Raw genomic sequence first — 180024 nt, 5'->3', positions numbered from 1 at the left:
ATCATGGGTTTCCGGGTCGTCGGCCCGGACCGCAGCCCACGCCCCCGACCCGCACCCACACACACCAGCCACCGCCCCGCGCCCACACCGAGCCCCAACACCCCCACCCCCGGCTCACAGAGCCTTCAGCTCCTCCGTCACCTCCGCCACCGACTTCTTCGCATCGCCGAACAGCATCGACGTCCGTTCCGCATAGAACAGCGGATTGTCGATCCCCGCGAACCCGCTGCTCATCGACCGCTTCAGCACGATGACGTTGCGCGAGGCGTCCACGTTGAGGATCGGCATGCCGTGGATCGGACTCGTCGGGTCGGTGCGCGCCGCCGGGTTGGTGACGTCGTTGGCGCCGATGACGAGCGTCACGTCCGTACGGGCGAACTCGTCGTTGATCTCGTCCATCTCCTTCAGCGCGTCGTAGGACACGTCGGCCTCCGCCAGCAGCACGTTCATGTGCCCCGGCATCCGTCCGGCCACCGGGTGAATCGCGTACTTCACCTCGACGCCCTTCGTCGCCAGCAGGTCCGCCATGTCCTTCACCGCGTGCTGCGCCTGGGCGACGGCCATGCCGTAGCCGGGGACAACGATGACCTGCGCGGCGTACGCCATCTGGATCGCCGCGTCGGCCGCGGACGTGGACTTCACCGTCCGCTCCGCACCGTCGTCGCCACCGGCCCCGAGCGCGCCGCCGCCTCCGCCGAACCCGCCCGCCACGATGGCCGGGATGGTGCGGTTCATCGCCACCGCCATCTGGTGGGTGAGGATCGAGCCGGACGCACCGACGATCATGCCCGCGACGATCATCGCCGTGTTGTCCAGCGCCAGACCGGCCGCGGCCGCCGAAAGCCCGGTCAGCGCGTTGAGCAGCGAGATGACCACGGGCATGTCGGCGCCGCCGATGGGCAGCACGACCAGTATCCCGAGCACGGCCGCGAGGACGAGGACCAGTCCGATCCACAGCTCCGACGCACCGCCGAGTCCGGCCATGACGGCGCATCCGACGGCCGCTGCCAGCAGCAGGCCGTTCACGAACTGTTGGGCGGCGCCCAGGCCGATCGGCCGTCCGGGCAGGATCTCCTGCAGCTTGCCGAACGCGACCAGCGACCCCCAGAACGACACCGATCCGACGATCGCGGCGAACATCGAGGTCACCGCGACGTACCCGGCGGTGTCGGCGAAGGCGCCCGAGGTGCGGAACTCGGACCAGGCGATGAGCGCCACCGCGCCGCCGCCCACGCCGTTGAACAGCGCGACCATCTGCGGCATGGCGGTCATCTTCACCTGCCGGGCGGACGGCACCCCGAGCACGGTGCCGACGACCAGGCCGACGGCGACCAGCACCCAGTTGTGCTCGATGCGCAGCAGCGTGGCGACGACCGCGACGAGCATGCCGAGCGCCGCGATCTGGTTGCCGCGCACCGCCGTACGGGGGCCGGTCAGGCCGGAGAGACCGTGGATGAACAGCCCGAACGCGACGATGTACAGGAAGTAGGTGAAGGTCTCCATCAGTCGCGCCCGCCCTTCTTCTCACCGTGCCCGGACTTGAACATGCCCAGCATCCGGTCAGTGACCAGGAATCCGCCGACGACGTTGATCATGCCGAAGGCGATGGCGACGGTGAGGACGACGGAGTCGACCACGGACGGGTTCTCCAGTTCACCGAGCACGATCAGGCCGCCCAGCAGCACGATGCCGTGGATGGCGTTGGTGCCCGACATCAGCGGTGTGTGCAGGGTGTTGGGCACCTTGGAGATGACCGCGAACCCGACGAACCCGGCCAGCACCAGGATCGCGATGTTGGCGAGCAGGCTTCCCGACTCCATCAGGACTCCCCCTTCGTGGCTTCCGTGGAACCCGCAACGCCCCGGGAACCCGCAGCGTCCCGGGAACCACCGGCGCCCTCGGACGCCTCGGAACGGGTGACGCACGACGCGGCGAGCACTTCGTCGGACCAGTCGGGCACCACGGCTCCGTTCTCGTCGAGCATCAGCTCCAGCAGCGCGGAGACGTTGCGCGCGTACAGCTCGGAGGAGTGCTCGGGCATGCGGGCAGGCAGGTTGAGGGGCGAGGCGACGGTGACGTCGTGCCGCACCACGACCTCCCCGGGCTCGGTGAGTTCGCAGTTCCCCCCTGCCTCCCCGGCGAGGTCGACGACCACGCTGCCGGGCCGCATGCCCTCCACCGCGCGGGCGGTGACCAGTCGCGGCGCCTTGCGGCCGGGCACCAGCGCGGTGGTGATCACCACGTCGAAGCCGGTGATCGCCTCCTCCAGCCGCTTGAGCTGCTCGGCGCGTTCGGCTTCGGACAGTTCGCGGGCGTAGCCGCCCTCGCCGGCCGCGTCGATGCCCAGGTCCAGCCACTGCGCGCCGAGCGACCGCACCTGGTCCGCGACCTCCGGCCGCACGTCGTAGCCGGTGGTGCGGGCACCCAGGCGTTTGGCCGTGGCCAGCGCCTGGAGGCCCGCGACGCCGACGCCGAGCACCAGGGCGGTGGCGGGCTTCACCGTTCCGGCCGCGGTCGTCAGCATGGGGAAGAACCGGGTGCAGTGGTCGGCGGCCAGCAGCACGGCCTTGTAGCCGGACACGTTCGCCTGCGAGGACAGCGCGTCCATCGACTGGGCCCGCGAGATGCGCGGTACGGCCTCCATCGCGAACCCCGTCACGCCCGCGTCCCGCAGGGCCGTCACCGTCTCCGGGGAGGTCAGCGGCGCGAGGAATCCGATCAGGGTGCTCCCTCTGCCCAAGCGGGCGGTCTCCTCCGCGGTCGGTGGTGCGACCTTCACCACCACGTCGCACGCCCACGGGTCGCCGACTCTCGCCCCGGCGGCGGTGAAGTGTGCGTCGGGGATGAGCGCGCCGATCCCGGCTCCGCTCTCCACGACGACCTCCACGCCGGTGCGCCGCAGTTTCTCGATCACCTTCGGCACCAGGGCGACGCGCCGCTCCCCCTCTCCCCGCTCCCGGGGCACGCCCACCCTGGCCGCCCGTGCTCCCGGCGCGTTCTCCTCGCCGGCGCTCATGGGCACGTCCTCTCGATCGCCATCCCTACGCCTTCCGTGTCCGGATCCGATGCGAACCGTGCGAACTGTGCGAACAGACGGTCCATGCTCGCGCCTTTGTGACGAGAGGTGTAGGGGGCAACACGCCGGAAGACCGGGCCGGGTCGTCGGTGCGCGGGCCACGCACGACGTACCCGGCCCACCGCAGGCTGTCGAGCAGGCCACCTCGTCCGGGCGGACGAACGACGCCGCGGCCGTCTGCCGGACAGACGACCGCGGCGTCGTGGTCGGTGCTGCTGCTGGTGATCGGACCGAAGGGGACGTCGGGACGTGGGCGGGCGGTGAGCGCGTCGGCGGCAGGGGCCGGAACCGCGTTCCGTCCCTGCGGAGCTTCAGCCCCCGGGAGAGAAGCGGAGGATTCCGGCGACCCCGCCCGCCAGCCCGGTCCCGTGCGGCACGAGGGCGAAGCCGGCGCCGGAGCGCGCGGCGGCCCCGAGAATCCGCGCCTCCTGCCCGGCGGCCGTGCCGGCTTCCCTGAACACCATGTCCAGCGCACCGGATTCGGCGGCCTCGAGTACCTGGTCGCTCCCCTGCACGGTGTTCCGGTGACCCTCCGCCTCGTGGAACCGGGAGGCGTCGTCGCGCTGCTTCTGCTGAGCGTGCCCGGTGGCGAGCTGCAGCAGTTCCTCGTCCAGGACGTGCCGAGCACGGGAGTCGGTCACTCCTCCCCGGTCGGTCTCCACGAGTGGAACGGAAAGCGGGTCGGGCATCCGGCTGCGCAGCGTCGCGCGCCCCTGGACCTCGCCCGCGAGCACCACGAGGTCGGGCGAGGTACGCCGCAGGGCGTCGGTCGCGGTGGTGTCGAAGTCCTCGGCGTTCTGGTCCACCACCGTGGCGGAGCGGTGCCGGACGCGCCGGTGGGGCGCCGACCCCCCTTCCTGCGGCGGGGTGGAGTCCTCCGCCGCATCGCCCTCGGTGGCGACGGTCACCGCACTGAATCTGGCCTCCTGCTGGTCCGCCACGACGAGCAGTACCCGGACGGCGTCGGCGGTGTGGCGCACGTAGGAGCCCAGCTCGGGAAACGGACCCCAGTACGCCTGGTCGCCCGCCCCCAGGGCGGCGTCCCAGGGCTGGTCGAGTGCGAGGCGGCCCTCACCGGAGGCGACGAGTACCCGGCCGTCGGCCTGCTCCTCGCCGGCCTTGTCCTGGGACAGTGCCTCGTCGACGGAGCCGAGCGCCTCCTCCGAGGCGCCTTCCTTCGTGAGCCGTTCGCGGAGTTCGTGCCAGCGCAGCCGTACTTGATCCGCCGCGTCCTCACCGGGAGAGCGCCCCTCCAGGTAGACGGTGGCGAAGGATGCCTGCTCCGGCGTGTACAGGGAAGCGAGTCGGCTGAGTTGCATACGAATGGTCTCCTTGGGTGGTGAGCCGCGTCGCGCGTACCGGCCTGTGGGGGGCCGTGGCGCGCACGGCGCTGCCCCGTCGCGGGGCACTGCCCGCGGAGGGTGGCGCGGAGGGGACGGCTCGCTGCCGACCGTGTGCCGGGCCGTTGGCGGGGGTGCCCCGCCGTCACGCGGCCTGTCGGTTGAAGAGCGGCGCGAAGTCTTCGGGCAGCTGGGTGACCAGGTGCCGCACCGCTCCGGGGGAGATCGCCTGCGGCAAGGTGGAGAGCACCGCGGTGGCGTCCCACTCGGCGGTCCGGGAGCGGGGCCCGACGATCCCGTCCACCCGGCGGTAGAACTCGTCCAGGTCGAACCGTTCGCCGCCCGCGCCCGTGCGCAGCGGCTCGTCGAGGGGCGGCGGGAGTTGCGCGGCCACGTCTCCCGCCTCGTCGGCGGTGACGCGGGCGGCGAGCACGGTCAGAACCGCCTCCGTCACCGTGCGGGCCTCCTTCTGGTCCTCGTACTGCCCGTGGTCGCGGACGTGCGCCAGGAACTCGTCGTCACGCAAGGAGAACTACCTCACTCGTACGTCTGGGCTTTTTGTGCTGGTCCGGCCGTCTCTGCGACGGCTGTGGGCCGGGTATCCCACGAGCGCGGATCGCATGCACGCATCCGCCCGGACGGGGTCCGGAACGCGCGTGCGCATGGGCCGCGGCGCCCCTGTCCGCGAGCGCGGCGCGGTGGGCGCTCGGGCGCCGGGGCCACCCCCGGCCGTCGCCCGTCGGGTCAGACCTCGTCGCCCCGCATGGCCCGCTGGAGGCCCTGGTTGCCGCTGAGGAGGCCGCCGTCGACGGGCAGGGTGACGCCGGTGATCCAGGCCGCGTCGCGGGAGGCGAGGAAGGCGACGGCGGACGCGATGTCGTCCGGGACGCCGACGCGCCCCAGCGGGTATTCGCGGGCGGCGCGTTCCAGCACGTCCTCCCGTCCTTCCCAGGCGGGGGTGTGGACGGTGCCCGGCGCGACCAGGTTGACGCGGACGCCGCGCGGGGCCGCGTCCCCGGCGAGGGTGCGCGTGAGGGAGCCGAGGCCGGCCTTCGCGGCGCTGTAGGCGTGGTTGCCGAAGTCGGCGATGCCGTTGACGGAGCCGATGCTCACGACGGCACCCCTGCCGTCCGCCGCGGCGAGGTGCGGCATCGCGGCGCGCATGCAGCGGAACGCCCCGGTCAGGGAGACGTCCAGGTCGCGCAGCCAGGGCTCGTCGTCCTGGTCCTCGATGCGGGCGGGTTCCGGATGGCAGGAGTAGGCGTTGTTGACCAGTACGTCGAGCCGCCCGAACCGTTCCACGGTCGCGGTCACGGCGGCTGCGACCGACCGGCTGTCGGCGACGTCGCAGACGACCGCCTCCGCGCCGTCGAGCGGGGCGGCCGCGCACCGGGCGCGTTCTTCGTCGACGTCGGCGAGCATCACCCGCGCGCCCTCGTCCGTGAGTCGCCGGGCGACCGCCTGGCCGATGCCTCGTCCGGCGCCGGTGACCAGGGCCGCGTATCCCTCGAATCGTCGCATCGCCCGAGGTTAGCCGGGCCTTTCGTGCGGTGACGACCCCCCGCGGAGCCGTCTGGGCGCCGTCAGCGCCGCAGGGAGGACTTCACCGCGCGCAGCAGGGCCTGGGCGCGGGGGTCGGAGGTGACGGAGGGCTGCGTGCCGCGGGTGACGTAGGCGAAGGCGGTGCCGGTCTCGGGGTCGGCGAGGGCCAGGGAGCCGCCGCGTCCGGGGTGGCCGAAGGAGCCGGTGCCGAGCATCGGCGAGGAGGGGCTGTGCAGCATGTAGCCGAGGCCGAAGCGGGTGCCGACGACGAGCACCCGGTCCGGGCCGTGCGACTCCTGGGAACGGGCCTGCGTCAGCGTCGCGGCGGTGAACAGGGAGCGGGCGGCGGGGAGTTCGTCCTCGGCCTCGACGTGGCCGATGAGTGCGGCGTAGAAGCGGGAGAGCGAGCGGGCGGTGGCGATGCCGCCGGAGGCGGCGAGTTCGGCGGCCCGGTAGGCGGGGTCGTTCTCGTCGGGCAGCGGGTCGATCGCGCCGAAGGCGCGCCGGGTGAGCGAGTCCGGGTCGCGGTAGGCGTCGAGGACGGTGTTCTTCGCCCGGACCCGCAGGCCCGCGGCGGCGGGCGGCGGGGGCGCCGCGACGTCCCTGAGCGTGGCGACGCGGTGCCGCTCGCCGTCGGGGAGGCCCATCCACAGGTCGAGGCCGAGCGGCCGGGCGATCTCCTCGGCGAACCAGCGGCCGATGGACCGGCCGGTCATCCGCATCACCAGCTCGCCGAGCAGCCAGCTGTAGGTCTGGGCGTGGTAGCCGTGCGCGGTGCCGGGCTCCCACACGGGGCGCTGGGCGGCGAGCGCGGCGGGGCCGCTGAGGCCGTCGAGGGCCTCGGCGGGGGTGAGCGGCGTGTCCAGGACCGGCAGCCCCGCGCGGTGCGACAGCAGGTGCCGCACGAGGACGCCCTCCTTGCCGTGCGCCTTGAACTCCGGCCAGTAGGTGCCGACGGGGGCGTCCAGGTCCAGGCGTCCGCGCTGGTGCAGCAGGTGCAGCACGGTCGCGGCGACGCCCTTCGTGGCGGACCGTACGACGGTGGCGGTGCCGGCCTGCCACGGGTCGCCCGCGCCGTGCGCGGGGTCCGTCCCGGCGGTCCTCCCGGCGGTGGCCCGGGCGCCGCCCGCAGAATCGTTTCGGGTGCCGCCCCAGAGGTCCACGACCCGGCGTCCGTCCACGTGCACGGCCACCGCCGCACCCGGGTCACCACGCTCGGTGAGGTTCCGTGCGAACGCCTCCCGGACCGGCTCGAATCCGTCCGCCACCGCGCCCTGGACGTCCACCACGGCTCCGTCTCGCTCCCGTAGGCCCTGTTCGTGCACGGCACACACCCGCGCGCCGCAGGTTCCATGGTGCACCGCGACACGCGCGCCCTGATCCCCAGGACCCCGCTCCCACCCCTTTGTCGGTAATGTCCGCACGCGGAGCGGTGTCGCGCGGCGCGCAGCGTGGTACCCACCCGCTGGGACCGTAACCGGAGCGCCCCGCTGGAGGCGGCACATGGAACACCGGATCACCCTTCGGGTGGACGGCAGCGAAAGGTCCGTGACGGTCGACGCGCGCACCACGCTGCTGGACGCGCTGCGCGAACGGCTGGGGGTGACCTCCCCCAAGAAGGGCTGCGACCACGGCCAGTGCGGCGCCTGCACCGTGCTGCTGGAAGGGCGGCGGCAGCTGAGCTGCCTGACCTTCGCCCTCGCGCACGACGGCGACCAGGTGCTCACCGCCGAGGGCGTGGGCGAGGCGCTCGGGGACGGCGGGCTGCACCCGGTGCAGCAGGCGTTCGTCGAGCAGGACGCCTTCCAGTGCGGCTACTGCACGCCCGGCCAGGTCTGCTCGGCCGTCGGCATGCTCGACGAGGCGGCGGCAGGCCACCCCAGCCACGTCACCGACGACCTCGTGCCGCCGGAGACGCCCGGCGTGCCCGTGCCGCTGGACGACGAGGAGATCCGCGAGCGGATGAGCGGCAACCTGTGCCGCTGCGGCGCCTACGTCAACATCGTCGCCGCCCTGCGCGGCACCGCCGTGGCCCCCCGGGAGGCGTCGTGATCCCCTTCGAGTACCACCGGGCCACCGACGCCGAGGAGGCCGTGGCCACCGTCGCGGCCCACCCGCACGCCGTGTTCCTGGCGGGCGGCACCAACCTGGTCGACCACATGAAACTGGGCGTCGCCGCACCGCACATGCTGGTGGACGTCTCCCGGCTGCCGCTGGACGGGATCGAGGAGACCCCGGAGGGCGGTCTGCGCGTCGGCGCGGCGGTGCGCAACAGCGACCTGGCCGCGCACCCGCTCGTACGGGAGCGGTATCCGGCGCTGTCCCGGGCGCTGCTCTCCGGCGCCTCCGGCCAGCTCCGCAACGCCGCCACCACCGGCGGCAACCTGCTCCAGCGCACCCGCTGCCGCTACTTCCAGGACGTCACCACGCCGTGCAACAAGCGGGAGCCCGGGTCCGGCTGCTCCGCGATCGGCGGCTGGGACCGGCAGCACGCGGTGCTGGGCGCCTCCGACCAGTGCATCGCCGTGCACCCCTCCGACATGGCCGTCGGCCTGCTCGCGCTGGACGCCACGGTGCACGTGCTCGGCCCCGACGGCGCCCGCACGCTGCCGCTGGCGGGTCTGCACCGGCTGCCCGGCGACGCGCCGGAGCGGGACACCGACCTGGCGCACGGCGAGCTGATCACCGCCGTGGAGCTGCCGCCCGCGACCGCGCTGACCCGCCACTCCACCTACCGCAAGGTGCGCGAACGGGCCAGCTACGCCTTCGCGCTGGTGTCCGTCGCCGCCGGGCTGGACCTGGACGAGGCCGCCGGCACCGTGCGGGACGTGCGGATCGCGCTGGGCGGCGTCGCCCACAAGCCCTGGCGCGCGGAACGGGCGGAGGAGGCGCTGCGTGGCGCACCGGCCACCGAGGAGGCGTTCCGCCGCGCCGCCGAGACCGAACTGGCCGCCGCGCAGCCGCGCGACGGGAACGCGTACAAGGTGCCGCTGGCGCGGAACACCATGGTGGCGACCCTGCGGAACCTCACGGAGGGAAGGCGATGACGACACTCCGCCCCCGCGCCGTCGGCACACCGATGGAGCGCCTGGACGGCCCGGCCAAGGTGACCGGAACCGCGCGGTACGCCTTCGAGCAGCCCGTCGAGAACCCGCTGTACGTGCACCCGTTGCAGTCCACGATCGCCCGCGGCCGGGTCAGCGCCGTGGACACCGAGGACGCCGAGGCGTGCCCCGGCGTCGCGTGCGTGCTCACCCACCACGACGCGCCGCGGCTCGCGGACACCGGCGACCGGGAGCTGGCGGTCCTGCAGTCCGGACGGGTCGCGTTCCGCGGCCAGTTCGTCGGCGCGGTGGTCGCCAAGACGCCGGAGACCGCACGGCACGCCGCCTCCCTGGTACGCGTCGCGTACGAGGTGGAGCCGCACGACGTCGAGCTGCGCGCCGACCGCGACGACCTGTACGCGCCGGACTCCGTGAACCCGTCCTACGCCACCGACAGCGACGAGGGCGACGTGGACGGCGCGATGTCCGGTGCCCCGGTGACCGTCGACGCCGTCTACACGACGCCGATGGAGCACAACAACCCGATGGAGCCGCACACCACGGTCGCGGTGTGGCAGCCCGAGGGGGACGTGCGGCTGCTGCTGTACGCGTCCACCCAGTCCGTGCACGGAGTGCGCACCACGCTCGCGCCGCTGTTCGGGCTGGAGAAGGACCAGGTACGGGTGGTCTCGCCGCACGTCGGCGGCGGTTTCGGTTCGAAGGGCATGCCGCACGCGCACGACGTGCTGGCCGGACTGTGCGCGAAGGCCGTGCCGGGCCGGGCGGTGAAACTGGCCCTGACCCGGCAGCAGATGTTCACCCTGGCCGGGCACCGCACGCCGACGATCCAGCGGCTGCGGCTCGGGGCGGACGCCGACGGGCGGCTGTCGGCGATCGCGCACGAGGTGGTGGAACGCACCTCCACCATCAAGGAGTTCGCGGAGCAGACGGCCACCGGGACGCGGATGATGTACGCCGCGCCGAACCGCCGGACCTCGCACCGGCTGGCTTCGCTGGACGTGCCGGTGCCGTCCTGGATGCGGGCGCCCGGGGAGTGCCCGGGCTTCTTCGCGCTGGAGTGCGCGATGGACGAGCTGGCCGTCGCCTGCGGCCTGGACCCGATCGAGCTGCGGGTGCGCAACGACCCGCCCGAGGATCCGGAGACGGGCCGGCCGTGGTCCGGACGGCGGCTGGTGGAGTGCCTGCGGGAAGGTGCCCGCCTCTTCGGGTGGGACCGGCGGCCGACCGCACCGGGCACCCGCCGCGAGGGCCCGGGCGGCCGGGAACTGGTCGGCATGGGCGTGGCCTCCGCCACCTACCCGTACTACGAGATGCCCGGCTCGGAGGCGGCCATCCGCTACGAGGGCGAGGACCGCTGGACGGTGCGGATCGGCGCCGCCGACCTCGGCACGGGCACCTGGACGACCCTCACCCAGGTCGCCGCGGACGCCCTCGACGCCGCCCCGGAGGACGTGACGCTGCTGATCGGCGACAGCGCGCTGCCCGCCGCGACGGTCGCGGGCGGGTCGGCGGGGCTGGCGTCCTGGGGCTCGACCGTGATCGGCGCGGCCCGCGCCTTCCGCGAGCGGCACGGCCGTGACCCGGACCCGGGCGCGGAGGCACGTTCCGGGATGCCGAAGAACCCGGACCGCAAGACCTACGCGCGGCACTCCTTCGGCGCGCACTTCGCCGAGGTGCGGGTGGACGCCGACACCGGGGAGATCCGCGTGCCGCGCATGCTGGGCGTCTTCTCCGCGGGCCGCATCGTCAACCCGCGCACCGCACGCTCGCAGTTCCTGGGCGGCATGACCATGGGCCTGTCCATGGCGCTGCACGAACACGCCGTCATGGACCCGCACACCGGCCACGTGGTGAACGGCGACTTCGCCGACTACCACATCGCGGCGCACGCCGACGTGTGCGACATGGAGGCCACCTGGCTGGAGGAGGAGGACCGGCACGCCAACCCGATGGGCGCCCGCGGCATCGGCGAGATCGGCATCGTCGGCTCACCGGCGGCCGTGGTCAACGCGGTGTTCAACGCCACCGGCATCCGCGTCCGGGACCTGCCCGTGACCCCGGACAAGCTGCTGACGGAGCTTCAGTAGACGTATTCTTCGGTCCGTGGGCAGACCGGCGCAGTCCCAGGCCCGAAGGCCGGAGTGGCCGTGGAGAACTGAGAAGTGTGATGCTCGATGAGACTGGTTGTGCAGGAGTTCCTCACGCTCGACGGGGTGTCCCAGGGGCCGGGGTCCCCGGAGGAGGACACCAGCGACGGCTTCGCGCGAGGCGGCTGGTTCGTACCCCATCTGGAAGAGGAGTTCGAGCGGCTGGCCGGCACCTGGCTCGGCGAGGCGGACGCGTTCCTCTTCGGTCGGCGCACCTACCAGAATTTCGCGCGGGACTGGCCGCAGATGACCGACCACCCCTCTGCCGGAATTCTGAACAGCCTGCCGAAGTACGTGGCTTCCCACAGCCTGACTGCTGCCGAGTGGAACCCGTCCACGATCCTGTCCGGCGACGTCCCCGCCCAGGTGGCGGACTTGAAGCGGCGGCCCGGCCGGGAACTGCAGGTCCACGGCAGCGCCCGGCTGGCCCAGTCCTTGCTGGCTTCCGGATTGGTCGACACGTGGCGGCTCGTGATCGCCCCCGTTGTGGTGGGCCAGGGCCGACGTCTGTTCCCGGACGGCGGCGCACCGGCCGGGCTGCGCCTCGTCAGCCATCGGACGACACCCGGTGGCCTCTCCGTCCACATCTTCGACTCGACGGCGCGCGTGGAGTACGGGACCTACGGGGCCGACGCGTAGGCCGGAGAGCCCGCCTACGCCACGCCCGTCGGCCCGGGAACGCATACCACGGGAGGAACGCCATGTCCCGCGAAGCCTCTGCCACTTCGGTGTGGCCGGTCCTGCACTACGACGACACGAACGCCGCGCTGCGGTTCCTGGTGGACGTGCTGGGCTTCGCGCAGCGCGTCGCGGCACCGGACGACGAAGGGCGCATCGTGCATGCGGAACTGGGCTGGCCGGGCGGAGGCGCACTGGTCTTCGGCTCGACGCGGCACACCGACGGCGTGCACGGCGGAATGAGGGCCGGGACCGGCGCGGTCTACGTGGTCTGCAACGACGTGGACGGCGTGCACCGCCGGGCGAGCGCCGCCGGGGCCGAGGTGGTGGAGTCGCCGCACGAGACACGTTTCGGCTCCGGCGTGCGCACCTACGTGTGCACGGTGAAGGACCCGGAGGGCAACCTGTGGACCTTCGGCACCTACGGGGGCGCCTCCTCCTGAGGAGTGCGTCCTCCGGCTCGCCGGTCAGCGCCCCTGCGGGGGCACCTCGGTCTTGGGGTCGAAGCCGAAGGGCAGTTCCAGGCGGTGCGCGCGCATCAGCGTCTCGTCGCACAGCAGGTCCTGCGTGCCGCCGTCGGCGACCACGACCCCTTCGCTGAGCACGACCGCGCGCGGGCACAGCTCCAGCGCGTACGGCAGGTCGTGCGTGACCATGAGCACCGTGACGTCCAGGTCGCGCAGGATGTGGGCGAGTTCGCGGCGGGAGGCCGGGTCGAGGTTGGACGAGGGCTCGTCCAGGACCAGGATCTCCGGGCGCCCGGCGAGCACCGTCGCCACCGCCACCCGGCGGCGCTGGCCGAACGACAGGTGGTGCGGCGGCCGGTCCGCGTAGGCCTCCATGCCGACCCGCTCCAGCGCCTCCCGCACCCGCGCCTCCAGCTCGTCGCCGCGCAGCCCGGCGGCCGCCGGTCCGAAGGCGACGTCCTCGCGCACGGTCGGCATGAACAGCTGATCGTCCGGGTCCTGGAAGACGATGCCCACCCGGCGACGGATCTCCGCGAGGTTCCGTTCCGCCACGGGCATCCCGGCGACGGTGACGCTGCCGGCGCCCGCGGTGAGGATGCCGTTCAGGTGCAGGACGAGGGTGGTCTTGCCGGCGCCGTTCGGACCGAGCAGCGCGACCCGTTCCCCGTGCGGGACGGTCAGGTCCACCCCGAAGAGGGCCTGGTGCCCGTCCGGGTAGGCGTACGCCAGGCCGTGCACCTCCAGCGAGGGAGGCTCGGTGGCGGGCGCCTCGGGAAGGGTGTCGGTGTCGCGCGCAGTCATGACAGGACCCATCCTGCCAGGCACACGGCCAGCGCCGATACCGGAAGCAGGGCGCTGCGGGCCCACTGGGCCCCGGTCGCGGTCGCCTCGTCGATCACCGGCATCGACCCGGCGTACCCCCGGCTGAGCATGGCCAGGTGCACGCGCTCCCCGCGTTCGTAGGACCGGATGAACAGAGCCCCCGCCGACTTGGCCAGCACGCCCCAGTGCCGGATGCCGCGCGCCTCGAAGCCACGGGAGAGGCGGGCGATGCGCATCCGCCGCATCTCGTCGGCGACGACGTCGCCGTAGCGGATCATGAAGGACGCGATCTGCACCATCAGCGGCGGCAGCCGCAGCCGCTGGAGGCCGAGCAGCACCTCGCGCAGCTCGGTGGTGGCGGCCAGCAGCACGGACGCGGCGACGCCGAGGGTGCCCTTGGCCAGGATGTTCCACGCGCCCCACAGGCCGGACTCGGAGAGCGACAGGCCCAGCACCTCGGTGCGCGGGCCCTCGGCGACGAACGGCATCAGCACCGCGAACGCCACGAACGGCACCTCGATCAGCATCCGCTTCAGCAGGTGCCCCGGCGGCACGCGGGCCGCGACGGCGACCGCCGCCAGCAGTGCCGCGTACACGCCGAACGCCCACATCACCTCGCGCGGCGTGGCCACCACGGCGAGGACGAAGCACAGGACGGCGACCAGCTTGCAGTGCGGCGGCAGCACGTGCACCGGCGTGTGCCCGTGCCGGTACAACCGGTGCGCGTGCCCCGCACCCATGTCAGCTCTCCCCGGTGCGCGCGGCCGCGCGGCGCGCCGTCACCGGTTCTCCGGCGACGGTGACGGGCCGGCGGCGACGGAGCCGCCGTCCGGGTTCGCGCCGGGCGCGGGGGCCGTGTCGGCGGGGGTCGTGTCGGCGGCGGTCGTGTCGGCGGGGGTCGCGGAGCCGGAACGGCGGCGGCGCACGGTGAGGAAGACGCCGCTGCCCACGGCGAGGGTCGCGCCGACGCCCACCACACCGGCCAGGCCGCCGGAGATCCGGGCGTTGTCCACGTCCGCCACGCCGTAGTCGGCCAGCGGGGACTCCGCGAGGTCGTGCTCGGTGGCCTGCTCCTCGAAGCCGAACTCGGCGGCGACCTTCTCCAGGCCGTCGGGGTGCGCGGAGGCGTAGAAGCTGATCACGCCCGCGCAGGCCAGCGTGGCGCCCAGACCGGCGAGCCACACCTTGCCGGCCGGGCGGTGCGCGGCGGGGGCGGGCTCGGGCTGCGGGGCCGGGGCGGTGGTCTCGGTGCGGGCGGCGAGGGACTGCTCGGCGGCGGCCGGCGTGCCGGGCACCGCCGGGGCGGCGCCGGTGCGCAGGGTGAGCGGCGCGGTCAGGCCGCGCGCGCCGTACACCAGGTCGGGGCGCACGGACAGCACCGCGCCCACGGTCAGCGCCGTGATGATCGCCTCGCCGATGCCGATCAGGACGTGCACGCCGACCATGGCGCCCAGCACCTTGCCGAGCGCCACGTCCGCGGTGCCGCCGAGGGCGTAGACGCCGACGAAGGAGGCCGCCGCGACCGGGACCGACACCACCGCGGCCACGAACGCCGAGGCGGTGAGCGACGAACGGCGGCGCGGCAGCACCTTCACCAGGCCGCGGAAGACGCCGTACGCCACCACCACGCCGACCACGCCCATCGTGGTGATGTTGGTGCCGAGCGCGGTGAGGCCGCCGTCCGCGAAGAGCACCGCCTGCATCAGCAGCACCACGGATATGCACAGCACACCCGTGTACGGCCCGACGAGGATCGCCGCCAGCGCACCGCCCAGCAGATGGCCGCTGGTTCCGGCGCCGACGGGGAAGTTCAGCATCTGCACCGCGAAGATGAACGCCGCCACCAGACCGGCGAGGGGTGCGGTGCGCTCGCCCAGCTCACGGCGCGCGCCGCGCAGCGAGACGGCGACCGCGCCCACGGCGACGACGCCGGTGGCGACCGACACCGGCGCGTTGATGAATCCGTCGGGGACATGCATGGCGAAGGCTCCGCTTCTCGGTGGGTGGTGGTTCCGCCGGCGTGCACCGGCCGTCGTGCGCAACGGCTGGTGGAGGGCCGGTGAGCGGACCGACCCTGCAGACAGCCGTTCGATGGTAGTGGGCACCTGCGAACGGTGTGCAAGAGCGTGCACCCTGCGGAATACCCACCCCGGGCGGGCGCCATGCACTGTGGCGCAGCTCACGGGTGCCGCGCCGTGACCACGGGGCGGCGCGGCGCGTCTGACCCTGCAGGGGGCGTCGGCACATGCCGATGGAAAGGAGCATTCGTGTCCGTCATCGAGCACACCGTGCAGGCCCGACTGGTCACCCGGGCGCCCGAGTCCCGCCCACTGAGGGTCCTGCTGCGCTACGACCCGCGGAACGCCTTCGCGGTCTCCGTGACCTTCCCCGCCCCGGCCTGCCTGGACGGCGTCGAGGCCGTCTGGACGTTCTCCCGCGACCTGCTGGCCACCGGGCTGGGCCTCCCGGCCGGCGAGGGCGACGTCCGCCTCCGGCCCGCGGGCCCGCACCGCACGGCCCTCAGCCTGCACGCGGCGGAGGGCATCGCCCTGCTCGAAGTGGACACCCCCGGTGTCCGGGCCTTCCTGGACGCCGCCTACGACCGCGTGCCGCAGGGCGCGGAACGCGTCGGGTCGCACGAACTCGACCGCGAACTCGCCGAACTCCTGCGAGGCGTGTGACCGACGTGACCGACGCGACCGACGCGACCGACGCCGTACGGGCGGCCGGGGCCGAGTGGTTCCCCGCGACCGCCGAGACGAGCTTGGGCGGAGACCTGCACGCCGTGCGCAGCACCCCGTACGGGCTGCGGCTGCTCATCGGCGACGTTCGCGGGCAGGGTGCCGCGGCGGGCGCGGGAGCGCGTGCCGTGCTGGACGCGTTCGGCACGGTCGCCGCCGAAGCGCCGACGCTGGAGACGGTGGTCGACGCGCTGGAGGCCGCGGTGCGCCGGCACGCGTCCACGCGTACGGACGAGGAGGGCGCGGAGGATTTCGTCACCGCCGTCGTCGCGGAGATCGGCCCCGACGGCCGCACGCTGCGGCTGGTCAACCGCGGGCACCCGGCGCCGCTGCTGCTGCGCCCCGACGCGGTCGATGTCCTCGCCCCGGCCGAGTCCGGCCCGCCGCTCGGGCTGCGCGACCTGTCCCCGCCCGGCGCATGGTCCCTCACGGTGCCCTTCCCGCCGGACGCGACTCTGCTGCTGCTCACCGACGGCACCACCGAGGCCCGCGACGCGGACGGCGCGTTCTACGACCCCGTCTCCCGGCTGTGCGGTCGCGTCGGCGGCGACCCCGAGGCGGTCGTGCGGACGCTGCGCCGCGAGGTCCGCGCCCATGTCGCCCGCCGCCTCGGCGACCGTCCCGCCGACGACATGGCCCTCCTCGCCCTCCGCGCCACGCACCCCGAGCCCGCGCCCGCGTCGGCTCCGGCTCCGGCTCCGGCTCCGGCCTCGGGGTAGCGGCTGACGAGCCGACCCGTGGCAGGCCACTCCCCCGGTGCCGCCGCCCGCGCCGACGCGTCGGGCCCCGAGCCGGGGCGCGTCAGCGGGAGCCTCGCGGACCTGTTTTGGCGCTCGGGCCTTCGGGCCTCCCCGACCTGGGGTTGCGGAAGCGACGGGGACGGGCCGGCGGAGTCGGTTCGGTCCCTCGCGGACCGGGCCCCAGTCCGGGACGCCGTGCGCCGGGAGGCCAGGCGCTGGGCCGCCGCGAGCCGAGGCGCCGGGCTCGACCGGCGCCCGGCTCGGCAGGCGGGGGTGTCGCCGAGGCGGTCGGGGCGTAGCCCGGGACGCCCCAGCCGCGCGGCCCGCGCACACGTGCGGGGCGGGGCCGGGGAAGTCTCCCCGGCCCCGCCCCGTCGGTCGGCCTCCGCCGTGCGAAGGCGCACGCGCGCCGAAGGCGCGACGGTCAGACCCGCGAGTCCTCGGGCTCCGCGGCGCGCTGCTGCGGCACCGCCCCGGCGGCTTCGCCGCCTTCGGCCAGCCGACGGCGCAGGCGTTCGCCCTCCACGTCGACGTTCGGCAGGATCCGGTCCAGCCGGCGCGGCACCCACCAGGCGCGCCGTCCCAGCAGCGCGAGCACCGCCGGCACCACGGCCATCCGGACGATGAAGGCGTCGAAGAGGATGGCCACCGCGAGACCGAAACCCATCATCTTGATCATCGAGTCGCCGGCGCCGATGAACCCGGCGAAGACGCTGATCATGATGACAGCGGCGGCCGTGACGACGCGGGCGCCCAGCTTGAAGCCGGAGACCACGGCCTGTTCGGGCGACTCGCCGTGCACGTACGCCTCACGCATGCGGGTCACGAGGAACACCTCGTAGTCCATCGCCAGTCCGAAGATCACACCGACCATGAAGATCGGCATCATGCTCATGATCGGCCCGGTCGACTCGACGCCGATCAGCTCCGCGCCCCAGCCCCACTGGAAGACGGCCACCACGGTGCCGAGTGCCGCCAGCACGGACAGCAGGAAGCCGAGCGCCGCCTTCAGCGGCACCAGCACCGAGCGGAAGACGATCATCAGCAGCACGAACGCGAGACCGACGACCAGCGACAGGTAGGGCACCAGCGCGTCGTTCATGACCTGCGAGAAGTCGATGGCGACCGCCGTCGCACCGCTCATCAGGACGGTGGCGCCGGTCTTCGCCTCGAGGCCCTCCGCCCGGTCACGGATGTCGCGCACGACGTCCTCGGTCTCCGGGTCGCTCGGCCCGGTCTCGGGGATCGCGGTGATGGTCGCGGTGTCCTTGTCGGCGTTGAAGACCGGCGGCGACACGTTCACCACGCCGTCCACGCCCTGCACCGTCTTGACGACCCGACCGGCCGCGGCCTGCGGGTCCTCGGCGTCCCGCGCGTCCACGACCAGCAGCAGCGGCCCGTTGAAGCCCGGCCCGAACGCGTCCGACAGCATGTCGTACGCCTTGCGCTGCGTGGTCTCGGCGGGCTGGTCGCCCTCGTCCGGAAGGCCGAGCTGCATGCCGGAGACCGGGATCGCCAGCGCGCCCAGCCCGATGACGGACGCCACCAGCACCATGATCGGTCGGCGCAGCACGAACCGCGCCCAGCGGACGCCCGCACTGGGCCGCGCGTCGGCGTGCTCCGCGACCGGGGCACCGGTCTCCGGGTTGGCCTTGCGCACCTTGCGGCCGAAGATCCGCTTGCCGACCATGCCGAGCGCGGCCGGCACCAGCGTGATGGCCACCAGCACCGCGATCACCACGGTGGCGGCGGCGGCCAGGCCCATCTTGGTGAGGATCGGGATGTTGACGATGGACAGCCCGGCGAGCGCGATGACGACCGTGAGACCGGCGAAGACCACCGCCGAGCCGGCCGTGCCGACGGCGCGTCCCGCCGCCTCCTCGCGCTCCCGGCCCTCCGTCAGCTCCGCGCGGTAGCGGGAGGCGATGAACAGGGCGTAGTCGATGCCGACCGCCAGGCCGATCATCATGGCGAGCGTCGAGGTGGTGGCCGAGAGGCCGAGCGTGGCGCCGAGCGCGGCGATTGAGGAGATGCCGATCCCGACCCCGATCAGCGCGGTGACCAGCGGCAGCCCGGCCGCGACCAGCGAGCCGAAGGTGAGGATCAGCACGATCGCGGCGACGGCGATGCCGATGATCTCGCCGTTGCCCATGTCGGGCTCGGCGAAGAGCGCGTCGCCGCTGGTCTCCACGGTGAGCCCGGAGTCCCGGCCCGTCTGGGCCGCCGCCTCCAGGTCCTCGCGGGAGGCGTCGGTCAGCTCCATCGCCGGGGCCTCGAACGAGACCACGGCGTACGCGGTCTCGCCGTCCCGGCTGACGGCGCCGCTCCGCTTCGCGAAGGGGTCGGAGACCGCGACGGTCTGCTCGCTCTTCGCGTCCTGGAGGACCTCGGCGACGACCTGGCGGTTGTCGGTTGCGGTGATCTTGGCGCCGTCCTCGGCGCGGAAGACCAGGCGGGCGGTCGCGCCGTCCGCGTTGGCCTCGGGGAACTGCTCCTCCAGCAGGTCGAAGGCCTTCTGGGCCTCGGTGCCGGGCAGTGCGAAGTCGTCGTCGGGCGGGGAGGACGCGGTGGAGGCTCCCACCCCGGCGGCCACCAGCAGCGCCACCCACAGCAGGGCGACGATACGGCGGCGCCGGAAGGCGAGCCTGCCGAGTTTGTACAGGAATGTGGCCACGGGCGTGGTTCTCCGGTTCTCGGGCTCCGCCGGCCGCTCACCTGGAGGACGGCGACCGGGCGGAGACAGTGATGGCAGTCCATGTCAAAAGACGCCGACTCGCATACCCAACGGTTGAGCCGGCGAACGAAATGAGGGCCAGATCACAACTTGCCCGTGTCCGCCCGGTTGGGAGAATGGGAGAGGTGACGGAAAACGCCGCGTATCTGAGGTTTCCCGACCTTCACGGTGATCTGGTCTGTTTCATCACCGAGGACGACCTGTGGGTCACGCCCCTGGCCGACGAGGGCGCCGAACCCGGACGGGCCTGGCGGCTCACCGTCGACCGCACCCGTGTCGACCACCCCCGCTTCTCCCCGGACGGCCGCCACCTCGCGTTCACCACCTGGCGCAGCCTGGACCCCGAGATCCACCTCGCGCCCGTGGCGGGCGGCGGCACCACCCGCCTCACCTACTGGGGCTCCCCCGACACCCGGGTCTGCGGCTGGACGCCACCGGACGGCGAGGGGCGCAGCGACGTCCTGGCCGTCTCCTCGCACGAGCAGCCGTTCTCCCACTTCACCTGGGCGTACCAGGTCCGCACCGACGGAGGCCCGGGCGCCCGCCTGCCCTGGGGTCCCGTCGCCCACATCGCCGCCGGCCGCACGGACCGCCCGCACACGCTGCTGCTCGCCGGCACGCCCCCGCACGAGCCGGCCGCCTGGAAGCGCTACCGCGGCGGTGCCACCGGCCGCCTGTGGCTCGACGGGCAGCGCCTGCTCCCCGAGCTCGACGGCCACCTGGACTGCCCGATGTTCGTGCAGGGCCGCATCGCGTTCCTCTCCGACCACGAGGGCGTCGGCAACCTCTACTCCTGTCTGCCCGACGGCACCGGCCTCAGCCGCCACACCGACCACGCCGACTTCTACGCCCGCCACGCCGCCACCGACGGGCGGCGCGTCGTCTACCAGTGCGCCGGCGAACTGTGGCTCGCCGAGGACCTGTCGCCCGGCGGCCGCCCGCGCAGGCTGCCCGTTCGGCTGGGCGGCCCGCGCCCCGGGCGGCGCCCGTACCAGGTGCCCGCCGCCGCCCACCTGGACGCGCTCGCCGCCGACCACACCGGCCGCGCCAGCGCCGTCGGCGTGCGCGGCAGCCTGTACTGGCTGACCCACCGGGACGGCCCGGCCCGCACCCTGGCCGACACCCCCGGCGTACGGGTGCGGCTGCCGGTGATGCTCGGCGACACCGGCCGCGTCGCGTACGTGACGGACGCCGACGGCGAGGACGCCCTGGAGATCGCCGACCTGCCGCGTGCCACCCGCCCCCGCACCCCGTGGCGGCTGGCGGGCGGACGTCTGGGCCGCGTCCGCGAACTGACCGCCGCGCCGGACGGCTGCACGGTCGCCGTCGCCTCGCACGACGGACGGCTGCTGCTCGTCGACGTCCGCGCCCCGGAGGACGCCGAACGTCCCCCGGAGTGGGCCCCGGAGGCGGGCGACGCGGCGGAGGCGGGCCGGACGGCGGACGAGGCGGACCGCGGGGCGACCGCGGGCGAGGGGGAGTCCGGGGCCGACCCGGAGCCGGGGGCCGAGCCGGATCCGGCGGGCGAGCCGGAGGCCGGGAACGCGGCGGACACCGGAAACGCGGCGGAGCCGGAGCCCCCGGCCTGGGACCCCGTCACCGAGCTGGTCGCCTCCGTCAACGGCCCCGTCCACGACCTGTCCTTCTCCCCCGACTCCTCCTGGATCGCCTGGGCCCACCCCGGCATCGGACGCTCCCTCAGCCAGATCAGGATCGGCCGCCTGGGCGGCACCCGCACCGTCGTCGACGTCACCGACGGCCGGTTCGAGGACGAGCAGCCCGTCTTCACCCGCGACGGCCGCTACCTCGCCTTTCTCTCCTGGCGCGGCTTCGACCCGGTCTACGACGTGCACACCGGCGACCTCTCGTTCCCCCTCGGCTGCCGCCCCTACCTGGTGCCGCTGTCCTCCGCGACGCTGTCGCCGTTCGCGCTGACGCCCGAGGGCCGGCCGGCCGCCGGCGGGCTGGACCCGCAGAGCGTGTCCGGCGAGTACGGCACGGCGCTGGTCGAGGCGGAGGGCCTGCCCGACCGGGTGACGCCGTTCCCGGTCGCCGCCTCCAAGTACTCCGCGCTGCGGCCCGTGCACGGCGGCGGCGTGGTCTGGCTGCGCTACCCGATCTCCGGCGCCCTGGGCGAGACCTTCGTCAACCCGGCCGACACCTCCGGCCGGCCCACCCTCGAACACTTCGACCTGGTCAAGGCGAAGCGCACCGAACTCACCGGCCTGGTCGACGCGTTCACCGTCAGCGGCGACGGTTCGCGCCTGGTCGTCAACGACGAGGGCGACCTGCGGGTGGTCCCGGCCACCGAACCGGCCGACCTGGACTCCATGGTCCACGTGGACCTGCGCCGCATCCAGCACGAGGTGGACCCGGCGGCGGAGTGGCGGCAGGCGTACGCGGAGGCCGGCCGCATCATCCGCGCCTACTTCTGGGACCCGGACATGTGCGGCATCGACTGGGACGCCGTGCTGGACCAGTACCGTCCACTGGTCGAACGCATCGCCTCACCCGCCGAGTTCGCCGACCTGCTGCGCGAACTCCTCGGCGAGCTGGGCACCTCGCACGCGTACGTGGCCGCGGCCCGGCGCGACGAGGGACCGCCGCACTACCAACGGCCCATCGGACTGCTCGGCGCGGACTTCACGCGCACCGAGGCCGGGGAGTGGCAGATCTCCCGCATCCTGCCCGGCAACTCCTCCGACTCCAAGGCCCGTTCGCCACTGGCCGGTCTCGGCATCCGCGAGGGCGCCACCGTCACGCACGTGGACGGCCGTCCCGTCGACCCGACCGCCGGGCCGTGGGCGCTGCTCACCGCCGCCGGGGGCACCACCGTCGAGCTGACGTTCTCCCGCACCGACCCCGAACGCCCGCCCCGCCGCATCGCCGTCCAGCCGCTGATCAACGACCGCCAACTCCGTTACCAGGACTGGGTGACGCGGCGGCGCGAGGTGGTCCGCGAACTGTCCGGCGGCGCGTGCGGCTACCTGCACATCCCCGACATGGGCGGTTCCGGCTGGGCGCAGTTCAACCGCGACTGGCGGATGGAGGTCGCCCGCCCCGCCCTCATCGTCGACGTGCGCGGCAACGCGGGCGGCCACATCAGCGAACTCGTCGTGGAGAAGCTGACCCGCGTCATCCTCGGCTGGGACCTCACCCGCAATGCCCAGCCCGTCAGCTACGCGGGCAACGCGCCGCGCGGTCCCGTCGTCGCCCTCGCCGACGGCGCCACGTCCTCCGACGGCGACATGATCATCGCCGCGTTCCGGCTGCTCGGCCTCGGCCCGGTCGTCGGCACCCGCACGTGGGGCGGCGTCGTCGGCATGACCGGGCGCCACCGCCTGGGCGACGGCACGGTCATCACGGTGCCGATGAACGCCGCCTGGTTCGACGCCTACGGCTGGTCGGTCGAGAACCACGGCGTCGAGCCCGACATCGAGGTCGAACGCACGCCCCTGGACTGGGCGGAGGGCCGCTACACGGTACTGGCCGCCGCCGTACGCACCGCGCTGGACCGCCTGGAGCAGCACCCCGCCGCCACCCCGCCGGACCTCGCACACGTCCCCGACCGCCGCCGCCCCGAGCTCCCGCCGCGCTGAAGGTCCCGGCGCGCTGAAGATTCCGGCGCGTGGTCCCGGTTACGTCCCGTGGCGCGCTCCCGACCGGACGGCCCGCGCGGCGGTGGCCGGCGCGAGCACCGCCGCGACGAGCATGAGCAGCAGGACCGGGACCATCGCGGCGCGCAACCCGTGGTGTTCACCGAGGAAACCGAGCGCCGGTGGCCCCGCCAGCAGCGCGACGTAGCCGATCCTCGAGGTCAGGGCCACGCGGCCGGTGGTGTCCGGGCCGGACTCGCCCGCCGCGGAGAGGGCCAGCGGGAAGCCCAGAGAGGTGCCGAGCCCCCAGAGCAGCACCGCGCAGCCGGCTGCCGCCGGGGAGTCGACGAAGGACACGAGAGCGATACCGACGGACGTGAGCAGCGCACCCCCGCCGAGCACCGCGGGCCGGCCGACCCGGGCCACCACGGGTCCTCCGGCGAAACGGCCGACCGCCATCGCGGCGGCGAACCCGGCGTACACGAGTGATCCCGGACCGGTGGGCATGCCGTGGCCGTCGACCATGAGCAGCGGCAACCAGTCGGTGGCGGCCCCCTCGGCCAGCGCCATGCCGAGCACCACCCCGCCGATCATCAGCAGCCGCAGATCGCGGTACAGCCGGCGTTCCCTGACCTCTCCCGGGCTGACGAAGGCCTTGTTGGCACCCGCACCGGCACCGGCCGGCCCGGCGTCCACGGCCCGGGTGCGACCGATACCGGGACGCAACCCCGGCACCGCGCAGGCGAACAGTACGACCACGACCACCAGCGCGACCGCCATGTGCCAGGGCACCGGGACGCCCGCCGCAGCACCGGCCACTCCGAAGCCGGCCCCGGCCACCGTGCCGAGGCTGTAGCAGCCGTGGATGGCCGGCAGGACGGGCCGGCCCAGCTCGCGCTCCACGACGGAGCCGTCGACGTTGCTGGCGACCTCCGAGAGCCCGACACCGGCACCGAGGAGCAGCAGGCCGAAGGCCACCGTCGGCGCGGAGGACATCTCCGTGCCCAGGGCCGTTGTCGCCACACTCGCGGACGCGAGACCCATGCCGGCGACGATGACGGGACGGGTCGAGAACCGCGCCACCAGGGCGGCGGCCACCAGGATGCCGAGCATCGAGCCGATCGACATGCCGAAGAGCACGAGGCCCATCTCGGCGGTGGAGGCACCGAGCCGGTCACGGACGTCCGGGGTCCGGGTCACCCAGGTGGCGAGCGACAGACCGGGGATCGCGAAGCACAACCGCAGCGCCGCACGGTGACGGCGAACCGGCGAGAGATCCGGAGGGGTGGGCTCCATGCGGGGCGGGCTCCGAGGCGGGCGGCGGTGACCCACGTACTCTAAGCCGCCCGTTTTCGGCGTTTCCTTCGAGGGAGGCCCTCGGCGCGACGGCCGCCCCTCAGCCGCCGGTGCGCTCCGGCGTGGCAGCCGGGGCGGGGCGCGTCAGCGATCGCCCCGCAGCACGCCCAGCACCCGCCGGAGCGACGCCTCGTCGCGCGCCGCCGCGAGGGGCAGGGCGTTGCCGCCGGTGAGCCGGAACGGCTCCCCCGCCAGGGTCGCTCCAGCGCCTCCGGCCTCCCGGACCAGCAGCAGACCGGCCGCGTGGTCCCAGGGGTTCTCCCAGGCGAACGCCACGGCGTCCGCCACGCCGGAGGCCACGTCCAGGTAGGCGCACCCCGCCGAGGTGATGGGGCGCGTCTCGAACCCGGGCGACCGCAGCCGCAGCAGAGCCTCCTTCTGCGCCTCGTCGGAGTAGACGTAGTAGGAGGTCGCCACTCCCAGCACGGCACCCGGCGCGGGCGTCCCCGCCCGCAGCTCGCGCCCGTCCAGCCGGGCGCCCGCGCCCCGGCGGGCGACGGCCATCCGGTCCCGCGCGGGCAGGTACGTCCAGGACGCGACGACCTCGCCGCCCTGCACCAGGGCGACGAGCACGCAGAAGCCCTCCTCGCCGTGCACGAACGCGCGCGTGCCGTCGAGCGGGTCCACGATCCACACGGGACCCTCCCCGTGCAGCAGGTCGAGCACCGAGCGGTCGGCGTCCACCGCCTCCTCGCCCACCACCGCGGACCCGGGCAGCAACCCCGTCAGGGATTCCGTCAAGCGCTCCTCGGCCCGCCGGTCGGCGACGGTGACGAGGTCCAGCGGCCCGGACTTCCTTGCGACGTCGCCCCCGGCCAGCAGCCGGAAACGCGCCATGATCTCCTCGTCCGCGACCTCGCGCACCACCGACTCGACCGCGCGCAGGACGCTTCCGGAACACAGGAGTTCATCAGGCATCCCGGCAGAAGACCACACCACCCGCACGGGGCGCAGCACTTCGACCGACGTTCCGGTGAGCCCCCGGGTAAGCCCCTGGTGTTCAGACGCACCGCGCCTGCCGCGCCGCGAGGAACCGTGCGAAACCCGCCCCGACGGGCGCCGGCTCCCGTTCCGCTTCGGCCTTCGTACGGCACTCGGCGCACAGCGTCTCGCCCGCCGCAGGGCGGAACAGGCGCGGCTGCGTGTGGACCCCGGCGCACTCCCGCATCCCGGCCACGCGCGGCTGCGGCGGAGCCGCCGCCGGCGCCTCCGCGAGCCGATCGGGCTGGGGCACGTCCGGCAGCGCGTGCTCCAGCCGCCACTTGAGCACGCCGAGCGGCGACCGTACGTCCGCCAGCCCCTGCGTGAGCGCCTGCCGGATGCGCAGGGGCGACAGGCCGCTCTCCAGCCAGGGCGCCACCAGCGGCGCCCAGCGCCGCGCCGTCCGCGCGGGCATCGCCAGCCTCGGCTGCTCCCGCCCCAGCGACCGCAGCAACTCCTCGCCCTCGCACGGGGTGGGTGGTCTTCCATCCCCGTCTTCTTCTCCGGTGGACCGCCGACGGCCCGACCGGTCGGCTCACCGACCGCCGGATTCCCGGCACCCGGCCGCACCAGCCGTGCCGCGTCCGGGACCGACGTACGTCCGTCCCGTACGGCGGCTGCCTCCTCGGCGGTCAGCACGGTGTTGGAGACCAGCTGCACGGTCGCGAACCGCCCCTGCTCCACCTGCACCCGCCACTCGTGGAGATAGCCCTCCGCCAGCAGCACGCGCTTCGCGCGCTGGAAGGCGGTCTTCCTGATCCCGGCCTTCCGCGCCGTCTCGCTCAAGCACTCACGGTTTCCGGGCGGGAGCGACAACTGCCAGAGAAGCAGGTTCTTCGCGTCCGACGACAGGCGCGGACAGCGGATGATCCCGTTCGGGATCTGCGCGAACGAGCGCGCCAGGGAGATAACATGCCGGAGCATTCCGGGACTCCTTCTGTAAGTCCTACGGGGTGTAGGGCCTCGTCCGGTGTTGGCCCACCGGGCGGGGACCGCCCCGTTTCCGTCACGAGGCAACCCATTCAGCGGCAGACTACACCTCGTGTGACCATCCCACGACATTCCGTCACCCTCGGCGAAGCTCACCCCCTCACTCGGGCGCGCCCAGCACCGCCAACGTCACCACCGCCCCGATCGCCGCCGACACCCCCACCAGGAACAGCACCCCCGCGAACCGCCCCACGGCCCGCACCGCGTTCACAGCCGCTCCCCGCGCGACCGCGCGTTCGCCTCCCGCACGGCCGCGTGCATCGCTCCCTCCGACACCACCTCGGCCAGCCGCAACGCCACATCGGGCCGCACGTTCCCCAACTCCACCAGCGGCGCCGTCGCCAGCCGCCCGCACACGCACCCGTCCGCCTGAAGGTCCGGCAACGTGATCCGCGCCGCGTGCAGCGCCAGCCGCAACGCCCGCACCGCGTCGTCCGGATCCACCCGCTCCCCCACCGCGTCCTCCCGCGCACCCCGCACCGCCCGCATCGCCAACTGCGACGCGCCTTCTTCGAACCTCATCGCCCTTACCTCCACTTCGTGACAACCCGTCACAGAGTGAACGCACAAGGGTAGGGTCGGTAAGTGCCCTCGTCTTTAACGTCCGAGACTTCAAGAGCGGTGGAGCACGATGCCCGGCAAGGAACTCGACCACACCACCAGCCCTGCCGCGTTCTTCGGCGCAGAAGTACGAGTGCGGCGCACCGAACGGCATTGGAGTCAGCGGGAACTGGGCGCGAAGGCGAACATCAGCCCCTCCCGCATCGCTCAGATCGAGCTGGCATCCATCCCCGCCACCCGTCACAACGCCACAGCGCTCGATGTGGCGTTGGAATCGTCGGGATTCTTCGCGCGGCTGCACGAACTGATGGACAGCGACCCCGTGTACCCCGACTGGGTGCAGCGGTACATCTCCCTCGAGGCTGTGGCGACAGCCATCAGCGGATACGCCCCCATGGTCGTTCCGGGGCTCCTCCAAACCGAGGCGTACGCCCGTGCGGTACTTCGCGCAGGTCGTCCTCGCGATCAGCTGGAAGAGATCGAAGCCCGTGTCCAAGCACGGTTGCGAAGGCAGGAGATCCTGTCACGCAGCCAGCCACCTGCCCTGTGGTTCGTCCTTGAACAAGAGCTCTTCAAGAGGCCGGTTGGCGGGCGACAGGTCATGGAAGAGCAACTCCGGCATCTGGCCGCGCTGTCCGAAGACCCCGCGTTCGTCATCCAGGTACTGCCACCAGAAGTGGGCGCACATGCCGCCCTCGGCGGCACGCTGACACTGCTGAGCCTCGCCGACAGGCCGGGAGTCGTTTACGTCGAAGGCCCCTTCAACGGCCAGCTCTTCGAGGAACCGAACCAAGTCACCGAGTGCGCCGTGGCCTACTCTTTTCTCCAGTCGACAGCCCTGAACCGCGAAGAGTCAGCGGCCCTGATCCGCGCCGCGATCGAGGAGATGCCAGCATGAGCACCCGCCCCGAGCCAGAACCCCTGACCTGGCACGTGTCCAGCTTCAGCAACGGCCAGGGCGGCGAGTGCGTTGAGGTCGCCGACGGCCACCCCACCCACATCCCCGTCCGCGACTCCAAGTCCCCCGCCACGGGCACCCTCCTCTTCCCCGCCCCCGCCTGGCAGGCGTTCCTCACCACCCTCCGCCGACAGACCGTGTGACACCGATGACGACGTTCCGCTTGGTGCTGGCGACGGGAACCGGCGCACGAGGAGATTGAGCAGGGGTAACCACGGCGAGGCGAGTTCAGATCAGCACCTCGGACACCATCTGTGACGCCCGTCTGGAACGTGAACATGATCCGCGACGGGGAGCAAGAACCTCGGGGAGCCGTCGGGTTCATCGACGCGGTGTCCGGCGAACTGGTGGAGCGCCGCTCCTGAGGACCGTCGCCCTACCGACCGGCCGGATCTCTGGTTCGGCTGCCACACCCACCTTCCTCTCCGTCCAGGTGGCGAGAACGGTGACTGAGGTCGAGGGGATCAGTGCCCGAAGGGGCACTCGCCTCGGCTGCGGGCGCGCGCGGAGGGGTCGAGGTAGAAGTTCGGCCGGAGATCGCCCTCGTCGTAGTAGCGGTGGAAGACGGGGGTGACGCCGCCGGAGAGCGGCGGGACGATCCAGCTCCAGTCGGTGGGGACCGTGCGTCCCTGGCGCTCCTCCTTGGCGAGATGGGTCAGGAAGCGCTGGGACTCCGTGTGGTGGTCGGTGATCTTCACCCCGGCGGCCTCGAAGGAGTGCAGCACCGCGACGTTGATCTCGACGAGCGCCCGGTCCTTCCACAGGGAGGACTCCTTGCGGGTGTCCAGACCCATCTCCCGCGCGACGACGGGCAGCAGGTCGTACCGGTCGGCGTCGACGAAGTTGCGGGCCCCGATCTCGGTGCCCATGTACCAGCCGTTGAAGGGAGCGAGACCGTAGTCCACTCCGCCGACCCGCATCCGCATGTGGGAGATGGCCGGCACCGCGTACCACCGCAGGCCGAGTCGGGCGAACCACGGATAGTCGGGGTGCGAGAGCGGTATCTCCAGCACCACCTCGCGCGGCACGTCGAACATCTGGGGCTTGTCGTCGGGTGTGTCGATGACCAGCGGCAGCAGGTCGTGCGCGGTGCCCTGCGGCTGCCAGCCCATACGGCGCAGCTGTTCGGTGAACGCGGTGTAGCCCGGGTCCCCGTCGACGCCCCCGTCCCAACGGCGGTGGCCCGCGTAGCGCACAAGCTGGTCGTTCCACACGCGCGGCCCCGGCCGGCCAGGGGCGTCCGGGGCGAATACGGAGATCACGGGGCGCACGCGGCCGCCGTTGGCCGCCAGGCGCAGGTGCTCGCACAGCTCGGCGAAAATGTGATCCGGTGCCGTGACGTGGCGCAGGTCGCGGACCTGGAGACTGTTCCAGTAGAGGCGACCTATGCAGCGGGCCGAGTTGCGCCAGGCGACGCGCGCGCCGAAGGCCAGCTCCTCGAAGGTGTGGGCGTAGGTGCCGGTGCTCTCCACCTCCGCGCGGATCTGGTAGAGCCTGCGGGCGAACGTCACGGGCTGGTCGGGCTGCTCGGTGTAGAAGAGGCGGAGGAAGTCCTCGGCCTCCGCCCGGTCCACCACTCCCGCCCCCTCGGGCCCGGTGTGTGGGGCCGTCCCGGCCTGTCCGCCGCCGGGATTCGCGGGCCGGTCGCCGTGGCCACCGCCCGCGAAGCCGCCTCCGTGGAAGCCGCCTTCGGCATGCCCCCAGGAGGCGGGCGCAGCCGCGGCCGGGGGAGCCTCCCACCCGGAGGGAAGGCGCTGCGCGGGAAAGCCTCTGAAAGGGGGGTCGGCGTGCATGCTGCTCCTCGCGGACGGATCTCGGCTCCCGCCCCGCCGGTGGCCGACGGAAGCGTGCCGCACCACGCTAACGGCTGGCCCGCGGCCTCCAAGGCCCCGACCGCGATTGGGTCGCGGCCGGGCACGCGGAAGTCCGGAAACATCCGCCGGTGTCCGAGGAAGCACCGGCGGAACGGACCGCCGGCGGCGACGCCAACTGCGTCGAGATCGCCACCGGCCACCCCACCCACATCCCCGTCCGCGACTCCAAGTCCCCCACCACGGGCACCCGGCCGGCCCCCGGGCGGCTACGGCTTGACCCAGCCCCTGCCCGCCGCCAGGACGCCCGCCTCGAAGCGGCTGCGGGCCCCCAGGCGCTGCATCAGCTCCGCGGTGATGCGCCGGGTGGTGCGCACGGACACCCCGAGCTGCCGTGCGACGGCCTCGTCGGTCATCCCCTCGGTGAGCAGGTCGAGCACGGCCCGCTCCTGGGGGGTCGGCGGATCGCCGTCCCGGCCTCCGCCGCGCGTACGGGGCAGGGTGAACGGGCGGGCCTGCCGCCACGTCTGGTCGAAGAGCCCCAGCAGCGCCGCGACCGCGCCGGTGCCGTGCAGCACGAGGGCACCCCGGTCGGCCGCCGCCGGGTCGACCGGCACCAGCGCCGTGGCCCGGTCGTAGAGCAGCATCGGCGTCGGCAGCCGCGGCACGGTACGTGCCAGGCCGCCCCGTTCGCCCAGCCACGCCACGTACTCCCGGACGTCGGGGCGGTTGCGGCAACCGTCGAGGAAGACGTACCGCAGCCGTACGCCGCGCTCCAGGGCCGCCGCGTCCAGCGGCCGGGCCGCCGCGAGGTACCGCTCCTGCTGCTCGCCGCCGGTGACGAAGGCCGCGATCTCGGTGACGCACGTCCCGGCCAGGCACTCGATCCGGGACTGGATGCGGTCCGGGGAGGTGAGCTTCTGCACCTCGGTGGCGGTGTGGGGGCCGCCGGTGGCGCGGAGGTCCGCGAGCATGCGGTGCACGGCGACTCTGCTGATGCTGATCTGCCGCTGGTGCTCCAGGAGTTCGGCCTCCTGGTTCATCAGCAGGGAGGTGAGCCCGATCTCCGGGTCGACGGCCCGTCCCGCGCCGCCGTCCGGTGACGGACGGACGAGGGCCAGGGCGGCCAGCCGGTCCAGCGCCACCAGGACGCGTCCGTCGGCCCAGCCCAGCTGCTCCGCGAGGCCCGCCGGGCCCTTGCCCCGACCGCCGAGCATCGCGCGGTAGACCGTCTCCTCGTCGGGTCCGAGGCCCAGCTGACCCAGCATGCGTCACTCCCCCGGGGCGGCGGCCTTCGAGCCGCCGCGGCCCAACCCCTCGGTGCGGAGGGGGCGTTGTGGGCCCACACCTTACTGGAAGGCGCCGTTCCCGCCCGGCCTCGCGAACGCCTCGCCGCCCCCTGCCTGTGGCCCCACCCGAAGGCGGGGCCACAGGCACGAGCAAGTCAGGACGAGGTGCGGGCGGTCTCGTCGGCCTGCCCGCCCGCGCCGACGAGACCGCGATGCGTGCCGCCCGCCGCGAGGCGCGGCTCGAAGCGGCGCATCTCCCGGCGCCCGACGGTCCCGATGAGGCCGGGCAGGTAGCCCCGGATGCTCTGCATGCCGCGCAGCCACCACTGCGCGTAGACATGCGCGGAGCGGCGTTCAATGCCCGCCACGATGCGGTCGACGGCCGGGCCCAGGGGGTAGGTCTTGTTGGACGGCCACGGCAGCCGCTGCCGCAACTCACGCATCACGTCGTCCTCGTCGGCGCCGCGCACCATGTCGGTGTCGGTCCAGCTCAGGTAGCCGACGCCGACGCGTACGCCCTTGTGGCCGACCTCGGCGCGCAGCGCGTGCGCGAACGCCTCGACGCCCGACTTGGACGCGCAGTACGCCGTCATCATCGGCGCCGGGGTGAGGGCGGCCAGCGAGGCGACCTGGAGGAAGTAGCCGCGGGACGCCGCGAGCAGCGGCAGGAAGGCGCGGCCGGTGACGGCGCCGCCGATGAGGTTGACCTCGATGACGCGCCGCCAGGCGTCCGGGTCGGAGTCCATGAACGGGCCGCCGGCGGCGACGCCCGCGTTGGCGACGGTGACGTCGACCTTGCCGAAGCGCTCCGCCACCTCGCCGGCGACCCGGGCCATGGCGACGTGGTCGGTGACGTCGGCCTCCCACCAGTCGGAGTCGACGTCCAGGGACTCGCTGACCTTCTTGAGCTCGTCCGGTTCGAGGCCGATCAGGGCGAGCCGGGCGCCGCGGGCGGCGAGTTTGCGGGCCAGCAGGGCGCCGATGCCCCGGGCGGCCCCGGTGACGACGACGACCTGGCCCTCCATGCTCCTGCGGCTCATGCGCTCTCCTCCTCGATCTGCTGCTGCGGCGGGGCAGGGGTGTTCGCGGTCCCGGGCGCGGTCTCGGCTGCGGTCTCGGCGGCCGGGCGCGGGCCGGGGACACGGGCGGACGGTTCGCCGGGCGCGACCGGCGCGAGGTGGTCGCGTACCAGGGCGGCGAGGACGCCGGCCACCGCGTCCGGGTCCTCGACCGGTGTCATGTGGCCGCGGCCCGGCAGCTCGGTGAGCCCGGTGCACTGCGGCAGGGCGGCGGCGATGCGGCGGCCGTGCACGGGCGGGGTGAGGCGGTCGGCGCCGCCGGAGACGACGGCGGTCGGCACGTTCAGCCGGGCGAGGTCCGCCTCGACGTCGAGGGTGTCCAGCACGTGCGACCAGGCCGCGCGCACGGCGCGGGGGCAGGCGTGCACGAGTCGGGCGCACGCCTCGACCTGCTCGGGTGTCGAAGCGGCGCCCATGGTGCCGTACTTGACGAGTCTGCGGGAGACCGGCGTGACCGGGCCGAGCGGGGCACCGGTGCCGAGCAGCCTGCGGTGCAGGAAGGTGCGGAGGCGTCCCGCCCGGAGCGGCAGCACCCGGGACTCGGCCACCAGCCGCGACGGGCCGGTGTTGCACAGCAGCACGGCGGCCGCGCACGCCCCGAGCCGGGCGCGGCCGGCGGCGGCCATGAGCGTCATGGCGCCCATGGAGTGACCGCCGACGACGGCCCGTTCGCCGGGGCCGAGAACGGTGTCGAGCACCGCGCACAGGTCGTCGGCGAGCGTCCCGGTGCTGTACGCGGACGGGTCGGCGGGCGCCGAACGGCCGTGGCCGCGCTGGTCGTAGACGACGACGCGGTGGCCGTCGGCCGTGAGCGACCGGACGACGGGCGCCCAAAAGGCGGTGCTGCACGTCCAGCCGTGGGCGAGGACGACCGCGGGGCCGTCGGCCGGGCCGTGCTCCTCGACGTGCAGGACCGCGCCGTCCGCGGAGGTCGCCCGCAGGGTGCGCCGGGGAGCCGGAGGCGCGTACGGGAGGGCAGCGGCGGTCACGAGGCCTCCTTCAGGGCGACGTCGGCTGCCTCGGCCGCAGCGGGCTCGGCAGGCTCGGCGGCCTCCGCGACCGCGCCGGCCTCTGCGGGCTCCGCGACGGGCGGCCGGACGCGCAGCACCTCGTACTCGTTGAGGTCGAGCCGCCGCGTCACCTTGCGGAACTCGCCCGTGGTGCCCGGCCAGACGGTGGTGTTGCGGCCGTTGGCGTCCAGGTACCAGCTGTCGCAGCCGCCGGTGTTCCAGACCGTGCGCTTCATCCGGTCCTGGATGTGCCGGTTCCAGGCGTGCACGGCGGAAGGCCGGGCGTCCAGGGCGACCTTGCCGCCGAGGGTGTCGAGCTGCCGGAGGTAGTCGACCATGTAGTTCAGCTGGGCCTCGATGATGAGGATCATCGAGCTGTTGCCGAGACCGGTGTTGGGGCCGATGACGGTCATGAAGTTGGGGAAGCCGGCGGCCGACGCGCCGCGCAGGGCCTCCATGCCGCCGGTCCACTCCTCCGCGAGGGTGGTGCCGTTCGCGCCCTTGATGCGCTGGGCGATGGGCATGTCGGTGACGTGGAAGCCGGTGCCGAAGACGACGGCGTCGGCCTCGGTCTCGGTGCCGTCGGAGGCGACCAGGGTGTTGCCGCGCACCTCCTTCAGCCCGGCCGGCACCACGTCGACGTTGGGCTGGGCGAGGGCCGGATACCAGCTGTTGGACAGCAGGATGCGCTTGCAGCCGATCCGGTAGTCCGGGGTCAGCAGGCGCCGCGTCTCCGGGTCCTTGATCGCTTTCTTCATGTGCCCGGCGGCGAGTTTCTCGATCAACCCGAGCCGGCTGGGGTGCTTGGTGAATGCGCCGACCTGCAGCTCGCGGACGAACCACAGCAGTTGCCGACGGGCCGCGCGGGTGGCGGGGAGCTTGGTGTGCAGCCACCGCTCCGGACCGCTGATCTCCCGGTCCATGCGCGGCATCACCCAGGGGGCCGTGCGCTGGAAGACGGTGACGCGGTCGACGGTGGGCTGGATCGCCGGAACGATCTGGATCGCCGAGGCGCCGGTGCCGATCATGGCGACGCGTTTGCCGCGCAGGTCGTAGTCGTGGTCCCACTGCGCGGAGTGGAAGACCTTGCCCTCGAAGCCGTCGAGGCCGGGGATGTCGGGGATCTTGGGGTCGGAGAGCGGGCCGGTGGCGGAGACCACGAAGTCCGCGGTGAGGGTCCCCCGGGAGGTCTCGACGACCCAGTGCAGCGCGTCGGTGTCCCACGTCATCTGCTCCACCTCGTGCCGGAAGCGGATGTGGGGGCGAAGTCCGAAGGTGTCGGTGACGCGTTCCAGGTACGCGCGGATGTGCTGCTGGCCGGAGAAGTTGCGCGGCCACTCCGGGTTGGGCGCGAAGGAGAAGGAGTAGAGGTGGGACGGCACGTCGCAGGCGCATCCCGGGTAGCTGTTGTCGCGCCACGTCCCGCCGACCGCGTCGCGGCGCTCCAGGACCACGAAGTCCGTGATCCCGGCGCGGCGGAGGCGTACGGCCGCCCCCAGGCCACCGAATCCGGATCCGATCACCGCCACCCGTACGTGCTCGTGCTCGCGCTCGGCTGCCATCGCGCCGCCTCCTACCGGTCTGTCGGCCACAGCTGAAGCTGTCCCTGCCGCGACTGATTCACTCATTCGAGACAGTGCCAGTAATCACTGGCACTGTCCGGGAGAGTAGAGCAGTTCCGTACTGATGGGTAGGGGGTGCGGGCAGAAAAGTTACCGGCGGTTACGCATGCGATGCCGAGCCCTCCGGCACGCGCGCACGGGGTGGCGGCGACCGGGCCCGGCATAGGGTGGGCGCGTGGGGAACCCAGAGCACCGGGCGGCACCCCCGCACCCGGAGGTGCCGCCGGACGAGAAGCACGAGTACCGGGCGGCCGACCTCGCCCGCGCCGCCGGAATCACCCAGCGCACCCTGCGCTTCTACCGCGAGCGCCGGCTGCTGCCGCCGCCCCGGCGCGAAGGCCGCATCGCCTGGTACGACGAACACCACCTCGCGCGCCTGCGCACCATCGCCACGCTCCTCGCCCGCGGCCACACCCTCGGCGGCATCGCCGACCTCATCGACGCCTTCGAGCAGGGCCGCACCAGCAGCTCCACCGCCCGACTCCTCGGCATGGACTCGCTGTTGACCAGCACCTTCTCCGACGAGACGCCGGTACGCCTCACCCCGGAGGACCTGGCCGACCACTTCGGCAGCGACGTCACCGCCGAAGACCTGGCGGCCTCCCTGGAGATCGGCTACGTCTCCGTCGAGGGCGACGAGATCGTGCACGTCAGCCGCCGCCTGCTGGACGCCTCCGCCGCACTCGTGCGCGAAGGTGTGCCGCTGTCGGCCGTGCTGGCCGCCGGGCGCCGGCTGCGCGAGGAGGTCGACGCCGTCTCCGAGGTGTTCAGCGAGATGCTGCGGCGCTACATCCTCCCCGGCGACCTCACCGCCGCCGACGCCGAACGCGTCACGCTCACCCTGGCGCGGCTGAGCCCCATCGCCAAACAGGTCGTCGAAGCCGAACTGGGCCTCGCCCTGGACCGCCGCGTCCGCGCCGAGGCGGAGACGTGGTTCGCCGCCGCCGGACAGCGGCAGGACGGCCCGGCGGAAGACGCACCGGCCCGGGACGGGACGTCCGGGGCATGACGGCCGACGGCGCGACGGGAGGACCCCGGGACCGGCTTGTCAGGAGGCCGAGGACGCCCGGTCGTACGTGAGGAACACGGCGCCGCTCCTCAGCACCGTGTGGTCCGTCAACTCCCAGGTGCGCGGGTCGAATCCGGTCGACGCACCGAACAGCGGGATGCCGGTGCCGAGAGTGAGCGGGCCGAGCTTGACGATCAGCCTGTCGATCTCCCGGTAGAGCGCGCCCGCGATTTCACCGCCTCCGACCAGCCAGATGTCCTTGCCCGGCTCCTGCTTCAGCTCCCGCACCCGCGCGACCGGGTCGGTGGCCACCAGCTCGACCGCCGGGTCGGGGCTCTCGGTCAGCGTCCGGGAGAACACCAGATGCCGCAGGTGGGGGAAGGCATCGGTGACACCGGCCTTCAGGCCGACCTCGTACGCCCGCCGGCCCTCCAGCACCGTGTCGAAGTGCGTGCCCTCGGTGGTGACGCCGAGCGCGGCGCGCGCCGCACCGGGCAGGATCTCCGGCAGCTCCGCGACGAGGTGCGCGACGTAGTCCTCCGGGATCGGCCAGAAGCCGTCCGGGCCCGTCGGATCGGCACCGTCCGGGCCCGCAACGAAACCGTCCAGCGAGGACGCGACGCAGTACACGAGCTTGCGCAAACGGGACTCCTTGGTGAGTCGTGGGCAGGCGACGGTCCCGCCGGCGCGCTCAGTGTCGCCCGCCGGGGCGCACCGCCGCCACCGGAACAGCGTCCCGCCACGTTCCCCCGCTCCCGCGCCCGCAGGGGCGCAGCCACGGCTCCGGTCAGGGGCCGAACACGACCGTGACCGGGGCGTGGTCGGACCAGCGCGTGTCGTGGCTCGCCGCCCGTTCCACGTAGGCCTTCAGCGCCCGGCCGGCGAGCCCCGGCGTGGCCATCGCACAGTCGATGCGCCAGCCGCTGTCGTTGTCGAACGCCCGCCCCCGGTACGACCACCACGAGTACGGCCCGGTCTCCTCCGGGTGCAGCGCCCGCACGACGTCGGTGTAGCCGCCGTCGGCCGGATCCAGGACCCGGTCCAGCCAGGCGCGTTCCTCGGGCAGGAAGCCGGAGTTCCTGCGGTTGGCCCGCCAGTTCTTCAGGTCGGCCTCGCGGTGCGCGATGTTCCAGTCGCCGCAGACCAGCACCTCGCGGCCGTCCGCCGCCGCACGTGCGCGCAGCTCCCGCAGGTACGGCAGGAACGCGGCCATGAACCGCTCCTTCTCCTCCTGCCGCTCCGTCCCCACGTCACCGGAGGGCAGGTACAGGCTGGCGACGGTCACGCCCGGGAGGTCCACCTCGAGGTAGCGGCCCGCGTCGGCGAACTCCGCCACGCCGAAGCCGGTCCGCACCCGCTCCGGCTCCCGGCGCGTGAGGAGGGCCACACCGGCGCGCCCCTTCACCGACGACGGCGCGTACACGGCGTGCCACCCCTCGGGCTCCCGCACGGCGGCCGTGAGCTGGTCGCGTTCGGCCCGCACCTCCTGCAGGCACACCACGTCCGCGTCGGTGGCCGCCAGCCACTCCGCGTAGCCCTTGCGGGCGGCGGCGCGCAACCCGTTCACGTTCACGGTCGTCACGGTCAGCATGGAGGGCACCCTACGCGTCCGCCGGCCGCGCTCCCGCCGGTCCCCACGCGGGTCCCCGGCGGGACGATCCGCACCGCATCGCCACCCGCGTCGCCCCCCGCCTCGCCACCCACGCCGCAGGTCGGGCGGCCTACGATGCACCCATGCAGATACGCCCGGTCCGCTACGACCACCCCGACGCACGCAAGCTCGAAGGCGTCGTGCAGGAGGAGTACGTCGAGCGCTACGGCGAGACGGACGTGACACCGCTCGCGCCCGAGATGTTCGACCCGCCGGGCGGGCTCTACCTGCTGGCGTACGACGAGCGGGACCGCCCCGTGGCGACCGGCGGCTGGCGCGCCCAGGACCGCAACGAGCAGGGCTACCAGGACGGCGACGCGGAGATCAAGCGGATGTTCGTGGTCCGCGCGTCACGCGGCAAGGGCCTGGCCCGGGGCATCCTCGCCGCCCTGGAGGACAGCGCCCGCGAGGCCGGCCGGATCCGCATGGTCCTGGAGACCGGCATCCACCAGCCGGAGGCCATCGCGCTCTACGTCTCCGAGGGCTACGCGCCGGTCACCAAGTTCGGCCACTACCGCTTCCACGACGAGAGCCGCTGCTACGCGAAGGTGCTCTGACGCCTGCCCGCCGACCCGGGCAACCCGGCCAGCCGCAGCACCGCGTCCAGCCCGCGCCGGCTCCCCGGCACCTGGCCCGCGGGAAGCACGTAGGAGCGAAGGCCCGCCGCGGCCGCCCCACCGTCCTTCGCCGGGACGTCGCCCACCATCAGCGCCTGCCCCGGCGTCACGCCGAGCACGTCGCAGGCGTGCCGGAACAGCACCGGGTCCGGCTTCTCGGTGCCGTGGTCGCAGCTGTGGACCCAGGCGCCGACGGGGCCGTCCAGCCCGTGGTGGGCGAACGTCGGCCGCAGGTCCCAGCCGACGTCGCTCACCACGCCCACGCCGATCCCGGCCACCGCCAGTGCGCCGAGCGTCTCCCGCGTGTCGGTGTACGGCACCCAGTGCGCCGGCGTCCGCAACTGGTCGTACAGCGCCCCCGCGACGGGCGCCAGCTCCGGCGCCGAGCCGTACCAGGTGGTGAACGCGTGCCGGTGCGCGGTCGCGGAGACGTCCCGGGCGTGCTGCGCGGCGACCACGTCCGGGTCGGTCAGCCCGGCCTCCAGGCCGCCCAGGATGCGGTCCATCTCTGCCTCCCCCACCGGCCGCCCGAGCGCCGCGCGCACCCGGTCCGGGTAGGGCGCCATCTGGAACAGCGTGCCGGAGAAGTCGAACAGCACCGCCCGTACCGGCTCCACGGGCTCCGCGCCCCGCGGCCGTATCGGCCCCTCGGGGCCGGTGACGAAGAGATCAGCCATCGCAGCTTTGTACCAGCGCGCGGCGGAGACGGCCCCGGAAACGCGTCGAAGCTCCCACCCGGGCAGGGTGGGAGCTTCGACGGGTGCGCGAGTCGTCCCAGGTCAGGCGGTGGCGTCGTCCGTCCGGACCGTGGCCGGGACGGCGCGGCGCCGGCGGACCACGAGCAGGGCGCCGCCTGCGGCGAGCAGGGCGAGCGCGAAGCCGCCCAGCGTCATCGCGCCGGTGCCGGTGAGGGCGAGGCTGCCGCCGTCGGTGTCCGTGCCGGCGTCCGCACCGGAGTCGTCGGCGCCGCCCGCGGCGCCGCCGTCGGTCGTGGCGTCGTCGGAGCCGCCGGAGCCGCCGTTCCCGGAGCCGTCGTCGTCCGGGCCGCCCGTACCGGCGGTGTCACCGGGCGTCTCCTCGTCCCCGGTGCCGTTGAGCACGATCCACCCGGAGTCGTTGCCGGGCTTCGCCTCGTTGGGGTCCTCCCAGCCGGGGAAGGACGCCTCGCCGAGCGCGCCCTCGATCACCTCGTCGATGCGCAGACCGAAGGTGAACTCGCGCGTGGTGTTCTCCACGAACGGCGTGTCGCCGCCGCACCAGAAGCTGACGACGCGGCCGTTCTCCCGGTCCTTCGGGCTGCAGTCGGCGGGCGTGTTCACAACGGTGGCACCCTCGGGGACCTGCACCGTGAAGTCGACCGGCTCACCGCCGGAGCGGAGGGCTCCGATCCAGGCGGGGCCGCGGTTGTGCAGCGTGACGGTGGCCTGGACCGTCTCGCCCTGGGCGCCCTTCACCCGGTCGCCGACCAGGTCGAGGTCGTAGGTGTTGCTGGAGGGCAGGTCCACCTCGGCGTAGGTGACGTACGTGCCGCCGCCCTGCACCGGCTCCAGGGTCAGCTTCTTGCCGCCCCCCTGCCGGTAGGTGCCCGCGCCGCGCAGGTTGCCCGCGTCGGCGGGGTCGAGGGCGGTGAAGCGGTACGCGAAGGTGTCGCGCAGCGCGAAGCCGGCGGCCTTCACCTTCACCGGCGTGGCGACGCGGTAGGCGGCGCCCGCCTCGAAGGTGCCCTCGAAGGTGCAGAGCGCCACGTGCCGCATGTGGATGAGGTTGTCCTCGTTCTCCTTCGCGTAGGCGCAGTTGGAGAACTTCTGCGGGAAGGTCAGGCCGCGGGAACCCGTGAACCGGAGGACCACGCCGTCGGCGGCGACCCCGCCGACGTTGCGGAACGCCATTCGCGCCTTGAAGACCTCACCGGCGGCGAACCCGTCCGGCTCCACGGGCCGGCGCATCCGGAACTCCGGTCCGCCCACCAGCACGTCGACGGTGTGGCGGGTGAACTCCAGGCCCTCGCCCTGGCCGGTGACGACGATGGCTCCGGTGTCCCCGGCCGCGCTCTCGCCGCTCACGCCCAGGCCGATGCCCCAGTCCTGGTTGGCGACCTCGCCCGCGTAGATCTCGTAGCCGGAGCAGGTGGCGACGAGGCCCTCGGCGTCGCAGGGCAGGTGGACGTCGGCGACGCCGTCGAGCGCGGTCGCGTCGATGGTGACGGTCCAGTCGCCCTGGTGGATGGGGTGCGAGGTCCCGTCCCCGTCGGGGTCCGGATCGCCGGGGGCGCGCAGCCCGATCTCGAACGACGACTCGCCCGGCGGCGGGTCCTGCGCCTGCAGGGACAGGGCGTAGCTCTCGGGTCCGGTGAAGGACACGGGGACCGTGGCACCCGGTTCGTCGGTGTCCTCGGCCTGGGCCACACCGGCGGTGGTCGTGGCCAGCAGTCCGGCGACGGTCAGGCCGACGAGGGCGCTGCGTCTCCGGCCGGGGCGCGCGTCGCGTCGCACACGTACTCCTCGGAAATTCGGTGTTCTCACGTGCAAGGGGAGCCCACCGCGCGGGCTCCGCGGTGCATGACCTCCGAACACCCGGCCGAGTTGTACGGCCGCCCGGTCACGCTTCGGTCTCGCCGCCGTCCTCGCGCCCGAGCTCGTCCTCGCGCCGTACCTCGTCCTCCCGGCGACGCAGGCGGTCCAGCGCCGACAGCGGCCGCCAGTCGCGGTCGCCGGGCAGCACCCACACGCGGTGCAGCGCGGTCAGCCTCACCAGCGTGCCCACACCCACCCCCGCGACGATCCCGATGGTCGCCGCGCCGAGCTCCGTGCAGATCACCATGACGCCGCTGACCAGCAGCGCGACCGTGGCGTACAGCGGGCTGCCGTTGAGGAGGATGCCCGGGGTGGTGCCGAGCAGGAGGTCGCGTACGGCGCCGCCGCCGACGGCCGTCGTCATGCCGAGCAGCACGGCCGGCAGCCAGCCCAGCCCCGCCGCGAGCGTCATCTGCGCCCCCGCCACCGCCCAGAAGCTGAGCACCGCGGCGTCCAGGACGTTGAACACGAGCCCGGACACCTGCCGGCGCAGGTCGATGGCGAACGCCAGCATGCTGCCGGCCACCGCCACCGGCAGGTAGGCGTAGTCGGTCAGGGCCACCGGGGGGCCGTTCTGGAGCAGCACGTCGCGGATCACGCCGCCGCCGAGCCCGGACACGACACCGATCAGCAGGAAGCCGAGCAGGTCGAGCTTCCGCCCGCGTGCCAGCACCCCGCCGAGGAGCCCGTTGGCGAACACGCCGGCCAGGTCCAGCACACGGGTCACCTCACTCACCGACTCCGGTGACAGCCAGTCGGCCATGGTGCCGCGCTCTCCTTCTCCCGCCCCGCTCGATCCGTGCCCCCGCACGCTATCCCCGCTCACCGCACCCGGCGAACTCCGGACGGCGGGCCGCACGCCGTGTGACGCTGCGGCCATGGGCCTCGACGAACTGACATCCTGCACCGGCACGTCGCGCCGCTGCCGCCGGGAGTGCCGTACGAGCCGCAGCAGTACCACGCGCTGATGGCCGAGAACGGCGTCCTCACGCCCTCGGCCCGGGAGGCGTCCAAGACCGCTGCCGCGCTGCGCCGCGCCCTCAGCGCGGGCCGGTGAGGTCGGAGGGGTCGGTGTTGGCGCCGCAGAGCACCAGGCAGACGTGTTCGCCGGGGGCGGGCCGGTAGGCGCCGGTGCGCAGGGCGGCCCCGGCGGTGGCCGCGGCGTGCTCCACGGCGAGGCGCCGTTCGTCCCACAGGGCCTGCCGGGCGGCGACGATCGCCTCGTCCGGCACGAGCAGCGACACCACGTCCGCCCGCTGGGCCCAGTCGACGGCCATGGACGTGGCCCGGCGCGCGCCGAGGGCGTCGGCGGCGACCGACCGTACGGGGACGTCGACGGGCGACCCCGCCTCCAGCGCGGCGTTCAGCGCCCGGCAGTGCTCCGGCTCGGCCGCGACGACGCGGATGCCGTGCTGGTGGGCGGCGGCCGTGACACCGGCGAAGAGGCCGCCTCCGCCCACCGCCACCACGACGGTGTCCACGTCGGGGCGTGCGTCGTGGATCTCCTCCAGCAGGGTGCCGGCGCCTGCGGCGATGTGCGGCAGGTCGTAGGCGTGGCTGGGCAGGGCTCCGGTCTCGGCGGCGAACTTCCGCGAGGCCTCCAGCGCGTCGGCGTACTCGGTGCCCACCTGCCGTACGTCGGCGCCGAGCGCGTGCAGACGGGCGACCTTGACCGCGGGTGCCGTCTCGGGCAGGAAGACGGTGGCGGGCACGCCGTGCCGGCGCGCCGCCCAGGCGCAGGCGAGCCCGGCGTTGCCGCCGCTCGCGACGACCAGGCCGGACGGCGGCAGTGTCCCCGCCTCGGCGTGCGCGGCGGCGAAGTTGGCGGCGCCGCGGGCCTTGAACGAGCCGGTGTGCTGGGCGAACTCGTACGCGAGGGTCAGCCGCGCCTCCCCACCCCCGGAGTCCTCGCCCGCGCAGGCGAGGGGTTCCGGCGCGGACAGCGCCACCGGCCGGGTGTGGCCGGCGATCCGCGCGCGGGCGGCGGTCACGTCGGCGTAGGAGAGAGTCACGTGGCGGCTCCGACGGCGGTCGCGGGTGGTGAGTGCTTCACCTTAGACGCGTGGCGACCGCCGTCGCGCGCGGTCCCGCCTGCCCTCCGGCCGGGGAGGTCAGCGGGCGGGGCTGCCGACGAGCTCGGGCCCGGGGGCGAGCGGCATGCGGCGAGGCAGCGAAGCCCAGACACGAGGGGTGAAGAAGTGGCCGCCGGGGAGCGTTTCGAAGGTGGCGGTACCGTCGGTGACCTGCCCCCAGCCCTGGTGCTGCGGAGTGACTTCGTCCCGTCCGGTCATCACGTGCAGGCCTGCCCGCAGGCGTTGCTGCGGGTCATGACGGTATTCGGCGTAGGCCGCCAAGTCCATGCGTAGCATCTCGACGGCTATGGCGCACAGTTCGGGATCGTCGAGCACATCCGGGGTGGCTCCGCCGGTGCGGCGCAGCGAAGCCGCCAGTTCGGCGTCGGGAGCCGCGGCGAGCGCGGCCGCCCGAGTGCCGGTGACGTACTGCGGAGCGACGTGCCCGGACAGTACGAGGCTCTCCGGGGCGGGGCCCGCGCCACCTTCCAGTCGCAGCGCGACGTCATAGGCGGCCAGGGCACCCATGCTGTGGCCGTAGAGCAGGTAGGGGGTCCGGACTTCGGTGGCAACGGTGTCCGCGCAGTCGGCGATCAGCCCTTGCCAACCGCCGCGTATCGGTTCCCCGTAGCGGAACTCCCGGCCGGGGTAGCACAGGACGCGGAGTTCGATGTCGCTGGGGAGTTTCCGCGCCCAGGCGCGGAAGCCGGTGGTGCCGCCTCCGGCGTACGGGAGGCAGACCAGGCGGTGGGTCGCCCAGGGGCGGGCCAACGGGGTGACGAGCCGTCTCATCGGGCCGCTCCCGAGGGGACCGAACCGGCGGCGGCTGCGACCGGGACGTGGACGGACGGCTCCGTAGGCTGCTCCACGGTGATTTCCTTGAGCACCGCGCGCAGGGCGTCGAGGGCGAGGGAGAGTTCGGCCTCCGTGACGGACAGCGGCGGGCGCCAGCGCAGTTCGCGTTCACCGGAGCCGAGGAAGATCACCCCGTGCTCGTCGAGCGCGCGGCGCACCACGTCGTCCCGGGTTGCGCGGTCGCGGAGCGTGAGGGCGCACATCAGGCCGCGTCCTCGGGGGTCACTCGCCAGGTCGGGGTGTGCGGCGGCGATGTCACGCAGTCCGTCGAGCAGGTGGGCGCCGGTCTCCCGGGCCTGGGTGAAGAGCTGCTGTTCCTCGATGATCTCGATGATGCGGGTGGACCGGACCATGTCGACGAGGTTGCCGCCCCAGGTGGAGCTGAGCCGGCCGGCGGCGCGGAAGGCGTTTGAGTCAGCCTCCCGGACACGGCGTCCGCCCAGAACGCCGCACACCTGGCTCTTCTTGCCGAACGCGATCAGGTCGGGGCGCAGGCCGAGCGTTTCGCTGGCCCAGCGGTCTCCGGTCGCGCCGAAGCCCGTCTGCACCTCGTCGGCGACGAACAGCGCGTCGTGCTCGTGGCAGAGGTCGGCCATCGCGGCGAGGAAGCGTGGCCGCAGGTGGCGGTCGCCGCCCTCGCCCTGGACGGGTTCGAAGACGAAGCAGGCGATCTCGTCGGGGTAACGGCGGAAGGCGGCACGGGCGGCGTCGAGTGCGGTCCGCTCCTCGTCGAGGAGGCCGGGCTCGTCCCAGCGGCTCATGTCGTTGACGGCCGGGCTGGGTATGCGCGGCCAGTCGAACACCGGGAAGTCGCGAATCTTGGCGGGGTCGGTGTTGGTCAGCGACATGGTGTAGCCGCTGCGCCCGTGAAAGGCGTGTTCCAGGTGCAGCACGCGGGAGCCGCGGACGGCGACACCGCGGGCGGCGTTGTGCTGCGTCTTCCAGTCGAACGCGACCTTGAGTGCGTTCTCGACGGCGAGCGCGCCCCCGTCGATGAAGAAGACGTAGGGCATGTCGTCCGCGCCGAACACGCGCAGGAAGGTGTCGGCGAAGTGTGCCTGTTCGGTGGTCGCGAAGTCCGGGTTGGCCGGCTTCGTGCGGCTTGCCGCCAGCAACGCCTCGTCGAGTTGCGGGGAGTCGTGCAGGCCGGGGTGGTTGTGGCCGAGCGGCGCCGAGGCGAAGAACATGGCCATGTCGAGGTAGCGGGAGCCGTCCTGCCGGTCGACCAGCCAGCAGCCGTTGCTGGCTCGGATGTCCATGACGATCCGGCTGAAGTCGCCGGTGACGCGGTCGCGCAGAACGTCGAGCGTGGTGCCGCTCATGTGGGTTCCTCCGTTGTCGTGCAGGTGCCGATGGATGGGGCGGGAGTCGACCGTGGGGGGCTCCGGTTCTGTCCGAGGGTCCGGGGTCGGCGGGCCGGTGGGTCGGCGGGCCGGTAGGCGGGTGGGTCGGGCCGGAGCGGCTCAGGCTCCGGCGGCCTCCTGGCGCATCCGGACGCTGCGCGGGCGGATGTCGGTCCACACCCGGTCTATGTGTTCCAGGCACTCCTCCCGCGTGCCGCGCGTGCCCTCGCGGTGCCAGCCGGCGGGCAGTTCGCGGTCGGCCTCCCAGATCGAGTACTGCTCCTCGTCGTTGATCACGACGTCGTGAAGGGGTGTTTCGGACACGGGTGTCTCCTCGGTGTAGCGGGTGGGAGCGGGCCCGACGGCTCGACGGGCCCGGTGGTCAGACGGTGGTCGCGGCGTGTGGTGCCGCCTCGGACCGGACGTCCTCGGTGCCGCGGTCGAGCTTCAGGATGCGGTCGGCGATGTCGAAGAAACGGTCGTCGTGGGTGATGACCACCACGGTCTTGCCCTGTTCCCGCAGGTGCGGCAGCACGACCGTGTAGAAGAAGTGGCGGAACTCCGGGTCCTGGTCGGCCGCCCACTCGTCGAACAGCAGGATCGGCCGGTCGGAGAGCAGGGCGGACACCAGTGCCAGGCGCTTGCGCTGTCCGGTGGACAGGGCGGTCGTGGAGAACTCGCCGTCCCGCACCTGCACCTTCTGCGACATGCCCAGCTCTCCGAGCAGCCGGTTCGCCTCCGTGTCGTCGCCCCGGTGCGCGGGCAGCGTGCGGAAGAGGTGGACGTCGGAGAAGACCCCGGCGACGCTCTCCCTCAGGGTTCCCAGGCGCTCGTCCGTCACCGGAGTGCCGTCCAGCAGGATGCGGCCGGAGTCGGGGCGGTAGAGACCGCAGATCAGCTTGCCGAGGGTGGTCTTGCCGCTGCCGTTGCCGCCGATCAGGCAGGTGAGCGTGCCGGGACGGAAGTCGATGTCGATCGGCCCGACCCTGAAGCCGGAGTCGTCCGCCGTGGCGTAGCGGAAACCGACGGCCTCCAGGGTGAGCCGTGCTCCAGGGGCAGGACGGTCACCGCCCGGGACCGGGGGCTCGGTGGCCGCCGGTGCGGGCAGGTCCTTCTCGTCCCCGAGATCCAGCGCGTTCAGCGAGTCCAGGGCTGTACCGGCCCGGCCGAGCGCGGGGACCAGGTTCAGCACGGTCACCAGCGGCGTGTTGATGTAGAGCACGGCCAGGGTGAAACCGGTCAGGTCTTCCTCGGCGATACCGAGAGCCGGGCCGGAGAAGAGCATGATGCCGATGCTGGCGAGGAACAGCAGCTGTCCCCATGATCCGCCGACGGTGTACAGGGCCACGCCCCGGGTGGTGTCGCGGACGAGAAGACGGCCGGTGGCGCCGACGCCGCCGTCGATGACGTCGCCGCGGCGGGCGCGGTCGAGCTTCAGTTCCTTGGCACCGCGCACCACGCTCTCCAGATGACCGTGCATGACGTCCTGGTGCGCACGGGCTCGGCGCAGGTGGACGCCGGCCCGCCGCACCGGGAGCTGGTAGAGCACGAGTCCGACCAGCAGGATCGCCACCATGCCCAGCAGCACCTTCAGCGACAGGATGCCGATGTAGACGAACGCGCCGACCACGATGGCGCCGTTGATCGACAGCAGTGGCACGCTGCTCACGGCGCTCGTGATGACCTGCACGTCGTCGGTGAGCGCCGACTGGAGCCGCGAGGGGCCTATGGTCTCGATCCGCCTCAGACCGCTGTCCAGGATGCGGGAGCACAGCTCGGTGCGCAGGGTCTGGATGGACCGCTGGGCGAGACTGATCAGAAGGACGGCCGACACTGCTCCGGCAAGGAGGACGGTGAGCGCGGCGGCGACGAAGCCGGCCACGAGCAGAACTCCCGGTTCGGACAGGTTCTGCAGCGTCGCCTGGAGCACCGCGATGAGCGCCACGGTGGCGGCGCCGGACAGCAGGCCCGCGATCATGGCGGCGATCACGGTGGCACGTGACCGGCTCGCGAGCAGGGAGACAAGACTCATCTCTGGTCGTCCTCCAGGGCGGGCCGGCCGGCGGTTCCGGCCACCGTCCCGATGTCGTGGGGATGGGTGTCGGCCGGGTCGGCGTCCCCGGCGGCGTGGTTCTCGTCCGAGGAGGCCCCGGGGGCGCCCGCGGTGGGCACCGGTCCCGGTGTGATCCCGGTCAGCGGAACCTCGCCGGCCGTTACGGCGTCGCCGGTGGTGTTCGCGAGGGCGGTGCGGACGATCTCGGCGAGGCCCGCGACGGTGAAGTCCGCCATCACCTGCCGCATGGGCAGACGCAGGCCGTAGTCCTGCTGGACGCGGAGCAGGAGACGCGTGGCGAGCAGCGAATGGCCGCCCACTTCGTAGAAGTGGTCACGAACGCCGAAGCCCTCGACACCGAGAAGTTCCTGCCACAGGGCCAGCAGGCCGCGTTCGGTGTCGTCCCTCGCCGGCGCGGCCTCCTGGCCGTTCCCGAGGAAGTCGCGCACGGTGGGCACCGGAAGAGCGCGGCGGTCGAGCTTGCCGCTCGGCGTCTTCGGGATCTCACTCACCGTGCACACGGCAGCGGGCAGGGCGTGCCGGGGCAGCTGCCCGGCGAGCCGTGTGCGCAAAGAACTCCGGTCGAACGCCTCCGTCGCCGGCACGATCCAGGCGACCAGGCGGGGGTGCTCGCCGCCGGCGCCGTGCACGAGGACGACGCACTCCGCCACGTCGGGGTGTTCGACCGCGCGGGCCTCGATCTCACCGAGCTCGATGCGGTGGCCACGGATCTTGACCTGGTTGTCGGAGCGTCCGAGGAACTCGAGAAGGCCGTCGGCACGGTGCCGGGCCAGGTCACCGGTCCGGTAGAGCCGGGCACCCGGAACGTCGCTGAACGGGTCGGGCACGAAGCGTTCGGCGGTGAGGCCGGGGCGACGCCAGTAGCCCTGCGCGACCTGGAGGCCGCCGATGTACAGCTCTCCGGTGGCGCCCGGAGGCACCGGCCGCAACCCCGCGTCGAGCACCCAGACGCTGGAGCCGGGGACAGGACCTCCGATGGGAGCCCGAACGCGGCGCGTGGCACGCGCGGTCAGCTCGGCCACGGTCATCAGGACGGTCGCCTCTGTCGGCCCGTACCAGTTCAACACCGTGCAGCCGGGTGCCGACGGGCTGTCGAACCAGTCGGCGAAGCGTGCCGGCACCACCTCCTCGCCGGCCAGGAGCAGCGCGCGAAGACCGATGCCGGTACCGGACTGCCGGTCCACGGCGGTGAGTTCCTGGGCGATGGTGGGAGTGGTGGCCAGCATGGTCACACCGGTCTTCCGCAGTTCCTCCCTCAGCGCGGACGGATCGGCGGCGGTCTGTGCGTCCACCAGGTGGATGCGCGCACCCGCGACGAGGCCCGCGAACAGTTCCCACACCGACAGGTCGAAGGTGAAGGTGGAACGCACCGCCACCACGTCCGAGGGCTCCGGAGCGATCACCGTGGCGGACGCGCTCAGGTAGGTGAGGACGTTCCGGTGGCTGACGGCGACCCCCTTCGGGGTCCCGGTGGAGCCGGAGGTGTAGATGACATAGGCCAGGTCCCCAGGCTCCGGCATCTCGGGGGTCGCCTCCGTGGTGCCCGCGACGTCGGCGGCGGGCTCCGCGCCCGCGTCGTCCGGTGCGGTGAGGGAACGGACGGTCACCCCCGCGTCCGTGAGGACGTCGAGCACCGGGGTGTCGGCGTCCGTCAGGTGTGCGGTGAGCGCGGTGCGGCATGCGGAGTCCCGGACGAGGTGCGCGATCCGGTCCAGCGGCAGGTCGGGGTCGATGGGGACGTACCCCGCGCCGGCCTCCATCGCGGCGAGCACCGCGGCGACGAGGCCCGTGCCGCGCCGGGCCGCCACGGCGACCAGGTCGCCGCGGCGCACGCCCGCCGCAGCGAGCAGCCGTGCCCCGTGCCGGGCGCGCGCGACCAGCTCCCGGTAGGTGAGGGTGCCGTCCGGGCCACTCACCGCCACCGCTCCGGGCCGCTCGGCCGCGACGTCCGCGACCGCGCCCGGGAGGGTACCGGCCGGCGTCCGAAGGTCAGGACCGACAGCGAGTGCGGCGGCGGTGTGTTCGTCCTGGTGGAGCAGGCTGCGCCGGTCGTGTGGGGCGTCGGGCTCGTGGGCGAGGCGCCGCAGCGCCTCCGCGTACATGTCGCGCAGCCTGGCCGCCCACGCGTCGGACACCCGGTCGGCGTCGTAGGCGAGCATGAGGCCGAGCTCGTAGTCCGGCGGGTGCACCGAAAAGGTGGCCATGACCGCGTAGTTCGTGTCCTCCGCCGATGCGGGGTGGTGGTCGACGAGTTCGACGACGCCGGCGTCCAGCACCTCACCGAGCGCGTGGAACCGGACGAAGTTCACACCGACGTCGAACAGGGTCTCGTTCCCCAGTGCACGCTGCACGGTCACCAGCGGAGTGTGCCGGCCCTCGAGGGTGGCGCGCTCTTGGACGAACACCCGCCGGGCGAGTTCGATCCCGCTGCCTCCGGGCACGGACACGGACACCGGCAGCATGTTGATGAAGAGGCCGCGCATGTCCTTGGCCCCCGGCTGGTCGGGACGTCCGTGGAGCACCATCCCGGTCACGGGGTCGTCGACGCCCAACGCCTCCGCCAGCACCTTGAGGTGGGCGGCGACGGCGAGGCTCTTGACGGGCATGCCCTCGCGTCGTGCCGTCTCGCTCAGCCGGCGCGACGTGTCGGTGTCGATGTCGACGGGGAGCCGGCGCACCTCCGGCATGCCGGCGGAACGCAGGTCGGCGATGGACCGCGGTTCCGCGTCGGCCAGGCGTGCCCTCCATGTCGCGGCCACGTCGGGGCCTGCCGCGGCCCGCTCCAGCTTCACGAAGTCGGCGTACCGGGACGGGATCGCGGGCCAGCGGTCGGCGTAGTCGGCCGCGCCGTCGAGTAGCGCGGCCTGCCGGGCGAGGATCTCCGCGAGCGTGGACGTCCAGCTCCACCCGTCGAGGATGGCGTGGTTCTCGCTGACCGTCAGCTGGAACTCGTCCCCGCCGAGGAGGTGCACGGCGAGGCGGTAGAGCGGGGCGGTGGCGAGGTCGAGGTGGACTTCCCGCTCCTCGGCAACGAACTCGTCGATCTCCTCCTGCTGTTCGTCGTCGCTCAGGCCGGAGAGGTCGGTGACGGTCAGCCGTGGCCGAGCCTCCCGGTGCACGACCTGCATCGGCTCCGAGTAGCCCTCCATGTGGACGGAGGTCCGCAGAACGGCGTGGCGCGCCATGGTGTCGGCGAGCGCCTGCCGCAGCGCCTCGGGGTCGACACGGCCGCGCAGACGTACGCTGACGGTGTTGTGGTAGAGACCGGCCTCGGGGTTGAGGCGCAGGTGGTAGAGCATGCCGGACTGCGTGGCGGTGAGGGGATAGGCGTCCTCCGCGTCCGCGGGGAGCGCGGCCCGGTCCGGAGCCCCGATCATCTCGAACGGTTCGGCACGCACCAGCGGGGTCGCTTCGGCGGGGGACAGTACCGCAGCGAGTTCGGCGACGGTCTGATGACGGAAGACGGCGTGCACCTGCGTCTCGTGACCGAGAGCACGCAGCCTGCCGGTGATCTCCACCGCGCGGATGGAGTCGCCGCCGAGGGCGAAGAAGTTGTCGTGGACGCCGACTCGTGGGGCGCCGAGTACCGCCTCCCAGACGCCGGCGACCGCCTGCTCCTCCTCGCTGCGCGGCGCGACGTAGGCTTCCGTCGCGTCGAGCCGGCTCGCGTCGGGGTCGGGCAGGGCGCGCCGGTCGGCCTTGCCGTTGACCGTGAGCGGGATGTGCGACACCGGCACGAACGCCGCGGGGATCATGTAGCGGGGCAGCAGTGTCGCCGCGTGGTCCCGGAGTTCCGCGACGCCGGGCAGTTCGTCGCCGGCCGGCTTGAGCCAGGCCACGAGCCGGTCACCGCGCTTGCCCGCGAGGGCCTCTTCGACGCCGGGGTGGGAGGTCAGCGCGGCCTCCAGTTCGCCGGTCTCGATGCGGAACCCGCGGATCTTGACCTGGTCGTCGGCGCGGCCCCGGTGTTCGAACCGCCCGTGTGCGTCGACGCGGCCGAGGTCGCCCGTGCGGTAGAGGCGGGCACCGGGAACCGCCGAGAACGGGTCCGGGACGAAGCGTTCTGCGGTGAGCGCGGCTCGGCCGCCGTATCCCCGGGCGAGGCCGGCGCCCCCGACGTACAGCTCCCCGACCAGACCGGGCGGCAGCGGATGGAGCGCGTCGTCCAGCACGTACAGGGCCAGGTCTGCCAGCGGGCGTCCGACGGGGCTTCCCGGACCGTCGGTCACGGTTTCCGCGGTGACCCGCCCGTACGTGGTGTGCACGGTGGTTTCGGTGATGCCGTACATGTTGACCAGCTCGGGGACCGTGTCCCCTCGGTGCTCCAGCCAGGACCGCAGCACGTGCGGCTCCAGCCGTTCCCCGCCGAACACGACGTAGCGGAGGGCGAGACGGCGGCGGGCACCGTCCGCGCGGTCCGCCTCGGCGAGGCCGCTGAAGGCGGAGGGGGTCTGGTTGAGGACCGTCACCGCCTCGCGGTCCAGGAGCTCCAGCAGGTCGGGGGGCGAGGTCGTCGTCTCCTGGGGGACGACCACGAGCGTGCCGCCGTGCAGCAGCGCGCCCCAGATCTCCCAGACCGAGAAGTCGAAGGCGTAGCTGTGGAACAGGGTCCACACGTCGTCGGGGCCGAACGTGAAGTGCTCGCCGGCGGCTTCGAACAGGCGGACCACCTGGGCGTCGGGGACGACGACTCCCTTGGGGCGTCCGGTCGACCCGGAGGTGTAGATCACGTAGGCCGCGTCGTCGGGATGGCGGGCCGGAAGCTCCGTGGGCACAGCAGAGGGATGCGGCCCGCCGTCGTGCCCGTCGAGCCGCCCGGGCTCCTCGGCCTGCTCGGCCTGCTCGGCCTGCTCGGCCGCGGTCGTCCGGAGGCGGCCCGCCTCGTCCAGAGTGACGCGGACGGGACCGTCCGGCGGGGAACCGGTGCCGTCCGTCACGAGCAGCGTGGCGGCGGAGTCCCGCACGACGTGCCGGACGCGCTCGACAGGATGGCCCGGATCGATCGGCACATACGCCGCACCGGCGCGCAGCACCGCGAGCAGTGCCACGACCTGCGCCGGGCCGCGGGCGAGCAGCAGCGGTACCCGGTCGCCGGGTCGTACGCCGCGGGCGACGAGGTGCCGTGCCAGGTCGTCGGCACGGCCGGCCAGGGTGGCGTAGTCGATCCGCTCACCGTGCCAGCGGAGCGCGGTGTTTCCGGGGTGCCGCTCAGCGGTCCGGGTGATCACCGTGTCGAGCGCCGTCCCCGCACGGGGACGGACGGCGGGGCCGGGCAGCTCACGTCTCCGGGACATGGGCAGCATCCGTACGGGCCGGTCCGGGGCATCGAGCCCGGCGGAGAGCAGGTGGACGAACGCCTCCAGCAGCCCTCGCGCGGTGGTCTCGTGCAGCAGGTCGGAGTCGTACTCCAGCATCAGTTCGAAGGCTTCGCCGCGGCTCGCGACGCTGAGCGTCACATCGGTCTTGCTGGTGCCGGTCTCCACGGCGACGGGGGTCATGCGGGCCGGCCCCAGGCTGAGACCGGTGCGGTCCTCGCCGAGGAAGGTGAACATCGCGCCGAAGAGCGGGCCCGCTTCGCCGTCCGCGAGCTCCGTCGCGATGTTGCCGAGGGGCAGGTGCTGGTGGTCGAGCGACGCGGCCACGGCGTGTGCGGAGTCCCCGGTGAGGTCCCGTAGCGACGCGTCGTCGCGCAACGTGCTCCGGAGCGGCAGGGTGTTGAGGAACGGACCGACTACTCCGACCAGTTCGGGGCGGGTCCGGTTCGCCACCGGCACCCCGACGATCAGGTCGTCGGCGCGGCTCGCCCGGTGCAGCACGGCGCGCCAGGCGCCGAAGAGCACCGCGAAGACGGAGGCGCCGGAGTCCGCGGCGAACTTCTCCACCCGGCCGCGCAGCGTCGCTCCGGTGTCGCGCACGAGGTGACGGCCGCGGTGGCCCCGGGTGTCCGGCCGAGTGCGGTCGAGTGGCAGATCCAGGCCGCGGGGGGCTCCGTCCAGAGTCTGCCGCCAGTGTTCCAGGGAGTCGTCCCGGCTCGGCGGATCGGTCCGCCGCGTGTGCTCCCACCAGGCGAAGTCGAGGTAGGAGCCGCGGGGGTCGCTGCCGGCGGGCGGCTGGGGGGACGTGGTGGGGAGGGTCGCCGCCCGGTAGGCCTCCGTGAGTTCCCGCACGAGGATGCTGACGGACAGCCCGTCGACCACCAGATGATGGAAGGCGACCACCAGCCGGTGCCGTTCGGGAGCGAGGACGACGAGCAGTGCCCGTACCAGACGTCCTCCGCCCGTGAGATCGAAGGGCTCCCGCACCTGCTCGTCGGTGAGGGCGTCACGGCGCCGTTCCGCCTCCGCGGGCGGCAGCTCGGACAGGTCTGCCCTGCGGAGGCCGGGGAGCCGGTCGCCGAGGACGGCGGAGGGCCGTCCTCGGACGTCCGACACCTGCAGCCGCAGCCCTTCGTGCCGTCCCAGCGCAGTCCCGTACGCGAGGGTCAGCGCCTCGGCGTCGAGGGGGCCGTCGATGTCGAGGACGGCGGGCACGGTGTACGCGGTGCCGGTCGCATCGAGGGCGTGCGCGAACCACAGCTGCGCCTGGGCCTCGGACAGCACCACGTCGGCGGGGTCGGGGCGGCGGCGCAGTCCGGGCCGGGTGTGCGTCGGCCGGGCACCGCGGGCGGCGACCGCCCGGCGGGCCCGTTCCAGACGTCCGAGGTCGCTCATGGCTGTCTCTCCTCGACGGCGTCGTCGACGGTGGGGGCGGTGGTCTCGTCCTCGTCGCCCAGCGCGGCGTAGGCCTCGGCGAAAGCGCTGACGGACCCGTCGTGGTCGTGTCGCAGCAACAGCTGGGCCTGGCTCTCGACCGTGGTGGCGGCCAGGAACTCGCGCAGCGGAATCTCGATCCCCATCAGTTCACGCATCCGCGCCACGGTGTGCATCGCACGGATGGAGTCGCCGCCGAGCGTGAAGAACCGGTCGTGCACCCCGATCCGGTCGAGGCCGAGCACGGAACGCCACACCTCGGCGACGACCTCCTCCAGAGGGGTGCGCGGTGGCCGGGCGGTCTCGCCGCTGCTACGGAGGTGGGCGGCCCGCGGGTCGGGCAGGGACGCGCGGTCGACTTTGCCGTTCACGGTGAGCGGCACCCGTTCCACGGGGACGAACACCGAGGGCACCATGAAGGCGGGCAGGGTGGACGCGCACAGGTCGCGGAGGCCGTCGGGGTCCGGCGTTCCCTGCTCGCCGGGCACGATCCAGGCGACCAGCCGGTCGTCGCGGACGGCTGCGACGGAGGCCGTCACCTGGGGGTGCCGTGCCAGGACTCCCTCGATCTCGGCCGGTTCCACGCGCTGGCCGCGTACCTTCACCTGGTCGTCCGCCCGCCCGAGGTAGTGGGGCCGGCCGGACGCACCGAGGCGGACGAGGTCGCCGGTGCGGTACAGGCGAGCTCCGGGCACCGGGGAGAAGGGGTCGGGCAGGAAGCGCTCCGCGGTCAGGGCCCCGCGTCCCGCGTAGCCGCGGGCGACGCCGGCGCCCCCGACGTACAGCTCCCCCACGGCACCCGTCGGCACCGGCCGCAGCGCGTCGTCCAGGACGTGCAGGGAAGCGCCGCCCACGGGCTCGCCGAGGTCGACGGAGGCGGGGTCCGTCGGCTGAGGAGCGGCGGAGGCGTTCGCGGTGGTCTCGGAAGGCCCGTACAGATTCCACACGCGGGTGCCGGGCAGCAGTTCTCCGGTGCGGGCGATCAGCTCGGGTGTGAGTGCCTCACCTCCGAGCAGCAGGGTCAGAGGGGTCTCGCGGCGCACCGCAGCGGTGTCGAGGCCGTCGAGCGTCTCGTGCCACAGGCGGGGGACGGTGTTGAGGGTGGTGGTCGTCGGGTCGGTGACAGCCCGGGCGAGGACCTCCACCGGGTTCTGTCCCGGCGCCGGAAGCCGCACCGTACCGCCGAGGGCGAGCGGGGCCCAGAGCTGCTTGAGCGAGGCGTCGAAGACGGGGGCCGCGGATGCCGGGAGGACGGTGCTCGCCGTGACCAGGCCGGTGTCGGCCAGCCAGCCGAGGTAGTTGACGATGTTCCGGTGGGTGACGGCAACCGGCTTGGGCCGTCCGGTCGATCCGGAGGTGAACAACAGGTAGGCCAGGTCGTCCGGCAGGCACCGTCCGGCGTCCACGGGTCCGTCCTGCGCCGTGGCGGGAGCGTCGACGGCCACGACCGGCACCCCCTCGCCCCCGTCGCCGACGCTGTGGAGTTCCGGTTCCGCGTCAGCAACCACGCAGGCCTGCGCGCCCACTTCGGCGAGCAGGTCGCGTACACGAGCGTCCGGGTCCGCCGGGTCGACCACCAGGTAGGCCGCACCGGCGAGCAGCACCGCGAGCTGCGCGGTCAGACGCTGGAAGGGGTCGGCGATCCGGACGGCGACGACCCGCTCGGAGGCGACGTCCCGGGGGCGCGCCGGGCCGCCGGCAGTCGTGAGCTGCGCGGCGCACGCCCCGGCACGGGAGACCAGGTCGTGGTAGGACCACTCCTGTTCCCCGCAGCGGACCGCGACGGCGAACGGGACGTCGCGGGCCGTGGCGAGCACCAGGTCTGTCAGCGTCCGGTCCTGCCAGGCGACCGCGGTCGGAGTCGCCGCGGTACGGGCCGCGACCGCGGGCTCGCCGAGGTCCGCCCGGCCCACGGTCGTCTTCGGGTCCCGCCGGAGTGCACGTGAGACGGCTGCGACGGCCGCCAGCAGTCGTCCGGCGACGTCCGTGCCGAGTCCCGAGGCGTGCACGCCGTCGAGCGTGAGGTCCGTGCGGTCCGGGTACGACACCGCGTGCAGGTGCAGCCCTGCCGGGGATGCGGTGGCGGTGAGGAGCTCGGCGGGCGAGCCGGCGCTGACGGTGGCGTGCGAGAAGGCCAGGGGCCCGGCGACGCGCGAGAGGTCCGTGATGAGTTCGGCGGTCTCGCGCTGTACCGCACGGGCGGCGCGCACACCGTCCAGTACGTCGGTCAGCGGCCTTTCGCCGTCGAGCTGCTGCCGTAGGGCGGGCCAGGCGGACAACGGACCGGGCACCGAACGCAGTTCGGGGACGGCCCGGAGCGAGTTGCGGACCCGCACGGTCACCGTGTCCACCCCGCAGAACCGTCGCAGCACGACCAGCCAGGCGGTCAGCAGGAGATCGCCGATGTCCTCGGCGGAATCGGTGCCGTCGGCGGGCAGGTCGTCGAGAGTCGTCCGGGCGGCAGGCGTCCCGGCGGGCGCATCGTGCGTCCCGGGCGTTCGTCGTGGTGCGAGGGCGCGCAACCGGACCAGCAGGTCGTCGTCCTCCACGACCTCCTCGCCGTCGTCGAGTTGGCCGGATCGGGCCGTTGCCGCCTCCGGGTCGCTCAGCACCTCGTGCAGCCACTCGGCCACGTCGGCGTACTGGGGCGGGGCCGACTCGCCGTCCGCACCGTCCGCTCGCTCCGCACCGGTGCCGGCCCCGTCCGTGGCGCCGCCCGTCCCGTCCGTGGCGCCCGGCGTGGCGCAACCAGGAGGGCCCGAGGCGTGGTCGGCGAGCGCCTCGGCGATCAGCAGCAGCGACTCGTGGTCCAGGCACCGCGCCCGAGCGGTGACCTCGATGCGGCCGTCGTCGGGCAGCAGTCGCGCCGACCAGTCGTCGCTGCCGCTCCGTTCGTTCCCCGGAGGCGCGATCTGCTGCAACGGCGGACCGTCCGTACCGGAGCCGGTCAGCGTGGTGCGCAGCACCTCGTGGGTCTCCGCCAGGGCTTCCACGGCGGCGGCGAGCCGTTCGGCGGTGACGGCGGCCCGGGGCCGTACGACGGCGGTCAGAACGGTGCCGTCGGCGAGGGCGTCGCGCTGGTGAGGACCGGTACGCAGCGTCTCCTCGACGCCCGTCGCGGTGAGGGCCTGGTTCTCGGGGTTCATCGGACCGCCTCCCCGTGGTTCTCGGTGCTGGTACGGCGGGTGCGCGGACCCGACCAGTCCCAGCCGCCCGCCATGGCGACGCGGATCTCGCGGTCGCCGGTGAAAGGGGCACGACCGTGTGCGACGAGCATGTTGTCGACGAGGAGAACGTCACCGCGCTGCCAGTCGAACGTGGTGGTCTCCGCCGCGAACGCCGCCCGGATCGATGCGAGATCGTCCGTCGTGAAGCGCGTGCCGTCGCCGGCCTCGGTGGTCTTGGGCAGCCGGTCGTGCCCGAGTTGCCGGACCATCTCCGCAGCGAGCGCGTCGCCGACCGTGCTGGCGTGGAAACTCGTGGCCTGGTTGAACCACACCCAGGCGCCGCTCTCCGGATGGCGGGCGACCGCCGGACGGAGAGCGACCGTGCGCAGGTGGTCGTCCGCGACCCGGGTCACCTCCGTGTGGGTACGCTCGGCGTAGTCCGCCAGCCCCTGCTCACCGCAGCCGAGGGCGTCCTGCCAGGCGATGCCCACGCCGGGCGTGTAGTTGCGCACGTACCGCACACCGTCCCGCTCCAGGCGGTCGGCCAGGCCGACGGGCACACGCCGGAGCACGGCGCGGGAGTCGGCCAGCGGGGTCTGCCCTCCGGTGGCCGGCGCCACCGCACACGCGAAACCGAGCACCCGGGGCCACGTCCAGCTGTAGCAGCCCTCGTTGTGCATCTCGATGGTCTGGTCCGCCGGGTACACGGTGGACGAGTAGACGCCCTCGTCCAGGGCGCTGCGGGGTGTCGCGCCGTCCTCGTAGTCCAGTACGCCGTCGCCCGCGACACGCTCGACGACGGTGCGGAGCGCCGCGGCGCCCTCGTCGAACCCGCGGAAGAGCACAGCCCCGGTGCGGTGCAGGTGTTCGCGCACCAGAGGTGCGTGTGTGTCCGCCCAGACGGACAGCGGGACACCAGCCGTCGTCGGGGTGGCGAGGACGGGCAGTGCCGGAGGCTCCATGGCACGGAAGACGACGGCGTCGGTGTCCGTGAGCGAGCGGCGCCTGCCCGCCCGCAACGGTCTGGAGGACGTGCGAAGGGACATCAGTGGTGGCTCCCCGTTGTCTGTGAGTAGAAGGAGTAGAAGGAAGGGACGAGTGGTCAGCGGCGGCGTGCCGCCAGCCGCGAGGCGCGGTTCCTGCGGCTGAGTGCACGGTCCTGCCGCATCTGGGCGCGGAGCCGTGCGGCGATCTCGCCGACGTTCGCCTCGCCCTCGCACAGGGCGAGCAGCGCCGTGGACAGTCGGCGCGTCAGGGCAGCGGCCCGCTCACCGCCGACCCGGTCGGTGTCGTGGTTGACGGCGAGGGTCAGCCGCCCGTCCTCGACGGCGGTGCTCAGGGTGAGCGGCATCTCCGTCTGCTCGCGCGCCTCCGCGCGGAGCAGACGCATGCCGGGCAGGGCGTCGTCGAGGCCGGCGAAGGGGAAGTTGGCGACGATCACGGCGGAATCGAAGAGGTCGGCGGCGGAGGAGCGGCCACTCCACTGCGCGATCCGGGCGAGCGGTGTGTGGATGTGGCGGCCGCAGTCGTCCAGTTGGCGCCGCACGTCACCGAGCCAGTCGCGGACCTGCAGGCCCGTTCCCGTCCGGAGGCGGAGGGGCAGGGTGTTGATGAACATCCCCACCGCTCGGTCCGCGCCGTCGAGGTCCGCGGGCCGGCCGGCACCGACGCTGCCGAAGACGACGTCGTCCTGACCCGTCTCGGCGGCCAGGACGAGGGCCCAGGCGGCGTGCACCAGGACCGCCAGGGTCACACCGAGGCGGCCTGCGCTCTCCCGCAGCTCTTCGGTGTCCTCCTCCTGCCAGGTCTCCACATGGTCCCGGTGCCGCGGAGTGGCGGCCGGCTGCTGAGGCACCAGCAGCGCTGGTTGCGCACCTGCCAGCTGTTCGGTCCAGAACTCCTTCGCGGCGGACGGGTCGACATCGGCCAGATGCCGGGCGAACGCACCGAAGTCCGGGGCGGGCGGCAGATGGTGGGTGCGCCCTTCGAGACGTGCGCCGTAGTCCGCCAGCACATCCCCGAGCAGCAGGGGCAGGGACCAGCCGTCGAGCAGTACGTGGTGATGGGTCCAGACGAACGCCCAGCGGTCGGCCGCCAGTCGGGCCAGCGCGAGCCGGACCAGCGGACCGCGGCGGAGGTCGAAGCCGGTGCCCCGGTCACGCTCGACGAACGCCTCGAGGCATCGTTCGGCCGCGTCCGGGTCGTCCGGGTGCGGGCCTGTCGCTTCGCTCTCCGCCGGGAGGCGCAGGTCCAGGAACGTGACGGGCAGGTCGAGGGCCATGGGCACCACCAGCACGGGGGAGGTCACGTCCTCCCACACGCACACCCCCCGCAGCACGGGGTGGCGGTCCACAGCCGACTGCCACGCGGCGGCGAACCGTTCCGGGTCCAGGTCGCCTTCGAGCACGCAGGTCAGCTGCTCGACATAGACGCCGGACCCCTCCCCCTCGTGCGGCCCCGGCCCGTCTACGGCAAGTGAGCGGAAGAGCATCCCCTCCTGCATGGGCGTCAGCGGCCACACCGCGGCCAGTCTGCCCCAGCGTTCCGCCCAGTGCCGCACGGTTGCGGGTGCGGCCGTCCCCTGGCGCAGCCCCGACGTCACGACGGGCGCATCCTGCTGGGCGGCGAGCGTCCGGAGCTCCGCCATCACGGCGTCGGCGAGGGTGTCCGCCGCCGCCTGGTCCGTGTGCTCTATCTCCACGCCGAGCCGTCCGTCGGACACCATGCTTTCCATGAGGACGGCGACGGGGCGTGGCGCACGCGGGTCGCGCACCTCCCCGAAGGAGGGCACCTCCAGCTCCAGCAGGGCCCCGGGCGTGGCGACGGACCCGATCCGGCCCAGGTGGTTGACGTTGAGGTCGGGGGACGGAGGCGGAGCCGACGGGTCCTCGTACGCGGGCTCGGCGGAGAGGTGGCGGACGACGCCGTGGTCGAGGCCGCGGTGCACCAGCCCCTGCAGCCTGCTGCGAACGTCCCACAGGGTGGCCAGCGGGCCCTCCCCCGTCGTGTCGACCGGCAACGGGGCGAGCGTGGTGAACCAGCCGACCGTGCGGGAGAGGTCGAGGTCCTCTCGCACGTGTTCACGGCCATGGCTCTCCAGTTCGACCAGGATGCGTTCCCGTCCCGTGCACCGGGCGTGGGCACGGGCCGCGGCGGTGAGCAGCCCTTCCTCCAACGTGCCGCCGAGCCGGCTGACCAGCGCCTCCTGGAGGGCTTCGGTCTGCGCGACGGTGAGTGCGCGCACCGCTCGGCACGCTGCACCCTCCGTACCTGCGTACCGCTCCCCGCCGGTCGGGCCGCCCGGCGCCGCCAGTTGTGACCGTTCGGCGGCCACACGGTCGGTGACCCGCGGGTCGATCGCCCGCCGCCGCAGCTCGGCGGTCCACTGGCGATGCGTGAGGCCCTCCGGCTCGAGTACGGGGTCGCGCCCCTCCACTGCGGCGGACAACGCGTGATCGAGGTCCTCGAGAACGATGCGCCAGGAGACCGCGTCGACCACGAGATGATGGGCGACGAGCACGAGTTGCTGCCGCCGGGCCGGTCCGTGGTCGGCCAGCAGGGCCCGGAACACCGGTCCGTGACGCAGGTCGAGGCTGCGATGTGCGGTGTCGGCCAGGTCCCGCAGGGCGGCCTCCCGCTCCGCCGGGTCGACCGTGGTCAGGTCCGCACAGGTCAGCGGCACCTCCGCGGAGTCGCCCACGAACACCCGGACCGTGCCCTCGTCATCGGGGACGAAACGGGTGCGCAGCGCCTCGTGCGTCTGCGCGACGGCGCGCAGCGCGACGCGCACGTGCTCCGCCTCGACCGGTCTGCGCACGGTGAGGAGGGTGCCCATGTTCCAGTGGGCGGGGTCGGGCACAGCCAGTTCGTGGAACCACGCCTGGATCGGGCTGAGCACGTCCGTGGCGTCTCCGGGAGCGCCCACAGAGGCGATGTCGCCGGTGACGGCGTGGGGGGCGAGCCGGGAGACCGTGGGGTGTTCGAACAACTGCCGCGGCGTGATACGGATCCCCGCCCGCCGCGCCAACGCCACCACCTGGATCGACTGGATCGAATCCCCACCCAGCTCCAGATAATCGTCCTCCACCCCCACCCGCTCCAGCCCCAGAACCTCCGCCCACACCTCCGCCAACCGCCGCTCCACCTCACCCCGCGGCGCCACGAAACCCTCCACCGAACCCTCGAACGACGGCACCGGCAACGCCCGCCGGTCCACCTTCCCGTTCGGCGACAACGGCAACGCACCCAACTCCACCACCACCGCCGGCACCATGTACGCAGGCAACCGCTCACCCACCCACGACCGCACCGACTCCCCCTCCACCACCACACCCTCACGCACCACCACATACGCCACCAACCGCAACTCCCCACCCACACCCGCCACCGCCGACACCACCGCATCCGCCACCCCCGCAACCGAACGCACCACCCCCTCCACCTCACCCAGCTCCACCCGGAACCCCCGCACCTTCACCTGCTCATCCACCCGCCCACAGAACTCCAGCACCCCACCCCCACCGAACCGCACCAAATCCCCCGTCCGGTACAGACGACCACCCACCACACCCGACCACGCATCCGGAACAAACCGCTCCGCCGTCAACCCACCCCGACCCGCATAACCACGCCCCACACCCACACCACCCACGAACAACTCACCCACCACACCCGCACCCACCGGCCGCAACCCACCATCCAGAACGAACACGGTCCGGCCGGGCAGCGGGCGCCCCAGCGGCACCACTCCTCCGTCGGAGCCCCCCGTGCCCACGGACACCTCGTCGGAGGCGTCGTGCACGGTGGCGGTGATGACCGTCTCGGTGGGGCCGTAGGCGTTGAGGACCCGGCCTCCGACGGCCGCGGTCCACACGGCGACCTCGTCGGACGGCATGGCGTCCCCGCCCACCACGGTGAGCCGGACGAGCAGGTCCTCCGGGACGCGGAGCCCGGCGGCGAGCAGCACGCACAGGCGGCGCCACAGACCGGTCGGCGGATTGAACACGGTGACGCGGTGACGTGTCAGGAAGGCCAGCAGCTCCTCGCCGTCCAGGAGGTCGGCCGGCCGGACGACCGCGGCGCCGCCCAGGACGAGCGGTGCGAAAAGCTGCTCGGTGCTCACGTCGAAGGAGAAGGAACCGAAGACCAGTACCCGGTCGTCGGCGCGGAGCCCGAAGACGTCCTCGACCTGGCGCAGGTGGGAGGCGAGCTGCCCGTGCGTGACGGCGACCGGCTTGGGGCGACCGGTCGAACCGGAGGTGTGGACGAGGTACGCGAGGTCGCCCTCCTGCGCGAGATCCAGACCCGCCCGCTCCGGCCCGGACGCCTCGCCGCCCCGCAGACCGACGGAATCCAGAGCGAGGGTGGTGACGCCGGCCGGGATCACCACGCCGGCCACCTCACGGGTGCCGTCGCCGTGCAGCACGACACGACAGCTCGAGCCGGCCGCCATCGTGCGCAGCCGCTCCCCCGGGTACGCGGGGTCGAATACCGTCCAGGCACCGCCCGCACGCAGCACCGCCAGCATGGCGACGACGGCACGGGTGCAGCGCGGCAGGCAGACGCCGACGACGGACTCCGGCCCCACACCCAGCGCACGCAGCCGCACCGCCAGCACCGCGGACGCACGCTCCAGCTCCCCGTACGTCCAGCTCCCCGCCCCGTCGACCAGCGCCACCCCGTCCGGATCACGCCGCGCCCGCTCCACCACCCGCAGATGCACCGGGGTGCCGTCACCGGCAGCAGGTGTTCGTGCCCCGGACCATTCGGAGACGGCCTGGCGGTGCGTGCCGCCCAACTCGCCGACGACGGTGGCAGGGGCGGCGGTCGCCTCGCCGACGAGGGTCTCGAAGAGCTGCGCGTAGGCGCTCACCGTACCGGCGTCGAACCGCTCCGGGTCGAAGTGCAGGGCACCTTCCAGCAGCCCACCCACCTCGCCGATCTGCACGCGCAGCGGGAACTGTCCGACCTGCTGCCGCACGGGGAGCGGCTCGACCTCGTAGCCGGCGACCCGCACGAGACCGAGCCCGCCGAACAGCGCCTTCGTTCCGTAGGCGAGCCGCTCCGGCTCGAACTGGAAGCTGACCTGGTAGAGCGACTGCCCGGAGAGCGCGGACCCGGGCGAGAGCCGGCCGAGGACGGTCGGAGTGGGCAGCGCCTGGTGGCGTACGGCTCCCACCAGGGCGGCATGCGTGTCGGCCAGAACGGCCTCGAAGGTGGCACCGGAGGTGACGGGGGTGCGCAGGAGAAGGGAGTTGGTGAAGTAGCCCACCGTGTCCCGAAAGGCCTTCTTGCGTCCCTCGGTGGGGAACCCGACGAGGACGTCGTCGCGTCCGGTGAGCTTGTGCAGGAGGACGTTGAAGGCGGCGAGGAGGACGGTGGCGGTGGAGGTGCCGGTCCGCTCAGCGGTGTCCCGCACACGGGCGGCGACGGCAGCGGAGATGCTGACCCGGGCGTAGGCGGGAGCACCCGCGTCGCCGGGCGGGCAGGGAGCCGTGGCGGGAAGCCCTTCGAGGGAGAAGGTGCAGTCGGCGAGGCGCTCGGCCCAGTAGCGGCGCATCGGGTGGGACCGCCGGCTGTCGAGAAACCTGCGTTCTGCCGCGACATGCGTGGCGAACGAGCTGTCGGGTTCTGCCGGCGAAGGGACGCCGGCCCCCTCTCCGCGGTAGTGGGCGAGAAGTTGCTCCAGAAGCAGGAAGCAGGAGGTGAGGTCGCCGGCGACGTGGTGCAGAACGAGATGCAGCGTCGTGGCATCGGCCTCCTGGTACACGAAGAACCGGGCCGGCGCCTCCTTGCCCAGGACGAACGGAACCTCGTAGTCCTCGGCCGCGAACCGCAGCAACTCGTCCCGCTCGACCCCGGGAACCTCACGTAGCGCGAAGGGGGGTACGGCAGCGCCCCAGCGCTGCACGTATCCGTCCTCCCCCTCGGCTACGACTCCGGTGAGCACCGGATGGCGACGGCAGACTGCGTCCCAGCCGCTGCGCAGCCGGGCGACGTCCAATCGCTCCTGCACGCGGGCTGTCGCAGCCAGGTGATAGGCCGGTGACGCGGGGGCGAGTTCCTGAAGGAAGAACAGCGACGCCTGCCCCACGGAGAGCGGAACGTCGCGGTATGCGCCGTCCCCCGGGTCCATGGAGACCTGCGACCGGTCTCCCGTCCCGTCACGTCTCTCACCCTGGTACGCAGCCGTCATCGCGGAACCCCCCGAAACATGCACAGCAGTGACAATCTTTCGCCACAACGGACAGGCCACTGTGGGCTTACGGTCCGTCACGTGTCAAGCAGAAAACTGTCACGAAACCTGTCATGGGCAGTTCCACTAGGAACGCTCAATTTCCTTCCTTGAAGGGCCAGTTCGACTGTCACGAACGCGCCAAGCTCTCCTGACATGATGTTGACGAAGGGAGTCATGTCGAGGCGCTGTCCGTGACAGTCACACACCACTTGCGGCTAAGGTGGTGATCGGGGCGGGGGGTACGAGCGCAGCGACACCGGGAAGAAGGCGGCGGCCAGCCGGATGAACCACACGACCGACCAACCCGCCTTCGGCCGCAGACTCCGTCAACTCCGCATACAACGCGGCATGTCACAGGCGGAGCTGGCACGGGACGAAGTGTCGGCGAGCTACATCTCGCTGGTGGAAAGCGGTCGACGGTCCTGCAACGAGGCGATGGCCGCGCTCTTCGCCAAGCGGCTGGAGGTCTCGCTGGAGGCACTCACCGCAGCCGAGGACCCGGAGCAGCACCGCAACCGACGACTCGATCTGACCGGGCGGCTGCTGACGGCCCGGGCGTTGCGCCATGACGGCGATCTGGACACGGCGGTGGTGCGGCTGCACCTCCTCTCCCGCGAGCCGGTCGGCCCTGCGGAGGAGGACGTCGTCTGGGAAGCCGCATGGGAGCTCGGCGAGGTCCTGGAGGCACTGGGCCGCCTCACCGAACAGCACGGCGTACTGGAACGACTGGCGGAAGAGCCGTTGACACGGGAGTCGTCTCGGCTCTCCACCCGCGTGTCCACCGCGCTGTCCCGCAACCGGCGTCGACGCGGTCGCCCCGGGGAAGCCGTACGCGCGGGGGAGCGCGCCGTGACCGCGGCTGCGGAACTCCCCCCGGCGGAGCACGAACGCGTCGCGGCACACCTCGAACTGCTCCTCGGTTACGGGGACAGCGGCGAACTGGAGAACGCCGAGCGGCTCGCCGCCTCGCTGGAGAAGATCGTCGAGGACGTGCCGTCGCGGCAACTGCGTGGTCACGTCCAGTGGGGCCTGAGCAGCACCTGCTTCCTCCTCGGCAGGGTCCCGGACGGGGTGCGCTGGCACGAACGTTCCCTCACCTGCCTGCGGCCCGAAGCGGACCTGTCGGCGTGGGCCCGCGTCTGCCTGGCCTCGGCGGTCCTGCGCATGGAGAACGACCCGTCTCGCGAGGCGCCGGAAGCGGCGGCAGCACTCCTTGCCCGCGCACGTCAGGCGCTGGAACTGATCGGCAGCCCGCGCGACCTCCATGACCTCGGCGTCGGTGAGGCCCGACTGGCGCTCTGCCGACGGCAGCCGGACAGGGCACTCGGACTGCTGGAACCCCTCGTCGCGGCGGACAGGGCGCCGGAACCGTCCGCCGACGAGGGCGTGTGCCTGCTGCTCGCCGCCCGCGCCCACCGCATGGCCGGCGACCTCCCCAGGGCCCACGAGCGCTACCGCGAAGCCGCTCGGGCCCTGGACGACGTGGGCGCCTATCGCAGGTCGGCGCAAGCATGGCGCGAGTTGAGCGACATGCTGGCCGCCGACCGGGCGGACGGCCCCTGACCTCTGGACGAGGAGGGGTGGGGGTGGAGCGCCGTCGAGGCGGGGACGTGGAACCGCAAACCGGGCCGGTCTTCGGTCTTCGCAAGCCCTACCAGGGACGGTCGAAGTCCCAGGTGTACAGCGCGGTGAACGGAGTCGCGGAGGCGACGGCGGCCCTACCGCCCTCGACGGGAAGATCGCGGAGATGCACCTCCATGATGCCGCCGTCGAACGGCAGCGGTACCGGCACCGTACCCGCACCCTCCTCGATCAGGACCCCCACCTCGGACTGACGGATGCGAAGGCCGTGCCCGGCCGCCCGCAACACCGCCTCCTTCCGGGCCCAGAGCGCGAGGAAGAACGCGTGCCTGGACGAGAGGGAGAGGCGACGCAGGAGGTCCTGCTCCCACCGGGTCAGCGCCAGGTGCAGACTCTCGTCGTAGAGAACGGAGCCCGACTGCAGGTCGACACCGACGTCCGCGTGGCGGGAGAACACGGTCAGCAGGGTGTCTCTGCTGCGCACCGCGCCGCACCAGAGTCCGGCTCCCACCGGGCGTACCCGCCCGGCCAGCAGGCGCTCCGGTGCGGTGCCGGTCGCCTGCGCACCCAGCATGTGGCTCAGCACACGGCGGAGCGTGCGGCCTGCGTCGGCGTGTGACGCGCCCTCCAACGAGGCCCGGACGACGTGCAGTTCCCCGCAGATCGGCGCGGTGCCGCGAGGGGGTGCGCTCCAGCCACTCATCGGTACCGATCTCCTCTGCGGCCCCGGAATCCACGAACACACTCCCGCGCGGCGACGCCGCGCCGGTTCCGGAGGCAGGGCGGCGCACCGTACGGCGATGCCGCCCTGCCCCGGCTCAGTCGTGCGCGACGGAGGGCGCCTTCGCGAGCCAGCGGGGCTCGCGCCACGCCCGGTCGCCCAGCAGGGCGAGAGCGGCCGGCAGCAGCACACCGCGGATGAGCGTCGCGTCGAGCAGGATGGCCACGGCCAGCCCCACTCCCAGCTGCTTCATCTCCAGCGTCGACAGCGTGGCGAAGACCGCGAACACCGCGACCATGATGACGGCGGCGGTGGTGACCACGCCTGCCGAGGTGAGAATGCCGTGCCGGATGGCCTCGCGCGGCGATCCCTCCCGGCGCACCCCCTCACGCACCCGGCTGAGCACGAAGACGTGGTAGTCCATCGACAGACCGAAGAGAACCACGAACAGGATCAGAGGAAGCCACGAGACGACCGCGCCGTTCGACTCGAACCCGAGAAGCCCCTCCGCCCACTCGTTCTGGAACACGAGCACCAGCACGCCGTAGGCGCTGACCACGGACAGCACGTTCAGCACGCCCGTGACCAACGCGAGGAGCGGAGAGCGGAACGCCAGAAGCATGATCGCGAGGCAGAGCAGCATGACGAAGCCGATCACCAGCGGCAGCCGGTCCTCCAGCGTGGCCGAGAAGTCGACGGTGAAGGCGGTCGCACCGCCCACGGCCCACGTGCCGAGGTCCTGCCCCTGCAGCGCCGCCGGCGCCAGCTCGTCACGGAGCAGGTCCAGCGTCTCGCGCGCCTCGGTACCCCCTGCCTCGCCCTCGACGTGCAGCTCCAGGCGGGTGACCGTGCCGTCCTCGGAGAGCGCCAGGTCCGGTTCTCCGCCTCCCACGAACCGCCCGGTGTCCACCGCATCCTGGTGCAGCCCCGTCAGCAACCGCTCCACCTCGGGGGCCCGCGTCTCGGCGGCCTCGACCACGACGGCGTGCGCCGTGCCTTCGCTGGGGAAAGCCTCGACCACCCGGTCGTACGTCTGCATGATCGCGTAGTCGCGCGGCAGGTCCTCGTCACCGGGCATCTTCAGCTTCATGTCGAGCGCCGGGTAGGCCAGCGCGAGCATCGCCAGCACACCGGCGAGGAGGGCGGCCGCCGGCAGCTTCAGCACCGGGCGCAGCACCGCCGACCAGAACCGGCTCTCTCGGTTCACCTTGGTCCGCCGCCACAGGAGCGGGATGCGGGGGCGATCGATCCGGTCGCCGAGGGCCGCCAGTGCGGCAGGCAGCGCGGTCAGCGAGCCGAGCACGGCCACCGCCACGACGAGGATGGTGCCCAGCGCCAGGGAGGAGAAGAGCATGCTGCCGGAGAGGAACATGCCGGCCATGGCCACCATCACCGTGACGCCGGAGACCAGCACGGCCCTGCCGGAGGTGGCGGCCGCGATGCTCAGGGCCACTTCGGGTTCCCGGCCCGCCGCGCGTTCCTCGCGCTGCCGGCGCAGGTAGAACAACGAGTAGTCCACCCCGACCGCGAGGCCCATGAGCAGGATGAGGCTCGCCTGGTTCTCGTCGACCGGCAGCAGCAGCGAGGTCACGCCGGACAGCCCCAGCGCGAACACCACGGCCGTGACGCCGAGCAGGACCGGGATGCCGGCAGCGAGCAGCGCACCGAAGGCGACCAGCAGGATCAGCAGCGTCAGCGGCACACTGATGTACTCCGCCCGCTGGAAGTCGGCCTGCAGGTGCGTGCTCAGCTCACGTGTCAGGGAGCCCTTGCCCAGCTGCTCGACCCGCAGAGCGGGGTGGTCCTCCCCCACCGCTTCGGTGGCCTTCAGCATCGGCTCCACCGCGACCTTGGGGCTCAGGTCCTCCTCCGACCCCTTCTGCTCCAGGTCCATCCGGACGGGCAGCAGCACGCTCCGGCCGTCCTCCGCAGGCACCGGCTCGCCGACCGACCGCACCGTGTCCACCTGGGCGTAGCGGTCGCGGAGGGCGCCGACGACCTCTTCTGCCTGCGCGTCCGCGAGGTCGCCCTTCCGGGCCTGGATGAGGACGTTCTCCACACCGTCGTCGGCGAAATCGGCGTTGTCCAGCAGCCGTTCCGCGACCGCGGACTGCCCGGTCAGACCGTCCGCGTCCTCCTGGGACTGCACCCCGGTCAGGAGGCTGGCCCCGTACGCCAGCACGACGAGAGCAACCCACCCGATCAGGGTGAGTCTGCGGTGCGCCATGCTCCACGCGGCAGTCCGTTCCACGAGACCGCGGGCCGGACGGGGGCCCGGAGGCGTCGCATCGGGCGCCGTCTCCGAGGCGCCCGTTCTACTGGTCAGGGCCATCTCAGCACTCCTTCTCCGGTGAACATCCTGTGACGCTACGCAGTTGCTCACCGCCTGTCGGGCGTGCCGGCACCCACCTCCCGGTAGTGCTGGCACCACCTCAGGAAGGCGCGTCTGCACGCTCGGAGAGGCGGGGAGAGCCGCCTTATGCTCCTTCAGCAGACGGGTCGACCCGACGCCACGTATCCGGCGGGCGAACGGGAGGCCGGATCCGACGACGTTACGGAGGCACCGTGATACTGAGACCTCCGCGGCTGGGGGGCGGCCCCCTTCGCCTGGCACGCGGCCTTCTGGGCCGGGAGAGCCGCGACGATGTGGTGCATGTACTCGGCACCCTCGCGCTCTCGCCCCTCTATGTGCTCCCGGCGGTGCTCTTCCTGAGCGGGGTGGCGCTGACGCCGGTGTTCCTCATCGGACTGCCCCTGCTGCCGGTCGCGATGGTGCTGGCGGGTCTGGTGGCGCGCGCCGAACTGGCCCGCCATCGCCTGCAGCCGGCCACCTCGGCCCCCGCCCCGGAGGGGGCGGGGGCGCCACCCGGCTGGCGGGACCGTGTGGCGGGGCTGTTCGGCCGCCGCTCCTGGAAGCGCCTGGGTTTCAGCGCCGCCCTCTCCCTGTGGGGACTCGGGGCCGGGGCGGTGGTGGTCACCCTGCTGGCCTCGGGCGCGCTGCTGGCGCTGCTGCCGCTCCTCTTCCCGCTGCTGCCGGCCGGCTCGACCGTGCTGGGGCTGGACGCCACGTCCCCCGTCGTCGCCTTCGCCGCCTGCCTGCCCGGACTGGCCATGCTCTCCGCCGGATGGAAGCTGCCCCGCCATCTGGTGCACGCCGAGGTGCACCTGGCGTCGCGGCTGCTGGGCTCGGGCACCGTGGACCACCTGGTACGGCGGGTGCTCGACCTGGAGGACAGCCGGTCGCGCATGGTCGACGCCGCCGAGGAGGAGCGCCGTCGCATCGAGCGCAACCTGCACGACGGAGCCCAGCAGCGGCTGCTGTCGGTGGCGATGACGCTGGGCCGCGCCAAGTCCCGCTTCGCCCGCGACCCCGAGAAGGCCCTGCTTCTCCTCACCACCGCACACGAGGACGCCAAGGCCGCCATGCAGGAGCTGCGCGACGTGACGCGCGGCCTGCACCCGGCCGTCCTCCAGGAGCAGGGGCTGGAGGCCGCGCTGCTGTCGGTCGCCGCCCGCAGCCCGGTCCCCGTCGACCTCCGCGTGCAGCTCACCGAGCGTTGCTCCCCCCGGGCGGAGGCGGTGGCCTACTACGTGATCTCCGAGGCGCTGACCAACGTCGCCAAGCACGCCGCCGCCGACGCCGTGACCGTGAAGGTGCTGCGTCAGGGTGACCTGCTGCGCATCGCCGTCGCGGACGACGGGATCGGCGGCGCCGAACCCGCACGGGGCACCGGGCTGCGCGGCCTGAGCGACCGGGTGCACGCCGTCGACGGCCATCTGACCTGCACCAGTCCCTTCGGCGGACCGACCGTCGTCGACGCAACCATCCCGTGGGAGGCGTGAGCACCCTTGCTCTCCGTCGTCATCGCCGAGGACTCGGTGCTGCTGCGCACCGGGCTCGCCAAGCTGCTGGCCGACGAGGACATCGACGTGGTCGGCCAGGCGGGCGACGGCGACGAACTCCTCTCTCTGGTCGCCGACCTCGACCCCGACCTGTGCCTGGTGGACGTGCGGATGCCGCCCACCCACACCGACGAGGGGCTGCGGGCCGCGCTGACCCTGCGTGCCGCCGAGCCGCGGCGACCGATCGTCGTCCTCTCCCAGTACGTGGAGGCGAAGTGGGCCGGCAGACTCCTCGCGCACGGCAGCGAAGGACTCGGCTACCTGCTGAAGGACCGGGTGGCCGACGTCGACGAGTTCGTCGCCACGCTGCGCCGGGTGGCCGCCGGCGGGACGGCGCTGGACCCGGACGTGATCAGTCAGATCTTCGCCGGAACCCGCACGCCCGACAGCCTCGGGTCACTGACCGCCCGGGAGACGGAGGTGCTGGGGCTGATGGCCGAAGGGCTGAGCAACAGCGGACTCGCGAAACGCCTGTTCATCACCGAACGAGCGGTGGAGAAGCACATCCGGTCCATCTTCACCAAGCTCGACCTGCTGCCCGGCGAGGAGGAACACCGGCGCGTCCGCGCCGTACTCCAGTACCTCGACGCGGCCACCGCCCGCTGACGCTAGGAGCGTGACATGGACAAGACCCTGGCCCCGGAGGGCCGCACCGCACCGAGCGGCCCACCGCAGAGCCGGAGCAGGCGGGGACGCGCCCTTCGGTGGCTCGGCGCCCTCGTGGCTCTCGGCCTGGTGCTCGGCGCAGGCGCCTTCCTGCTGGGCAAGATGCTCACCCGCACGGACCACTCCGCAGCGACCTTCGACGAGCGCGTCGACCGGGTCGAGCTGATCGTCGACAGCGGCGATCTGACCGTCACCAGGGCGGACGCGGGCTCGGAGGTCTCCCTGGAACGCAGCATGCTCAAGTCGTTCCGCTCGCCGGAGGAATCCGTCGAGCGCGAGGACGGCACCCTGCGCATCACCACCGGCTGCGAGGACGGCTGGGGCGAGTGCGCCTCCGACTACGCTCTCAGGGTCCCCGCCGACACACCGGTAACCCTGCGGACCAGGCTCGGCGACGTGCGGGTCACCGGCCTCACCGCCTCCGTCGAGGCCCGCACCGACGCCGGCTCCGTCGAACTGACCGACGTGCGGGGCGACGAGGTCGTCGCCTACGGCAAGACCGGCGGCGTCGTCCTCGACGGTGTGCGGTTCCGCACGGCCGAAGCCGGATCGAAGCTGGGCGACGTCCGGCTCGACGTCGTCGACGACTTCGACGCCCTCAGCGCCACCAGCAAGACCGGCGACGTGACCGTGTCCCTGCCGGAGGAGGCCGGGCCGTACGCCGTGACCGCCACCTCCGAGCTGGGCGACGAGAAGGTGACCGCGCAGCGCGATTCCTCCGCCTCCTCGAAGGTCGAGGCGACCACGTCCATCGGCGACGTGACCGTTCGGGCAGGCTGAAGCCCGGACGGACCGGCCTACCGACGGCGGGGCCCGCGGACGCGTGGCCCCGCCGCCCCACGCGGGTCACTCCAGCCGGAAGTCCATGTCCGCCGGGACCTCCTCGACATCCATCTGGGCCTTCTGCAGCGACCCCGCGTGGTCCCAGTTGACGGACTGCCAGGAGGTGAACTGGTCCAGCACCCAGATGCCCGACTGCCGACTCCCGTTGCCGGACATCCCGTTACCGCCGAACGGCAGGTGGGCCTCCGCGCCGACCGTCGAGTTGTTGATGCTGAGCATGCCTGCCGAACAGCGCTCGCGGAAACTGAACGCGGTAGCGGGGGAACGGGTGTACAGCGCCGCAGAGAGCCCGTACCCGTGGCCGTTCGCCAGCTCGACCGCCTCGTCGAGGTGGTCGAAGACCGCCACACCCACCAGCGGGCCGAACGTCTCCTGCCGGTACAGGGCGTCGTCCTGCCGGACTCCGTCCACCACGGTCGGGTGGACGTACACACCGATGTCGGGGTCGCCCACGAACCCCTTGCGCGGCTGCTGCGAGGTGATGCGCCCGGTGGCCGTCGACCCCGCCGGCGTGTGGTGGCCCTGCACGAGGTCGAGGCTCTTCAGGAAGTCCTCCAGGTAGCGCTCTCCGATCAGCGGCCCGTAGAAGACGTCCTGGGTCGGGTCGCCGACCACGAGGTTCTCCGCGGCCCGGACGAACGACTCCATGAAACGGCCGTGGACCGCACGGTGGACGAAGGCCGTCCCCATGGAGGTGCAACGCTGCCCGGCGGTTGCGAAGGCACTGAACAACGCCCCCTGCACGGCCAGCTCGAGATCCGCGTCCTCCGCGACGACCAGCGGGTTCTTGCCGCCCAGCTCGAGGCACGGAGCCTGGAGGTGCCGTCCGGCAAGTTCGGCGACCCGCCGCCCCACTGCCGTCGAACCAGTGAAGCCGATCTTCTGCACGAAGCCCTCGTCGAGCGCCTCCTCCAAGCCGGCGTAGGCCGTGGTCCCGTCGGTGTGCACCACGCGCAGCACATCGTCGGGCACACCACCGGCCCGGAAGAGAGAGGCAAGGGCGTCCGCGACGGCCATCGCCGATTCGGACGGCTTCCACACCACCGTGTTGCCGCACAGCAGGGCCGGGACGAGGTACCACGCGGGAACCGCCGCCGGGAAGTTCGCAGCCGTCACCACCACCGCCGTACCCAGCGGCTTCCGGTAGGTGAACAGGTGCTTGTCCGGCATCTCGCTGGGCACGGTCTGGCCGTACAGCCGGCGCCCCTCACCGAGGAAGAAGTCGCAGGTGTCGATGACTTCCTGCACCTCGCCGAGCGCCTCCGCGTAAGGCTTGCCCACCTCACGGGTGACGACTCGGGCAAGCGCCTGCTTGTTCGCCTCGACCAGCCGGCCCACGTTCGCCAGGACCCTGCCCCGCTGCGGTGCCGGCCGGCGCGCCCACCCTGCCTGCGCCTCGTGCGCGGCTCGCGCGGCGGCGACGAACTCCTCCGTGCCGGCCAACCGCCGCTCGGCGACGACGTCGGTCAGATCAGCCGGATTGACCGACGTCCAGGGAGTCGCCGGGCCGGCGGGCGGAGTAGTCGGAGGTCTCATGACGTCCTTTCGGTCGTCGCGGCTCGACCGCGAACAGAAGATCGAAACATCGCATTCTGGCACCGGCGGGACAGCGCCGACACCGGAACGCATCAGTCCGGGGCCTCTCCCTGAAGACTTCCTGTACAGGCCCACCACGACCCTGCCTTCGCTCGTGCCACCGGTCCCCGGGGCGTAACCTGGCGCCCGGACGACGAGCCCCGGCCGCTCACGGCGTTCCGTCCCCCGAGAGCGGGACGCGCGAGCACCTGCGAGACGGCTTCCGGGTGGTCCACCGCCCGGTCCGGCACGCGCCTTCGCCGGCGAGACCCGACGGGCGGTCATCGTCCCCGACCCTTCGCACAAGGAGTGATCCTCTTGCTCGAGCGCACCGTCGTCGTGGGTGCCCGGAGCGGGCTGCACGCCCGCCCCGCCGCGCTGTTCGTCCAGGCCGCCACCCGCCTGCCCGTGCAGGTGAACGTCGCCCGGGACGGCAGGCCGCCGGTCAGCGCCCGCAGCCTGCTGTCCGTCCTCTCCCTGGGGGCCGGGCACGGGGATGCGGTGATCCTCTCGGCCGAGGGGGAGGGCGCGGAGGCGGCCGTCGACGAGCTGGCGCGGCTGGTCGCGTCCGACCTCGACGCCAAGGAGTAGCCGTGGGCGCCGTGTCGAGGGGAATCGGCGTGGGCGGCGGCACGGCCGCAGGGCCGGTGGCCAGGATGGCGCCTCCCCCCGGGATTCCCGCGCCGCGCACCGTCCCGCCGGGCGAGGTCGCGGCCGAGGCGGACGCCGTACGCCAGGCGCTGGCACAGGTGACCGCCGACCTGGAACGACGTGCCTCCGCGACTTCCGGCGAAGCCGCCGAAGTGCTCACCGCACAGGCCATGATGGCCGGCGACCCGTCACTCGCCGACCGGGCGGCGGACCTCGTCCGCGACGGCTCGGACGGGCCGCACGCCCTGACCGCCGCGTTCGGCGCGTTCCGTGCGGCGCTGGAGGCGGCGGGCGGTGTCTTCGCCGAACGCGTCGCGGACCTGGACGACCTGCGGGACCGGGCCGTCGCACGCTTCCTGGGGCTCCCCATGCCCGGCCTGCCCGAGCCCGGCCACCCGTACGTGCTGGTGGCCGACGACCTCGCCCCGGCGGACACGGCGCTGCTCGACCCCTCGACGGTCCTGGCCCTGCTCACCGTGCGCGGCGGCCCCACCAGCCACACCGCGATCCTGGCCCGCATCCTCGGCATCCCCGCCGTGGTCGGCTGCGCCGGGGCGGCCGAACTGGCCGACGGCCGCACGGTGCTGGTGGACGGCACCGCGGGCACCGTAGAGACCGACCCGTCCCCGGAGGCCGTCGCCGCGGCCGCCGACCGTGACGACCGCGCGCGCCGCGCGGCGGAGGCGGTCGCCGGCCCCGGTCGTACCGCGGACGGACACCCGGTCGCGCTGCTGGTCAACCTCGGCGGCCTCGCCGAACTCCCCGCGGCGGCGGCCGCCGACAGCGAGGGCGTCGGACTCTTCCGCACCGAGTTCCTCTACCTGGACCGCGACCGCGCGCCCGGTCTGGAGGAGCAGACGGCCGCCTACCGCGAGGTGTTCGCCGCCTTCGCCGGGCGCCGCGTCGTCGTCCGCACCCTCGACGCGGGCGCCGACAAGCCACTGCCGTTCGCCACCGCTGCGGACGAGCCCAACCCGGCCCTCGGCGTGCGCGGCCTCCGTACGGCCGCCCGCGACCCGCAGCTGCTGGAGACGCAGCTCGCCGCGATCTCGGCGGCCGCCGAGGACTCCGGCGCACGGGTGTGGGTGATGGCGCCCATGGTGTCCCTGCCGAGCGAGGCCGCCGACTTCACCACCCGCGTCCGCGCCCACGGCCTGCCCGTGGCCGGCGCCATGGTGGAGGTCCCCTCGGCCGCGCTGCGCGCCCGGAACCTCGCCGGACCCTGCGACTTCCTCAGCATCGGCACCAACGACCTGGCCCAGTACGCCCTCGCCGCCGACCGCACCCTCGGCAGCCTCGCCGAACTCCTCGACCCGTGGCAGCCGGCCGTACTCGACCTGGTTGCCATGACCGCCGAGGCGGGCGCCGCGCGGGACCTCCCCGTCGGCGTCTGCGGCGAGGCCGCGGCCGACCCGGCGCTGGCCCTGGTCCTCGTGGGCCTCGGCGTCACCAGCCTCTCCGCCGCGCCCGGCTGCCTCCCCGCCGTGCGCGCCGCCCTCGCCGCCCACTCGCTGGACCGCTGCCGTCACCTCGCCCACCTGGCCCGCACCGCCCCCGACGCCTCCTCGGCCCGCACGGCGGTCCTGACCGCCCTGGCCGACTGACGCCCGCACGGCGGAACCCCGGCCCGCCCCCACCGTTCACGCCGGCGGGTGCGGGCTCAGCGGCAGAGCTTCCTCAGGGTGCCGTCGAAGTCGGGAAACTCCCGCGAAGCCGATTCGGCCACGCGGACGGCCGACCTACGGCTGTCCCCCGCGAACCGTTCCGCGACCGCAGCCAGTTGCCGGTTGGGGCGCGGAGCCCTGCCGCCGCGGTCGTACGAGGTGGCTGCTTCCGCGGGACCGAGCCCGTCGGCGAGGAGCCACAGAAGGTCGGGCAGGTTGCGCGCCACGACGCCGGTCTCTCCCTCGGAACCGAGGAAGACGACCGGTTGGTCGCCCAGGCTTCGGTGGGGGCGGACGAGCCAGAACGCGGCGTAACCCCCGGTGCCGTCCTGGCCGAACACGCGGAAGTCGTCTCCGCGCAGATCGGGATTCCCGGTCCACGCGCGAAACCAGTCGGTCGTCTCCTCGGCGGGCAGGAACGCGGTGAAGGGTTCGAAGTCGACGCCCTCACCCTCGTCGTAGTCGAAGGGGACCGCCATCGCGGCCGCGAGGGCCGGAGGGAACCGGCGATCGTCGGGACGGCTGCGTGCGCCCGGCGGTTGCGGCAGGAGCGTGGTCCGCAGCCGGTCGACCGTCGCGCGCCAGGATGCGCCTCCCGATGCGGTCCAGAGGTCCATCAGCTCGGAGGGCTCGGTCACGACCCGGTCGAGGGCGCGGCGGGCCAGTTCGCGCAGAGCGGTGACATCGGGCAGGGGCGCTTCCGGCGCATAGGCCGACTCGGCAGGTGCCCCCTCGGGGCACTGGGCCGCGACGAGGGCCGCCGCGGCCACGGCGGCCTCGGACTCCGGTGCTTCGAGGTAGCCCCCGGTGTCCACCACACGCTGGAGCGCGTCCCGGATGACGCTCTCCCGTTCGCTCGTTGCCGCCTCGTCGACGTCGCCGCAGAAATCCGCTGCGGTGTCGTTGTCGAAGGGGCCGACGTCCCAAGTGCCCATGGATCTCTCCTGCTTCGTGGTCCGACGGGCATCCTGACAGGAGCCACCGACAACGCGTGCCGGTCGGACCGGGCGTCGGCCCGGCCGTCCGGGGGGTGTGGGGCGGCGCGACGGGCGACTACCGTTGCCCGGGTGCAGGACATCGACGGCCTGAACGGGTCCCTCCTGGTGAAGCGTGGCTCGGCCACGGCCCTGCAGGTGTCGAACGGCGCCGCCGACACGGAGGCGGGGACGGCCTGCACGCCGGACACGCGGTTCCAGATCGCGTCGGTGAGCAAGCAGTTCACGGCGGCCGCGGCCATGCTCCTCGTCGAAGAGGGGGCCTTGGCGCTGGGGGCGCCGATCGCCGAGTGGCTGCCCGGCTGCCCGCGCCGTTGGCGGGAACTGACCCTGCACCAGCTCCTGACCCACACCTCGGGCCTGGGGCACTGGTGGGAGCTGACCGGCTTCGACGTCACCAGGCCCGGGACCGCCGAGGAGTTCCTCGGCCTCTTCGCGGAGGTACCGCTGCGCAGCGCGCCCGGTACCGCGTGGCACTACAGCTCGCCGGGCTACCTCCTGGTGGCGCAGCTCATCGAACAGGTCAGCGGCCGCCGCTATGCGGACTTCCTCGACGAGCGCATCCTGCTCCCGCTCGGCATGGAGGCCACGTGCGCCGGCGCGCCCCCGCCGGGAGGTGCCGCACACGGCTACCAACGCGGCCGACGGATCGACGTGGAAGCGTTCGCGGCCATGCCCGGGGCCGGGGACATATGGTCGACCGTGGGCGATCTGGCGCGGTACACGTCCGCGTTCAACGCCGGCCGCGTCGTCTCGCCCTCCTCGCGCGAGGCGATGACCGCCGCCGGGGTTCCGGCCGCGGGCGACGCGGGCGCCGACGGTCCCGTGGTCATCGACCGCTACGGGTACGGCTACTGCCTCGGCACCCTGGCCGGCCGTCCGGCGCGCTTCCACCCCGGCGACAATCCCGGATACCACTCACTCCTGGCGTGGCTCCCCGAGCTCGACGCCACCCTCGTGATCCTGTGCAACGACGAGGACGCGAGCGTCGACGACGTCCTGTGGCAGATCCTCCCCGCGCTGACGCCCGGCCCGTAGGACGCGGTCCGCCCTCGGCTCCCCGCCGAGGGCACCGGTGCCGTCGAAGCCGCGACGTTCCGGCGGGACCGCGGCTGCCTCACCCTCCTGGGGCCACCAGGAGCGCCCCGCCCATGAGAAATCCCGCCCGATCTGCTGATCGGACGGGATCTTCGTGTCGTGGTGCTGGGTGGACCTGAGGGGATTTGAACCCCTGACCCCCTCGTTGCGAACGAGATGCGCTACCGGACTGCGCTACAGGCCCTTGCGACGGGTGAAACCTTAGCATCACCGCCGGGCCGGGTGGAAATCCGAGGCCGGAACCGGTGGGGCGGGGGTGGGGCGAGGTCGCGGGCGGGTCACTCGTTGGCCGCGCGGGGGCGGTCCTTGTCGGCCATCTGGTCGAACAGCGGTGTCCGGTCCCGCCGGGCACGGGACGACGGCGGCCGTGCGGCGGCCTGGTCGGCGTCCGCTGCCGCGCCCGAAGTGGCACCCGAACCCGAACCGGCGGACGAAGCCGTGGTGGAGCGGGCGGAACTCCAGGCGTCCGGGGTGTCGAGGTCCACGCCGCGGGCGGTGCGGGGGGCGACGGGGGCGTTGACGTAGGTGGGCAGGGGCACGGGGACCGGCTCCCAGCCCTCACCCTCGGGCTGCTCGCGCACGCGGCCCCGCTCCTGGTCGACCCACTCGGCGTGGTCGGTCTGCTCCACCAGGGCGCGCCGGTCCGCCGCCGGCGAGCGTTCCGAGGCGGGCGCCTGGGAGGTCGACCGGTGAGCCTCGGACACCGGAGCCGGGTGGGCGGGGTGGGTGGGCTCCGTGTGCACGCGGGTGGGCTCGGGCTCCGCGGGCGGCACCTCGTGGGTGCCGGTGCGCCCGCGCCGCTCGCGCAGGTGCGCGGCGGCCTGCTCGGCGCGGCGTCGGTCCATGGTGACGTGGAAGCGGCGCCGTTCCGTGGTGCGCAGGTGGGCGATGTAGGCGCTGAGGAGCGCGGCGGGGGCGGCGGGGGCCCAGAGGAACGCGACGCCGCCGACCGCGGCGACGACCGCGCCGACGGAGAAGCAGAGGAAGAGGAGCATGGTGGTGCGCCGGCGGCGGGCGAGGACCTGGGCGCGCTTGCTGCGCTCGGCGGCCTTGCGGCCGGCCGGGGTCCGGCCGCCGGCGGGCCGGCGGCCCTCGGCAGGACGGCGCTCGGGCGCGGGGGCACGGCGAGCCTCGCGACCGGCGGCCTTCCGGTCGGCCGGGCTGCGCCCCGGGGAGCGGCTGTCCGCGGCGTCGGGGGGTTCGTGGACCATGGTCCTGGGTTCGGCGAAGGCCCGGAAGTCGACCGCTTCGCCGGTCGCGTCCTCCGGGTCGTTCCCGTCCGCGTCGTCATCGTCGGAGGCCACCTCGGCGACGTCCGCCTCGCGCCGCTCCGCCTCCTTCGCGTAACGGCGTTCCATCGCCGCCTTTCCGGACAGCAGCCGGATGGCGGTGCTGAAGCGTTCCGTCGGACGCGCCTCGTTCAACTCGTCCTGCCGGCGGAGCCACATGGGCACCAGGTAGGCGGCCCAGGCCCCGACGATGACTGCGTAGATGAGGCCACTGCTGCTCACCCTCACACGGTAGAGGGGATCGCGGGCGGGCATCTGCAGAATCGCGCGGTGTGTCGCACGATCTTGCTGATCTCACGATCCTTTTACGTGATTTCACCCATCCCGACCGGCCCATGTGCCGGACCGATGGAGAATTCACGCCTCTTTCGCGCCGCCCGTAATTCGAAAACGCATTCTATTTGTGCGGCGTGGGAGGGACGTGGCGGCCGTGCCAGCGCGTGAGCAGGCCTTCCGGCACTTCCTCCACTGTGAGCGCATACACCAGATGGTCCCGCCAAGCACCGTCGATGTGCAGATAGCGGGGGCGCATGCCTTCCTCGCGGAAACCCAGTTTCTCCACCACGCGGCGGCTGGGCGCGTTCTCCGGCCGGATGCACACTTCCATGCGATGCAGCCCGACGGTGCGGAAACAGTGATCCGTCGCGAGGGCGACCGCGGTCGGCGTGACACCGCGCCCCGCGACCGCCTTGTCCACCCAGTAGCCGATGTGGCCCGAGCACATCGACCCCCAGGTGATGCCGGCGACGGTGAGCTGCCCGGCGAGCCGGCCCCCGTACTCGACGACGAACGGCAGCATCCGCCCGGCCTGCGCCTCGGCGCGCAGGTGCCGGACCATCTGGCGGTAAGTCGGACGGCGCGGCGGCTCGTGGCCGGGCGGAGCCGGCGGGATGGTGGCCTCCCAGGGGCGGAGCCAGTCGCGGTTGCGCTGGTTGATCTCCCGCCACGCCCGCTGGTCGCGCAGCCTTATGGGGCGGAGGACGGTCGGTCCGTCCGCCAGTTCTACCGGCCAGGGCGCGTTCAGCGGGGGTCGTCCCCTCTCGGGTGGTCGCCGCCGTGGATCTGGTCGACCGCGTGCACCAGCAGCCGTTCCAGTACGGCGAGACCGTCGCGTACGCCGCCCGAGGATCCGGGCAGGTTCACGATCAGTGTGCTCCCCGCGACGCCCGCCACGCCACGCGACAGGGCGGCGGTCGGGACCTTGGCGCGGCCCGCGTCGCGAATGGCCTCGGTGATGCCGGGGACCTCGTGGTCGAGGAGGGCGCGGGTGACCTCGGGTGTGCGGTCGGTCGGCGAGACGCCGGTGCCACCGGTCGTCAGCACCACGTCGTAGCGCGCGGCGACCGCCTCGCGGAGCGCCTCCGCGACGGGCTCGCCGTCGGGGACGACGCGCGGGCCGTCGACGGCGAAGCCCATCGCCCGCAGGCCCCCGGCCAGCAACGGGCCACCCTTGTCGGCGTAGACCCCGGCGGCGGCACGGTTGGACGCGGTGACCGCCAGGGCCCGGTACCGCGGGCCCTGGTCGGCGTGGCCCTGGTCGCCGTCGCCCGCGCCGGTCGCCTCCGCGCCCGTGGGCCCCGCGCCCGTCGGCCCCTCGGCGGCGACCTGCTCGCCGGCGGCTGCGGGCGCGTCGCGGTGCCAGTCGCCGGACTTGCCCCCTGTCTTCTCCTCCACCCGCACGTCGGTGACGACCGCGCCCTTGTCGACGGCCTTCACCATGTCGACCACGGTGAGCGCGGCGACCGACACGGCCGTCAGCGCCTCCATCTCCACACCCGTGCGGTCGGTCGTCTTCACCGTCGCGGTGATCTCCACCGCGTCGTCCGCCACGTTCAGGTCGACCTTGACGCCGGAGACGGCCAGCGGGTGGCAGAGCGGGATCAGGTCGGGGGTGCGTTTGGCGCCGGCGATGCCGGCGATGCGTGCGGTGGCCAGCGCGTCGCCCTTGGGGACGCCCTCGCCCCGCAGGAGTTCCACGACCCGCGGCGAGACCAGCACCCGTCCGGAGGCGCGTGCCGTACGGGCGGTGACGTCCTTGCCGGAGACGTCGACCATGCGTGCGGCGCCCGCGTCGTCGACGTGGGTGAGGTGGTGCTGCTCCGGGCTGGTCATCGTTCTCCGTCCGGTCCCGTCCGGTCGTGTGCGGCTGACACGGTACTCCTGCCCGCGCCGCCCGGAGACCGGAGCCCGCCCTCGGGCGGCGGACCGGGTACCCCGCTCAGTCGAGGAGCAGCACGTCGACCAAGTCGCCGGGGGCGACCTGTTCGGCGTCCTCGGGCACGACGAGCAGCGCGTCCGCCTGCGCGAGCGCCGCGATCAGGTGCGAGCCGGCGCCGCCGACCGCCCGCACGGTGCCGACGCCGTCCCCGCTCGCCGGCGGCTCGTACGCGCCGCGCAGGAACTGCCGCTTGCCGGCCGGGGAACGCAACGGCTCCTCACCCGCCAGACGCGCGCGGACGGGCGTGCGCGAGGCGGGCTCCAGCCCCATCAGCGTGCGCACCACCGGGCGGACGAACAACTCGAAGGAGACGTACGAGCTGACCGGGTTGCCGGGCAGGGCGAGCAGGGGCGTGCGGTCGGCGCCGATCAGGCCGAAGCCCTGCGGCTTGCCGGGCTGCATGGCCAGACGGCGGAACGAGACGCTGCCGTCCGGCCCCTCGATGCCGCCGAGCGCCTCCTTCACCACGTCGTACGCGCCGACGCTGACGCCGCCGCTGGTGACCAGCACGTCGGCGCGGATCAACTGGTCCTCGACGGTGGACCGCAGGACGTCGGCGTCGTCGGTCACCGCGCCGACCCGGTACGCCTCGGCACCGGCCGCGCGGGCGGCCGCGGCCAGCACGTAGCTGTTGGAGTCGTGGATCTGGCCGGGCCCCAGCTCCCGGCCGGGCGCCACGAGTTCGCTGCCGGTGGACAGCACCACGACCCGCGGCCGCGGCCGTACGGTCACCGACGCCCGGCCGATGGCGGCGAGCAGCCCGATCTGCGGCGGGCCGAGCACGGTCCCCGCCTTCAGCGCGACGGTCCCGGCCTGCACGTCGCTGCCGCGCGGCCGCACGTACTGGCCGGGCGTGACGGAGCGGTGCACCCGCACCTCGCCGCTCGCCGCGGCCGGGTCGGCGCTGTGCGCGGTCATGCTGTCGGCGGGACCGCCGCCGGTGCCGCCGTCGGTCCACTCGACCGGGACGACGGCCTCGGCGCCCGGCGGGAGTGCGGCGCCGGTCATGATGCGCGCGGCCTGGCCGGGCCCGACGCTGAGCGGCTCGTGGCTGCCGGCGGCGATGTCGCCGAGCACGGTGAGCACGGCCGGGTACTGCTCGGTGCAGCCCTCGACGTCCACGGGACGCACCGCGTACCCGTCCATCGAGCTGTTGTCGAAGGGCGGGAGGGACGCGGGGACGACGACGTCGTCGAGCAGCACGCAGCCCTGCGCGTCCAGCAGGTTCAGCTCGATCGGCTCCAGTGGACGGATGCCGCTCAGCACGTCCACCAGGTGCTCGTCGACGGACCAGATCTCACTCACCGCGTCTCACCGTGCCTCACCGCGACTCCTCGTGCGTCCTCATGCGGCCTCATGCGGCCGCCCTCGCTCCCGCCGTCCCGCCGGTCCCGGTCCAGGCCCGGCGGGTGACGGGGCCGCCGTTCAGCCGCCCATCTCCTCGGCGACGTAACCGCGCAGCCAGGCGCGGAAGTCCGGCCCCAGGTCCTCGCGCTCGCAGGCGAGGCGGACGATGGCCCGCAGGTAGTCGGCGCGGTCGCCGGTGTCGTAGCGGCGACCGCGGAAGACGACGCCGTGCACCGGGCCGCCGAGGGCCGGCTCGTCGGCGAGGGTCTGCAGGGCGTCGGTGATCTGGATCTCGCCGCCGCGCCCCGGCTCGGTCTTGCGCAGCACCTCGAAGACGGCCGGGTCCAGCACGTAGCGTCCGATGATGGCGAGGTTGCTGGGCGCGTCCGCGGCGGACGGCTTCTCGACCAGGCCGGAGACGCGGACGACGTCGTCCTCGTCGGTGGCGGTGGCGGCGGCGCAGCCGTAGAGGTGGATGCTCTCCGGCTCGACCTCCATCAGCGCCACCACGCTGCCGCCGTGCTGCTCCTGCACGGCCATCATCCGGGCGAGCAGCGGGTCTCGCGGGTCGATCAGGTCGTCGCCGAGCAGCACGGCGAACGGCTGGTCGCCGACGTGCGGGGCGGCGCAGAGGATGGCGTGGCCCAGGCCCTTGGGATCGCCCTGGCGCACGTAGTGCATCGTGGCCAGGTCGCTGGACTCCTGCACGCGGGTGAGCTTGGTGGCGTCGCCCTTGTCGCGCAGGACCTCCTCCAGCTCGTAGTTGCGGTCGAAGTGGTCCTCGAGGGGCCGCTTATTGCGGCCGGTGACCATGAGCACGTCGGAGAGACCGGCGGTGACGGCCTCCTCGACCACGTACTGGATCGCGGGCTTGTCGACGACCGGGAGCATCTCCTTCGGCGTCGCCTTGGTGGCGGGCAGGAACCGGGTGCCGAGGCCGGCGGCGGGGATGACAGCCTTGCTGATCCTGGGTCGTGAGCTACTCATGGCAGCACGATAACGGGTGACGATGACGGGAAGACGAGGTTCGCGCGGTGAGCGGTGTCGCGGAGGGCAAACGGGCGGTGCGGCGTGCCGTACTGGACGCGCGGGCCGCACTGGCGGCGGACGACGTGCGGGAGGCGCCGCACGCGCTGGCACGGCATGCGCTGGAACTCCCGGAGCTGTCCGACGCCCGTACGGTCGCGGCGTACGTGTCGGTCGGTCGGGAGCCCGGCACCCGTCCGCTGCTGGACGCGCTGCGCGTGCGCGGGGTGCGGGTGCTGCTGCCGGTGCTGCTGCCGGACGACGACCTGGACTGGGCGGCGTACGAAGGCGCGGACGGGCTGGCGCGCGCCGGTCGCGGACTGCTGGAGCCCGCCGGTCCCCGCCTGGGGCGCGAGGCGGTGACCGAGGCGGACGCGGTGCTGCTGCCGGGGCTCGCCGTGGACGCCGCGGGCATGCGGCTGGGACGCGGGGGCGGCAGCTACGACCGGGTGCTGACCCGGCTGGCCGCGGCAGGCGCACGGCCCCCGCTGGTGGTGCTGCTGTACGACGGGGAGGTGCGCGACCGGGTACCGGCGGAGCCGCACGACCGGCCGGTGCTGGCGGCGGTGACGCCGACCGCGGTGCACCGGTTCGGAGGGGCCTGAGGGCCGGAGCGGCTGAGGGCCGGAGGGTCCGCCGAAGCGCGGAGCACACCGCCGGGGCGTGTCCAGCGTCCCGGCCGGGGGTCAGGGCATGAGGACCATCTTGTCCTCGGTGCCCTTCTCCACCGCCCGGTCGCCGTACGCCCAGGGAAGCTGCTCGCCCTCCGCCCACAGGTCGGTCTGGTCGACGTAGTGCGGGTGGTAGGTGTGGCCGGAGGCGCCGGTGAGATTGATCCAGCTCGACTCGTCGAAGTCGTCCAGGTTGACGACCATGCGCATGGACGGGACCCAACTCACGTCGTAGCCTCCGGCCGCGTTCCAGCCCGTGGCGTTGACGGTCGCCTCGCCGCCGCCGAGGTCCCACGGGCCCCGGTTGAGCAGCCACTGGAGGTAGCCCGGGCCCTCGGTGCCGATCGTCTGGTTCTTGAGCATCAGCCGGTGCAGGCGGCCCCAGCTCCAGGTGTCGATGTCCTTGCCGAGCTCGGAGGTGAGCTCCCAGCGGGCGTCCTCGAGCGCCTCGGCGAGGAGTTCGTCGCGGCCGGTGGCACCCGGGTTGCGGTCGGTGCCGCGGGTCTTCCACCACGCGCTGTCCGGCTGGTCCAGCAGGCCGCGCACGACCTCGGTCCAGCGGCCGCCGCCGTCCGGCTGCGCCGAGTCGGCGTCGCGCTGTCCGCACTCGCGCACGAGTGCGCTGTCGCCGTCCAGGTCCTCCAGCGGCGCGGACTCGTCGGCCGGCGGCACCCACAGGCAGTCGTCCTCGACGCGCACCTCCTTGGACAGCTTGTCGCCGAAGGCGAGCATCAGGACGTTGCGCCAGACGGCGTTGAAGTACGCCGCCGCGGCCGAGTCGGAGTCCTGCGTGTAGTCCCAGCCGCGCAGCAGTTCCTGCGCCTCGCGCACGTACGCGTCCTCGACGTCGATCTTCAGCAGGTAGGGGACGAGGAGCTTGGCGATCTCGCTGCTGTTGTCCGTCTGCATCTCCTGCATGTCCTGCATGGAGACCTTGCCGCCGTCCTCGATCTTGGAGCGGATGAGGTCGTCGATGCGCTGGCTGCGCACGCCGTACGACCAGTCCTGGGTCAGCGTGTACGGGTAGTCGCGCTGGTCCACGACGGCCTGGTTGGCGGTGACGATGTAGCCGCGGTCCGGGTTGTACTCCCACGGCAGCGCGGACTGCGGCACGTAGTCGGTCCAGCGGTAGTCGGGGTCCCAGCCGGGGGCGGGGTAGCGGCCGGAGTGGCCGTCGGCGCGTATCGGGATGCGGCCGGGGGCCTGGTAGCCGATGTTGCCCTCGGTGTCGGCGTAGATCAGGTTCTGGGCCGGGACGGTCAGGAGCCGGGCGGCGGACCGGAATTCCTCGAAGTTCGTCGCCTTGTTCAGCGCGAAGACGGCGTCCATGCTGCGCGAGGGCTTGAGCGCCGTCCAGCGCAGGGACACGGCGTAGCCGTCGCCGCGGTCCGGGGCGGACGCCTCGACGGGGGTCTCCTCGCCGACGGTGGTCGCCTCGGTGTTGAAGTCGGAGACGATCGGGCCGTTGTTCGTCTCGCGGACGGTGATCTCTCGTGCCTCGCCGCCCGCCACCTTGATGACCTCGCGCCGGGTGGTGAAGGGGACCTGCTTCCCGTCGTACAGGTACTTCCCGTCCTCGATCTTCTGGAGGTAGAGGTCGGTGACGTCGGCGCCGAGGTTGGTCAGGCCCCAGGCGATGGACTGGTTGTGGCCGATGACGACGCCCGGCATGCCGGAGAAGGTGAAGCCGGAGACGTCGAACGGGCACTTCTTCGTGACGCTGCGGCAGTGCAGGCCCATCTGGGTCCAGACGGAGGGCAGCTGCGGGGCGAGGTGGGGGTCGTTGGCGAGCAGGGGCTTGCCGGTGGTGGTGTGCTCGCCGGAGACGACCCAGGAGTTGGAACCGATGCCGCTGCCGCTCGGGCCGAGCAGCGAGGGGGCCTTCTCCAGCGCCTCGGCGACGGAGGTGAGCGCGCCGCGACCGCCCTGGACGGCCTGCTGCGTGCCCGCGGCACCCGGGTTCGCGGCGGTGCCCGGGTTCGCGGCGGTGCCGGGGTCGGTGCCCGGGGCGGGGGCGCCCTCGGGCAGGAACTCGCCGGTGGCCTCCCCGACCGTGCCGCCCTCGACGATGGGGCGGTTGCGGTCGTACGGGTAGGTCGGGTAGAGGTCCTCGATCTCCTCGCGGGACAGCCGGGTGGTCATCAGCGCCCGGTCGATCTCGTCCTCCATGTTGGCCCGGAGGTCCCACGCCATGGCCTTGAGCCAGGCCACCGAGTCGACCGGGTCCCACGGCTCGGGCTCGTAGCCGTTGTCCAGGTTCAGCGCGGCGTGCTCGACGGAGAGTTCGGAGCCCTTGTTGTCCGCGAGGTAGGCGTTGACCCCGTCGGCGTAGGCCTTGAGGTAGGCCCTGGTGTCGGGGTCCAGCTTCTCGAACTCGCGCTCGGCGACCTCGCGCCAGCCCAGCGTGCGCAGGAAGGCGTCGGTACGCACCTGGCTCTCGCCGAACAGCTCCGACAGCCGGCCGGAGGTGGTGTGGCGGCGGACGTCCATCTCCCAGAACCGGTCCTGGGCGTGTACGAAGCCCTGCGCCATGAACAGGTCGTGCGCGCTGTCGGCGTAGACCTGCGGAACGCCGTGCTCGCCGCGCTTGACGGTGACCCGGTCGGAGAGGCCGTCGATCTTCAGCGAACCCGTCGTCTGCGGGAAGGAGTTGCGGACGGTGCCGACGCTCCAGTAGGTGCCGTAACCGATGCCTGCCACGAGCAGCAGCACGACTGCGATCACGATCAGGCGGGCGCGTCGTGGGGGCTTCTTGGCGGGCATCGCTGTCCTTCGAGCGCAGGGGTGATCCTTCGACTGCTGGAGCAACCATAGGCCGAGCCGGTGACGGCTCCGAAAGGGAGTCAGCACAGAGGGCAAGTCTGGGCGCGTGCGGGGGCGCTGGCGCCGAGAATGGGAGAGGACCCCGGCTCCGAGCCCCCGGCACCGGGCTCCGGCGCGGGACGTCGCGCGTCGCGCCACCACTGCCGGTGCCGGTGCCACCGGGCGCACGGTGTCCGCGGGCCGCGCGGACCTGGAAGAGGGTGTCGTGCGGTTCGGGGCCCGACCGGCGGAAGGCGGTCCGGGGCACCGGCCCCGGGCAGCCGGCCGACGGTCAAGCGATGGTAAATTGTTAGCTACTCAAACGAACGAGTGGGAGGAGCGGCCCCTGACTGTCGAGCAGCTCAACCAGATCATGCTGATCAGCGCCGCCGTCCTGCTCCTCGCCATGGCCGCGGTGCGGCTGTCGGCACGCACGGGCCTGCCCAGCCTGCTGGTCTACCTCGGGATCGGCATCCTCATGGGCCAGGACGTGCTCGGCCTCGAATTCGAGGACGCCGAACTCACCCGGACCCTCGGCTACGCCGCTCTCGTCGTGATCCTTGCCGAGGGCGGACTGGGCACCAAGTGGCGCGACATCCGGCGCTCGGTCCCCGCGGCCGCCACGCTGGCCACGGTCGGCGTCGCGGTCAGCGTCGGGGTGGTCGCCGTCTCCGCGCACTACCTCATCGGGCTGGAGTGGCGGCTCGCCCTCATCATCGGCGCCGTGGTGTCCTCCACCGACGCCGCGGCCGTCTTCTCCGTACTGCGCAGGGTGCCGCTGCCGCAGCGGATCACCGGCACACTGGAGGCCGAGTCGGGCTTCAACGACGCACCGGTGGTCATCCTCGTCGTCGCCCTCTCCGCTCTCGAACACGAGCCACAGAGCTGGTACGTGCTGATCGCGACGATCGTCATGGAGCTGGCGATCGGCACGGTCACCGGCATCCTGGTGGGCCGCCTCGGCGCGTTCGGGCTGCGTCGCGTGGCGCTGCCGGCGTCCGGCCTCTACCCGATCGCGGTCATGGCGCTCTGCGTCCTCTCCTACGCGGGCGGCGCCACGCTGCACGGCAGCGGCTTCCTCTCCGTCTACATCACCGCGCTGGTGCTGGGGAACGCCAGCCTCCCGCACCGCCCGGCCGTGCGCGGCTTCGCCGACGGTGTCGCGTGGCTGGCGCAGATCAGCCTGTTCGTGCTGCTCGGGCTGCTGGTCACGCCGCACGACCTGGGCGACGACGTGCTGCCGGCGATCGCCGTCGGACTGGCGCTGACCCTCGTCGCCCGGCCCCTGTCGGTGGTGGTCGGCCTGTTGCCGTTCCGGTGGTCCTGGAAGGACCAGGCGCTGCTCTCCTGGGCCGGGCTGCGCGGCGCGGTGCCCATCGTGCTGGCCACCATCCCGATGGTCGCCGGAGTGCCCAGCAGCGAGCGGATCTTCAACATCGTCTTCGTGCTGGTCGTGATCTTCACCCTGGTCCAGGGCCCGACACTGCCCTGGGTCGCGCGGAGACTCCGGCTGGAGGAGGCCCGCGGGCCCGCGGACATCGACCTCGAGTCGGCGCCGCTGGAGCGGCTGCGCGGCCACATGCTGTCGATGAGCGTGGGCGAGACGTCGCGGATGCACGGCGTGGAGGTCACGGAGCTGCGGCTGCCTCCCGGCGCGGCGGTGACCCTGGTGGTGCGGGCCGGCACGAGCTTCGTGCCGCTGCCGTCCACGGTGCTGCGGCACGGCGACGACCTGCTGGTCGTCACCACGGACGCGGTGCGGGACGCGGCGGAGCGACGGCTGCTCGCGGTGAGCCGGGGCGGCAAGCTGGCGGGCTGGCTCGGCACGGGCGGCAGCACGGCGGCCGGGGACCGCTGACCGGCGGACGCAGGACCGGGCGCCCCGGGGGGCACCGCGGCCCGTGACCGTGGCCCGCGGCCCGTGGCCCGACGCCCCTGCGACGTCCGTGCGCGGCCGTTCTGTGATCCATGTCCGGTGCGCGCGCGGTGGACTACGGGACGGAAATACTGCACGATGGAGCGTCGTTAGCACTCCACAGGGAAGAGTGCCAGGAGGAAAGACGTGCCGACGTATCAGTACCAGTGCACCGAGTGCGGCGATGGCCTCGAGGTGGTGCAGAAGTTCACCGATGATTCGCTGACCGAGTGCCCGGGCTGCAAGGGACGCCTGAAGAAGGTGTTCTCGGCGGTCGGCATCGTGTTCAAGGGCTCGGGCTTCTACCGGAACGACAGCCGCGGCTCCTCGTCGGGCAGCACGGCCTCGTCCTCGTCCTCGTCCTCGAACGGTTCCTCGGACACGTCGTCCGGTTCCGCGGACTCCTCCGCCAAGAGCGGCTCGAAGGACAAGGGCTCCGGCAAGAGCTCTGCGAAGTCCCCTGCTCCTTCCTCCGCGGCCTGACCGGGAGCGCGGCGGAACCGTAGGGTGAGCCGCATGACCGCACAAGCAGAGATCGGCGTCATCGGCGGGTCCGGGTTCTACTCCTTCCTCGACGACGTGACCGAGGTCACCGTCGACACGCCCTACGGCCCGCCGAGCGACTCGTTGTTCCTCGGGGAGATCAGCGGCCGCAGCGTCGCCTTCCTGCCCCGCCACGGCCGCAAGCACCACCTGCCGCCGCACCGCATCAACTACCGCGCGAACCTCTGGGCGCTGCGGTCCGCGGGCGTGCGCCAGGTACTGGCCCCGTGCGCGGTGGGCGGCCTCCGCCCGGAGTACGGGCCCGGAACGCTGCTGGTCCCGGATCAGCTCGTCGACCGCACGAAGAACCGCGTGCAGTCGTTCTTCGACGGCGAACCGCTGCCCGACGGCTCGCAGCCGAACGTGGTGCACTGCGGATTCGCCGACCCCTACTGCGAGCACGGCCGTCAGGCCGCGCTGTCCGCCGCGCGCGGACGCGCCTGGGAGCCCGTCGACGGAGGCACGCTCTGCGTCGTCGAGGGGCCGCGCTTCTCCACCCGCGCCGAGTCCCGTTGGCACGCCTCCCAGGGCTGGTCGGTGGTCGGCATGACCGGTCACCCGGAAGCCGTCCTGGCCCGTGAACTCGGGCTCTGCTACGCCTCGATGACCCTGGTGACGGACCTGGACGCGGGTGCCGAGACCGGCGAGGGCGTCTCCCACGAGGAGGTGCTGCGCGTCTTCGGCGAGAACGTGGGGCGGCTGCGCGAGGTGCTGTTCGACGCCGTCGGGCTGCTGCCGGCCGAGCAGGACTGCGTGTGCGGGCGCTCCCTGGACGGGATGGACCCGGGGATCAAGCTGCCCTGAGGCGACCGAGGCGCATCCGCCTCCGGACTGTGTGCGGCGGGGCTCGTGCGGCGGGTGAGGCACTGCATCGCTCCTGTGGGGGACGGAGTCGTCCACAGGTCCCGCGTCGTCCACAGCCTCCGGCGAGACGCGCCGTGATCGTGCACCGTGAGAGCCGTACGAAGCACCGGGCTTCGTACGGCTCTCACGGCTTTCACGCCTCTCACGGCCGACCACGTCAGGTGGTGACGCATGTCCTCATCCTGTGCCTCGCTCCCCGCCCACTCCGCCGGGACGTACCCGTCGATTGCGCCACCGGGCTGCTCCGACTCCGCGGTGCCCCCACGCGGCGGCGTCGCGGACTTCCCGCCGGTCCTCGCCGGCCGGGGACGCAGACGGCGTGGCCCGGCGCTGCGGCGTGCGCTGCGCCCTCCGCGCCGCCTCCTGGCAGCCGGGCTGGCGGTGGCCGCCGCCTGCGCCTCACTGACAGCGGCGCGTACGGAGCCGTCCCCGCCCGGGACGGGTGCCGGGGTCCCGGCGGGCGCGGCCGTGGAGCGGCGCGACGCCCCGGGCGCCCCGGCGCCGCAGCCCGGGCCGGCCGGCCGTACGGTCGCGGCGCCCGTGCGCATCGCCGACGCGGCCGCCGTGGAGCTGCTGCGGCCCGGTGACCGGGTCGACGTGATCGCGACCGGGGCCGTACGCGCCCGAGGTCTCGCGGACGGAGCGACCGAGGTCTCCGGCGCCCGGATCGTGACCCGGCGCGCGCTGGTCAAGGCGGTGCCTCCCCGCCCGGCGACAGACCCGTCCGACGCCGGCCCGCCCGTCGGCGGCTCGCCGGAGCGCGGCGGCCTGGTCGTGCTGGAGGTGTCCCGGGACACGGCGACCGACCTCGCCGGGACCGCCGCCGTTTCACCCCTGGCGGTGACATTGTGCTGACCAGGGGTGACCGCGGCTGGACAGCGCCACCGCCGCTCAGGCACCGTGTCGGGCGTTCCCTGTCGGTGAGCGTGGGCGAGGAGAGGCAGTCAGTTGAGCGAGAAGCAAGGCGTCGTGGGCGGGTTCAAGACCTTCCTGATGCGGGGCAACGTGGTCGAGCTGGCCGTCGCCGTCGTCATCGGCGCGGCCTTCACCAAGGTCGTCGACTCGGTGGTGAAGGGCTTCATCAACCCGGTCGTGGGCGCGCTCGGCTCCAAGGACCTGAGCGAGTACCGGATCTGCCTGCAGGGCGACTGCCAGGTGGACCCGGCGACCGGCGACGTGCTCTCCGGGATCCCGATCAGCTGGGGCGGAGTGGTCAGTGCCGCGCTGACCTTCCTGATCACGGCCGCGGTCGTGTACTTCCTGATGGTCCTGCCGATGAACCGGTACAAGGAACGGCAGGCGGCCCAGGCCCCCGCCCCGGCCCCGGCGGGCCCGACCGAGGTGGACGTGCTGAAGGAGATCCGGGACCTGCTGGTGGCCCAGCGGGACGGTTCGGCCGACGACGCGGCGGGCAAGGTCGCCGCGCAGCGCAACGCCGACGCCGCGGGCGACGGGGTGGCGACCGACAGGAAGTAGCGGCCGGCCCGGGAGGAGACCGCGCGCAGGCCGGCCCGGGAGACGCGGCTGCTGCTCCCCCGCCGGCGGTCCGCGGGGCCGGTCAGAGGTGGTGGGGCGGCTTCTCGTCCAGGAATCGGGCCAGGTCCGCGGCTCCGCCGCCGGAGGCGGGGCGGTCGCCCCAGCCCACGTCGCCGTCGTCCTGGGAGGTCCGGCCCAGCGGGTCGTCGAAGACCAGCGCCGTCGGGGGCTGGGGGGCGTCCGGCCCGTCCGGCCGTGCTGCGCTGTCCGTCATGCCACCAGGGTACGGGGGCGCTCCGCAGGCTCCCGCCACTCCGGGCGCGGGCCGGGGCACGGCCACCGGCCCCCGGTGCTGGTATCCAGGTCGGTCATGGACTCCCTGACGGATGTGAACGGCCTGCGCGTGGGCCACGCCCGGCGGACCGGAGGTGGTCGGCTGACCGGCACGACCGTGGTGCTGGCGCCCGAGGGCGGGGCGGTCGCGGCGGTGGATGTGCGGGGCGGCGGCCCGGGCACCCGCGAGACGGACGCCCTGGACCCGCGGAACCTCGTGCAGCGGGTCGAGGCGGTCGTGCTGACCGGTGGCAGCGCCTTCGGGCTCGACGCCGCGTCCGGGGTGATGTCCTGGCTGGAGGCACACGACCGCGGATTCCGGATCGGTCCCGAGCCGGGCCAGGTGGTTCCGGTGGTGCCGGCGGCCTGTCTCTTCGACCTGGGCCGCGGCGGCGACTGGCGGGCCCGGCCGGACGCGGAGCTGGGGCGGGAGGCGGTCGAGGCGGCGGCCGCGAGCCGGACGGGACGGCCGGACGGAGGCGGATCCGCCGAGCCGGAGGTCCCGGAGCAGGGGAACGTCGGCGCCGGGACGGGCGCGGTCGCCGGAGGGATGAAGGGCGGCACCGGCACCGCGAGCATGCTGCTTCCGTCAGGTGTGACCGTCGGCGCGCTGGTCGTGGTGAACGCCGTCGGCTCCCTGACGGACGCTTCGTCCGGGGTGCTCTACGGCGAGCTGTGGACGGGCTCCGCCGCCGTTCCGCCGCCGGAGCTGCATGCGCAGGCGCTGCGGCGTATGGAGACGGCGCGCGAGGAGTCCGAACGGCGTTGGGCCGGCTCGGTGCGGCCGCCGCTGAACACCACCCTCGTGGTTGTGGGTACGGACGCCCGCCTGACGCGGGCTCAGTCGCAGAAGCTGGCGGGCACGGCGCACGACGGCCTGGCGCGGGCGATCCGTCCGGTGCACCTGCTGCACGACGGGGACACCGTGTTCACCCTGGCGACCGGCGAACACGAGGTGGAGGAGGCCCGGTTGAACGAGGTGCTGTCCGCGGGGGCGGACGTCGTGACGCGGGCAGTGGTGCGGGCCGCGCTGGCAGCCGAGACGGTGGACGGTCCGGGCGGGTTGTTCCCCTCCTACACGGACCTGTACGGCCAGAGCTGAACCACGGGCTCCGTTGCCCGGCGGACCGGCAGCATGCGCGGTTGCGCGCCGGATGCGACGCCCTCGCGTGCTCCGGGCACCCGGCGGGGCGCCCGGCCTCCGCGACGGCGTCGTTACGCGGCCGCGTCGAAGCCCGTGTCGTGGGCGAGCTTCTTCAGTTCCAGCAGGGCGTGCTTCTCGATCTGCCGGATGCGCTCCCGGGTCAGTCCGTGCTGCTTGCCGACCTCGGTCAGGGTGCGCTCGCGTCCGTCGACCATCCCGTACCGGGCCTTGATGATGGAGGCGGTGCGGTGGTCGAGCCGGCCGATGAGGCCGTCCAGTTCCTCGCGGCGCAGCAGGGTGAGGACCGAGTCCTCCGGCGAGTGCGCGGAGGTGTCCTCCAGCAGGTCGCCGAACTGGGTCTCGCCGTCGTCGTCCACGGACATGTTGAGGCTGACCGGATCGCGGGCCCAGTCCAGCACGTCGGCGACCCGCTCCGGGGTGGACCCGAGTTCGCCGGCCACCTCCGCGGGCTCCGCCTCACGGCCGTGCTCCTTGTTGAACTCGCGCTGCACGCGCCGGATGCGCCCCAGCTCCTCCACCAGGTGCACGGGCAGCCGGATGGTGCGGGACTGGTCGGCGATGGACCGGGTGATGGCCTGTCGGATCCACCACGTCGCGTACGTGGAGAACTTGAAGCCCTTCTGGTAGTCGAACTTCTCGACGGCGCGCACCAGGCCGGCGTTGCCCTCCTGGATCAGGTCGAGCAGGGGCAGGCCGCTGCGCGGGTACCGCCGGGCGACGGCCACCACCAGACGCAGGTTGGAGCGGATGAAGACGTCCTTGGCGCGCTCGCCCTGGGCGACGAGCACCTCCAGTTCGGCCCGGTCCGCGGTCGCGCTCGGCGCGTCCTGGGACACCGGCTCCTCGAACCCGTCGAGTATCCGGCCGGCATAGACGCCCGCCTCGATGTCGAGGGAGAGCTGGACTTCCTTCTCCGCGTCCAGCAGCGGGGTGCGGGCGATCTCATCCAGGTACATGCCGACCAGGTCGCGGTCCGCCACCTCGCCGCCTCCGGCGCGGACCCTGGCGGTCGTGTCGGTGGCGTCGGTGGTGGCGGCGGAACGACGGGCGACGGCACGGGTTGCCATGCGTGCTCCCTAGCGTGTTCGACTGCGAATCAGTGGGCGGACCGGGCCCTGGGCGAGTTCCCGCATCCGAGGGAAACAACGACGGGAATCAGGACAGAATTCCCACAACGCGCATCATTTTTCCGATCATGCAGTACCCTGCCTCGCCACACAGAAGGGAGATCCGGTGACACAGGGCTCCGACATCCTGGTCAGGGCGGCGGACGAGAGCGACCTCGAAGCGCTCACGGACCTCTACAACCACTACGTCCGCGAGACCGCGATCACCTTCGACACCGCGCCCTTCAGCCCCGAGCAACGTCGGTCGTGGCTGCTGTCCCACCGTAAGGACGGCCCACACCGTCTCCTGGTTGCCCGGCACCGCGATGGTCATGCACCGGACAGACCGGGGGCGCCCGGGCGGCTGCTCGGGTACGCCCACAGCAGCCCCTTCAAGCCCAAGGCGGCGTATGCCACCTCGATCGAGTGCTCGGTCTACGTCGCCCCGGACGCGGGCGGGCGGGGGCTCGGCACCCTGCTGTACCAGCACCTCTTCGAGGTGCTGGAGGGCGAGGACCTGCACCGGGCGTACGCGGGGATCACGGTGCCCAACGAGGCGTCCGTCCGGCTGCACCGGCGGTTCGGCTTCGAACGGTGCGGGCTCTACCGTGAGGCCGGCCGCAAGTTCGGCCGCTACCACGACGTGGAGCGCTTCGAGAAGGTGCTGTAGGCCCCGCCGCGCCGGTCACCGGCCCGGTCGGCGCGCCCGGCGGGCTGCTCAGCCGTGGGTCAGTTCGCGGGCCAGCGGGGTGGGGAAGGCGGGCACGAAACGCGCCTCGCCCAGCCATCCCTGCAGTCGGGCGGCCTCGGCCTCGACCGCGGCGGCCGCCTCGGCACCCCGGTCGGCCAGGAGCCGCCAGACCACCTCGCCGTCGGGCCGGCAGGCCCAGCCGCCGACGATCTCGCCGTTCCACCAGACCGTCGGCCCGGCGTTGCCGTTGGTGTCGAAATGCAGCGACCGGTGCCCGGGGTCGAGGTACCAGTCGCGGTGCTTCCAGCCCATGGTGGTCGGGTCGAGGCCGGGCAGCAGTGCCGCCCACGGCTCCACTTCCCCCGCACCGGCACCGGCACCGGCACCGGCACCGGCACCGGCGAGAGTCTCGACGTCCTCGGGCAGCAGCCAGCCCTGCCCCTCAGCAAGCGCGACCTCGACGGCGCCGACGTCGGCCAGCGCCCGGCGTACGGCGGTGACCGTCCAGCCCGTCCACCACTTCACGTCGTCGGTGGTGCCCGGCCCGAAGGAGGCGAGCCAGCGACGCACCACCTCCGCCCTGGCCTCGGCGGGGTCCCTCGGGGCCATCTCCGGGGCGAGCCCGTAGCGGAACCGGCCGGAGGTCCAGCCGCCCAGGGGCCGCCCGCGGCGGACGCGGCCGTCCATCGCCAGCAGCCGCAGCACCCAGCCCCCGACGCGCTGCCGCGCCTCGTACCGCTTGCCCGGCGAAAGCGTGATCATCTCGCCGAGCAGGGGCGCCTGAGCCGAGATCTCGGTCGCGCCGGCCTCGCCGAGGCGCCGCAGCGCCGCCACGGCCTCCTCTTCGGCCGCGGCGAGCCGGGCGGCGTCCCACGGCGTGTCCGCGCCGCGGAGCAGACGCAGCAGCGACGCCCGCTCCCGGCGGGCGACGTCGAGGGTGGTGGAGAAGTGGTAGAGCGGCACGTCCTCGACCGGGACGACGAACAGGGTGCGGCGCATGCAGTGCATCCGCAGCAGCGTGCGGTCCTCGTAGAGCGCTCGCTCCACGTCGGCGAGGTCCGGCGCCGCGAGACGGGCGTAGGCGCTGAGGGTCACCGTGGCGGCGTCGGTGGCGTGCAGGGCGAGCAGGGCGCGGGTGACCTGCTCGGTCGTCGCGGCGCGGACGGAGGGGGCGAGCAGGTGGCGGCGGGCCAGGAGCGCACGGCGCTGGGCGAGGGTGGGTCGCAGCATGCGGCCAGCCTAGGAAGCTCCGCGGACGGTTCCGGTCCTCAAAGACCGCGAAGGACTTCGAGGAGCGTCGCCGCCGTGAAGCAGGTCACAGGACTCAACGGAAATAACCGGGGACCGCGTCCCCGTTTACACAGGCGTACCCAGAACCGGGGAGCACCTCTCCGGTTCCCGGCCCCGGGACGGAAGGAGCACAGCCCGCCATGACAGCCCCCGCACACGCCACGCGCGGCACCGGCGGCACCCGGCTGCGCGCCGACGCCGTACGGAACCGGGAGCGGATCGTCGACGCCGCCCGCGAGGCGTTCGTCCAGTACGGACCCGAGGCGCCACTCGACGAGATCGCCCGGGACGCCGGGGTGGGAAACGCCACGCTCTACCGGCACTTTCCCGACCGCGGCGCGCTGATCCACCACGTCGTCCGCACCGTCACCGAACGCATCGCGGACCGCGCGGCGGCCCTCGCGGCGGAGCCGGACACCTTCGATGCGCTCCGCCGCTTCGTCTTCGACGCGGCGGAGGAACGCATCGGCGCCCTCTGCCCCCTGCTCACCGACCACCTCGACCCGGACGACCCCGCACTCCGCACCGCGCGCAACCGGCTGGAGACCGCGGCCTCGCACCTGCTGGAACGGGCGCAGCGCGCCGGCACCCTGCGCCCGGACGTCGGTCTCGGCGACCTCATGCTCGCGCTGAGCCAGCTCGCCCGCCCGCTGCCCGGCACCAGCTGCCCGGAGATCCGCGGCTTCGTCCACCGCCACCTGCAGATCTTCCTCGACGGGCTGCGTGCGCCGGCCGGCTCCCCGCTGACCGGCACGCCGGCCGCCTTCGACGACCTGCGCAGTGCCGCATGCGGCCGGGCGACGTGATCCGTCGCGCCGGGCGATGAGTTCCCCGGCCCGGCCCCGTCCGTAGCCCTGCGCCCGTTCACGACCTCCGACCCGCCCGTCCGGCTCCCACTCCCTCCCACCACTCCCCCTCGCCACTCGCCACTCCTCCGCACCACCCGTTTCGCCTTCCTCCACTTCTCTCTCGCACCGTGAGGCGGCCCACCCATGCCTGATTCCCCCGGCACAGCCGATCGCACAGCCGATCCCCGGCGCTGGAAAGCGCTCACCTTCATAGCCCTCGCCCAGCTGATGGTCGTACTGGACGCGACCATCGTGAACATCGCGCTCCCGTCCGCCCAGACGGACCTCGGCATCTCGTCCGGCAGCCGGCAGTGGGTCATCACGGCCTACGCCCTCGCGTTCGGCGGTCTGCTGCTGTTCGGCGGCCGCGTCGCCGACCTGTGGGGCCGTCGGCGCACCTTCGTCACCGGCCTCATCGGTTTCGCCGCCGCCTCCGCCCTGGGCGGAGCCGCGGTGACGCCCGCGATGATGTTCGGCGCCCGCGCCCTCCAGGGCGTCTTCGGCGCCCTGCTGGCACCGGCCGCGCTGTCCCTGCTCGCCGTGATGTTCACCGACGGCCGGGAGCGGGCGAAGGCGTTCGGCATCTACGGCGCCATCGCCGGCGGCGGGGGCGCGATCGGCCTCATCCTCGGCGGGGTCCTCACCGAGTACCTCGACTGGCGCTGGACGTTCTACGTGAACATCCCCTTCGCCGCGATCGCCGCCCTCGGCGCGCTGGCCGTGATCCGCGAACCGTCCGCCGCCCGGAACCACTCCTCGCTGGACGTTCCCGGCGTGCTGCTCTCCACTCTGGGTCTGGTCTCGCTGGTCTACGGCTTCACCCGCGCCGAGTCGGACGGCTGGTCCGACGGCCTGACCGTCGCCCTCTTCGTCGCGTCGGCCGTGCTGCTCTCCACGTTCGCCTGGGTCGAGTCGAGGGTCCGTGCACCGCTGCTGCCGCTTCGCGTGGTCGCCGACCGCAACCGGGGCGGGGTCTACCTCTCGCTCGGCCTCGCGGTGATCGCGATGTTCGGCCTGTTCCTGTTCCTCACTTACTACCTCCAGGTGGTCAAGGGCTACTCGCCGGTCGAGACGGGGGTCGCGTTCCTGCCGATGATCGCGGGCATGATCACCGGTTCGACCCAGATCGGCGCCCGGCTGATGACCCGGGTGCGGCCGCGGCTGCTGATGGGCCCGGGCTTCCTCGTCGCCTCGCTCGGCATGCTGCTGCTGACCCAGCTCGAGACGGACAGCTCGTACGTGGCGCTGATCCTTCCCGCTCAGCTGCTGCTGGGCCTCGGCATGGGGACCGCGTTCATGCCCGCCATGTCGCTGGCCACCCTCGGGGTGCACGCCCAGGACTCCGGCGTGGCGTCCGCGATGGTCAACACCTCGCAGCAGGTCGGCGGAGCCATCGGCACCGCGCTGCTCAACACCATCGCGGCCGGCACCACCACCGCCTGGGTCGCCGACCACATCGCTGCCGCCGGCGCCTCGCCGCAGGCGCAGCAACTGGTGCGGCTCCAGGGCATGGTGGAGGGCTACACCACGGCCATCTGGTGGGCGGTGGGCATCCTGCTGACGTCCGCGACGCTCGCCGTCACGCTGGTCACCACCCGGGGCCAGGGCACGCCCGTCACCTCTTCCGACGAGCTCCGGAAGGACGACGGCTCCCCGGACGACGCCCCCGTCCTGGCCGCGATGCACTGACGCCCGCGCCGCGACCGCAGTCGAGGACCCGGCACCACCACGGGGGGGGCCGGGTCCTCCCGTGCGACGACGACCGGCGGCGGCACGTGCGACCCGCCCACTCGTACGCGAGCCGTAGCCGCTGACGGTCTGGGTACGCTGACCACGTCGGCAACGATCCCCAGCACGGGAGTGGTGATGAGCGTCGTGCCCGAGTCCACGCGGCCGTGCCCGCCCGCGGGCCGCTGCTGATGGCGGCCGAACGACTCGTCGTCGTCGGGGGCGACGCGGCCGGAATGGCCGCCGCGTCCCGCGCACGGCGTCTGCGGAAGACGGACGAACTGGAGATCGTCGCCTTCGAACGCGGCCGCTTCACCTCCTACTCGGCGTGCGGCATCCCGTACTGGATCGGCGGCGACGTCGACGAGCGGGACCATCTGATCGCCCGGACTCCGCAGGAGCACCGCGAGCGCGGCATCGACCTGCGGCTGCACACCGAGGTGACCGAGCTCGACCTGGACGGTCAGCGGGTCCGCACCCGCGACCGGGACGGGCGCGGGCAGTGGACGGGCTTCGACAAGCTGGTCCTCGCGACCGGCGCGCGCCCGCTGCGCCCCCCGCTGGACGGGATCGACGCGCCCGGTGTGCACGGCGTGCAGTCGCTGGAGGACGGCACCGCACTGTTCGAGGCGCTGGAGCAGCAGGAGTCCGGGGCACCGGCCGGGCGGCAGCCCCGGGCCGTGGTCGTCGGCGCCGGGTACATCGGCGTCGAGATGTCGGAGGCCCTGGTGCGCCGCGGCTACCGCGTCACCGTGCTGGACCGGGCCGAGCAGCCCATGACGACCCTCGACCCCGACATGGGTGCACTGGTGCGCGAGGCCATGTGCGGCATGGGCATGGACGTGCGCACCGGCGAGGCCGTCACCGGCGTCCTCACCGACGGCCGGGGACGCGCCCGCGCGGTCGCCACCGAGGAGGGCGAGTATCCGGCGGACGTCGTCGTGCTGGGTCTCGGTGTGCGGCCCGAGACCTCGCTCGCCGAGGCGGCCGGCCTGCCGCTGGGCGACTCCGGCGGGCTGCTGACCGACCCGACGATGCGGGTGCGCGGCCGGGCGGACGTGTGGGCCGGCGGCGACTGCGTCGAGGTGCTGGACCTGGTCTCCGGCCGCACCCGGCACATCGCGCTGGGCACGCACGCCAACAAGCACGGCCAGATCATCGGCGCCAACGTGGCGGGCGACTACGGCACGTTCCCGGGCGTGGTCGGCACGGCGGTGAGCAAGGTGTGCGACCTGGAGATCGCCCGTACCGGCCTGCTGGAACAGCAGGCGGACGAACTCGGCCTGCGCTGGGTCTCCACGACGGTCGAGGCCACCAGCCGCGCCGGATACTTCCCCGGCGCCGCTCCCATGCACGTGAAGATGCTCGCGGAGGTCCGGACGGGCCGCCTGCTGGGCGTGCAGATCGTCGGCCGGGAGGGTGCGGGCAAGCGCGTCGACATCGCCGCGGTGGCGCTCACCGCGCGGATGACGGTGGAGCAGATGACCGCGCTGGACCTGGGGTACGCGCCGCCGTTCTCCCCCGTGTGGGACCCGGTGCTGGTGGCGGCCCGCAAGGCGGTCTCCGACGTGCGGGCCCACGCCCTCTGACGGGCGACGATCCGGTCCGTTCCGGTGCGGGCCGCCGTGGAACGCTCCGCGTTCCCCGGCGGTGCTCGCGTCGTGTCAGCAGCCGTAGCCCTGCTCGCGTGCCCACTGGCACTGCGTCTCGCCGGACGTGGGCCCGCCGTCGTAGGCGCGCGGGTCCTTGTATCCGGGTCCGACCGGCTCGTGCGGCTCGAACACGCCGTCACCGTCGACGTCGCCGCCACCGGGCGTGACCTCGGCGCCCTCCGGCGTGGTGCACGCCGCCCGGTCCTCGGGCCGGGTGGTGCACTGCGCGGGTTCGTCGGCCGCCGGACCTCCGGGGCGGGCGGCGGGCTGCCCCGCGCCTCCCTGCGCTTCGACCGCAGCCCGGCGCGCCTGCTCCGCAGCCGCCCGTTCGGCGGCGTCGGCGGCGCCGGTGCGCGCGGCCTCGGCGGCGGCGCCGAGCTGGGCGTCCGCCTGCCGTTCCACAGCCAGCACGCCGGTCCGGGCGTCGGTCCACGCCGCCACGCCGGCGGCCCGCGAGACGCGGTCCGCGGACCCGTCGGCGGTGCCGCAGGAGGCCAGCCCGAGGGTCAGCACGAGGACGGCGAACGTCACGAGGGCCGCGGAAACCGGGACCGTACGGCGGCGGGGGCGCGCGGGCGGACGTCCGGTGGGGCCTGCTCTCGGGCTCATGGCGGCTCCCGGTGGTGCGTACGAGCGCGGCATTGACCATGGTAGGCCGGAGCGCGCCCCGGTGTACACGCATCGGCCCGGGGTGGCGGCCGGAGCGCGAACCCGGGAAGCAGCCGGAGGACGGCGGGCGACACGGGCGACGGCACTGCGGGATCCGTGCGCCGCCCGGTTGCTCAGTCCACGACCGGACGCCCCGTCATCCGCTGCCACCAGCGGCGGCGCGGCGGGTGAACGGCAAGACCCAGCCGGCGGCCGAGCAGCAGGTAGCCGAGGAGTGCACCGCTGCAGTTGAGGATCACGTCGTCGACGTCGAACGCCCGCCCGTTGATGAGCGCCCCCTGCACCAGTTCGACGAGGAGCATCACCACCGCCGTGGCCAGGGTGACGCGCAGGAGACCGCGGGCACGCGGGACCAGCACCGGCAGCAGCAGACCGAAGGGTATGCCCAGCACGATGTTGCCGCCGAGCTGCTTGACGGTGTCCTGGAACGCCGGCTGCGAGAGGTAGGCCTGGATGGAGGAGCCCGGTTCGAGGTTGGTGTGCGCGATGGACGCGGACGCCGCCGACGGCTCCAGCGTCAGCCGCGACAGCACGCCCGCGAAGGCGACCATCCCGGCGAACGCCAGCAGCATCGCCAGCACGCGCACGAACCCGGACGGGCCGCGGCGTTCGTCAGCGGAGCGCGACGCGGGCGCGCTCTTCGCGGCGTCCTGCTCCCGCTCCGTTTTCCGCTCCGCCCTCCACTTCGACGTCCGCTGCGCGGCGCCGCCGGTCTTCCCCGGCTCGTGTTCCCGGCCGGTCCACCAGCGGCGGAGACCGCCGGCCATTCCGGCCGCCCCCGTGGCCGTGCCGCCGGACGCCGGACGGCGCTTCGCGCCGGCCTTCGCACCTGTCGAGGCGCCCGACTTCCGGCCCGGCCTCGTCCTGGCGCCCGGGCGCGATCCGCCGCCCGCCTTCGCACGCCCGCCCTTGGCGGACTTCTTGGCGCTCGCGCCGCCGGCCCGGGCCTTCGCGGCGCCGGCTCTGCTCGGTTTGCTCTGTTCCGTGTTCGTGATGCGGGACAGGAACGTACGCACGTTCCGTCACCCCCCACTCGGGTTTCGGGGCTGTCTGGCAGTCCTTACCCCCGCCTTGGGGATGCATGCGCCATCCGCCGCGCCACTGGTCTGTACCACTAAAGGTCCGCGCGGCGTCTGGTACCCGCCCGCCCGGCGCTGCAACGATGTGCCGTCCTCGCAGTCCGTTTCGCCACCCGACCCGCACCACCCCAACCCCCCGAGTCCCAGGCCGTCAGGCCAACCGCCGCCCATGTGAGGAGCGTTCCGATTCCGATGCAGCAGCCCTCCCGTAGACAGACTCTGGCCGGCGCCGCCGGCGCCGTGGCCGCCCTCGGCATCGCGCAGACCGCCACCGCCGCGCCCACCGGCAGCGAGGCCGAACGCGCCGCGCAGCGGCGCGCGCACGGCCTGACCCGGCGCATGTCGCTGGAGGAGAAGGTCGGCCAGCTCTTCGTCGTCGAGGTCTACGGCCGGACCGCCGACACCGCACACCCCAGGAACCGCGAGCTGTACGGCGTCGACACGCCCGCCGAGGTGCTGGCCAAGTACCGGCCGGGCGGCGTCATCTACTTCGACGCCCGCCGCGGCCCGGACAACGTGCAGAACCCCCGGCAGATCGCCGGCCTCTCCAACGGCCTCCAGCGCGCCAGCCGCGTCCCGTTGCTCATCTCCGTCGACCAGGAGGGCGGCAGCGTCGTCTACCGCCTCACCGAGCCGGCGACGATGATGCCGGGCAACATGGCGCTGGCCGCGACCCGTTCGACCGGCGACGCGCACGACTCCGCGCGCGTGATCGGCACCGAACTCGCCGCCGTCGGCATCACGCAGAACTACGCACCGGTCGCCGACGTCAACATCAACCCGGAGAACCCGGTCATCGGCGTCCGCTCGTTCGGCTCCGACCCGGACCTGTGCTCCGACATGGTGGGCGCGGGCGTGCGCGGCTACCACCGGGGCGACGTCGCCAGCGCCGCCAAGCACTTCCCGGGCCACGGCGACACCGACACCGACTCGCACTACGGCCTGCCGGTCATCACGCACACCCGCGCGGAGCTGGACAGCATCGACCTGCCGCCGTTCCGCGCCGCGATCCGGCGCGGCGTGGACACCATCATGACCGCGCACATCGTCGTGCCGGCGCTCGACTCGAGCGGCGTCCCGGCGACCATGTCGCAGCCGATCATCACCGGCCTGCTCCGCGAGGAACTCGGCTTCGACGGCCTGATCGTCACCGACGCGCTCGACATGCGCGGCGCCTCCGACGACTTCCCGCCGGACGTCGCGCCCGTGCGCGCCCTCCAGGCCGGCTGCGACCAACTGGTGCTCGCCCCCGACCTGGACACCGCCTTCGCCGCGGTGCTGGACGCCGTGCGGTCCGGCGAGATCTCCGAGGACCGCATCGACGCCTCGCTGCGCCGGGTACTGCTGCACAAGCTGCGGCGCGGCCTGTTCGGCAACCCGTACGTCAGCGAGGGCCGCGCCGAACGCGTCGTCGGACGCCGTCGCCACCTGTCCACCGCCCGCGAGATCACGGACCACAGCATCACCCTGGTCCGCAACGAGGGCGTGCTGCCGCTGTCGACCGGGACGCAGCGCTCGGTGCTGGTGGCCGGCTGGGGCGCCTCGACGACCACGACGCTCGCGGAGGCCGTGTCGGGGCACACCGGGCAGACCGCCACCGCGAAGGACACCGGCACCCGCCCGTCCGACGCGGTCATCGCCGAGACGGTCGCCGCGGCGGAGGACGCCGACCTGGTCGTCGTCACCGCCAACGCGGCCGCAGCCGGCAGCGAGGGCGGCGTCGCGCAGGCCAAGCTGGTCGAGGCGCTGCGCGCCACCGGCACCCCGGTCGTCGCGGTCGCGGTGCGGAACCCGTACGACATCCGCCGCTTCCCGGACGTGGGCGCCTACCTCGCCACCTACTCCTACGGCGCCCCGTCGCTGGACGCAGTGGCCCGCGCACTGTTCGGCAAGCTCGACCCGCGGGGCAAGCTGCCCGTCTCCATCCCCACCCTCGACGACCCCGACCAGGACCTCTACCCCTTCGGCCACGGCCTCCGGTACTGACGAGCCCCTCCGGCCACCCGACGTGAGCCCCGGCGTCCCCCGCGCCGGGGCTCACCCCTGTCGCGCCCTGTCGCGCCCCGACGCGCCACAATGCACCCATGACCCGTGACCGGCAGGACGACGCTCCCGAGCCCCGCCCGCCGCGTGCCGGCGCGCGGGAACCCGCCGACCAGGACCTCGGCGGCGAGCCGGCCTGCATGCTCGACCGGGTCTGCCCCGCGTGCGGCCGCCTCGCCGACGCCGCACCGCCCACCACGTGCCCCCGCTGCGGAGCCGCCGTCGGCGACGTGGCCTGATCCCGGGACCGCCCCACGCCGCGCCCGCCCCGCACGGGCCCGCCGTGCTCGACGGCGTGCGCAGCCCTCGCCTTCCCACTGTCCTCATCCCTGTCAGCGGTCCGTTTCGGGCGGATTCCGGAGGCTACCCGTGCCCTCCGCCCCGCGCGGCACGACCGGAATCGGTGCAGCCGGGGGTTCGGCACAGCCGGTCCGTACAGCCCGTCGTACAGCCGGTCCGTCAGCCGGGAAGGGAGCCACCCGACATGGCCACCGCCGCGCACCGCGCCCGCACCGTCACCGACCGCCACGGCCCGTCCGGGACCGGCCTCGCCCGCACCGATCACCCACGCACCGACCTCTCCCCCGCCGACCGCGCGCGTATCGACCGCGCCCGCCGCCTCGACGACCTGGCCGTGCGCGACCAGGCCACCGCCCTGCTGTGCGTCCCGGTGGCGTTCTGGTTGTGCATCGGCGCCTGGGCGGTCGGCTACGCGGAGACGCAGAAGGGTGGCCAGGCATACCTCAACGAGTCCGTGGTCGGCGTCCTGTTGCTGTTCCTCGCGCTCAGCCGCTTCCTGCGCCCGCTGCGGCAGCTCTTCGCCTCCGCCGGCATCGCGCTGCTCGGCGCGTGGCTGATCGTCTCCCCGTTCCTCTGGAACTACGGCGAACCCCCGAACGCGGCCGTCGGCGCCCCGCGGCTCGAGTGGGCCACCGGCGCGATCGTGCTGATCCTCGGCCTGGTCGGCTCCCTCTGGGCACGCAGCGCTCGCAGGTACGGTTACCGCCCCGGCTGAACCCCGCCGCCGCACGCGGCGCCACCGCACGCCCCGCCGCCGCAGCCCGCGCGCCACTCCCCACCGGCCGGTGCGCGGAGGGTCGGCTAGGGTGCGGGGACGGGGCCGGCGGTGTGAGGAACGCGTGCGCCGGAGACATGATCTTGGGAGTGGCAGGCTATGGGCGCGAGTTCCGCGGGCGGTTCCACGTCCCCCGCCGCCGCCCGGGTCGCCGTCGACGTCGTCGAACTGCTCGAGGTGCTCTGGGAGCAGGGCCGCAACGCCGTGCCGACCAAGCCCGTCTCACCGTCCCAGCTCCGCGTGCTCCACGTGCTCCAGCAGGAGGACGGCATCAACCTGCGCGGCCTCGGCGAACTGCTGGGCTCCGCCCCGCCGTCCGTCAGCCGGCTCTGCGACCGGCTGGAGGCCATGGGCCTCCTCGAACGCCACCCCAGCCCGGTCAGCCGGCGTGAACTCGAACTGCACCTGACCCGGCGCGCGGTGACGTACCTGGCCGAGCTGCGCACCCGCCGCGAGGACGCCCTGGAGGCCGTGCTGAGCCGCATGCCCGCCACGGAACGGCGGCGGCTGCTCGGCGGGCTGGAGAGCTTCGCCACCGCCGCCCGCTCCGCCGGCACCGGGCGCCGCAGCACGCCGGACGACGAAGCCCGCCCGGCCTGACGGCGCCGCCCTGCGGTCAGGCGTCGTCCTCGTTGACGGCGGTACGGAGGCGCTTGAGGCAGGCGGAGAGCAGACGCGACACGTGCATCTGCGAGATGCCCAGGCGCTCCCCGATCTGGGACTGGGTGAGCTCCTCGCCGAAGCGCAGTTCCAGTATCCGGCGGTCGCGGTCGCCGAGTTCGGCGAGCAGCGGACGCACCGCCTCGAATCCCTCGACGGCGTCGAAGGCGGGGTCGCACGCACCGAGCCGGTCGCCCAGGCTGTGGCCGTCGGCCTCGTCGCGGTCGCTCAGCGCGCCGTCCAGGGACTCGGCGGAGTACCCGTTGGCCGCGACCTGCCCCTCGACGACCTCCTCCACCGTGATGCCGAGGTGGCCCGCGACCTCCTCCGCCGAGGCGGGGCGCCCCAGTTCGGCGAGCAGTTCCTCGTTCGCCATGGCCAGCCGGATGCGCAGCTCCTGGAGCCGGCGCGGCACGTGCACGGCCCAGGTGGTGTCGCGGAAGAAGCGCCGCATCTCGCCGGTGATGTACGGCACCGCGTACGAGGTGAACTCCACTCCCCGGTCGAGGTCGAACCGGTCGATGGCCTTGATCAGTCCGATGGTGCCGACCTGGACGATGTCCTCCTCCGACTGGTGGCGGTGCCGGAAGCGGCCCGCCGCGTAGCGGACGAGCGTCAGGTTCATCTCGATGAGGGTGTTGCGCGCGTACTGGTACTCGGGCGTGCCCTCCTCCAGGGTCCGGAGGCGCCGGAAGAACAGAACGGACAACTCGCGTGCGTCGCGCGGGGCCACGGCGCCGGGTTCGGCGACGTGCGGCAGACCCGTCACGGCGGGCTCGTCCGCGCGTGCGACGCTGGGGCCGGCCTCGACGGCGGAGGGGACTCGCGTTGCGGTGCTCATTCGACACTCTCCGAAAGACAACTGTTGTCATCAGGCATGGAGGAATGTGCCCGGCCGGGCGGCGTCTACACCTGCCGCCACCGACTTCCACGCCTCACGGCCGGCCGGATGCACGTGTGGCGGGGGAGATTGCGGGCAAATAGAGGCCTGAGAGACCGGGACGCGGCATCTTCCCCGTCCCCGCAGGCCCGTGAGGCCGACCTCCTCGCGGGCGGACGACGGATCACGTGGAGTGGCACAGTTATGGGCGCGCCTTCTTTCTCGCCGCAGCCGTCCTCCGCCGCCGCACGGGCTGCGGCGGAGGCCATCGAGATGCTGGAGGTGCTGTGGGAGCGCGGCTTCGACGCCGCCTCGCCCGCGCCGGTCTCCGCGTTCCAGCTGCGCGTGCTGTACAGCCTGGACCGCGAAGAGGGCATCAACCTCCGCCGGCTCGGCGAACTGCTCGACTCGAGAGCGTCGTCGGTCAGCCGGCTGTGCGACCGCCTGGAGGCCACGGGCTACGTCGAGCGCAGGCCGAGCCCGGTCAGCAGGCGGGAACTGCAACTGCACCTCACCGGCAAGGCCCGCACCTACCTGACGGACCTGCGCGCCCGCCGCGAAGAGGCTCTGCTGAAGGTGCTCGACCGGATGCCCGCCCAGGCCCGGCGGGACCTCGCCCGCGGACTGGAGAGCTTCCGGTTCGCCGCGCGGGGAGAGCACACCCGCGCCGGAGAACGTCCGGGCACCGGGGACACCCGCCCGGCCTGAACAGCCGCAACAACGCCTCCCACCCCGCCGGTCCCGCACTTCACACCAGGGCGGGACGCCCGTGCCAGTCGAGGCAGACCACCAGCGCGTCGTCCTCCAGCGGACCCCGGCCCCGGTAGTCGGTCAGCTCGTGCAGCACCGCACGCGGCACCTGGTCCGCAGGGAGCAGGCGCGTGGCGGCGAGCGAACGCGCCAGGGCCCGCTCACCGTAGCCCGTTCCCCCGGGCGAGGGCGTGTCGTACACCCCGTCGCTGGTGATCAGGAGACGGTCCCCCGGCCGCACCCCGAAGCGTTCGGAGACGTAGGGCGTCTCCTCGAACATGCCCAGCGGCAACTGCGCCTCGAACGAGACCCGTTCGACCTTCCCCTCCCGCAGCCGCCACATCCGGGGCGAGCCCGCGTCCACGGCCGTCACCGCACCGGTGGCCAGGTCGAACTCCAGCAGCAGCACCGACAGGTACCGCTCGCCGTGGTGCTGCGCGTACAGCGCCTGGTCCGCCAGAGCGGCCTGGTCGGCGATGCCGAGCCCGGCGCGACGCGCGTTGCGCAGCGCGTTGACGGCGAGACTGGACAGCAGAGCGGCCTCGATGCCGTCGCCCATGCCGTTGGTCACGACGAGAGTCAGGCGGTCCCGCGACACCGACCAGTCGAAGTTGTCGCCGAAGATGGCGTACGCGGGCTCCAGATGACCGCCGAGCGCGAACTCCGGGCGGGCACAGGAGCGGCCGGGCAGCAGCTGCCACTGCATCTCGGCGGCAAGCGTGAGGCGGGACGTGCGGCGCGCCACCTGGAACAGGTCGGTGTCCCGCTCCGCGACCAGGATCTCGTGACCGAGGGCCGCGCAGACGTGCTGCATCTCCGGCAGCGCCGTCTCGCGGTACTGCTCCTCGGGCAGCGTGACGGACAGCACCCCCATCCGGTCGCCCCGGACGGTGACCGGCATGTGCACCGCGACCAGCCCCGGCGCCTGCCGGAGGACCAGCGGCTCCTGCGCGCCGAACACCCTCCCCTGCGGACTGTCGTGCAGGGGCAGCGGCTCCACGGGCAGCGGGCCGAACTCGACGGACTGGAGCGACTTCATGCCGTAGTCGGCGATGCGCAGCTCGACACCGGTGGCGCCGTACTGGTCCTTCATGGCCGCCGTCACGACGTCCAGCAGCTGATGCGGGGCGGCATCGCGCAGCGCACGCTCCACGGCGGGGATACCGACCACTTCGTTCGGCTTCCTTCTGTTTGTGGTGAGCCTTCCCCTTCACCGTACCGCCGGGTCGGTCACTTGTCCTGGGACAATGATGCCCCCCGCACGTGAGCTTGCCGACACCTCATCCCTCCGCCGCACACCCGCCGGCCACCCGCATCCTCCACCCGTCGAGCCGCACAGTCCTCGCCTGGCCCGCGCACGCCCGACCCGGATCCCCCGCACCACCCGCCCCCCGCAGGGGACTTGCCCCCGCCCCTCCCAGCCCGTCGGCGCATGACCACCCCCGCAACGGGAACCCGGGCCCCACGAGCCGCCCCGCCCTCCGCCGGACAGCAGGGGCGGCACCTCACGAAAGGAGAAGTCCATGACGGCCGTGGCCATCATCGCCGGATGTGTACTCCTGCTCGTCCTCGCCTTCCTTCTCCCCCGCCTCTCGCGGCACCCGGAGCGGGGCGCACACAAGACCCTCGGCGCAGGCTCCCGCACCGCGGGCAAGGCCCCCGGCCCCCTGGGCCGCCTCTTCAGCAAGCCCTTCCGCAGCAGCTCCCGCGCCCTGGGCCGCAGCGGCTCCGCCGGCCGCCGCGCCCGCGGCAAGATGCCCTTCTGATCCGTGCGGCCACGCGGGCTCCGTTCGATCACATCCGCTAGGCTGTCCCCGGAGCCCGGCGCCCCTGCGCCGAGACTCCCGGACGCACCCGGAGCGCGCCCCCCGGCCCGCTCCCCCGTCCCGCCTCCGTAGCTCAGGGGATAGAGCACCGCTCTCCTAAAGCGGGTGTCGCAGGTTCGAATCCTGCCGGGGGCACCAGCGGAAACGCCCCGGAGCGATCAAGCTCCGGGGCGTTCGACGTCCAGCTCTGACATCAACAGCGGCGGTCAGCTGTGGAGTCGATCAGAGCACGCGTGGACGCGCGCGGGGTATCCGCCTGCATCGCGGCCGCCGCTGCTCGTCAGGACGCCATGGACCGACTGCGCAGTTGGCCGGACGTCTCGAAGAAGAGCATGGCGCCGTGACGGACGACGAGCAGCAAGCAGCGCTGGACCGCATCGCCGCCATCGACCGTTGGCATGACGAGGAGCGGTCGAGTTCGGACGAGGCTGCGTGAGCCGCACCGCCCGAGCGAGACTGCACCGGCCAACGCCGACGCGTCTTCGTGTTCGGCTGTGAGGCGCTCTCCAAAGCGGTTCAGGGTGATCGGGAAGTGGCCGCGTTGATCAAGACAGCTCCGCGGCTCGACATCCCGATCGTCACCACGGCGCTCACAGCCTTGGAGGCATGGGACCCGCGTGAAACGTCGGGACAGGCACTGTGGAGCTGGACGCTGTCCCTGATCCGCGTCGTCCACACGGACGGGCAGGTGATCGCCATGGCGCGCGACATGCTCAAGGCGGCTGGCCTGCATGGGCACAAGTACGCCATCGAGGCCGTTCTGGCGGCTGTGGCCGGGCGGGAAGCCGCGCAGGGATCTCAGGCAACCGTCTTCACCTCCGACGCCGACGACGTGAATCAACTCCTCGGCGGACGCCCCGTGCGAGTCGAGAGGGTCTGAAGCGGCGCCGAGCGCACCGCAACCTCATTCCGAGCACGCCTCGAATCCCCGAGCATGCCCTCGCTGGACGACGACCCCAGGCACGCATCCGGCACACACGGACACGGGAAGCACCATGATCACGTGCGGACCAAGGGGGAGTGTTCCCGCTGTTCAGGCAGCCTTCGGCCCGCCTCCTGCCGGCATGCCCGGCTCGTGCAGGGCGGAGCCCGGGTACAGGGTGGCCGGCAGGACATCGACTATTCGAGCAGGGCGTACACGGAGATGATCACTACGCCGAGCAGCATGTCCATGCTGCCTGCGCGGAAGGAGTACGGCCAGCTGCGGCCGGCGATGCGGGCTGCCGCGGTTCCCAGTGCCAGCAGGGCCGCGGTGTTGAACAGCAGGGCCACGTCGACGGCTGTGTTCTCCGGCCACCATCCGGCCAGCGCGGCGAGCAGGAACGCCACCGTCGGCAGGGCTGCGGCGACCAGAGGCCATTCGGCCAGGACCGACCGCAGTCGGCTGAGGGTGGCTGCCTCGTCGGCGGAGACACGCTGGGCGATGACGTGCGCGAACCCGTGGGCGGCTCCCGAGGCCAGGGCGCTGAGCAGGATCCACAGCGCGTCCGGGCCGGGGTCGGCCTTGTCGCCCGTCGCGTCCAGTGCGGCCACCATGGCGCTGGCCAGCACGAGTCCGTAGACGCCGCGGAACAGCCACCGCTCCGGCCGCTGATGCAGCAGGGTCCCCCCTGGTGCACCCGCTGCGCGGCGGACGTGCTCGGTACGGTCGGGCATCGCATCGCCTCGGTGCGGGGAGAGGACTGGGCCCGCACATGCTCGCCCCGCTCGACGTGTGGCACACGGCGCCACGCGGGAAGCCGTGCACGATGCGGACGAGAAAGCCTAAGGGCCGGCCGTCGGCGTGGCCGTCGGGTGCCATTCGCGGCGGAGGAGGCCGAAGACCCAGGAGTCCGAGACCTCGCCGTTCACGACGCAGTCCTCGCGGAGGGTGCCTTCGCGGACGAAGCCGAGCTTCTCCAGGACCCGGGCGGACGCCACGTTGCGGGTGTCGGTCTCGGCCTGAACGCGGTTCAGGTCCAGGGCGTCGAACGCCCACTGCAGGACGGCCCGGGCGGTCTCCGTGGCGTATCCGTGGCCCCACGCGGCCGCGTCGAAGAGGTAGCCCAGGGACGCGCTGCGGAAATCCGGGTTCCAGTCGAACAGGCCGCACCAGCCGATGAACGCGCCGTCGGAGGCGCGGTCGACGGCCACGCGCGCTCCCGTGCCTTCCTCCTCGATCGTCCGGCAGGTCGCGAGGAAGCGCTGGGCGCGGGCCGGTTCGGTCCACGGCGGGGAGTCCCAGTAACGCAGCACGCGGGCGTTGCTGTGCAGCGCGTAGAGCGGCGCCGCGTCGGCGTCGGTGAACGGCCGCAGCAGCAGCCGGGAGGTGTGCAGCTTCGGGGTGGGCAACGTCATGCGGAGCATCCTGCCGCGTCACGCGCGCCCGCGACCATCCGTTTATCCGGACGAGGCCGGGCACACGGAAGCCGGCAGCCTCACTGTCCGTTCGCCCTCCGTCAAGCACCGGTGGAACCGGTCGCGACGGCATCAGTCGTCAGCTGCGACGAGGAGGGTGAGCCTGACTGCCGGGCGGTCGATGAGGACGAGTTCGTGGTAGTCGATGTGAAGGGGGCCGTAGTCGTGGTGGGCGTCCTCCGGAAGCTGTCCCAGCAGGTATCTGCTGGTCGCCTTGCGGATCGGGGCGTAGATCTCCTGACCCAGGCGTGCGCCGAGTGATTGCGGGACGGCGCCGTGCTGGTTGGCCCAGGAGTGGAGGGTGTCGACGGCCGCGGCGGCATCGACGGTCTCGTAGGAGTCAGGGGTGATGCGGTCGAGCCACCACTGACCGTGCCGTGGCCAGTCCTGGACTCCGGCTCCGTCGTAGGTGTCCCGGAACTGTGGATGCGCGATCAATGCAGCCAGCACGTCTCGGTCGTCCCAGGTCTCGGACGACAGCTGGAAACGCTTGACGTTGATCCAGCGGAAGCCGTGCGAGCCCTCGCCGAAGTCGAAGTGTCGGAAATTGATGAAGGGGCTGTCCAGGTGGACGACGGCGGAGGCAGGTTGCATGGAGGTCATCGTAAATCTCGCCGGTATACGCCTTTTCCGGCGACCGCCGGCCTGACCTGCGGTTATTCCTGCCGGTGTTCGTACCCGACACCGGGCGCGCACCAGCGGAAGGTCCCGGCTTCGTAGTGGGCGCCGAGGTGGGCCCACCAGCGAATGACCCGGTGTCGACTGGGCGTTGAGCGCCCAGCACCGGGTTACGACCCCATTACGGTATGGGCACCTTCTTCCCCCACATATGTTCCATGGGCGAAAGTGCGAGCGATCCGGCTCCGGTTCGCCGGACAGGGAAGTTCTGAACTGAGGATGCCTATGCCTTCCTTCTGGATACCCGCGCCCGCCTCTCCGGGGGTGAGACGCACGGCGCGTCTGGCTCTCGCAGCCGGGCTGGTGGTGGCCATCGCCGCGACCAGCCCGGCTGCCGTCGTCGCAGCGGACGGTGATCCCGTCCCCGCTACTCCGGCCAAGTCGGCCGACGACAAGCTCGGTTCGCAGGATGCCGAGCTCCTGGCCGAAGCCGTGGCCGAGGGCGACAAGAACGTCACCATGATGCTCGCCACCCGGCCTGGTGCCACCGAGAAGGTCGCCGGCCAGCTGGACTCCGTCAAGGGCGGCTCCGTGGGCCGCGTCGACGACAAGCTCGGGTACGTCCGTGCCACCGTGCCCACCGGCCGGGCGGAGGGCGCGATCGACCGGGCGAAGAAGCTGTCGGACGTCGTGGGAATCGACCTGCTCCAGGAGATCCCGCTGCCCGATCCGGCACCGGAGGCCGACCGCGCCAAGGGCGCGAACAACGGCAAGCGCGGTTCCCAGCCCGGCCCGGACGAGGACACCCCCGCCGACAACCCGTACCAGCCCGCCGCCGAGACCGGCGCCGTCGACTTCGTCGAGGACCACCCCAAGGCGGACGGACGCGGCGTCACCATCGGCGTTCTCGACTCGGGCGTCGACCTCGGCCACCCGGCGCTGCAGAAGACGACCACGGGCGAGCGGAAGATCGTCGACTGGGTGACCGCGACCGACCCGATCATCGACGGTGACGGCACCTGGCGCCCGATGGTCACCTCGGTCTCCGGCCCGACGTTCGAGTACGCGGACCGCACGTGGTCCGCGCCCGCCGGGTCGTACCAGATCAGCCGCTTCTCGGAGTCGGTGACCACCGGCGGCGACATGGCCGGCGACCTGAACCGGGACGGTGACACCACCGACCGCTGGGGCGTGCTGTACGAGCCCGCGACCGGCACGGTGCGCGTCGACCTCGACGACGACGGGAACTTCGGCGACCAGAAGGCGATGAAGCCGTACAAGGACGGCTTCCAGATCGGCTGGTTCGGCGAGGACGACCCGAACACGGAGATCGCCGAGCGCATCCCGTTCGTCGTGGAGATCCGCAAGGACGTCCCGATGGACCCCTACGGGGGCGACTGGGTCGGCAAGAAGGCCGACTTCGTCAACATCGGCGTCGTGGAGTCCGCGCACGGCACCCACGTCGCCGGTATCACGGCGGCCAACGGCCTGTTCGACGGCGAGATGGACGGCGCGGCCCCCGGCGCGAAGATCGTCTCCTCGCGCGCCTGCTCGTGGAGTGGCGGCTGCACGAGCGTCGCACTGACCGAGGGCATGATCGATCTGGTCACCGAGCGCGGCGTCGACATCGTGAACATGTCGATCGGCGGTCTGCCCGCGCTGAACGACGGCAACAACGCACGCGCCGAGCTGTACACCCGGCTCATCGACACCTACGACGTGCAGCTGGTGATCTCCGCGGGGAACAGCGGTCCGGGCGCCAACACCATCGGCGACCCCTCGCTCGCGGACAAGGTGCTCAGCGTCGGTGCGTCGGTCTCGAAGGAGACGTGGGCCGCCAACTACGGCTCCAGGGTGAAGACGAAGTACGACATGATGCCCTTCTCCTCCCGCGGTCCGCGTGAGGACGGTGGCTTCACCCCGGTCATCGCCGCTCCGGGCGCCTCCGTGAACACCGTGCCGAGCTGGCAGCCCGGCCAGCCGGTCCCCGAGGCGGGCTACGACCTGCCGCCCGGCTACGGCATGTTCCAGGGCACGTCGATGGCCTCCCCGCAGGCGGCGGGCGCCTCGGCGCTGCTGATCTCGGCGGCGAAGCGGCGCGGCATGGAGCTGAGCCCCCTCAGCCTGCGTACCGCTCTCACCAGCACGGCCGACACCATCAAGGGCCGGCAGGCGTACGAGCAGGGTGCGGGCCTCATCGACGTCGAGGACGCCTGGAAGTCCATCAGGCGCGGCGCCACGGCTCACGCGTACACGGTGAAGGCGCCGGTGGACACGGCGCTGTCCGGCTTCCTGAAGGAGCCGGGCTTCGGCAGCGGACTCTACGACCGCGAGGGCGGTCTCGCCGTCGGCGAACGCCGCACCTACACCGTCGACATCACCCGCACCAGCGGTCCCGTCCGGCCGGTGGAACACGAGATCGACCTGAGCAACGACGACGGCACCTTCCGGCTGGTCGGCGACGACGAGATCGCACTGCCGCTGAACGAGCCGGTGTCCGTGAAGCTCCGCGCGAAGGCGAAGCGGGCGGGTATCCACAGCGCCGCCCTCACTCTGGACGACGAGCGCACCGAGGGCGTCGACAAGCACATCCTCGCGACCGTCGTCGCGGCGGAGGACCAGGTCACCCCGGCCTACGCCGTGCAGGAGCGCGGGTCGGTGCAGCGCAACGGCACGAAGTCGTACTTCGTGACCGTGCCCGAGGGCGCGAAGACGCTCGAGGTCGCGATGAGCGGTCTGCGGAAGAACAGCCAGACCCGTTGGGTCGCGATCAACCCCTACGGTCTCCCGGCCGATCCGACGTCGACGGTCTTCTGCTACAACAACTACGACAATCCGGACAACGCGTGCCGTCCCGACCTGCGCTCCTACGAGGAACCGCTGCCGGGCGTCTGGGAGTTCGAGGTCGAGGCACGGCGCACCTCGCCGCGGCTGAACAACCCGTTCACCCTGACCGCGACGGCGCTGGGCACCACCTTCGACCCCGCGGTGCAGACGCTTCCCGAGGCCGAGGTGGGGACCCCTGCTCCGGTCGAGTGGGAGGTCACGAACGAGTTCGGGGCCGTCGACGGCTCGCTGCGGGGCGGCGAGCTGGGGTCCGCCCGGCAGGAGCGTCCCACCATCTCCGACGGCGAGTCCCAGGAGAGGACTCTCGTCATCGGCGAGGGCGTCTCGCGCGTGGACGTCGTGATCGGTTCCACCTCCGACACCGGCGCCGACCTGGACCTGAGCGTCTCCCTCGACGGTGAGGTCGTCGGTTCGGACGCCGACGGCGACTCGGAGGAGTCGGTGACGCTGCTGAGTCCGGAGGCGGGCACGTACACGATCACCGTGGACGGATACGCCGTGCCGGCCGGCAGCACCGCGTTCGACTACCGCGACGTCTACTTCTCCTCCGCACTCGGCGAGGTGAAGGTCGACGAGAACCGGACCGTCGCCCTCGGCAACGGCGAGTCCGCCACCGTCGACGCGGAGGTCGTGGTGGCCGGCGAGGCACCCGAGGGCCGCACGTTCTTCGGTGAGGTGCAGCTGGTCAACGCGCGTGGCACCACGACGGGCGCGGGCAGCGTGCAGATCGAGGAGGTCGTCGTCCCGTAGCCCTTCCGGCTGCCGGGAACGGCTGACACCAAAGGGGGTGGGTGGACGCGCAGGACGCGCGTCCACCCACCCCCTTTCCGTGAGCTCGTGCGGATCAGGCGGTGCAGCCGGAGGTGGGGAGGGTGTAGAGCCCCGGCGGGGTGTGGCCGTCGTAGATGGCGGTGAGGTAGGTCTGCGGGCAGCGGGCGACGCCGTCCGCGGTGCGGATCTCGACGTGCAGGTGCGGGGCGCCCGAGTTGCCGGTGTCGCCGGTGGTGCCGAGCCGGGCCCCGGCGGAGACCTGGGCGCCGTCGCCGACGGAGCGGGCGGAGAGGTGGCAGTAGACGAAGCGGGAGCCGTCGGACTGGAGGAGGCGGATGCCGATGCCGCAGGACGAGGAGTCGTAGTGGTCGACGACGCCGCCGCGGATCGCGTACGTCGGGACGTAGTTCACGATCAGGTCGACGGCCGGGTTGCCGTTCCAGTGCGAGGCGGCGTAGTCGGCGCGGCCGGCGGCGCTGCGGTCGAGCGGGAGGGCGTAGCCGGACGGGTTGCCCCCGCCGTCGCCGCCGCCGATGAGGCTCTGCCAGGTCTGCGGGCCGACGAGGCCGTCGGCGGCGAGGCCGTGGGCGCTCTGGTACGCGCGGACGGCGGCGTCGGTGGCCGGGCCGAACTGGCCGTCCACGGCGATGCCGTGGCCGTACGCGTTGAGCTGGGTCTGGGCGGCGCGCACCGCGTCGCCGGTGGCGCCCTGCCGCACGGAGACGATCAGGTGCGGCCAGGTCTGTGAGCCGATCACGCCGTCGGCGGTGAGCCCGCGCGCGTTCTGGAAGCCGACGACGGCCGACCGGGTGTTGGGGCCGAACTGGCCGTCGGCGGCGATGCCGTGGCCGTGGTGGCGCAGCAGGTACTGCGCGGTCCTGGTGTCCGTGCCGGAAGCGCCCTGGCTGACGGACGGCCAGGCCGGGAGGGCGTCGGCGCGGGTGGCGGGCAGCAGGGCGAGGAGGAACGCGGTCAGCACGGTGAGCACGGTGGCGCCGAGGGGGACGGATCTGCCGGATCGCATGCGAAGGGGCCCTTCTCGTTGGGGGGTTGACGAGTGCCGCAGCAGGCTAGGGGGCGGCCGCCGGACTCACCAGGGTCCGGCGGCGCCCCCGTGCGGGAGGCGGCGAAGGCGTGACACTTGCCACGACCCGGACGGCGGGCCGCCGCACCCGCGGCTGCGTGCGGGTCGCCTACCCGGACCGGCGGGCGTCGTACCAGGCAGCCAGGGAGGTGAGGACGGCCTGGAGGGTGCCGCGTTCGACGGCCTGCCCGATGGTGCCGTCGCAGAAGCGTTCGCCGCGGATGATCGTGGTGGCGAGGCGGACGGCGTCGGCGGCGCCGGGTGGCGTGCCGTCGTCGGGGAGGGCCGGAGGACGTCGCTGCATCCAGGAGTAGGCCGGGGTGACGGCGCCGACGTCGGAGAGGGCCCGGCAGGCGCGTTGCACGCGGGCGCTGTACTCGGGGTAGCCGACGGTCACGACGCCGTCGGAGCCGCGGGTGCTCTGCACCCAGCAGGTGTCGCCGTCCGCCTGCGGCTGGGCGGCGAAGTCCCGGGCGGTGGCGGTGAGGAGACGCCACGCGTCGTCGTGGGAGGGGTCGAGGCGTAACTGGGCGAGCAGCATTCTGTCGTCCGTGTCACCGGGTACGTGCGGAGAGTCACTCATAGTTCGTCAGCTTTTCATGACGGTTCTCGGCGCGCTGCTCGGGTGTGGTGGGGTGGGCCGATGGACGCGAAGGTGCTGTATCTGCTGGGGTGTGCGGCTCCGCCCGTGCTGGGTGTGGCGGACGTGGTGCGGGAGGCGCAGTGCGCCGGGTGGGACGTGTGCCTCGGGCTGACGCCGACGGCGCGGGACTGGCTGGCGGACGAGGTCGACGACTTGGCCGAACTGACGGGGCGTCCGGTGCGCAGCGCGCTGCGCCGCCCGGGCGAGACGGCGCTGTGGCCGGACGCGGACGTGGCCGTGGTGGCGCCGGCGACGCTGAACGGCGTCAACACCTACGCGCTCGGCCTCACCCCGGACTTCGTGGCCGCGTACGTCGCCGAGGCGGTCGGCAAGCGGTGGCCGCTGGCCGTGCTGCCGTGCGTCAACGCGGCGTACGCGACGCACCCGCAGTTCGGCCGCAGCGTCGAGACCCTGCGCGGGGCGGGCGTGCGCATGCTCTACGGCGGGGCGGACGGCTTCGTGCCGAAGGCTCCCGGCGAGGCGCGTCCGCAGGAGTATCCGTGGCACCTGGCGCTGGCGGCGGCGCGCGAGATGGCCGGGCCCGCCGGCCGGCCGACCGACGGGGAGTGACCGACGGCGTCCGACCGAACGCCGGACGCCGGCCGCCGGTCCCGACGGTCGGTCAGGCGCTCCAGGGCCCGTCCGGTGCGAGGGCGCGGAGGACGTCCACGAGGCCGGGTGGCTCGACGGGACCGGGCAGGGAGCCCAGGTCCCGCCACGGCACCCGGGCGTGCCCCTGGAGGCTCGCCCGTTCGTCCGGGAGCAGGCCGGTCCGGTCGAGCGGCGGCTGCCGGGTGGCGTAGCGGGCGAGGAAGAAGTCCTCCACGCCGACGTGATGCCGGCCGTTCCAGTGGCAAGCCGACGGGTTCGCGGGTTCTCGGAGTGGAATCGCGGGGAACCGGGGGGGACTTGGCCCGTTGGCAGAGTGACCGACGGATTCGTGACGCAGATCGGGCAACCGACGGGATTCGTTGACCAGCCCGATTGGGGCTTACGCCGGGTTGGAATCCCGCGCAGGTGCCCTCCGTTCCGCCATGGGTACCGGCGTGATCGCAGCCAGCACCGGTGGGAACCGGCGCTCCGCCGATGGAGCGCCGGGCCCGATGGCGATCCCCTGTGTCAGGCCGGCTCGACCGGGAGCCACAGCTCGCACGTGGCGGTGCTGAAGTCCTGGGTGCGATCCAGGGTCGCAACAATCGAGGGGCCGGGGCGCAGGCGCCACGGGTTGGAGGGGAACCACTCGGTGGCGGTCGCGGCCCAGGCTGCCTGCAGGGCCTGCGGGTGGGGGCCGTCGGTGCGGAAGACCGCCCACTTGCCCGCGGGTAGCTCGATGGCATGGAGGTCCTCGGGGGCTGGGGTGCTCTGGTGGACGGCCACGCCGTGCAGATAGGTCAGCTCGCTTCCTTCCGTGGCATCTGGCTCCAGACCGTCGCTGATTTGGAGCAGGCCGGCAGGTTCGGTCTCGCTGAGGGACTTGAGCCGGGCGTGCTCGGTGGGCGGCAAGGCGGCGATGTGCTCCTGAATGTGCGGGTTGACGCCTTCGTGGATGAGCGGGACGCGGGCCGCGTGTCCGATCAGGCGGAACGCGGGGTGGTCGACGAGGCGGGTGTCCATGGGGATGCTCCCTTCGACGGTCAGGTGGAACCTGAGCGTGGGCTGGGTACGCAAGGGGCCTCCGTCTCGGCGTACGTCGCTGAGGGTGGCGCCGTGGACGGCGCGGAACGCGCGGCCGAACGCCTCGGTCGATCCGTAGCCGTGCCGGACGGCGATGGTCAGCAGATCGTCCTCGCATCGCACGACGTCACCGGCGGCGACGGTCATGCGCCGCCGGCGCACGTATTCCGACAGCGGCATGCCCGCCAGCGAGGAAAACATCCGGCGCAGGTGGTACTCGGTTGTGCCGAGCTCTGCTGCCAGTTCGTGGATGTCGAACTCCTCGGCGAGCTGATCCTCCACGAGGTCGGTCAGCCGGTTGAGTGCCGAGATCATGTGGCCTCCTTTCCTTGTCAACCCTGCCGTGCACCGGCCCGTCCCCGCCCGACTACAGCGAACCGATCCGATCAGGCGCAGTGACGACCAACGCGCGGCAACCGCCGGCCGGCCCACCGGTGACCGGGGCATCGCGCGCCCGGCGCGTCATGGCCAAGGACGGCGCGGCACCGGAAGGTACGGCTGCCCGCCAGTTGCGAGGCGACGGTGTCGTGGCACCGATGGGCCCCGGTCGCCGGGCTCGACGCCTCCGCCGGGCGGCTCCCGGAGCAGGCGGCCGTCGTACGGGTCGCACTTGCGCAGCAGGAGCAGGTCGTCGGCCGCGTCCAGGCAGAGGACCCGCGCGGCGGGCCGGTGCGTCGTCTCCACGCCCGGAGACCAACCGGCGGGGCGGCGTCGCACCCGGGAGGGCCGAGCGCGCCGGGCAGGTCGGGGAGAGCCGGTCAGCACAGCACACGGAAGGGCCCGGGCGCGGGCCCTTCCGGGAGCGTCCGGTAGAAACCCGGGACTCGCGTGCGAGATCTATGCCACACCCGAACATCTCTCCTACACTCCCCGCTCAATTGACAGGCTCAATTGACAGGCACCCAGGTGGAGTTGGCCTGGGCGACGGGTGGAACCGGGTGGCCGGCGTGAGTGACAGCAGCGACTTCCTGGTCGTCGGGGGCGGCATCGCCGGGGCGGCGGCCGCCTATTTCCTGAGCGCCTCCGGGCGGGTCACCCTACTGGAGGCCGAAGCCTCGGTTGGCATGCACGCAACAGGACGCTCGGCGGCGCTGTACTCCGAGTACTTCGGCGGCCCGGCGGTCCGCACCCTGACCACGGCCTCCCGCGCGTTCTACGCCTCCCACGGCACGGACACCACGCCGCTGCTGCGCCCCCGCGGGGTCCTCGCGCTCGGATCGCCGGACACGGCCGACGCGTTCGCACAGGCCCACGCGGCGGGCGCACTGGCCGAACGCCCGGTGGTGGAACTGACACCCGACGAGGCGCAGCGGCTCTGCCCGGTCCTGCGGCGGGACGCGTTCGACCGGGTGCTGTACAAGCCCGGTGCCTGCGACATCGACGTGGACGCCACCCATCAGCTCTTCCTGCGCGGCCTGCGGGCGGGCGGCGGCCGCGTCGTGACGCGGGCGCCCGTACGCAAGTCGACCCGCGTCGGCGGGCTCTGGCAGGTGCGCACCGGCGGGCCGCACGAGGCCGTGTACGCCGCTCCCGTCCTGGTGAACGCGGCCGGGGCCTGGGCGGACCGGGTCGCGCAGACGGCGGGCGTGGCGCCAGCGGGCCTGCGCAGCACCCGTCGCACGGCCGCGCTGGTGACGCTCCCCGATCCGCCCGGCGATACCGGGCCGTCCGCCTGGCCGATGGTCACCGACGTCGCCGACACCTTCTACGCCAAGCCCGAGGCGGGCGGCCTGCTGCTCTCGCCGTGCGACAGCACCCCCGTACCGGACCCGGCGCGGCGGGTGCGCGCCGACGACCTGGACGTGGCCGTCGCCGTCGAACGTTTCCACGCCGCCGTGGACCTGCGCATCCGCGGGGTCGGCCACGCCTGGGCCGGACTGCGGACGTCCGTCGCCGACGACACGCCCGTGATCGGCGAGGACCCCGCCGCACCCGGGTTCTTCTGGCTCGCGGGACTCGGCGGCTACGGCATCCAGACCGCCCCGGCCGTCGGCGCCCTGCTCGCCGCGCTGGCCGCCGGACACGCCCCGCCGGCCGCGACGGCTCCGCTGACTCCCGCACTCGCGCCCGGCCGGTCCCTGGCGGCGCCCGTCCGCTGACCGTCCGCGCCACCGCAGCAGCACACACGCCCCTCGGTTCCCCCTCTGGCAAGAGAGATGACGGATGGACGCCACCCACACCGCTCCCCGCGTCGCGGGCCGCCACGTCGACCACGGACCGTACGCGTCCGTCGTCACCCTGATCGAGGACCAGGCCCGGCGCACGCCCGAGCGGCGCGCCGTCACGCACCTCGGCCCGGTGACCCGCAGCCTGACCTACCGGAGCTTCGACGAACTGGCCAACGGGCTCGCCGCCGAACTCCGTGCAGCGGGAGTGCGCCGCGGCGACGCGGTGCCCGTCGTGCTCGGCAACAGCCTCGAACTGCCCGTCTGCATGGTCGCGGTGATGAAGCTGGGTGCCGCGTTCCTGCTCTGCGACCCGGCGTGGCCGGAGGAACGGCTGCGGACGATCTTCACCGCCCTCGAACCGCGCACGGTGCTCACCGCCGGGCCCGAGTCCTGCGGCGGACGCGACGCCCGGCCGGTGTCGGTGGACGCCGTCCGGCACACGCCGCGCCGCCCGGAGGTCCCGCTGCCGGCCGACCTGCCCGCCTACGGGGTGTTCACCTCCGGCTCGACGGGCACCCCGAAGTGCGCGCTGAACGTGCACGGCGGGCTCGCGAACCGCTTCCGCTTCATGTCCGCCTACTTCTCGGCGACCGGCGAGGAGGTGGTGCTGCAGAACAGCCGCCACACGTTCGACTCGGCGATCTGGCAGCTGCTGTGGCCGCTGACGACCGGCGGCCGCACCGCCATCCCGGACCAGGGCGAGTTCCTGGACCTGGAGCACATCGTGCAGGCCGTCGGCTCCGAGCAGGTCACCGTCACCGACTTCGTCCCGGCGACGCTCGGCATGCTGGTCGCCCTCCTCGACGCCGATCCCGCGCAGCTGCGGCGCGTCGCGTCGCTGCGGCACCTGGTGGTGGGCGGCGAGGAGATCATCCCGCACGCCGTGCACCGCCTGCGCGCCCTGCTCCCCGGGCTGGAGATCACCAACGGCTACGGCCCCTCGGAGGCGTCCATCGGCATGGTCTTCCACCGGGTGACCGACGCCGACGGCGACCGCATCCCGCTCGGCACGCCGATCGACAACTGCTACGCCGCCGTGGTCGACGAGGACCTCCGCCCGGTCCCGGCCGGCGCCGTCGGCGAGATCGTCATCGGCGGCGCCTGCCTCGGCGCCGGCTACCTGGGCGACCCGGCCCGCACCGCCGAGGCGTTCGTACGCAACCCCCTGGAGGACGTGCCCGGGCCGCGGCTGTACCGGACCGGCGACCTCGGCCGGTTCACCGGCGACGGGCTGCTCCGCTTCTCCGGTCGCCGCGACCGGCAGGCCAAGGTGGCCGGCGTCCGCGTCGAGCTGGGCGAGGTCGAGACCTGCGCCGAGGGCTGCCCCGGCGTCATCCAGGCCAAGGCCCTGGTCCTGCGCCGCGACGGCCGCACCCGGCTCGCCGTGGCCGTCGCCGGCGAGGACGGCACGACCACGGACGCGCTGCGTGCGCACCTCGTCGCCTCGCTCCCCCGCATCCACGTGCCGCACCACTGCCTGGTGCTGCAGACGCTGCCGCTGACCGACAACGGCAAGGTGGACCTCGCGGCGCTGCGGACACTGGTGGAGGAGAAGCTGGACGACGGCCCCGGCGCCCTCCCGGCGGTACGGGACGTGGACCTGGCGGAAGGTGCGGACGGGCCGCCCGCCGAGCGGATCGCCCACCTGATGGGCCGGGCCCTGGACCTTCCCGGCTTCGGCGTGCACGAGGACTTCGTGGCCCGCGGCGGCGACTCGCTGGCCGCACTCGGGGTGGTGATGCGGATCCGCGAACTCCTCGCGCTCCAGGCCGGCGTGGCCGACCTGTACGCCCACCGGACCCCGCAGGCGCTGGCCGATGCGCTCGCCGAACGTGCCCGCGCGGTGGCCGGGCCGGGAGCCGACGACCACGCCCTGATGGAACGGGACGCGGTGCTGCCGCCCGGCCTCGCCGACGCCGCGGCACGCACGGCGGCGGCCGCGCCCACCGCGCCCGCGTCCCCCACCGGGCCCGGAACGGTGCTGGTCACCGGCGCCTGCGGGTTCGTCGGCTCCCGCGCCGTGCACCGCCTGCTGAGCGCCACCGACGCCCGCGCGCTGGCCGTCGTACGCGCCCCCGACGACGCCGCCGCCCGGCACCGGCTGATCCGGACGCTGCGCGAACTCGACCTCTGGGACGAGGAGTTCGCGCACCGTCTGCAGGTACGGGCGGGCGACCTGGGTGAGCCGCGCTTCGGCTGGCGCACCGCGGAATGGGAGGCACACGCCGCGGAGTGCGCCACCGTGCTGCACGTCGGAGCCCTGGTGAACTTCCTCTTCGACTACCGCGCGCACCGCCCCGCCAACGTCCTGGGCACGGTGGAGGCGCTGCGGTTCGCCCTCACCGGACGCCGCAAGACCTTCCACCACGTCTCCACGCTCGGCGTCCTCGACCGGCACGCGGCCCGGCAGGACGCCCCGCTGCCCGAGGACTTCGACCCGGCGGCGGCCCTGCGCCCGGCCGGCGGCTACAGCCGGTCCAAGTGGGTGGCCGAACACCTGGTGCTGGCCGCGCGTGCGGCAGGACTGCCGGCCCGCGTGTACCGGCTGGGCGAGGTGATGCCGGCCGCGGACAACGGCGCGCCCAACGCCAAGGCGCTCACCCATCTGCTGCTGGCCGCGTTCCGCCGCCTCGGGCTGCGGCCCGGGGTGCCCATGCGCTCCGACTACTCACCGGTGGACGAGGTCGCCGCGACCCTGATCGCCGCGCTCGGCGAGGACCCCGGCACCGGCCCGGGCGCGCTGCACGTCCTCCGGCGCGAGAGCCTGGACTTCGCCGGGCTGCCGGTGGCGGAGGGGGCGCCCGCCCGCAGCGTGCCGCCCGGCGCGTTCCTCGCCGCGGTCGCCGAGGCGGCGGCGGACGACGAGGACGAACCCGGCTCCCCCCTCCCGCTCCTGCACGGCATCCTCACAGCCCGGCGCCACCTCGCCGGCGAGGACACCACACGTCCCCCGACGGACGCGGAGGCGGAACGACTGCTGACCGGCCTTCTGGTGGACAACCCCGCGCTGTTCACCACCGACGCCGCCGACGCCCTCGCGGCCCGGCACGGCTTGCGCGACGATGCCACCCGGAACGGCGCCGGCGGCGCCCGTGACCTCCGTGCGCAGCCGCAGGCTGCGGCGGTCGCGGCCTACGTGCGCACCCTCACCGAACTCCCTTCCCTCCACTCCTGAAACACCGGCCTCCGGAAGCTCCGGAGGCCACACCACCGCTCGAAAGGAACGACCGTGCGACAGAGGACGATGGGCCGGCTCGGCTGGCAGGTCAGCGAGATCGGCTACGGCATGTGGGGCATCGGCGGCGGCCCCGGCGGCTTCACCGGCTGGGACTACGACACCGCGCCCGCCTGCCTGGACCAGGCCGTGGAACAGGGCTGCACGTTCTTCGACACCGCCTGGGTCTACGGCCGCGGCGTCAGCGAGCGGATGCTCGGCGACCTGCTGCGCCGCCACCCCGGCGAGCGGCTGCGCGTCGCCACCAAGGTGCCGCCGCTCAACCGCGAGTGGCCGCCGCGCCCCGGGGACACGCTGGACGACGTCTTCCCGCCCGGCCACATCCGCGAGTACGTCCACAAGAGCCTGGAGAACCTGGGCGTCGAGCGCATCGACCTGCTCCAGTTCCACGTGTGGGAGGACCGCTGGGCCGACGACGAGCGCTGGCAGCGCGTCGTGTCCGAACTCAAGGCCGACGGCCTGATCGACGGCTTCGGGATCAGCGTCAACCGCTGGGAGCCGGCCAACGTCCTGCGCGCGATCGACACCGGTCTGGTCGACGTCGTGCAGGTCATCTACAACCTCTTCGACCAGGCCCCCGAGGACGAACTGCTCGCCCGGGCGCAGCGCGACGACGTCGGCATCATCGCCCGTGTTCCCTTCGACGAGGGCGGCCTCACCGGAAGGCTCTCCCGCGACACCGTCTTCCCCGAGGACGACTGGCGCGCGGTCTACTTCGGCCCGGAGAACCTCGGCCCGACCGTGGACCGTGCGGAGGCGCTGGCCAAGCTGCTGCCCGAGGGCATGAGTCTGCCGGAGCTGTCGCTGCGCTTCATCCTCGACCACCCGGCCGTCTCCACCGTCATCCCCGGCATGCGCCGCTCCGCGCACGTCACCGCCAACCTCGGCGTCTCGGACGGGCGTCCGCTCGACCCGGCGCTGCGGGAGGAACTGCGCGCGCACCGCTGGGACCGGCAGCCGACCGCGTGGTCGATGTGACCGTCATCGCTCTCTGGGCGCACCCGCGTGCCGTGTCCACCGCGTTCGTCCGGATGATGATGGAACGCGGCGACGTCACGGTCGTCCACGAGCCGATGGTCCTGCTCACCGACCACGGCGAGACGCGGCTGCCCGCGCCGCCCGGCGGCGCGGGCCCGACGACCGTGCGCGCGCCCGGCGAGCTGTACCGGCAGCTGGCCGAACTCGGCGCGCACGGGCCGGTGTTCTTCAAGGACACCCTGGAGTACCGGTACGCCCACCTCTTCGACCACCCCGAGGACGTGGCCGCCTTCCGGCACACCTTCATCGTCCGCGAACCCGCCCGCACCATCGCCTCGCACCACGCCGTCAAGCCCTCGCTGGCCTGCGCGGAGATCGGCTACGAACACCAGTGGCGGCTCTTCGCCCACCTGTGGAAGACGACCGGCGAACGCCCCCTGGTGTTCACCGCCGAGTCGCTGCTCGCCGACCCGCCGGCGGTCGTACGGGCGTACTGCGCGCACGTCGGGCTGCCGTTCCGGCCCGAGGCGATGCACTGGCAGCCCGGCGAACGCCCCGAGTGGGAACAGAACCGCCGCTGGCACCTCGACGCCATCGCCAGCTCCGGCTTCCGCGCCCCGGACAAGGAGTTCGCGGCCTCCGTGCACGACGACCCGCGGCTGCGCGCCTTCCACGCCCACCACCTGCCCTACTACGAGCGGCTCGTCGAGCACGCCCTGACCACCATCTGAGACGACCGTGAGGACGACGCACATGACCACCGTGCAGGAGACCGACCCGAAGGCGACCGCCCTGTCCCCGGGCGAACGGTTCGCCCGCGCCTACCTCGACCACGGCCCGGAGGCGGAGGTGTGGTTCGACTACACGCTCAGCGACGCCTTCCAGCCCGTCGAGGACCGGCCGCGCCTGACCACCCGCAACCTCTTCAAGCACCAGCGGGTCGCCGGGGACACCGTCCGCGGCTGGTTCGAGACCCGCCCGTACCAGCCCGGGACCGCGGCGGCGCTGCGCGAGGCCGCGTTCCGCTTCGACCTCGCCGAGTACCGGCTGCAGCCCATCACCGGCTGGGTGCAGATACCCGACGGCCTGGCCGAACACCCCGAGAGCCTGGTCCAGTTCATCGACCGCCGCCTGATGGTGCGGCTCGGCACCGCCGAGAACCGCGCCCTCACCCTGGACGTGATCGACCACCCCGACGTGGCCGAACTGCCCTACCGCGGCTCGTACGTCTCCGGGCTGCTCGCCGCGTTCGACGAGATCGAGCAGACCGGCGGCACCGGACACGCCATGGTCGTCAACCCGGCCGACTACTACGGGGAACTGGTCGGCTCCGGCAGCGTGCTCGACGACCTCGCGCGCGAGAAGGTCAAGATCTGCCGCAACCGGCACGTCGCACCCGGCTGCGCGCTGGTCGGCGACTTCTCCATGGCTGCCCGGCTGCTGGAGTCCGGCCGGTCCGTGATGAAGGTCGCCCAGCCCCCGGCCGGCACCTTCGACCGGCCCGGCACCGCCGTGTGCGCCGAGGTGTACGAGGGCGTCGCGGTCCAGCTGCCCACCCACTTCTTCCACGTCGTGCCGGAGGGGGGCGTCCGACATGGCTGACACCGCGAAGAGCACGGGCGCGGCGGCGGGCGCGGCGGGTACGGGCTCCGCCGCGCAGCCGGGCTCGAAGCAGCCCTGGGTGGGCACCTTCGTCGGACTGGTCTGCGCACTGCTGTGCACGTTCACCGCAGTCGGCATGGTGATCCCGGTCGTCCCCCGGCTGGTCACCGGCGAACTCGGCGGCTCCGCCTTCGAGGTGGGCGTCACCTTCGCCGTCTCCGGCGTGACGGCGCTGCTGGTCCGCCCGTACGCGGGCCGGCTCGCGCAGCAGTACGGCTGCCGCAAGGTCATGATGCTCGGCGCGCTGGTCATCACGGCCGTCGCGGGCGTGTACGCGCTGCCGCTGGGGCTGGCCGGACTGTGGACCGGCAGGTTCCTGCTGGGTCTCGGCGAGGCCCTGCTGTTCATGGCGGGCTCGCTGTGGACGGTCGGTCTCGCCCCGCAGGACCGGCGCGCCCAGATCGTCGGCTTCTACGGCCTCGCCATGTGGACCGGGTTCGCCGTCGGCCCGATCCTCGGCGAAGTGGTCTACCGGGCCGGTTCGTTCACGGCGGTGTGGATCGCGGTGGCCGTGCTGCCCGCGGTCGCGTTCGCCGTGGTGTGCCTCCTGACCGACCGCATCGCACGCGGCGCGCAGGTGTCCGCGAAGCTGCTGCCGCGTGCCGCGGTGCTGCCCGGCGTCTCCCTGCTGTGCGGCTCGTTCGGCTACGGCGTGCTGGTGAGCTTCGGGGCGCTGGCGATGACCGCCCGCGACATCGCCGACGGTTCGGTCCTGGTGTCCGCCTTCGGCGCCGCGTACGTCACGGTCCGCGTGCTCGCCGGGCGCATCCCGGACCGGGTGGGCGCGTTGCGGGTGGTGCTGATCTCCGCCGTCGTGGAGGCAGCGGGTCTGGCCCTGATCGCGTTCGCACCCTCGCTGTGGGTCGCGGCGCTGGGTGCGCTGATCGCGGGCGGCGGCTTCACGCTGCTGTACCCGGCGCTGGCCCTCATCACCATCGACGCCGCTCCGGAGAACGAGCGCGGTGCCGCGCTGGGGGCGGTCACGTCGTTCTTCGACATCGGCGTCGGCGTGGCCGGGCTGCTGGGCGGCATCCTCGCGGAGTTCAGCTACACCGCGGTCCTGGCCGCCGCCTCGGTGGCGGCGCTGGGGTCGCTGCTGGCCGGCAGGACGGCTGCGGCACGCGCCCGCACCTAGGCCTGTCCGGCGGATCTTCTCGGGCCGCGACGCCGGCCACGGCACCTCTCCTCCGTTGCCCTTCGGGAGGTGGCACCTCCCACGCGGTGGGCGTAGGGGGAGGGGTGCCCGCACCGCGGTGTCGCCCCGCGCGAATGCGCGCACACACGCGCGGCGATCCTCTGCCGCGCGAGGCGTCGCCGTCCCCGGCGGACCCGGGAAGACGGAGGACCCCCGCGTCCCACGCCACGGGGTGGTCCTCGAAGTTCCAACCGGACAGGCCCCGGGGCGCATGGATCTCGCCTGGGGGGGGGTCCGCGCCGGGCGCGGGCCCCTTTTCGTGCGCCGGAGGCCGCCGGAGGGCGCTACGCGGGCCAGCCGTTGGAGGAGCCGGTGGGGCCGCCGTTCTCGTAGAGGACGACGCAGCGCCGCTTCGCCTCCCGTTCGGCGAACTTGTCCGCCGCGGCGGCGCCGTTCTTCTTCCGCTCCGCCTTCGCCTCGGCGACGACCTCGAGCAGGATGTTGTTCTGGCTGTCCGACAGCCCCCGCGACTGGTAGTCGCCGTAGCCGCCGTCCCCGCTCAGTTCCCTCTTGGCCCAGTAGCCGACGAGTTCCGCGCAGATCCGCTCGGGCGGCTTCGGGGTCGGCGTCGGGGAGGCCGTGGCCGTCGCGGAGGCGTCCGGACCGCCGCCCTCAGCCCGCGGGTCCGCGCCGTTCGTGCCGCAGGCCGTGAGGCTCCCGGCCGTCACGGCTGCCAGGAGCGTCGCCGCCAGGCGTAGGAGGGGTCTGCGTCTCTGCATGCCGCACAACGTAAGGGCGCCGCGAGGGGCCCGCCAGCAAAACCGCGTGATCCGTCCGTCGCCCCTGGGGGAAAGCACGGTGACCTGGTACGACGTCTGGTCCGTGCGGGCCCGCGCGTGATAGGCAGCGTGGCATCGGGACCAGCGGCGGCGACGGCACCGGACGTGCCCACCGACGACAGCGAGGAGCGCTCTCATGTGCGAGCGGGCGTGGGAGCGGGCGCTGACCGAGGCGCTGGCCGACGACGGGGGCGCCGGGGGTCCGGCCCTGCTGCTGGTCGAGGGGGCCGCCGGGACCGGCAAGAGCCACCTGGTCGAGGCGCTGCTGGAGCTGCCCCAGGGGCGCACGGTGCCGCGGCTGGCCGTGCGTTTCCGGGCGTCCGGTGCGCTGGCCGTGGCCGAGCCGCCCGCCGCGGAGCACCGGGCGGCGACCGCCTGCCTGGCGCTGGAGGCCGCGCTGACCTCGGTACGTCCACTGCTGCTGGTCGTGGAGGACGTGCAGCACGCGGACGACGACTCCCTGCGGTTGCTGCGCGGGCTGCTGCGCGAACCGCCGCCGCGGTTCGCCGCCGTGCTCACCTACCGGCCCGAACAGCTGCCCCGGCGTGGTCTGCCGCTGGGGGGCGCCGCGGACTACCCGGCGCGGCTGTCGGTGCTGCGGTACGTGCCGCCGCCGCTGGACGAGGCGCAGGTCCGGGCGCTGGCCGGGGACGCGCTGGGCGCGGAACGGTGCCCGGAGGAGTTCGTGGACCGGCTGCTGCGCGACTCCGCCGGGGTGGCGCAGGTGCTCGTGGACCTGCTGCGGATGCTGCGCGACGCCGACGAGAGCCGCGACCACGCGGACGTACGCGACCACTTCACCGCCGAGGACGTGGACGAGGCGGGCGTGCCCGTGCGGCTCGCGGAGGCGGTGCTCGACCAGCTCGACGCGCTGGACGCGCCGCACCGTCCCGTGGTCTGGGCGGCGGCGGTGCTGGGCGAGCCGGCCGGGGCGCAGGACCTGACGGCCGTCGCGGGGCTCGGTGACGAGGAGGGACACCGGGCGCTGGTCGCCGCGCTCGGGTGCGCCGCCCTGCACGAGACGGGCCAGGGCCGGTACGGCTTCGCCGTGCCGCTGGCCGCCTCGGCGGTGTACCGGGTGCTGCCCGGCCCGGTGCGGGAGCGGCTGCACCACCGGGCGGCGGCACTGCTGGCGGCCCGCGAGCCGGCGCCGTGGGCGGCCGTGGCCCGCCACTGGCGCGGGGGCGGCCGCACGGAGGACTGGCTGCGCGCGGCCGAACGCCTCGCCGAGGGAGAGGCGGCGGTCCGCGAGGACACGGCGGCCCTGGCCCTGCTGGAGCAGGCGCTGGCGGAGAAGGGCGTCCCCGCGGAGCGGCGTGGCCGGCTGGCGCTGACCCTCGCCCGGGGCGCGATGCTCGGGGTGCGGTCGGAGGGCACGGCCCAGGCGCTGCGCGGCATCGTGGAGGACGCGGCGCTGCCGAGGGCCGTCCGGGGCGAGATACGGCTGGAGCTGGGGCTGCTGCTGCACAACCGGAAGCGGCGCTTCGATGAGGGTCGCGTCGAACTCCGTCGTGCGGCAGAGGAGTTGACGGAACGTCCGGCGTTGGCGGCACGTGCGATGGCGGCGCTGGCCAATCCGTTCTTCCCCGGCGCCTCGCTGGAGGAGAACCTCGGCTGGCTGCGGCGCGCCGAGGAGGCGGCCGCCGCGTCGGCGGACGACGGTGCCGTGACGGCGGTGGACGCGTGCCGGGCGACGGTGCTGATGAACGCGGGCGATCCGGCCGCCTGGCCGCTGGTGGCCCGGCTTCCCCGGGACGCCACCGACCGTGCCTCCCGGCAGCAGGTGGCGCGCGGGCTGTGCAACACGGCCAACGGCGCGGTCTACCTGGGCCACTACCGGCGGGGCGACGAACTGCTGGACGAGGGCGTCGCGTTGGCCCGGAACAGTGGGGCGCCGTTCCTGGAGCGCGTCGGGCGCGGCACGGGGCTGGTCCGCGACTGGCTCACGGGGCGCTGGGCGGGTCTGGCCGAACGCTGCACCGGGCTGGTCGCGGAGGACGGCATCGCCAACGACGCACGGGTGGTACTCGCCCTGCTCGCGCTGGCCAAGGGCGACTGGGCCACGGCGGAGAACTGGCTGCCGGACGACGACCCGCCGGCGTCCGAGGTGTTCGAGGCGCCGGTGGCGGCGACGGCGGCGGGCGCGCGCATCCGGCTGCTGACGGCGCGGCAGCGGACGGAGGCCGCGTCCGCGGCGGCCACGGCGTCCTGGGACTGGCTGCGGCGCAAGGGGGTGTGGGTGTGGGCGGCGGGGTTCGCGCCCTGGGCGGTCGAGGCGCAGGTGAGAGCGGGGCGCCGGGAGCCGGCGCGGGCGATGGTGGCGGAGTTCGCGGCGGGCCTGGACGGGCGGGACGCGCCGTGGGCGGAGGCGGCGCTGTTGTGGTGCCGGGCCGTGGTCGCGGAAGCGGACGCGGAGGGCGCCGCCGTGGCGCACGCGGTGGCGGTCGCCGGGCACGCCGCCGGGCACGACGTCGGCCACGCCACCGGGTACACCGCCGGGTACTCCGCCGGGGAGGGCGGAGCCGCCGGGCGGGAGCCGGGCCACGGTGCGTGGGAGGAGGCCGCCCGCCTGTACCGGGAGTCGAGCGCCGCCTTCGCCCGCCTGCCCCATCCCTACGCCGAGGCCCTCACCGCCGAGGGCGCCGGGCGGTGCGCCACGTGGCGGAACCGTCCGCAGGCGGAGGCGGCGGGCGGGGAACTGACCCGGTGCGTGGAGCTGCTGACCGGGCTCGGCGCGGCGTGGGACGCGGCGCGGGTACGGGCCGTGCTGCGGACGCACCAGCCGGCCGTGCAGCGCAGACGGCCGGGGCGGCCGGCGTACGCGGAGCGCATGTCGCCGCGTGAGGCGGAGGTGGCGGAACTGGCCGCGACCGGGCTGACGAACCGGGAGATCGCGGCGACGCTGCATCTCTCGCCGCGCACCGTGGAGCACCACGTGGCCCGTGCGATACGGAAGTTGGGCGTCGATTCACGGCAGGCGCTGGCCGAGCACCACCGGGTGGCGGGTGGAGGCGCGGAAACGGCACCGTGACCCGCGGTGCGCGCACACGGCGCGGTGCCCGGACGCGGCCGTGTCCGGGCACGCGGACGGGCCGGCCGCTGCTGCGGCCGGCCCGTTCGTCGTGCCGAGTGCCGGTGGGGGGTCCGGCGCTCTCCGGTCGGTGACCGGTCAGCACATGGTCGTGCGCATCACGGCCGAGGGGCTGGACCAGTCGGCGCAGCCGGAGGCCGAGTGGCCGTACCAGTTGTGCCCGAACTCGTGCGCGGCGAGCAGGGCGAAGTCGTTGACCATGGTGGAGAGCATGATGCGGTCGCCCATGCCCCAGTTGCAGCCGACCACGTTGCCGCCGCCGCAGCCGGAGACGTAGCCGCCGGTGCACTCGACCGGGGTGCCGCTGGAGGAGGTCTCGGTGCCGCTGCCCCAGTAGTTGGCGCCCTGGCGGATGGCGCTCTCGTAGCCGCTGCAGGAGGCGGTGATGTGGTAGCTCCAGGCCGGGACCTGGAAGGCGGCGCGGCCTTCGGCGGCCGGCGCCGGGGCGTCGGAGTGGTCCCCGTGGGTGTCGCCGACGAGGTTGCCCTCCTCGCCGAGCAGGGTCGCCTCGTAGGCGGGACGGGTGTCCGTGGGCTCGGCCGCGTTGGCGGTCACCGGGAGCATGAACACCATGGCCGCGGCGAGAGCGGCGCCTGCGACTCTTCGGACTGTTCCGAGCATGTCAAATCTCCTTGTGTGGGGGAACGGTCACCTCCACGCCGGCCTCCCAGCCGTCGCGGTGAACCGCCAGACCTCGCACCCCGAACCGCAGGGTGTGAGGCGGATCACGGAGAACGTACGACCGGATGCGCGGCGTACCTATACGGGTGGGCCGAACTACGGATACGCAAAAAACCCCTACCCCCGGCCTAGGGGTGCCCGTGCTCATGACAAACGCGGCTTCACGCAGTACTCGTGAGTACGCACCCCCACACCCCAGGAGGCACGTTGACCACCCGACCCACCCGGCGGGGCTTTCTCGCCGCCGCCGCAGCGCTGGGCGGCGCCGCCGCCGTCCCCGTCATCTGTTCCGGCCCCGCACACGCCGTGGCCGGCAGAGGTGAACTGCCCGTCGTGAACCGCCCCGACCACCCGGCGGCGGTCTACGCCTCCGGTGACCGGCGCAACGCCCACGCCGAGCCCCTGAACGCCAGCGTCGACTGCGAAATGCACGGACGGAGGACCCGCTGATGGCCACCTTCGTCACCCGCGCCCAGTGGGGCGCGCGCCCCCCGCGCAGCACCAGCGGCAACATCACCCCCCAGAACGGCGGCGTCACCGTCCACCACGTGGGCGGCAGCAAGGTCGCCGCGTCCAGCCACAGTTCGTGCGCGGGCCAGGTGCGCGGGCACCAGAACCACCACATGGACGGCAACGGCTGGTCGGACATCGCCTACAGCCACCTCGTCTGCGTGCACGGCTACGTCTTCGAGGGCCGCGGCGAGAACATCCGCACCGCCGCCAACGGCACCACTTCCGGCAACCAGAACTGGTACGCGGTCTGCGGCCTCGTCGGGGGCAGCTCGTCGAACTACGACAGCATCACCAGCGGGCTGATCGACGCCTTCCACCACGCCATCACGCGGCTGCGGAACCAGGGCGGCGCGGCCGGCGCGGTCAACGGCCACCAGGACCACAAGGCCACCGCCTGCCCCGGCAACCTCTATCCGCTGGTGCTGGACGGCACGCTCAACCCGGGCGGAGGCGGCGGCACGCCGTCCTGGCCGGGCGTGTACTTCACCCAGCCGCCGATCTTCAACCACCCGAGTGTGGGGACCTGGCAGTCGAAGATGAACAGCGCCCACGGCTTCAGCCTGGGCGTCGACTCCCAGTACGGGCCGGCCTCCGAGAGCGCCTGCCGCACGCTGCAGGGCCGCAAGGGTCTGACCGTCGACGGCGTCGTCGGCCCGGACACCTGGAACGCCACCTTCTCCTGACGGGGCCGGCCGCCGATCGGGGGCGCACCCGGCGCCGCTCGCGCGCCGGGTGCGCCCCCGACGGCACGGTCTGCGCCCTCCCCCACGGCGGGTCCGGCGCCCACGATGTGACACCTGTCGTGGGCACGAGAAGGGCGGTCGTCATGGGTGCACAGTCGAAGTGCAGGGCGTGGACGAAGGACGGACGGAACTGCCGGAACCTGGCGATGAAGGGCGCCTCGCGCTGCCACCTGCATCGCGGCGCCTGGTCGTCGTACGGCTCCGGAAAGCGGAAGGGCAAACGCCGTTGACGGCGACGGGCGGCCGGCCGTGCGTCGGCTGCCCGTCGCCGTGCACGGTCAGACGCCGGTGCCGGCGCCCAGGTCGAAGACGCCGAAGGCGAAGGACTCCGCGGTGAGGGTGGTCGGGGTGACGGTCACGCCGGAGACCTCCAGCGCGGCCGGGGTCGTGCCCGGCGGCAGCATGCAGGGCAGCGGCATCCGGACCGGCTCGCGGCGCGGGTTGACCACCACGAGGTAGCGCTCCCCGCGCAGGTGCACCAGCGGATAGCCGGTGTTCAGCACCCGCACGGCCCCCGAGGGCCCCAGCTCCGGCGTGGACCGGCGCAACGCGATCAGCCGGCGCACCAGGTGCAGCAGCGAGTCCTCGTCCGCGCGCTGCCCGGCGACCGTGGGGCGGTCCGGGTCCGGGTCGAGCGGCAGGTACAGGTCGTCCGCCGGCGCCGTGGAGAAGCCGGCGTTCTCCCCGTCGTCCCACTGCATGGGCGTACGGGAGCCCGCTCGGTTGTACCGCGGGCCGAGGACGCTTCCCTCGTGGTCGGGCAGTCCCGGCACGTACCGCATGCCGATCTCGTCGCCGTAGTAGATCGCGGGCAGCGTCGGCCACGTCATCTGGAAGGCGAACGCCACCGGCAGTTCCTCGCGGGTGCGCGGCGAGGTCGCGAGCCGGGAGAAGTCGTGGTTGGAGGTCGGCAGCACGATGTGTCCCGCGGCGCCGATGGCGGCGGCCGCGTCCTCCCAGGCGTGGGTGAACCGGTCCGGGGAGCCTTCGCCGTCGGCGTGGAAGTAGCAGCTCAGCGGGTCCCAGGAGGTGTCGACGGTGCCGCCGCCGTTGCTCCACAGCGATCGCATGGGCAGGCCGTTGGACGGGCCGCCGAACTGGAGGAAGAAGTCGCCGTGGAAGCCCGCCGGGACCGAGACCGACGGGTCGCCCCACTCGCTGAGGATCACCGCGTGCGGGTGGGCGCGGTCCAGCCACCCGCGCAGCTCCTGCCACAGCTTCACGGTCTCCCGGTGCTCCGGGTCGTCCTTCACCAGGGAGGAGGCCATGTCGACCCGGAACCCGGAGAGTCCCAGGCCCAGCCAGTGGTCCATGATCTCGCGCAGCGCGGCACGGTTCGCGCGCGGCCCCTCCGCGTCGACGGGCTCACGCCACGGCTCGTCCGGGTGCGTGCGCGCGTAGCCGAAGTTGAGCGCGGGCTGGGAGACGAAGAAGTTGGGCAGGTACGCGCCGGGCCGCGGGCCCGGCGAGGGGGCGAAGCCCGCCGGCGCCGGGTCGCCCTCGGTCCACACGTAACGGTGGTCCGCCGGGTCCTCCAGCGCGTGCCGGAACCAGGGGTGCTGGTCGGAGGTGTGCCCGGCGACGAGGTCGAGCAGCACCCGGATGCCCCGCCGCCGTGCGGCGTCGACGAGCTTGGCGAGGTCGTCGACGGTGCCGTAGCGCGGCGCGACGGTGAGGTAGTCGGACACGTCGTAGCCGCCGTCGCGGAACGGCGAGGCGAAGCAGGGGTTGAGCCAGACGGTGTTCACGCCGAGCCAGGCGAGATGGTCCAGGCGCTCGGTGATGCCCGCGAAGTCGCCGATCCCGTCGCCGTCGGAGTCGGCGAAGCTCTGCGGATAGATCTGGTAGAGGACGGCGTCGGACAGCCAGGCCGGTGCCTGGCCGGCGGCATGGGCGGGCTCCGGCTGCAAAAAGCGTTCCGGGGACATGGGGCGTGCGGCCTTCCTCACGGGGGTGCGTACCGGCTCCCACGATGCCCGCCACGGGGGCGGGGCGGAAGACCCGGCCCCCACGACGGGCCGCACCGCCCCGGCAGCCGCCGTGGCAGCCGTGGCGGAGGGCGGGGCGGAAGGCGGGCGGAGGCCCGGCTCAGAGGTCGTCGCGGAGGGCGCGCAGCAGCTCGGGGGTGCGGGAGGCCCGCTCGGCCTGGACCACCAGGCGGTTGAGCACGTCCCAGTAGTGGTGCACGTCCGCGGGCTTGTCCGGGTACACGGCGCTCGTCAGCTGCTCCAGGTAGACCATGTCGGGGAGTTGGCCGCCGGGCAGCCGCAGCATCGTCACCGAGCCGCACAGAGCCGGGTGACCGCCGGAGGCGAAGGGCAGGAGCTGGACGGTGATGTGCGGCCGCCGCGCCATCCGGGCGAGGTGGTCGAGCTGGTCGCGCATCACGGCCCGCGAACCGAGGGGGCGGCGCAGCACCGCCTCGTCCACCACGACCCACAGGTGCGGCGGAGTCGGCCGGCCGAGCACCTGCTGCCGGCGCATCCGGAACTCCACGTGCCGGTCCAGTGCGTCCTTGGGCGCGTCCGGGTGCCCGAGCCGAACGACCTCCCGCGCGTACGCCGGGGTCTGGAGCAGGCCGGGCACGAACTGCACCTCGTAGCCGCGGATCACGTCCGCCGCCTGCTCGGCGCCGAGGTAGTCGTGCAGCCAGGGGGGCACGAGGTCGAGGTAACGGTGCCACCAGCCGGGGGTGTTGGCCTGCTCCGCCAGGGTGCGCACCACGCTGCGCTCGGCCTCGCCGACCACGCCGTAGAGCGCCAGCAGGGCCTCCACGTCGCGCTGCTTGCTCCCGGTGCGGCCGTGTTCGAGACGGCTGATCTTCGACCGTGACACCCCGATCGCGGCGCCCGCCTCGGTGCGGGTCAGCCCGGTCTCCTCGCGCAGGACGCGCAGTCGGGCGCCGAGCGCCATTCTCGGCACCGTGGGGCCGGGCCGCCACGGCTCCACCGGGCGGCTCGCCGAGCCGCCGCCGCTCACGGTCAGGTCGCGCACGGTGTGTGAGGTGTCCACGTTCACTCCGTCATCCGTCGGTGGCCGCCGGAACGCGCCGGCCCGTCAGGCGCGTCTGCCATGTTCGCATGGCACATGCACCCGGGGTGAAGTCCGACGACGGCATCGAGACACCGATGAGACCCCGGCCACACGGCTCAACCCCCCGACACGGGGCGGGAAACGCTCCGGGCACGTGAGATGCGCCACGGAGCGGGGGCGTACGACGGCGCTCGGTGACGGCAGGGGCCGGGGGCACATGCCACCGGCCCGCACCGGGGGTGCCGCGCCTGAGCTGCGGTTTTCCGCCCCATGAGGCCGGAAGGACCGATCTGCACCCCTGTCCGGCGGGGCGCACGCCGGCGCATCCGGGCCGTTCCGGTACGAACGCACCGGGTGAGATTGTCGGTCGTCTCCCCTAACCTTGCACACATGTCCACTTCGTCTACACCAACGCCTTCCGGCTCGACGGCCGCCGCGGACGCCAACACGGCGATCCGCGAGTTCGTCGCGGGCCGTCGGGTGTGGACGCCGGCCGACCTCGCGGAACTCGCCCGCCTCCGGCGGGCCTGGATGAGTGCCACGCAGGGCTCGGTGACGCGCGCCGCGTAACCCGACCCGTCCGCCCCGGACCTCCGACACCTCGAAGACCCCGGACTCCTCGCGGAGTCCGGGGTCTTCACCTGTCCGGTGCGCCGGGCGTCAGGGCGCCACCTCGGCTTCCGCCTCCGCCTCCGCCTCCGCCTCGGCGGCGACCGCATCGCTCTGCACCCGCCCCAGTACCGTGCGCGGCGCGCCGTCCCCCAGGACCGCGTTGCCGATGGTGGCGTTCAGCCGCCGCGAGGCCTCTCCCCAGGACGACTTGCCGAGCGGGTAGAAGCGGGCGACGTCCAGCGACTCGATGAAGGGCCAGAGCGGCTTGTGCGCCGCGTCCTCCCGCATCGTGTACGCGGCCTCGGTGGTCACCGGCAGCATGGTGTGGGTGCCTGCGTACTCGACCACGTACCGCTCCTGGTAGACGAAGTCGAGGAAGGTGCGGATCTCCTCCGCGTGGCCGTTCTCCTTGAACGCCATGGTCCAGTCGGCGACACCGGCGGTGGTCCGCGCGGGAGCGGTGCGGCCGGGCAGCGGAGAGGTGCCGAAGCGGACGCCGTTCTCCAGCGCGAGCTGCATCAGTCCGGGATGGCCGTTGAGCATCGCCACCTCGCCCTCGATGAACGCCGCGTACACCTCCTGGCGGTCGGTGGTGGCGGGGTTCTCGTTGGTCAGCCCCGGGCCGACCAGTTCGTCGCGGAGGAACTCGAACGTGGCGACGTTCTGCGGGGAGTCGATGTCGTACGAACCGGCGTCGCTGAGATAGCCGCCGCTGTTGCCGAGCATCCAGTTGAGTGCCTCGGCCTGCGCCTCCTCCTCGCCCAGCGGGAGACCGTACGGTGTCTTCACGCCGACCGCCTTCAGGGAGCGGGCCGTTCGCAGCAGTTCCTCCCAGGTGCGGGGCGGCTCCTCGACGCCTGCCTTCTCGAAGAGGTCCTTGTTGTAGAAGAGCGCGCGGGTGCTGGCGGAGAACGGGAACCCGTACTGGACGTGGCCGACCGAGCCTGCCTGGACCAGGGACGCCGTGATGGACGCCTGGGTGTGGGTGGAGAGCACCTCGCGGGCGTTGTAGAGCAGGTCGCGCCGGGCGTAGCCGGCGAACGAGGCGCTGGTCTGGGCGAGGTCGGGGGGCCGGCCCTCGGCCACCCTCTCGCGCACCTCGGCGTCGATGGCGTCGCGCTCGTAGAGGTCGACGTCCACGTCGATGTCGGGGTGCTCGAACCGGAACTCGCCGATCAGCTTGTCCCAGAACCGCTGGGAGCTGTTGCCGGAACGGTCCCCGTGCTCGACCGCCATCAGCTTGAGGCCGACCTCGCCGCCGAGTGGGTTCTCGCCACCGCAGCCGGTGAGCGTCGCCAGCAGGCTGGTCGCCAGCCCGGCCGCGACCAGGCCGATCTTCCGTCGTCGCTGCACTGCCCGTACCGCCCTCGCTCGGTTTCGGCCGTTCACATGCCGGACGGCGCATGTGAACGCCCGACGCGGCAGGGAGTCTTCCCCACTCGCACCGTGACGTCCAGATCACAGCACGTATCGCTTCGGTATCGCCTGCCCGGAACGATCACCGGGCCCTCCCCCGTCCCCCACGTCACGGACGCGGGGAGCACACATCTCACCGGGTGCGGTGGCGGAGCAGCAGCATCGCCGCGTCGTCCCGCAACGGGCGCTCCACGTGCGCCACCAGGTCCTCGCGTATCGCGTCCAGCGCGGTCTGCGGGTTGGGGTCCTTGAGCAGTCCGGTGCGTTCCGCGAGCGGGTAGAAGCGGTTGTCCGGATCTCGCGCCTCGGTGACGCCGTCGGTGTAGAAGAGCAACTGGTCGCCGGGGGCGAAGGGCTGGGCGTACGGCTGCGGTTCCTCCTTCGCCAGCGAACCCAGGCCGAGCGGCGGCGCCGGGTCGGGCACCTCGACGTACTCGACGCCCCCGTCGTGCCGCACGAGCAGCGGCGGCGGGTGACCGAAGTCGAGCAACGTGGCGGTGTCGTCGGAGAGTTCGGCCAGCACGGCGGTCACGAACTTCTCGTCGGACAGGTGCCGTCCCAGGGCACGCTCCAGGCGGGCGCCGACGGTCACCAGATCCACCTCGTCGTAGGCGGCCTCCCGGAAGGCGCCGAGCACCACGGCCGCGGTCTCCACCGCCTCCAGCCCCTTGCCCTGCACGTCCCCGACGATCACGCGCACCCCGCGCGGCGAGGTCACCACCTCGTACAGGTCTCCGCCGATGCGCGCCTCGGCGACCGCCGAGGTGTAGGAGACGGCGATGCGCAGCGGGCCGACGCTGAGCGGCACCGGCCGCAGCAGCACCCGCTGCGCCACCTCGGCGATGCTGCGGACGCTGGCCAGTTCCGCCTCACGGCGCTTCCGTCCCGCCGTGGCGAGCAGGCCGGCGGCCGAGACCCCGGCGACGCCGAGCAGCGCCGTCGAGCCGCGCCGGTCCCCGAACTGCCCGTTGTAGAGGCTGAGCGTGAGGCACAGGCCCATCGCGAGCACGCTGATGGCACCCGTGCGCCGCATGCTGCCGGCGAGACCGGCGAACGCGGGGCCGAGCGCGATCAGCGGCAGAAAGCCGACTCCCGGTCCGGCCGTGAGGTCGACGAAGGCCACGGCGGCCATCGCGGCATACGGCAACCACGACAACAACCGACCGGGGCGGGTGCGGGAGGGCTCGGCCAAGGGTGACTCCGGCGGATCGACGAACGCCGCCTTGTGGGCGGCCGACCGCCCAAGCTTCGCAGTGTTGCACCACCCTGCACAAAGCTTTCCGGGATTGACCGGTCCGGACGCCCCTCAGTGACCGTTTGCAGGGCCTCGGGACGGGCTCCGCGGAGTCCCCGCCCGGTCGGCACGGGCCGCGGCCACGTCCCGCAGCCAGGCCGGCTCGTCGGCGATCTCCAGCAGCAGGAGCAGCCGCGTGAGCGGGTCGTCCCACTCGCAGTGCGGTGCGTCGGTCTCGGTGCAGAGAGGGGGTGGCGTCATCACGAACTCCACTGCCGTCATCGGTACCTGGAAACGAGCTGACACAGGTTCGGACAGGTCGCCTCCATCATCCGCCTCCGGAGACGGGGCTGCAAGCACATCTGCAAGAACGGTCGTAAGGACAGATGCAAGAACACCCGTAAGGACATCTGTAAGAACAGGTGCAAGAACACTCGCCTGATGGCATGGTGATGCCCATGCACATCGACCACGCGATGCAGGACCCCCGACTCCGTGACGTCACCTGGCGCAAGAGCCGCCGCAGCAACCCCAGCGGCAACTGCGTCGAGCTCGCCGAACTCGCCGACGGCGGAGTGGCCGTACGCAACTCCCGCTTCCCCGCGGGCCCGGCCCTCCTCTACACGCCGGCCGAGATCACCGCCTTCATCCAGGGCGCCAAGGACGGCGACTTCGACGACCTGATCGACGCCGGCGCCTGACCGCCGCCGGCCACCACACCGACCACCACCCCCACACCCCCACACACCCCACTTCCGACGGCCTTCCGCCCGACACCGGCCTTCCGCCCGACCAGCGGAGCAGTCGCCCAACGACACCCCTTCGCGCCCGCGCCCACCACACCGAGCGCGGGCGCGTGCCGTCGGTACGTGCGCCTGGCCAGTGTTCGGCTGTACGCCGGGCCTCGACAGTGGGACACTGAGCGTCCTGACGACTACTCAGGGGAGCAGGGGCAGGGAGATGGCAGCACAGCCGGAACCGCAGAGCCGTTCGTCGGTCAGGCGCATCCTCGACCATCCGCGGGGCGGACCGACCATCCTGCGCATCGTGCTCGGCACGCAGCTGCGCCGGCTGCGCGAGGCCGCCGGCATCAGCCGGGAAGCGGCCGGCGACGCGATCCGCGGCTCGCACGCGAAGATCAGCCGGCTCGAGCTCGGCCGCACGGGCTACAAGGACCGGGACGTCGCCGACCTGCTGGCGCTGTACGGCGTGCGCGACGCCGAGGAGGTCGAGAACTTCCTCGCCCTCGCCCGCCAGGCCAGCGTCCCCGGCTGGTGGAACAAGTACAGCGACGTGCTGCCCTCCTGGTTCGAGCAGCTGATCGGCCTGGAGGAGGCCGCGTCCGTCATCCGCACCTACGAGGTGCAGTTCGTGCCGGGCCTGCTGCAGACACCCGAGTACGCCCGCGCCGTCACCCGGCTCGGCCACCCCCGCGCGAGCGAGGCCGACATCGAGCGGCGCGTGCGGCTGCGCATGGAGCGTCAGAGGGCCCTGGACAGCGAGTTCGGCCCGAAGCTGTGGGCGGTCGTCGACGAGGCGGCGCTGCGGCGCCCGCTGGGCAGCGAGCCCGAGGTGATGCGGGACCAGATCGAGCACCTGCTGAGGATGGGATCCCGGCGCAACATCACCCTGCAGATCGCGCCGTTCAGCATCGGGGGGCTCTCCGCGGCGGGCGGGCCGGTGACCATACTCCGCTTCCTCGAGCCCGACCTGCCCGACGTGGTCTACCTGGAACAGCTCACCACGGCCCTCTACCTGGAGAAGCAGGACGAGGTGGAGAACTACATGGTGGTCATGGACCGGCTCTGCGCGACGGCCGAGACGCCGACCAGGAGCACCGCGTTCCTCAGGGAGCTGCGCGAGGAGTTCTGACGGCAGACGCCGGTGTCCGGTACCCCCGCGGGGGTACCGGACACCGGCGTCTGCGGCGCGTGCCCTCAGACCCCGCTCACGGGACCCGCGCGACGCCGCCGAACTCGTACCAGTCGCCGGTGTCCGGCTCCTTGAGGGCCAGCTCCGAGTCCTGCCGCCAGTGGTTGATCCGGCCCAGCCCGGGATCGAGGACCTCCAGGCCGTCGAAGTACCGCTCGACCTCGTGGGGCTCGCGCACCCGCCCCCAGTGGCCCTGGGTGGTCTCGTCCATGAAGTTCGTGACGAAGTCGCGGGTCTCCTTGTTCTCGCTGACCAGCTGGTTGATCACCACGAAGCTGCCCGACGGCAGCCGTTCGGTGATCTGCTTCACCAGCTCCTCCGGCCCCGGGTCGGGGATGCAGTGCATCACCGAGACGAAGAGCGCGGCGACCGGCTGGGAGAGGTCGATCAGCCGCTGGAGCTCCTCGTTCGCGAGAATCTGGTCGGTGCGTCGCATGTCCGCCTGGATGACGACCGTGCGGTCGTCCTCCTGGAGCAGCGCCCGCCCGTGCGCGAGCACGATCGGGTCGTCGTCCACGTAGACCACGTGCGACTTCGGGTCGATGCCCTGCGCGACCTGGTGCACGTTGTCCTGCGTGGGCAGACCTGAGCCGTGGTCCAGGAACTGGCGGACGCCGTAGTCCTCGGCGAGCACGCGCACCACGCGCCGGAGGAAGCGACGGTTGTTGATCGCGAGCGGTTTGGTGCTGGGCACCACCTTGTCCAGCTCGGCCACGGCGGCACGGTCCACCGCGTAGTTGTCCTTGCCACCGAGGTAGTAGTCGTACATCCGCGCCACACTCGGCACGTTGACGTCCACCTCGGACAAGACCGTGCGGTTCTCCTGCCGCATGTCAGACCTCACACCCTTCAGCCAGGCTTGCGCGCGCACGGGGTGACCGCACGCTGTCCGTAGTCGGACGGTCGCATCCTCAGCTTTGCACGCGGCCGGGCGTTGACGCCACGTCAAGTGCACAACCCACGGGCCCTCTTGACCGGCGCACACGCCTGTGCAACGCGCCCCCCTCCGCACCCGTACGGCGCCCTCCGGTCGGATCGGGGGCGCCGCGCGGCGTGCGCGGGACAGGGCCCGTCCCGTGCCAGGCCCGGGCGCCGTCGCCCCGGCCGGCCTGCAGGCGCGCGCAGGACCGCGCGCGCCGTACCACGCCTCGGGGTGACGGCTGGGCGAGGATGACCGCATGCTCCTGGCCGACATCGCCCGTACCTCGCTCGCCGTCGCGGCCACCTCCGCCCGGACGGAGAAGGTCGCGCTGCTCGCCGAGCTGTTCCGCACCGCCGACCCCGCCGAGGCCCCGGTCACCATCACCTACCTCGCCGGACGCCTCCCCCAGCGCCGCACGGGCATCGGCTGGCGCACCCTCGTCGACCGCCCCGCCCCCGCCGGGACCCCGACCCTCACCCTGGGCGAGGTCAACCGCACGCTGGACCGCATCGCCCTGGTCTCCGGCAAGGGCGCCCAGCACGAACGCCGCCGGCTCCTCGGCGAACTGCTGGGCCGCGCCACCGCCGCGGAGCAGGACTTCCTGGTCCGCCTCATCGGCGGAGAACTGCGGCAGGGCGCGCTGGACGCCTTCGCCGTCGAGGCACTCGCCGTCGCCGTCGGCGCCGACGCCGCCGAGGTGCGCCGCGCGGTGATGCTCGGCGGATCGCTCGGCTCCGTGGCCCGGGCCCTGCTGGAAGGCGGCCCGGCCGCGCTGGCCGGCTTCCGGCTGGAGGTCGGCCGCCCCGTCCAGCCCATGCTGGCGCAGAGCGCCAAGGACGTGGACGAGGCCCTCGACCGGCTCGGCCCCAGCGCCGTCGAGGAGAAACTCGACGGCATCCGGGTCCAGGTCCACATCGACCACGAGGGCGAGGACCCCCGCGAACCCGCCCACCCGGTGCGCGTGCGCCCCGAAGGCCGGCAGGGTCCCGTCGTGCGGGTCTGGACGCGGACGCTCGACGAGATCACCGACCGGCTCCCCGAGGTCGTCGCCGCCGCCGCGGACTTGCCGGTCACCCGTGCCGTGCTGGACGGCGAGGTCGTCGCGCGCGACGCCGACGGCCGCCCCCGGCCCTTCCAGGAGACCTCCGGACGGGTCGGGTCACGGCTCGACGTCGCCGGGGCGCAGGCTTCTCTCCCCGTCTCCGTCGCCTTCTTCGACCTGCTCTCCCTCGACGACCGCTCGCTGCTGGACCTGCCCGTCCGCGAACGGCACGCGGAACTGGCGCGCGTCGTCCCCGAGACACTGCGGGTGCGCCGGACGGCGGTCGAGGACGCCGGGGAGTCCGGGCGGGCGCACGCCCGGGCGTTCGCGGAGGAGGCGCTGGCACGCGGGCAGGAGGGCGTCGTCCTCAAGGCGCTGGAATCGGCGTACAGCGCCGGCCGGCGCGGCGCCTCCTGGCTGAAGGTGAAACCCGTGCACACGCTGGACCTGGTCGTCCTCGGCGCCGAGTGGGGTCACGGGCGGCGCACCGGCAGGCTCTCCAACCTCCACCTCGGCGCCCGGCGCGCCGACGGCACCTTCACCATGCTGGGCAAGACCTTCAAGGGCCTCACCGACGCGCTGCTGGAGTGGCAGACCACGCGCCTGCGGGAGCTGACCGTCGGCGAGGAACCGTGGGGGGTGCTGGTGCGGCCCGAGCTGGTGGTGGAGATCGCCTACGACGGGGTGCAGCGCTCCTCGCGCTACCCGGCGGGCGTCACGCTGCGGTTCGCGCGCGTCGTGCGCTACCGCGAGGACAAGCGCCCGGACGACGCGGACACCATCGACACCGTCCTCGCCGCGCTGCGGCCCTGAGCCGCGGCGTCCGCGGCGACGTGCGGGCCCAGCGAGGGAGAGGGCGCCGGCGAGGGCTCAGTCGCGCGGGGCGTCGGCGGACGAGACGGGACAGGGCGTGCCGCGCGGCAGGCGGTACGGCGCGGCGACCCGGTACGTGCCGGCCCGCGGCGCCTCCAGCACCGTCCAGTGGTCGGTGCGCCGCTCGTCGTACTCGCCGGAGGCGAGGACGCCGAGGGCGTCACCGTCCTCCGGGGCCGGCGCATTCCCGGGGGCGTTCCGGTCGGGCACGGACCCCGGCCCCGGCGCGTGCGCGCCGGGCGCCGCCTCCGGGGGCGGCTGCACGGGCCGCGGATCCGCCGGGCGCAGGCAGCCGTTGACGTTGCGGCCGAAGCCCCCCGGCGGCGCGATGCGGTCGCCGTCCCGGTTGACCAGCCCCAGCCAGGGCGACCAGGGGATGCGGACGAGCACGGCGCCCGGCTCGCGCACCGTCAACGTGACCTCGCCCGCGCCCGCCTCCGCGGACGCCGCCGGCGGCGAGGCGAGCGGCAGCGGGTCGGTGACGCGGTAGAGCTGCCAGTTCTCGTCCTGCCAGACCGGATCGAGGAAGGCCGGGTCGGAGCGGACCAGCCGCGCCTCCTCGCGCGCCGCCACGTCCGGGGTGTCGGAGAGCGGCAGCACCACGTAGCGGACGGCCCAGCGCCGCAGCCAGTCGTGGTAGCCGTCCGCCGAGAACGCGCCCTCCTCGTAGAAGAGCGGGTTCCGTTCCGCGTCGGCCTGCCGGTTCCAGCCGCGGGCCAGGTTCACGTAGGGGGCGAGCGCAGAAGCTTCCCGGTGGCTGCGCACCGGCACCACCTCCACGCGGCCCCGGTCCGCGTCGACCTGCTGGAGCTGGTGCAGCAGCGGCGCGAGGCTGTGTGCCCAGGCGGCCTCCGGGCGGGTGTGCACGACGTCCCAGACGGGCTTGCCGATCTGGAAACCGGCGGTCACCACGAACGCGCAGACCAGCGCGGTGAACCGGCGCCCGCGCACCGCGGGCCGTCCGGTACGGAACCGGGGCAGCAGCGCCAGCAGGACCACGCCCCCGAAGATCTGCGCGAGCCGTTCCACGTTGGAGCCGACCTGGGACGGAATCGCCCAGGTGAGCAGGATGCCGACGAAGTAGATCTCCGCGCCGCGCCGCACCGTGCGCCACTCGCGCGGCGCCAGCAGCCGTACGGCCGCCGTCGTGACCAGCGGGAAGGCCACCGACACCCACGGCATGGGCTGCACACCCGTGAACGGGAACAGCAGGGCGCTGACGCCCACCACCAGCGGCAGCGGCAGGCCGAGGGCGAGCGCGGGACGCCAACGTCCGCGCAGAATCAGCGCGCCGGCGACCACTTCGAGGAAGAGGCCCGCGACCGGGCTGCCTCCCGTCGCCAGCGCCGACAGCACCAGCGCCAGCCCGCCGCGCAGCGCACGCCGGTCCCGCCACCGCGCCGGCCAGGCCCACACCACGGCCACCGCGCCGAGCGCGAACAGCGTGCCCAGCGCGTACGTCACGCGGCCCGACGCCGCGTTGCAGGCGAACGCGAAGGCCCCCCACAGCGCCGGGACCAGAGGATGCCGCACGGCCCGTGACCGCATCAGCAGCCACGCCAGCAGGCCGCCGGACAGCACACCGGAGGCGATCAGCGTGGGACGCACGCCGACCACGGCCATCAGGTACGGCGAGATCACGCTGTACGAGACGGGGTGCATCCCGCCGTACCAGGCCAGGTTGTACGCGGACAGCGGGTGCTGTCCGACGAACTCGGCCCACGCGTCCTGCGCGGCCAGGTCGCCGCCGCCGTTCGCGATCAGCCACAGCCAGAGCAGGTGCAGCACCGAGCCGAAGAACAGGGCCGCGCCCACGGGGTGCCGCAGCCACCGCGCCACCCGCCCGGCGACTGTCGCGGGCGGCGCCGCGACGGCCGTGCGTGCGCCGGACGTCGTGTCCGCGCGCGGCCGGCGCGGGCGCGGCAGCAGCGCCGCCGTGCGGCCGCCCGGTATCCGCCCGGCGGCCTCGACGTCACGCGCGGCCCGGCCGTCCTCGGCCTCGGCCTCCCGCGTGCGCGGTGGGGGCCCCAGGGTGGTCATCTGTCGTCTCCCCCACGTGGCTTCTGCGTCCGGGGCAGGCTACCGGCGCGTCGTGCGCCGACCCTGCCCCGGACGGCTCGTCACCGCTGACGCGTCACAGGATGCGCGTCAGCTTGTCCCCGAAGGCGGGTTCGGGCAGGTCCTGCTCGAGCGCGACCGGCACCTCGACCTGCCCGGGGCCGCCGCCCACGGTCAGCGTGCCGACCCGCTTCCCGGTGGGGGCGGTGTGCGGCATGTCCTTCAGGGGCTCCAGCGCGAGGTCGACCTCCACACCGCCCCAGCCGACCGCTGCCACGTCCTCGGTCGCGACGACCGGCGTACGGCCGCCGAGGCCGTCGTCCACGTAGCCGACGACGTCGCCCTTCTGCACGATCTTCTCCGAGGTCAGCGTCTCACCCGCGCCGTCCAGCAGCGTGCGGCTGACGGCGTTCACGGTGTCGATGATCGCCGGTTTGTGCTGCCCGAGCACCGCACCGACGATCAGCTGCCGCGTGTCGCCGACGTCCTTGTGACCGGCGAACAGCAGGTTGCCGCCGGCGACGGTGGTGGTGCCGGTCTTGATGCCGATCGCGCCGTTGAACGGCACCAGGTCGTTGTAGTTGCGCATCCGCTCGCCGGAGAACGGGTCCTTCCAGAACGGCTGCCTGGTGATCTCCACCAGTGCCGGGATCTCCATGGCCCTCTTGCCCAGCTGCACCTGGTCCTTCGCGGTGCTGACGGTGGTCTCCTCCAGGCCGCTGGGGTCGGTGTACTTCGTGTTCTCCATGCCCAGTTCCTCGGCGGTCTCGTTCATCTTCTCGACGAACGCCGCTTCGGAACCGCTGTGCCAACGAGCCAGCAGACGGGCGATGTTGTTCGCGGAGGGGATCATCAACGCGGACAGCGCGTCCCGCTGGGTGATCTTGTCGCCCTTCTTGACGCTGGGCAGCACGGACTCGTCGCCGTTGCCCGCGCCGCGCTTGCCGTCGTCCTCGGCCTTCTGGTCGATGGTGATCTTCGGCCCGTCCGCGCCCTCCTTCAGCGGGGACTTCTGCAGCACGAGGTAGGCCGTCATGGTCTTCGCCACGCTGCCGATCGGCACCGCCTTCTGCTCGCCGTACGAGCCGAGCACACCGAGCCCGGAGACCTCCACGTACGCCTGGCCCTCGGTCGGCCACGGCAGCGACGGCTCGCCGCCGTCGAAGGTGTACGTGGCCTGCTCGGTCAGCGTCAGCGTCGGTTCCGGCAGGGGGCGCACGGCCTGCACGATCACGAACACGATCGCCAGCAGGAGCACCAGCGGCGTCCAGATCTTGACCCGGCGCACGGCGGTGCGCAGCGGAGTCTCCGGCGGCGGGGGCGTGTTGGTGAGCTGCGCCAGCAGTTCCAGCGGCGGCGGCTCGGGCACCGGCTGCTGCTTGGTGCGTTCCTGTTCGCCACCGACGCCGGTGATGACGGAGGCGGGCGTGCCGGTGCTGCTGGTCTGCGCGTCCGGCAGCGGGCGCCGCGTTCCGGCTGCGTCGGGCGTGCGCGGCGCGTCGGTGGAGCGCAGCGGGACGAACCGGCTCCCGCCCTCGCCGGAGCCGCCGTTCTCGCCGTCGCCGTCGGAGGTGTCCTCGTCCTTGCCCTTGTCTTCGTCCTCGCCCTTGTCCGCCGGCTTCTCCGCCGGTGTCACCGCCGCCGACTTCTCGCCGGACGGGGTGTCCTCGTCCCCGTCCTCCCGGGGAAGGCGGAGGGCCGTCGTCGCGTGGTCCCGCTGCGCGGCCGGCCCGCCCGGCTTCTCCTCGTCGGTCTTGGCCGCCGAAGCGGCGACGGCGCCGGAGGCGGTGGTCCTCCGGTCCTTCCCCGGGAGCTCCTCGCCTGCCGCGTCGGGCGCGTCGAGGTCCGGGTCGGGGTCCGTTGCCGAGTCCGATGCCGTGTCCGCCGGGGTGTCCGCCGGGGTGTCGTCGCCCGGCAACTCCTCGTCGTCCGCCGGGGCGTCGCCCGCGTCTCCGTCGTCGTCACGCTCCTCCGGTGCGCTCGCCGGCTCGTCGGGAGCCGCGGGCGCCTCCTCGGTCGCGTCACGCGCCTCCCCCGGCGTCTGGTCAGGCGCGACGTCGGCAGAGGTGTCGAGGGGGGAGTCGGCAGCGGGGTCGGCCCCGACGCCTTCTGCGGAGGTCGCTTCGGCCACGGAGTCCAGCTCGCCGGAGTGCTCCCCGCCGCCGGGCGACTCACCGGGCTTGCGGGACGAGCCGAAGAACGCCGCAGTCATCCGCTCCGCCCTGGCGGCTGCGGACGTCTCGTCGGTCGGTTCGAGCACGTCCGGGCGCACGCCGAACATCGTGGTGGCGGTGTCCGGTGCGGGCTTCGCCGCGGAGTCCGTCCCGGGCTCGGTCGCGGCACCGCGCGGCCGTACCGGCAGGTCGCTGTTCGCGCCGTCAACGGCCTCGTCCTCGCGGCTCCCTGACGGGGAGTCGTCCACCGGTGCTTCCGCCCCGGAGCCCGAGTCCGCGGGAGCGTCGCTGCTCTGCGTACCCGGCCCGGCGTCCTGGTCGTCCTGGTCGTCCTGGTCGTCCTGGTCGTCCTGGTCGTCCTGACCGCTCTGGTCGTCGTCGGCCGAGGAGACCCACGCGGCGACCGCCGCGCGCAGCCGTGCGTCACCGGAGTCGTCCGCGGGCGCGTCGTTCACCGGCTCGGCGGCGTCCGCGTCCTGCCGCGAGTCCCCGGACCCCGGCCCGTCGCGCTCCGCGCCGTCCGATGCGGCCGCGCTCTCCGGTTCCGCCCCGCTCTCCGGTGCCGCCGCGCCGTCCGCCCCCGAGGGGGCGTCCGCTGCGGACTCCGGCTCCCCCGCCGTGGCGGTGTCCGCGGCAGCCGCGTACGCCTCACGGGGGTCTTGTCGTCGCGCCGCGGGAACCGAACCGGTGTCCTCCGTCGTCTCCCCCGACGACCTCTCCCGCTCCGACTTGTCGGGGGACTCGCCCGCCACCGATGCCTCCTGTCGCCTTCACTCTCGCCGCCGGTCTACCAGTTAAACAGTGATCCGGTTCCGGGATCGCTCCCCGGAGATCCGGTGCCCCGCCCCGGACCGGTCGCTCCGTCGCGGACCGTTCCCCGCCGGTGACGCACCGTCGAGGGCCCACTCCCCTTCCACCCGGGATGACGAGAACGACATACCTACTGGTTCCACCACATTCCGGTCAGGCACTCTCGACAGATGATTGTGAGAGGGGTCACCCTGTCATTCATCCACGCGGGGAGGCATGGATGGGCAGGAGCCGCAGAACTATTCCGGAGGAGCTTCTGCTGCTGGCACTGGACCCGACCACGGGTACCACTGCACAGCCGCAGTCGCTCGACCTCGGCCTGGCCGGAGCACAGCTCGTCGAGCTGGCACTGGCGGGCCGGATAGCCCCAGACGGGGACCGTATCGCCGTGGTCCTACCACGGCCGACAGGAGATCCGACGCTGGACTCCGCACTGGAGCTGCTGCGCAGGCGCGGCAGCCCGGTCCGGGCCGTGCACTGGATCGGCGGGCCCAGGCTCGGGCTGCGCCAGACGTACCTCTCGCACCTGGAGCGCTGCGGCATGGTCCATGCCGTCAACGGCCAGATGTGCGGGGTGCTCCCGACGACGCGCTATCAGGCGACCGACACGGCCATCAGCCGTGAGATACGGACCCGCCTCGATGCCGCGATACGGACCGGCGTACCGCCGGACCCGCGTACCGCCGCGCTGGCCGCGCTGGCGCACGCCGTCGGGCTGGGCAAGCACCTCTACCCCGGCAACGAGGGGCGGTCCTGCCGCTCCCGGCTGAGGGACCTGATCCGGCACGACCCGATGGGCGGCCTCGTCGCGCACGCCGTGATGGACGTGCAGAACGGCGCAGCCGCGGCCCCGCGCCGCCAGGGCGGCGGCGGAGGCGGCTCGGGCGGGCGCGGCACCGGCGCGCGTGCGGCGGCCCAGCCGCCCGCTCAGCGCGCTCCGCGGCCCGCTGCGGGGCGCACGGTGCCGGACCAGGCGCGACGGACGCCGGCGGTGTCCCGCATGTCCCGCGTCGGCGCGCGCTGAGCGACGCCGACGCCGCACGACCCACGACCGGCGGGTGACGGGCGGCCGCCCAGCGGCGGCCGTCCGTCACCCGGTGCCGTACACCGGCGCACCCTGTGTCGCCGTTTCCCAGCGCGGACGCGGACAGTGGTGGCACTCTTCTGGTGAGTAGTCGTACTTACCCGCGGAGGTGCAGTCGCTGTGGCGTCCCAGGTCAATCCCACCGTACGGCGCCGCCGGTTGGGCCAGGAGCTGCGCAGGCTGCGCGAACTCCGGGGCATGACGGCGGAGGAGGTCGCGGACCGGCTGCTGGTCTCCCAGTCGAAGATCAGCCGGCTGGAGAACGGCCGCCGCAGCATCAGCCAGCGCGACGTGCGCGACCTGTGCGGCGTGTACGAGGTCGAGGACCGCCGGATCGTCGACTCCCTCATGCAGATGGCCAAGGAGTCCCGCCAGCAGGGTTGGTGGCACGCCTTCGGCGACATCCCGTACAGCGTGTACATCGGCCTGGAGACCGACGCGGCGTCCCTGCGGGTGTACGAGTCGCTCATCGTGCCCGGGCTCATGCAGACCCGGGACTACGCCCAGGCGGTGATCTCCGGCATGTGGCCGGAGGCGACCGCCGCAGAGGTGGACAAGCGGGTGCAGGTCCGGCTGAAGAGACAGGACCGCCTCAGCGATCCGAACGAGGCGCTGCGCTTCTGGGCGGTGATCGACGAGGCGCTGCTGCGGCGCGTGGTCGGCAGCCGCGCCGTGATGGCCGACCAGCTCGACCACCTGGTCCGCCTGGGCAGGGAGGCGCACATCACGCTGCAGGTGCTGCCGAACGAGGTCGGCGCCCACCCGGGGATGTACGGCAAGTTCTCCATCCTGGAGTTCCAGGACACCCTGGACGCGAGCGTGGTCTACCTCGAGGGCGTGACGAGCGATCTCTACCTCGAGAAGCCGAACGACGTGCAGCACTACAGCGTGATGTACGAACACCTCCGGGCGAAGGCCCTGAACGCCGAACAATCCCGGGAGTTCATCGAACGCCTGCGGGACGAGTACGCCTCCTGAGCGACCGGGAGGGCGCCCGCGGGGCGCAGCGTAGAGACCGGAGGCCGCCGCCGGAGCACTCCGGCACATGAGTCACTCGAACGAGTGAACGCTTCCGGTCGGGGGCGGTGGCGCGGCGTAGCGTCGGCCCCGGTAGTGCCCCGGACGGGGCTTCCCGGGGCTCTCCCCGCGTCCCCAATGATCGGAGTGACATGACTCGTCGACGCGCAGACCTGACGACATGGACCAAGTCGTCGTATTCGGCGGTCAACGGCGACTGCGTCGAGGTGCGGGCGGGCGGCCCGGAACCCGTGCAGGTGCGGGACTCGAAGGCCCTCGGAGGTCCGGTGGTCGCCTTCTCCGCCGAGACGTGGTCCGCCTTCCTGGACGGCTTCGGATGTGCCCCGCGGCGCCACTGAACCGGTGAGGGCGCGGGCCCGGTGAACGGCCGGGCCCGGGGCGCCGCTCAGGCGCGGGGGTAGCGGGCGAGCCAGGCGGGAGACGAGGCGCCCGGCGAGTGGAGCGCCGGCCCCTGCGTCATCTCCATGGCGAAGTCGTCGGCGAGTTCGAGGATCGTCGCCCGCCCCTCGAGTTCGGCGACCCAGGCCGGGGGGAGGGCCGTCTCGCCGTGGAGGGCGCCCAGCAGGTTGCCGCAGACGGCGCCGGTGGAGTCGCTGTCTCCGCCGTGGTTGACCGCGAGCAGCAGTCCGTGCCGGACGTCCTCGGCGACCAGGGCGCAGTACACGGCCATCGCCAGCGCCTCCTCCGCGACCCAGCCCTCGCCCAGGGACTCGACGCGTTCGGGGCCCGGCAGCCCCTGGCGGACGGCCCCCAGGGCGCGTTTGAGGGCGTCGGTGGTCTCCTCGTGGCCGGGTCTGGTCGCGAGCTGCGCCAGGGCGCGCTGCACGGCGTGGTCCAGCGACTCGCCGCGGGCGAGGGCGTGCACGATGGCGGCCGTCGCGCCGGCCGCGAGGTAGCCGGTGGGGTGACCGTGCGTCTGGGCCGCGCACTCGACGGCGAGCTGGAAGACGAGCTGCGGCTCCCATCCGACGAGCAGCCCGAACGGCGCCGACCGCATCACCGTCCCGCAGCCCTTGGACTGGGGGTTCTTCGGCGCGTCGACGGTGCCCATGCGGTCGTCGGCGAGGCCGCTGAGGCAGGCGTTCCCCGGAGCGCGCTGCGCGTACAGCCACTCCTCGCGGGCGAGCCAGCCGTCGTCCTTCTTCCGCTCGTCCGGCCCCCAGTCGCGCTGCGTGGCCGCCCAGCGGCGGTACGCGGCGTGCACGTCGGTCGGCGGGTGCCAGGCGCCGGTGTCGCGGCGGACGTGGGCGCGGATCAGGCCGTCGACGGTGAAGAGGGTCATCTGCGTGTCGTCGGTGACCGCGCCGCGGCGGCCGTACGCGGGCACGTAGTCGGTGACGCCGGCGGAACCGTGCTGCTCGCGGATGGCGGCGAGGGAGTCGAACTCGATGCCCGCGCCGAGGGCGTCGCCGATCGCGCCGCCGAGGAGGCAGCCGCGGACGCGGCTGCGGAAGTCCTGCTGCTCGGCGCGGCCCCATATGGCCGTGGTGCCGGTCGTCACGCGCGCGCCCTCCTCCGGTTCGCCCCACGTCCCCGGTCAGCACTGTAGCCGGGTACGACCGCCGGGTCCCGCGTCCGGCGGCCGCGGCCTGCACCGGGGCCGTTCCCGGACGCACGGCCCGCCGCAGCGGCCCGGTGCACGCTCAGTCCACCACCGGCAGCAGCTCCGGGAGGTGCCCGTCGGCCTCGCGCGCGGCGCGCAGGCGTTCCTCCGGCACCTCCCCGTACAGCGTGGTGCGCGGGCGGGCCGGACGCCCCGCGGCCTCCGCGATCGCCTCCAGGTCCCGCACCGAGCGGTACGAGCCGTAGGACGACCCGGCCATCCGCGAGATGGTCTCCTCCATCAGCGTGCCGCCGAGGTCGTTCGCCCCGGACCGCAGCATCTCGGCGGCGCCCTCGGTGCCGAGCTTGACCCAGCTGGTCTGGATGTTCGGGATGTGCGGGTGGAGCAGCAGGCGGGCCATGGCGGTGACGGCCCGGTTGTCGCGCCGGGTGGGGCCGGGCCGGGCGATCCCGGCCAGGTACACCGGCGCGTTGGTGTGGATGAACGGCAGCGTCACGAACTCGGTGAACCCGCCGGTGCGTTCCTGCGTGCGGGCCAGCAGACGCAGGTGGCCCAGCCAGTGGCGGGGCTGGTCGACGTGGCCGTACATCATGGTGGAGGAGGAGCGCAGGCCCACCTCGTGGGCGGTCCCGATCACCTCCAGCCAGGTCGCGGTCGGCAGCTTGCCCTTGGTGAGAATCCAGCGGACCTCGTCGTCGAGGATCTCCGCGGCCGTTCCCGGGATCGAGTCGAGACCGGCCTCCTTGGCGGCGGTGAGCCAGTCGCGGATCGACATCCCGGTGCGCGTGGCGCCGTTGACGACCTCCATCGGGGAGAAGGCGTGCACGTGCATGCCGGGGACGCGTTCCCGGACCGCCCGCGCGATGTCGAAGTAGGCCGTCCCCGGCAGGTCCGGGTGGATGCCGCCCTGCATGCACACCTCGACCGCGCCCACGTCCCACGCCTGCGCCGCCCGGTCGGCGACCTGGTCGAGGGAGAGGGTGTACGCGTCGGCGTCGGTGCGGCGCTGCGCGAAGGCGCAGAAGCGGCAGCCGGTGTAGCAGACGTTGGTGAAGTTGATGTTGCGGGTGACGACGTAGGTGACGTCGTCGCCGACGACGTCCCGCCGCAGCGCGTCCGCGATGCCGCACAGCGCGTCCAGTGCGGGGCCGTCGGCGTGCAGCAGGGCCAGCGCCTCGTCGTCGGTGAGCCGGGTGGGGTCGTCCGCGGCGGTGGCGAGCGCCGCGCGCACGTCGCCGTCGATCCGCTCCGGCGCCATCCCGGGGGCGGCGCGCTCGCGCAGGTCGGCCCAGTCGCCGTACACCTCGTCGAAGTCGTCGCGCCGGTCCGCGGTACGGCCGTCGGTGTCGATGGTGCGGTGCAGGTCGGTACGGCCGCGCGCGGCGAACACGTCCTCCGGTTCCTGCCACGGCCGTCCCTCGACGACGGCGTCCTCGCGGGCGAGCCCGGTCTCCGGGTCGAGCAGCGCCTCGACGTGCGGCAGCAGCCGCGGGTCCAGCCAGGGCTCGCCGCGCTGGACGAACTCCGGGTACACGGCGAGTCGTTCGCGCAGCTCGAAACCGGACGCGCGGGCGTGCTCGGCCAGCCGCTCGATCTGCGGCCAGGGGCGTTCGGGGTTGACGTGGTCGATGGTCAGCGGCGAGACGCCGCCCCAGTCGTCGATGCCCGCGTCCACGACCCGCCCGTACTCGCCGTCCACCAGGTTCGGTGGAGCCTGGAGGCGCGCGCCGGGGCCGAGGATCAGCCGGGCGACGGCGATGGTGGCGATCAGGTCGTCGAGTTCGGCGTCCGGCATGCCGCGCATCGCGGTGTCCGGCTTGGCACGGAAGTTCTGCACGATGACTTCCTGGATGCCGTGGTAGGCCCGCTGCACGCGGCGCAGCGCGAACAGGGCGTCGGCCCGCTCCTCGTGGGTCTCGCCGATGCCCAGCAGGATGCCGGTGGTGAACGGCACGTTGGAGCGGCCGGCGTCCTCCAGGACGCGCAGCCGCACCGCCGGTTCCTTGTCCGGGGAGCCGTGGTGCGGGCCGCCGGGTTCGCTCCACAGGCGTTCGGCGGTCGTCTCCAGCATCATGCCCATGGACGGCGCGACGGGCTTGAGCCGCTGGAAGTCCGTCCAGCTCAGCACCCCGGGGTTGAGGTGCGGCAGCAGGCCGGTCTCCTCCAGGACGCGGACGGCCATCGCGCGCACGTAGGAGAGGGTGTCGTCGTAGCCCTCCGCCTCCAGCCATTCGCGGGCCTCCGGCCACCGGTCCTCGGGCCGGTCCCCGAGGGTGAACAGCGCCTCCTTGCAGCCCATCGCGGCGCCCTTGCGGGCGATGTCCAGCACCTCGTCCGGGGAGAGGAACATGCCGTGGCCCGCACGGCGCAGCTTCCCCGGCACGGTGACGAAGGTGCAGTAGTGGCACCGGTCGCGGCACAGCCGGGTGAGCGGGATGAAGACGCTCTGCGAGTACGTCAGCACGCCCGGCCGCCCGGCGGCCTCCAGGCCGGCGTCGCGCACCCGGCGGGCGGCGGCCGTCAGCCCGGCCAGGTTCTCGCCGCGTGCCTGCAGCAGCACGGCCGCCTCGGCGACGTCGAGCGCCACGCCGTCCCGTGCGCGGCGCAGCGCGCGGCGCATGGCGTTGGCGGTCGGCGGCGTCGCGGCGGTGGCCGGCGAGGTGGCGGGCGGCGGGGTGACTCCGTCCGTGGCTCCGGTGGTCATGCCCCGACCTTACGCACAGGTCGGCGCCGTCCGCGCTGAGGCGTCGCACACACCCCGTCGCCCCTCGGTTACGGTGGAGGCGTCGTCGTGGGGCGCGGTGACGTCAAGCGCCCCTACGCTCCGGGGGATTCATGCGTTTCGCCACTCTTGTCCTGCTTCTCGGCGCCTTCCTGGTGCCGGCACCGGCCGCCCACGCGGCGGCACCCGCCACCGCACACGGCAGTGTCTCCGTGCGGGGCACCGCGACTGCGCAGGGCACCGCCGCCACCCGGCAGGACACCGGCGTGCGGGCGGCCGCGTCGGGCGGCCGTTCACGCGGCGGGTACCGCGGCACCGGCGGCGACTACAGCGACGGCGGAAGAATGGCGGCCTGGGAGATCTGGCTCTCGGTCGGCATCCTGTGCGCCCTCGTGGTGTGGTGGGTGGTGTCCGTCCGGCGGCGGAAGAACCGAGGCAGCGGCTCCGACTGAGCCGTCCCCGCACTCGCCTACCCGGCTACTTCGGGGACGGGCTCGTACGGCCGCCGCCGGAGCGTCGGGCGCCGCCGCGGGGTCGTCGGCCGCGGCGGGACGAACCGGAACGGCGTCCGGACCGGTCGGCGGCGGCCTGCTGCGGGCGGGCCTTCGCGGGTGCCGCCGGGGCCGTGGCGGTGACGACGACGGCGACGCCGGAGGGCGTACGGGCACCGGTGAGCCGGGCGAGCTCTTCCTCCCCGGGCCGGGCGGCGAGGCGTCCCGCCGTGACCCGGGCGACGGACAGCAGCCGGTTCATCTCCCGTCGCTGATGCGGCAGGACGAGGGTGACGACGCTGCCGGACTCCCCCGCCCTGGCGGTGCGTCCGCCACGATGGAGGTAGTCCTTGTGGTCGTTCGGCGGATCGATGTTCACCACGAGGTCGAGGCCGTCGATGTGGATGCCGCGGGCTGCGACGTTGGTGGCCACCAACGCTGTGACCCGGCCGGTCCGGAACGCCTCCAGCACCCGGTTGCGCTGGGACTGCGACTTGCCTCCGTGCAGAGCACCCGCCAGGACGCCCCCGGCCAGGAGGCGTTTGGTCGTCCGGTCGGCGGCCCGCTTGGTGTCGGTGAACATCAGCACCCGCCCGTCGCGGGAGGCGATGTGCAGCACCACGTCGTTCTTGTGCTCGTCGGCGACGTGCAGCACGTGGTGCTCCATCGTGGTGACGGCCCCCGCCGAGGGGTCGACCGAGTGCACGACCGGGTCGGTCAGGAACCGCTCGACGAGCCGGTCCACGTTGCGGTCGAGGGTGGCGGAGAACAGCATCCGCTGGCCGTCGGCGGGCACCTGCCGCAGCAGCGCGGTGACTTGCGGAAGAAAGCCCATGTCGGCCATCTGGTCGGCCTCGTCCAGCACACTCACACGCACCTGGTCCAGCCGGCAGTCGCCGCGCTCGATGAGGTCCTTGAGCCGGCCGGGGGTGGCCACGACGACCTCCGCACCGCTGCGCAGCGCGTTGCTCTGCCGGGTGACGGACGCGCCCCCGACGACTGTGGCCAGCCGCAGCCGCAGCGGACGCGCGTACGGCAGGAGGGCGTCGGCGACCTGCTGGGCGAGTTCCCGGGTCGGCACGAGGACGAGCGCCAGGGGCCGGCGCGCTTCCGCCCGCCGGCCGTGGAGACGGGCGAGGAGAGCGAGGCCGAAGGCGAGGGTCTTGCCCGAGCCGGTACGGCCGCGCCCGAGGACGTCCCGGCCGTCGAGCGAACTCGGCAGCGTGGCTCCCTGGATCGGGAACGGCACGGTCACACCCTCACGGGCGAGGGCGTCGAGCAGCGCGGTGGGCAGGGGCAGCTCGGCGAAGGAACGTACCGGCGGGAGCGCGGGAGCGGTGGGCCGCTTGCGCCGGGCGTCGCGGGCACGGGTGGGGGTGGTGGTGCGGTTCATGCAGAACCTCCTCGGGACGGCACGTGTCGAGGAGGTTCCGGCAGGCGTGAGGCGCGCTGCGGGAGACCACAGGAACGAACCGTGGAACGGCGGCCGCCCGGGGTGTCCGGCGGCCGGGCCGTGTCCGCGTCCGGGTACTCCGGCCGGGGCACGCGGGCGGGCCGGGCGGAGTGGGACCGGTGCGGGGCGACGCCGGACGGAGAGGCCCGGACGGAAGGGCCCGGACGGAACCGGGCCGTCGGGAGAGGGCTGCGGGGAGCCACCGGACGGCTCCGCAGCACGGACAACGGTGTGGGCCCGCACCGGGGTACGGGCCCACACCGTGCGGCGTCACGCCGCGGGACGTCGTCAGGCGACGGTGATGTTCTCGGCCTGCGGGCCCTTGGGGCCCTGCGTGACGTCGAAGTTCACCTTCTGGCCTTCGGTCAGCTCGCGGAAGCCCTGCGCGTTGATCGCGGAGTAGTGGGCGAAGACGTCGGCGCCGCCGCCGTCCTGCGCGATGAAGCCGAAGCCCTTTTCGGCGTTGAACCACTTCACGGTACCGGTAGCCATAACTGATCTCCTTTGGACAGTGGATCCGCGACCTGCAGACCCGCATGTCGTAGCGGTGATCGCCCCGCCGGAGATTGAACACCGGAAAAACAGAAAGTGCGCCTGACGGACCGGATCCAGCAGGCGCACACAAAAGTACATGGGAACCACAACTGCAACGAAAAGACCGTACCACGCCGACCGCCCCGCGTCCGGATCCGGCCGTCCGGCGTCTCCCGAGGGTTCGCCGCCCTGCCGGGAGGTCTTTCCCTTACGGCCGTCCGCCCGTACAACGGTGACGCCCGACACTCGAAGGCCTGGGAGGACGCATGGAACGGCGTGACGTACTGAGGATGTCGGCGACCGCGGGAACCGCCGGGATGCTTACGCTCGACTCCGTGACCTTCGCGCACGCGGCCGGCGCCTCGGACGGCCCGCCGGGAGACGGCCCGCCCGGCGACGGCGAGGAGACCCGGACGGTACGCGGCCATCTGCCCACGGGAGCGCCGGACTGGGTGTACCTGCCGGTGGAAGTGCCGCGCGGGGTGCGGGAGATCGCCGTCTCCTACTCCTACGACAAGCCGGACGTGCCGCCGGGGACGCCCGGCAACGCGCTGGACATCGGCATCTTCGACGAGCGCGGCATCCGGCTCGGCGGGCGGGGCTTCCGCGGCTGGTCGGGCGGGGCCCGGACGGAGTTCGCGATCAGCGCGGAACGGGCGACGCCCGGCTACCTGCCCGGTCCGGTGCGGCGCGGGACGTGGCACGTCGCCCTCGGCCCGTACACGGTCGCGCCGCAGGGCCTGGACTACGAGGTGACGCTCACCCTGCGGTACGGCCCGGACGGCACGACGCCCGAGCCGGTGTACCCCCCGGAGCGGGGACGCGGGCGCGGGCGCGCCTGGTACCGGGGCGACTGCCACCTGCACACCGTGCACTCCGACGGCCGCTACACCCCCGCCGACGTGGCCGCGGCAGCACGGCGGGCGGGCCTGGACTTCGTCACCACCACCGAGCACAACACCCCCTCCGCCCACGGCGCGTGGGAGGGGCTGTGGGGCCCGCACCCGGACGGCGAGCTGCTGGTGCTGTGCGGCGAGGAGATCACCACCCGCAACGGTCACTTCCTCGCCCTCGGCACCGACCCGGGGACGCATCTGGACTGGCGGTACCGGGCCCGCGACGACGCGTACGAGCGGTTCGCGCGGCGCATCCACCGCGCGGGCGGCCTCGTCGTGCCCGCGCACCCGCACTGCCCCTTCGTGGGCTGCCAGTGGAAGTTCGGCTTCGAGGGCGCCGACGCGGTCGAGGTGTGGAACGGCCCGTGGACGGTGGACGACGAGGTGTCGCTGGCCGCGTGGGACAACACGCTCGTCGACGGCGGCCCGGAGGGATGGCTCCCCGCGATGGGGAACAGCGACGCGCACCGGGAGGGTCAGGAGGTCGGCCTGCCCCAGACCGTGGTGCTCGCAGACGACCTGTCACGGCAGGCGCTGCTGGAGGGCATCCGGGCCGGGCGCAGCTACGTCGCCGAGTCCTCGGCGGTGTCGGTCGCCCTGTCGGCGACCGGGCCGCGCGGCGAACACGCCGGGATCGGGGGGCGGTTGCGGGTGGACGCCGACGCGGAGGTGACCGTGCGGCTGGAGGTCTCCGGGGCTCCGCAGGACACGGCGGTGCGGCTGATGACGGACCAGGGGCAGCTGCACGCGGCGGCGGTGCCGGCGTCCGGGGTGGTGACGTGGCGGACGACGGCGTCCCTCGCCACCTACGTGCGCGCCGAGGTGCGGCGCCCCGCGCCGGAGGGTTCGCCCGTGCCGGGCCCGATGGTCGCCCTGACCAACCCCCTCTGGCTCGACCCGCGTTGATCGGGGCCCGCGTATCGTGAGGCGCATGGTCGCATGTCAGCTCGCCCGCGCGTTCGTCGACGCCGACGGCGCACACGGGAATCCCGCACTGGTGGTCGTCGAGCCGGAGCACCGGCGGGCGAGCGAGACGGAGCGGCAGGCGCTGGCCGACGCACTCGGCATCCCTGCGGTCGTGTTCGTCACCGACCAGCAGGGCACGGTGCGCATCCACGGCTCGTACGGCACGCCCATCCGGTTCGGCGGCCATCCGCTGCTGGCGACCACCGAGGTGCTGCACCGGCTCGGCAGGCCGGTGCAGCGGTTGAGCCCCACGGCCGGCACGGTGGCCTGCCGGCGGGACGACGCCGGGACGGTGTGGCTCACCGCACCGGCCGCGTGGTCGAAGCCCTGGCGCCACTACGAGATGGGGAGCGCCCGCCAGATCGAGGCGCTGACGGGGCTCCCCGCAGGTGAGGACTTCACCCAGGTCTGGGCCTGGCTCGACGAGCCCGCCGGCCGGGTGCGCGCGCGTCTGTGGGCGCCGCGCATCGGCAAGGGCGAGGACGAGGCCTGCGGCAGCGCGTCGATGCTGCTCACGCTGAAGCTGGACCGCGATCTCGAAGTCGTCCACGGCCGCCACGGCGCCGTCATCCGGACCCGGCGGGCCGGGGACGGGCTCGTCGAACTCGGCGGGCGTTGCGTGCTCGACGAGCCGGGCGCGGGGGTGCGGGAGAAGGTCGAGGCGCTGTACGCGACCGCGCCCTGACGCGCGCGAGGGCGCCCGGGTGCGGGTGTCTTACTGCCCGGCGGCCCGGCGGCCCGGCTGCCCGGCTGCCCGGCGGGGGACCCGTACGGCCCCGGCCGGAGGGGTGGCCGAGGCCGTACGGGGGAAAGCCGCGAGTGGTCAGTCCGCGGCCCGGTACCAGGCGGCGGTGTCGCGCGGGACGCGCGCACCGTCCAGCGGCCTGGAGGTCAGCAGCAGGCGCGCACCGGTCGGCAGGACACAGCCCTCGGCGGTCAGGTTGACCACGCACCGCAGCCCGTCGCCGCGTTCCAGGTGCAGGACGCCGTCGGGTGCGTCGAGCCAGGTCAGGCCACTGCCGGCGAAGCCGGGCTCGGCGCGGCGCAGCCGCAGCGCCTCGCGGTAGAGCTCCAGCATCGAGGCCGGTTCCCCGGTCTCCGCCGCGGCCGTGTACGACTTCCACTCGGCGGGCTGCGGCAGCCACGGCACGGCGTCCTCGCCACCGTTGCCGAAGGGCGGCGAGACACCCGACCACGGCAGCGGCACCCGGCAGCCGTCACGGCCGCGCACGGTGTGGCCGGACCGCTCCCACGTGGGGTCCTGGAGCAGTTCGCCGGGGATGTCCTCGACCTCCCAGAGCCCCAGCTCCTCCCCCTGGTAGACGTACGCGCCGCCGGGCAGCGCGAGCATCAGCAGGGCTGCCGCGCGGGCGCGGCGGGTGCCGAGCTCCAGGTCCGTGGGGGGCGCGTCGCCGGGCACGTTGGGCAGCTCGGCGGTCTCCTCCCGTCCGTACCGGGTGACGTGCCGGACCACGTCGTGGTTGGACAGCACCCAGGTCGCCGGCGCCCCCACCGTCGCGTGCGAGGCGATGCTGCGGTCGATGATCGTCCGCAGCACCTCCGGGTCCCACGGAGCCTTCAGGTAGTCGAAGTTGAAGGCGGTGTGCAACTCGTCGGGGCGCAGGTAGAGCGGCAGCCGGTCGTGGCGTGCGTGCGCCTCGGCGACGAACGCACGGTCGCCGTCGTAGGAGTCGGCGATCTCCCGCCAGGCGCGGTAGATGTCGTGCACGGGGTCCAGGTCCCAGAAGGGGTGGCCCTCGTACCGGTCCATCGGGGCGAAGACGGCGTCGTCGTCGATGCCGATGTCCGGCAGGTCCGGGTGCTTGGCGAGGCCGTGCGCGACGTCGATGCGGAAGCCGTCGACGCCCCGGTCGAACCAGAAGCGCAGGATGTCCTCGAACTCGGCGCGCACCTCGGGGTTGTCCCAGTTGAGGTCGGGCTGCTTGGGGTCGAAGAGGTGCAGGTACCACTGGCCCGGTGTGCCGTCGGGCTCGGTGAGGCGGGTCCAGGCCCGGCCGCCGAAGACGCTGCGCCAGTCGTTGGGCGGCTGCGAGCCGTCCGGTCCCCTGCCGTCGCGCAGGAGGTACCGCTCGCGCGCGGCGGACCCGGGTGCGGCGGCCCGCGCCTCGACGAACCAGGGGTGCTCGTCGGAGGTGTGGTTGGGGACGATGTCGAGGATGATGCGCAGGCCGAGTGCGTGGGCCTCGGCGATCATCTCCTCGGCCTCGGCGAGGGTGCCGAACGACGGGTCGATGCCGCGGTAGTCGGCGACGTCGTAGCCGCCGTCGGCCATCGGCGAGGGGTACCACGGGTTGATCCACAGGGCGTCGACGCCCAGGTCGCGCAGGTAGGGCAGGCGCGCGCGGAGACCGGCGAGGTCACCGATGCCGTCGCCGTTCCCGTCGGCGAAGCTGCGGATGTAGACCTGGTAGATGACGGCCGTGCGCCACCACGGCGTGTCGGTGGTCTCCGGTGGGGTGGTGCTGTGCACGAATACTCCGTTTCGACAGCGTGTCGTACAGGGGGTCGTGGGGGGCGGGGTGTCGTGGCGGACAGAGGTGTCGCGGTGGGACGTCTCGGGCTCGGACGGGTCGGGGCGGGCAGGGGTGGGGTGGGGGGGGGGTCACTTCTCCGCGCCGGCGGTGAGACCGGCGACGATGCGGCGCTGGAAGATCACCACCATGATCACCAGCGGGATGGTCACGAGCACGCCGGCCGCCATCTGGCTGCCGAACGGCGTCTCGAACTCCGTCGCCCCGGTGAACTTGGAGATGGCCACGGTGGCGGTCTGCAGCTCCGCCTTGTTCGTCATCGACAGCGCGATCAGGAACTCGTTCCACGCCGCGATGAAGGTGATGATCGCCGTGGTGAAGACGCCCGGCGCGGCGAGCGGCAGCATGATCTTGCGGAACGCCTGCCCGCGGGTGCAGCCGTCGATCATCGCGGCCTGCTCCAGGTCGTCGGGGAGCTGCCGGAAGAAGACGGTCAGGTTCCACACGGCGAGGGGCAGCGCGAACGACATGCTGGGCAGGATCATCGCCTGGTAGGTGTTGATCCAGCCGATGTCGGTGAACAGCCGCAGCAGCGGCACGACGATGGAGACGACCGGGAACATCGACATCGCGATGATGGTGCTGAGGATCGTCTTCTTGAAGCGGAACCTCAGCCTGGCCACCGCGTAGGCGGTGAAGATCGCCAGGACCAGCGCGCACACCGTGGTGGTGCCCGCGACGACGAGGCTGTTCACCAGCGCGCGGGCGAAGCCCTGGTCCGGGCCGAACACCGCGCCGTAGTTCTCGAAGGACAGCGGCGACGGCAGCGCCGACATCTCGAAGATGTCGGAGGTGCGCCGCAGACTGGAGACGACCATCCAGTAGAACGGCGCCAGGCAGTACACGATGACGGCGCCGACGCCCAGGGTCAGCAGCACCTTGCGGGCGAGCTGTCCCTTCGGCCCGGACGGCGGCGGGCCGGCCGAGCGGGGGGCGGACGGCCGACCGGACCGCCGGGAGCCGGCCGCCGCGGGGTCGGACGGGCCGGTGGGCCGGTGACCGGCCGCGGGGTTCGCTGCGGTGCTCATGCGCCCACCGCCTCCTTCCGGCGGGACGGCGCGCCGGTGCGGCCGCGTCCCGCGAGTGACTTCAGCAGTCCACGGCGGCGCCCGCCGCCGCCCCCGGCGCCGTCCTCACCGCCGACCAGGTCCGCGCCGAGCAGCCGGATGAAGGCCAGCGCGATGAGGAAGACGTACACGAAGAGGAGCACCGCGTACGCCGACGCGGGACCGAAGTTGACGTTCGACGCCTCCGCCTGCGCGAGCATGGAGAGGGTCTCGACGGAGTCCTTCTGTGCGCCGATCAGGATGTACGGGAGGTCGAACATCCGCAGCGCGTCCAGGGTGCGGAACAGCACCGCGACCAGCAGGGCGGGCTTCACCAGCGGCAGCGTGATGTGCCAGAAGCGGCCCACCGCGCCGGCGCCGTCCACCCGGGCCGCCTCGTAGACCTCCCGGGGGATGAGCTGGAGGCCGGCCAGGGTGAGCAGTCCGACGAACGGTGCGGTCTTCCACACCTCGGCGATGATGACGGCGAACTGCGCCTGCACGCCGTCCGCCGTCCACAGCGTGGTCCCGGGCAGCATCGCGTTGGCGACGCCGTCGGTGTTGAAGACCCAGCGCCACAGCAGGGCGCTGACGGCCGTGGGGATGGCCCAGGGGATGAGGATGCTCGCCCGGATGAGCGCGCGTCCCTTCAGGGCCTGATGCATGATCAACGCCATGCCGACGCCGATGACGGTCTCCAGCGCCACCGTGGTGACGGTGAAGTAGCTGGTGTTCCAGAAGGCGTTCCAGAACTCGTCCGCCCGGCTGCCCAGGATCGCGGCGTAGTTGTCCAGTCCGACGAACGGCTCCGTCTCGTTGACGAACCCGGTCTCCGGGTCGATCCCCTTCTCCCCGAAGAGGGAGGTGTGGATCGCCATGATCGTCGGATAGAGGATGACGACGCCGAGCACGAGCAGGGTCGGGGAGATGAGCAGCGTGGCCAGTCGCCCCGCCCCGGCGGTGGCGCGCTTGGTGCGCCTGCCGGGGCCCTTCTTCGGCGTGGTGGTGCGCGGGGGGCGGACGCTGTCGTCGTCCGGCCCTCGCGTCGTGGTGTCGAGCATGGTGTTCCTCCGTGGCGTCAGCGGCCCTGCCGCGGTCACGTGACGTGCCGGGTCAGCGGGCGCTGGTGAGCTTGCCGAGCTGCTTCTGGAGGGCCGCCAGGGCCTCGCCGGTGCTCTTCTTGCCGGCGAGGGCGGCGTACGCCTGCTCCTGCATGGCGAGGGTGGCCTCGCCGTAGTTCACGACGCGCGGGCGCGGTTCGGCGTTGAGGATGGATTCCTTCAGCTCCGGCAGGTACGGGGACTGCTCGATCATCGCCTTGTCGTCGTACAGGTCGGCGTACGGCGGGGCGATGGAGGCGATGTCCAGGCGCTTCTTGGCGCTGGAGTGGCTGGTGAAGTACTTGATGAAGTCGACGGCCGTCGCCTTGTTCTTGGCGTGCGAGGACAGCGCCAGGTTGTGGCCGCCGAGGCTGGAGGTGCCGGGGCCGTCGAGGCCGGGTAGCGGGGCCACGTCGAACTTGCCGGCCACCTTGCTGGAGCCGTCGTCGGCGGAGGCGAGGTTGTGGATGTACGGCCAGTTGCGGTGGAAGATCAGGTCACCGCCCTGGAACGCCCGGCGGCCGTCCTCCTCCTGGAAGGTGATGGCCTTCTTCGGGACGGTGCCCTCCTTGAAGGACTCCACGAGGAAGTCGAGGCCCTTCGCCGCCTCCGGGCTGTCGACCTTGGGCTTGCCGGCGTCGGTGACGATCTCGCCGCCCGCGGAGTTGACGGCCTCGGAGAAGTTGACGGTGAGGCCCTCGTACTTCTCGAACTGGCCCGCGTAGCAGTCCATGCCCTTGGCCTCGGGCAGCTTCTTGATCTCCGCGCAGTCCTTCTTCATCTGCGCCCAGGTGCTCGGCGGCTCCTCGATGCCGGCCTTCTCCAGCAGGTCCGTGCGGTAGTAGAGCAGGCCGCCGTCGGACGCCATGGGCATGGAGTACAGCTTGTCGCGGTACTTGCCGGTCTCCACGACCGGGTCGAGCATCTTGTCGGTCGGGAAGTCGTCGGCCGGCAGTTCGTCGATCCAGCGGTTCGCCGCGAACTCGGCGTTCCACACCACGTCCACGGAGAGCACGGAGTAGGCGTCGGACTCGGTCTCGGCGTTCTGGATCATCTGCTGCCGCTGCGCGTCGGCGTCCGTGGGCAGCTCGACGAAGGTGACCTTCTCGTCCGGGTGCTTCTTGTTCCAGACGTCGAGCATGTCCTGCACGTAGCCGCTGGTGTCCTTGCCGGCGACGTAGGTGATGGGGCCGCGTCCGGTGTACTCACCGGACGAGGAGGACGCGTCGTCGCTCTCGCCGGAACCGCAGCCCGCCATGGTGAGCGCGGTGACTGCGGCGCACGTGGCGGCCGCGGCCTTCCGTACGGTCCTGCGTGGGCGCTGAGAGGGCAGCATGGTGTCACGCCTTTCTGTGATATGTCCGCGCTGCGGGCGCAGCGGATCGCGACGGCTCCGGCCGGGGGTGCGGAGCGCCGGGGTGGTGCGATGGGGGATGTGGGTCGTGCAGGCGGCGGGCGGGCCGGTGCCCGCCCGGGTCAGGGGACGGGGGAACGGGCTCCGCGGATGCCGGTTCCGTTGTCGGTGGCGGCGCCGGGTGACGGCGGGACGCCGGGAGCCGCGTCGCGCCGGGCGACTCCGGTGGTGCCGCGGACGACGAGCCGGGTCGGGAGCACCGTGTCCGACGGCTCCTCGTGCGAGCCCGCGAGCGCCTTGAGCACCAGGCGGGCGAGTAAGGCACCCTGCTCCACCACCGGTTGGGCGATGGTCGTCAGGTCCATCAGGTGGGCGGTCTCGTGGTCGTCGAAGCCGATGACGGAGACGTCCTCCGGGCAGCGCAGCCGCATCCGGCGCAGCGTGCGCAGCGCGCCGAACGCCATCTCGTCGGATTCGGCGAAGACCGCGGTCGGGGGCTCGGGCAGGGTGAGCAGCTGCGCCATGGCCGCGGCGCCCTCCTCGATGCCGAAGTGCCCCATCGCCTCGAGCCTGGGGTCGTACCGGATGCCCGCCGCCTCCAGCGCCGTGCGGTAGGCGTCGCGGCGCAGTATCGGTGTGGCGAACCGCCGCGGGTCGTGCGCGGCACCGGTGATCAGCCCGATGCGCCGGTGCCCGAGGTTGACCAGGTGCCGTACGGCCGTCGCCGCCGCCGCCGAGTTGTCGATGCGCACGTTCCAGAACGGCGGGGTGGGCTCGCCCAGCACGGCGACCGGCACCGCCAGCGAGGAGAGCGCGCGGGTCTCGTCCTCGGACAGCGGCAGGGTCAGCACGATCAGCGCATCGACCCGCCGGCGCACCGGCATCCTCTCGAAGAACCGCTCGTGCACCCGGGTGTCGCCCAGGTTGTAGAGCAGCAGGTCCATGTCGTTGGCGCGCAGCACCGAGTCGATGCCGGACACCACCTGGCCGAAGAACCAGCGGTTGACGAAGGGCAGGACGACGCCGACCGCGCCGGTGCGTCCGGAGCTGAGCTGGGACGCGATGGGCGAGACGGTGTACGAGAGCTCTTCCGCCGCCTGCTGGACGCGGGCCCGGGCGCTCTCGGAGACGTTCGGCAGCCCGCGCAGCGCCCGTGACACCGTCGCCGTCGACAGTCCCGCACGGCGGGCGACGTCGATGATGGTCGCGGCCATCACGCCTCCGAACAGTCTCGTCCCGCAGGGTCGGCCCCCTGCGAGTGGACTCGAACATAGGGCGGCTGAAAAACCGTTGCAATGCCTTGAACGGACTCTCTTCCTTCCAGGACCCGGCAGGGCGAAGAAGTGTTCCACCGTGAGGCTTTCGTACCGTTATGGCGACGGCTGCAACGGACTGTAAACGTGTACATCCCCGTGGCGACTTCACGGCCTGAACGGGCGTTGCGCCCCACCGTTCGACCGAAAGCCGCTGGCCCGCCGCGAGCGCGGCTGGAACCCTCGGGGCATGACGCGCACCTTCGACGACCTGGTGGCCGAGGCCGCAGCCGCACCCGTCGCGGGCTGGGACTTCTCCTGGCTCGACGGCCGGGCGACCGAGCAGCGCCCCTCCTGGGGCTACCAGCGCATGATGGGCGACCGGATGGCCCGCGCCTCCGCCGCGCTGGACGTCCAGACCGGCGGTGGCGAGGTGCTCGCCGGCGTGACCCGGCTGCCCGTGCCGACGGTGGCGACCGAGTCCTGGCCGCCGAACGTCGCGAAGGCCACACGCCTGCTGCATCCGCGCGGAGTGACCGTGGTCGCCGACACGGACGAGCCGCCCCTGCCCTTCGCCGACGAGGCGTTCGACCTGGTCGTCAGCCGGCACCCGGTGACCACCTGGTGGGAGGAGATCGCCCGCGTGCTGCGGCCCGGCGGCACGTACTTCTCCCAGCAGGTCGGTCCGGCGAGCGTGTTCGAGGTGACCGAGCACTTCCTGGGACCGCAGCCCGCCGGGACGCGGAGCAGGCGGCATCCGGACGACGCACGCACCGCGGCGGAGGCCGCCGGCCTGACCGTCACCGACCTGCGGTCGGAGTCGCTGCACACCGCCTTCCACGACGTGGGTGCGGTGGTGTGGTTCCTGCGCAAGGTGATCTGGATCGTGCCCGGCTTCACCGTCGAGCGGTACCGGGAGGAACTGCGCGCGCTGCACGAACGCATCGAGGCGGACGGTCCGTTCGTCGCCACCACCACCCGCTTCCTGATCGAGGCCCGCAAGCGCGCCGCGTCGTGACCACCGTGCTCGCCGGGCCCGGCGGTCACGGCGCGAGAGCACGCGGCTGGTACTGAGCTGACGGGAAGGCATGGAACAAGGCACACTGGCCGGTTGGGAAGCCAGCCGAGGGCGAGGGACGGCAGGGGGCAGCATGAGTGCCGAAGGCCACAGCACACGGGAACCCGGGCAGCGCGACAGACTGCGCTTCACCGTGCTCGGTCCGGTGCTCGCCTGGCGGGGCGAGGCGCAGCTGCCGACCGGCTCGCCCCAGCAGAAGGCGCTACTGGCCGCCCTGTTGCTGCACGCGGGGCGTACGGCCACCGCCGAGCGCCTCATCGACGGCCTGTGGGGCGAGGACCCGCCCGACCAGGCGAAGGCCGCCGTGCGCACCTACGCGTCCCGGCTGCGGAAGGCCCTCGGGCCGGACGCGGAGCACCTGGTGAGCGAATCGGGCGGGTACGCGCTGCGGGTAGGCGACGCGGACGTGCGCGTCGACCTCGACGTCGCCGCCGAGTTCGCGGAGCAGGCGGAGAAGGCGGAGGCCGCCGGCGACCCCGCGCGCGCCCGGCAGCTGTACGACGCGGCGCTGCAGCAGTGGACCGGTGAGTCCCTGGCCCACGTGCCCGGCCCGTACGCCCAGACGCAGCGGGCCCGGCTGGAGGAGTGGCGGCTGACGCTGGCCGAACACGGCCTGGACCTGGACCTCCAGGTCGGCTGCCACGCCGACGCGGTCTCCGAACTGACCGCGCTCACCGCGGCACACCCGCTGCGGGAGCGGCTGCGCGAACTGCTGATGCTCGCGCTCTACCGCAGCGGCCGGCAGGCCGAGGCCCTCGCGGTGTACGCCGACACCCGCCGCCTGCTGGCGGACGAACTCGGTGTGGACCCGCGCCCGGAACTGTCCGAACTCCAGCGGCGCATTCTGGAGGCCGACGACGGCCTGCGGCTCCCCGGCGACGCCCCCGCGGCCGCCTCCGGCGAGGAACCGGAGATCGCCCGCCCCGCACAACTCCCGGCCACCGTCCCCGACTTCACCGGCCGGACCGGCCTGGTCGCCGAGCTGGGCGACGAACTGGCCACGGCCGAGGGCACGGTGATGGCCGTGTCGGCCGTCGCCGGCATCGGCGGCGTGGGCAAGACGACGCTCGCGGTGCACGTCGCCCACGCGGCACGGGAGCACTTCCCCGACGGACAGCTCTACGTCGACCTCCAGGGCGCCGGCCCGTCGGCGGCGGACCCGGAGGCCGTGCTCGGTGCGTTCCTGCGGGCCCTGGGCACACCGGATCCGGCCATTCCCGACGGGGTCGAGGAACGTGCGGCGCTGTTCCGTTCACGGCTCGCCGGGCGGCGCGTGCTGACGCTGCTGGACAACGCCCGGGACGCCGCGCAGGTCCGCCCGCTGCTGCCGGGCGCGGAGGGCTGCGCGGCACTCGTGACCAGCCGCACCCGCATGGTGGACCTGGCCGGCGCCCACCTGGTCGACCTCGACGTGATGAGCCCCGAGGAGGCGATGACCCTCTTCACCCGCATCGTCGGCGCGGAACGCGTGAACGCCGAACGGCAGGCCGCCATGGACGTGGTGGCGGCCTGCGGCTTCCTGCCGCTGGCCCTCCGCATCGCCGCCGCACGGCTCGCCGCACGCCGCACCTGGACGGTCGACGTGCTCGCGTCGAAGCTCGCCGACGAACGGCGCCGGCTGGACGAACTCCAGGCAGGCGACCAGGCGGTGAAGGCGACCTTCGAACTCGGCTACAGCCAGCTCGACAAGGACCAGGCCCGCGCGTTCCGCCTGCTCGGCCTGGCCGACGGCCCGGACATCGCACTGCACGCCGCCGCCGCACTGCTGGACCGTGAACCGGCGGAGGCGGAGGACCTGCTGGAGTCGCTGGTCGACACCTCTCTGCTGGAGTCGGCCGCACCTGGCCGCTACCGCTTCCACGACCTGCTGCGCCTGTACGCCCGCCAGTGCGCCGAGCGGGACGAACAACCCCCCGCCGAACGGGACGCGGCGCTGAGCCGGCTCCTGGACTTCTACCTGGCCACCGCGGCCGGGGTGTACGCCCTCGACCAGCCCGGCGAACGGCTCGTCGACCACCTGGCGCCCACGGACCGCGACGGGCTCCGCTTCCCGGACCAGTCCGCCGCGGTGGACTGGCTGTTCGCCGAGTCGGCCTGCTACCTGGCCTGCGCACGGCAGCTCGCCTCCGGCGCGACGCTGGAGCGGGCCGTCGACCTGCTGATGGTCACCACGGCGCTCAGCGAGGCGGGGATGAACATCCGCGCCTACGAGGAGACCGCCCTCGCCCTGCGGGAGGCCGCCTGCCGGGCGGGTGCCGGGCGGACGGAGGCGCGGGCCCGTTCGGTGCTGACCGGCCTGTACCTGACCGTGGGACGGTTCGACGAGGCGGACGACGAGGCCCGGGTAGCCGGAGTTCTCGGACTGGCGGCACAGGACCCGATCGCCGAGGCGTACGCGCTCAACGACCGCGGCATCGTCGCCAACTGCCAGAACCGGTTCGCGGACGCCGAGGAGTTCCTCAGCCAGGCGCTGGACTGCTTCCGCGCCGACCGCAACGAGCCGTCCGTGGCCAGCGCGCTGTGCAACCTGGCGCGGGCCAGGCTGGGTCTGGGCCGGACCGAGAGCGCCGTGGAGCTCAGCCGGCAGGCGGTCGACATCTACAGCAGCCTCGCCGTCACCACCCGGCTGGGCAACGGCCTCTACGCACTCGGCATGGCCCTCACCGCCGCCGGCCGGTACGACGACGCGAAGACCAGCCTGGACGGTTCGCTGGAGGTCTTCCGGCAGAGCCGCCAGCGGCTGTGGGAGGGCATGGCGCACTTCCGGCTCGCCGAACTGCACCTCGCCGACGGCGAGCACGCCGCCGGAGCGGAGCGTGCCGAGCAGGCCCTCGCCATCGTCCGCCACACCGGCGGCTCCTGGCGGCACGCGGACGCCCTGACGGTGCTCGGCCGCTGTCTCGACGCCATAGGGCACAACCGGCGCGCGCAGGCCTGCTGGGAGGAGGCGCTGGGCACCTACGAGGAGTCGGGGTCCGACGAGGCGGCCGAAGTGCGGGCCCTGTTGGAGACCGCCGTCGCCGTCTGAGCGGTTCCACGCACCTCCCACGCGCCCCCGGAGCGGGCGGAGTCGCCGTCCGGCGCCCCGGCCCGCCCTCCTTCCCCCGCGTGACCAGCGCAAGGAAGCCGACAAGCGGACGTTCATCATTCGTTTATCGCCGCCCGGCATCGTCTTACCCGTCGGGGCGCCGCGACGGGGGACAGGCGGCCCGAGGGGGGAAGCGCTCGCCCCCGCATAGGGTGAGCGCTCCGCTGCACCCGCCCGGCGGCCGACGGGGGAGCCGCCGGGCGGGGTGCAGCACGGAACGCCAGCCCGAGGAGGGGACAGATGGCCACCAACGACACCGCGACCACGGAGCCGGTCGAGGAGACCGAACTCACCACCATGAACCGGCACACACCCATCTCCCCGGTGGAACTGCGTCCGGACGCCGACGCGCCGCGGACGCCGGCCGACCCGGAGCAGCCGGCGGCCACCACCGCGGCGAAGCCCGGGAAGCCGGGGACACGTCCGCAGAAGAACCGTCACACCCCGGCCGAACCGGCCGACTGAGCCCACCGACCACGGGGGACGCACGGCGCCCGGCACCGGCGGCGAAGAGGGGGCCTCGCCGGTGCCGGGTCCGACGTGTGCGGAAGGGCCGATTCCCGCCCTCCGGCACGCGCCGGTCCGCCGGTCCCGGTCCGGTAGCCCTCTCGAGCACCTACCGTCGGGACCGGGGAAGTCGGAAGTCCCGTCCCGTACAGAGGAGTTGTCGTGATACGCACCGGAAAACTGCTCGCTGTGGGCGCCCTCGCCCTCGGCCTGGTCGCCGCCGCGACCGGCCCGGCGCTCGCCCAGCGTCACACCCCGGCACCGCCCTCCGGCCAGCAGGTCTCCGCACCCACGAGCAGCAGCCCCACCGCGAACGAGCCGCAGGACAACCGCCACTCGCCCTGACACCGGCGGGCGGCCGGGGGTGCCGGGCGGGGTTCTGCGGCCCCCCGTCCGGCACCGGCCGTTCGGGTCACCACCCCGTCGTCGCCACGGTCCGCCACGTGTGGCCCGTGCGCCCCGTCGCGTCACGCCCCTTCGCGGCCCCGCACGGCGTCCAGCGCCAGCACCGCGACGTGCAGGCTCAACGCCGACTCCGGTGCGTCAAGGGGGACTTCGAGCACCCGCTCGACCGTGGCGAGCCGGCCGTAGAACGTCGGCCGGCTCAGGTGCAGCGCGTCCGCGGCCGCCGACTTGTTCCGGCCTTTCTCGAGATACGCGCGCAGCACACCGAGCAGATCGGTCCCGTGCGCGTCGTCGTACGCCAGCAGCGGCGCCAGCTCCCGTTCCACGAAGCCCTGTACGCGCGGGTCCGCGCGCAGCAGGTACAGCAGGCCGCGCACCCGCACGTCCGGCAGCCGGTGGTACGCCCTGCCGGGCGAGGAGCCCGCGGCCGCGTCCGCGACCTGCTCCGCCTCCGCGAACGCCCGCCGCACCTCGGTCACGTCCTCCATCGGCGTGCTGACGCCCAGCCGGCCCCGGCGCGGACGGGCGCAGCGCGCCAGCCGGTCGTGCACCGCCTCCGCGAGACGGGAGAGCACGACGTGCGGGTCGTCACCCCGCCCGAGGGTGAGCAGCAGCCCGACGCGGGCCCGGCTCAGCGGCGCGACCAGGGCCCGCACCCCGGCGTCGCGGACGGCGCTGGTGACGGCCTCCGCGTCCTCCCGGTCCTGCGCCTGTTCCCGCACCGACGGCGTCTCCCCCGCCCGCAGGCTCCCCGCACCGGCCTCCAACCGCACCACGACGGCGAGCAGTTCACGCCGGGCCGTCGGCACCCCCAGCGCGGCGGTCTGCGCGTGGACGTCCTCGGCCGGGGGGAGTTCGCCGTGCAGCAGGTCCGCCAGCAGCGTGCGGTGCGCGTGCGACTCCAGGCTCTCCCGGTCGCGTTCGGCGAGCCGGTTCATGGCCAGCGCCGTCGCCGCACGCTCCAGGACGAGCAGCAGGTGATCGTCGGCGCGGGGGCGCTCACCGGCCAGGATCAGCCGCCCCCACACCTCGCCGCGGGCACCGACCGGGGTGACCAGCCAGCCCTCGGGACCGGCCGTACCGGAACGCCCCCCGGCCACCGCCTCGCGGGAGCGGCGTTCCCAGTCCCGCAGCAGCGCGGCCCGCTCCCGGCCGGTCGTGTGATGCGCGAGCACCTGGTGCGAGAGGTTCTCCAGCACCACCGACATGCCGGTCAGCTCCGCGGTGTGCCGCAGCACGTCGGCGGTGGCGGCGCCCTCCACGCTGAGCGTGGTGAACAGGTTGTGGATGCGTTCGGACAACGCGAGCCGGGCGAACTGCTCCCCGGCGATCAGCTCCTGCGCGGCCTGCGTCACCTGCACGTACCGCACCTCGCGGCGCAGCACCACCAACGGCAGCCCGGCCCGTGCGGCGGCGTGCACCAGCGGCCGCGGAGCCTCCGCGAAGCGCCGGCCCAGCTCCAGCACCAGCCCGCTCACCCCTGCGGCGGCCAGTTCGTCGACGTAGGCACCGAGCCGTTCGGTCGCGTCCGGCAGCGCCACACCGGTGGTGAGCAGCAGTTCGCCGCCCTGGAGCAGCCCGGCGATCTCCGGCACCTCGCTGACGTGCACCCAGCGCACGGGCCGGTCCAGCAGGTCGTGCCCGGCCAGCACCTGCGGCGCGCCCTCGGCGACCGCGGGCAGCGCCAGCACGTCGGCGACGGACGTGGGCATGCCCTCACCTCCTCTCCCGGACGCACGCGGCGCCTCCGCCCCGCCGGGGACGGCCCGCTGCGTCGGGCGCGGCGCGTCCGGTGCGGCGCGTCGAGCCCGGCCCTTTTACACACTGTCGCAGAATTCCGGAAGGTGCCGACAGTCTGCTCGTTGCCGCCGGCGGAAGCGGGCACGCAGGCTGTGAACGGCGGAACACCGACCGCAGCGCGACCGAACCGAACCGCACCGAGCCACCGGAGGCTGTCGTATGAGCAGGACCGTCACGCACTGGATCGGCGGCAGGCCCTGGCAGGGCGGCCCCGCCGACCGGCAGGGCGAGGTGTACGACCCGGCCACCGGGCGGCTGTCCGCGCGGGTGGACTTCGCCGGCCGCGCGGAGGTCGACGCGGCCGTCGGCGCCGCCAAGGAAGCCTTCCGGACCTGGCGGCACGCCCCGCTGTCGCAGCGGACCTCCGTGCTCTTCGCGTTCCGCGACCTGGTCGACTCGCACCGCAAGGAAATCGCGGCGATGATCACGTCCGAGCACGGCAAGGTCGCCTCCGACGCGGCCGGGGAGGTGCAGCGCGGCCTGGAGGTCGTCGAGTTCGCCTGCGGCATCCCGCACCTGCTCAAGGGCAGCTACTCGGAGAACGTGTCCAGCGCGGTGGACAGCTACTCGCTGCGCCAGCCGCTCGGCGTCGTCGCGGGCATCACGCCGTTCAACTTCCCGGCCATGGTGCCGATGTGGATGTTCCCGCTGGCCATCGCGTGCGGCAACACCTTCGTACTCAAGCCCAGCGAGAAGGACCCCTCGGCGGCGAACGTGCTCGCCGAGCTGTGGGAGCAGGCCGGGCTGCCGGACGGCGTGTTCAACGTGCTGCACGGCGACAAGCCGGCGGTGGACGGGCTGCTCACCCACCCCGACGTGGCCGCGGTCAGCTTCGTCGGCTCCACGCCCATCGCGAAGTACGTGCACCGCACGGCCGCCGAGCACGGCAAGCGGGTGCAGGCGCTGGGCGGCGCCAAGAACCACATGGTGGTGCTGCCGGACGCCGATCTGGACGCCGCCGCCGACGCCGCGGTCAACGCGGGCTTCGGCTCCGCCGGGGAGCGGTGCATGGCGATCTCCGCGGTGGTCGCCGCCGAGCCCGTCGCCGACGACCTGGTGGCCCGCATCCGCGACCGCATCGCCGGCCTGAACGTCGGCCCCGGCACCACTCCCGACTCCCAGATGGGCCCGCTCATCACCCGCGCCCACCGGGACAAGGTCGCCGGACACATCGAGGACGGCGTCACGGCGGGCGCCGAACTCGTCACCGACGGGCGGCGACTGAACGTGGAGGGCGAGCCGGACGGCTTCTGGCTGGGGCCCACGCTCTTCGACCGCGTCACCCCGGACATGAGCGTCTACACCGAGGAGATCTTCGGGCCGGTGCTGTCGGTGCTGCGCGTCGACTCCTTCGACGAGGCCGTCGAGCTGATCAACGCCAACCCCTACGGCAACGGCACGGCCGTCTTCACCGGCGACGGGCGGGCGGCCCGGCGCTTCCAGAACGAGGTGGAGGTCGGCATGGTCGGCATCAACGTGCCGATCCCCGTCCCAATGGCCTACTACTCCTTCGGCGGCTGGAAGGACTCCCTCTTCGGCGACAGCCACGTGCACGGCACGGAGGGGGTGCACTTCTACACCCGCGGCAAGGTCGTCACCTCCCGCTGGCACGAGGGGTCGCACGGCGGCATCGACCTGGGCTTCCCCACCGCCTGACGCGGGCCTCCCGCACCCCCGCCGTCCCTCCGCGTCTCCCCTCGCCGCCTGCGGTGGCGAGGGGGTACCGCCCGGCGTAGCGTCGAATGCGGACCCCGCGTGAGCGCGCGTGTGCACGCGCGCGGCGCACCCGCAGCACCCGCACGGGAAGCGAGGCGGCGCGATGATCAGGAATGCGATCGGTTCACTGATCGCCCTCGTGGGAGCGGCCGTGGCCGTATGGAGCGTCTTCCTCCCCTGGTACGGCGGTCGCGAAGGGCAGGACTTCGCCCTCCGCGACCTCTTCACCCCGGGCGGCCTCACCGAAGCGTCGCCCGCGTTGTTCGCCGGGCTCTTCCTGCCGATGGCCGTGGCGGCCCTGCTCACGGTCATCGGCGTGCTCCTGCGCTCCCGCCTGCTGGTGGCGCTCGCCGGGCTGGTCGTCCTCGGATTCGCGATCCTGTGGATGATCCGCCAGGGCGTGGCGCAGGGCAGTCTCACGGTCGGCGGCTCGGGCGGCCTCGACTGGGGCCTGGCCCTCGCGTTCGCCAGCGCCCTGATCCTGCTGTTCGGCGCGCTGTTCATGGCCGGACGGCGCGGTGCGGGCGGCCGGGGCCGCCACCGCGGCGCCCCGGACACCCGCCTGCGCCGCCGCAGCCCGGCGGCCGCCGGGGCCGCGGGCGCCGGCACGGCCGGCCTCGCCGCGTCGACGGCCCACGACGAGGGCCGGCGCGCCGCACCCGCCGGGGCCGGCGACACCGCCGCGACACAGCCGGCCGCCGAAACCCGCACGCCGGAGCCCACCGGCGCCACCAGCACAGGCAGCACCACAGGCACGGCGGGCACCGCCACAGCGGGAGCCGCCGCCGGGGCCGCAGCGGGAGCCGCAGGCATGGCCGCCGCCCGACGCGACACCCCCGAAGCCGAACGGGAGGCGCCCGCGACACACACGGCACCCGCCCCCGCCCAGGCAGACGCGGGCGCCGGAACGCCGGACGCAGCAGCGGCACCGGGCGACGACCGCACCACGGCCGCGACACAGCCGGCCGCCGAAACCCGCACGCCGGAGCCCGGCCCCGAACCCACCGGCGCCACCACCAGGGGCACCACCCCGGGCACGGCGGGCACCGCCGCAGCGGGAGCCGCCGCCGGAGCCGCAGGCACGGCCGCCGCCCGACGCGACAGCCCCGAGACCGCACGGGAAGCCACCGCCCCCCGTGCGGAGGAAGCGGCCCCTACGGCGACCGCACCCGGCATGCCCGCACGGGCCGACGCGCTCGACGCCCGGGGCACCTCCGGTCCCGCTCCCGGCGGGACGGGCGGGATGGCCGCCGCGCAGCAGGAGGAGGCCGACATCAGCGGGGACGAGACCGCGCCGGAGCACCCCTCGGAGGTACGGGGCGAGGTCGACACCGCTCGGCAGGACGGCCGGACGATGGCAGGCGGCGCGGCGTGGTCCGACGCGGCGCGCCGGTCCGAGGAATCCGGCGGGGCCACGGAGGGTCCGCAGGAGCGCACCCGCCCGATGCCGCACACCGCCGGTACGGCCGCCGCGCCCTCGGCGCGCACGGAACCCGGCACCGAGGAGCCGGCGACCGAACGGCCGACGACGGAACAGCCCGTCGCCGGGGCACCCGCGCGGAGCGAGGGCGGGGGGATGGGTACCTTCCCCCGCGACGAACGGGCGGACTGGAGCGGTACGGGTACCGGCACCCGCTCCCCCGGCCCCAGCGCGGCCGCCGGCCCCGGACCCGCCCCGGCGGAGCCGGCCCCGCCCCGCTCCGAGTCCCGGCCGCTGGCCGGGGCGGGCGCGGGCGGCCCGACGCGCAGCGGCGACCTGCGCGCGGAGAAGGGGCCGGACGCGATGCGTCCGGAGGAGGCCCGCAAGGGCACCGCTCCGGAGGCGGAGCGCGCACGCGGGGAGCAGGGCAAGGAGCACGGCAAGGAACCGTTCCCGCAGCGGCTGCTGCACCGGCTGCAGAACGCCGGGCACCGCGGTCACCACGGCCCGCGCGGCAGCGGCGACCACCGCGACGCGGCCTGACCGGGAGCCGGCCGCCAGTCCCGAAGGGAGACGACACCGTGTCCGGGAACGCCGACGCGGCCGCCGCAGCGGCCGCCGTGCGCGACTACATCCGCGCCGTCCCGCCCGAGCACCGGCCGCTGTTCGACCGGCTGCACCGGCTGCTCCTCGACGAACACCCCGACGCGGCGGTGACGCTCTCGTACCGGATCCCGTCCTACAAGGTCGGGCGCAGGCGGCTCTACCTGGGCGCCTGGAAGCACGGCCTGTCCGTGTACGGGTGGCAGGAGGGCCGCGACGGCGGCTTCACGGCGCGGCACCCCGACCTGGTGACGGGCAAGGGCACGATCCGGCTGCGGCCGCAGGACGCCGAGCGGGTCGACGACGACGAGCTGCGCACCCTCTTCCGGGCGGCGCTCGCGGCGTGACCCCCGGCACGTCGTCCGGGCCGGTTCGGGTCGTGGCGAAGGACCGGGCCGGTCAGGCCGGTGGCCGGGACTGCCCGGTGCCCTTCGCCGCGTCGAGCGCGTACACACAGCGGTCCTTGCTGCACGCGTACACCACGCCGCCGACGACCACCGGCGAGCCGGTGATCTCCCCCTGGGTGGCGAGCTTCCACCGCAGTTGGCCGCCGACCGCGTCCAGCGTGTAGATG

The 180024-nt window shown here is 73.4% G+C and carries 145 protein-coding genes, 2 tRNA genes and 2 pseudogenes (1 of these 149 only partly in view); 67 read left to right on the top strand and 82 right to left on the bottom strand.

Going from position 1 to position 180024, the window contains the following annotated elements; translation table 11 throughout:
* Window positions 1–114: 114 nt before the first annotated feature.
* From K304_RS0124760 to K304_RS0124730, 7 genes are all read right to left on the bottom strand, one after another.
* The gene (locus K304_RS0124760; protein WP_027765901.1) at window positions 115–1503 is read right to left on the bottom strand and encodes an NAD(P)(+) transhydrogenase (Re/Si-specific) subunit beta; all 1389 of its coding nucleotides are present in this window, start codon (window positions 1501–1503) and stop codon (window positions 115–117) included.
* Window positions 1503–1820, bottom strand: coding sequence for an NAD(P) transhydrogenase subunit alpha part 2 (locus tag K304_RS0124755; RefSeq protein WP_027765900.1), 318 nt, complete (start codon window positions 1818–1820; stop codon window positions 1503–1505). The genes K304_RS0124760 and K304_RS0124755 overlap by 1 nt, the downstream gene beginning before the upstream one ends.
* Entirely contained in the window at window positions 1820–3016 is a 1197-nt protein-coding gene (locus K304_RS31150; RefSeq protein ID WP_078529646.1) for a Re/Si-specific NAD(P)(+) transhydrogenase subunit alpha, read from the bottom strand. Before K304_RS31150 ends, K304_RS0124755 begins: the two co-directional genes overlap by 1 nt.
* Before the next feature lie 371 nt (window positions 3017–3387).
* Window positions 3388–4395: a baeRF2 domain-containing protein gene (locus K304_RS0124745; RefSeq protein WP_027765899.1), complete on the bottom strand. Its 1008-nt coding sequence runs from the start codon at window positions 4393–4395 to the stop codon at window positions 3388–3390.
* 166 nt (window positions 4396–4561) lie between these two features.
* Complete coding sequence (locus tag K304_RS0124740; RefSeq protein ID WP_027765898.1) at window positions 4562–4942, bottom strand: DUF2267 domain-containing protein; 381 nt, start codon at window positions 4940–4942, stop codon at window positions 4562–4564.
* Window positions 4943–5160: 218 nt separating this feature from the next.
* Window positions 5161–5937, bottom strand: a complete 777-nt coding sequence (locus K304_RS0124735) for an SDR family oxidoreductase (protein WP_027765897.1) — start codon at window positions 5935–5937, stop codon at window positions 5161–5163.
* Window positions 5938–5999: 62 nt separating this feature from the next.
* Window positions 6000–7247, bottom strand: a complete 1248-nt coding sequence (locus tag K304_RS0124730) for a serine hydrolase domain-containing protein (RefSeq protein WP_027765896.1) — start codon at window positions 7245–7247, stop codon at window positions 6000–6002.
* A 214-nt stretch (window positions 7248–7461) separates the two neighbouring features.
* Between K304_RS0124730 and K304_RS0124725 the strand changes: the two genes are divergently transcribed.
* From K304_RS0124725 to K304_RS0124705, 5 genes are all read left to right on the top strand, one after another.
* Complete coding sequence (locus tag K304_RS0124725) at window positions 7462–8010, top strand: 2Fe-2S iron-sulfur cluster-binding protein (RefSeq protein ID WP_027765895.1); 549 nt, start codon at window positions 7462–7464, stop codon at window positions 8008–8010.
* Window positions 8007–9005 (top strand): FAD binding domain-containing protein, encoded by a 999-nt coding sequence (locus K304_RS0124720; protein ID WP_027765894.1) that lies wholly within the window; start codon window positions 8007–8009, stop codon window positions 9003–9005. Before K304_RS0124725 ends, K304_RS0124720 begins: the two co-directional genes overlap by 4 nt.
* Window positions 9002–11110: a xanthine dehydrogenase family protein molybdopterin-binding subunit gene (locus tag K304_RS0124715; RefSeq protein ID WP_027765893.1), complete on the top strand. Its 2109-nt coding sequence runs from the start codon at window positions 9002–9004 to the stop codon at window positions 11108–11110. The genes K304_RS0124720 and K304_RS0124715 overlap by 4 nt, the downstream gene beginning before the upstream one ends.
* Window positions 11111–11197: 87 nt before the next feature.
* On the top strand, window positions 11198–11809 hold the full coding sequence (locus tag K304_RS0124710) for a dihydrofolate reductase family protein (protein ID WP_027765892.1): 612 nt from the start codon (window positions 11198–11200) through the stop codon (window positions 11807–11809).
* Window positions 11810–11871: 62 nt separating this feature from the next.
* Window positions 11872–12291, top strand: coding sequence for a VOC family protein (locus tag K304_RS0124705; RefSeq protein WP_027765891.1), 420 nt, complete (start codon window positions 11872–11874; stop codon window positions 12289–12291).
* Window positions 12292–12315: 24 nt separating this feature from the next.
* Here the strand turns inward: K304_RS0124705 and K304_RS0124700 are convergent, their stop codons facing one another.
* The 3 genes from K304_RS0124700 to K304_RS31145 are packed head-to-tail and all read right to left on the bottom strand — an operon-like array spanning window position 12316 to window position 15116.
* Entirely contained in the window at window positions 12316–13116 is an 801-nt protein-coding gene (locus K304_RS0124700; RefSeq protein ID WP_051308787.1) for an ABC transporter ATP-binding protein, read from the bottom strand.
* Window positions 13113–13877: a cobalt ECF transporter T component CbiQ gene (gene cbiQ, locus K304_RS0124695; RefSeq protein WP_027765889.1), complete on the bottom strand. Its 765-nt coding sequence runs from the start codon at window positions 13875–13877 to the stop codon at window positions 13113–13115. Before cbiQ ends, K304_RS0124700 begins: the two co-directional genes overlap by 4 nt.
* A gap of 39 nt (window positions 13878–13916) precedes the next feature.
* Window positions 13917–15116, bottom strand: a complete 1200-nt coding sequence (locus K304_RS31145; RefSeq protein ID WP_078529644.1) for an energy-coupling factor ABC transporter permease — start codon at window positions 15114–15116, stop codon at window positions 13917–13919.
* A gap of 288 nt (window positions 15117–15404) precedes the next feature.
* Here K304_RS31145 and K304_RS0124685 point away from each other — a divergent pair, with 288 nt between their 5' ends.
* Window positions 15405–15818: an SsgA family sporulation/cell division regulator gene (locus tag K304_RS0124685; protein WP_027765888.1), complete on the top strand. Its 414-nt coding sequence runs from the start codon at window positions 15405–15407 to the stop codon at window positions 15816–15818.
* 5 nt (window positions 15819–15823) lie between these two features.
* Entirely contained in the window at window positions 15824–16597 is a 774-nt protein-coding gene (locus tag K304_RS31140; RefSeq protein ID WP_158687421.1) for a PP2C family protein-serine/threonine phosphatase, read from the top strand.
* Window positions 16598–17042: 445 nt separating this feature from the next.
* On the opposite strand, the gene K304_RS0124675 is transcribed toward K304_RS31140, so the two are convergent.
* Window positions 17043–19292 carry an MMPL family transporter gene (locus tag K304_RS0124675; RefSeq protein WP_027765887.1) on the bottom strand — a complete coding sequence of 750 codons (2250 nt, stop codon included), beginning with the start codon at window positions 19290–19292 and terminating at the stop codon, window positions 17043–17045.
* Window positions 19293–19468: 176 nt separating this feature from the next.
* Here K304_RS0124675 and K304_RS0124670 point away from each other — a divergent pair, with 176 nt between their 5' ends.
* On the top strand, window positions 19469–22951 hold the full coding sequence (locus K304_RS0124670; protein WP_037791582.1) for a S41 family peptidase: 3483 nt from the start codon (window positions 19469–19471) through the stop codon (window positions 22949–22951).
* A 39-nt stretch (window positions 22952–22990) separates the two neighbouring features.
* Here the strand turns inward: K304_RS0124670 and K304_RS31135 are convergent, their stop codons facing one another.
* The 4 genes from K304_RS31135 to K304_RS31130 form a co-directional block, all read right to left on the bottom strand.
* Entirely contained in the window at window positions 22991–24244 is a 1254-nt protein-coding gene (locus K304_RS31135) for an MFS transporter (RefSeq protein ID WP_037791580.1), read from the bottom strand.
* A 144-nt stretch (window positions 24245–24388) separates the two neighbouring features.
* Window positions 24389–25222, bottom strand: a complete 834-nt coding sequence (locus K304_RS0124660; protein ID WP_027765885.1) for an inositol monophosphatase family protein — start codon at window positions 25220–25222, stop codon at window positions 24389–24391.
* Window positions 25223–25304: 82 nt separating this feature from the next.
* Window positions 25305–25700: a hypothetical protein gene (locus K304_RS0124655; protein WP_027765884.1), complete on the bottom strand. Its 396-nt coding sequence runs from the start codon at window positions 25698–25700 to the stop codon at window positions 25305–25307.
* 782 nt (window positions 25701–26482) lie between these two features.
* A complete protein-coding gene (locus K304_RS31130) occupies window positions 26483–26797 on the bottom strand; it encodes a hypothetical protein (RefSeq protein ID WP_037791577.1) in 315 nt (104 codons plus the stop codon).
* Between the two features lie 109 nt (window positions 26798–26906).
* On the opposite strand from K304_RS31130, the gene K304_RS0124640 reads away from it, so the two are divergent.
* Window positions 26907–27734 carry a Scr1 family TA system antitoxin-like transcriptional regulator gene (locus tag K304_RS0124640; RefSeq protein WP_027765883.1) on the top strand — a complete coding sequence of 276 codons (828 nt, stop codon included), beginning with the start codon at window positions 26907–26909 and terminating at the stop codon, window positions 27732–27734.
* Window positions 27731–27937 (top strand): DUF397 domain-containing protein, encoded by a 207-nt coding sequence (locus K304_RS0124635; RefSeq protein WP_027765882.1) that lies wholly within the window; start codon window positions 27731–27733, stop codon window positions 27935–27937. The genes K304_RS0124640 and K304_RS0124635 overlap by 4 nt, the downstream gene beginning before the upstream one ends.
* Before the next feature lie 321 nt (window positions 27938–28258).
* Here the strand turns inward: K304_RS0124635 and K304_RS31125 are convergent, their stop codons facing one another.
* A complete protein-coding gene (locus K304_RS31125; protein ID WP_486591793.1) occupies window positions 28259–29371 on the bottom strand; it encodes a nitric oxide synthase oxygenase in 1113 nt (370 codons plus the stop codon).
* A gap of 365 nt (window positions 29372–29736) precedes the next feature.
* Between K304_RS31125 and K304_RS33160 the strand changes: the two are divergent.
* Window positions 29737–29841, top strand: a pseudogene (locus K304_RS33160) (DUF397 domain-containing protein); the annotation flags it as partial.
* Between the two features lie 33 nt (window positions 29842–29874).
* Here K304_RS33160 and K304_RS0124620 read toward each other — a convergent pair.
* From K304_RS0124620 to K304_RS31115, 4 genes are all read right to left on the bottom strand, one after another.
* On the bottom strand, window positions 29875–30873 hold the full coding sequence (locus tag K304_RS0124620) for a helix-turn-helix domain-containing protein (RefSeq protein WP_027765881.1): 999 nt from the start codon (window positions 30871–30873) through the stop codon (window positions 29875–29877).
* A gap of 176 nt (window positions 30874–31049) precedes the next feature.
* Complete coding sequence (locus tag K304_RS0124615) at window positions 31050–31934, bottom strand: SDR family oxidoreductase (RefSeq protein ID WP_027765880.1); 885 nt, start codon at window positions 31932–31934, stop codon at window positions 31050–31052.
* Window positions 31931–32962: an alpha/beta fold hydrolase gene (locus K304_RS31120; RefSeq protein WP_051308785.1), complete on the bottom strand. Its 1032-nt coding sequence runs from the start codon at window positions 32960–32962 to the stop codon at window positions 31931–31933. Before K304_RS31120 ends, K304_RS0124615 begins: the two co-directional genes overlap by 4 nt.
* The gene (locus tag K304_RS31115; RefSeq protein ID WP_051308784.1) at window positions 32959–34545 is read right to left on the bottom strand and encodes a flavin-containing monooxygenase; all 1587 of its coding nucleotides are present in this window, start codon (window positions 34543–34545) and stop codon (window positions 32959–32961) included. The genes K304_RS31120 and K304_RS31115 overlap by 4 nt, the downstream gene beginning before the upstream one ends.
* A gap of 235 nt (window positions 34546–34780) precedes the next feature.
* Here K304_RS31115 and K304_RS31110 point away from each other — a divergent pair, with 235 nt between their 5' ends.
* Window positions 34781–35614 (top strand): MerR family transcriptional regulator, encoded by an 834-nt coding sequence (locus tag K304_RS31110; RefSeq protein ID WP_199779668.1) that lies wholly within the window; start codon window positions 34781–34783, stop codon window positions 35612–35614.
* A 39-nt stretch (window positions 35615–35653) separates the two neighbouring features.
* Here the strand turns inward: K304_RS31110 and K304_RS0124595 are convergent, their stop codons facing one another.
* Both K304_RS0124595 and K304_RS0124590 read right to left on the bottom strand, forming a co-directional pair.
* On the bottom strand, window positions 35654–36256 hold the full coding sequence (locus K304_RS0124595) for a dihydrofolate reductase family protein (protein ID WP_027765879.1): 603 nt from the start codon (window positions 36254–36256) through the stop codon (window positions 35654–35656).
* A 145-nt stretch (window positions 36257–36401) separates the two neighbouring features.
* Complete coding sequence (locus tag K304_RS0124590; RefSeq protein WP_027765878.1) at window positions 36402–37205, bottom strand: exodeoxyribonuclease III; 804 nt, start codon at window positions 37203–37205, stop codon at window positions 36402–36404.
* Window positions 37206–37348: 143 nt separating this feature from the next.
* On the opposite strand from K304_RS0124590, the gene K304_RS0124585 reads away from it, so the two are divergent.
* Complete coding sequence (locus K304_RS0124585; protein ID WP_027765877.1) at window positions 37349–37822, top strand: GNAT family N-acetyltransferase; 474 nt, start codon at window positions 37349–37351, stop codon at window positions 37820–37822.
* Here the strand turns inward: K304_RS0124585 and K304_RS31105 are convergent.
* The 12 genes from K304_RS31105 to K304_RS0124520 form a co-directional block, all read right to left on the bottom strand.
* A complete protein-coding gene (locus K304_RS31105) occupies window positions 37804–38559 on the bottom strand; it encodes an HAD family hydrolase (RefSeq protein WP_037791575.1) in 756 nt (251 codons plus the stop codon). The genes K304_RS0124585 and K304_RS31105 overlap by 19 nt on opposite strands.
* Window positions 38560–38661: 102 nt before the next feature.
* Window positions 38662–40374, bottom strand: a complete 1713-nt coding sequence (locus tag K304_RS31100; RefSeq protein ID WP_078529637.1) for a hypothetical protein — start codon at window positions 40372–40374, stop codon at window positions 38662–38664.
* Window positions 40375–40480: 106 nt separating this feature from the next.
* Window positions 40481–41218 (bottom strand): TRIC cation channel family protein, encoded by a 738-nt coding sequence (locus K304_RS31095; RefSeq protein ID WP_078529636.1) that lies wholly within the window; start codon window positions 41216–41218, stop codon window positions 40481–40483.
* A gap of 277 nt (window positions 41219–41495) precedes the next feature.
* The gene (locus tag K304_RS0124560) at window positions 41496–42467 is read right to left on the bottom strand and encodes a serine/threonine dehydratase (RefSeq protein WP_027765876.1); all 972 of its coding nucleotides are present in this window, start codon (window positions 42465–42467) and stop codon (window positions 41496–41498) included.
* Window positions 42468–42566: 99 nt separating this feature from the next.
* Entirely contained in the window at window positions 42567–43319 is a 753-nt protein-coding gene (locus K304_RS0124555) for an alpha/beta fold hydrolase (protein ID WP_027765875.1), read from the bottom strand.
* Complete coding sequence (gene lat / locus K304_RS31090; protein ID WP_078529635.1) at window positions 43316–44704, bottom strand: L-lysine 6-transaminase; 1389 nt, start codon at window positions 44702–44704, stop codon at window positions 43316–43318. The genes K304_RS0124555 and lat overlap by 4 nt, the downstream gene beginning before the upstream one ends.
* Window positions 44705–44845: 141 nt before the next feature.
* Complete coding sequence (locus K304_RS0124545; protein WP_027765874.1) at window positions 44846–45049, bottom strand: MbtH family NRPS accessory protein; 204 nt, start codon at window positions 45047–45049, stop codon at window positions 44846–44848.
* 58 nt (window positions 45050–45107) lie between these two features.
* Entirely contained in the window at window positions 45108–46757 is a 1650-nt protein-coding gene (locus K304_RS0124540; RefSeq protein ID WP_027765873.1) for a cyclic peptide export ABC transporter, read from the bottom strand.
* Window positions 46754–53509 (bottom strand): non-ribosomal peptide synthetase, encoded by a 6756-nt coding sequence (locus K304_RS0124535; RefSeq protein ID WP_027765872.1) that lies wholly within the window; start codon window positions 53507–53509, stop codon window positions 46754–46756. The genes K304_RS0124540 and K304_RS0124535 overlap by 4 nt, the downstream gene beginning before the upstream one ends.
* Window positions 53506–56694 (bottom strand): non-ribosomal peptide synthetase, encoded by a 3189-nt coding sequence (locus K304_RS0124530; RefSeq protein ID WP_027765871.1) that lies wholly within the window; start codon window positions 56692–56694, stop codon window positions 53506–53508. The genes K304_RS0124535 and K304_RS0124530 overlap by 4 nt, the downstream gene beginning before the upstream one ends.
* Window positions 56691–57761, bottom strand: coding sequence for a TauD/TfdA family dioxygenase (locus tag K304_RS31085; RefSeq protein WP_051308783.1), 1071 nt, complete (start codon window positions 57759–57761; stop codon window positions 56691–56693). Before K304_RS31085 ends, K304_RS0124530 begins: the two co-directional genes overlap by 4 nt.
* 56 nt (window positions 57762–57817) lie before the next feature.
* Entirely contained in the window at window positions 57818–63910 is a 6093-nt protein-coding gene (locus tag K304_RS0124520) for a non-ribosomal peptide synthetase (RefSeq protein ID WP_078529634.1), read from the bottom strand.
* Between the two features lie 324 nt (window positions 63911–64234).
* On the opposite strand from K304_RS0124520, the gene K304_RS0124515 reads away from it, so the two are divergent.
* Entirely contained in the window at window positions 64235–65515 is a 1281-nt protein-coding gene (locus tag K304_RS0124515) for a helix-turn-helix domain-containing protein (protein WP_078529633.1), read from the top strand.
* An 88-nt stretch (window positions 65516–65603) separates the two neighbouring features.
* Here K304_RS0124515 and K304_RS0124510 read toward each other — a convergent pair whose 3' ends face one another.
* Together K304_RS0124510 and K304_RS0124505 are read right to left on the bottom strand one after the other, a co-directional pair.
* Window positions 65604–66236: a 4'-phosphopantetheinyl transferase superfamily protein gene (locus tag K304_RS0124510; RefSeq protein WP_027765868.1), complete on the bottom strand. Its 633-nt coding sequence runs from the start codon at window positions 66234–66236 to the stop codon at window positions 65604–65606.
* A gap of 115 nt (window positions 66237–66351) precedes the next feature.
* Window positions 66352–68481, bottom strand: a complete 2130-nt coding sequence (locus tag K304_RS0124505; protein ID WP_027765867.1) for an MMPL family transporter — start codon at window positions 68479–68481, stop codon at window positions 66352–66354.
* Between the two features lie 338 nt (window positions 68482–68819).
* Here K304_RS0124505 and K304_RS0124500 point away from each other — a divergent pair, with 338 nt between their 5' ends.
* Genes K304_RS0124500 through K304_RS0124490 form a run of 3 tightly spaced genes read left to right on the top strand, consistent with a single transcriptional unit; the run spans window position 68820 to window position 71603 of the window.
* Entirely contained in the window at window positions 68820–70097 is a 1278-nt protein-coding gene (locus K304_RS0124500) for a histidine kinase (RefSeq protein WP_199779667.1), read from the top strand.
* Window positions 70098–70103: 6 nt separating this feature from the next.
* The gene (locus K304_RS0124495; RefSeq protein ID WP_027765865.1) at window positions 70104–70763 is read left to right on the top strand and encodes a response regulator transcription factor; all 660 of its coding nucleotides are present in this window, start codon (window positions 70104–70106) and stop codon (window positions 70761–70763) included.
* Between the two features lie 15 nt (window positions 70764–70778).
* Window positions 70779–71603 (top strand): DUF4097 family beta strand repeat-containing protein, encoded by an 825-nt coding sequence (locus K304_RS0124490; RefSeq protein WP_027765864.1) that lies wholly within the window; start codon window positions 70779–70781, stop codon window positions 71601–71603.
* A gap of 66 nt (window positions 71604–71669) precedes the next feature.
* Here the strand turns inward: K304_RS0124490 and K304_RS0124485 are convergent, their stop codons facing one another.
* Window positions 71670–73202, bottom strand: a complete 1533-nt coding sequence (locus K304_RS0124485) for an aldehyde dehydrogenase family protein (RefSeq protein WP_051308781.1) — start codon at window positions 73200–73202, stop codon at window positions 71670–71672.
* A 357-nt stretch (window positions 73203–73559) separates the two neighbouring features.
* On the opposite strand from K304_RS0124485, the gene K304_RS0124480 reads away from it, so the two are divergent.
* The gene (locus K304_RS0124480) at window positions 73560–73832 is read left to right on the top strand and encodes an HPr family phosphocarrier protein (protein ID WP_027765862.1); all 273 of its coding nucleotides are present in this window, start codon (window positions 73560–73562) and stop codon (window positions 73830–73832) included.
* A 2-nt stretch (window positions 73833–73834) separates the two neighbouring features.
* A complete protein-coding gene (gene ptsP / locus K304_RS0124475) occupies window positions 73835–75496 on the top strand; it encodes a phosphoenolpyruvate--protein phosphotransferase (protein ID WP_037791573.1) in 1662 nt (553 codons plus the stop codon).
* 56 nt (window positions 75497–75552) lie between these two features.
* Here the strand turns inward: ptsP and K304_RS34245 are convergent, their stop codons facing one another.
* Together K304_RS34245 and K304_RS34240 are read right to left on the bottom strand one after the other, a co-directional pair.
* Window positions 75553–76035 (bottom strand): hypothetical protein, encoded by a 483-nt coding sequence (locus K304_RS34245; protein WP_051308820.1) that lies wholly within the window; start codon window positions 76033–76035, stop codon window positions 75553–75555.
* A 51-nt stretch (window positions 76036–76086) separates the two neighbouring features.
* Window positions 76087–76491, bottom strand: a pseudogene (locus K304_RS34240) (DUF4259 domain-containing protein); the annotation flags it as partial.
* A 132-nt stretch (window positions 76492–76623) separates the two neighbouring features.
* On the opposite strand from K304_RS34240, the gene K304_RS33525 reads away from it, so the two are divergent.
* On the top strand, window positions 76624–77589 hold the full coding sequence (locus tag K304_RS33525; protein ID WP_051308780.1) for a serine hydrolase domain-containing protein: 966 nt from the start codon (window positions 76624–76626) through the stop codon (window positions 77587–77589).
* A gap of 170 nt (window positions 77590–77759) precedes the next feature.
* On the opposite strand, the gene K304_RS0124455 is transcribed toward K304_RS33525, so the two are convergent.
* From K304_RS0124455 to galU, 6 genes are all read right to left on the bottom strand, one after another.
* Window positions 77760–77833, bottom strand: a tRNA-Ala gene (locus tag K304_RS0124455).
* A 94-nt stretch (window positions 77834–77927) separates the two neighbouring features.
* Entirely contained in the window at window positions 77928–79160 is a 1233-nt protein-coding gene (sepX, locus tag K304_RS0124450) for a divisome protein SepX/GlpR (RefSeq protein ID WP_027765860.1), read from the bottom strand.
* A 175-nt stretch (window positions 79161–79335) separates the two neighbouring features.
* Window positions 79336–79962, bottom strand: coding sequence for a GNAT family N-acetyltransferase (locus K304_RS0124445; protein WP_027765859.1), 627 nt, complete (start codon window positions 79960–79962; stop codon window positions 79336–79338).
* Entirely contained in the window at window positions 79959–81050 is a 1092-nt protein-coding gene (moaCB, locus tag K304_RS0124440) for a bifunctional molybdenum cofactor biosynthesis protein MoaC/MoaB (protein ID WP_027765858.1), read from the bottom strand. The genes K304_RS0124445 and moaCB overlap by 4 nt, the downstream gene beginning before the upstream one ends.
* Before the next feature lie 106 nt (window positions 81051–81156).
* Window positions 81157–82461: a molybdotransferase-like divisome protein Glp gene (gene glp / locus K304_RS0124435; protein WP_027765857.1), complete on the bottom strand. Its 1305-nt coding sequence runs from the start codon at window positions 82459–82461 to the stop codon at window positions 81157–81159.
* A 120-nt stretch (window positions 82462–82581) separates the two neighbouring features.
* The gene (gene galU, locus K304_RS0124430; protein ID WP_027765856.1) at window positions 82582–83490 is read right to left on the bottom strand and encodes a UTP--glucose-1-phosphate uridylyltransferase GalU; all 909 of its coding nucleotides are present in this window, start codon (window positions 83488–83490) and stop codon (window positions 82582–82584) included.
* Window positions 83491–83537: 47 nt separating this feature from the next.
* On the opposite strand from galU, the gene K304_RS0124425 reads away from it, so the two are divergent.
* Window positions 83538–84134, top strand: a complete 597-nt coding sequence (locus tag K304_RS0124425; protein ID WP_027765855.1) for a 5-formyltetrahydrofolate cyclo-ligase — start codon at window positions 83538–83540, stop codon at window positions 84132–84134.
* 81 nt (window positions 84135–84215) lie between these two features.
* Here the strand turns inward: K304_RS0124425 and K304_RS0124420 are convergent, their stop codons facing one another.
* The gene (locus K304_RS0124420) at window positions 84216–86963 is read right to left on the bottom strand and encodes a penicillin acylase family protein (RefSeq protein WP_027765854.1); all 2748 of its coding nucleotides are present in this window, start codon (window positions 86961–86963) and stop codon (window positions 84216–84218) included.
* Between the two features lie 346 nt (window positions 86964–87309).
* Between K304_RS0124420 and K304_RS0124415 the strand changes: the two genes are divergently transcribed.
* From K304_RS0124415 to mscL, 5 genes are all read left to right on the top strand, one after another.
* On the top strand, window positions 87310–88860 hold the full coding sequence (locus K304_RS0124415) for a potassium/proton antiporter (protein ID WP_027765853.1): 1551 nt from the start codon (window positions 87310–87312) through the stop codon (window positions 88858–88860).
* A 204-nt stretch (window positions 88861–89064) separates the two neighbouring features.
* Window positions 89065–89400 carry an FmdB family zinc ribbon protein gene (locus K304_RS31070; RefSeq protein WP_037791569.1) on the top strand — a complete coding sequence of 112 codons (336 nt, stop codon included), beginning with the start codon at window positions 89065–89067 and terminating at the stop codon, window positions 89398–89400.
* 33 nt (window positions 89401–89433) lie between these two features.
* Window positions 89434–90264, top strand: a complete 831-nt coding sequence (locus tag K304_RS0124405) for an S-methyl-5'-thioadenosine phosphorylase (protein WP_037791567.1) — start codon at window positions 89434–89436, stop codon at window positions 90262–90264.
* A gap of 231 nt (window positions 90265–90495) precedes the next feature.
* Complete coding sequence (locus tag K304_RS0124400) at window positions 90496–91179, top strand: RcpC/CpaB family pilus assembly protein (RefSeq protein ID WP_027765851.1); 684 nt, start codon at window positions 90496–90498, stop codon at window positions 91177–91179.
* 93 nt (window positions 91180–91272) lie between these two features.
* On the top strand, window positions 91273–91800 hold the full coding sequence (gene mscL, locus K304_RS31065; protein ID WP_051308778.1) for a large conductance mechanosensitive channel protein MscL: 528 nt from the start codon (window positions 91273–91275) through the stop codon (window positions 91798–91800).
* Between the two features lie 82 nt (window positions 91801–91882).
* Here the strand turns inward: mscL and K304_RS0124390 are convergent, their stop codons facing one another.
* On the bottom strand, window positions 91883–92074 hold the full coding sequence (locus K304_RS0124390; RefSeq protein ID WP_027765850.1) for a hypothetical protein: 192 nt from the start codon (window positions 92072–92074) through the stop codon (window positions 91883–91885).
* A 96-nt stretch (window positions 92075–92170) separates the two neighbouring features.
* On the opposite strand from K304_RS0124390, the gene K304_RS0124385 reads away from it, so the two are divergent.
* Window positions 92171–93235 carry a P1 family peptidase gene (locus K304_RS0124385; protein WP_051308777.1) on the top strand — a complete coding sequence of 355 codons (1065 nt, stop codon included), beginning with the start codon at window positions 92171–92173 and terminating at the stop codon, window positions 93233–93235.
* Window positions 93236–93348: 113 nt separating this feature from the next.
* Here K304_RS0124385 and K304_RS0124380 read toward each other — a convergent pair whose 3' ends face one another.
* Window positions 93349–94365: a sigma-70 family RNA polymerase sigma factor gene (locus K304_RS0124380; RefSeq protein ID WP_027765848.1), complete on the bottom strand. Its 1017-nt coding sequence runs from the start codon at window positions 94363–94365 to the stop codon at window positions 93349–93351.
* A gap of 166 nt (window positions 94366–94531) precedes the next feature.
* Here K304_RS0124380 and K304_RS0124375 point away from each other — a divergent pair, with 166 nt between their 5' ends.
* Window positions 94532–95074 (top strand): GNAT family N-acetyltransferase, encoded by a 543-nt coding sequence (locus K304_RS0124375; protein ID WP_027765847.1) that lies wholly within the window; start codon window positions 94532–94534, stop codon window positions 95072–95074.
* Between the two features lie 48 nt (window positions 95075–95122).
* On the opposite strand, the gene K304_RS0124370 is transcribed toward K304_RS0124375, so the two are convergent.
* Window positions 95123–96325 (bottom strand): winged helix DNA-binding domain-containing protein, encoded by a 1203-nt coding sequence (locus K304_RS0124370; RefSeq protein ID WP_027765846.1) that lies wholly within the window; start codon window positions 96323–96325, stop codon window positions 95123–95125.
* A 200-nt stretch (window positions 96326–96525) separates the two neighbouring features.
* On the opposite strand from K304_RS0124370, the gene K304_RS31060 reads away from it, so the two are divergent.
* The 3 genes from K304_RS31060 (at window position 96526) to K304_RS0124355 (ending at window position 100550) form a co-directional block, all read left to right on the top strand.
* Window positions 96526–97191 carry a TetR/AcrR family transcriptional regulator gene (locus K304_RS31060; protein WP_037791565.1) on the top strand — a complete coding sequence of 222 codons (666 nt, stop codon included), beginning with the start codon at window positions 96526–96528 and terminating at the stop codon, window positions 97189–97191.
* A gap of 186 nt (window positions 97192–97377) precedes the next feature.
* The gene (locus K304_RS0124360; protein ID WP_027765845.1) at window positions 97378–98922 is read left to right on the top strand and encodes an MFS transporter; all 1545 of its coding nucleotides are present in this window, start codon (window positions 97378–97380) and stop codon (window positions 98920–98922) included.
* A 230-nt stretch (window positions 98923–99152) separates the two neighbouring features.
* A complete protein-coding gene (locus tag K304_RS0124355; RefSeq protein WP_199779679.1) occupies window positions 99153–100550 on the top strand; it encodes an FAD-dependent oxidoreductase in 1398 nt (465 codons plus the stop codon).
* Window positions 100551–100625: 75 nt separating this feature from the next.
* Here the strand turns inward: K304_RS0124355 and K304_RS0124350 are convergent, their stop codons facing one another.
* Together K304_RS0124350 and K304_RS0124345 are read right to left on the bottom strand one after the other, a co-directional pair.
* Entirely contained in the window at window positions 100626–101222 is a 597-nt protein-coding gene (locus K304_RS0124350; RefSeq protein ID WP_158687420.1) for a hypothetical protein, read from the bottom strand.
* A 173-nt stretch (window positions 101223–101395) separates the two neighbouring features.
* A complete protein-coding gene (locus tag K304_RS0124345; RefSeq protein WP_486591792.1) occupies window positions 101396–102049 on the bottom strand; it encodes a VanZ family protein in 654 nt (217 codons plus the stop codon).
* A gap of 504 nt (window positions 102050–102553) precedes the next feature.
* Between K304_RS0124345 and K304_RS0124340 the strand changes: the two genes are divergently transcribed.
* The 4 genes from K304_RS0124340 (at window position 102554) to K304_RS0124325 (ending at window position 106079) form a co-directional block, all read left to right on the top strand.
* Entirely contained in the window at window positions 102554–104347 is a 1794-nt protein-coding gene (locus tag K304_RS0124340) for a glycoside hydrolase family 3 protein (protein WP_027765841.1), read from the top strand.
* Between the two features lie 98 nt (window positions 104348–104445).
* Window positions 104446–104643: a hypothetical protein gene (locus tag K304_RS0124335; protein WP_027765840.1), complete on the top strand. Its 198-nt coding sequence runs from the start codon at window positions 104446–104448 to the stop codon at window positions 104641–104643.
* Window positions 104644–104888: 245 nt separating this feature from the next.
* On the top strand, window positions 104889–105419 hold the full coding sequence (locus K304_RS0124330) for an SPW repeat domain-containing protein (RefSeq protein ID WP_027765839.1): 531 nt from the start codon (window positions 104889–104891) through the stop codon (window positions 105417–105419).
* 159 nt (window positions 105420–105578) lie between these two features.
* A complete protein-coding gene (locus K304_RS0124325) occupies window positions 105579–106079 on the top strand; it encodes a MarR family transcriptional regulator (RefSeq protein ID WP_027765838.1) in 501 nt (166 codons plus the stop codon).
* A gap of 16 nt (window positions 106080–106095) precedes the next feature.
* On the opposite strand, the gene K304_RS0124320 is transcribed toward K304_RS0124325, so the two are convergent.
* Window positions 106096–106980, bottom strand: a complete 885-nt coding sequence (locus K304_RS0124320) for an RNA polymerase sigma factor SigF (protein WP_027765837.1) — start codon at window positions 106978–106980, stop codon at window positions 106096–106098.
* A gap of 243 nt (window positions 106981–107223) precedes the next feature.
* On the opposite strand from K304_RS0124320, the gene K304_RS0124315 reads away from it, so the two are divergent.
* Window positions 107224–107727 carry a MarR family transcriptional regulator gene (locus K304_RS0124315; protein WP_027765836.1) on the top strand — a complete coding sequence of 168 codons (504 nt, stop codon included), beginning with the start codon at window positions 107224–107226 and terminating at the stop codon, window positions 107725–107727.
* A 40-nt stretch (window positions 107728–107767) separates the two neighbouring features.
* Here K304_RS0124315 and K304_RS0124310 read toward each other — a convergent pair whose 3' ends face one another.
* Complete coding sequence (locus tag K304_RS0124310) at window positions 107768–108940, bottom strand: SpoIIE family protein phosphatase (protein WP_037791562.1); 1173 nt, start codon at window positions 108938–108940, stop codon at window positions 107768–107770.
* A 352-nt stretch (window positions 108941–109292) separates the two neighbouring features.
* Between K304_RS0124310 and K304_RS0124305 the strand changes: the two genes are divergently transcribed.
* The 3 genes from K304_RS0124305 to K304_RS0124290 all read left to right on the top strand — a co-directional run bounded on the left by K304_RS0124305 (window position 109293) and on the right by K304_RS0124290 (window position 110475).
* Window positions 109293–109535, top strand: a complete 243-nt coding sequence (locus K304_RS0124305; RefSeq protein WP_027765834.1) for a DUF6411 family protein — start codon at window positions 109293–109295, stop codon at window positions 109533–109535.
* A 122-nt stretch (window positions 109536–109657) separates the two neighbouring features.
* A tRNA-Arg gene (locus tag K304_RS0124300) sits at window positions 109658–109733 on the top strand.
* Window positions 109734–110127: 394 nt separating this feature from the next.
* Window positions 110128–110475 (top strand): hypothetical protein, encoded by a 348-nt coding sequence (locus tag K304_RS0124290; RefSeq protein WP_486591791.1) that lies wholly within the window; start codon window positions 110128–110130, stop codon window positions 110473–110475.
* A 239-nt stretch (window positions 110476–110714) separates the two neighbouring features.
* On the opposite strand, the gene K304_RS0124285 is transcribed toward K304_RS0124290, so the two are convergent.
* From K304_RS0124285 to K304_RS0124275, 3 genes are all read right to left on the bottom strand, one after another.
* On the bottom strand, window positions 110715–111251 hold the full coding sequence (locus K304_RS0124285) for a hypothetical protein (protein WP_027765832.1): 537 nt from the start codon (window positions 111249–111251) through the stop codon (window positions 110715–110717).
* Window positions 111252–111359: 108 nt separating this feature from the next.
* Complete coding sequence (locus K304_RS0124280) at window positions 111360–111932, bottom strand: GNAT family N-acetyltransferase (RefSeq protein WP_037791559.1); 573 nt, start codon at window positions 111930–111932, stop codon at window positions 111360–111362.
* Window positions 111933–112064: 132 nt separating this feature from the next.
* On the bottom strand, window positions 112065–112586 hold the full coding sequence (locus K304_RS0124275) for a hypothetical protein (protein WP_199779665.1): 522 nt from the start codon (window positions 112584–112586) through the stop codon (window positions 112065–112067).
* A gap of 309 nt (window positions 112587–112895) precedes the next feature.
* On the opposite strand from K304_RS0124275, the gene K304_RS0124270 reads away from it, so the two are divergent.
* Entirely contained in the window at window positions 112896–116207 is a 3312-nt protein-coding gene (locus K304_RS0124270; RefSeq protein WP_027765829.1) for a S8 family serine peptidase, read from the top strand.
* Window positions 116208–116301: 94 nt separating this feature from the next.
* Here the strand turns inward: K304_RS0124270 and K304_RS0124265 are convergent, their stop codons facing one another.
* Both K304_RS0124265 and K304_RS34235 read right to left on the bottom strand, forming a co-directional pair.
* On the bottom strand, window positions 116302–117252 hold the full coding sequence (locus K304_RS0124265; protein WP_051308776.1) for a peptidoglycan-binding protein: 951 nt from the start codon (window positions 117250–117252) through the stop codon (window positions 116302–116304).
* A 169-nt stretch (window positions 117253–117421) separates the two neighbouring features.
* Complete coding sequence (locus K304_RS34235; RefSeq protein ID WP_158687419.1) at window positions 117422–117895, bottom strand: DUF6508 domain-containing protein; 474 nt, start codon at window positions 117893–117895, stop codon at window positions 117422–117424.
* A gap of 60 nt (window positions 117896–117955) precedes the next feature.
* On the opposite strand from K304_RS34235, the gene K304_RS0124255 reads away from it, so the two are divergent.
* Window positions 117956–118525 (top strand): flavoprotein, encoded by a 570-nt coding sequence (locus K304_RS0124255; RefSeq protein WP_027765826.1) that lies wholly within the window; start codon window positions 117956–117958, stop codon window positions 118523–118525.
* A 52-nt stretch (window positions 118526–118577) separates the two neighbouring features.
* Here the strand turns inward: K304_RS0124255 and K304_RS31055 are convergent, their stop codons facing one another.
* From K304_RS31055 to K304_RS34230, 3 genes are all read right to left on the bottom strand, one after another.
* A complete protein-coding gene (locus tag K304_RS31055; RefSeq protein ID WP_051308775.1) occupies window positions 118578–118781 on the bottom strand; it encodes a hypothetical protein in 204 nt (67 codons plus the stop codon).
* 293 nt (window positions 118782–119074) lie between these two features.
* Window positions 119075–119944 carry an AraC family transcriptional regulator gene (locus K304_RS0124245; RefSeq protein ID WP_027765825.1) on the bottom strand — a complete coding sequence of 290 codons (870 nt, stop codon included), beginning with the start codon at window positions 119942–119944 and terminating at the stop codon, window positions 119075–119077.
* A 147-nt stretch (window positions 119945–120091) separates the two neighbouring features.
* Window positions 120092–120313 carry a hypothetical protein gene (locus tag K304_RS34230; protein WP_486591790.1) on the bottom strand — a complete coding sequence of 74 codons (222 nt, stop codon included), beginning with the start codon at window positions 120311–120313 and terminating at the stop codon, window positions 120092–120094.
* 263 nt (window positions 120314–120576) lie between these two features.
* On the opposite strand from K304_RS34230, the gene K304_RS0124240 reads away from it, so the two are divergent.
* The 6 genes from K304_RS0124240 (at window position 120577) to K304_RS31045 (ending at window position 128807) form a co-directional block, all read left to right on the top strand.
* Complete coding sequence (locus K304_RS0124240) at window positions 120577–121728, top strand: NAD(P)/FAD-dependent oxidoreductase (RefSeq protein ID WP_027765824.1); 1152 nt, start codon at window positions 120577–120579, stop codon at window positions 121726–121728.
* Between the two features lie 64 nt (window positions 121729–121792).
* Window positions 121793–124972: an amino acid adenylation domain-containing protein gene (locus K304_RS31050; protein ID WP_051308773.1), complete on the top strand. Its 3180-nt coding sequence runs from the start codon at window positions 121793–121795 to the stop codon at window positions 124970–124972.
* A 54-nt stretch (window positions 124973–125026) separates the two neighbouring features.
* The gene (locus K304_RS0124230) at window positions 125027–126010 is read left to right on the top strand and encodes an aldo/keto reductase (RefSeq protein ID WP_027765823.1); all 984 of its coding nucleotides are present in this window, start codon (window positions 125027–125029) and stop codon (window positions 126008–126010) included.
* Window positions 126007–126741, top strand: coding sequence for a sulfotransferase-like domain-containing protein (locus K304_RS0124225; protein WP_158687418.1), 735 nt, complete (start codon window positions 126007–126009; stop codon window positions 126739–126741). The genes K304_RS0124230 and K304_RS0124225 overlap by 4 nt, the downstream gene beginning before the upstream one ends.
* Before the next feature lie 22 nt (window positions 126742–126763).
* Window positions 126764–127612 (top strand): family 3 encapsulin nanocompartment shell protein, encoded by an 849-nt coding sequence (locus K304_RS0124220; protein ID WP_027765821.1) that lies wholly within the window; start codon window positions 126764–126766, stop codon window positions 127610–127612.
* Window positions 127605–128807 (top strand): MFS transporter, encoded by a 1203-nt coding sequence (locus K304_RS31045; RefSeq protein ID WP_078529629.1) that lies wholly within the window; start codon window positions 127605–127607, stop codon window positions 128805–128807. Before K304_RS0124220 ends, K304_RS31045 begins: the two co-directional genes overlap by 8 nt.
* A 344-nt stretch (window positions 128808–129151) precedes the next feature.
* On the opposite strand, the gene K304_RS0124210 is transcribed toward K304_RS31045, so the two are convergent.
* A complete protein-coding gene (locus K304_RS0124210) occupies window positions 129152–129586 on the bottom strand; it encodes a hypothetical protein (RefSeq protein WP_037791557.1) in 435 nt (144 codons plus the stop codon).
* 196 nt (window positions 129587–129782) lie between these two features.
* On the opposite strand from K304_RS0124210, the gene K304_RS31040 reads away from it, so the two are divergent.
* The gene (locus K304_RS31040; RefSeq protein ID WP_037791556.1) at window positions 129783–132677 is read left to right on the top strand and encodes a helix-turn-helix transcriptional regulator; all 2895 of its coding nucleotides are present in this window, start codon (window positions 129783–129785) and stop codon (window positions 132675–132677) included.
* Between the two features lie 138 nt (window positions 132678–132815).
* Here the strand turns inward: K304_RS31040 and K304_RS0124200 are convergent, their stop codons facing one another.
* Window positions 132816–133358: a hypothetical protein gene (locus K304_RS0124200; protein WP_027765819.1), complete on the bottom strand. Its 543-nt coding sequence runs from the start codon at window positions 133356–133358 to the stop codon at window positions 132816–132818.
* Window positions 133359–133625: 267 nt separating this feature from the next.
* Here K304_RS0124200 and K304_RS0124195 point away from each other — a divergent pair, with 267 nt between their 5' ends.
* Together K304_RS0124195 and K304_RS0124190 are read left to right on the top strand one after the other, a co-directional pair.
* On the top strand, window positions 133626–133868 hold the full coding sequence (locus K304_RS0124195; protein WP_078529626.1) for a twin-arginine translocation signal domain-containing protein: 243 nt from the start codon (window positions 133626–133628) through the stop codon (window positions 133866–133868).
* Window positions 133868–134614 (top strand): peptidoglycan-binding domain-containing protein, encoded by a 747-nt coding sequence (locus K304_RS0124190; RefSeq protein WP_027765817.1) that lies wholly within the window; start codon window positions 133868–133870, stop codon window positions 134612–134614. The genes K304_RS0124195 and K304_RS0124190 overlap by 1 nt, the downstream gene beginning before the upstream one ends.
* 338 nt (window positions 134615–134952) lie before the next feature.
* Here K304_RS0124190 and K304_RS0124185 read toward each other — a convergent pair whose 3' ends face one another.
* Both K304_RS0124185 and K304_RS0124180 read right to left on the bottom strand, forming a co-directional pair.
* Window positions 134953–136602, bottom strand: a complete 1650-nt coding sequence (locus tag K304_RS0124185; RefSeq protein WP_051308771.1) for an alpha-amylase family glycosyl hydrolase — start codon at window positions 136600–136602, stop codon at window positions 134953–134955.
* A 160-nt stretch (window positions 136603–136762) separates the two neighbouring features.
* Window positions 136763–137686: a helix-turn-helix domain-containing protein gene (locus K304_RS0124180; RefSeq protein WP_486591789.1), complete on the bottom strand. Its 924-nt coding sequence runs from the start codon at window positions 137684–137686 to the stop codon at window positions 136763–136765.
* A 411-nt stretch (window positions 137687–138097) separates the two neighbouring features.
* On the opposite strand from K304_RS0124180, the gene K304_RS0124175 reads away from it, so the two are divergent.
* Window positions 138098–138277: a hypothetical protein gene (locus K304_RS0124175; protein WP_027765814.1), complete on the top strand. Its 180-nt coding sequence runs from the start codon at window positions 138098–138100 to the stop codon at window positions 138275–138277.
* 90 nt (window positions 138278–138367) lie between these two features.
* Here K304_RS0124175 and K304_RS0124170 read toward each other — a convergent pair whose 3' ends face one another.
* The 3 genes from K304_RS0124170 to K304_RS31035 all read right to left on the bottom strand — a co-directional run bounded on the left by K304_RS0124170 (window position 138368) and on the right by K304_RS31035 (window position 141230).
* The gene (locus tag K304_RS0124170) at window positions 138368–139672 is read right to left on the bottom strand and encodes an extracellular solute-binding protein (RefSeq protein WP_027765813.1); all 1305 of its coding nucleotides are present in this window, start codon (window positions 139670–139672) and stop codon (window positions 138368–138370) included.
* A gap of 196 nt (window positions 139673–139868) precedes the next feature.
* Window positions 139869–140867, bottom strand: a complete 999-nt coding sequence (locus K304_RS0124165; protein ID WP_051308770.1) for a PP2C family protein-serine/threonine phosphatase — start codon at window positions 140865–140867, stop codon at window positions 139869–139871.
* A gap of 174 nt (window positions 140868–141041) precedes the next feature.
* Window positions 141042–141230 (bottom strand): hypothetical protein, encoded by a 189-nt coding sequence (locus K304_RS31035; protein WP_158687417.1) that lies wholly within the window; start codon window positions 141228–141230, stop codon window positions 141042–141044.
* Between the two features lie 197 nt (window positions 141231–141427).
* On the opposite strand from K304_RS31035, the gene K304_RS0124150 reads away from it, so the two are divergent.
* Both K304_RS0124150 and K304_RS0124145 read left to right on the top strand, forming a co-directional pair.
* Window positions 141428–141670: a DUF397 domain-containing protein gene (locus K304_RS0124150; protein ID WP_051308768.1), complete on the top strand. Its 243-nt coding sequence runs from the start codon at window positions 141428–141430 to the stop codon at window positions 141668–141670.
* Between the two features lie 259 nt (window positions 141671–141929).
* Complete coding sequence (locus K304_RS0124145) at window positions 141930–142841, top strand: Scr1 family TA system antitoxin-like transcriptional regulator (RefSeq protein WP_027765810.1); 912 nt, start codon at window positions 141930–141932, stop codon at window positions 142839–142841.
* Between the two features lie 76 nt (window positions 142842–142917).
* Here the strand turns inward: K304_RS0124145 and K304_RS0124140 are convergent, their stop codons facing one another.
* A complete protein-coding gene (locus K304_RS0124140; protein ID WP_027765809.1) occupies window positions 142918–143733 on the bottom strand; it encodes an SAM-dependent methyltransferase in 816 nt (271 codons plus the stop codon).
* A 346-nt stretch (window positions 143734–144079) separates the two neighbouring features.
* Between K304_RS0124140 and K304_RS0124135 the strand changes: the two genes are divergently transcribed.
* On the top strand, window positions 144080–145678 hold the full coding sequence (locus K304_RS0124135) for an ATP-dependent DNA ligase (protein ID WP_027765808.1): 1599 nt from the start codon (window positions 144080–144082) through the stop codon (window positions 145676–145678).
* A 57-nt stretch (window positions 145679–145735) separates the two neighbouring features.
* Here the strand turns inward: K304_RS0124135 and K304_RS31030 are convergent, their stop codons facing one another.
* Together K304_RS31030 and K304_RS0124125 are read right to left on the bottom strand one after the other, a co-directional pair.
* The gene (locus K304_RS31030; protein ID WP_078529624.1) at window positions 145736–147778 is read right to left on the bottom strand and encodes a hypothetical protein; all 2043 of its coding nucleotides are present in this window, start codon (window positions 147776–147778) and stop codon (window positions 145736–145738) included.
* 94 nt (window positions 147779–147872) lie between these two features.
* Window positions 147873–150722 carry a D-alanyl-D-alanine carboxypeptidase gene (locus K304_RS0124125; RefSeq protein ID WP_027765807.1) on the bottom strand — a complete coding sequence of 950 codons (2850 nt, stop codon included), beginning with the start codon at window positions 150720–150722 and terminating at the stop codon, window positions 147873–147875.
* Window positions 150723–151000: 278 nt separating this feature from the next.
* Here K304_RS0124125 and K304_RS0124120 point away from each other — a divergent pair, with 278 nt between their 5' ends.
* From K304_RS0124120 to K304_RS0124110, 3 genes are all read left to right on the top strand, one after another.
* Complete coding sequence (locus tag K304_RS0124120; RefSeq protein WP_027765806.1) at window positions 151001–151804, top strand: GOLPH3/VPS74 family protein; 804 nt, start codon at window positions 151001–151003, stop codon at window positions 151802–151804.
* A gap of 180 nt (window positions 151805–151984) precedes the next feature.
* Window positions 151985–152842: a Scr1 family TA system antitoxin-like transcriptional regulator gene (locus K304_RS0124115; protein ID WP_027765805.1), complete on the top strand. Its 858-nt coding sequence runs from the start codon at window positions 151985–151987 to the stop codon at window positions 152840–152842.
* A gap of 191 nt (window positions 152843–153033) precedes the next feature.
* Window positions 153034–153240: a DUF397 domain-containing protein gene (locus tag K304_RS0124110; RefSeq protein WP_027765804.1), complete on the top strand. Its 207-nt coding sequence runs from the start codon at window positions 153034–153036 to the stop codon at window positions 153238–153240.
* A 47-nt stretch (window positions 153241–153287) separates the two neighbouring features.
* Here the strand turns inward: K304_RS0124110 and K304_RS0124105 are convergent, their stop codons facing one another.
* Together K304_RS0124105 and K304_RS0124100 are read right to left on the bottom strand one after the other, a co-directional pair.
* On the bottom strand, window positions 153288–154403 hold the full coding sequence (locus K304_RS0124105) for an ADP-ribosylglycohydrolase family protein (RefSeq protein WP_027765803.1): 1116 nt from the start codon (window positions 154401–154403) through the stop codon (window positions 153288–153290).
* A gap of 142 nt (window positions 154404–154545) precedes the next feature.
* Entirely contained in the window at window positions 154546–157170 is a 2625-nt protein-coding gene (locus K304_RS0124100; protein WP_027765802.1) for a bifunctional FO biosynthesis protein CofGH, read from the bottom strand.
* A 131-nt stretch (window positions 157171–157301) separates the two neighbouring features.
* Between K304_RS0124100 and K304_RS0124095 the strand changes: the two genes are divergently transcribed.
* A complete protein-coding gene (locus tag K304_RS0124095) occupies window positions 157302–157640 on the top strand; it encodes a hypothetical protein (RefSeq protein ID WP_027765801.1) in 339 nt (112 codons plus the stop codon).
* Between the two features lie 25 nt (window positions 157641–157665).
* Here the strand turns inward: K304_RS0124095 and K304_RS31025 are convergent, their stop codons facing one another.
* Together K304_RS31025 and K304_RS0124085 are read right to left on the bottom strand one after the other, a co-directional pair.
* On the bottom strand, window positions 157666–159072 hold the full coding sequence (locus K304_RS31025) for a DEAD/DEAH box helicase (RefSeq protein ID WP_078529622.1): 1407 nt from the start codon (window positions 159070–159072) through the stop codon (window positions 157666–157668).
* Window positions 159073–159420: 348 nt separating this feature from the next.
* Window positions 159421–159624: a cold-shock protein gene (locus tag K304_RS0124085; RefSeq protein ID WP_027765800.1), complete on the bottom strand. Its 204-nt coding sequence runs from the start codon at window positions 159622–159624 to the stop codon at window positions 159421–159423.
* Between the two features lie 308 nt (window positions 159625–159932).
* Here K304_RS0124085 and K304_RS0124080 point away from each other — a divergent pair, with 308 nt between their 5' ends.
* Window positions 159933–161468, top strand: a complete 1536-nt coding sequence (locus tag K304_RS0124080; protein ID WP_027765799.1) for a CehA/McbA family metallohydrolase — start codon at window positions 159933–159935, stop codon at window positions 161466–161468.
* A gap of 25 nt (window positions 161469–161493) precedes the next feature.
* A complete protein-coding gene (locus K304_RS31020) occupies window positions 161494–162213 on the top strand; it encodes a PhzF family phenazine biosynthesis protein (protein WP_051308767.1) in 720 nt (239 codons plus the stop codon).
* A gap of 138 nt (window positions 162214–162351) precedes the next feature.
* Here K304_RS31020 and K304_RS0124070 read toward each other — a convergent pair whose 3' ends face one another.
* The 5 genes from K304_RS0124070 to K304_RS31010 form a co-directional block, all read right to left on the bottom strand.
* Window positions 162352–164019 carry a glycoside hydrolase family 13 protein gene (locus K304_RS0124070; protein ID WP_027765798.1) on the bottom strand — a complete coding sequence of 556 codons (1668 nt, stop codon included), beginning with the start codon at window positions 164017–164019 and terminating at the stop codon, window positions 162352–162354.
* Window positions 164020–164151: 132 nt separating this feature from the next.
* On the bottom strand, window positions 164152–165108 hold the full coding sequence (locus K304_RS0124065; protein WP_078529620.1) for an ABC transporter permease subunit: 957 nt from the start codon (window positions 165106–165108) through the stop codon (window positions 164152–164154).
* Window positions 165105–166187 (bottom strand): carbohydrate ABC transporter permease, encoded by a 1083-nt coding sequence (locus K304_RS31015; protein ID WP_078529618.1) that lies wholly within the window; start codon window positions 166185–166187, stop codon window positions 165105–165107. The genes K304_RS0124065 and K304_RS31015 overlap by 4 nt, the downstream gene beginning before the upstream one ends.
* A 52-nt stretch (window positions 166188–166239) precedes the next feature.
* Window positions 166240–167562, bottom strand: coding sequence for an ABC transporter substrate-binding protein (locus K304_RS0124055; RefSeq protein WP_027765796.1), 1323 nt, complete (start codon window positions 167560–167562; stop codon window positions 166240–166242).
* Window positions 167563–167702: 140 nt separating this feature from the next.
* Window positions 167703–168794, bottom strand: a complete 1092-nt coding sequence (locus K304_RS31010; protein WP_078529616.1) for a LacI family DNA-binding transcriptional regulator — start codon at window positions 168792–168794, stop codon at window positions 167703–167705.
* A 289-nt stretch (window positions 168795–169083) separates the two neighbouring features.
* On the opposite strand from K304_RS31010, the gene K304_RS0124045 reads away from it, so the two are divergent.
* The 4 genes from K304_RS0124045 to K304_RS33520 all read left to right on the top strand — a co-directional run bounded on the left by K304_RS0124045 (window position 169084) and on the right by K304_RS33520 (window position 173851).
* Window positions 169084–169851 (top strand): class I SAM-dependent methyltransferase, encoded by a 768-nt coding sequence (locus tag K304_RS0124045; RefSeq protein WP_027765795.1) that lies wholly within the window; start codon window positions 169084–169086, stop codon window positions 169849–169851.
* Window positions 169852–169984: 133 nt separating this feature from the next.
* Complete coding sequence (afsR, locus tag K304_RS31005; protein WP_037791547.1) at window positions 169985–172939, top strand: SARP-family global regulator AfsR; 2955 nt, start codon at window positions 169985–169987, stop codon at window positions 172937–172939.
* Window positions 172940–173239: 300 nt separating this feature from the next.
* Window positions 173240–173464 carry a hypothetical protein gene (locus K304_RS0124035; protein WP_027765794.1) on the top strand — a complete coding sequence of 75 codons (225 nt, stop codon included), beginning with the start codon at window positions 173240–173242 and terminating at the stop codon, window positions 173462–173464.
* Between the two features lie 204 nt (window positions 173465–173668).
* Window positions 173669–173851 carry a hypothetical protein gene (locus tag K304_RS33520; RefSeq protein ID WP_158687416.1) on the top strand — a complete coding sequence of 61 codons (183 nt, stop codon included), beginning with the start codon at window positions 173669–173671 and terminating at the stop codon, window positions 173849–173851.
* 122 nt (window positions 173852–173973) lie between these two features.
* On the opposite strand, the gene K304_RS0124025 is transcribed toward K304_RS33520, so the two are convergent.
* Entirely contained in the window at window positions 173974–175623 is a 1650-nt protein-coding gene (locus K304_RS0124025) for a PucR family transcriptional regulator (RefSeq protein WP_027765793.1), read from the bottom strand.
* Window positions 175624–175870: 247 nt separating this feature from the next.
* Between K304_RS0124025 and K304_RS0124020 the strand changes: the two genes are divergently transcribed.
* The 3 genes from K304_RS0124020 (at window position 175871) to K304_RS0124010 (ending at window position 179797) form a co-directional block, all read left to right on the top strand.
* Entirely contained in the window at window positions 175871–177367 is a 1497-nt protein-coding gene (locus K304_RS0124020) for a CoA-acylating methylmalonate-semialdehyde dehydrogenase (protein WP_027765792.1), read from the top strand.
* A gap of 211 nt (window positions 177368–177578) precedes the next feature.
* On the top strand, window positions 177579–179390 hold the full coding sequence (locus tag K304_RS31880) for a hypothetical protein (protein WP_158687415.1): 1812 nt from the start codon (window positions 177579–177581) through the stop codon (window positions 179388–179390).
* Window positions 179391–179428: 38 nt separating this feature from the next.
* The gene (locus tag K304_RS0124010) at window positions 179429–179797 is read left to right on the top strand and encodes a DUF1801 domain-containing protein (RefSeq protein ID WP_051308765.1); all 369 of its coding nucleotides are present in this window, start codon (window positions 179429–179431) and stop codon (window positions 179795–179797) included.
* Window positions 179798–179849: 52 nt separating this feature from the next.
* Here K304_RS0124010 and afsK read toward each other — a convergent pair whose 3' ends face one another.
* Window positions 179850–180024, bottom strand: the 3' end of a protein-coding gene (gene afsK, locus K304_RS0124005; RefSeq protein WP_027765790.1) for a protein serine/threonine kinase AfsK. 2411 nt of this gene lie beyond the right edge of the window; only the last 175 of its 2586 coding nucleotides appear in the window; the start codon falls outside the window, past its right edge; it ends in the stop codon at window positions 179850–179852.

This window comes from Streptomyces sp. CNS606, from assembly GCF_000426325.1.
This window is presented reverse-complemented; position numbering and strand designations above follow the sequence as displayed.

Excerpts from the sequence above, each read along its gene's own strand:
- K304_RS0124760 (WP_027765901.1), bottom strand. The coding sequence starts at position 1,503 with ATGGAGACCTTCACCTACTTCCTGTACATCGTCGCGTTCGGGCTGTTC.
- K304_RS0124755 (WP_027765900.1), bottom strand. The coding sequence starts at position 1,820 with ATGGAGTCGGGAAGCCTGCTCGCCAACATCGCGATCCTGGTGCTGGCC.
- K304_RS31150 (WP_078529646.1), bottom strand. The coding sequence starts at position 3,016 with ATGAGCGCCGGCGAGGAGAACGCGCCGGGAGCACGGGCGGCCAGGGTG.
- K304_RS0124745 (WP_027765899.1), bottom strand. The coding sequence starts at position 4,395 with ATGCAACTCAGCCGACTCGCTTCCCTGTACACGCCGGAGCAGGCATCC.
- K304_RS0124735 (WP_027765897.1), bottom strand. The coding sequence starts at position 5,937 with ATGCGACGATTCGAGGGATACGCGGCCCTGGTCACCGGCGCCGGACGA.
- K304_RS0124725 (WP_027765895.1), top strand. The coding sequence starts at position 7,462 with ATGGAACACCGGATCACCCTTCGGGTGGACGGCAGCGAAAGGTCCGTG.
- K304_RS0124715 (WP_027765893.1), top strand. The coding sequence starts at position 9,002 with ATGACGACACTCCGCCCCCGCGCCGTCGGCACACCGATGGAGCGCCTG.
- K304_RS0124710 (WP_027765892.1), top strand. The coding sequence starts at position 11,198 with ATGAGACTGGTTGTGCAGGAGTTCCTCACGCTCGACGGGGTGTCCCAG.
- K304_RS0124705 (WP_027765891.1), top strand. The coding sequence starts at position 11,872 with ATGTCCCGCGAAGCCTCTGCCACTTCGGTGTGGCCGGTCCTGCACTAC.
- K304_RS0124700 (WP_051308787.1), bottom strand. The coding sequence starts at position 13,116 with ATGACTGCGCGCGACACCGACACCCTTCCCGAGGCGCCCGCCACCGAG.
- cbiQ (WP_027765889.1), bottom strand. The coding sequence starts at position 13,877 with ATGGGTGCGGGGCACGCGCACCGGTTGTACCGGCACGGGCACACGCCG.
- K304_RS31145 (WP_078529644.1), bottom strand. The coding sequence starts at position 15,116 with ATGCATGTCCCCGACGGATTCATCAACGCGCCGGTGTCGGTCGCCACC.
- K304_RS0124670 (WP_037791582.1), top strand. The coding sequence starts at position 19,469 with ATGGGAGAGGTGACGGAAAACGCCGCGTATCTGAGGTTTCCCGACCTT.
- K304_RS31135 (WP_037791580.1), bottom strand. The coding sequence starts at position 24,244 with ATGGAGCCCACCCCTCCGGATCTCTCGCCGGTTCGCCGTCACCGTGCG.
- K304_RS0124660 (WP_027765885.1), bottom strand. The coding sequence starts at position 25,222 with ATGCCTGATGAACTCCTGTGTTCCGGAAGCGTCCTGCGCGCGGTCGAG.
- K304_RS0124655 (WP_027765884.1), bottom strand. The coding sequence starts at position 25,700 with ATGCCCGCGCGGACGGCGCGGCGCTGGGCGCCGCTGGTGGCGCCCTGG.
- K304_RS31130 (WP_037791577.1), bottom strand. The coding sequence starts at position 26,797 with ATGAGGTTCGAAGAAGGCGCGTCGCAGTTGGCGATGCGGGCGGTGCGG.
- K304_RS0124640 (WP_027765883.1), top strand. The coding sequence starts at position 26,907 with ATGCCCGGCAAGGAACTCGACCACACCACCAGCCCTGCCGCGTTCTTC.
- K304_RS0124635 (WP_027765882.1), top strand. The coding sequence starts at position 27,731 with ATGAGCACCCGCCCCGAGCCAGAACCCCTGACCTGGCACGTGTCCAGC.
- K304_RS0124620 (WP_027765881.1), bottom strand. The coding sequence starts at position 30,873 with ATGCTGGGTCAGCTGGGCCTCGGACCCGACGAGGAGACGGTCTACCGC.
- K304_RS0124615 (WP_027765880.1), bottom strand. The coding sequence starts at position 31,934 with ATGAGCCGCAGGAGCATGGAGGGCCAGGTCGTCGTCGTCACCGGGGCC.
- K304_RS31115 (WP_051308784.1), bottom strand. The coding sequence starts at position 34,545 with ATGGCAGCCGAGCGCGAGCACGAGCACGTACGGGTGGCGGTGATCGGA.
- K304_RS0124590 (WP_027765878.1), bottom strand. The coding sequence starts at position 37,205 with ATGCTGACCGTGACGACCGTGAACGTGAACGGGTTGCGCGCCGCCGCC.
- K304_RS0124585 (WP_027765877.1), top strand. The coding sequence starts at position 37,349 with ATGCAGATACGCCCGGTCCGCTACGACCACCCCGACGCACGCAAGCTC.
- K304_RS31105 (WP_037791575.1), bottom strand. The coding sequence starts at position 38,559 with ATGGCTGATCTCTTCGTCACCGGCCCCGAGGGGCCGATACGGCCGCGG.
- K304_RS31095 (WP_078529636.1), bottom strand. The coding sequence starts at position 41,218 with ATGGCCGACTGGCTGTCACCGGAGTCGGTGAGTGAGGTGACCCGTGTG.
- K304_RS0124555 (WP_027765875.1), bottom strand. The coding sequence starts at position 43,319 with ATGAGACGGCTCGTCACCCCGTTGGCCCGCCCCTGGGCGACCCACCGC.
- lat (WP_078529635.1), bottom strand. The coding sequence starts at position 44,704 with ATGAGCGGCACCACGCTCGACGTTCTGCGCGACCGCGTCACCGGCGAC.
- K304_RS0124540 (WP_027765873.1), bottom strand. The coding sequence starts at position 46,757 with ATGAGTCTTGTCTCCCTGCTCGCGAGCCGGTCACGTGCCACCGTGATC.
- K304_RS0124535 (WP_027765872.1), bottom strand. The coding sequence starts at position 53,509 with ATGAGCGACCTCGGACGTCTGGAACGGGCCCGCCGGGCGGTCGCCGCC.
- K304_RS0124530 (WP_027765871.1), bottom strand. The coding sequence starts at position 56,694 with ATGAACCCCGAGAACCAGGCCCTCACCGCGACGGGCGTCGAGGAGACG.
- K304_RS31085 (WP_051308783.1), bottom strand. The coding sequence starts at position 57,761 with ATGTCCCTTCGCACGTCCTCCAGACCGTTGCGGGCGGGCAGGCGCCGC.
- K304_RS0124520 (WP_078529634.1), bottom strand. The coding sequence starts at position 63,910 with ATGACGGCTGCGTACCAGGGTGAGAGACGTGACGGGACGGGAGACCGG.
- K304_RS0124515 (WP_078529633.1), top strand. The coding sequence starts at position 64,235 with ATGAACCACACGACCGACCAACCCGCCTTCGGCCGCAGACTCCGTCAA.
- K304_RS0124510 (WP_027765868.1), bottom strand. The coding sequence starts at position 66,236 with ATGAGTGGCTGGAGCGCACCCCCTCGCGGCACCGCGCCGATCTGCGGG.
- K304_RS0124505 (WP_027765867.1), bottom strand. The coding sequence starts at position 68,481 with ATGGCGCACCGCAGACTCACCCTGATCGGGTGGGTTGCTCTCGTCGTG.
- K304_RS0124490 (WP_027765864.1), top strand. The coding sequence starts at position 70,779 with ATGGACAAGACCCTGGCCCCGGAGGGCCGCACCGCACCGAGCGGCCCA.
- K304_RS0124485 (WP_051308781.1), bottom strand. The coding sequence starts at position 73,202 with ATGAGACCTCCGACTACTCCGCCCGCCGGCCCGGCGACTCCCTGGACG.
- K304_RS34245 (WP_051308820.1), bottom strand. The coding sequence starts at position 76,035 with ATGGCGGTCCCCTTCGACTACGACGAGGGTGAGGGCGTCGACTTCGAA.
- moaCB (WP_027765858.1), bottom strand. The coding sequence starts at position 81,050 with ATGACCAGCCCGGAGCAGCACCACCTCACCCACGTCGACGACGCGGGC.
- galU (WP_027765856.1), bottom strand. The coding sequence starts at position 83,490 with ATGAGTAGCTCACGACCCAGGATCAGCAAGGCTGTCATCCCCGCCGCC.
- K304_RS0124420 (WP_027765854.1), bottom strand. The coding sequence starts at position 86,963 with ATGCCCGCCAAGAAGCCCCCACGACGCGCCCGCCTGATCGTGATCGCA.
- K304_RS0124405 (WP_037791567.1), top strand. The coding sequence starts at position 89,434 with ATGACCGCACAAGCAGAGATCGGCGTCATCGGCGGGTCCGGGTTCTAC.
- K304_RS0124400 (WP_027765851.1), top strand. The coding sequence starts at position 90,496 with ATGTCCTCATCCTGTGCCTCGCTCCCCGCCCACTCCGCCGGGACGTAC.
- K304_RS0124390 (WP_027765850.1), bottom strand. The coding sequence starts at position 92,074 with ATGACGGACAGCGCAGCACGGCCGGACGGGCCGGACGCCCCCCAGCCC.
- K304_RS0124385 (WP_051308777.1), top strand. The coding sequence starts at position 92,171 with ATGGACTCCCTGACGGATGTGAACGGCCTGCGCGTGGGCCACGCCCGG.
- K304_RS0124380 (WP_027765848.1), bottom strand. The coding sequence starts at position 94,365 with ATGGCAACCCGTGCCGTCGCCCGTCGTTCCGCCGCCACCACCGACGCC.
- K304_RS0124370 (WP_027765846.1), bottom strand. The coding sequence starts at position 96,325 with ATGCTGCGACCCACCCTCGCCCAGCGCCGTGCGCTCCTGGCCCGCCGC.
- K304_RS31060 (WP_037791565.1), top strand. The coding sequence starts at position 96,526 with ATGACAGCCCCCGCACACGCCACGCGCGGCACCGGCGGCACCCGGCTG.
- K304_RS0124360 (WP_027765845.1), top strand. The coding sequence starts at position 97,378 with ATGCCTGATTCCCCCGGCACAGCCGATCGCACAGCCGATCCCCGGCGC.
- K304_RS0124355 (WP_199779679.1), top strand. The coding sequence starts at position 99,153 with ATGGCGGCCGAACGACTCGTCGTCGTCGGGGGCGACGCGGCCGGAATG.
- K304_RS0124350 (WP_158687420.1), bottom strand. The coding sequence starts at position 101,222 with ATGAGCCCGAGAGCAGGCCCCACCGGACGTCCGCCCGCGCGCCCCCGC.
- K304_RS0124345 (WP_486591792.1), bottom strand. The coding sequence starts at position 102,049 with ATGGCCGGCGGTCTCCGCCGCTGGTGGACCGGCCGGGAACACGAGCCG.
- K304_RS0124340 (WP_027765841.1), top strand. The coding sequence starts at position 102,554 with ATGCAGCAGCCCTCCCGTAGACAGACTCTGGCCGGCGCCGCCGGCGCC.
- K304_RS0124335 (WP_027765840.1), top strand. The coding sequence starts at position 104,446 with ATGACCCGTGACCGGCAGGACGACGCTCCCGAGCCCCGCCCGCCGCGT.
- K304_RS0124330 (WP_027765839.1), top strand. The coding sequence starts at position 104,889 with ATGGCCACCGCCGCGCACCGCGCCCGCACCGTCACCGACCGCCACGGC.
- K304_RS0124325 (WP_027765838.1), top strand. The coding sequence starts at position 105,579 with ATGGGCGCGAGTTCCGCGGGCGGTTCCACGTCCCCCGCCGCCGCCCGG.
- K304_RS0124320 (WP_027765837.1), bottom strand. The coding sequence starts at position 106,980 with ATGAGCACCGCAACGCGAGTCCCCTCCGCCGTCGAGGCCGGCCCCAGC.
- K304_RS0124315 (WP_027765836.1), top strand. The coding sequence starts at position 107,224 with ATGGGCGCGCCTTCTTTCTCGCCGCAGCCGTCCTCCGCCGCCGCACGG.
- K304_RS0124305 (WP_027765834.1), top strand. The coding sequence starts at position 109,293 with ATGACGGCCGTGGCCATCATCGCCGGATGTGTACTCCTGCTCGTCCTC.
- K304_RS0124285 (WP_027765832.1), bottom strand. The coding sequence starts at position 111,251 with ATGCCCGACCGTACCGAGCACGTCCGCCGCGCAGCGGGTGCACCAGGG.
- K304_RS0124280 (WP_037791559.1), bottom strand. The coding sequence starts at position 111,932 with ATGACGTTGCCCACCCCGAAGCTGCACACCTCCCGGCTGCTGCTGCGG.
- K304_RS0124275 (WP_199779665.1), bottom strand. The coding sequence starts at position 112,586 with ATGCAACCTGCCTCCGCCGTCGTCCACCTGGACAGCCCCTTCATCAAT.
- K304_RS0124270 (WP_027765829.1), top strand. The coding sequence starts at position 112,896 with ATGCCTTCCTTCTGGATACCCGCGCCCGCCTCTCCGGGGGTGAGACGC.
- K304_RS0124265 (WP_051308776.1), bottom strand. The coding sequence starts at position 117,252 with ATGCGATCCGGCAGATCCGTCCCCCTCGGCGCCACCGTGCTCACCGTG.
- K304_RS34235 (WP_158687419.1), bottom strand. The coding sequence starts at position 117,895 with ATGAGTGACTCTCCGCACGTACCCGGTGACACGGACGACAGAATGCTG.
- K304_RS0124255 (WP_027765826.1), top strand. The coding sequence starts at position 117,956 with ATGGACGCGAAGGTGCTGTATCTGCTGGGGTGTGCGGCTCCGCCCGTG.
- K304_RS0124245 (WP_027765825.1), bottom strand. The coding sequence starts at position 119,944 with ATGATCTCGGCACTCAACCGGCTGACCGACCTCGTGGAGGATCAGCTC.
- K304_RS31050 (WP_051308773.1), top strand. The coding sequence starts at position 121,793 with ATGGACGCCACCCACACCGCTCCCCGCGTCGCGGGCCGCCACGTCGAC.
- K304_RS0124220 (WP_027765821.1), top strand. The coding sequence starts at position 126,764 with ATGACCACCGTGCAGGAGACCGACCCGAAGGCGACCGCCCTGTCCCCG.
- K304_RS31045 (WP_078529629.1), top strand. The coding sequence starts at position 127,605 with ATGGCTGACACCGCGAAGAGCACGGGCGCGGCGGCGGGCGCGGCGGGT.
- K304_RS0124210 (WP_037791557.1), bottom strand. The coding sequence starts at position 129,586 with ATGCAGAGACGCAGACCCCTCCTACGCCTGGCGGCGACGCTCCTGGCA.
- K304_RS31040 (WP_037791556.1), top strand. The coding sequence starts at position 129,783 with ATGTGCGAGCGGGCGTGGGAGCGGGCGCTGACCGAGGCGCTGGCCGAC.
- K304_RS0124200 (WP_027765819.1), bottom strand. The coding sequence starts at position 133,358 with ATGCTCGGAACAGTCCGAAGAGTCGCAGGCGCCGCTCTCGCCGCGGCC.
- K304_RS0124190 (WP_027765817.1), top strand. The coding sequence starts at position 133,868 with ATGGCCACCTTCGTCACCCGCGCCCAGTGGGGCGCGCGCCCCCCGCGC.
- K304_RS0124185 (WP_051308771.1), bottom strand. The coding sequence starts at position 136,602 with ATGTCCCCGGAACGCTTTTTGCAGCCGGAGCCCGCCCATGCCGCCGGC.
- K304_RS0124175 (WP_027765814.1), top strand. The coding sequence starts at position 138,098 with ATGTCCACTTCGTCTACACCAACGCCTTCCGGCTCGACGGCCGCCGCG.
- K304_RS0124165 (WP_051308770.1), bottom strand. The coding sequence starts at position 140,867 with ATGGCCGCCGTGGCCTTCGTCGACCTCACGGCCGGACCGGGAGTCGGC.
- K304_RS31035 (WP_158687417.1), bottom strand. The coding sequence starts at position 141,230 with ATGACGCCACCCCCTCTCTGCACCGAGACCGACGCACCGCACTGCGAG.
- K304_RS0124150 (WP_051308768.1), top strand. The coding sequence starts at position 141,428 with ATGCACATCGACCACGCGATGCAGGACCCCCGACTCCGTGACGTCACC.
- K304_RS0124145 (WP_027765810.1), top strand. The coding sequence starts at position 141,930 with ATGGCAGCACAGCCGGAACCGCAGAGCCGTTCGTCGGTCAGGCGCATC.
- K304_RS0124140 (WP_027765809.1), bottom strand. The coding sequence starts at position 143,733 with ATGCGGCAGGAGAACCGCACGGTCTTGTCCGAGGTGGACGTCAACGTG.
- K304_RS0124135 (WP_027765808.1), top strand. The coding sequence starts at position 144,080 with ATGCTCCTGGCCGACATCGCCCGTACCTCGCTCGCCGTCGCGGCCACC.
- K304_RS31030 (WP_078529624.1), bottom strand. The coding sequence starts at position 147,778 with ATGACCACCCTGGGGCCCCCACCGCGCACGCGGGAGGCCGAGGCCGAG.
- K304_RS0124120 (WP_027765806.1), top strand. The coding sequence starts at position 151,001 with ATGGGCAGGAGCCGCAGAACTATTCCGGAGGAGCTTCTGCTGCTGGCA.
- K304_RS0124110 (WP_027765804.1), top strand. The coding sequence starts at position 153,034 with ATGACTCGTCGACGCGCAGACCTGACGACATGGACCAAGTCGTCGTAT.
- K304_RS0124100 (WP_027765802.1), bottom strand. The coding sequence starts at position 157,170 with ATGACCACCGGAGCCACGGACGGAGTCACCCCGCCGCCCGCCACCTCG.
- K304_RS0124095 (WP_027765801.1), top strand. The coding sequence starts at position 157,302 with ATGCGTTTCGCCACTCTTGTCCTGCTTCTCGGCGCCTTCCTGGTGCCG.
- K304_RS31025 (WP_078529622.1), bottom strand. The coding sequence starts at position 159,072 with ATGAACCGCACCACCACCCCCACCCGTGCCCGCGACGCCCGGCGCAAG.
- K304_RS0124085 (WP_027765800.1), bottom strand. The coding sequence starts at position 159,624 with ATGGCTACCGGTACCGTGAAGTGGTTCAACGCCGAAAAGGGCTTCGGC.
- K304_RS0124080 (WP_027765799.1), top strand. The coding sequence starts at position 159,933 with ATGGAACGGCGTGACGTACTGAGGATGTCGGCGACCGCGGGAACCGCC.
- K304_RS31020 (WP_051308767.1), top strand. The coding sequence starts at position 161,494 with ATGGTCGCATGTCAGCTCGCCCGCGCGTTCGTCGACGCCGACGGCGCA.
- K304_RS0124065 (WP_078529620.1), bottom strand. The coding sequence starts at position 165,108 with ATGAGCACCGCAGCGAACCCCGCGGCCGGTCACCGGCCCACCGGCCCG.
- K304_RS31015 (WP_078529618.1), bottom strand. The coding sequence starts at position 166,187 with ATGCTCGACACCACGACGCGAGGGCCGGACGACGACAGCGTCCGCCCC.
- K304_RS0124055 (WP_027765796.1), bottom strand. The coding sequence starts at position 167,562 with ATGCTGCCCTCTCAGCGCCCACGCAGGACCGTACGGAAGGCCGCGGCC.
- K304_RS31010 (WP_078529616.1), bottom strand. The coding sequence starts at position 168,794 with ATGGCCGCGACCATCATCGACGTCGCCCGCCGTGCGGGACTGTCGACG.
- K304_RS0124045 (WP_027765795.1), top strand. The coding sequence starts at position 169,084 with ATGACGCGCACCTTCGACGACCTGGTGGCCGAGGCCGCAGCCGCACCC.
- afsR (WP_037791547.1), top strand. The coding sequence starts at position 169,985 with ATGAGTGCCGAAGGCCACAGCACACGGGAACCCGGGCAGCGCGACAGA.
- K304_RS0124035 (WP_027765794.1), top strand. The coding sequence starts at position 173,240 with ATGGCCACCAACGACACCGCGACCACGGAGCCGGTCGAGGAGACCGAA.
- K304_RS0124025 (WP_027765793.1), bottom strand. The coding sequence starts at position 175,623 with ATGCCCACGTCCGTCGCCGACGTGCTGGCGCTGCCCGCGGTCGCCGAG.
- K304_RS0124020 (WP_027765792.1), top strand. The coding sequence starts at position 175,871 with ATGAGCAGGACCGTCACGCACTGGATCGGCGGCAGGCCCTGGCAGGGC.